Source organism: Mesorhizobium sp. WSM4820 (assembly GCF_055811075.1).
On sequence record NZ_JBVVQN010000008.1, the window covers coordinates 54383 to 280797 of the forward strand.

Annotated in this window: 223 protein-coding genes and 2 tRNA genes (2 of these 225 running past the window's edge); 115 read left to right on the forward strand and 110 right to left on the reverse strand. The window is 63.1% G+C overall.

Annotated features, from left to right (window positions below):
- The 7 genes from AC0L2R_RS14715 to AC0L2R_RS14745 all read right to left on the reverse strand — a co-directional run.
- On the reverse strand, window positions 1-496 hold the 5' portion of the coding sequence (locus AC0L2R_RS14715) for an ABC transporter permease (RefSeq protein WP_473509824.1). It extends 428 nt beyond the left edge of the window; only the first 496 of its 924 coding nucleotides appear in the window; its start codon is at window positions 494-496; its stop codon lies beyond the left edge, outside the window.
- Window positions 497-499: 3 nt separating this feature from the next.
- Window positions 500-1414, reverse strand: a complete 915-nt coding sequence (locus AC0L2R_RS14720) for an ABC transporter permease (protein WP_473509825.1) — start codon at window positions 1412-1414, stop codon at window positions 500-502.
- Window positions 1415-1495: 81 nt separating this feature from the next.
- Complete coding sequence (locus AC0L2R_RS14725) at window positions 1496-3004, reverse strand: ABC transporter substrate-binding protein (protein WP_473509827.1); 1509 nt, start codon at window positions 3002-3004, stop codon at window positions 1496-1498.
- 104 nt (window positions 3005-3108) lie between these two features.
- Entirely contained in the window at window positions 3109-4014 is a 906-nt protein-coding gene (gene kdgD / locus AC0L2R_RS14730; protein ID WP_473509828.1) for a 5-dehydro-4-deoxyglucarate dehydratase, read from the reverse strand.
- Between the two features lie 63 nt (window positions 4015-4077).
- Window positions 4078-4830: a FadR/GntR family transcriptional regulator gene (locus tag AC0L2R_RS14735; protein ID WP_473509830.1), complete on the reverse strand. Its 753-nt coding sequence runs from the start codon at window positions 4828-4830 to the stop codon at window positions 4078-4080.
- A gap of 196 nt (window positions 4831-5026) precedes the next feature.
- On the reverse strand, window positions 5027-5473 hold the full coding sequence (gene trxC / locus AC0L2R_RS14740) for a thioredoxin TrxC (RefSeq protein ID WP_473509832.1): 447 nt from the start codon (window positions 5471-5473) through the stop codon (window positions 5027-5029).
- Between the two features lie 38 nt (window positions 5474-5511).
- Window positions 5512-7074, reverse strand: coding sequence for a bifunctional aminoglycoside phosphotransferase/ATP-binding protein (locus AC0L2R_RS14745; protein ID WP_473509834.1), 1563 nt, complete (start codon window positions 7072-7074; stop codon window positions 5512-5514).
- 326 nt (window positions 7075-7400) lie between these two features.
- Here AC0L2R_RS14745 and AC0L2R_RS14750 point away from each other — a divergent pair, with 326 nt between their 5' ends.
- Together AC0L2R_RS14750 and AC0L2R_RS14755 are read left to right on the forward strand one after the other, a co-directional pair.
- Window positions 7401-8237: a universal stress protein gene (locus tag AC0L2R_RS14750; RefSeq protein ID WP_473509835.1), complete on the forward strand. Its 837-nt coding sequence runs from the start codon at window positions 7401-7403 to the stop codon at window positions 8235-8237.
- A 134-nt stretch (window positions 8238-8371) separates the two neighbouring features.
- A complete protein-coding gene (locus AC0L2R_RS14755; protein ID WP_023801385.1) occupies window positions 8372-8605 on the forward strand; it encodes a hypothetical protein in 234 nt (77 codons plus the stop codon).
- Window positions 8606-8769: 164 nt separating this feature from the next.
- On the opposite strand, the gene AC0L2R_RS14760 is transcribed toward AC0L2R_RS14755, so the two are convergent.
- Window positions 8770-9906 carry an aminopeptidase gene (locus AC0L2R_RS14760; RefSeq protein WP_473509837.1) on the reverse strand — a complete coding sequence of 379 codons (1137 nt, stop codon included), beginning with the start codon at window positions 9904-9906 and terminating at the stop codon, window positions 8770-8772.
- Window positions 9907-10843: 937 nt separating this feature from the next.
- Here AC0L2R_RS14760 and AC0L2R_RS14765 point away from each other — a divergent pair.
- From AC0L2R_RS14765 to AC0L2R_RS14775, 3 genes are all read left to right on the forward strand, one after another.
- Window positions 10844-11290 (forward strand): SRPBCC family protein, encoded by a 447-nt coding sequence (locus tag AC0L2R_RS14765; RefSeq protein WP_287325734.1) that lies wholly within the window; start codon window positions 10844-10846, stop codon window positions 11288-11290.
- A 268-nt stretch (window positions 11291-11558) separates the two neighbouring features.
- Window positions 11559-12617 (forward strand): adenylate/guanylate cyclase domain-containing protein, encoded by a 1059-nt coding sequence (locus AC0L2R_RS14770; RefSeq protein WP_473509839.1) that lies wholly within the window; start codon window positions 11559-11561, stop codon window positions 12615-12617.
- Window positions 12618-13136: 519 nt separating this feature from the next.
- Window positions 13137-14225 carry a hypothetical protein gene (locus AC0L2R_RS14775; protein ID WP_473509840.1) on the forward strand — a complete coding sequence of 363 codons (1089 nt, stop codon included), beginning with the start codon at window positions 13137-13139 and terminating at the stop codon, window positions 14223-14225.
- 447 nt (window positions 14226-14672) lie between these two features.
- On the opposite strand, the gene AC0L2R_RS14780 is transcribed toward AC0L2R_RS14775, so the two are convergent.
- Window positions 14673-14749 (reverse strand) — tRNA-Pro (locus tag AC0L2R_RS14780).
- 203 nt (window positions 14750-14952) lie between these two features.
- On the opposite strand from AC0L2R_RS14780, the gene AC0L2R_RS14785 reads away from it, so the two are divergent.
- The gene (locus AC0L2R_RS14785) at window positions 14953-16473 is read left to right on the forward strand and encodes a phosphomannomutase/phosphoglucomutase (RefSeq protein ID WP_473509842.1); all 1521 of its coding nucleotides are present in this window, start codon (window positions 14953-14955) and stop codon (window positions 16471-16473) included.
- A 41-nt stretch (window positions 16474-16514) separates the two neighbouring features.
- Here AC0L2R_RS14785 and betB read toward each other — a convergent pair whose 3' ends face one another.
- The 4 genes from betB to betI all read right to left on the reverse strand — a co-directional run bounded on the left by betB (window position 16515) and on the right by betI (window position 21918).
- Window positions 16515-17978: a betaine-aldehyde dehydrogenase gene (gene betB / locus AC0L2R_RS14790; protein WP_473509846.1), complete on the reverse strand. Its 1464-nt coding sequence runs from the start codon at window positions 17976-17978 to the stop codon at window positions 16515-16517.
- A 162-nt stretch (window positions 17979-18140) separates the two neighbouring features.
- The gene (betA, locus tag AC0L2R_RS14795) at window positions 18141-19802 is read right to left on the reverse strand and encodes a choline dehydrogenase (RefSeq protein ID WP_473509848.1); all 1662 of its coding nucleotides are present in this window, start codon (window positions 19800-19802) and stop codon (window positions 18141-18143) included.
- Window positions 19802-21331, reverse strand: a complete 1530-nt coding sequence (betC, locus tag AC0L2R_RS14800; protein ID WP_473509850.1) for a choline-sulfatase — start codon at window positions 21329-21331, stop codon at window positions 19802-19804. The genes betA and betC overlap by 1 nt, the downstream gene beginning before the upstream one ends.
- On the reverse strand, window positions 21328-21918 hold the full coding sequence (betI, locus tag AC0L2R_RS14805; RefSeq protein WP_091590338.1) for a choline-binding transcriptional repressor BetI: 591 nt from the start codon (window positions 21916-21918) through the stop codon (window positions 21328-21330). The genes betC and betI overlap by 4 nt, the downstream gene beginning before the upstream one ends.
- A gap of 225 nt (window positions 21919-22143) precedes the next feature.
- On the opposite strand from betI, the gene AC0L2R_RS14810 reads away from it, so the two are divergent.
- The 3 genes from AC0L2R_RS14810 (at window position 22144) to AC0L2R_RS14820 (ending at window position 25086) form a co-directional block, all read left to right on the forward strand.
- On the forward strand, window positions 22144-23310 hold the full coding sequence (locus AC0L2R_RS14810) for an acetyl-CoA acetyltransferase (RefSeq protein WP_473509852.1): 1167 nt from the start codon (window positions 22144-22146) through the stop codon (window positions 23308-23310).
- 129 nt (window positions 23311-23439) lie between these two features.
- Window positions 23440-24444: an asparaginase gene (locus tag AC0L2R_RS14815; RefSeq protein ID WP_473509854.1), complete on the forward strand. Its 1005-nt coding sequence runs from the start codon at window positions 23440-23442 to the stop codon at window positions 24442-24444.
- A 168-nt stretch (window positions 24445-24612) separates the two neighbouring features.
- Entirely contained in the window at window positions 24613-25086 is a 474-nt protein-coding gene (locus tag AC0L2R_RS14820) for a GreA/GreB family elongation factor (protein WP_473509856.1), read from the forward strand.
- A 122-nt stretch (window positions 25087-25208) separates the two neighbouring features.
- Here the strand turns inward: AC0L2R_RS14820 and AC0L2R_RS14825 are convergent, their stop codons facing one another.
- From AC0L2R_RS14825 to AC0L2R_RS14840, 4 genes are all read right to left on the reverse strand, one after another.
- Window positions 25209-25598 carry a type II toxin-antitoxin system death-on-curing family toxin gene (locus tag AC0L2R_RS14825; protein WP_473509858.1) on the reverse strand — a complete coding sequence of 130 codons (390 nt, stop codon included), beginning with the start codon at window positions 25596-25598 and terminating at the stop codon, window positions 25209-25211.
- The gene (locus AC0L2R_RS14830) at window positions 25595-25816 is read right to left on the reverse strand and encodes an AbrB/MazE/SpoVT family DNA-binding domain-containing protein (protein WP_023800850.1); all 222 of its coding nucleotides are present in this window, start codon (window positions 25814-25816) and stop codon (window positions 25595-25597) included. Before AC0L2R_RS14830 ends, AC0L2R_RS14825 begins: the two co-directional genes overlap by 4 nt.
- Before the next feature lie 71 nt (window positions 25817-25887).
- Complete coding sequence (gene scpA, locus AC0L2R_RS14835) at window positions 25888-28011, reverse strand: methylmalonyl-CoA mutase (RefSeq protein WP_473509860.1); 2124 nt, start codon at window positions 28009-28011, stop codon at window positions 25888-25890.
- Complete coding sequence (locus tag AC0L2R_RS14840; RefSeq protein WP_473509862.1) at window positions 28008-29447, reverse strand: methylmalonyl-CoA mutase subunit beta; 1440 nt, start codon at window positions 29445-29447, stop codon at window positions 28008-28010. Before AC0L2R_RS14840 ends, scpA begins: the two co-directional genes overlap by 4 nt.
- A 257-nt stretch (window positions 29448-29704) precedes the next feature.
- On the opposite strand from AC0L2R_RS14840, the gene AC0L2R_RS14845 reads away from it, so the two are divergent.
- Window positions 29705-31252 (forward strand): helicase HerA-like C-terminal domain-containing protein, encoded by a 1548-nt coding sequence (locus tag AC0L2R_RS14845; protein WP_473509864.1) that lies wholly within the window; start codon window positions 29705-29707, stop codon window positions 31250-31252.
- A 119-nt stretch (window positions 31253-31371) separates the two neighbouring features.
- Here AC0L2R_RS14845 and AC0L2R_RS14850 read toward each other — a convergent pair whose 3' ends face one another.
- Together AC0L2R_RS14850 and AC0L2R_RS14855 are read right to left on the reverse strand one after the other, a co-directional pair.
- Window positions 31372-32196 carry a L,D-transpeptidase gene (locus tag AC0L2R_RS14850; protein WP_473509866.1) on the reverse strand — a complete coding sequence of 275 codons (825 nt, stop codon included), beginning with the start codon at window positions 32194-32196 and terminating at the stop codon, window positions 31372-31374.
- Between the two features lie 263 nt (window positions 32197-32459).
- Entirely contained in the window at window positions 32460-33122 is a 663-nt protein-coding gene (locus AC0L2R_RS14855; protein ID WP_023800845.1) for a haloacid dehalogenase type II, read from the reverse strand.
- Window positions 33123-33279: 157 nt separating this feature from the next.
- Here AC0L2R_RS14855 and AC0L2R_RS14860 point away from each other — a divergent pair, with 157 nt between their 5' ends.
- From AC0L2R_RS14860 to AC0L2R_RS14875, 4 genes are all read left to right on the forward strand, one after another.
- A complete protein-coding gene (locus AC0L2R_RS14860) occupies window positions 33280-34158 on the forward strand; it encodes a branched-chain amino acid aminotransferase (RefSeq protein WP_473509868.1) in 879 nt (292 codons plus the stop codon).
- Between the two features lie 107 nt (window positions 34159-34265).
- Window positions 34266-34862, forward strand: coding sequence for a superoxide dismutase (locus AC0L2R_RS14865; RefSeq protein WP_292545469.1), 597 nt, complete (start codon window positions 34266-34268; stop codon window positions 34860-34862).
- A 198-nt stretch (window positions 34863-35060) separates the two neighbouring features.
- A complete protein-coding gene (locus tag AC0L2R_RS14870; RefSeq protein ID WP_091590353.1) occupies window positions 35061-35504 on the forward strand; it encodes a c-type cytochrome in 444 nt (147 codons plus the stop codon).
- A gap of 9 nt (window positions 35505-35513) precedes the next feature.
- A complete protein-coding gene (locus AC0L2R_RS14875; RefSeq protein ID WP_473509870.1) occupies window positions 35514-36461 on the forward strand; it encodes a cytochrome c in 948 nt (315 codons plus the stop codon).
- 10 nt (window positions 36462-36471) lie between these two features.
- Here the strand turns inward: AC0L2R_RS14875 and AC0L2R_RS14880 are convergent, their stop codons facing one another.
- The 3 genes from AC0L2R_RS14880 to AC0L2R_RS14890 all read right to left on the reverse strand — a co-directional run bounded on the left by AC0L2R_RS14880 (window position 36472) and on the right by AC0L2R_RS14890 (window position 40201).
- Window positions 36472-37320 carry an LON peptidase substrate-binding domain-containing protein gene (locus AC0L2R_RS14880; protein WP_473509871.1) on the reverse strand — a complete coding sequence of 283 codons (849 nt, stop codon included), beginning with the start codon at window positions 37318-37320 and terminating at the stop codon, window positions 36472-36474.
- A 204-nt stretch (window positions 37321-37524) separates the two neighbouring features.
- On the reverse strand, window positions 37525-37914 hold the full coding sequence (locus AC0L2R_RS14885) for an SET domain-containing protein (RefSeq protein WP_091590843.1): 390 nt from the start codon (window positions 37912-37914) through the stop codon (window positions 37525-37527).
- A 136-nt stretch (window positions 37915-38050) separates the two neighbouring features.
- Window positions 38051-40201 (reverse strand): S9 family peptidase, encoded by a 2151-nt coding sequence (locus AC0L2R_RS14890; protein WP_473509874.1) that lies wholly within the window; start codon window positions 40199-40201, stop codon window positions 38051-38053.
- Between the two features lie 217 nt (window positions 40202-40418).
- Here AC0L2R_RS14890 and AC0L2R_RS14895 point away from each other — a divergent pair, with 217 nt between their 5' ends.
- On the forward strand, window positions 40419-40688 hold the full coding sequence (locus AC0L2R_RS14895; RefSeq protein ID WP_473509876.1) for an SH3 domain-containing protein: 270 nt from the start codon (window positions 40419-40421) through the stop codon (window positions 40686-40688).
- 425 nt (window positions 40689-41113) lie between these two features.
- A complete protein-coding gene (locus tag AC0L2R_RS14900) occupies window positions 41114-41539 on the forward strand; it encodes a Ros/MucR family transcriptional regulator (protein WP_023800837.1) in 426 nt (141 codons plus the stop codon).
- Between the two features lie 144 nt (window positions 41540-41683).
- Here the strand turns inward: AC0L2R_RS14900 and AC0L2R_RS14905 are convergent, their stop codons facing one another.
- Complete coding sequence (locus AC0L2R_RS14905) at window positions 41684-42112, reverse strand: SufE family protein (RefSeq protein WP_473509878.1); 429 nt, start codon at window positions 42110-42112, stop codon at window positions 41684-41686.
- A 99-nt stretch (window positions 42113-42211) separates the two neighbouring features.
- A complete protein-coding gene (locus AC0L2R_RS14910; protein WP_473509879.1) occupies window positions 42212-42562 on the reverse strand; it encodes a DUF5330 domain-containing protein in 351 nt (116 codons plus the stop codon).
- Between the two features lie 532 nt (window positions 42563-43094).
- Here AC0L2R_RS14910 and AC0L2R_RS14915 point away from each other — a divergent pair.
- From AC0L2R_RS14915 to AC0L2R_RS14925, 3 genes are all read left to right on the forward strand, one after another.
- On the forward strand, window positions 43095-44834 hold the full coding sequence (locus AC0L2R_RS14915) for a PAS domain-containing sensor histidine kinase (RefSeq protein ID WP_473509880.1): 1740 nt from the start codon (window positions 43095-43097) through the stop codon (window positions 44832-44834).
- On the forward strand, window positions 44809-45573 hold the full coding sequence (locus tag AC0L2R_RS14920; protein WP_473509882.1) for a peptidoglycan-binding domain-containing protein: 765 nt from the start codon (window positions 44809-44811) through the stop codon (window positions 45571-45573). The genes AC0L2R_RS14915 and AC0L2R_RS14920 overlap by 26 nt, the downstream gene beginning before the upstream one ends.
- A 79-nt stretch (window positions 45574-45652) precedes the next feature.
- On the forward strand, window positions 45653-46000 hold the full coding sequence (locus tag AC0L2R_RS14925) for a DUF1491 family protein (RefSeq protein ID WP_473509884.1): 348 nt from the start codon (window positions 45653-45655) through the stop codon (window positions 45998-46000).
- 60 nt (window positions 46001-46060) lie between these two features.
- On the opposite strand, the gene AC0L2R_RS14930 is transcribed toward AC0L2R_RS14925, so the two are convergent.
- The 5 genes from AC0L2R_RS14930 to AC0L2R_RS14950 all read right to left on the reverse strand — a co-directional run bounded on the left by AC0L2R_RS14930 (window position 46061) and on the right by AC0L2R_RS14950 (window position 51819).
- On the reverse strand, window positions 46061-47068 hold the full coding sequence (locus tag AC0L2R_RS14930; protein WP_473509885.1) for a hypothetical protein: 1008 nt from the start codon (window positions 47066-47068) through the stop codon (window positions 46061-46063).
- A 554-nt stretch (window positions 47069-47622) separates the two neighbouring features.
- Window positions 47623-48171 carry a DUF1254 domain-containing protein gene (locus tag AC0L2R_RS14935; RefSeq protein WP_473509886.1) on the reverse strand — a complete coding sequence of 183 codons (549 nt, stop codon included), beginning with the start codon at window positions 48169-48171 and terminating at the stop codon, window positions 47623-47625.
- Window positions 48164-48748, reverse strand: a complete 585-nt coding sequence (locus AC0L2R_RS14940; RefSeq protein ID WP_473509888.1) for a DUF1214 domain-containing protein — start codon at window positions 48746-48748, stop codon at window positions 48164-48166. Before AC0L2R_RS14940 ends, AC0L2R_RS14935 begins: the two co-directional genes overlap by 8 nt.
- A gap of 115 nt (window positions 48749-48863) precedes the next feature.
- Complete coding sequence (locus tag AC0L2R_RS14945) at window positions 48864-51023, reverse strand: transglycosylase domain-containing protein (RefSeq protein ID WP_027152779.1); 2160 nt, start codon at window positions 51021-51023, stop codon at window positions 48864-48866.
- 157 nt (window positions 51024-51180) lie between these two features.
- Window positions 51181-51819: a TetR/AcrR family transcriptional regulator gene (locus AC0L2R_RS14950; RefSeq protein ID WP_473509890.1), complete on the reverse strand. Its 639-nt coding sequence runs from the start codon at window positions 51817-51819 to the stop codon at window positions 51181-51183.
- Between the two features lie 172 nt (window positions 51820-51991).
- Between AC0L2R_RS14950 and AC0L2R_RS14955 the strand changes: the two genes are divergently transcribed.
- Window positions 51992-53545, forward strand: coding sequence for a trimethylamine methyltransferase family protein (locus AC0L2R_RS14955; RefSeq protein ID WP_473509891.1), 1554 nt, complete (start codon window positions 51992-51994; stop codon window positions 53543-53545).
- Window positions 53546-53675: 130 nt separating this feature from the next.
- Here AC0L2R_RS14955 and AC0L2R_RS14960 read toward each other — a convergent pair whose 3' ends face one another.
- A complete protein-coding gene (locus AC0L2R_RS14960; protein ID WP_473509892.1) occupies window positions 53676-54254 on the reverse strand; it encodes a cupin domain-containing protein in 579 nt (192 codons plus the stop codon).
- A 19-nt stretch (window positions 54255-54273) separates the two neighbouring features.
- Between AC0L2R_RS14960 and AC0L2R_RS14965 the strand changes: the two genes are divergently transcribed.
- From AC0L2R_RS14965 to AC0L2R_RS15020, 12 genes are all read left to right on the forward strand, one after another.
- A complete protein-coding gene (locus AC0L2R_RS14965; RefSeq protein WP_473509894.1) occupies window positions 54274-54984 on the forward strand; it encodes a TetR/AcrR family transcriptional regulator in 711 nt (236 codons plus the stop codon).
- 233 nt (window positions 54985-55217) lie between these two features.
- Entirely contained in the window at window positions 55218-55466 is a 249-nt protein-coding gene (locus AC0L2R_RS14970; RefSeq protein WP_023800824.1) for a hypothetical protein, read from the forward strand.
- Window positions 55467-55478: 12 nt separating this feature from the next.
- Window positions 55479-55745, forward strand: a complete 267-nt coding sequence (locus tag AC0L2R_RS14975; protein WP_023800823.1) for a DUF1488 family protein — start codon at window positions 55479-55481, stop codon at window positions 55743-55745.
- A 126-nt stretch (window positions 55746-55871) separates the two neighbouring features.
- Window positions 55872-56282, forward strand: coding sequence for a DUF3168 domain-containing protein (locus AC0L2R_RS14980; protein WP_473509895.1), 411 nt, complete (start codon window positions 55872-55874; stop codon window positions 56280-56282).
- A gap of 168 nt (window positions 56283-56450) precedes the next feature.
- The gene (locus AC0L2R_RS14985) at window positions 56451-56750 is read left to right on the forward strand and encodes a hypothetical protein (RefSeq protein ID WP_023800821.1); all 300 of its coding nucleotides are present in this window, start codon (window positions 56451-56453) and stop codon (window positions 56748-56750) included.
- 87 nt (window positions 56751-56837) lie between these two features.
- On the forward strand, window positions 56838-57503 hold the full coding sequence (locus tag AC0L2R_RS14990; protein ID WP_023800820.1) for a response regulator transcription factor: 666 nt from the start codon (window positions 56838-56840) through the stop codon (window positions 57501-57503).
- Complete coding sequence (locus AC0L2R_RS14995) at window positions 57487-58938, forward strand: ATP-binding protein (protein WP_473509896.1); 1452 nt, start codon at window positions 57487-57489, stop codon at window positions 58936-58938. Before AC0L2R_RS14990 ends, AC0L2R_RS14995 begins: the two co-directional genes overlap by 17 nt.
- A 280-nt stretch (window positions 58939-59218) precedes the next feature.
- A complete protein-coding gene (locus AC0L2R_RS15000; RefSeq protein ID WP_473509898.1) occupies window positions 59219-59659 on the forward strand; it encodes a hypothetical protein in 441 nt (146 codons plus the stop codon).
- Between the two features lie 298 nt (window positions 59660-59957).
- Entirely contained in the window at window positions 59958-61091 is a 1134-nt protein-coding gene (gene ccmI, locus AC0L2R_RS15005) for a c-type cytochrome biogenesis protein CcmI (RefSeq protein ID WP_473509900.1), read from the forward strand.
- Between the two features lie 3 nt (window positions 61092-61094).
- Window positions 61095-61535, forward strand: a complete 441-nt coding sequence (ccmE, locus tag AC0L2R_RS15010; protein WP_473509901.1) for a cytochrome c maturation protein CcmE — start codon at window positions 61095-61097, stop codon at window positions 61533-61535.
- A 105-nt stretch (window positions 61536-61640) separates the two neighbouring features.
- Window positions 61641-63632, forward strand: a complete 1992-nt coding sequence (locus tag AC0L2R_RS15015; protein ID WP_473509903.1) for a heme lyase CcmF/NrfE family subunit — start codon at window positions 61641-61643, stop codon at window positions 63630-63632.
- Window positions 63629-64093: a cytochrome c-type biogenesis protein gene (locus AC0L2R_RS15020; RefSeq protein WP_473509905.1), complete on the forward strand. Its 465-nt coding sequence runs from the start codon at window positions 63629-63631 to the stop codon at window positions 64091-64093. The genes AC0L2R_RS15015 and AC0L2R_RS15020 overlap by 4 nt, the downstream gene beginning before the upstream one ends.
- 71 nt (window positions 64094-64164) lie before the next feature.
- On the opposite strand, the gene AC0L2R_RS15025 is transcribed toward AC0L2R_RS15020, so the two are convergent.
- A complete protein-coding gene (locus AC0L2R_RS15025; protein WP_473509907.1) occupies window positions 64165-64434 on the reverse strand; it encodes a CopG family ribbon-helix-helix protein in 270 nt (89 codons plus the stop codon).
- A gap of 185 nt (window positions 64435-64619) precedes the next feature.
- Here AC0L2R_RS15025 and AC0L2R_RS15030 point away from each other — a divergent pair, with 185 nt between their 5' ends.
- The 4 genes from AC0L2R_RS15030 to AC0L2R_RS15045 all read left to right on the forward strand — a co-directional run bounded on the left by AC0L2R_RS15030 (window position 64620) and on the right by AC0L2R_RS15045 (window position 71613).
- The gene (locus AC0L2R_RS15030) at window positions 64620-66149 is read left to right on the forward strand and encodes a Do family serine endopeptidase (protein ID WP_473509909.1); all 1530 of its coding nucleotides are present in this window, start codon (window positions 64620-64622) and stop codon (window positions 66147-66149) included.
- A 361-nt stretch (window positions 66150-66510) separates the two neighbouring features.
- Window positions 66511-67185: a response regulator transcription factor gene (locus AC0L2R_RS15035; protein ID WP_023800810.1), complete on the forward strand. Its 675-nt coding sequence runs from the start codon at window positions 66511-66513 to the stop codon at window positions 67183-67185.
- 1 nt (window position 67186) lies between these two features.
- The gene (locus AC0L2R_RS15040) at window positions 67187-68656 is read left to right on the forward strand and encodes a sensor histidine kinase (RefSeq protein ID WP_473509911.1); all 1470 of its coding nucleotides are present in this window, start codon (window positions 67187-67189) and stop codon (window positions 68654-68656) included.
- The gene (locus tag AC0L2R_RS15045) at window positions 68656-71613 is read left to right on the forward strand and encodes a bifunctional [glutamine synthetase] adenylyltransferase/[glutamine synthetase]-adenylyl-L-tyrosine phosphorylase (protein WP_473509913.1); all 2958 of its coding nucleotides are present in this window, start codon (window positions 68656-68658) and stop codon (window positions 71611-71613) included. Before AC0L2R_RS15040 ends, AC0L2R_RS15045 begins: the two co-directional genes overlap by 1 nt.
- An 80-nt stretch (window positions 71614-71693) precedes the next feature.
- Here the strand turns inward: AC0L2R_RS15045 and AC0L2R_RS15050 are convergent, their stop codons facing one another.
- On the reverse strand, window positions 71694-74021 hold the full coding sequence (locus tag AC0L2R_RS15050; RefSeq protein WP_287064262.1) for a PAS domain-containing sensor histidine kinase: 2328 nt from the start codon (window positions 74019-74021) through the stop codon (window positions 71694-71696).
- Between the two features lie 333 nt (window positions 74022-74354).
- Entirely contained in the window at window positions 74355-77000 is a 2646-nt protein-coding gene (gene pepN / locus AC0L2R_RS15055) for an aminopeptidase N (protein ID WP_473509915.1), read from the reverse strand.
- A gap of 156 nt (window positions 77001-77156) precedes the next feature.
- Here pepN and AC0L2R_RS15060 point away from each other — a divergent pair, with 156 nt between their 5' ends.
- The gene (locus tag AC0L2R_RS15060; protein WP_473509916.1) at window positions 77157-79463 is read left to right on the forward strand and encodes a xanthine dehydrogenase family protein molybdopterin-binding subunit; all 2307 of its coding nucleotides are present in this window, start codon (window positions 77157-77159) and stop codon (window positions 79461-79463) included.
- Window positions 79464-79507: 44 nt separating this feature from the next.
- Entirely contained in the window at window positions 79508-80410 is a 903-nt protein-coding gene (locus AC0L2R_RS15065; RefSeq protein WP_091590849.1) for a DMT family transporter, read from the forward strand.
- On the opposite strand, the gene AC0L2R_RS15070 is transcribed toward AC0L2R_RS15065, so the two are convergent.
- The 3 genes from AC0L2R_RS15070 to AC0L2R_RS15080 all read right to left on the reverse strand — a co-directional run bounded on the left by AC0L2R_RS15070 (window position 80411) and on the right by AC0L2R_RS15080 (window position 82956).
- A complete protein-coding gene (locus AC0L2R_RS15070) occupies window positions 80411-81223 on the reverse strand; it encodes a helix-turn-helix domain-containing protein (protein ID WP_091590402.1) in 813 nt (270 codons plus the stop codon).
- Between the two features lie 74 nt (window positions 81224-81297).
- Entirely contained in the window at window positions 81298-82185 is an 888-nt protein-coding gene (locus AC0L2R_RS15075) for a uracil-DNA glycosylase (RefSeq protein ID WP_287228825.1), read from the reverse strand.
- 126 nt (window positions 82186-82311) lie between these two features.
- Window positions 82312-82956, reverse strand: coding sequence for a hypothetical protein (locus AC0L2R_RS15080; protein ID WP_128168068.1), 645 nt, complete (start codon window positions 82954-82956; stop codon window positions 82312-82314).
- A gap of 343 nt (window positions 82957-83299) precedes the next feature.
- Between AC0L2R_RS15080 and AC0L2R_RS15085 the strand changes: the two genes are divergently transcribed.
- Together AC0L2R_RS15085 and AC0L2R_RS15090 are read left to right on the forward strand one after the other, a co-directional pair.
- Window positions 83300-84979, forward strand: coding sequence for an electron transfer flavoprotein-ubiquinone oxidoreductase (locus AC0L2R_RS15085; RefSeq protein WP_473509918.1), 1680 nt, complete (start codon window positions 83300-83302; stop codon window positions 84977-84979).
- Window positions 84980-85123: 144 nt separating this feature from the next.
- Window positions 85124-85729, forward strand: a complete 606-nt coding sequence (locus AC0L2R_RS15090; RefSeq protein ID WP_023800798.1) for a DUF922 domain-containing protein — start codon at window positions 85124-85126, stop codon at window positions 85727-85729.
- Between the two features lies 1 nt (window position 85730).
- Here the strand turns inward: AC0L2R_RS15090 and AC0L2R_RS15095 are convergent, their stop codons facing one another.
- The 5 genes from AC0L2R_RS15095 to AC0L2R_RS15115 form a co-directional block, all read right to left on the reverse strand.
- Window positions 85731-86759: an endonuclease/exonuclease/phosphatase family protein gene (locus AC0L2R_RS15095; protein ID WP_473509920.1), complete on the reverse strand. Its 1029-nt coding sequence runs from the start codon at window positions 86757-86759 to the stop codon at window positions 85731-85733.
- Between the two features lie 122 nt (window positions 86760-86881).
- Entirely contained in the window at window positions 86882-88342 is a 1461-nt protein-coding gene (locus AC0L2R_RS15100) for an AMP nucleosidase (protein ID WP_236371758.1), read from the reverse strand.
- A gap of 128 nt (window positions 88343-88470) precedes the next feature.
- A complete protein-coding gene (locus tag AC0L2R_RS15105; RefSeq protein WP_128168071.1) occupies window positions 88471-88665 on the reverse strand; it encodes a hypothetical protein in 195 nt (64 codons plus the stop codon).
- 35 nt (window positions 88666-88700) lie between these two features.
- Window positions 88701-88850, reverse strand: coding sequence for a hypothetical protein (locus AC0L2R_RS15110; protein WP_287258542.1), 150 nt, complete (start codon window positions 88848-88850; stop codon window positions 88701-88703).
- Between the two features lie 206 nt (window positions 88851-89056).
- Window positions 89057-89401 carry a DUF2147 domain-containing protein gene (locus AC0L2R_RS15115; RefSeq protein WP_287228840.1) on the reverse strand — a complete coding sequence of 115 codons (345 nt, stop codon included), beginning with the start codon at window positions 89399-89401 and terminating at the stop codon, window positions 89057-89059.
- 463 nt (window positions 89402-89864) lie between these two features.
- On the opposite strand from AC0L2R_RS15115, the gene AC0L2R_RS15120 reads away from it, so the two are divergent.
- Both AC0L2R_RS15120 and AC0L2R_RS15125 read left to right on the forward strand, forming a co-directional pair.
- Window positions 89865-90131 carry an SEL1-like repeat protein gene (locus AC0L2R_RS15120; protein ID WP_027152750.1) on the forward strand — a complete coding sequence of 89 codons (267 nt, stop codon included), beginning with the start codon at window positions 89865-89867 and terminating at the stop codon, window positions 90129-90131.
- A gap of 524 nt (window positions 90132-90655) precedes the next feature.
- A complete protein-coding gene (locus tag AC0L2R_RS15125; protein WP_128172686.1) occupies window positions 90656-91774 on the forward strand; it encodes an ABC transporter substrate-binding protein in 1119 nt (372 codons plus the stop codon).
- A 202-nt stretch (window positions 91775-91976) separates the two neighbouring features.
- Here the strand turns inward: AC0L2R_RS15125 and AC0L2R_RS15130 are convergent, their stop codons facing one another.
- The 10 genes from AC0L2R_RS15130 to AC0L2R_RS15175 form a co-directional block, all read right to left on the reverse strand.
- A complete protein-coding gene (locus AC0L2R_RS15130; RefSeq protein ID WP_473509922.1) occupies window positions 91977-93935 on the reverse strand; it encodes an acetyl/propionyl/methylcrotonyl-CoA carboxylase subunit alpha in 1959 nt (652 codons plus the stop codon).
- A gap of 187 nt (window positions 93936-94122) precedes the next feature.
- Window positions 94123-94428, reverse strand: a complete 306-nt coding sequence (locus tag AC0L2R_RS15135; protein WP_473509924.1) for a hypothetical protein — start codon at window positions 94426-94428, stop codon at window positions 94123-94125.
- 189 nt (window positions 94429-94617) lie between these two features.
- Window positions 94618-95145, reverse strand: a complete 528-nt coding sequence (locus AC0L2R_RS15140; RefSeq protein WP_473509926.1) for an O-acetyl-ADP-ribose deacetylase — start codon at window positions 95143-95145, stop codon at window positions 94618-94620.
- A 3-nt stretch (window positions 95146-95148) separates the two neighbouring features.
- A complete protein-coding gene (locus AC0L2R_RS15145; RefSeq protein ID WP_473509927.1) occupies window positions 95149-96756 on the reverse strand; it encodes a carboxyl transferase domain-containing protein in 1608 nt (535 codons plus the stop codon).
- A 5-nt stretch (window positions 96757-96761) separates the two neighbouring features.
- Window positions 96762-97145, reverse strand: a complete 384-nt coding sequence (locus AC0L2R_RS15150; protein ID WP_023800786.1) for a type II toxin-antitoxin system VapC family toxin — start codon at window positions 97143-97145, stop codon at window positions 96762-96764.
- On the reverse strand, window positions 97142-97450 hold the full coding sequence (locus AC0L2R_RS15155; protein WP_473509929.1) for an AbrB/MazE/SpoVT family DNA-binding domain-containing protein: 309 nt from the start codon (window positions 97448-97450) through the stop codon (window positions 97142-97144). Before AC0L2R_RS15155 ends, AC0L2R_RS15150 begins: the two co-directional genes overlap by 4 nt.
- 168 nt (window positions 97451-97618) lie before the next feature.
- Window positions 97619-98782: an isovaleryl-CoA dehydrogenase gene (locus AC0L2R_RS15160; protein WP_473509930.1), complete on the reverse strand. Its 1164-nt coding sequence runs from the start codon at window positions 98780-98782 to the stop codon at window positions 97619-97621.
- A 57-nt stretch (window positions 98783-98839) separates the two neighbouring features.
- Complete coding sequence (locus tag AC0L2R_RS15165) at window positions 98840-99496, reverse strand: TetR/AcrR family transcriptional regulator (protein WP_473509932.1); 657 nt, start codon at window positions 99494-99496, stop codon at window positions 98840-98842.
- Between the two features lie 226 nt (window positions 99497-99722).
- Complete coding sequence (locus tag AC0L2R_RS15170; RefSeq protein WP_473510084.1) at window positions 99723-100103, reverse strand: endonuclease domain-containing protein; 381 nt, start codon at window positions 100101-100103, stop codon at window positions 99723-99725.
- 224 nt (window positions 100104-100327) lie between these two features.
- Window positions 100328-101440, reverse strand: coding sequence for a pyridoxal phosphate-dependent aminotransferase (locus AC0L2R_RS15175; RefSeq protein WP_473509933.1), 1113 nt, complete (start codon window positions 101438-101440; stop codon window positions 100328-100330).
- 155 nt (window positions 101441-101595) lie between these two features.
- Here AC0L2R_RS15175 and AC0L2R_RS15180 point away from each other — a divergent pair, with 155 nt between their 5' ends.
- Window positions 101596-103275 (forward strand): tetratricopeptide repeat-containing sulfotransferase family protein, encoded by a 1680-nt coding sequence (locus AC0L2R_RS15180; RefSeq protein WP_473509934.1) that lies wholly within the window; start codon window positions 101596-101598, stop codon window positions 103273-103275.
- 343 nt (window positions 103276-103618) lie between these two features.
- Here the strand turns inward: AC0L2R_RS15180 and AC0L2R_RS15185 are convergent, their stop codons facing one another.
- The 4 genes from AC0L2R_RS15185 to AC0L2R_RS15200 all read right to left on the reverse strand — a co-directional run bounded on the left by AC0L2R_RS15185 (window position 103619) and on the right by AC0L2R_RS15200 (window position 108583).
- On the reverse strand, window positions 103619-104836 hold the full coding sequence (locus tag AC0L2R_RS15185; RefSeq protein ID WP_473509935.1) for a porin: 1218 nt from the start codon (window positions 104834-104836) through the stop codon (window positions 103619-103621).
- Between the two features lie 408 nt (window positions 104837-105244).
- Window positions 105245-105335, reverse strand: a tRNA-Ser gene (locus tag AC0L2R_RS15190).
- A 52-nt stretch (window positions 105336-105387) separates the two neighbouring features.
- Entirely contained in the window at window positions 105388-106296 is a 909-nt protein-coding gene (locus AC0L2R_RS15195) for an alpha/beta fold hydrolase (protein ID WP_473509936.1), read from the reverse strand.
- A gap of 232 nt (window positions 106297-106528) precedes the next feature.
- Window positions 106529-108583: a lytic transglycosylase domain-containing protein gene (locus AC0L2R_RS15200; protein ID WP_473510086.1), complete on the reverse strand. Its 2055-nt coding sequence runs from the start codon at window positions 108581-108583 to the stop codon at window positions 106529-106531.
- A gap of 334 nt (window positions 108584-108917) precedes the next feature.
- Between AC0L2R_RS15200 and dapA the strand changes: the two genes are divergently transcribed.
- From dapA to AC0L2R_RS15215, 3 genes are all read left to right on the forward strand, one after another.
- The gene (dapA, locus tag AC0L2R_RS15205) at window positions 108918-109799 is read left to right on the forward strand and encodes a 4-hydroxy-tetrahydrodipicolinate synthase (RefSeq protein WP_473509938.1); all 882 of its coding nucleotides are present in this window, start codon (window positions 108918-108920) and stop codon (window positions 109797-109799) included.
- A gap of 246 nt (window positions 109800-110045) precedes the next feature.
- Entirely contained in the window at window positions 110046-110525 is a 480-nt protein-coding gene (gene smpB, locus AC0L2R_RS15210) for an SsrA-binding protein SmpB (protein WP_128172698.1), read from the forward strand.
- Between the two features lie 118 nt (window positions 110526-110643).
- Window positions 110644-111387, forward strand: coding sequence for a glycoside hydrolase family 25 protein (locus tag AC0L2R_RS15215; protein WP_473509939.1), 744 nt, complete (start codon window positions 110644-110646; stop codon window positions 111385-111387).
- On the opposite strand, the gene AC0L2R_RS15220 is transcribed toward AC0L2R_RS15215, so the two are convergent.
- Together AC0L2R_RS15220 and AC0L2R_RS15225 are read right to left on the reverse strand one after the other, a co-directional pair.
- Window positions 111356-112033: a uracil-DNA glycosylase gene (locus AC0L2R_RS15220; RefSeq protein ID WP_373420431.1), complete on the reverse strand. Its 678-nt coding sequence runs from the start codon at window positions 112031-112033 to the stop codon at window positions 111356-111358. The genes AC0L2R_RS15215 and AC0L2R_RS15220 overlap by 32 nt on opposite strands.
- Window positions 112030-112611 (reverse strand): LabA-like NYN domain-containing protein, encoded by a 582-nt coding sequence (locus AC0L2R_RS15225; RefSeq protein WP_023800773.1) that lies wholly within the window; start codon window positions 112609-112611, stop codon window positions 112030-112032. Before AC0L2R_RS15225 ends, AC0L2R_RS15220 begins: the two co-directional genes overlap by 4 nt.
- 320 nt (window positions 112612-112931) lie before the next feature.
- On the opposite strand from AC0L2R_RS15225, the gene rpoZ reads away from it, so the two are divergent.
- The 4 genes from rpoZ to AC0L2R_RS15245 all read left to right on the forward strand — a co-directional run bounded on the left by rpoZ (window position 112932) and on the right by AC0L2R_RS15245 (window position 116882).
- Entirely contained in the window at window positions 112932-113333 is a 402-nt protein-coding gene (rpoZ, locus tag AC0L2R_RS15230; protein ID WP_023800772.1) for a DNA-directed RNA polymerase subunit omega, read from the forward strand.
- Window positions 113334-113444: 111 nt separating this feature from the next.
- The gene (locus AC0L2R_RS15235) at window positions 113445-115673 is read left to right on the forward strand and encodes a RelA/SpoT family protein (protein ID WP_023800771.1); all 2229 of its coding nucleotides are present in this window, start codon (window positions 113445-113447) and stop codon (window positions 115671-115673) included.
- A 137-nt stretch (window positions 115674-115810) separates the two neighbouring features.
- On the forward strand, window positions 115811-116389 hold the full coding sequence (pyrE, locus tag AC0L2R_RS15240) for an orotate phosphoribosyltransferase (RefSeq protein WP_473509941.1): 579 nt from the start codon (window positions 115811-115813) through the stop codon (window positions 116387-116389).
- A gap of 112 nt (window positions 116390-116501) precedes the next feature.
- Window positions 116502-116882, forward strand: coding sequence for a VOC family protein (locus AC0L2R_RS15245; protein WP_473509943.1), 381 nt, complete (start codon window positions 116502-116504; stop codon window positions 116880-116882).
- 116 nt (window positions 116883-116998) lie between these two features.
- Here the strand turns inward: AC0L2R_RS15245 and AC0L2R_RS15250 are convergent, their stop codons facing one another.
- Complete coding sequence (locus AC0L2R_RS15250; RefSeq protein WP_473510087.1) at window positions 116999-117502, reverse strand: MarR family winged helix-turn-helix transcriptional regulator; 504 nt, start codon at window positions 117500-117502, stop codon at window positions 116999-117001.
- Between the two features lie 83 nt (window positions 117503-117585).
- On the opposite strand from AC0L2R_RS15250, the gene AC0L2R_RS15255 reads away from it, so the two are divergent.
- From AC0L2R_RS15255 to AC0L2R_RS15325, 15 genes are all read left to right on the forward strand, one after another.
- A complete protein-coding gene (locus AC0L2R_RS15255) occupies window positions 117586-118131 on the forward strand; it encodes a DUF417 family protein (RefSeq protein WP_473509945.1) in 546 nt (181 codons plus the stop codon).
- On the forward strand, window positions 118109-118705 hold the full coding sequence (locus AC0L2R_RS15260) for a putative glycolipid-binding domain-containing protein (protein ID WP_473509947.1): 597 nt from the start codon (window positions 118109-118111) through the stop codon (window positions 118703-118705). Before AC0L2R_RS15255 ends, AC0L2R_RS15260 begins: the two co-directional genes overlap by 23 nt.
- A 347-nt stretch (window positions 118706-119052) precedes the next feature.
- Window positions 119053-119454, forward strand: a complete 402-nt coding sequence (gene acpS, locus AC0L2R_RS15265) for a holo-ACP synthase (protein WP_023800765.1) — start codon at window positions 119053-119055, stop codon at window positions 119452-119454.
- Window positions 119455-119543: 89 nt separating this feature from the next.
- Window positions 119544-120293 (forward strand): signal peptidase I, encoded by a 750-nt coding sequence (gene lepB, locus AC0L2R_RS15270; protein ID WP_473509948.1) that lies wholly within the window; start codon window positions 119544-119546, stop codon window positions 120291-120293.
- Between the two features lie 3 nt (window positions 120294-120296).
- A complete protein-coding gene (gene rnc / locus AC0L2R_RS15275; RefSeq protein ID WP_473509950.1) occupies window positions 120297-121022 on the forward strand; it encodes a ribonuclease III in 726 nt (241 codons plus the stop codon).
- On the forward strand, window positions 121019-121954 hold the full coding sequence (era, locus tag AC0L2R_RS15280; protein ID WP_473509952.1) for a GTPase Era: 936 nt from the start codon (window positions 121019-121021) through the stop codon (window positions 121952-121954). Before rnc ends, era begins: the two co-directional genes overlap by 4 nt.
- Window positions 121955-121996: 42 nt before the next feature.
- On the forward strand, window positions 121997-122920 hold the full coding sequence (locus tag AC0L2R_RS15285; protein ID WP_473509953.1) for an aminoglycoside phosphotransferase family protein: 924 nt from the start codon (window positions 121997-121999) through the stop codon (window positions 122918-122920).
- 41 nt (window positions 122921-122961) lie between these two features.
- Window positions 122962-123723, forward strand: coding sequence for a DNA repair protein RecO (recO, locus tag AC0L2R_RS15290; RefSeq protein ID WP_473509955.1), 762 nt, complete (start codon window positions 122962-122964; stop codon window positions 123721-123723).
- Window positions 123720-123896, forward strand: a complete 177-nt coding sequence (locus AC0L2R_RS15295) for a hypothetical protein (protein ID WP_473509957.1) — start codon at window positions 123720-123722, stop codon at window positions 123894-123896. Before recO ends, AC0L2R_RS15295 begins: the two co-directional genes overlap by 4 nt.
- 63 nt (window positions 123897-123959) lie before the next feature.
- Window positions 123960-126701 (forward strand): DUF2339 domain-containing protein, encoded by a 2742-nt coding sequence (locus tag AC0L2R_RS15300; RefSeq protein ID WP_473509958.1) that lies wholly within the window; start codon window positions 123960-123962, stop codon window positions 126699-126701.
- Between the two features lie 65 nt (window positions 126702-126766).
- Window positions 126767-127009, forward strand: a complete 243-nt coding sequence (locus AC0L2R_RS15305; protein WP_473509959.1) for a type II toxin-antitoxin system VapB family antitoxin — start codon at window positions 126767-126769, stop codon at window positions 127007-127009.
- 497 nt (window positions 127010-127506) lie between these two features.
- Complete coding sequence (locus tag AC0L2R_RS15310; RefSeq protein WP_128172707.1) at window positions 127507-128025, forward strand: sigma-70 family RNA polymerase sigma factor; 519 nt, start codon at window positions 127507-127509, stop codon at window positions 128023-128025.
- Window positions 128022-128813 (forward strand): anti-sigma factor family protein, encoded by a 792-nt coding sequence (locus AC0L2R_RS15315; RefSeq protein ID WP_473509961.1) that lies wholly within the window; start codon window positions 128022-128024, stop codon window positions 128811-128813. The genes AC0L2R_RS15310 and AC0L2R_RS15315 overlap by 4 nt, the downstream gene beginning before the upstream one ends.
- A gap of 259 nt (window positions 128814-129072) precedes the next feature.
- Entirely contained in the window at window positions 129073-130170 is a 1098-nt protein-coding gene (locus AC0L2R_RS15320; RefSeq protein WP_473509962.1) for a peptidase C39 family protein, read from the forward strand.
- A gap of 5 nt (window positions 130171-130175) precedes the next feature.
- On the forward strand, window positions 130176-131639 hold the full coding sequence (locus tag AC0L2R_RS15325) for a RimK family protein (RefSeq protein WP_091590488.1): 1464 nt from the start codon (window positions 130176-130178) through the stop codon (window positions 131637-131639).
- A 102-nt stretch (window positions 131640-131741) separates the two neighbouring features.
- Here the strand turns inward: AC0L2R_RS15325 and AC0L2R_RS15330 are convergent, their stop codons facing one another.
- Together AC0L2R_RS15330 and ygfZ are read right to left on the reverse strand one after the other, a co-directional pair.
- Window positions 131742-132374 (reverse strand): HD domain-containing protein, encoded by a 633-nt coding sequence (locus AC0L2R_RS15330; protein WP_473509964.1) that lies wholly within the window; start codon window positions 132372-132374, stop codon window positions 131742-131744.
- Complete coding sequence (gene ygfZ / locus AC0L2R_RS15335; RefSeq protein ID WP_473509965.1) at window positions 132374-133234, reverse strand: CAF17-like 4Fe-4S cluster assembly/insertion protein YgfZ; 861 nt, start codon at window positions 133232-133234, stop codon at window positions 132374-132376. The genes AC0L2R_RS15330 and ygfZ overlap by 1 nt, the downstream gene beginning before the upstream one ends.
- 82 nt (window positions 133235-133316) lie before the next feature.
- Here ygfZ and AC0L2R_RS15340 point away from each other — a divergent pair, with 82 nt between their 5' ends.
- On the forward strand, window positions 133317-134648 hold the full coding sequence (locus AC0L2R_RS15340) for a dihydroorotase (protein WP_473509967.1): 1332 nt from the start codon (window positions 133317-133319) through the stop codon (window positions 134646-134648).
- Between the two features lie 123 nt (window positions 134649-134771).
- Here the strand turns inward: AC0L2R_RS15340 and AC0L2R_RS15345 are convergent, their stop codons facing one another.
- The 4 genes from AC0L2R_RS15345 to AC0L2R_RS15360 all read right to left on the reverse strand — a co-directional run bounded on the left by AC0L2R_RS15345 (window position 134772) and on the right by AC0L2R_RS15360 (window position 137124).
- The gene (locus AC0L2R_RS15345; RefSeq protein ID WP_473509968.1) at window positions 134772-135575 is read right to left on the reverse strand and encodes a hypothetical protein; all 804 of its coding nucleotides are present in this window, start codon (window positions 135573-135575) and stop codon (window positions 134772-134774) included.
- A gap of 100 nt (window positions 135576-135675) precedes the next feature.
- Complete coding sequence (locus AC0L2R_RS15350; RefSeq protein WP_023800747.1) at window positions 135676-135933, reverse strand: hypothetical protein; 258 nt, start codon at window positions 135931-135933, stop codon at window positions 135676-135678.
- Window positions 135934-136278: 345 nt separating this feature from the next.
- Entirely contained in the window at window positions 136279-136656 is a 378-nt protein-coding gene (locus AC0L2R_RS15355; RefSeq protein WP_473509970.1) for a TIGR02301 family protein, read from the reverse strand.
- 48 nt (window positions 136657-136704) lie between these two features.
- Window positions 136705-137124 (reverse strand): NUDIX hydrolase, encoded by a 420-nt coding sequence (locus AC0L2R_RS15360; protein ID WP_473509971.1) that lies wholly within the window; start codon window positions 137122-137124, stop codon window positions 136705-136707.
- 126 nt (window positions 137125-137250) lie between these two features.
- On the opposite strand from AC0L2R_RS15360, the gene AC0L2R_RS15365 reads away from it, so the two are divergent.
- Window positions 137251-138009, forward strand: a complete 759-nt coding sequence (locus AC0L2R_RS15365) for an SOS response-associated peptidase (RefSeq protein ID WP_473509973.1) — start codon at window positions 137251-137253, stop codon at window positions 138007-138009.
- Window positions 138010-138088: 79 nt separating this feature from the next.
- Here AC0L2R_RS15365 and AC0L2R_RS15370 read toward each other — a convergent pair whose 3' ends face one another.
- The gene (locus AC0L2R_RS15370; RefSeq protein WP_023800743.1) at window positions 138089-138244 is read right to left on the reverse strand and encodes a hypothetical protein; all 156 of its coding nucleotides are present in this window, start codon (window positions 138242-138244) and stop codon (window positions 138089-138091) included.
- 389 nt (window positions 138245-138633) lie between these two features.
- Between AC0L2R_RS15370 and cysS the strand changes: the two genes are divergently transcribed.
- From cysS to AC0L2R_RS15410, 8 genes are all read left to right on the forward strand, one after another.
- Entirely contained in the window at window positions 138634-140106 is a 1473-nt protein-coding gene (cysS, locus tag AC0L2R_RS15375; RefSeq protein ID WP_473509975.1) for a cysteine--tRNA ligase, read from the forward strand.
- A 34-nt stretch (window positions 140107-140140) separates the two neighbouring features.
- Entirely contained in the window at window positions 140141-140527 is a 387-nt protein-coding gene (locus tag AC0L2R_RS15380) for a VOC family protein (RefSeq protein ID WP_236386570.1), read from the forward strand.
- Between the two features lie 4 nt (window positions 140528-140531).
- Window positions 140532-141023 carry a GFA family protein gene (locus tag AC0L2R_RS15385; protein ID WP_023800739.1) on the forward strand — a complete coding sequence of 164 codons (492 nt, stop codon included), beginning with the start codon at window positions 140532-140534 and terminating at the stop codon, window positions 141021-141023.
- Window positions 141020-141496: a GFA family protein gene (locus tag AC0L2R_RS15390; protein WP_473509977.1), complete on the forward strand. Its 477-nt coding sequence runs from the start codon at window positions 141020-141022 to the stop codon at window positions 141494-141496. Before AC0L2R_RS15385 ends, AC0L2R_RS15390 begins: the two co-directional genes overlap by 4 nt.
- Window positions 141493-142449 carry a prolyl aminopeptidase gene (pip, locus tag AC0L2R_RS15395; protein ID WP_091590505.1) on the forward strand — a complete coding sequence of 319 codons (957 nt, stop codon included), beginning with the start codon at window positions 141493-141495 and terminating at the stop codon, window positions 142447-142449. Before AC0L2R_RS15390 ends, pip begins: the two co-directional genes overlap by 4 nt.
- On the forward strand, window positions 142446-144068 hold the full coding sequence (gene cimA, locus AC0L2R_RS15400) for a citramalate synthase (RefSeq protein WP_473509979.1): 1623 nt from the start codon (window positions 142446-142448) through the stop codon (window positions 144066-144068). The genes pip and cimA overlap by 4 nt, the downstream gene beginning before the upstream one ends.
- 83 nt (window positions 144069-144151) lie before the next feature.
- Complete coding sequence (gene rarD, locus AC0L2R_RS15405; RefSeq protein ID WP_473509980.1) at window positions 144152-145072, forward strand: EamA family transporter RarD; 921 nt, start codon at window positions 144152-144154, stop codon at window positions 145070-145072.
- A 14-nt stretch (window positions 145073-145086) separates the two neighbouring features.
- A complete protein-coding gene (locus tag AC0L2R_RS15410; RefSeq protein ID WP_473509981.1) occupies window positions 145087-145773 on the forward strand; it encodes a glutathione S-transferase family protein in 687 nt (228 codons plus the stop codon).
- Window positions 145774-145782: 9 nt separating this feature from the next.
- Here the strand turns inward: AC0L2R_RS15410 and AC0L2R_RS15415 are convergent, their stop codons facing one another.
- Complete coding sequence (locus tag AC0L2R_RS15415) at window positions 145783-146784, reverse strand: transporter (RefSeq protein WP_473509983.1); 1002 nt, start codon at window positions 146782-146784, stop codon at window positions 145783-145785.
- Window positions 146785-146989: 205 nt separating this feature from the next.
- Between AC0L2R_RS15415 and AC0L2R_RS15420 the strand changes: the two genes are divergently transcribed.
- Entirely contained in the window at window positions 146990-148321 is a 1332-nt protein-coding gene (locus AC0L2R_RS15420) for a PQQ-dependent sugar dehydrogenase (protein ID WP_287316982.1), read from the forward strand.
- A 94-nt stretch (window positions 148322-148415) separates the two neighbouring features.
- On the opposite strand, the gene AC0L2R_RS15425 is transcribed toward AC0L2R_RS15420, so the two are convergent.
- The gene (locus AC0L2R_RS15425) at window positions 148416-149027 is read right to left on the reverse strand and encodes an LOG family protein (RefSeq protein WP_027152697.1); all 612 of its coding nucleotides are present in this window, start codon (window positions 149025-149027) and stop codon (window positions 148416-148418) included.
- A gap of 164 nt (window positions 149028-149191) precedes the next feature.
- On the opposite strand from AC0L2R_RS15425, the gene AC0L2R_RS15430 reads away from it, so the two are divergent.
- From AC0L2R_RS15430 to AC0L2R_RS15440, 3 genes are all read left to right on the forward strand, one after another.
- Window positions 149192-150604: an Ig-like domain-containing protein gene (locus AC0L2R_RS15430; RefSeq protein WP_473509984.1), complete on the forward strand. Its 1413-nt coding sequence runs from the start codon at window positions 149192-149194 to the stop codon at window positions 150602-150604.
- A 64-nt stretch (window positions 150605-150668) separates the two neighbouring features.
- On the forward strand, window positions 150669-150995 hold the full coding sequence (locus AC0L2R_RS15435) for an ArsR/SmtB family transcription factor (protein ID WP_473509986.1): 327 nt from the start codon (window positions 150669-150671) through the stop codon (window positions 150993-150995).
- A gap of 97 nt (window positions 150996-151092) precedes the next feature.
- Complete coding sequence (locus AC0L2R_RS15440) at window positions 151093-152979, forward strand: ABCB family ABC transporter ATP-binding protein/permease (RefSeq protein ID WP_473509988.1); 1887 nt, start codon at window positions 151093-151095, stop codon at window positions 152977-152979.
- A gap of 3 nt (window positions 152980-152982) precedes the next feature.
- Here AC0L2R_RS15440 and AC0L2R_RS15445 read toward each other — a convergent pair whose 3' ends face one another.
- Window positions 152983-153855 (reverse strand): SMP-30/gluconolactonase/LRE family protein, encoded by an 873-nt coding sequence (locus AC0L2R_RS15445; RefSeq protein WP_473509990.1) that lies wholly within the window; start codon window positions 153853-153855, stop codon window positions 152983-152985.
- 244 nt (window positions 153856-154099) lie between these two features.
- Between AC0L2R_RS15445 and AC0L2R_RS15450 the strand changes: the two genes are divergently transcribed.
- The 3 genes from AC0L2R_RS15450 to AC0L2R_RS15460 all read left to right on the forward strand — a co-directional run bounded on the left by AC0L2R_RS15450 (window position 154100) and on the right by AC0L2R_RS15460 (window position 156073).
- Complete coding sequence (locus AC0L2R_RS15450; RefSeq protein WP_236371635.1) at window positions 154100-154798, forward strand: phosphatidylserine decarboxylase; 699 nt, start codon at window positions 154100-154102, stop codon at window positions 154796-154798.
- Between the two features lie 3 nt (window positions 154799-154801).
- Window positions 154802-155617: a CDP-alcohol phosphatidyltransferase family protein gene (locus AC0L2R_RS15455; protein ID WP_023800727.1), complete on the forward strand. Its 816-nt coding sequence runs from the start codon at window positions 154802-154804 to the stop codon at window positions 155615-155617.
- Window positions 155618-155809: 192 nt separating this feature from the next.
- Window positions 155810-156073 (forward strand): hypothetical protein, encoded by a 264-nt coding sequence (locus AC0L2R_RS15460; protein ID WP_023800726.1) that lies wholly within the window; start codon window positions 155810-155812, stop codon window positions 156071-156073.
- A gap of 137 nt (window positions 156074-156210) precedes the next feature.
- On the opposite strand, the gene AC0L2R_RS15465 is transcribed toward AC0L2R_RS15460, so the two are convergent.
- Window positions 156211-158433, reverse strand: coding sequence for an AMP-binding protein (locus tag AC0L2R_RS15465; RefSeq protein ID WP_473509992.1), 2223 nt, complete (start codon window positions 158431-158433; stop codon window positions 156211-156213).
- A gap of 201 nt (window positions 158434-158634) precedes the next feature.
- Window positions 158635-159042 (reverse strand): tautomerase family protein, encoded by a 408-nt coding sequence (locus tag AC0L2R_RS15470; RefSeq protein ID WP_473509994.1) that lies wholly within the window; start codon window positions 159040-159042, stop codon window positions 158635-158637.
- A 112-nt stretch (window positions 159043-159154) separates the two neighbouring features.
- Between AC0L2R_RS15470 and AC0L2R_RS15475 the strand changes: the two genes are divergently transcribed.
- Window positions 159155-160012, forward strand: coding sequence for a LysR substrate-binding domain-containing protein (locus AC0L2R_RS15475; protein WP_473509996.1), 858 nt, complete (start codon window positions 159155-159157; stop codon window positions 160010-160012).
- 172 nt (window positions 160013-160184) lie between these two features.
- On the opposite strand, the gene AC0L2R_RS15480 is transcribed toward AC0L2R_RS15475, so the two are convergent.
- Entirely contained in the window at window positions 160185-161060 is an 876-nt protein-coding gene (locus tag AC0L2R_RS15480) for a DMT family transporter (protein WP_473509998.1), read from the reverse strand.
- A gap of 255 nt (window positions 161061-161315) precedes the next feature.
- Here AC0L2R_RS15480 and AC0L2R_RS15485 point away from each other — a divergent pair, with 255 nt between their 5' ends.
- Both AC0L2R_RS15485 and AC0L2R_RS15490 read left to right on the forward strand, forming a co-directional pair.
- Window positions 161316-162350, forward strand: coding sequence for a MerR family transcriptional regulator (locus tag AC0L2R_RS15485; RefSeq protein ID WP_473509999.1), 1035 nt, complete (start codon window positions 161316-161318; stop codon window positions 162348-162350).
- A gap of 142 nt (window positions 162351-162492) precedes the next feature.
- Window positions 162493-162999, forward strand: a complete 507-nt coding sequence (locus AC0L2R_RS15490) for an OsmC family protein (protein ID WP_473492311.1) — start codon at window positions 162493-162495, stop codon at window positions 162997-162999.
- A gap of 14 nt (window positions 163000-163013) precedes the next feature.
- Here AC0L2R_RS15490 and AC0L2R_RS15495 read toward each other — a convergent pair whose 3' ends face one another.
- From AC0L2R_RS15495 to AC0L2R_RS15565, 15 genes are all read right to left on the reverse strand, one after another.
- Window positions 163014-163217, reverse strand: coding sequence for a hypothetical protein (locus AC0L2R_RS15495; protein WP_027152685.1), 204 nt, complete (start codon window positions 163215-163217; stop codon window positions 163014-163016).
- Window positions 163218-163339: 122 nt separating this feature from the next.
- A complete protein-coding gene (locus AC0L2R_RS15500; protein ID WP_473492313.1) occupies window positions 163340-163969 on the reverse strand; it encodes a hypothetical protein in 630 nt (209 codons plus the stop codon).
- 81 nt (window positions 163970-164050) lie between these two features.
- Window positions 164051-164803: an SDR family NAD(P)-dependent oxidoreductase gene (locus AC0L2R_RS15505; RefSeq protein ID WP_473510001.1), complete on the reverse strand. Its 753-nt coding sequence runs from the start codon at window positions 164801-164803 to the stop codon at window positions 164051-164053.
- A 58-nt stretch (window positions 164804-164861) separates the two neighbouring features.
- Window positions 164862-166331: an amidophosphoribosyltransferase gene (gene purF, locus AC0L2R_RS15510; protein WP_023800717.1), complete on the reverse strand. Its 1470-nt coding sequence runs from the start codon at window positions 166329-166331 to the stop codon at window positions 164862-164864.
- Window positions 166332-166409: 78 nt separating this feature from the next.
- Complete coding sequence (locus AC0L2R_RS15515; RefSeq protein ID WP_027152682.1) at window positions 166410-167078, reverse strand: CvpA family protein; 669 nt, start codon at window positions 167076-167078, stop codon at window positions 166410-166412.
- Between the two features lie 27 nt (window positions 167079-167105).
- A complete protein-coding gene (radA, locus tag AC0L2R_RS15520) occupies window positions 167106-168509 on the reverse strand; it encodes a DNA repair protein RadA (protein ID WP_023800715.1) in 1404 nt (467 codons plus the stop codon).
- Window positions 168510-168589: 80 nt separating this feature from the next.
- On the reverse strand, window positions 168590-169102 hold the full coding sequence (locus AC0L2R_RS15525; RefSeq protein WP_128247650.1) for a hypothetical protein: 513 nt from the start codon (window positions 169100-169102) through the stop codon (window positions 168590-168592).
- A 2-nt stretch (window positions 169103-169104) separates the two neighbouring features.
- Window positions 169105-170595, reverse strand: a complete 1491-nt coding sequence (locus tag AC0L2R_RS15530) for a replicative DNA helicase (protein WP_023800713.1) — start codon at window positions 170593-170595, stop codon at window positions 169105-169107.
- A gap of 207 nt (window positions 170596-170802) precedes the next feature.
- A complete protein-coding gene (locus AC0L2R_RS15535) occupies window positions 170803-171771 on the reverse strand; it encodes a small ribosomal subunit Rsm22 family protein (RefSeq protein ID WP_473510003.1) in 969 nt (322 codons plus the stop codon).
- Window positions 171772-171774: 3 nt separating this feature from the next.
- On the reverse strand, window positions 171775-172098 hold the full coding sequence (locus tag AC0L2R_RS15540; protein WP_091590534.1) for a YnfA family protein: 324 nt from the start codon (window positions 172096-172098) through the stop codon (window positions 171775-171777).
- 83 nt (window positions 172099-172181) lie between these two features.
- The gene (locus AC0L2R_RS15545) at window positions 172182-173471 is read right to left on the reverse strand and encodes an SAM-dependent methyltransferase (protein WP_128247648.1); all 1290 of its coding nucleotides are present in this window, start codon (window positions 173469-173471) and stop codon (window positions 172182-172184) included.
- 277 nt (window positions 173472-173748) lie between these two features.
- The gene (gene rplI / locus AC0L2R_RS15550) at window positions 173749-174333 is read right to left on the reverse strand and encodes a 50S ribosomal protein L9 (RefSeq protein ID WP_091590536.1); all 585 of its coding nucleotides are present in this window, start codon (window positions 174331-174333) and stop codon (window positions 173749-173751) included.
- Window positions 174334-174665: 332 nt separating this feature from the next.
- Complete coding sequence (gene rpsR, locus AC0L2R_RS15555; RefSeq protein ID WP_006203718.1) at window positions 174666-174914, reverse strand: 30S ribosomal protein S18; 249 nt, start codon at window positions 174912-174914, stop codon at window positions 174666-174668.
- On the reverse strand, window positions 174914-175405 hold the full coding sequence (rpsF, locus tag AC0L2R_RS15560) for a 30S ribosomal protein S6 (protein ID WP_236371601.1): 492 nt from the start codon (window positions 175403-175405) through the stop codon (window positions 174914-174916). The genes rpsR and rpsF overlap by 1 nt, the downstream gene beginning before the upstream one ends.
- A gap of 300 nt (window positions 175406-175705) precedes the next feature.
- Window positions 175706-177631: an LTA synthase family protein gene (locus tag AC0L2R_RS15565; RefSeq protein ID WP_473510004.1), complete on the reverse strand. Its 1926-nt coding sequence runs from the start codon at window positions 177629-177631 to the stop codon at window positions 175706-175708.
- Between the two features lie 267 nt (window positions 177632-177898).
- On the opposite strand from AC0L2R_RS15565, the gene fabD reads away from it, so the two are divergent.
- The 9 genes from fabD to gmk all read left to right on the forward strand — a co-directional run bounded on the left by fabD (window position 177899) and on the right by gmk (window position 184990).
- A complete protein-coding gene (gene fabD / locus AC0L2R_RS15570; protein WP_091590540.1) occupies window positions 177899-178840 on the forward strand; it encodes an ACP S-malonyltransferase in 942 nt (313 codons plus the stop codon).
- Between the two features lie 83 nt (window positions 178841-178923).
- The gene (gene relB / locus AC0L2R_RS15575; protein WP_091590868.1) at window positions 178924-179145 is read left to right on the forward strand and encodes a type II toxin-antitoxin system RelB family antitoxin; all 222 of its coding nucleotides are present in this window, start codon (window positions 178924-178926) and stop codon (window positions 179143-179145) included.
- Entirely contained in the window at window positions 179129-179383 is a 255-nt protein-coding gene (locus AC0L2R_RS15580) for a type II toxin-antitoxin system RelE family toxin (protein WP_473510007.1), read from the forward strand. Before relB ends, AC0L2R_RS15580 begins: the two co-directional genes overlap by 17 nt.
- A gap of 55 nt (window positions 179384-179438) precedes the next feature.
- A complete protein-coding gene (gene fabG / locus AC0L2R_RS15585) occupies window positions 179439-180176 on the forward strand; it encodes a 3-oxoacyl-[acyl-carrier-protein] reductase (protein WP_473510008.1) in 738 nt (245 codons plus the stop codon).
- Between the two features lie 189 nt (window positions 180177-180365).
- Complete coding sequence (locus tag AC0L2R_RS15590; protein ID WP_006203723.1) at window positions 180366-180602, forward strand: acyl carrier protein; 237 nt, start codon at window positions 180366-180368, stop codon at window positions 180600-180602.
- Window positions 180603-180636: 34 nt separating this feature from the next.
- Window positions 180637-181899: a beta-ketoacyl-ACP synthase II gene (gene fabF, locus AC0L2R_RS15595; RefSeq protein WP_473510009.1), complete on the forward strand. Its 1263-nt coding sequence runs from the start codon at window positions 180637-180639 to the stop codon at window positions 181897-181899.
- 102 nt (window positions 181900-182001) lie between these two features.
- A complete protein-coding gene (gene mltG / locus AC0L2R_RS15600) occupies window positions 182002-183240 on the forward strand; it encodes an endolytic transglycosylase MltG (RefSeq protein WP_473510010.1) in 1239 nt (412 codons plus the stop codon).
- Window positions 183241-183419: 179 nt separating this feature from the next.
- On the forward strand, window positions 183420-184310 hold the full coding sequence (locus tag AC0L2R_RS15605; protein ID WP_128185605.1) for a YicC/YloC family endoribonuclease: 891 nt from the start codon (window positions 183420-183422) through the stop codon (window positions 184308-184310).
- A gap of 5 nt (window positions 184311-184315) precedes the next feature.
- Entirely contained in the window at window positions 184316-184990 is a 675-nt protein-coding gene (gmk, locus tag AC0L2R_RS15610) for a guanylate kinase (protein WP_027152668.1), read from the forward strand.
- A 12-nt stretch (window positions 184991-185002) separates the two neighbouring features.
- Here gmk and rsmA read toward each other — a convergent pair whose 3' ends face one another.
- The 7 genes from rsmA to AC0L2R_RS15645 all read right to left on the reverse strand — a co-directional run bounded on the left by rsmA (window position 185003) and on the right by AC0L2R_RS15645 (window position 193051).
- Window positions 185003-185842: a 16S rRNA (adenine(1518)-N(6)/adenine(1519)-N(6))-dimethyltransferase RsmA gene (gene rsmA / locus AC0L2R_RS15615; protein ID WP_473510012.1), complete on the reverse strand. Its 840-nt coding sequence runs from the start codon at window positions 185840-185842 to the stop codon at window positions 185003-185005.
- Window positions 185843-185864: 22 nt separating this feature from the next.
- Window positions 185865-186872, reverse strand: a complete 1008-nt coding sequence (gene pdxA, locus AC0L2R_RS15620) for a 4-hydroxythreonine-4-phosphate dehydrogenase PdxA (protein ID WP_473510014.1) — start codon at window positions 186870-186872, stop codon at window positions 185865-185867.
- Between the two features lie 17 nt (window positions 186873-186889).
- Window positions 186890-187822, reverse strand: coding sequence for a peptidylprolyl isomerase (locus tag AC0L2R_RS15625; protein WP_023800699.1), 933 nt, complete (start codon window positions 187820-187822; stop codon window positions 186890-186892).
- Window positions 187823-188027: 205 nt separating this feature from the next.
- On the reverse strand, window positions 188028-190316 hold the full coding sequence (locus AC0L2R_RS15630) for an LPS-assembly protein LptD (protein ID WP_473510016.1): 2289 nt from the start codon (window positions 190314-190316) through the stop codon (window positions 188028-188030).
- A gap of 128 nt (window positions 190317-190444) precedes the next feature.
- A complete protein-coding gene (gene lptG / locus AC0L2R_RS15635; RefSeq protein WP_473510017.1) occupies window positions 190445-191527 on the reverse strand; it encodes an LPS export ABC transporter permease LptG in 1083 nt (360 codons plus the stop codon).
- A gap of 16 nt (window positions 191528-191543) precedes the next feature.
- A complete protein-coding gene (gene lptF / locus AC0L2R_RS15640; RefSeq protein WP_473510019.1) occupies window positions 191544-192746 on the reverse strand; it encodes an LPS export ABC transporter permease LptF in 1203 nt (400 codons plus the stop codon).
- Complete coding sequence (locus tag AC0L2R_RS15645) at window positions 192743-193051, reverse strand: hypothetical protein (RefSeq protein ID WP_128169248.1); 309 nt, start codon at window positions 193049-193051, stop codon at window positions 192743-192745. The genes lptF and AC0L2R_RS15645 overlap by 4 nt, the downstream gene beginning before the upstream one ends.
- Window positions 193052-193301: 250 nt before the next feature.
- On the opposite strand from AC0L2R_RS15645, the gene AC0L2R_RS15650 reads away from it, so the two are divergent.
- Both AC0L2R_RS15650 and AC0L2R_RS15655 read left to right on the forward strand, forming a co-directional pair.
- Complete coding sequence (locus tag AC0L2R_RS15650; protein ID WP_027152660.1) at window positions 193302-194813, forward strand: leucyl aminopeptidase; 1512 nt, start codon at window positions 193302-193304, stop codon at window positions 194811-194813.
- Between the two features lie 19 nt (window positions 194814-194832).
- Window positions 194833-195282 (forward strand): DNA polymerase III subunit chi, encoded by a 450-nt coding sequence (locus tag AC0L2R_RS15655; RefSeq protein ID WP_473510020.1) that lies wholly within the window; start codon window positions 194833-194835, stop codon window positions 195280-195282.
- 38 nt (window positions 195283-195320) lie between these two features.
- On the opposite strand, the gene AC0L2R_RS15660 is transcribed toward AC0L2R_RS15655, so the two are convergent.
- Both AC0L2R_RS15660 and AC0L2R_RS15665 read right to left on the reverse strand, forming a co-directional pair.
- On the reverse strand, window positions 195321-196043 hold the full coding sequence (locus AC0L2R_RS15660; RefSeq protein WP_473510021.1) for a haloacid dehalogenase type II: 723 nt from the start codon (window positions 196041-196043) through the stop codon (window positions 195321-195323).
- Window positions 196044-196176: 133 nt separating this feature from the next.
- A complete protein-coding gene (locus AC0L2R_RS15665) occupies window positions 196177-196665 on the reverse strand; it encodes a RidA family protein (protein WP_473510023.1) in 489 nt (162 codons plus the stop codon).
- 189 nt (window positions 196666-196854) lie between these two features.
- On the opposite strand from AC0L2R_RS15665, the gene AC0L2R_RS15670 reads away from it, so the two are divergent.
- The 10 genes from AC0L2R_RS15670 (at window position 196855) to AC0L2R_RS15715 (ending at window position 206310) form a co-directional block, all read left to right on the forward strand.
- Complete coding sequence (locus tag AC0L2R_RS15670; RefSeq protein ID WP_473510024.1) at window positions 196855-197535, forward strand: TetR/AcrR family transcriptional regulator; 681 nt, start codon at window positions 196855-196857, stop codon at window positions 197533-197535.
- Window positions 197536-197766: 231 nt separating this feature from the next.
- Window positions 197767-198501, forward strand: coding sequence for a FadR/GntR family transcriptional regulator (locus AC0L2R_RS15675; protein WP_091590567.1), 735 nt, complete (start codon window positions 197767-197769; stop codon window positions 198499-198501).
- The gene (locus tag AC0L2R_RS15680; protein ID WP_473510026.1) at window positions 198498-199673 is read left to right on the forward strand and encodes a PLP-dependent transferase; all 1176 of its coding nucleotides are present in this window, start codon (window positions 198498-198500) and stop codon (window positions 199671-199673) included. Before AC0L2R_RS15675 ends, AC0L2R_RS15680 begins: the two co-directional genes overlap by 4 nt.
- A 27-nt stretch (window positions 199674-199700) precedes the next feature.
- Window positions 199701-200960, forward strand: coding sequence for an ABC transporter substrate-binding protein (locus AC0L2R_RS15685; protein WP_473510027.1), 1260 nt, complete (start codon window positions 199701-199703; stop codon window positions 200958-200960).
- A 151-nt stretch (window positions 200961-201111) separates the two neighbouring features.
- The gene (locus AC0L2R_RS15690; protein ID WP_027152651.1) at window positions 201112-202047 is read left to right on the forward strand and encodes a carbohydrate ABC transporter permease; all 936 of its coding nucleotides are present in this window, start codon (window positions 201112-201114) and stop codon (window positions 202045-202047) included.
- 13 nt (window positions 202048-202060) lie between these two features.
- A complete protein-coding gene (locus tag AC0L2R_RS15695; RefSeq protein WP_473510029.1) occupies window positions 202061-202894 on the forward strand; it encodes a carbohydrate ABC transporter permease in 834 nt (277 codons plus the stop codon).
- A gap of 10 nt (window positions 202895-202904) precedes the next feature.
- A complete protein-coding gene (locus AC0L2R_RS15700; protein WP_473510031.1) occupies window positions 202905-204005 on the forward strand; it encodes an ABC transporter ATP-binding protein in 1101 nt (366 codons plus the stop codon).
- 257 nt (window positions 204006-204262) lie between these two features.
- Complete coding sequence (locus AC0L2R_RS15705; protein WP_473510033.1) at window positions 204263-204877, forward strand: hypothetical protein; 615 nt, start codon at window positions 204263-204265, stop codon at window positions 204875-204877.
- Window positions 204878-204880: 3 nt separating this feature from the next.
- Entirely contained in the window at window positions 204881-205726 is an 846-nt protein-coding gene (locus AC0L2R_RS15710) for a 23S rRNA (adenine(2030)-N(6))-methyltransferase RlmJ (protein ID WP_473510035.1), read from the forward strand.
- Window positions 205727-205857: 131 nt separating this feature from the next.
- Window positions 205858-206310, forward strand: a complete 453-nt coding sequence (locus AC0L2R_RS15715; protein WP_473510036.1) for a hypothetical protein — start codon at window positions 205858-205860, stop codon at window positions 206308-206310.
- Here the strand turns inward: AC0L2R_RS15715 and AC0L2R_RS15720 are convergent.
- Complete coding sequence (locus AC0L2R_RS15720) at window positions 206280-206618, reverse strand: transcriptional regulator (RefSeq protein WP_473510038.1); 339 nt, start codon at window positions 206616-206618, stop codon at window positions 206280-206282. The genes AC0L2R_RS15715 and AC0L2R_RS15720 overlap by 31 nt on opposite strands.
- Before the next feature lie 141 nt (window positions 206619-206759).
- On the opposite strand from AC0L2R_RS15720, the gene AC0L2R_RS15725 reads away from it, so the two are divergent.
- On the forward strand, window positions 206760-206891 hold the full coding sequence (locus AC0L2R_RS15725) for a hypothetical protein (RefSeq protein WP_268931698.1): 132 nt from the start codon (window positions 206760-206762) through the stop codon (window positions 206889-206891).
- A 148-nt stretch (window positions 206892-207039) separates the two neighbouring features.
- Here the strand turns inward: AC0L2R_RS15725 and AC0L2R_RS15730 are convergent, their stop codons facing one another.
- A complete protein-coding gene (locus AC0L2R_RS15730) occupies window positions 207040-207579 on the reverse strand; it encodes a hypothetical protein (RefSeq protein ID WP_236473184.1) in 540 nt (179 codons plus the stop codon).
- 460 nt (window positions 207580-208039) lie between these two features.
- Here AC0L2R_RS15730 and AC0L2R_RS15735 point away from each other — a divergent pair, with 460 nt between their 5' ends.
- Entirely contained in the window at window positions 208040-208636 is a 597-nt protein-coding gene (locus AC0L2R_RS15735) for a glutathione S-transferase family protein (protein WP_473510040.1), read from the forward strand.
- Between the two features lie 179 nt (window positions 208637-208815).
- A complete protein-coding gene (locus AC0L2R_RS15740) occupies window positions 208816-210087 on the forward strand; it encodes an ROK family protein (protein ID WP_473510089.1) in 1272 nt (423 codons plus the stop codon).
- Window positions 210088-210142: 55 nt separating this feature from the next.
- Here the strand turns inward: AC0L2R_RS15740 and AC0L2R_RS15745 are convergent, their stop codons facing one another.
- From AC0L2R_RS15745 to AC0L2R_RS15770, 6 genes are all read right to left on the reverse strand, one after another.
- Entirely contained in the window at window positions 210143-211624 is a 1482-nt protein-coding gene (locus AC0L2R_RS15745; RefSeq protein WP_473510042.1) for an amidase, read from the reverse strand.
- Window positions 211625-211649: 25 nt separating this feature from the next.
- Complete coding sequence (locus AC0L2R_RS15750) at window positions 211650-212609, reverse strand: cyclase family protein (protein ID WP_473510043.1); 960 nt, start codon at window positions 212607-212609, stop codon at window positions 211650-211652.
- On the reverse strand, window positions 212606-213400 hold the full coding sequence (locus AC0L2R_RS15755; RefSeq protein WP_473510045.1) for an ATP-binding cassette domain-containing protein: 795 nt from the start codon (window positions 213398-213400) through the stop codon (window positions 212606-212608). Before AC0L2R_RS15755 ends, AC0L2R_RS15750 begins: the two co-directional genes overlap by 4 nt.
- A 1-nt stretch (window position 213401) precedes the next feature.
- Window positions 213402-214340, reverse strand: a complete 939-nt coding sequence (locus AC0L2R_RS15760; RefSeq protein WP_473510047.1) for an ABC transporter permease — start codon at window positions 214338-214340, stop codon at window positions 213402-213404.
- Window positions 214341-214524: 184 nt separating this feature from the next.
- Complete coding sequence (locus AC0L2R_RS15765; RefSeq protein ID WP_473510049.1) at window positions 214525-215457, reverse strand: sugar ABC transporter substrate-binding protein; 933 nt, start codon at window positions 215455-215457, stop codon at window positions 214525-214527.
- Window positions 215458-215743: 286 nt separating this feature from the next.
- A complete protein-coding gene (locus AC0L2R_RS15770) occupies window positions 215744-216394 on the reverse strand; it encodes an outer membrane protein (protein WP_091590581.1) in 651 nt (216 codons plus the stop codon).
- 408 nt (window positions 216395-216802) lie between these two features.
- Here AC0L2R_RS15770 and AC0L2R_RS15775 point away from each other — a divergent pair, with 408 nt between their 5' ends.
- From AC0L2R_RS15775 to AC0L2R_RS15795, 5 genes are all read left to right on the forward strand, one after another.
- Window positions 216803-217582: an SDR family oxidoreductase gene (locus tag AC0L2R_RS15775; protein ID WP_473510050.1), complete on the forward strand. Its 780-nt coding sequence runs from the start codon at window positions 216803-216805 to the stop codon at window positions 217580-217582.
- Window positions 217579-219666, forward strand: a complete 2088-nt coding sequence (gene uvrC, locus AC0L2R_RS15780; protein ID WP_473492366.1) for an excinuclease ABC subunit UvrC — start codon at window positions 217579-217581, stop codon at window positions 219664-219666. Before AC0L2R_RS15775 ends, uvrC begins: the two co-directional genes overlap by 4 nt.
- 97 nt (window positions 219667-219763) lie before the next feature.
- Entirely contained in the window at window positions 219764-220360 is a 597-nt protein-coding gene (gene pgsA / locus AC0L2R_RS15785; RefSeq protein ID WP_027152639.1) for a CDP-diacylglycerol--glycerol-3-phosphate 3-phosphatidyltransferase, read from the forward strand.
- A gap of 1 nt (window position 220361) precedes the next feature.
- The gene (gene moaD, locus AC0L2R_RS15790; protein ID WP_023800670.1) at window positions 220362-220619 is read left to right on the forward strand and encodes a molybdopterin converting factor subunit 1; all 258 of its coding nucleotides are present in this window, start codon (window positions 220362-220364) and stop codon (window positions 220617-220619) included.
- Window position 220620: 1 nt separating this feature from the next.
- On the forward strand, window positions 220621-221109 hold the full coding sequence (locus AC0L2R_RS15795) for a molybdenum cofactor biosynthesis protein MoaE (RefSeq protein WP_473510091.1): 489 nt from the start codon (window positions 220621-220623) through the stop codon (window positions 221107-221109).
- 34 nt (window positions 221110-221143) lie between these two features.
- On the opposite strand, the gene AC0L2R_RS15800 is transcribed toward AC0L2R_RS15795, so the two are convergent.
- From AC0L2R_RS15800 to AC0L2R_RS15815, 4 genes are read right to left on the reverse strand one after another with little or no spacing between them, the layout of a single operon-like run.
- Window positions 221144-221668, reverse strand: a complete 525-nt coding sequence (locus AC0L2R_RS15800) for a DoxX family protein (protein ID WP_473510052.1) — start codon at window positions 221666-221668, stop codon at window positions 221144-221146.
- Window positions 221669-221670: 2 nt separating this feature from the next.
- On the reverse strand, window positions 221671-222471 hold the full coding sequence (locus tag AC0L2R_RS15805) for an HvfC/BufC N-terminal domain-containing protein (protein WP_473510054.1): 801 nt from the start codon (window positions 222469-222471) through the stop codon (window positions 221671-221673).
- Entirely contained in the window at window positions 222458-223387 is a 930-nt protein-coding gene (gene bufB / locus AC0L2R_RS15810; protein WP_473510055.1) for an MNIO family bufferin maturase, read from the reverse strand. The genes AC0L2R_RS15805 and bufB overlap by 14 nt, the downstream gene beginning before the upstream one ends.
- A 27-nt stretch (window positions 223388-223414) precedes the next feature.
- Window positions 223415-223738 (reverse strand): BufA1 family periplasmic bufferin-type metallophore, encoded by a 324-nt coding sequence (locus tag AC0L2R_RS15815; protein WP_473510057.1) that lies wholly within the window; start codon window positions 223736-223738, stop codon window positions 223415-223417.
- A 283-nt stretch (window positions 223739-224021) separates the two neighbouring features.
- Between AC0L2R_RS15815 and AC0L2R_RS15820 the strand changes: the two genes are divergently transcribed.
- Window positions 224022-224789, forward strand: a complete 768-nt coding sequence (locus AC0L2R_RS15820; RefSeq protein WP_473510059.1) for a YbaY family lipoprotein — start codon at window positions 224022-224024, stop codon at window positions 224787-224789.
- Between the two features lie 132 nt (window positions 224790-224921).
- Here AC0L2R_RS15820 and ndk read toward each other — a convergent pair whose 3' ends face one another.
- From ndk to bluB, 3 genes are all read right to left on the reverse strand, one after another.
- On the reverse strand, window positions 224922-225344 hold the full coding sequence (ndk, locus tag AC0L2R_RS15825) for a nucleoside-diphosphate kinase (RefSeq protein ID WP_473510061.1): 423 nt from the start codon (window positions 225342-225344) through the stop codon (window positions 224922-224924).
- Window positions 225345-225555: 211 nt separating this feature from the next.
- A complete protein-coding gene (locus AC0L2R_RS15830) occupies window positions 225556-225852 on the reverse strand; it encodes a DUF1905 domain-containing protein (protein WP_192362266.1) in 297 nt (98 codons plus the stop codon).
- A 133-nt stretch (window positions 225853-225985) separates the two neighbouring features.
- On the reverse strand, window positions 225986-226415 hold the 3' portion of the coding sequence (gene bluB, locus AC0L2R_RS15835) for a 5,6-dimethylbenzimidazole synthase (RefSeq protein ID WP_287174510.1). Its footprint extends 206 nt past the window's final position; 430 of the gene's 636 nt are visible here — the last part of the coding sequence; the start codon falls outside the window, past its right edge; the stop codon is at window positions 225986-225988.

Here is a 226415-nt window from a genome sequence, read left to right on the forward strand (position 1 = left end):
CGAGAACGATCACCAGGTTGGTGATGCTCGGACCCAGCGTGTAGAGCACGATGAGCGCCAGCAGCAGCGAGGGAAAGCTCATGACGACATCGGCCAGGCGCAGGATGAGATGGCTGTACCAGCGCTCCGAATAGCCCGCTAACAGGCCCAGTGTTCCACCGACCAGCATCGACGCGAACACCGCCGCCGCGGCAATGCCGAACGTGTTCTGCGCGCCGACAATCAGCCTGGCCAGGATCGGCCGGCCGAGGGTGTCGGCGCCCAGGACGTAGATCCAACCGCTGGCCAGCGAGAACGGGGCGAGGTTGCGCTGGCGCAGCCCCAGCCGCGAAGCGGCGTCGCCCACCAGCCACGGGCCAAGGACCGCTGCGATGACGACGATCGCCAGGAAAATAGCAGCGGCGAGCGCAAGCCTGTCGCGCTTCAAATAGGCAAAAATCACGCGACCGCTGCCTGGAACGGCCGCCGGCTTGATGTCGGGGGTGATGATCGTCATGGCTCAGTACCGGATGCGCGGATCGAGAACCGCGTAGAGCAGGTCGATCGCGATGTTGAGGATGAAGATGGCGGTTGCCGTCACCAGAATGGTCGACTGGACGACGGCAAAATCGCGCTGGATGATCGAATCGATCATCAGCTTGCCGATGCCGGGCCAGCCGAATATCGACTCCACGACGACGGCGCCGTTGACAAGGCTGGTCGCCAGGTCGCCGGCGACCGTGACGACGGGCAGCAGCGAGTTGCGAAGCGCATGGCCGAAGATGATCTTCTGCCGCGGCAGGCCCTTGGCCCTTGCGGTCTTGATGTATGGAGTGGCAAGCGCCGACAGCATGGTTCCGCGCACGACCTGCACCAGGAGACCGAAAGGGCGAAGCATCAGCACGAAGGTCGGCATGATCCAGTGGACCCAGGTGCCGGTGCCCGATGTCGGCAAAAGCCCGAGCCCCACGGCGAAGACAAGGATGCCGACGATGGCCACCCAGAAATCCGGCGCGCTTGCGCCGGCCAGCGAGACGAGGCTGGCGATACGGTCGAAGATGCTGCCCGGCCGCGCGGCCGCCAGCGAGCCGACAAGGATTGCCAAGGCGGTCGACAGCGTGATCGCGACGACGGCCAGCTTCAGTGTTTCCGGGAACGCCTCAAGCGCGACCTGCATCGCCGAGCGGTTCTGGCGCAGCGATTCACCGAAATCCAGCTGCAGCAGATCGCGCAGATATCCCAGAAACTGCCAATGGATCGGCTGATCGAGGCCGTTCAACCGCGCGAACGCGGCCCGAGCTTCCGCAGTCGAGTCCAGAGGCAGGTACAAGGCGGAAGGATCGCCGGTGAGCCGTGTCAGGAAAAAAACCAAGGTCAAAAGACCGATGACCGACAGGATGCTGTGCGACGCCCGGCGTCCAAGATAGCTTATCATTTCGGATGCCCTTCGGCGGATATCGACGGAGGCAACGGGTCGGGGGCGCAGGGCGACGACCGCCTGGCGCCCCCGTATCGCTCAGTCTTTGATGGCGATATTGGCCAGCGGTATTTCGCTGTTGGTGGTGATATCGGGCTTCCATTCCAGCCTGGTGCCAACCCGGGTGTAGCCGATCATGTGGAACATCGGGATGTCCGCCACCACTTCGTTGCGGGCCTTGCCGAAAATCGCCTTGAAGCTGTTGGTGCGGGCTTCGCCGGTCGCCGCCAGTGCCTCGTCTATCTGCTTGTCGAATGCCGGATCGGCCAAGGTCGAGTAGCTGCCACTCGATCGATAGAAGATCGGCACCGTGAAGGCCGCATCGCCCTTGTTGTTGTCATGCATCATCTGCAGGAGATTGGGGCCGCGCTCCGCCGGGAACGGCTTTTGCAGATAGCGCAGCCAGTCGGCGACATCGAGCATGGTAAGCTTGACGTTGAGGCCGGCGTCCTGCCACATCGTCATCATCGCCTCCATCGCTTCGGCGCCGTTCGGATAGATGCCGTTTCGCCCGATGAGCTTGATCTCGGTGTCGACCGCGACACCCGCCGCGCGCGCCTCTTCGATGAGCTTTTTCGCCTCTTCCGGATCATACGACCAAGGCTCGAGCGCATCGTCATGGCCGTTGATCCCGGAGACGACCATCTGCGACGCACGCTTGACGTCGTCGCCGAACAGCTGCGCAAGGCCTTCCCAGTCGATCGCCAGGTTGAGCGCCTTGCGCACGCGCAGGTCGTCGAGCGGCGGCTCGGCGGCATCGATGCGGATGGCGGTGGTTTCGGAGTTCAGGTAGGCGAAATCCGTCTCCGGATTGCTGGCGTCCTGGATGGCAATCGACGGTGTCAGGTCGGCTTCGCCGGTCTCCACCATGGCGGCTCGAATCGAGGATTCGGGTCGCCAGACATAGGTTGCCTTGGTGATCTGCGGTTTGTTGCCCCAATAGCCGTCGAACGCGTCCAGCACCACGGTCTGCGGGGAAAAGGTCGACAGCGTGAACGGGCCGGTGCCGACCGGATCGTTCACCGCCTGGTCGACCGGCGTCTTCGGCGAGACGATCATGACCACGCTCAACAGCGTCGGCATGATGGGCTCGGGCCTGTCCGACTTTATTTCGACGGTCAGCTTGTCGACCGGCGTCAGCGTCAGTTTGGCATCGCCGAATTTCGCAATGTTGCTGCAGGTAAGCTTGCCGCTGATCATCCTGTTGATGGAGAAGACGACCGCATCCGCATTGAGTTCGGTTCCGTCCTGGAATTTGACGCCCTCGCGCAGCTTGATCCGCCAGGTGGTCGGGTCCACGCTGGTCCACTCCGTCGCCAGTTTCGGCTGGGGCTGTCCGCTGACCGGATCGATGACGGTCAACGATTCAACCACGTTTTGGCTGAGTATCTGGCCGACATTGGTGATGATGGTGCCGCAGGGCTCCAGATTGGCCGGCTGCTCCGGCAGGACGATACGGATCTCCTGCGCCGCTTCCTGTGCGACGGCCGATGGCGCGGCAGCGGTCATCAAAACGATAGCTGCAATCGCATGAATGCTTCTGTTCATGTCACTCCTCCCTTGATCTTCCATTTGGGATCTTCCGTTTTGGCTGGCGCACGAGACGATCCTCCTCATCCCGTGCGGCCGACAATTTGCCGATCTCGCGGCAGCTAGGCGGCGATCTTCTCGATCAGTCCGCGCAGCACGTCTTTCTCCTGCGGCTTCAGATCCGTCAGCGGCGGCCGAAGCGGGCCGGGTGTCCGTCCGATGAGCTCGACGCCGGCCTTGATGATCGACACCGGATAACCTTGCTCGCGATCGCGCAAAGCCGCGAAGGGGAAGAAGAAGCTGTGCAGGATTTCTTCCATCACAGCGCGATCACCTGTCCGCATCGCCCTGTAGAAGCGCTGGGCCAATTCCGGCACGAAGTTGAAGACCGCGGAGGAATAAGTCGTCACGCCGGCGCCGTTGAAGCCCTCGGCGAACAGCTCATGCGTGGGCATGCCACCGATGTAGCAGAGCCGATCGCCGAGCTTTGCGGTGACGTGGCGGACAAGATCGACCTTGCCTGTGCCGTCCTTGAACCCGATGAGGTTTGGGCACGCGTCAGCAAGGCGGGCGACGGTGTCGGCATTGGCGACCGAGTTCGCACGGTTGTAGATGATGACGCCGAGGCCGGTGGACTGGCACACGGCTTTGACATGCCGAAAAATCCCTTCTTGCGAGGCCTCCATCAGATAGTGGGGCAGAAGCAGGAGACCGTCGGCTCCCGCAGCCTCGGCGCGGCGGGCGATTTCCGTGGCGAGCGCCGTGCCGTAACCGCAGCCGGCGATGATCGGCACGTCTCCCGAGGCATCCTTGGCCGCGCGGGTAACGTCGGCGACCTCTTCCGGCGACAGCGAGAAGAATTCACCGGTGCCGCCGGCCGCGAACAGGGCAGCGGCACCGAACCCCGACAGCCATTCGACATGCGCGCGATAGCTTTCGAGATTGAGGCTGAAATCCTCGTTGAAATGCGTGACCGGAAACGACAGCAGCCCTGAAGCGACCCGCGACTTGATTTCATCTGGCGACAAAGGAATTCATCCCACAAATTAATATGATGTCATCTAGATTCATATGATGAGTGTCCTGACGAGTCAACCGCCGGCGTTGTGCTGATTTGTCGGGCGCCGGACGGTCAGGGCGCGATAGCGCTTTATCCCGGTCACCAAATGGCGGCGCATCGCCTCACGCGCCTTTTCCGGATCGCGGGCGAGGATCGCATCGGCGATTTCCCTGTGCTCCTGCAGAATCGGATGGTCGCGATTGGGCAAGGGGTCGACGCCGCCCATCATCGTCTTGAACTTCACCCGCGGGATCATCCGCCGGCCGACATGTTCGAGGAAGGCCTTGAATCTGGCGTTGTTGGTTGCGGCGGCAATCGCCATGTGGAACTGGAAGTCGGCATCGTCCGTGGGTTGCCCTTGCGCCATGAGGTCGGCGAACCTTTCGACCTGGGCCTCGATTTCGGCCTCTTGCGCCGGCGAACTGCGGGCGGCGGCAAGGCCGGCTGCCTCGACTTCGATGCCGATGCGCAGCTCGAGCTCTTCGATGATGTCCGAGATCTTGTTCGTTTCGTCAGTGAACAGCTTCAATCCCTCGTCGACGGGTTTCGGGCCGAGAACGAAGACGCCGGCGCCTTGCCGCGATTCCACCAGCCCATCGGCACGAAGCGCGGCGATGGCCTCCCGGACCACGGTGCGGCTGAACCCGAACCGGTCGATCAGCGCGGGTTCTGTCGGCAATTTATCGCCAGGCGCATAAAAGCCGGCTTCGATCTGGCCGCGCAGGGCGTCGGCAACCTGAGAGACGAACGACCGCCGGGACGTTCGATGTTCGGCCTGCTGCATGGGTCCTCCCAACTTTGCCGGATCTGAGGATCCATACTCCCAGTGCGGGCCAAAAGCGAGGTCATCATATGAAAATTCGCCGTTCGATGTCTCGAACTTCTTAATGTCATCATATGGCTTCTGTGCTCAGTGTCGGCCATCAGTTCGCCCGTCGTGCTGGGCACGGCGATCAGCGAAATCCACGCAGTAGCAGCTTTCAGGCTGCGGCCGGCAGGTGATCGCGGACCCACCTGACGATCTGTCCCGCCGTCATTGCGCCGGATGCGCGCGCAACCTCCCGTCCGCCGTGGAAGATGATCATGGTCGGGATGCCGCGGATGCCGAGCCTGGCTGCAACGGCCTGCTCATTGTCGGAATTGAGCTTGATCAGTCGAACATGCGGCTCCAGTTCGTTGGCTGCCGCTTCATAGGCCGGCGCCATCATCTTGCACGGACCGCACCATGGTGCCCAGATGTCGACGACGACGGGGAGGCTGCTTCGCGTGACCTGGCGATCGAAACTCTGTGCATCGACGTCTGCCGGGTGACCCGAGAACAGCCTGGAGCCGCACTTTCCGCATTTCGCGTCCCCGGCATCGCGTGCCGGCGGCAGGCGATTGACCCCGCCGCATTTGCCGCAAACCACCAGTTTCTCCTGCGTCATTCCCATTTACTCGTCTTTATGCGCGCCGCTCGTCGCCGTCACGATGCGGTCTTGAGTGGAGGATTCTGCGCAAAAGCGACTGCGTCCGAAACCTTGGCCAATTCTGCGGCGATATCGGCGAGCTTTCGATCGGCGTCGACCTTGCGCCAGTTGGACGGGGTAGCCTTTCGCTGCAATTGCCGCGACAAGATATCGACTGTGGCGTCAGAAGGACCGCCACTGCGCTCGCTCACCCGCTGCCAAAGAACGAGCGGATCCGCCTCCAGCCAAAATCCGGCGAAAGCAATGTCTCTGCCGTTTGCAGCTTTCTCGATGCGGTCGCGATCGGCCGGCCGGTCAAAGACGGCATCGGCGACCACCGAACCGCCTTCGGCAAGGATCAAGTCGGCGCGCCATGCCATTTCGCGGTAGACGCGGTCCGACACATCAGGTCGATAAGCCCTGTCCGGCAGCTTCGTCTCGGCTGGCACCCCATGCAGGGCTTTGCGGATGCGGTCGCTTTCGACAATGCGTGCGCCGGGCGGCGCGCCAACATGTGCGGCGAGTGCCTCGGCAACGGCCGTCTTGCCGGAACCGCTCAAGCCGCCGATGGCGATCAGCCGAGGCGGCTTTTCCTCGAGAAGTGTTCGGGCAAGCTCGAAATAGGATCTGGCCTCGGCAAGCAGCCCGCTGGAATCGTCACCGCTTTCCTCGATCTGGGTTGCGGTGACATGCGCGCGCACCGCGGCCCGCACTGCCATGAAAAACGGCAGGAGGATGAAGCCGTCCTCGTCGTCTGCTTCGTCGAGATAGCGGTTCGTCACCAGGTTGGCGAGTTCCGGAAAGCCGCGATGCCAGAGGTCCATCAGCAGGAAAGCCAGGTCGTAAAGCACATCGATGCTGGCGATCTGGTCGTTGAATTCGATGCAATCGAAGAGGCGGGGCTCGCCGTCGAAGAGACAGATGTTGCGCAGATGCAGGTCGCCGTGGCATCGTTGGATCTTGCCTGCCGTCTCCCGCCGGTCGAGCAACTCGCAATGACGGGCGAGGGCGGTGCGAAAAATCCCGGTGAATGCCTTTATCTCGGCTTGCTCGAAAACATGGCTGGTGGCAAAGGCGGCTTCGTTGATGGCGAGCACGCCTGCCAGGTTCGAGGATCCGCTGCCCTTGTGGACCTCCGGCGCGCCACGATGATAGCGCACGATCACGCGCGCGACATCCGTCATCAGCGCAGGCGTCAGTTCGCCACCGACTGCCATTCGGTCGAGCAGCTTCGACTGGTCGAAGCGGACCATCTCGATCGCCGCATCGACCAGTTTGCCGCTTCCGTCGAAGGCCAGCTCGCCGCCGGCCTCGCGGGTGACGCGCCGCACCCCCAGATAGAGGCCGGGGGCAGTCCTGGAGTTGAGATCGACCTCCTTCTCGCAGGCGGCGAGCCGCAGCGCCGGGGTCGAGAAGTCGACATAGGGCAGCTTGACCGCTCGCTTGATCTTGTAGGCGCGCTGGCCAACCAGGAAGATACGCGAGATATGGGTCTCGATCGTCTCGACCGGTCCGCTCTCGCCATATGCGGCAGGGTCCGTCAACATCGCGGCCACGGATTGCTGATCCTCGACGATCATCGGATGCCTCTTTGTTTTGTATCCAACCTGTGGAAGCACGAGCGTGGTCGCTGAAATTCCGCGCCATCGGGCCCTTGCTGCCACAGCGCCTGGATATAACCAGCCAGGTCACGAATGCGTTCCGTGATGCTGCTGCTCCGGTGTTCGGCGCGTATTCTTGGCGTCCTCCAGCGGCCTGAAACCTATTGGCGTCGGCACGTGGGCATGTTGATACGGATCAAATGATGACCGGCGGCGTTCTTGACTCAGCGCTAGCAGCGCGCCGAGCCGTCTCGCTGTTGTTGCAACGACGATTGGGCTTTGGGGCAAAATCGGGAGCAGCCGCCATGGCTTTCAGGACGATACTTGCCGTTACGGGACCGCACGAGGGAGACGGTGATCTCAAGCCTGCCGCCGACCTGTGCAACGAGATCGGCGCCCATCTTGCTGTTCTGGTCGTTGCCGTAGCTGCGCCGCCACCAGTCGGGGAGTATGCCGCGGTCGTTTCAGAAGCCTGGCTCGACGAGCGTCGGGCCGTCGAGGATCTGTTGAAGAAGCGGACTGCTGACCTGTCGGCTTTTCTCGCCGGCAGCGTGCTTTCGGCCGATGTCTCCAGCGAATATCCGGAAGCCGGCTGGGCCGACGACACCATCGGCCGCCGTGCCCGCTATGCCGACATTACGGTCATTGGACCGGAGCTGCTCGCCAACAAAACGCTGAAAAGCAAAGCGATCGAAGGCGCATTGTTTTCTTCGGGAAAGCCCTTGCTGCTCATCCCCGCGGGGGCGCAGTCGACCCTGAAGCCGAAACGCGTGCTGATTGCATGGGACGCCCGTCTGGAGGCATCGCGTGCCGTCCGCGAATCCCTCGGCCTGCTGCCAGGCGCCGATGAGGTGCACCTCGTCATGGTCGATCCGGTGGAGGACGAGTACCGCCACGGGGCCGAACCCGGAGCCGACGCCGCCGCCTATCTCGCGCGGCATGGCGTGAATGTCACGGTCGACCGGCTGCCCAGCCTGGACCATTCAGTCGTCGACGTGCTTCGCCGGCACGCGCTCGACATCGCCGCCGACCTGATGGTGATGGGCGCTTACGGTCATTCCCGGCTGCGCGAGCGCATCTTCGGTGGCGTCACCGTCTCGATGCTTGAAGACCCGTCGATGCCGATCCTTATGGCGCGTTAGCCGCCGGCGCCCGTCATTGGCATCCCTTTTAAGTCCCAAGGGACACTGTTGCCGCCCATCTAGCGTCTCATCGGTATCGGCGGAGCCGCGAATCTGTGGTAAGTCGCCGCTCAACCAACCAAAGGACGACACCTGTGAGCGAACCGACCGTGGCCGAGGCGACCGAAAGTATCTATGCATCGCTGCGGGCGGACAATGCCGACATCGACGCGCATATCGCGACGCTTAAGGCGGCGATGACACGAGAAGGGATAAAACAGGCGGTGTTCGATCCGACCAGGCTGGCGCAGAACAACCGTTCGGGCCGCAAGCTGATGCAGGCTTATTTTCGGCAGCGCGGCGTGAGCGTGAGGTTTTCGGCCTCGTAGGGCGCACGCTGAGGCGCCACGGCCCGCCGGCAACCATTGTGGTCCAGGATCCGCCGGGGGGCTCAGGCAAGTCCGCTTTTGGCTTCTGTAGGCCGCGACATGCGGCTTCCGGCCCCGCCGACGTGAAAGTTCCTAGGAAATCGGCCGACAAATGGTCAATTCAATCACCTGCGCCGGCTGCCGAGCACATCGGCGACCGACTCGCCGCTTCTGGCCTTCGGATTTGACCGGCTATCGCATGAATCTGCTGCTTTGAGCGCTTCGGCGCGGTAAGCCTTGTCTAACGCTCCGATCCGTCGAACCGACGCGAAGAACCGTGGATAGTCGCCCGAACACAAATCGAACAAGCGGAGAAACGTCGCCACCTGATCGCCGTAGACGGAAGTCGCGGCGAGCTTCGCGTTGTTAATCGGAGAATCGAACCAGACATCGTATCCCTGGTATCCACGCCAGCGACTGTCGCGCATCTCTCGGTAGCGCATCCGCAGCCGTTCGATCGCGGCCATCTTCGCGGCCCGCTTCTGCTCAGAGGTAGCGCTGCCGTCATAGACATGGCTTAGCTCGTCCCGGGTCTGCGACACCAGCGCAAGAAATTGAGCTCTGCGCCTCCGGTCGGCGTTGTAACGGCGCAACTCGCCGGTATCACCAGCCGCGCGCAGCCATTTTCTCACGCCGGTTGTTTCGACGGCGACAGCGAATGCCTCGTTGAATGCGGAATCGTCCTTCACATAGACGCGTTGGTGGGCCAGCTCATGGAAAACCAGCCCCGCAAGATACGTTTCATCTTGGCTGAGCATCGTGCTTAGCAGCGGGTCACTTGACCAGCCAAGCGTGGAATATGCAGTGATGCCCGTCACATAGACGTCCAGGCCCTGTCTCTGAAGTTCGACAGCGGTTTCAATCGCAGACCTTTTGGAGAAGTATCCTCGGTACGGAACGCATCCGAACACCGGAAAGCACCATGTTCGTGGCGTCAGCGAGAATTCCGGCGCGGCGAAGACGGCCCATGTCACCGCGTCCCGACCAACGTTAACATAGCTGCGGTAGCTATTGTTGTCCGGCAGCGCTAGTTCATCTATCGCAAACTGTCGGATGGCGCTCGCCGATTCCATTCGAGCGCGTAGTGTCCCAGGGATCGAAGGATCGTCGATCAGCTCTTCGACATCCTGGCGCGCCGCCATGATCTCCACGTGACCCTTCAAGGATTGTGCGTAGTAAGAAATGCTGGTGCAACCGGCCACGCCGGACATCACGATCGTCGCAGCAACCGAACGAAAAAATGCACGCATCACGTTGCCCACGGCATTTGCTCACACGTCCGGATAGGGCAAACGTCGCAACTACGCCCGGTCCCAAACAGTGGCTCCAATTCGGTTGACATCCTGGGATGAGGGTTTAGGTTAGACGTTCGTCTTCGGCAAGATTGTCACAATGTGATCATTCGCTGCCAAATTGCCGAACGTCCGCTATAAGCCGGACACGGCGGCATGCGAACTATCCGCCTAGCAGGTCTTTTTCTCCCGGAGCTTCCGGTCGCATCCGGCCCACCGCTGTTGGTCCGCAATGCGCCGATGTCAGCCGTAGAGATGAACTTGTCTCTGCCTGGAAGCAGACATCGCCGGCGACGGCACCGGAGGTCACGGTTGAGCCAGCAGCGGACATATGCTCTGGACGCAGCGAAAGTCGCAATCCGGACCCCTTGCGGACCTACGGGAAGCTGCTCCGAGAGCGAGGCGTCCCAGACCATAAACAAGGCTTTCGGACCGCCTCGAGCGCTTCTGAAGCCAGCAGATCCGCTACCGCCGAATGTATGGGCGCGGGAAGATCGACCTGCTTCAGGCCCGACTGATAGGTGCCTTCTGATGGCAAACTGCACCACAATTGCGTCAGATCCAACATTGCAGGCGATCTCACACCTCCAGATGCGCCTGCCCGAAGGGACCTCGTGGCGCAGGAGGCCAGCGTCAAACCCACAATGCCGATTGAAGCGCTTAAACGTGGGAGATGCGTCGGAGTGATCTCCAATGCGACTGACTTAGGCGACAATCAGGTCGTGTCGATCAGGAATCGCTCAAGCCGGGTGCGGATTTCTTCTCGCCAAGCTGCTTGGGCGGTACCTTGTTGAGGGCGATCTTCCGCCTACATGCTGTCAGAAAAGACCTCCCACACTAGGACAGAAGGCGCCCGTCCATCCTCCGCCTCAGGCGGAGCAGGTCATCGCAACCGTAGGAGAGACCGATGCAAGAGTCCCTCGTCGTCCGCCGCGAGACGCACATCCCGGCGCCGCCCGCCGCGGTGTTCGCCCTCCTGACCGATCCGGAGAAGATCCTGCGCTGGATGGGAACGGAGGCTGAGGTCGAGCCGCAGCCTGGCGGGCTCTATCTCGTCAATGTCACTGGGGCTCGCTGCGCTCGCGGCTCCTTCCGCGAGGTGGTGCCGGTGCACCGCCTGGCCTACAGCTTTGGCTGGGAAGGCAGCGAGGTGGTGCCGCCGGGGTCGAGCCTGATCGAGGTCGACCTGATCGAGCAGCCGGACGGAACGCTGCTGCGCCTGACCCACACCGGCCTGCCTAACGCCGAGCAATGCGCCGGCCATGCGGAAGGCTGGGCCCATTACCTCGGCCGGCTGGCCGAGGTTGCGGCCGGGCGTGAACCGGGGCCGGACCCCTGGCATGGCAGGGACTGACTCTTTCCGCTCGTCGCTCGCAGGGGTGTCGAAGGCTGCCTCATCGAGGATTGGACCGTGAGTCTGGAGGATGGCGTCTATGTAAAGGAGTAGTTGTGCCGGCGGCAGCCCATGGCCTCGCCCTGAATGTCACCTCTCCCTTAAGTACGCCCTTAACGACGTCCCGTCCGGTCCCGTTGAGGGCGTCCTCACGTGACAACATGACAGGCAGAAGCGTCATCCCGCGGCGCGGATGACAGGCTAGTGGCCGCGGTGCCATAATCGCGGCATGGATCTGCCCGCGCCCCTCGCCTGGTTGTTGGACGAGGCCGGCTCTTCGCCCGGCTCTGACTGGTTCCTGGCCGAGCTCGGCGGCCGGCTGCTGGCCGACGGCCTGCCGTTGGCCGGGGGCGCTCTGACGGTCGCGGTGCCGCATCCGATCATCGCCCGCCGCACCTGGCTGTGGCAGGCGGAGACCGGGGCGGTGATCGAGGCGCTGGGCTTCGCCGGCGGCCCGCTCAACCAAGCCGGGCGCGACTGGCTGGCCGAGCTTGGCCCTGTGCAGGAGGACACGATCGGCCCGGAGCCGGACAGTCCGGTGCTGGGCTGGGCAGGGACCCGGCCATTCGGCCCCGCCGAGGCCGGCCGGCTGCGCCAGGCCGCGCGCTTCGCCGCAGCGCCCTTAGCCGCCCTGACCGCGCGGGCGGCGCTGGCAGCGCTGCTCGAGGCCTATCTTGGCAGGCGCAGTGCCGCCCGGGTGCAGGCCGGCGCGCTGCGCCGCGGCACCGGGGAGACCATCCGCGCCGCGCTGCTCTGTGCCGATCTGCGTGACTTCACCGCCCTGTCCGAGGCGACGGAGCCCGCAGCGATGATCACCGCCCTCGACGCTTGGTTCGACCGCGTCGCCGGGGCGGTGCATGCTTTCGGGGGCGAGGTGCTGAAGTTCATCGGCGACGGTGTGCTGGCGATTTTCCCGGTCACGGGCGCCCCGGCCGAGGCCTGCGAGGCGGCGCTGCGGGCTGTTGTCGCCGCCCGCGCCGGCATGGCCCATCTCGATGCGGTGCGGCAGACGGAGGGGCTGTCGCCGCTGCCCTTCGGCGCGGCACTGCATCTCGGTGAGATGCTGTGGGGCAATATCGGCGCGGCCGACCGGCTGGACTTCACTGCCATCGGCCCTGCGGTCAACCTGGTCAGCCGGCTCGAAGGGCTATGCAGGCCCCTTGGTCGCAGCGTGCTCATCTCGGGCGCGGTCGCGGCGGAGACGACAACGGCTTTGATCCCTTTGGGCGAGCACTTATTGCGCGGTATCGCTGATCCCTGCGCGGTCTTCACCCTGCCGGAGGATTGAGCCCCGCGGGCCGGGGTCCGGGCAAGGGTACCAGATGCGTGACTATTACAAGCGGGAGCCGGTACGTCTGTGCAGGCAATCGGCTTTGCAGCCACGAGCGGCGACGGACTGAGCTGATCATGTCGCCTCATGTGCTCCGGCCAATAGCAGCACGTAGGTTGCCTTTTCAAGCTTCCTTACCGCTCGCTCAGAGTTGTCTATCTGACAACAAACGTCAGCTGTCATACATTCCGGACGTTCGCTGCGATGCCACGAACGTCCGCAGGGGTCACGTCACGGCGTTACTCGCACCGACGTGAAGGTAGCTATTGAAGATCCGAGGGCCAAAGCTGCCAGTCCGCTTGCGGCCCCAAAATGACCATGAACGCCGAAGTTTGGTGGAAAACGGAACGTCCGCTGTCGGCCACCCTTCAGCAAATTTCCACCACATCCCAGAACTAACGATCGCTTCATCGGGATTGGCTGATAGCTTCGGCACGTCTTGGCATGACATGACTGCGGGAGGATGCCCCCTTGAGAATGAGATATCTGCTAGCAGCCTCACTCGTTGTGGCGATCGTCCTGACGCTCAGATGGGAATGGCTGGAGCCCCATCACTTCGAAGATGAGGTCATGCGAGCCGCGCTGGCGGAGGAAGTTCGCCGGGACGACACCCGCTGCCCGCTCAGCAGTAAAGCTGTGGAGCAGGCTCGGCCATGGGTTCTTGCAGCCTGCGCGGCAGGCGGGCTCGGCTGGCATGAGGCAGCGGCGAAATATGGCGACGATGCAGCCAGAGTGTTCCTCGTCTATGGCGAGGATGCGGATTTCGTGGAGGTTTTCGACCGTCTCGGCCATCCGGTCGTGCCGGTGATTGCTTACTTCGTGAAGAATGGATCGTCGCAGTACTTGTTGCAGGAAACCATCGGTCAGGGCCTCTCGAGCCTGTGGGACGACCGGCAGGTGGGATTCGGCCTCGCCGAGATTTCGCCGGAGCAGTATGGGCTTATTGCCATTCGCGAGCTCAAGGATCGCGGGCATGAGATGCTGTCGGAGTTCGAGATCGTTGACGGAACAGCAGTCCGCAGACAGTTCACCCGCACGCTGCTTGGTGCGAAGAACATAGTCCTGGGCGGCGTTTCCGACCTGGAAGGGGTGATCACCCGCGGCGAGCGGCTTCCGACCTGGGACGAGATGGGTTGGGCGGCCTTCGATGCGGCAATAGTCGTCGGGGGCATGGGCGCCGCAGCCAAGGCATTGCAGGTTGCGAGGGCACCGGTGGCCGCAGCTGGTCGCGGAACTGTGCGGATAGTACATCTGAGGGCTGCAGGCAAAGGTGCGTTCCAATCGCTTTCCGCCGTCGGTACCGCAGCCGGTGTCGCCGCCGTCGTCGCACTTCCTTATGTGGCGATCACGCGACCTCACCTTCTGACAAACGCAGCCGGTTGGATAGCCGAACAAGCAGGTCTCCCGGCTTGGCTCGGCGCCTTTGCAGCCTACTTCATACTCTGTCTTGTCCTGGCTTCTCTGCTGAGGATGGTTCTGGCGCCGCTGGCCTGGACGCTGCGAACGCTGAGCAAGATCGTTGGACGACTCGCCGGTGCCGGCGGTGTCCGATCCGCGGCAGCCTAAATCCCGCGCACAGCGCCAATGGCAGGTTACAAATGGTGGAATGTTAACGCTTCAGTCATTGAAGTCGCGATGTTGAATGCCTTCAGGTTTTAGGGGAGATTAAGCCGATGATAAAAGCGGATACTCCGTTCGCCCTTATGCTGGAGATGCACGCCGTGGTCTTAGGCGTTCCAGGGCTTATTCTGCTGGCATCAGCCGCAATCGTTGCATTGATACGCCCTTGGCGCTTTCGCCCCGAGTGAAGTCATTCGACAACTATCGCCGATTGAACACGTTTGGCGCGAAGCAGACATAGTTTAGATGGCGCGGCCTCAGATTCTGCAAAATCGCGAGTGGTTTGGTATGCGTCTGCCAGTTCCATCGAGCGGCCTAGAAGCTTTTCCATCTTTTCAGTGGGGATATCTGTGGGGCAGGCAGAATTCGGGATGCCTAACCCATTGTTTTTTCTGGTCGGAGTGGCAGGATTTGAACCTGCGACCCCATCGTCCCGAACGATGTGCGCTACCAGGCTGCGCTACACTCCGTGACCAGACCGCGGGCTTATAGCCGCCGTACTTCGTTCCTGCAAGCACCAATGGCAGCGCTTCTGTCGCATTTCTTGCCGTTTCGCTCTAACGTCATACAGGTTTCAGTTCCCTGCGGGATAAACACCGCTTAACGGCTCGTGTTATAGGCATGGCCACCTGCGTTGAAACCACTCTGAATCCAGCCGCTTGGAGTTGCTGTCTTGTCCCTGAAGATCGTTAGTGAAGCCCTTCCCAACACCTTCGAGTTTGAAACCTCGGCGCTGATCAAGGCGTCCGGCTTTCGTGAGTATGATGCGCGCTGGTGGTTCGGCCATCCGGGCTCTGCCGAGCCGCCGGAGCTCAACCTGATCGGTGTCCAGGCGCTTGGCATGGGGCTCGGCACGCTGATCCGGCGCCTGGGCGCCGGACCGGATATCGTGACTGGGCATGATTTCCGTTCCTATTCGCTGGCGATCAAGCTGGCGCTGGTTTCCGGGCTGATGGCCGTCGGCGCGCGGGTTAGGGATATCGGGTTGGCGCTATCGCCGATGGCTTATTTCGCCCAGTTCGCGCTCGACACGCCGTCTGTCGCCATGGTCACCGCCTCGCATAACGAGAATGGCTGGAGCGGCGTCAAGATGGGGGCGGCGCGGCCCTTGACCTTCGGTCCGGAGGAAATGAGCGCATTGAAGACGATCGTGCTTGCCGGCGACTTCGACCTGGTCGGCGGCGGCGCCTATGACTTCGTTGCGGATTTCCGCAAGATCTATCTCGACGACCTGACCCGCGACAAGCGCATAGCGAGAAAGCTCAAGGTGGTCGCCGCCTGCGGCAACGGCACTGCCGGCGCTTTTGCACCTGAAGCGCTGGAACGGATCGGCTGCGAGGTGATCCCGCTCGATGTCGAGCTCGATCATAGGTTTCCGAATTACAACCCCAATCCCGAAGACATGAAGATGCTGCACGCTATCCGCGACAAGGTGCTGGAGACAGGAGCAGATGTCGGGCTTGGCTTCGACGGCGATGGCGACCGCTGCGGCGTGGTCGACAATGAAGGCAACGAGATCTTCGCCGACAAGGTCGGCGTCATGCTCGCGCGCGACATTGCGCGCCTGCATCCAGGCTCGACCTTCGTCGTCGACGTCAAGTCGACCGGATTGTTCAATACCGACGCCGCGCTGCGCGCCGATGGCGCCGTCACCGATTATTGGAAGACCGGCCACTCCTACATAAAGCGGCGCGTCGCCGAGCTTGGCGCTATCGCCGGTTTCGAGAAATCCGGTCATTTCTTCTTCAACCCGCCGATCGGGCGCGGCTATGACGATGGTCTGATCACAGCCATCGCCATCTGCGAGATGCTGGATCGCAGCCCGACAAGCAGCATGGCCGATCTCTATCGCGACATGCCGCTGACCTTCGGCACGCCGACCATGTCGCCGCACTGCGCCGACGAGCTTAAATATGGCGTGGTCGAGCGGGTCGTTTCCGACTTTCAGGCCATGAAGCACGACGGCGCCATCTTCGCTGGCCAGAAGATCGCCGAGCTGATCACCGTCAATGGCGTTCGCGTCGTTGCCGAGGATGGCACCTGGGGCCTGGTGCGGGCGTCGTCGAACAAGCCGGAGCTTGTCGTCGTGGTGGAGAGCCCGGTGTCGTCGGAGCGGCGCCGGCAGATGTTCGAAGCCGTCGATGCGGTGCTGCGCCGCAGCCCCGAAGTCGGCGCCTACAACCAGACGTTCTAAGTTCTCTGGCTAAGGTCTCTGGTCGGCGGCGCCGGTGAGCCTCAATAGGGGCTCGCGACGTCGCCGGTCTCGACATAGACCGACTTCAACTGCGAATAGAGTGCCAACGCGGCAAGTGAGTTTTCTCGCCCGATTCCCGACTGCTTGAAGCCGCCGAAGGGAATTTCGACGGGCGTCAGGTTGTAGGCGTTGATCCAGCAGGTGCCGGCCTGCAGCTCGGCGATGACGCGGTGGGCGCGCGGCAGGTCGCGCGTGAACACGCCGGCGGCAAGGCCAAATTCGGTATCATTGGCGCGGTCGATCACCTCGTCCTCACCGTCGAATTTCAGCACGCTCATGACAGGCCCGAAAATCTCCTCGCGCGCGATGCGCATGGTGTCGGTGACGCCGGTGAAGACCGTCGGCTCGACGAAGAAGCCACCCTGGAAACCTTGCAGCGAAGGTACATTGCCGCCGCAGGCGAGCACAGCGCCATCCTGCTTGCCGGCCTCGATATAGCCGATGACCTTTTCATGCTGCGCCTTGGAGACCAGCGGTCCCATCTGCGTTTCCTGGTCGAGCGGATCGCCGATACGGATTTTCTTGGTCCGTTCGACCAGTCGTTCGACGAAACGGTCGTGGATGCCCTTCTGCACGAAGACCCGCGTGCCGTTGGAGCAGATCTGGCCGGTCGAATAGAAATTGCCGAGCATGGCGCCGCCGATGGCATTTTCGAGATCGGCATCGTCGAAGATGATCAGCGGCGACTTGCCGCCAAGCTCCATGGTGGCATGCTTCATCTTCGAGCCGGCGAGCGACAGCACCTTGCGACCGGTCGGCACCGAGCCGGTCACCGAGACCTTGGCGACGACATCGTGCCCGACGAGGCCGGCGCCGACATCGCCATAGCCCTGCACGACGTTGAACAGCCCGTCGGGCAGGCCGGCCTCGGTGTAGATTTCGGCGAGCGCCAGCGCCGACAGCGGCGTGTTCTCCGACGGCTTGAACACCATGGCGTTGCCCATGGCGAGTGCCGGCGCCGATTTCCAGCCGGCGATCTGGATCGGGTAGTTCCAGGCGCCGATGCCGACGCAGACGCCCAGCGCCTCGCGCCTTGTGTAGGCAAAGGCGCCGCCGAGATCGACGGACTCGCCATTATAGGCAGCGACCGCGCCGCCGAAATATTCGAGGCAGTCGGCTGCCGATGGCGCGTCCGCCACCAGCGTCTCCTGGATCGCCTTGCCGGTATCCAGCGTCTCGATGCGTGCCAGGTCGGCGTTGCGCACGCGCAATATGTCGGCGGCGCGGCGCAGGATGCGCCCGCGCTCGACCGGCTTCAGCCGCGCCCAGGCCGGTTGTGCTGCACGCGCTGCTTCGATCGCCAGTTCAAGCACGTTCGGCGTCGCCGAACGCAGCATCGCGATGGTCTCGCCGGTTGCTGGATAGATGACCGGCAGCGGCGCACCTTGCTCATCGTCGATGTAGCGTCCGTTGACATAGTGCGATGCCTTTGGCTGGGCGCGCATGGGACCTTCTCCAAACTGTCTTTCGATGGGACCGGCGGGCGGGCACCGCCGGATCATGGCTTATCGCATCGGCTCGAAAATCGGAATCGATTTTCGGAAAGCACGATGCGAGGACTAAAAAAGCGATAGAGTGCTTGTGCGTCCGAATGGACGCACGTCGCTCTATCGATCCGACACCTGCCAGCGCGGATTGATCCATGGTTCCTGGTTGGACGGCGCCAGCGGCGTGCGGCCGAGAATGTGGTCGGCGGCCTTTTCGCCGGTCATGATCGACGGCGCGTTCAGATTGCCGTTGGTGACGCGCGGGAAGATCGAAGAATCGGCGATCCGCAGCCCTTCGACGCCGATGACATGGCATTCCGGATCGACGACGCTCATCCGATCATCCTTGCGGCCCATCTTGCAAGTGCCGCAGGGGTGGTAGGCGCTTTCGGCGTGATCGCGGATGAAGGCATCGAGATCGTCGTCCGACTGCACGTGCGAGCCCGGCGAGATCTCCTTGCCGCGATAGGGGTCGAAGGCCGACTGGCCGAAGATCTCGCGCGTCAGCCGGATGCAATGGCGGAACTCGATCCAGTCGTCCGGATGCGACATGTAGTTGAAGCGGATCACCGGCTTCGATCCGGGATCGGGCGAGCGCAGCGTGACCGAACCGCGCGACTTCGATCGCATCGGCCCGACATGCGCCTGGAAACCGTGCGCTTTCGCGGCCGCCTTGCCGTCATAGCGGACCGCCGCCGGGATGAAATGATACTGGATGTCGGGATAGTCGACGCCGGCGCGCGAGCGCACGAAGGCGGCCGCCTCGAAATGGTTGGTTGCGCCGAGGCCCGATTTGAAGAACAGCCATTGCGCGCCGATCAGCGCCTTGGAGAACGGGTTCAGCACCGAATTCAGCGTGATCGGCTGCGTCGATTCCTGCTGGATGTAGAGTTCCATATGGTCCTGCAGGTTGCGGCCGACGCCGGGCCGGTCGGCGATCACCGGAATGCCGTATTCCCTCAGATGTTGGGCCGGGCCGATGCCGGACAGCATCAGGATCTTGGGCGAATTGATCGAGGAGGCGGCAACGATCACTTCTCGTCGCGCCTTGATCACCTGAATCCGTCTGCGCACTTCGATCTCAACACCGGTGGCGCGTTGATTCTCGATGATCACCCGTCGGGCGAAGCCCTTGACCAGGCTTACATTTTTCCGCCTCAGCGCCGGCCTGAGATAGGCACTCGCCGCCGACCAGCGGCGGCCGCCGCGAATGGTCTGCTCCATCGGACCAAAGCCTTCCTGCTTCGCGCCGTTGTAGTCGTCGGTCAGCTCGAAGCCGGCCTGACGGCCTGCCTCGACGAAGGCGCCGTAGAGTGGATTCGTCCTTGAGCCGCGCTGCACGGTCAGCGGGCCGCCGTGGCCGCGCCAGCCATTCTCGCCGCCGTTTGCGTCCTCCATGCGCTTGAAGTAGGGGAGCACGTCGGCAAACCCCCAGCCAGCCGCGCCCTGTTCTGCCCAATGGTCGAAATCGCGGGCGTGACCGCGTACATAGACCATGCCGTTGATCGAGGACGAGCCGCCGATGACCTTGCCGCGCGGCGTCGCCAGCACACGGCCGCCGAGATGCGGCTCCGGCTCGCTGGCAAAACCCCAGTCGTAGAGGCTCATATTGAGCGGGATCGACAGCGCCGACGGCATCTGGATCAGCGGCCCGATGTCGCTGCCGCCAAATTCGATGACGATCACCGAATATTTGCCATCCTCCGACAGCCGGTAGGCCATGGCCGAGCCGGCCGAGCCGGCGCCGATGATGACGAAATCCGCCTCAAGACCGTCTGTCATCATTCGCCTCGTGGAAAGCGCTTCTGCTCTTCGAGCAGGTCGAGGTTCATGTGGTTGCGCATGTAACGTTCCGAGGCCTTCTGCAGCGGCTGGAATTCCCAGGGGTAATGTGTGCCGTTGCGCAGCGCCGGATAGACCACCCAGCGGCGCGCCTGGCTGGCGCGCACGGCGGCATCGAAGGCAGCCATGTCCCAGCGCGCCTGGACCTTGCCGGTGAAAGAAGCCACCAAAGCCGCGTGCGCCGGGTCAGCGGCGAGGTTGGTAAATTCCCGCGGATCCGATTCAAGATCAAACAGTTGCGGCGGATCGATCTCGCAATGGATGAATTTGTAGCGGCCCTCGCGGATCGCCACCATCGGCGCGTTGGAGCCTTCGGCCGCATATTCCATCAGCACAGGTTCAGCGCGCGTCTTGCCGTCGAGCAGCGGCAGCAGCGACTGGCCGTCGGTCCATGGCGCAATCGCGCTCATGTCGATGCCGGCGAGGTCGCAAAGCGTCGGCACGACGTCGAGATTGGAAACCGGCGCGTCGATCAGGATGGCCGAAATATCTTTTCCGGCGATCATCAGCGGCACCCGCGCCGAGCCCTCGAAGAAGCACATCTTGAACCACAGGCCGCGCTCGCCGAGCATGTCGCCGTGATCGGAGCAGAACAGGATGATCGTGTCGTCGAGCATTCGCGTGCGCTCGAGCACCGACAGCAGTTCGCCGACCTTGTCGTCGAGATAGGAGATGCTGGCGAAATAGCCGCGCCGCGCGCGGCGGATCTGCTCGCCGGTGATGTCGAAACTGTCATAGTCGCTGGCGCGGTAAAGCCGCTGCGAATGCGGATCCTGTTCGTCATAGGGGATGAAGCCGACTTCCGGCTCGAGCGCCGGGCAATCCTCGTAGAGATCCCAGTAGCGCCGGCGCGCGACATAGGGGTCGTGCGGATGGGTGAAGGAGACGGTCAGGCACCACGGCCGGCGCGCGGCATCGTCCGAGACGCGGGCGAAATCATAAAGCTTCTGCACCGCGTGAAAAGCGACTTCGTCGTCATATTCCATCTGGTTGGTGATCTCGGCGACACCGGCGCCGGCCACCGAACCGAGATTGTGATACCACCAGTCGATCCGCTCGCCGGGCTTGCGATAATCCGGCGTCCAACCGAAATCGGCCGGATAAATGTCAGTGGTCAGCCGCTCCTCGAAGCCATGCAACTGATCCGGCCCGACGAAATGCATCTTCCCGGACAGGCAGGTGTGGTAGCCGGCGGTACGCAGATGATGCGCATAGGTCGGGATCGACGAGGCGAATTCGGCGGCATTGTCATAGACCTCGGTGCGCGACGGCAACTGGCCGCTCATGAACGCCGCACGGCCCGGCGCGCAGAGCGGCGAGGCGGTGTAATTGTTCTTGAAGCGCGCCGAACGAGCCGCCAGCGCCTTCAGATGCGGCGCATGCAGGAAGTCCGCCGGCCCATCCGGGAACAATGTGCCGTTGAGTTGATCGACCATGACGATCAGAAAATTGGGTCGCTTCGACGTCACTGCGCGCTCCGCTGGCCGAGTTTCGTTTCGAGATAGTCCTCGATCAGCGCGATCGCGGTCGCGGCATTGGGCACGCCGTCCTTCAGCGCGCGCCTGATGTAGAGCCCGTCGATCAGCGCCGCTGTCGCCTCGGCGACACGGTCGGCTTCGCTTCTCGGCAGGATGCCAGTCAGCCCGCTCAACAGATTGGAATGCAGGCGTCGCGCATAGACCTTGAGCAGCCGGCGCAGCGCTGGCGATTTCTGCGCCTCGACATAGAAGGCGAGCCAGGCGGCTATCGTTTCCGGCTGGAACTGGGCGTCGGAGAAATTGACCGCGACCACCGCCGAAACGCGCTGGCGTGGCGTGCTGGCCGATCGAAGCGCGCGCCGCATGTCGGCGGTCAACTCGGCCAGGATGTGCCGCATCGTCGCCAGCAAAAGTTCGTCCTTGGCGCCGAAATAGTGATGGGCGAGCGCCGAGGACACCCCGGCGCGCCCGGCGATTTCCGACATCGTCACATCAAGCGAACCGCGCTCGCCGATCGCCGAGATCGTCGCGTCGATCAGCGCCCTGCGGCGCAGCGGCTCCATTCCGATTTTCGGCATCTTTGCTCCGGTCCGTTGCGGCAAGATTATTTTTTATTGACGGATCAATCAACAAAAATCCGACGCGATTGTGTGGCAAATGTCAGCTGCCGTGACCAGATATCAAGATCAAGTCGTTGTGTGGTTCTGGCCCCTTTACGAAGTCGCTGGGACGGTTCATTCTTGAACAATGTTGATAGCGCGCCGCGACATCGCGTAGCCCGGCCCGCAGGGATGGAGATAACCATGACAGCATGCATCGTCGGCTGGGCGCATTCGCGCTTCGGCAAGCTCGAAGGCGAGACGATGGAGGGCCTGATCACCAAGGTGGCTAGCGGGGCGCTCGATCATGCCGGCATCGGTCCGGACGAGGTCGACGAGATCGTGCTCGGCCACTTCAATGCCGGCTTTTCCGCACAGGATTTCACCGCAAGCCTGGTCCTGCAGGCCGACGACCGGCTGCGCTTCAAGCCGGCGACGCGCGTCGAGAACGCCTGCGCCACCGGCTCGGCGGCGGTCAGGCAAGGCATCCGCGCCATCGACGCCAATGCGGCGCGTATCGTGCTGGTGGTCGGCGCCGAGCAGATGACGACGACATCAGGTCCAGAAATCGGCAAGAATCTTCTCAAGGCCTCGTATCTGCCCGAGGAGGGCGACACGCCGGCAGGCTTCGCCGGCGTTTTCGGCCAGATCGCGCAAGCCTATTTCCAACGCTATGGCGACCAGTCGGACGCGCTGGCGATGATTGCCGCCAAGAACCACAGGAACGGCGTCGACAATCCCTACGCGCAGATGCGCAAGGATTTCGGCTATGAGTTCTGCCGGCACGAGAGCGAGAAGAACCCCTTCGTCGCCGGTCCCCTGAAGCGTACCGACTGCTCGCTGGTGTCGGACGGCGCCGCCGCGCTGGTGCTTGCCGACACGGCGACGGCATTGAAGATGCGCCGCGCCGTCGCTTTCCGCGCCAATGAGCACGTGCAGGATTTTCTGCCGATGTCGAAGCGTGACATCCTGGCATTCGAGGGTTGCGAGCAGGCCTGGAATCAGGCGCTGAACAAGGCTGGCGTGACGCTCGACGACCTGTCCTTCGTCGAGACGCATGACTGCTTCACCATCGCCGAGCTGATCGAATATGAGGCGATGGGCCTGGCCAAACCGGGCGAGGGCGCAAAACTGGCGCTGGACGGCGAGACGGCGAAGGACGGCCGGCTGCCGGTCAATCCGTCAGGCGGGCTGAAGGCCAAGGGCCATCCGATCGGCGCCACCGGCGTGTCGATGCATGTGCTGAGCGCCATGCAGCTCGTCGGCGAGGCCGGCGGCATCCAGGTGCCGGGAGCAAAGCTCGGCGGCATCTTCAATATGGGCGGTGCCGCGGTCGCCAACTATGTTTCCATTCTCGATCGGATCAGATAAAAACCGCTCGCATTACAGCGCCGCGCGCCCTTCCGGGCGCGCAAAGGACGCTGTAACACTTTGATTTTACGCAGGATCCTTTTCGAAAATCGAATCCGATTTTCGAGGTCGTGCGTTAGCGGGGAATTCATGACAAATCCGGTTCTGGTCGAAGTTTTGCGCGGCACCGTGGTCGAGAGCGCGCATCGTGGCGCCATTGCGGTCTTCGATGCCGATGGCAAGCCGGTCTGGGAAATCGGCGATACGGCTCGCCCGGTGTTCCCGCGCTCGGCGGTCAAGGCGATCCAGGCGCTGCCGCTGGTCGAAAGCGGCGCCGCCGATGCGTACGGTTTCGGCGACCGCGAACTGGCGCTGGCCTGCGCTTCGCATTCCGGCGAGCCGGCGCATGTCGAACTGGCGCGGGCGATGCTGACCAAGGCCGGGCTGGACGTGGCGGCACTGGAATGCGGCGCGCATTGGCCGTCCAGCCATCACGCGACCGTTGCGCTGGCCAGCAACGGCAATTTGCCAAACGCGCTGCACAACAATTGTTCCGGCAAGCATGCGGGCTTCCTCTGCACCTGCGTCCACGCCGGCGTCGCCCATCGCGGCTACGTCAAATCCGGCCATGCCTCGCAGGAGATGGTGCGCGATGCGATGCAAGCGGTGACCGGTGCCGCCCATGATGTCGATCATTGCGGCACCGACGGCTGCTCGATCCCGACCTATGCCGTGCCGCTGCGCAGCTTCGCCCTCGGCTTTGCCCGCATGGCGACCGGTGCCGGCTTTGAACCCGTGCGCGCCAAGGCCGCAAAGCGGCTGCTTTCCGCCTGCATGGCCGAGCCATTTCTGGTCGCCGGCACGGGCAGGGCTGATGTTGCGCTGATGCAGGCCGCGTCAGGCCGGATTTTTGTGAAGGGAGGGGCCGAAGGCGTCTATTGCGCGGCACTTCCCGAGCTTGGCCTTGGCATTGCGCTGAAATGCGACGATGGCGCCGGCCGCGCCGCTGAAGTCGCGGTCGCGGCCGTGCTGGCCAGGTTTTTGCACGCCGACAAGGCGCTGGCGGCGATACTGACCGAAGAGGCACATCCGCCCATAGAAAGCCGGATCGGCGCCAAGGTCGGCTCACTCCGCCCTACTGCTGCGCTGGACTGAGAACGGGCATTCAGCTCGCATGATTGCGTCCGACGGTCAGTTGCGCAAAGCCACACAAATTCCCAGCGTCCTGCCGTCGCGCCGCAGGAATCGTGTCACGCCGGATCGGCAGATCCGGTTTTCCGGCAATAGCTTGTGGAGTCGCCACGCGAGGCATAAGCTCGACTGATGAGCAGAGCCTTCACGCGCGAAGAAGATAGCGAAAATGCCATCGCTGGCATCGGCGAGCGGCCGATCAGCCACCTTCGCAATCTGGTGACGCAACGCGGCCTGGCGCTGATCGACGCCGAACTGGCTGCCCTGCGCGACGATCTGGGCAGAGCGGAAAAGAGGGCCGACCGCGAGCGCATCGCGCTCATCTCGCGCGACCTGCGCTACTGGACCGCGCGGCGTGAAAGCGCCGAGCTTTCCGTGCCGGAACCGGGCAGCGACCTGGTTCGCTTCGGCATGGGCGTCACGCTGGAAGGCGATGACGGCAGGAAGGTGCACTGGAGGATTGTCGGCGAGGATGAGGCCGATCCGGCCAAGGGGACGATTTCCCATGTTTCACCGATGGCCTTGGCCTTGTTCGGCAAGAAGGTCGGCGAAATTGCCGTGGTGAACGGCAGGGAGTGGGAGATTGTGAAGCTCTCCGACAGCTAATGCATGTCGCCCCAAAAGCATGCGGGCCTGACCCTAGGGTGCGCAGCGGTTTTGCGATAGCGACTGCATAAAAACGAGAACTTAAAGCGCGTCGCGGGAATCCATCCCGAACGCGACGCACATTAGCCCTCGACCTTGACGACATGGTCGCGGAAGAACGCCGCAGCACCCGCCTCGTCGATTTCGCCGGCGGCAACGCCCATGACTAACTCATAGATCGTGCCGTTGTCGGCCATCAGCACATAGCCGTTGACAATCAGGAACGCGCCGGCGGCGACGATGGCCGTGCGCTTGTTGCCGTCGACAAAGGCGTGATTTCTGGCGATGCCGAAGATATAGGCCGCGGCCAGATCCTCGATCGATGGATCACCATAGTTGGCCTTGTTCTCGGCTCGGGCGAGCGCCGGTTCGAGGGCATTCTCATCTCTCAAACCGTGCGCGCCGCCGTGCCGACGCAACTGCTCGGCGTGCATGGCTTCGACCGCACGCCGGCTCAGGAACTCCCAGCTCATTCGGCGAGCTTCTGAAGCGCGACTTTGTATTTGTCCATGACTTGGCGAGCGGCTTCCATCTGCCGCTCGAAGCTGTCGTCCACTGGCCGAAGGGCGATGCCCTTGCTCGTTTCGACGATCTCAAGCTGATCGCCGGCCTTCAGATTCAGGTGATCGAGAATTTCCTTGGGCAGGATCACGCCTTCGGAATTGCCGATTTTGCGAATGGTCGTGTTCATGGATTCAACCCTTGTTGCAACGCCAATTATAACTCAAATTGTCGGTCGTTGCAACATGGATTATAACAAGTTCAGCCGGCCTGCAGCAGCCTATCCATCAGCCGCTCCGCCGCTTCCGGGATGACGGTGCCTGGCGGGAAGATTTCCACAGCACCCGCCTGCCGTACCGCCTCATGATCTTGCGGCGGGATGACGCCGCCGGCGACGATCAGCATATCGTCGCGGCCAAGCTTCTTCAGCGCGTCCCTGAGTTCGGGAATGAGCGTCAAATGACCCGCGGCCAGCGACGAGGCGCCAATGATATGCACGTCGTGCTCGACGCCAAGCCTGGCGATCTCGTCCGGCGTCTGGAACATCGGCCCGACGGTGACGTCGAAGCCTAGGTCGGCAAAGGCGGTGGCGATCACTTTCTGGCCGCGATCGTGGCCATCCTGTCCCATCTTGGCGACGAGAATGCGTGGCTTGCCGCCGGACTTCTCCTCGAACGCGACGATCTTATCCTGCAGCCGATCGACCGCCGGATTGTCGCCGAGCGCCTTGCGATAGACGCCGGAGATCGTCTGGACGGAGGCGACATGGCGGCCAAAAACCTTTTCCAGCGCCAGTGAAATCTCGCCGACCGTGGCGTTGGCGCGTGCGGCGCGAATGGCGAACTCCAGCAGATTTTCGCCGCTCTCCGCAGCCCGGCTCAGCGCACTCAGTGCGCTCTCGACGGCGCCGACGTCGCGCGTGCCTTTCAGCCGCTGCAGTTTCGACAATTGCCGGGCCCTGACTTCGGCGTTGTCGATCTTCAGCACGTCGACTTTGATATCCGTCTCGGGACGATGGGCGTTGACGCCGACCAGGATCTGCTCGCCGGAATCGATCCGCGCCTGCGTGCGCGCGGCGGCCTCTTCGATGCGCAGCTTCGGTATGTTTTTTTCGGTTGCGGCGGCCATGCCGCCCAGGCTCTCGACCTCTTCGATATGGGCAAGCGCGCGCGCCGCCAGGTCATGCGTCAGCCGTTCGAGATAGGCAGAGCCGCCCCACGGGTCGATGATGCGGGTGGAGCCGGATTCCTTTTGCAGGATGAGCTGCGTGTTGCGGGCGATGCGGGCCGAATGGTCGGTCGGCAGCGCCATCGCCTCGTCGAAGGCGTTGGTGTGCAGCGATTGTGTATGACCCTGCGTCGCCGCCATCGCCTCGATCATGGTGCGAATGATGTTGTTGTAAGAGTCCTGCGCCGTTAGCGACCAGCCCGAAGTCTGGCAATGGGTGCGCAGCGACAGCGAGCGCTCGTCCTTCGGCGAGAAGTTCTTCAGCATCAGGGTCGACCACAAAAGGCGGGCTGCCCTCAGCTTGGCGACCTCCATGAAGAAGTTCATGCCGATCGCCCAGAAGAAGGACAGGCGCGGCGCAAAACGGTCGATATCGAGACCCGCCGCGACACCGGCGCGGGCATATTCGATTCCATCGGCGATGGTGTAGGCGAGCTCGAGGTCGGCGGTCGCCCCTGCCTCCTGCATGTGATAGCCGGAGATCGAAATCGAATTGAACTTCGGCATGTGCTGCGACGTATAGGAGAAGATGTCCGACACGATCCGCATCGAAGGTTTTGGCGGATAGATGTAGGTGTTGCGCACCATGAACTCTTTCAGAATGTCGTTCTGAATGGTCCCGGCGAGGTCCTTTTGCGCAACGCCCTGTTCTTCCGCGGCGACGATGTAGAGCGCCATGATCGGCAGCACCGCGCCGTTCATGGTCATCGACACCGTCATCTCGTCAAGCGGGATGCCGTCGAAGAGCTGGCGCATGTCGAGGATGGAATCGATGGCGACGCCTGCCATGCCGACATCACCGGCAACGCGCGGATGATCGCTGTCGTAGCCGCGATGCGTGGCAAGGTCGAAAGCGACCGACAGTCCCTTTTGGCCGGCCGCGAGGTTGCGCCGGTAAAAGGCGTTCGACTCTTCCGCCGTCGAGAAGCCGGCATATTGCCTGATCGTCCACGGCTGCTGGACATACATGGTCGGGTAGGGGCCGCGCACGAATGGCGGCAGGCCCGGATAGGTGTCGAGATGCGGCAACCCCTTGAGGTCGCCCTGGTTGTATAGATGCTTGATGGCCAGTCCTTCCGGGGTCATCCGCTGGCCCTTGACCTCGATCGGCGCCCGGCGCGGCGCCGACCAGCCGATCTGGCTGAAATCGGGGATCATGATGCTGCTCCGATCGATTGATCGATACGGATCGGAAACAGCGGCTCGCACACCGCGACGCCCTCGGTGACCGCGGGCCGCCGCTCCGCCGCCAGGGTTTCGACCGGACGTTCGGTCTTCGACGGGTGAAGCGTCGTGCCGATGATGGCCCGCTCGCCCGCCTGATAGGCAGCTTTGCGGCGGGCGGCGGCCGCCAGAACCCGTTTCTGGATGTGTCCTTGCTGCAGGCTGGACAGCACGCCGCCTTCCGCCTCGATCCGCTGGAATTCTTCCCACGCAGCTTCACCGAGTTCGCCAGTCAGCGCTTCAACGGCGCCCGAACCGCAAGCAGGGTCGGCGACATGATCGATATGGCTTTCGTTGGCCATGATCAGTTGCGTATTGCGGGCAACACGGCGGGCAAAGCCCGCCGGCAGGCCATGCGCGATCGTATGAGGCAGGATGGAGACCGAGTCCGCCCCGCCGGCTGCCGCGGCAAAAGCGGCGATCGTGGTGCGCAGGATGTTCGTCTCCGGGTCCGCCGAAGTCATCATGCGGAACGATGTCTCGGCATGGATGTTGGCGGTGGCGGCGGAGATCGAGCATGCCTCCTGGACCCGCGCCCACAGCCTGCGCAGGGCCCTGACCTTGGCCATCGATACGAACTGGTCCTGGTCGACGCTCAGCGCAAAGCCGATATGGGGCGCCGCATAGACAAGCGGCTGGCGCGCCTCCTCGAACATCCGGAGATAGGAGACCGCCGAAGCCATCATGGTGCCCAGCTCCTGCGCTTCGGTGGCACCGGCATTGTGGAAGACGCGTCCGTCTGCCTCCAGCAGGACCCCGGGCACGCCCATCGAGAAAAAGTGCGCCAGGGACTGCGGCATCGACGCCTGCAAGGCCTCGATCGACGTCCGCAACCGGCCGGTTCCGGCAAAGATCGCCGCCGGGTCGATGCCGAAGGACAGGTTGAGCTTTGCCGGGTCTGACCGGCGCTTGCTCAAGAACGCAACCAGCCAGTCGGCCACGGCGCGGCTCCAGGGATGCGCGTCGATGCGGACCTGGATGCGGTTGAGCGGCACGCCGTCCAGCACGGTCTCCAGCGCGTCGGCAGTCCTCGGCAGGCCGTAGCCGAACGCATTCGGCGCGCCTTCGAAGACAAGCGACAATCCGGTGGCGCCCTGTGCGACGTCCTCCAGGGCCTGGGCTTTGGCGCGGCCGACATCCGGATCGTCGATACGCTGGCTGACGATCCACGGCGATCCGGGGTTTGCCCGTGGGAGAGGCTCTGCGGTGACCGAACGATCATAAAGCGGTTCGATGCGGATGCCATCGTCCGTATGGGATACGAGTTTTTCCTCGAAGGATCCGCCGGCCAGGGCTTTTTCCGCAAGGGCCAGCCACCGCTGCCGGTCAGGGTTCGGAAGTTCGGCATCGTGGTTCAAGGCACCGGCCATCCGCTCTCCTCGTCTTCTCGGCCGATAGGCCTGGAACGTCAGTCTACGGTTCCCCGTCGCATATCACAATGCAACACGCGCCCTGCGAGGGTGAACCGTCAACCGATTGCCAAACATGCGCAAAATCCGCAAGCTCCAAAACCCATTTTCGACCATGGCCATTGTCGCTGCGCAATGGCGTCATTATACCTGCGGCGAGCCCCGCTACTTTCAATAGATCAGGGCATTCAACACTTCAGGTTGCGGAGACCCGACACATGGCTGACGACACCAGTATTTTCATCGGAGCCAGCCGAAAGCCTGATGACAGCTACCAGCGCGCCGAAAACCTGCTGCTTCAGTATGGCAATCGTCATGGCCTGGTCACCGGCGCGACCGGCACCGGCAAGACCGTGAGCTTGCAGATTTTGGCGGAAGGTTTCTCCAATGCCGGCGTGCCGGTCTTCTGCGCCGACATCAAGGGCGACCTGTCCGGTATCGCCATGATGGGCGCGGCACAGGATTTTCTGGTCAAGCGCGCCGAGCAGGTCAAGCTCGATCCCTATGATTTCCAGGAATTTCCGGTCATATTCTGGGATCTTTTCGGCGAGCAGGGCCATCCGATCCGCGCCACCGTCTCTGAAATGGGGCCGCTGCTGCTGTCGCGGCTTATGAACCTGTCCGAGGCGCAGGAAGGCATCATGAACATCGCCTTCCGCATCGCCGACGAGGAAGGCTTGTTGCTGCTGGACCTGAAGGACCTGCAAGCGCTTCTTGCCAACATCGCCGAACGCGCCGAAGAAATCGGCGCTCGCTACGGCAATGTGACGAAACCTTCGGTTGGCGCAATCCAGCGCACGCTGCTGGTTCTGGAGCAGCAGGGCGCGACGAATTTCTTCGGCGAGCCGGCATTGCGGATCGCCGACATCATGCGCACCACCCGCGACGGGCGCGGCGCGATCAGCGTGCTGGCCGCCGACAAGCTGATGATGAATCCCCGGCTCTATGCGACATTCCTGTTGTGGCTGATGTCGGAACTGTTCGAGGAGCTGCCCGAAGTCGGCGATCCCGACAAGCCAAAGCTGGTCTTTTTCTTCGACGAGGCGCACCTTCTGTTCGACGACGCGCCGAAAGTGCTGATCGACCGCGTCGAACAGGTGGTCCGCCTGATCCGTTCGAAGGGCGTCGGCGTCTACTTCGTCACCCAGAATCCGCTGGATATCCCCGAGACCGTTCTGGCCCAGCTCGGCAACCGGGTGCAGCACGCCCTGCGCGCCTACACGCCAAGGGAGCAGAAGGCCGTGAGGACCGCCGCCGAGACGTTCAGGCCCAATCCCGACTTCGACTGTGCTACCGTGATCACGCAGCTCGGCACCGGCGAGGCGCTGATCTCGACGCTGGAAGCCAAAGGTGTTCCGTCCATGGTCCAGCGGACGCTGGTTCGCCCGCCGTCGTCGCGACTTGGCCCGATCACGCCTGACGAGCGCCGCACGCTGATCACCGAGAGCCCGGTTGCGGGGCAGTACGATCAGACCGTCGATCGCGAATCGGCTTTCGAGATGCTGCAGAAAAAAGCCAAGGATGCGTTGGACGCGGAGGCACAGCAGCAGGAGAGCGGCGGCTCGCGCTGGACCATTCCAGGCTTCGGCAATGATGATCCCGCCCCCCAGCCCACCGGCGGCAGGCGAGCACCGGCGCCGCGAGCGTCCAATCGCCAGACGGTGGCGGAGGCGGCGATCAAATCGGTGGTTCGCTCGGTCGGCACGTCGGTTGGACGGGCGATCGTGCGCGGCATCCTCGGCAGCCTGGCCAGGGGGCGGCGCTGAAAGCACCGCATCGGACCCAAAACGGGCACCGGTTTTGCGAGAATCCGATGCTCGTCGAAAAGCATCGGACCGGAAATTCGCGGCGCCGAAAGTCCGCCGCTCCAGCGCCTTCGACCAGCTCAGAAGATCGGTTCCGAGATCGCCCTTGCCGGGCCGAGCAGGATCGATCCTTCCGGGACGCCCGCATCGATTGGAATGGCTTTGCGGTCTGCCGTGGCAACCAGTTCCTGACCGACACCGGAGGTAACGATCACCGGCGTCTTGTTGGGCACACGGTCATAAAGATCGATAATGTCCTGATTTATCAAGCGAACGCAGCCAGATGACACTGATTTGCCTATGGAAAACCACTCCGGCGAGCCGTGCAGGCGGTACAGCGTGTCCTCGTTGCCCTCGAAAAGATACAGCGCCCGCGCTCCGAGCGGATTGGTGAGCCCGCCGGGCATGCCGCCATTCTCGGCGCTGTATTTTGCGTACTCGGGCTGGCGGGCGATCATTTCGGCCGGCGGCGTCCATTTCGGCCACTTCTGCTTCCACTGGACGACGGCATCGCCAGACCATTCGAAACCTGCGCGACCCAGCCCGACCCCATAACGAATGGCTTGTCCGCCCGGACGCACGAGATAGAGGTGGTGGCCGGCCGTATCGACGACGATGGTGCCGGGCGCTTGGCCGGTCGGATCGGGAACGATTTGACGCAGAAATTGCTCGTCGATTTTCTCGTAGGGTATGCCCGGCAGCTCGAACCCATTGTCGCTGACCGGACCGTACATTGTTGCATAGTCCATGAGCGGCGGCTCGACATTGGCTGGCGGCGGCGGCTCGACAGGCCGGCCTGCCGTCGTGGTGCAGGCGGAAACCGCAATCGAGGCGGCGCCGAGCGCAGCGGCGTTGAGAAAGCCGCGACGGCTCAGGCGATAGGAGTCGATTTCGGTTGTGAACATCGTTGCCTTTTTTTAAGTCTCATATCGAAACAGAACATGAATACGCCAATCAGTACGGCGCGCCAGCCCTACCAATGCCTGGCGCGATAGGCGGTTCCGATTCTGGCCTGAGGGTGAACAAACAAAGGCAAAGCTGTGACGGTTCAGCCCCTGTTGCGCCGAGGCAACAGGCCCGCAGCGCCGCGCGTCAGCAAAGAACGCTGTCGCAGTTTTATTTTGCCTATGATCCTTTCCAAAAATCGATTCCGATTTGGGCTCATGTGTCATCCTGCGGCGAGCAGGCCTTCGAGCGAGGGCAGGATCAAGGCCGGCGGAAAGTCCCGGTATTCCTCGGGCTGGTCGGAGCGGTTGATCCAGACTGTCCGGAACCCGAATTTGGTGGCGCCGGCGACGTCCCAGCGGTTGGATGACTGAAACGACACCGCACCCGGATAGAGACGCCAGCCTGTCGTGACCATGTCGTAGACCGACGGATCGGCCTTGAAGCGCTTGACGGCCTCGACGGAATAGATGTCGTCCAGAACCTGGTCGAGCGCGGCCGATTTGACCGCCGCTTCCAGCATTTCAGGCGAGCCGTTGGATAGGATCGCCAGCTTGGCGCCAGATGCTTTGAGCGCCTTGAGCACGGCCGGCACCTCCGGATAGCAGTCCAGCCGCCAATAGGCGTCGAGCAGCTTGGCCCTCAGTCCCTTGTCCGCGGAGGGAACCTTTCGCAAGGCGAAATCCAGCGCCTGTTCGGTGAGTTGCCAGAAATCGGCGTAGGCGCCCATCAGCGTCCTCACCCAGGAATATTCCAGTTGTTTGGCGCGCCAGATCTCCGACAGGAGCTGGCCGTCCGGTCCGATCTGGTCGGCATGACGGCGGACGGCTGCGTGCACGTCGAACAGCGTTCCGTAAGCGTCGAAAACGTAAGCCGCATGTTGCATGGTAACAGTTTTGCGGCGAGGCAAGGCCGGGCGCAAGCACGGATTGCAATTTCGCATGCCGCTGGCCTTAACAAATCTCAGCCAAATCAGTTGACGGCAGACGCCAAAGCATCTTCCAATGGCGAGACAGGACAGCTCTGAAACGCGGAATCAAGCGATGACACTGGCGGCTGCGGCGCAATCCGCGACATGGACCTTCGTGGATGGCGACTGGTATGAAGGCAACGTCGCCATTCTGGGGCCGCGCAGCCATGCCATGTGGCTCGGCACCAGCGTGTTCGATGGCGCCCGCTGGTTCGAGGGCGTCGCCCCCGACCTCGACCGCCACGCCGCGAGGGTGAACGCCTCGGCGATCGCGCTTGGTCTCAAACCATCCATGAGCGCCGAAAAGATCGTCGGGCTGACCTGGGACGGGCTGAAGAAGTTCGACGGCAAGACGGCGGTCTACATAAGGCCGATGTACTGGGCCGAGCATGGTGGCTATATGGGCGTGCCGGCCGATCCGGCCTCGACCCGGTTCTGCCTTTGCCTCTACGAATCGCCGATGATCCCGCCGTCGGGCTTTTCGGTCACCGTCTCGCCGTTCCGGCGCCCGACCATCGAGACCATGCCGACCAACGCCAAGGCCGGCTGCCTTTATCCCAACAACGGTCGTGCCATCCTCGAAGCCAAGATGCGCGGCTTCGACAACGCGCTGGTGCTCGACATGCTGGGCAATGTCGCCGAGACCGGAACCTCGAACATTTTCCTGGTCAAGGATGGCCATGTCCTGACGCCGGCGCCGAATGGCACGTTCCTGTTCGGCATCACCCGCTCGCGGACGATGACGCTGCTTGACGAGTATGGCTTCAAGACCATCGAAAAGGCGCTGTCGGTGCGCGAATTCCTCGAAGCCGACGAGATATTCTCGACCGGAAACCACTCGAAAGTCGTGCCGGTCACCCGCATCGAGGATCGCAGTCTCCAGCCCGGGCCCGTAGCGAAAAAGGCGCGCGAACTCTATTGGGAGTGGGCGCATTCGACTTCGGCCGGCTGACTGGCTAAAAAGCGAACCGGCGCTTCGTTCCGGAGTTGCTCCACACCAATCCAGACCTATGTTAGTCCGGTATCGACACCGGATTTTTTCCACGAGGAGTACGACCGATGGCTTTTGAATTGCCCGCCTTGCCCTATGACTACGAGGCATTGCAGCCTTACATGTCGAAGGAGACGCTGGAGTATCACCACGACAAGCACCACAAGGCTTATGTCGACAACGGCAACAAGCTGGCTGCCGAAGCCGGGCTCGGCGATTTGTCGGTCGAAGAGGTTGTGAAACAATCCTTCGGCAAGAACCCCGGGCTCTTCAACAATGCCGGCCAGCACTACAATCACATCCACTTCTGGCAGTGGATGAAGAAGGGCGGCGGCGGCAACAAATTGCCGGGCGCGCTGCAAAAGGCGTTTGACAGCGATCTTGGCGGTTACGACAAGTTCAAGGCCGATTTCATAGCCGCCGGCACCACCCAGTTCGGTTCGGGCTGGGCCTGGGTTTCGGTCAAGGACGGCAAGCTGGCGATCTCGAAGACCCCGAACGGCGAGAACCCGCTGGTCCATGGCGCGACCCCGATCCTGGGTGTCGATGTCTGGGAGCACTCCTATTACATCGACTATCGCAACGCCCGGCCGAAATATCTCGAAGCCTTCGTCGACAATCTCATCAACTGGGACCATGTCCTCGAGCTCTACGAAAAGGCGTAGGCCTGACTGAGTTGCAGAAGAGCCCCGGCAAAACCGGGGCTTTTCTCTATGTGCCAAATGATCGGCCGCCCTTTTCCAACGACCGTCGCGAAAAATTTACACAAGCGTGAGGCGAATTTCCGGAATTTTCAAGCCAGTTTTGCCGTTATGGATCAGTCGGACCTTCACCCGAAACATCTTCACCATGGAGCCAGTTGAATGAGAAAGCTTATCCTCGCCATCTCGATGCTCGCCTTCGCCGGTTCGGCGGCGTTTGCCGATCCGATCCAGGAGCGGCAGGCCATTATGAAGGAACGTGGAAAGATCGCCGGCCAATTGTCGAAAGTCGTCAAGGGCGAGACCCCTTATGACGCAGCGGCCGTGCTGGCGGCGTTGAAGGCGCTGGAGGCAAACGCCGAGAAGTTCCATGCAAACGTCGACACTCTTTTCCCGGCTGGCAGCGACACCGGCGACACCACAGCTGCCCCAAAAATCTGGGACGATATGGCCGGCTTCAAGGCGGTGGAAGAAAAATATCTCGCCGACGTCAAGGCTGCGGCGGCCGCCGCTCCTGCCGACGTCGATGCCTTCAAGGCGGGGTTCAACACCATAGGCGGCGATTGCGGCACCTGCCACAAGACATACAGGATTAAGAAGGGCTGATAGCGGGCGATGCGCCTGCTGAAAAAACTCGTCGGCGCCGCCCTCGTTCTGGGCGTCGCCGGCGCGGTTGCCGGCTGGTTCCTGTCGGCGCCGGTCAGGCTCGACAGCGAGGCCCTGGCGCAGCTCGGCCCCGGCGATGCCGCCAGGGGCAAGCGCATTTTTTATGCCGGCGGCTGCACGTCCTGTCATGCGAAGCCAGGCTCGCAAGGCGACGCCCGCCTTCAACTGGCCGGCGGTCTCGAACTCAAGACGCCGTTCGGCATCTTCGTGCCACCGAACATCTCGCAGGATACCTCGGACGGTATCGGCGGCTGGTCGGTCGAAGACCTCGCCAACGCCATGCTGAAGGGCGTGTCGCCGAGCGGCGAGCACTTCTATCCGGCGTTTCCCTATGCATCCTACGCACGCATGAAGCCGGCCGACATAGCCGATCTCCATGCCTTCCTGAAAACGCTTCCGGCGGTGGCGGGCAAGGCGCCGCCCAATTCACTGGGGTTCCCGTTCAACATCCGTCGCGGCATCGGGCTGTGGAAACGTCTCTATTTGAGAGACCAGCCGGTGGTCTCCTTCCCCGATGGCACGCCGGATCCGGTGATGGCCGGCCGTTACCTGGTCGAAGGGCCCGGCCATTGCGGCGAATGCCACACGCCGCGCGATTTTGCTGGCGGCACCAGGAAGAGCGAGTGGCTGGCGGGGGCCGCGGCTGCCGAAGGCAGCGGCATCGTGCCGAACATCACTTCGGGCGAAGGCGGGCTCGGTGACTGGTCGGAGGCCGACATAGCCTACTTTCTGGAAACCGGCTTCACCCCGGATTTCGATTCCGTCAGTGGCGCCATGGTCGACGTGCAGAGAAACATGGCCGAGCTGACGCCCGAGGACCGGGCGGCGATCGCGGCCTATCTGAAGGCCGTCCCGCCGCACCCCAACGGCTATCCCCCACGCAAGCCGGCGAATTAGTTAGCATCCGTCAGCCGGCTGGTTCTGGCCCATTCTCAGGCCGGCCAGCCTTCATCAGGTCGAGGATCTTTTCAAGCCGGGCGACGACATCGCTGGTTTCCAGAAGCTGCTGCTTCTGTTCGATACTGATCGACAGCAGCGGCGCGAGCGTATCGGCTAGGACACCGGGATCGCCGATGGAGGGCAGGCCGAGTCGCGCCTTGGGCCTTCGTGGAAGCGAGGAAAAATCGATGTTGGCATAGCTCTGATATGTATCGAGAACCGCGCTCGAACGTGCTACCGCCTCCGCCGATTGGCGACGCTGCTCTTCGACCGGCGCGACCTCCGCCGCCAGAAAGTCGGCGTTGACCAGGTGAAGGATCGCGGCTCGCTGGAGGCCGGAGACCGAGACCTTAAGTACCCCATCCACCTGCGTCTGGCAGTTTATCACGCTAGCCGTGACACCCACCGGATAGAGAGAAGCAAGGTTGCCGGGATCCTCGTCGGTCGCGTGCCTCTGTGCGACCACAAGAACGCGGCGGTCGCCTGCCATCGCGTGCTCCACAGCGCGCCGCGTTTTGTCGCGGCCCACGAAGACCGGAACAGTCATTTGCGGAAAGAGCACGAAATCCCGCATTGGAAAAATCGGCAGATCCGCGCCGGAGGACGGGGGCGGGCTGGCCTCGGGCGCCAGGTTTCTGGGCCCAGCTCCGACTGGTTGGCTCGCCTGAATCCTTGCAGCCAATACGTTCCAGTCGCGCAAGCCGAGGACCCTAGCAATGAGCTCGAGGCTTTCGCTGTGGGACAGCGAAACGGATTTGGCGCTCAGCGCTTCGGACAGCGTTTGCGCCATGGCTTTTGCATCGCGGAAATCGCGCATGGAATCATTCTTTGCTTCGAAGAACGGAAGACGTCAGAGCTTGCGTTACTGACCCGTTCGTTCGGGCAAAGGGAGCCTGAAGTGGCTCGATACATTCACCTTACCCGGGAGGGCGCAAGCAGCAGGTTGTATCCACCTGTTTGGAAGGTGCGCTGAAGGTCCGTTGTTGTCAATCCTGCCCGCGCTGCATTCCACGCTCCCGATTTACAGGTGGCGGTCGCCGAGGAAATCGAAGCCGGTTTCAAAGAAATGATTGTAGTTGCAGGTCATTTCCTCGCCGGGCGCGATGTCGCGCAGTGCATAAGTCTCGTCGGGCGAGGCGACGTCGCAATTCGGGTCATCGGCATGGTTCATGAAGCGGGCGTCGTCGGCTTCGAAGACGACGAAGTTCGGGTCGCGCCGATCGGGATAGGAATAGCGATCGAGATAGGCTCTGACCGGCCCGGTTTCGCGCTCATAGACCTCGACAGGGATGCGCCGGTCGTAATTGGGATGGAGCTTCCAGACCAGTGTGCCGCGGGGAATGTGGTTCTTGGCAAAGACACCGATGCCCTGGATGGGCGATTTGTCGAGATAGACGTCGACGAGCAACATTGCGGACCCTTGCCGTGACTGAATGATTTTTGGGTGGCGCGGCTGCGAGAAGCCGCGCATTTGGCTAGCGCGCAGCTATGGCAATTGCGAGCGGAAAATCGACATGGCCTGACCCGTGGTGCGCAAGATCAAGCTCCTACAGCGCCGTCTGTGCGTCCAACAGAGTCGGCGGCGCTGTGGTGGCAAGGTCGGCCTTGCCCGCCACCTTCAGCGCAAACGCATAGGTGAAGGCGATTTCCTCGAGCCTGGAAAACCGGCCGGATGCGCCGGCATGACCGGAGTCCATATTGATCTTGAACAGCACCGGATTGTCGCCGGTCTTGCGGTCGCGCAGCCGCGCCACCCACTTGGCCGGCTCCCAATAGGTGACACGCGGGTCGGTGAGGCCGGCAAGCGCCAGGATCGGCGGATAGTCGAGCGCGGCGACATTGTCATAGGGCGAGTAGGCGGCAATCGTTCGGTAGTCCTCCTCCGAGGCGATCGGGTTGCCCCATTCGGGCCATTCCGGCGGCGTCAGCGGCAAGGTCGCGTCGAGCATGGTGGTGAGCACGTCGACGAACGGAACCTCGGCGACAATACCGCCGAAGCATTCCGGCGCCATATTCGCGACGGCGCCCATCAGCAGGCCGCCGGCCGAGCCACCCTGTGCGACAATGCGATCATGGGCGGTGTAGCGCTCTGCGACGAGGTGGTGGGCGACCGCGATGAAATCGGTGAACGTGTTCATCTTGTGCGCCCGCTTGCCGTCGTCGTACCAGCCATAGCCCTTGTCCTTGCCGCCGCGGACATGGGCAATCGCGTAGACGAAGCCGCGGTCGACCAGCGATAACAAATTGGTGTTAAAGGCGGCCGGGACCGTGATGCCGTAGGAGCCGTAGCCGTAAAGCAGGCAAGGCGCTGATCCGTCGAGCGGCGTGTCGCGATGGTGGATGAGCGAGACCGGCACCAGTTCGCCGTCGGCTGCGGGCGCCATCAGCCGCCGCGTCACGTAGTCGTCCGGGTCGTGGCCGGACGGAACTTCCTGGGTCTTCAGCAGCACGCGCTCGCGGGTCCGCATGTTGTAGTCGAAGACCTGCGCCGGCGTTGTCATGGACGAGTAGGAAAAGCGCATGATCTCGGTATCGTATTCATAGGATCCCGACAGGCCGAGCGAGAAGGCTTCCTCGTCGAAGGAGATGAGGTGTTCCTCGCCGCTGTTGCGGTCATGCACGACGATGCGCGGCAGGCCTTCCTTGCGTTCAAGCCTGACCATGTGGTCCTTGAAACCGATTACCGAAAGGATCAGCCGGCCCGCTTCGTGCGGCACCAGCTCCTGCCAGTTGGCGCGCACCGGGTCGCTTGCCGGCGCAGTCATGATCTTGAAATCCTTGGCGCCGTCGGCATTGGTGAGAATGAAGAAGACATCGCCGCCTTCTTCGAGGTCGTATTGCAGGCCGGTTTCGCGCGGCGCAACCAGCTTCGGTTCGGCGAACGGCTCGCTGGCGCTCATGATGCGATATTCCGAGGTCTCGTGGTCGTTGATGCCAACCATGATCCATTCGTTGGAGCGTGTGCCGCCGACATTCATGAAGAAGCCCGGATCGGTTTCTTCGTAGATCAGCCGGTCGTTCTCAGGACTGTCGCCAAGGGCATGGAACAGCACCTTGGAAGGACGGTGGTTGGCATCGAGGCGGGTGTAGAAAAATCCATCATTTCCCGCATCCCACACGCCGCCGCCACCGGTATCTGGAATCCTGTCGGCCAGATCGTTGCCGTCGGCGAGATCGCGGACGCGAAGCGTGTAGAATTCGGAACCCTTGTCGTCGAAGGCCCACAGAAGCTTGGCGTGATCGGTCGAATGGTCGACGCCGCCGAGGCGGAAATAGGCCTTGCCTTCGGCCTCGAGATCGCCGTCGAGCAGGATCTCTTGGTCGCCGCCCTCGCGCGGCGTGCGGAAATAACGCGGCTGCTCGCCGCCAAGCTTGAAAGATGACCCATAGGCGTACGGCCCATCCTTCATCGGCACGGACGAATCGTCCTCCTTGATGCGGCCCTTCATCTCCTTGAAAAGCTGCTTCCGCACCTGGGCGGTCTCGGCCATGAGCGCTGCCTGATAGGCGTTCTCGGCTTTGAGATGGGCGCGGATCTGCGCGTCGAGCAGCGACGGATCCCTGAACATCTCTTGCCAGTTGTCGGCTCTCAGCCAGGCATAGTCGTCCGTCCGCGTCACTCCATGGTGCACATCGAAGACCGGCCGCTTCTCTGGTTGCGGCGGGCTGGCAGTTGGAAATGCTGGGGTTCGGGTCATTGCGTCTCGCTGTGGAAGTTACTTGTATGGAGAATGAACACGCCGATCAGCGCAGGTTCAAGAGCCGGAGTATATGTTTGCGCCGGGCTCCAGAAGATGAGCCGGAGGAGAGGGAAAAATGAAGTTCCGTTTTCACGCTGCTGCGACTTTCGCCGTCGCTTCGACAGTCTTGGCCTTTATCGGCCAATCTCATGCAACCGTGTTCGCAGCTTGGCAAGTGACCAACCTTCCGTTTGGCGACACGCTCAACGTGCGCAAGTATCCGGCGGGATCGTCCCAGAAGCAGGCGGCCTATCCCAACGGCGCCGTTTTGCAGATGACCGGGAGATGCACCGGCGGCATAAACCTGCTCGACATCGCCAAGCAGCCGGTTTGGAAGCAGGAACAGAAGATCCGCTATCGCTGGTGCGAAGTCTGGCACGATCCGGCACACAACGGCAATTTCGTCACCGGCTGGGTCTACGGAAAATACATAACCCCACATTGATGGACGGTGCCGGTCCGCAGGCTGATTTCTCGCTTGCTTGCAACAGCAAATCGCAACCTATGGTTTTGCGGACTCTAAAAACAACCAGATAGCCTGCACCACAACCAAGCATAGCCAAGCATTGAGATTTTTTTACTGGCTCTCATGGATGTAACGGCAGCTTGACTGGGCATCCGCCGCTGCTGGTCTGCCCAGAAAATATCGCAAAGTTACAGAGTGCACGAAAGGTTGAAGCTGATCGTCGAATATTTTATTGCCATCGATGAATACAGCGCAAGAAGCGAATTGACTTACTTGGTTTAGTGGCTCATTAGGATGCTGCGACGCGAATCGCAGAGGCTCTTTCCTGCAAAAATTTCGCGCGATGCCCGACCTATCAAAAATAGGGCGCAGGTAGAAACAACTCACGTTGGGGCCAGGAAGCCATGGATATTATCGAAACACCTTCCAGAAATAGTGATGCGCTGATCGAATTGACGGCCGACGTCGTGGCCGCCTATGTCAGCAACAATCCGGTGCCGGTCGGCGAGCTGCCTAGCCTCATCGCCGATGTCCATGCCGCCCTCGGGCGCGTGGGCGGGGCCAGTGAACAGCCTCCTGCCGACAAGCAGAAGCCGGCAGTAAACCCGAAACGCTCCGTCCATGACGACTACATCGTCTGTCTTGAAGACGGCAAGAAGTTCAAGTCGCTGAAGCGTCACTTGATGACCCACTACGGTCTGACGCCCGACGAGTATCGTGAAAAATGGGGCCTGGACGCCAGCTACCCGATGGTTGCTCCCAACTATGCTGCCGCCCGCTCACAGCTCGCCAAGAAGATGGGTCTCGGCCGCAAGCGCAAGGGGCGCTGATACGGCTCCCTTCCCAACCTGGGTTAGATGATCAACGGCGCCTCCGGGCGCCGTTTTGATCTTGGGGCGATGCTCGAGCAATCGATATGCGTCGCGACATGTGCGGCTCCGATCATGTCGGGCCATCGCGCGCTGTTCGTCTGATCAGGCGGTCTGCTTCAAGGCCGCCTCAGCGTCGCGCTTGATGCGCTTGACCATTGAACGAAGACCATTGGCGCGTTGCGGCGACAGGTGCTCGTCGAGGCCAAGTGCCTTCAGCGTGGCTTCCGCGTCGGTTTTCTGGATCTCGCTGGCGGGTCGTCTGGAAAACAGCGCCAGCATGATAGCGACGAGGCCGCGCACGATATGGGCGTCCGAATCACCGGTGAAGGTGACGACTGGGTCGGGCCCCGGACCATACTCGGTGGTCAGCCAGACCTGGCTGACGCAGCCGGGCACCTTGTTGGCAGGGTTGCGTTCCTCGTCGGGAAACGGCGGCAGGGCCTCGCCCAGTTCGATCACATAGCGATAGCGGTCTTCCCACTCGTCAAGCAGGGAGAAGTCGTCGCGGATCGTCTGGATCGTCGTAGTCATAGGCCGGATATAATCATCCGGCGACGCCGCGTCACGGAAAAAGAGGAAAACACCATAGGCGTCAGAGCGCGGACGGTGACAGATGCGCTGAAAAATATCTCAGTTTTTCGCCGGCAAATCGACTTTCGCCGGCAAGACGATGTCTTCGGGCACGCTGCCGGTCGTTGTCGCCGTGTCGGGTTCGGCGGCCTTGTCGTCCAACATGGCGGCCGCGATCTTGGCTGTCTCCCTGGCTCGGGCGGTGATCGTGTGCATTGCGGACTTGCCGGTCTCGCAGACGTCAGGCTTGCGCTCGCATATGCCGGCAATGTCGCCGACGGCTTCGCGTGCCGCAAACAACGCCTGGATCGGCCCGACGCTTTGGTGGCCGGTCTCGTCGGAGCCGACATTCAGCGGCAGCGCCAGAAGCACCAGCGAAAACCAGAAAGCCGTTCTGATCAGAAAGCCCATCTGTATGCCCTCATTCGTGACCGGATCATGCGTTCAAGCGGCATGACCTCTTTATGGATACGATAGTGGCATGGACGCGCAAAGGACGGCTTGCCCGGTCAGCGAAAATTTTCCTCAAATTTTAGGCAAATTCGAAACGAAGCATTTTGCAATGGATTTGTCTCAAATTCAGCCGATTTTTTCACTTAAGGTTAACCATCTATCCAGCTGTTTTCCTTATGTATTTCCCAGAAGTTCGGCTTACTGTGGGCGACTGTCAAAGGCGGGAGAGCGGTTCGCCCGGATAACTCTCCATTTACTATGGCCGCAATTGCCAAGGCTTGCCCCGTGCCGGCCTCCCAATATCTGCCTCGGACCGGGCATTGATCGGTCCTGCCTTATCCTTTCCTTAAACGCTGGATGCGAGTTTCAGATCGACAAAAGCATCTGCGAAGCAGGGCTGTTCACGACCAGGTGCGAGTGCGTTGAGTTGAGTTCGATAAGGGCCAGATACGTTGAGTTGCCCGGCGCGATGGCAGCCGGTTGCGAACGTATGGTTCATCCGTCGATCCTCGGACAGAACGACCGCCGGTGCCAGAGGCGGTTTATCGGTGTCATGCTGACCGCTCCGTTCTTTGCCGCAGGCGCAGCAGTCACGCTGGTCACCTCGGGCATGGGCGTGGCCGTGACCATGGCTGCGATCTTTGCGACGTTCGGCCTCTGCTGGTTTGCTGCCTTGCTGGTGGCAGCATCGGGCAAGATGGCGTTCGCCGGCCAGGTCGCCCTGGTGATGGGCAGTCTTGCACTTGCCGGTATCATTGCCGCGGCGGGCGGGATGGCCTCGCCGGTCGCCATGCTTGTCGTGGCGCTGCCGTTCGAAGCCTGGTGGATCGGCGCGTCTCGTCGCGCTGCATTCTGGGGTGCCGTATCCGCATGTGTCGCTGTCCTGCTGCAGGCTTTTGCCGGTTCTGTCTTTCCGTTCGGCCCGACCGAAATCGCCGCCTGGCATTGGCTGCTGCCGCTGGCCTGGGCGCTCACCCTCTTTCCCCGCGTCGCAGCGCTTGGCAGCCCGGCCGGCGCGCAGCTTGATCCGGCGACCGACGACCGGCTCGAGAACATCATCGACGCCGTTGTCCTGCGGGCCGGCAGGCATGGCGAGGTTCTGGATGCGTCGGCAAAGGCGCGCACGATCCTGAAGCTGCAGCCGGAGCTGCTGTTCGGTACCGGCCTGTTCGACCGCATCCATCTTTCCGATCGCGTCGCATACCTCAGCGCGCTGGCCGACATGCGCGATGGCGCGCCGGCGCGCCGGCTGGATCTTCGCGTCCGGCTGCCGCAAAACGGCAATGGCCCGACGGCGGACAATTACCGGCCGTTTTCGCTTGAATTGGCGCGCGGGGAAGAGCAGCAGGACGTCCTCACGTTCGTCCTGCGCGAAAACGACGAACTCGCCGGCTTGCGCGAAGAGCTAGCCGCTGCGAAGGAGGCGGCCGCGTCTGCCGAAGTGGCAAAGGGACGGTTTCTGGCGGTCGTCAGCCACGAGCTGCGCACGCCGTTGAACGCCATCATCGGTTTTTCCGACATGCTGCTGCATGAGATGTTCGGCACCTTCAAGGATCCGCGCCAGAAGGAATATGTCGGCCTGGTCAAGGAGTCCGGCCAGCATCTGCTTGCCGTCGTCACCTCGATACTCGACGTATCGAGGATCGAAGCCGGCGCCTACGCAACCGAGCCGGAACCATTCCGTTTCGTGGAAGCGGTCGAAATGTGTCAGTCGATGATGCGCTTGCAGGCCGAGGCAAAGAACATCGATCTACAGACCCAGATCGCACCGGATGCAGGCGAGATAAACGCCGACCGTCGTGCCGTGCAGCAGATACTCATCAACCTCGTCTCCAACGCCATCAAGTTCACGCCCGATGGCGGCGATGTCGTCGTCGGCGCGAAGCGGATCGGCTCGCGACTGCATTTCTGGGTCAGGGACACCGGCATCGGCATCGCCGAGGAAGACTTTGCCAATCTCGGCAAGCCGTTCATGCAGATCCAGAACGACTATACGCGCCGCTTCGAGGGCACCGGGCTCGGCCTGTCGCTGGTGAAGGGTCTGGTGGCGCTGCACGAGGGCACGATGTCGATCGAAAGCATGCCGGGGGAGGGCACCACGGTCACGATCAGCTTGCCGGTGAACGGACCGAAAGGACGTTCGAACGACAAGCCCGGCGTACTGCCGATGCCTGCAGCCAAGGCGGAGACGAAAGGGGACAGGCATGGCTCGCTCCGCAAAACAGCCTAGGGCGGTCAAGCGCCGCGGCAATGCCTTCCAACGCAGCGCGGTCGCCCTCGGCAGCCAGATTTCACGCAATCCCGTTCTGGTTGGCGGTTCGACCGCCTTCCTGGTGACGCTGTTCTACGTCTCGGCGAACGCTTTGTGGTATCAGCCTTTTCCTCATGCCGGCGCGTTTTTTGCGACCAGGAGCATGGAGGGCTTTCCTCGAGCCGGCGCCGACGAGCCTGAAACCACCATCAACATCGTGCGGCCGGAGCCGGCCCCGATCAAGAGCGATCCGATCGTCGAGCAGGTCCAGGGCATATTGAAGGATCTCGATTTCTATTCCGGCACCGTCGACGGTATTTCCGGCCCCAACACGCGTAAGGCCATCCAAGCCTATCAGCAGAAGGTCGGGCTCAACGCTTCCGGCGAGATCGACAGCATTCTGCTCGATCAACTGGGCGCCATGCCAACCGCCTCGACGGTCGTGCCGCATCCGGCACCGCGTCCGGACGACATGGCCGCGATTCCCGTCTCGGCTTCGCCGGCAGATGCGCCGGCGCAGGCACCCGACGCCCGCATTATCAAGATCCAGGCCGGGTTGAAGGCATTCGGCAATGACGACATGAAGCTCGATGGCGTGGTCGGGGCCCGCACCAAGGCAGCGATCAGGGAGTTCCAGTCGCTGTTCGGGCTGCCCGAGACCGGCGAGCCCGACGAGGTCGTCTACGTCAAAATGCGCGAGATCGGCCTGACCAACTGATGGGCGCAGGCGCGCGGTTTTGGTTTCACCCAAACGCAAAGCGCTCTAAGTACCGTCCGATGTCGTCCGGAATCCTGCCATGCGCGTAACCACCGATCTGTGGGTGTCGGCCCTGCTGCGCCGGGTTTTCGGCGCCGGCGGCTTTGCCGCCGTGGTCAAGCGCGGCGCAACCGAGGCCGGCGCCGTCTTCGTGCTGGCGCGTGGCCGCATGGGCGAGATTGCCTTGTTTGGCCCGGCGCCGCAGACGAGCTACGATTCAGCCAAACCCGACGACCGTTACTTCAGTCTGCTCGGCGCCGGCGACGATGCCGCCGTCTTTGACGGGCGACTGGAAAGGGAGAAGAAATTCGATCCCGACATCTGGGTGGTCGAGATCGAGGTCGGCTCTGTTCCCGTCGAGGAGCTTATTTCCGTCAAGTCGCAATAGCGATATGCAGACAAAGGCTTAGTGCGTTCGCTTGAATCTCTTTTCAGGCGCGACGGCGGGTCAAACGCGACGCGCTTTAGGGCTGGCGGCAGCATTGTCGCTGTCCGCTTTGCGGACGTCGGCGTTTGCCGCGATCGGTCCGGCATTGCGAATGGCCTTCGACAGTGTCTCGGCTTTCCAGCCGCGTAGCCTGTCCAGCGCTGCGTCGCGATGCAGCAGCCGATAGCGGTCGAGGAAGATGCGGATGGCCTGCGGATGCGAGAACTCTGTGGGATAGACGGCGGCGGTGATCAGGAACGCCCTCTCTTCGCCGAGATCGAGCGCGCGCAGGGCGGCCAGCAGCGACGTGTAGCTCCGGTGCGCGGTGAGCGACCGTGCCGTTGAAAAATCGATCTCGAGCGCGTCGGCCAGTGCTGTCTGGAAGAATGCGGCATTGCCGGTCAGCGCCGTCTCGCGCAGTTTGACATAGGTGTTAGTGCCGGCGAACGGATTGATCGTCGCGCCGCCGCTTTCGGCATCACGCATCATCGACCGCAGCCGGCGCCGTGCAGCCTCGGCGGCGGTGCCGGGCACCTGCTGGCTGTCGGCGACGACTTCGGCGCTTTCGGGCACCGCCTTGGCGTTCGCCTCAGGCTGCCGCACGCTTACCAGCGTCGGCTTTTCAAGCGCCCTGATCAGGTGGGCGATGGTCGGGTTCAGATCCTTGCGGCGCGCAATGGCGCGCGCATGCGGCAGGCCATGGCGGCCGATCAGCGCGATGAGGTCGATATCGCTGAGCGCGCGCGAGCGGATGAGCAGCGGCGCGGCAACGTCGACCGGCTCCTCGCAAAGCCGCCGGACCAGCGCAGCGGGCGCATATTCGCATTCGGAAAGGGCGGCGGCGACGTAGCGGCGCGATTCGACCGACACATCGGCGAAAAGCGGCAGCGTCAGATCCTCAAGTTGCGCGATCTCCCGGCGCGAAGGGCGGGTCAGCGAACAGAACGCCGACACCGTGGCGCGGAACAGCCTTTCGGCCTTTCCCGATTCAGCCCGTATAGCGATTTGCCTGAAATCCGCAGATGACACGAAGGATACGCCTGACACTCGACACAATCTTGACCATGCTCGACCGGGACTGTGTCGGTTTCGCATTTGCCACGGGTCAGGACTTCCTGACCTCAGAACAAAGATCAAATTAGCGGCGATCCGTTAGCGTTCCGTTAACCTACTGGCTCCTTAATCAGATTGGAGGCGTTGCGTTGTGCTCCGGGGCAACCGAGAGGAATGCACGAACCATGGGCATGGTACTGTCTTTCGTGCCGCGACCGGCGGCAACCAATCGAGCAGACCGAAACACCGGAGCGCCGGCGGCGGTGATCATTTTCCCCGGCGTCCGCTACGAGCAACCGCCACTGACGGGCGAGACGAGGCCAGGCGCCGGTCCGGACAAGCCCGGCTCGTCAAAGACGATGCCGGGTTCGTCAAGGACGATGCCGGGGACGTCGGGGACGTTGCCTGTTCCGCATCACTAAAGCGCGTCGCGGCTGGCTGGGCGCGCAAAGGATGCTCTATCCCCCTGAACGAGCGCCGCGGCGGCACGCAAGGCACGGGCCGCAACCGGCGGCATGTTTCGGTTGACGTCAGTAGTCCTGCAGCTCGCAGGAACTCTGCTCGAGAAACCGCGACACGGTCGGCTTCCAGCTGTCGTCGGGCACGAAGGAGCGGATGACGAACATGCCTTCGTCGATCGGCGCTTCGACGAAGATTGTCCCTTGCAATTCCTCCGGGAGATCCTTGCGGATCTCGATCATCTGCGCCGGCGTCAGTACGATACTGTCCAGCACCCTTCCGGTCGCGCTGTGGTCGTTGAAGGAGTAGATGTTATGGCCGCTGCGGTCATAGACCGATACGGACCAGAACGGGACGTTTCCCGGTGCCTTCACCCGAACCATCCCATCGGACAGATCGAAGCGGCAAGCCGCAGCATAAAACAGCGGATCGACCGATTTCACCACAGGCGTACCGCCGGCCTCAGCGTCCAGCCTGGTCATCCGATAAAGGTTGGAGGCCATCGCCAGCCGCGACCAGGCATTGCGTTCGGAAAATTCCGGGGCGAGCAGCAGCACGATGATGTGTACGATGCCGGCGCCAAGCAGGCCGAGCAGGATCGCGTGCAGCAGCCTACGCATTGCAGCCGACCTTCACGATCTGCGGCAGCGTGACATCCGAAAGGCCCGTGCTGCTGGCGATCGGCGTGTCGTAGAATGTCAGCACGAGATACATCCGGCCGAAGCCGTCGGAAAGCAGCCAGTTGCCGGGCGCGGGGCGGTTGCTGACGGAAATAAGCACGGAATTGTCGGGCTGGCGCAGCACCTGGTAGGACTGAAGTGCCGCAACCCTTGGCTTGCCGGTCTCGACCACGCCGAGCGACCGATCGGCGGCATAGAGGGTCCAGAACCGGGCTGTGGGAAACCCGCCTTCGATTTCATAGGCGCATTGGCGTTTCAATAGTTCGCCATCGGAATCGCGTTCGGCGATAAACGACAGGCCTTCTGCCTGCCCGAGTGCAAGGACACCCTCGCGCGCCACGCGGGCTTTCGAATAAGGATCCGCCGTCTGCGTGCCGATATCGGGAAACGCCGTCCATTGGCCGATCCTGATCGCGCCAATGCCATCCTGCGTCTTGAGAGCGTACCAGACGCTGCCGCCGCCGCCGCCGATGGCTATGGCAAGCGCGAGGAGCGTCAGGAATGCGTTCTTGAGCATGAAGAGCCGCGGGCAAGAGGAGTGCCGCTCGGGGATATCGCGGGGCAGGGGGCCATGGCAAGCGGACCTCTGTGGAATTGCGGCGCGAGGGATGGCCTGGCCCGTCGTGCCGGCATCAAAGCGCCGACAGGGTCTCCGGTGTCGCAGGCGCCTGGAGGACGGGCGCCGACTGGAACAGCCTGGTGATGTCCCTGAGCGCCCGCGTCGTCTGGCTGGACAGCACCGGCGGCCGCTCGGCGGCGGTGTCGGCCGCTGCCTGCTCGGCATTCTTCTTTTCCGCTTCCTCGGCCTTGGCGGCGATCTCTTCGTCGACGAAGGGATGATCGAGGCCGGGGATCGGCTTGAGGTCGATATTCTGGTGCGCATAGACCATCAGCCGCTGCCAAACCATCGCCGGCAGCGAGCCGCCGGTCATGTTGTTGGTCGGGGTGAAGTCGTCATTGCCGAGCCACACGGCAGCCGTGTAGTTGCCGGTAAAGCCGACATACCAGGCGTCGCGGTAAGACTGCGTTGTGCCGGTTTTGCCGGCCGAAACGATATTGGGAAGCGCCGCGCGCCGCGCCGTGCCCATCACCGGCACCGCCGCCAGCATGGTGTTCATGGATTTCAGCGCCTGCTCCGAGAGCACACGGCGCGGCGGCGGCGCATCCTTGGCGAAATCGTAAACCACCTCGCCGGTACGGGTGACGAGCTGGGTGACGCCATGCCGGGAGCCGACAAAGCCGTTCTGGGCGAACACGCTAAAGCCTGTCGCCTGGTCCATCACGGTCATGCCCGATGTGCCGAGCACCATCGTCTTGTGCGATTCGAGCGGCGATTCGACGCCCATGGCTTCCGCCATCGCCTTGATCGGCTTGATGCCGAGATGATTCTTGGCCAGCCGCACCGGCACGGTGTTGACCGATTTTGCCATCGCCGTGATCAGCGTGACCTTGCCGGCCCGTCCGTCATTGTAATTGTGCGGCGACCAGGCACCCCAGGAGATCGGCGCGCCGGAAACGACGGAGTCCGGCGTGAAGCCGTGCTCCATCGCTGTTGCGTATACGTAGGGCTTAAACGACGAGCCGCTCTGGCGCAGCGCCTTGGTGGCGCGGTTGAACTGGCTGGCACCGTAGTCGCGGCCGCCGACGATCGCCCTGACTGCGCCATTGGTTTCGATGACGACCATGGCGCCTTCGGTGACGTTGTATTCCTTGCCGAACTGGCGGAGATGGAACTCCATCGATTCTTCCGCCGCCTTCTGGATGTTGGCGTCGAAAGTGGTGTGGGCGACCAGCGAATGCTGGCCGGACTTCGCGGCGATCTTCTTGACCTCTTCGAATGCCCAGTCGAGGTAGTAATCCGGGCTCTTCTGCTCGCCGCGGTCGACGATTTCAGCCGGATGCAGCCGCGCCTGCAGCACCTGACCCTCGCTCATGAAGCCGCCTTCGACGAGATTCGACAGCACCACATTGGCCCGCGCCCTGGCAGCAGGCAGGTTGATATGCGGCGCGTATTTGGTCGGTGCCTTGAACAGGCCGGCCAGCATCGCCGCTTCGGCGAGGTTCACATCCTTGACGCTTTTGCCGAAATAGAAATCAGCGGCCGCTTCGATGCCGAACGTGCCGCCGCCCATATAGACGCGGTCGAGATAGAGTTGCAGGATCTCCTTCTTCGACAGATTGGCCTCGAGCCATAGCGCCAGGAAGGCTTCCTTGACCTTCCGCTCCAACGTCCGTTCATTGGTCAGGAACAGGTTCTTGGCCAGCTGCTGGGTGATGCTCGAGCCGCCCTGCACCACGGAATTCGCCCGCACATTCGCGAAGATCGCGCGCGAAAGGCCGAGCGCGTCGATGCCGTAGTGATCGAAGAAACGCCGATCCTCGGTGGCCAGCACCGCCTTGATGACCTGATCGGGCATCTCGTCGACCGGCACCGAATCGCGCTGGATGATGCCGCGCTGGCCGATCTCATTGCCGTAGCGGTCGAGGAAGGTGATGGCGAAATCGCCCTGGGCACGCCAGTCGCCGGCGGTTTCCTGGAAGGCCGGCAAGGCGAGCGCCAGCATGACGACGATGCCGCCGGCGCCGAGCGTGAAGCCCTCACTCAACAGTTCGATGATGCCGCGGCGCCAGCCGGAGACGCGGAAGCGCCGGAAAAAAATGGTGGCCGCTTCCCAGAACCGGCGCGCCTTGAAGCCGGTCTCGTAGAGCGAGGAATCGAACCACGCATCCGCCGCCAGCAGTCTTGCGGCAATCGGACCCCTTCTCCTGCGTGTTTTCAAAGGACTGGCCATTCCAAGATCCGGCTGCGGCTACGCCTCCCACTGAGAAGCGGCACTCATACCAGACTATTTGTCCATTTTGGCCTCGCTCACAAGGGTGAGGGGGCTTTCGCGGTACAGTTTGTTGATACCAGGGTCGGGCCTGCCACCTCTGCCACCTCGCACTCACTTAACGCGCCGCGATAAAGCGCATGAAATGCGCCACGTCGGCATCGCTTGGCTCTTGGCCGGTGAAACTGCGCAGATAGGCGGCGAGATGACTGACCCTCGCCTCGACCGGTTCCTTGAGGTCGAGCACATAATAGCCGATCTGCATGTAGTAGAGCACACGGGCGCGGATGAAGGCATCCTCTTCGCCGTAGCCATGCCGGCGATACATGTCGCGGATCGCACCCAGTCGGTCATTGTCGGCCTGGTCGATGGCCCGGCGCACGTCCTCGGAGCGACGCGCCCATTCCCGGATGGCGAAGTCGAGCCTGGGATCGAACAGGCGCTCGTCCGCCCAGCATTCGAACACGTTCATGACCCCCATGATGATGCTTTCGGCCGGCCGCTGCGCGCGTTCGATGATCGACTTGGTGTTGGTGTCCCGCCAATGCGCAAGCAACTGGTCGAGCAGGTCCTGACGGCTCTCGAAATACCAGTAGAAGCTTGAGCGCGATACGCCGAGTTTCTGGCCAAGCGGCAGCACGCGCACGCTTGCGATGCCGTCTGAAATCAGTGTCTGGAGCGCAAGATTGATCCAGTCCAGGCGCGTCACCTTGGTGTTGCCGGACGCCGGCTCGTCCTGCGGAGAAATGATGATCATGGCCGCACAATAGGCATGAGGGCGAACTGCATACAACCGTACTAGACACATATGTACAGTACAAGTATCCTGTCTGCCTCAACGAACTGGGCCGAGCGGCCCGACGCGCGTCATCGCGGCTCCTGCCTACGATCCGCAACGCAGGGCAATACGGCAACGAGGAGTATCCGCCATGGTCGATGACGCCGCACGCAACCTCAGGCGCGAACGCAGGCGCGGACGAACCGGCGAGGCCGGCAGCGAGAGCAGCCGCCGGCCGGACTATCGTTCGCTGAAGAACCCGTTCCTGCCGCAGCCGATCTTTTCGGCCGACCAGGTCGCCGCGATCCACGACACGGCGCTGCGCGTGCTCGAGCAACTCGGCGCCAAGGTGCTGCTGCCGGAGGCGCGCGCTATTCTTGCCCGTGCCGGCGCGCTGGTCGACGAGGACAGCCAGATGGTGCGCATCGGCCGCGACATCGTCTCGGCGGCGCTGGGCTCGGCGCCGAAATCGATCCGCGTCCATGCCGGCGACCGTGCCCGCGACCTGACGCTCGAACTCGGCTCGATGACGTTCCTGGCAGGATCCGGGGCGCCGAACGTCACCGATCTGGAGCACGGCCGGCGGCCGGGAACGCTTGCCGCTTTCGAGGATCTCATCCGGCTGGTGCAGCATTTCGACGTGCTGCACATGCTGGGACCTTGCATCGAGCCGCAGGACATCGACAACCGCTTCCGCCATTATGCCGTCAACCGCGCGCAGTTGACGCTGTCGGACAAACTGCCGTTCGTCTTCGCGCGCGGCACGCCGCAGGTCGAGGACGGCTTCGAGATGCTGCGGCTGGCGCGCGGCCTGTCCGAGGACGAATTCCGTTCGGGCGCTCATTGCTACACCGTCATCAACACCAACTCGCCGCGTCAACTCGATGTTCCGATGGCGCAAGGCATCATCGACTTTGCCAAGGCGGGGCAGGTGCTGATCATCACGCCCTTCTGCCTGGCCGGCGCCATGGCGCCGATCACCGTGGCCGGCGCGCTGACGCTGCAGCACGCCGAAGCGCTTGCCGGGCTGACGCTGGCCCAGATCGTGCGGCCGGGCGCGCCGGTCGTCTATGGCTCCTTCTCCTCCAATGTCGACATGAAGTCCGGGGCGCCGGCCTTCGGCACGCCGGAGCACGTCAAGGCGACGCTCGGCGCCGGTCAGCTTGCACGCTTCACCGGCCTTCCCTGGCGGTCCGGCGGCGGCAGTGCCGCCAACATTTCGGACGCGCAGGCAGCCCACGAAACGCAGTTCGCGCTGTGGGGTTCGGTGCTCGCCGGCGCGACGGTCTGCATCCATGCTGCCGGCTGGCTCGAAGGCGGGTTGAGCGTCTCGTTCGAGAAGCTGATCACCGATATCGAGGCGCTGCAGATCATCGCGGAACTCTGCGCGGCGACGCCTGGCGACGAGGCCGCGATCGGCTTCGAGGCCATCGCCGAAGTGCAGCCGGGCGGGCATTTCTTCTCGGCCGGGCACACAATGGCGCGCTACCGCACCGCATTCTACGAACCGCTGGTCGCCGACTGGTCGAATTTCGGCAACTGGACGCAGGCCGGGTCAAGAACCGCCACGGAGCGCGCCACCGGCATCTGGAAACGGCTGCTGGCCGATTTTCGGCCGCCGGCTTGCGCCGCTGCCACATCAGGTGTTCTCGACGAATTCATTGCGCGGCGCACGGAAGAGGGTGGCGCAGCACCGGTCTCGTGAGATCAGTGCAGTCCCTGCACGAACAGGTGGCGGCCGTGAGCCCTAACCGTGCATGCCTGCGCCTTGCCCTTTCGGCGGTCGCCCGATTCGTTCGTCTATCGCTGCGAAATCGGGCGGGGGCGCTGCGCCGTCATCCGCTATCCTCGGCGCGGATCGTTGCGGCGGGGCGGGCGGACGTCAGTCCAAAACGGGCGCAGAGGTCTGGAACACTCTCGAAGTCCATATCCAGTTGGTACTTTCGTAATAGTTCTCCCGACTTTGTCCTGTCTGGCCAGATCGCTGCCAACTCGCGGAAATAGTTCTCAAATCCCGCCGGCGAAATTACTTCGATAATTTCGCACGGTGTGTCGCCAGCATTCCAGAACGTATGCCACTGGCCCCGCGGCTTGAACACCCATGTGCCCGGCTCGGCAGTAATGACGTCGTCGCCAAGCAACGCGCCCAGATTGCCGCTCACCACATACGAATATTCGTCTTCGCGGTGATGCCTGTGCAACGGCGCCGCCAGTGCACGGGGCGCCAGCGGATGGTGCACGATGGAGAAGCGCTCGCCGGTGTGGAACCCGTCGATCTTCCAGCGGATGCCGAAACCGCCCAGATCGAAGCGGTCGCCGGCCCCGGGCTGAATCGTGATGGGCCCCGATGCCTGGTTGACAGTCGGATGAGCTGTCGTGTGTTGGAGGGGTGAGTCAGGCAATGCGCGTTCCATATCATCCTCCTGAAAATGGGTGTACGCTGCCGATCACTCATTTCTAGGCGTCATTCAAACCCATGTCAATATCGGTGACCACGTGAGTTCACTGAAAGAAGGCCAGCGGCGCTCATATCGATTGCAGCGGCGCGCGGTCAAACAGGCCGAGACCCATCTTGCGCTCGCTCGCGCGGCATTCGAGCTGCACAGCTCGGTGGGTCCGTCGCGAACAACCGTGAGCGCCATCGCCGAGAAAGCGGGGGTGCAGCGGCTGACCGTCTACCGCCATTTTCCCGATGAGGAAGCGGTCTTCAATGCCTGCTCGGCATATTCCTTCGGCCAGGACCCTCCTCCAAGTCCCGAGGCCTGGCGATCGATCGTCGAACCGGAAGCCCGGCTCCGGACGGCGCTCCTTCAAACCTACAGCTATTACAGGCGAAAGCGGCAACTCCTCGCAAATCTGTATCGCGATGCCGAAATGCCGGTTGTTGCCGCGGCATTGGCCCGCCGGCAACAGGTTCTCGCAAACGGCGTCGCGATCCTTGAAGAAGGCTGGCTCGACCTGGATAGCGGAACTGCAAGGTTGCTCGTTGCCGCGATAGGGCATGCGCTCGACTTCACGACGTGGAGATCGCTTGTTGAGAACCAGGGCCTGTCGGACGAGGAGGCGGTGGAGGCCATGCTCGTCCTCGTCCGCAGCGTGAGCTCGAGTTTGCCGGACTGCCGAGGCAAAAAACCGTCAGCCTGAAGCCAGCAGGGCCGGCGAGGGCGGTTCCCGATCCAGCGCTGATCGGAGCGGGGTATATGAGCAGTCGGTACGGCATTTGGGGTCGATGCGAATGCAATTTCTAGTATTATTTCATGATGTCTTTCAGGCATTTGATCATTCAAAAACATTCTGAAAATTGGTTTTTCCGTTCCGAGTTCCTATTTTAGGAGAGAAACAAATTTTCATCACCTCAGCGAAAGGAGATTTTATCGATGGCGGAACCCAATCAGAATATCATGGAAAAAGCTGAAGCGCGCTTCATGGAGAAGCAGAAGAAAACCGCCGAGCGAAACCAGGCTACGGCCGAATATATTTCCGAGGCCAAGGCCAGGACCATCAAGACCGAAAAGTTGCGGGCGCTGCGGCTGGCCAAGGAAGAGGCCGACCGTGCGGCGGAAGCCCTCAATCCCGTCGCTCCCAAGAAAAAGCGGGCGGCAGGCAAGAAAGCGGGGGCCGCTTGACGGCATCAAGTCATGAGCCTGACATTTCCAAACCTAAGCCGAAGCTACGACGAGGCGAGCCGGCGGATCCGCTTCGTCGGCTATGATGGCATGTGCCAGATCTCTTTCTTTGTCCATGCAGACGCCATCTCGACGGCGCCGCCGGGGACGGCGACAGCTGAAGCCACATATCTCGCCGCCTTCGATTCGGCCGTCGGTCCCATACATGACGTCGCAAGGAACGCTTATACCCGTACCGGCAAGAGCATGTATGTGCTGACCGCAGCCGATTTTCGATAAATCCCGACTGTCCGCGCGATCGCGGCCTTGGAAATCCCGGGATCTGGCGGCAGAATTTCAACGCGGCTACGCTGCAGGCGGAATCTGTGAAGGCCTGTTCAGCCGCGACGGGCGAGGGAGAATAAAATGACCGCGCCGGCTGCCGCGTTGCAGAAGGCCTTGTTCCAGGCGCTGGACGCTGACGGTTCCCTGTCAGCGGCATTGGGCGGCGCAAAACTATTCGACCATGTCCCGGAAAATATCCCGTTTCCCTATGTGACGTTCGGCCGGACCAGCGTCTATGACTGCGTAACAGGCAGGGAGAATGATGCCGAGCAGCTCTTCACTCTGCATTTCTGGTCGAAATCCGAGGCCAGGAAAGAAATGCGCGACGTGATGGACATGGTCAGCGCCCGCCTCCAGCATGCGGCGCTGGCGCTCGACGAGCATCACCGTGTCAATCTCAGGCTCGAATTCACCGAGGTCCGTTACGACGAGGATCTTTCAGCCTGTCACGGGCTGCTGCGCTTTCGTGCCGTGACGGAAGAAAACGCCTGACGCGCTTTCAATGAGGCTGCAACACAGTCTAGACTGGCGCTTGGATTTGCCGGGTTGGGGCGGCCAAATCACCGGGGTTGGTTGTGTCGCATTTCAGGGGGTGAGACAGGCATGTGTTGCAGGCAATGTTCATATCACGTTCAGCACCGATGCGTTAGGACGCTGATCATGAAAACGCTTCGCTCCCACTTCCCAACCGCGACACTTGCTCTCTGCGCTGCCGGTCTGTTTGCTTCGCAGGCGACGGCGCTGCCGGTCGTCGTGCCCGAGCAGAACCGGCCGATCGTCCTGGCCGCCTCCGACTGCTACGCGATCGGTCAGCAGGTCGCCGAGCAGAATGGCGGCACGCTGGCCAAGGCGTCGCAGTCGACGCGCGGTGGCCAGCCGGTCTGCGTCATCGTCGTGCTGGTTCCGGGCAAGGATGGGCAGCGTCCGCGCCGCACGGAGATCGTCGTTCCGCTGAACTGATGCCTGCCGTATCCCAGGCGCTGGAATCGGCCTATATCTGACTTCCAGCTCCTCAACAGGCCGATTCCTCAACTGGTATGATCCCATATGCGTGTACTCGTTGTCGAAGATGACAAGGACCTGAACCGGCAGATATCCGACGCGCTGGTCGATGCCGGCTATGTTGTCGACCGGGCTTTCGACGGTGAGGAAGGGCATTTCCTCGGCGACACCGAGCCCTATGACGCTGTGGTGCTCGACATCGGCTTGCCGCAGATGGACGGCATCAGCGTGGTCGAACGCTGGCGGCGCGGCGGCCGCAAGATGCCTGTCCTGATTTTGACGGCGCGCGATCGCTGGAGCGACAAGGTCTCCGGCATCGACGCCGGCGCCGACGATTATGTCACCAAGCCGTTCCACATCGAAGAGGTGCTGGCCAGGGTCCGAGCGCTCATCCGGCGCGCGGCCGGCCATGCGTCGTCCGAACTGACCTGCGGACCGCTGCGGCTCGACACCAAAGCCTCCAAGGCCGATGTCGACGGCGTGCCGTTGAAGCTGACGTCGCACGAATTTCGCCTGCTTGCCTATCTGATGCACCATATGGGCGAGGTCGTGTCCCGAACCGAGTTGGTCGAGCACCTTTACGATCAGGATTTCGACCGCGATTCCAATACAATCGAGGTCTTTGTCGGGCGGCTTCGCAAGAAGATGGGCATCGACATGATAGAAACCGTTCGCGGCATGGGCTATCGGATGCGTGAGCCGGAGGCGTAAGGCGGAACCGCTCAGACAGACTGCAAGGACGCCGCTTTCACTGCGGTTCGGGCCGCGTTCGCTGGCGTTCCGGGTGATCGCCTTTTCCACGGTCTGGGCGATACTCACCCTGGTTGTCATCTTCACGCTGATCACCACCCTTTATCGCCAGGCGAGCGAGCGCGGTTTCGACAGCCTGCTGTCGGCGCATCTGTTCAATCTGATCGGCTCGGTCGGCGTGTCCGAAGGCGGTTCGCTGACCGGCGCTCCCGACCTGGGCGACCTTCGGTTCTCGGAGCCGAATTCCGGCTGGTACTGGTCGGTGGAGCCTGCGTCGGAAGGCGTGAGTGGTGAGTTGCACTCCTCCTCGATGACCAAAGCGATCCTGTCGCCAAGCGTCGCCGAGGTTCCTTTCAATGCCAGCTTCCAGCGCAGCTATACGACAGAAGGCATCGATGGCGAGGAACTGGAAGTGTTCGAGAGCGAGTTCGTTCTCGACGCGAAAAATCGCGCAGCGCGCTTCCGCGTCATGGGCAACCGGACCGAGCTCGAGCAGGAGATAAGCGCCTTTCAGCGTCGCCTGCTGACCTATCTTTCGCTGTTCGGCGTCGGCATGATCGCCATCAACGCCATCGCCATCCTGCTGGGCCTGCAGCCATTGCGCCGGGTCAGGGACGCTCTCGCCATGGTGCGCGAAGGAACCGCGCAAAAGCTCGACGGTCGCTTCCCTGCCGAGATCGAGCCGCTCGCCAACGAGACCAACGCGTTGATCGAAAACAACAAGCGTATCGTCGAGCGCTCGCGGACGCAGGTCGGCAACCTCGCCCATTCGCTGAAGACGCCGCTGGCGGTGCTGATCAACGAGGGACGGGCGCTCGGCGGCGCCAAGGGCCAGCTCATAGCCGAACAGGCCGCCTCGATGCAGAAGCAGATCGACCATTATCTGCAGCGCGCCCGCGTTGCGGCGCAACGTGACAGCGTCGTCTACCGTACGCCGGTGGCGCCGCTGGTCCAGCGCATGGTGCGCGTCCTGCAAAAACTCAATCCGCAGACCGCTCTCTCGCTTTCGCTGCCGGCAGTCGATATCGTCTTTGCCGGCGAACGCGAGGATCTGGAAGAATTGCTTGGCAATTTGCTCGACAACGCCATGAAATGGGCAAAGAGCGCGGTCGCGGTATCGGTGGCGCCAATCCCCGGCAAGAAGACTGGCTCCGGCAAGGAGGGTGCTGTCATCCTGTTCGAGATCAGCATCGAGGATGACGGCCCGGGCATTCCAGAAGACAAGGCGCGCGAGGCGCTGAAGCGCGGACGGCGTCTCGACGAGACAAGGCCGGGCACCGGGCTTGGACTTGCCATTGTCGCCGACCTCGTCAACGAATACGGAGGCGTTCTGGCTCTGGAGCGGTCCAGCATGGGCGGGTTGAAGGCGGTGGTTCGATTGCGGAGCCTTCACTAATGCATGTCGCGCAAAAGTGTGCGGCGGTTTTGCGATAACGACATGCGTAATAACAACAACCTGAAGCGCGTCGCATGAGGCCGGCAAACGCGACGCGCTTTAGGCCTATGCTTTTGCTGGGCCAGTCGACATTGATCGACGGTGCGTGATATGGCGGCATGTCGACTGGTCCCGGAGCCGTCGGCCGCGGCCAAATTTCCGACAAACATCGACACTATGGCCACGCCGACTTCCCCGATGGCGCGGCCCCCAGCTTTAACTCAAGAGACCGGTTTTTGGCATGAAGATTCGCGTCGCGCTCGTCTCCGCACTGCTGGCCGTTTCCGGCTGCACGACGCTGGGCAGCAACCCTGGCCCCACGGTGGCGCCGCAGCCGGCCGCAACGCCGCCAGGTGAAGGCAAGATCGCGACGACGGTCATTTCCGCCATGGGCGGCGGCCTCGTCAGCGGATCGATCGGTACCGGCTTGAGCGGCCCCGAAAAGCGCAAGGCGCTGGAGGCGGAATACAGGGCGCTCGAGTACACGGCGAGCAGCCAGAAGGTGACGTGGAAGAGCGATCGGTCGGCGCATTACGGTGAAGTCGTGCCCGCCCAGCCCTATCGTGTCGGGTCGCAGGACTGCCGACAATACACCCATACGGTGTTTACCGGCGCCGCCGGCGCCACCGCGCGCGGAACCGCTTGCCGCAACGCCGATGGCAGCTGGACGCCGCTGACGTAACGACCGGCCGGATAATGCATGTCGCGCAAAAGTGTGCAGCGGTTTTGCGATAACGACATGCATAAAAACAAGAATCGCGCAAAAGCATGCCCTCGGGCCTGACTCGAGGGTGTGCGGCGGTTTTGCGATGACGACATGCATGAAAACAACTACCTAAGGCGCGTCGCATTACGTCGGTCGATCGCGACGCGCTTAAGGTCCGGTTGACATCAATCAAGGACATGCGACGCATCTGCCGTCAAAGCGTCGCAGGACGCCTGTGTTGGCAGGGCAGGGCTCTGCCGTTATTGGAAGAAACATGCTGTTCTGGGTCATAGCCGCCATTCTCACGCTGGGTGCAAGCCTGGCGGTGCTGCTGCCGCTGGCCGGCGGCCCGAAGGATGGTTCGGCGAGCAGCGATCATGACCTTGAAGTCTATCGCGACCAGTTGTCCGAGCTTGACCGCGACGTGGCGCGTGGCCTGATCCAGCCGGCGGAGGCCGAAGAGGCGCGTGCGGAGATCGCCCGTCGCATCCTTCGCCTGGACAATGCCGCCGACAAGGCAGCGGCGCGGCAACCGTCGATGGCGACCAGGCTGGTTGCGACGGCTGCGGTCCTGGCGGTCCCGCTGGTCAGCTGGGGCTTGTACAGCCAACTCGGCTCGCCCGATCTGCCGTCGCAGCCGCTCAGCGAGCGACTGGCCAAGAATCCCGCCGACAGTTCGGTCGACGAACTGGTGGCACGCGCCGAGGCCCACCTTGCCGCCAACCCGTCCGATGGCAGGGGTTGGGACGTGCTGGCGCCAATCTATCTGCGCATGCAGCGATTCTCCGACGCGGTGACGGCGTACCGCAACGCCATTCGCCTCGACGGCGACAGCGCAGCCCGCCAGGCCGGCCTCGGCGAGGCGATCGCCAGCGAAGCGGGCGGCATTGTCTCGGCCGATGCTCAGGCCGCCTTCGAGGCGGCGCTGAAGCTCGATCCGGCGAATCCGAAGGCCAGCTTTTATCTGGCGATGGGTATGGCGCAGGAAGGCCGCATCGAGGAGGCGACTGCCGGCTGGCAGAAAATGCTCGCGGCCTTGCCACAGGACTCGCCCTGGCGCGGCGCCGTCGAGCAGGCACTGGCCGAATCCGCCAGGCGCGGCGTCGCTTCGGGAGTGCCTGCAAAAGGCCCGAACGCCGGGGATGTCGATGCCGCCGCGTCGATGTCGCCGCAGGATAGGGAAGCGATGATCAACACCATGGTTGCGGGGCTTGACGAAAAACTGCGGCAAAACCCGCGCGATGCGGAAGGATGGATGCAGCTTATTCGTTCCTATGTCGTGCTGGGCAAGGCCGATCAGGCGCGCGACGCGCTCAATCGTGGTATCGCCGTTTTTGGCCCCGATAGTGACGAAGCGAAGAAATTCATCGCCTTTGCCGTCTCGCTTGGCCTGACGGCGACGGAGTAAAAAATGACGCGCAAGCAGAAACGACTGTCGGTGATCGCCGGAGGGTTGGCCTTCCTCGGTGCCGCCACCGGCCTGACCTTCTACGCGCTCGGCCAGAAGGCCTCCTACTTCTACATGCCCGCCGATCTGACCGCCGCCAGCCTGCAGCCCGGGCAGCGTATCAGGCTCGGCGGCCTCGTCGAAAAAGGCACGATCGAGCGCGGTCAGGGGACCACCGTCGCCTTTTCGGTGACCGACAACCAGAAGCAGGTCAAGGTTACCTACACCGGCATTCTTCCCGACCTTTTCCGCGAGGACCAGGGCGTCATCACTGAAGGCATTTTTCGCCCGGACGGCGTCTTCGTCGCCGACAGCGTGCTGGCCAAGCACGACGAGAACTATATGCCCAAGGAGGTGGCCGACGGCCTCAAATCCAGGGGCGTGTGGCAGGAGAGCAAAAAGTGACTAAGCAGGTTCCGCAAAAGCCTGCCCTCGGGCTTGACCCGAGGGTTCCCACGATTTTGCGGCAAGACCCTGCGGCAAAGCAAAAACCTGGCGGGCTTGGCCACAATGGTTGAAACCGGACATTTCGCGCTGGTCCTGGCGTTCGCGCTGTCTTTGGTGCAGGCGCTGGTGCCGCTGTTCGGCGCGCGTATCAACAGCCAGAAGATGATGGCCGTCGGCGGTCCGGTCGCGGTGACCGGCTTCGCCTTGACCGCTCTGTCCTTCGCGGCGCTGGCGACGGCCTATGCGACGTCCGACTTTTCGGTGGCCAACGTCTGGGACAACTCGCATTCGCTGCAGCCGCTGATCTACAAGATCACCGGCACATGGGGCAATCACGAGGGCTCGATGCTGCTCTGGGTGCTGATCCTGAGCTTCTTCGGGGCGCTCGTCGCTGCTTTCGGCAGCAATCTTCCAGCGACCCTTCGAGCCAACGTGCTGGCCGTGCAAGGCGCGATCGGCGCCACCTTCTTGCTGTTCATCCTGGCGACGTCCAACCCGTTCGCCAGGCTCAATCCGGCGCCGATCGAGGGCCGCGATCTCAACCCGATCCTGCAGGATCTCGGCCTCGCCATCCATCCGCCGCTGCTCTATCTCGGCTATGTCGGCTTCTCGATCTGCTTTTCCTTCTCGGTCGCCGCCCTCATCGAAGGCCGCATCGACGCGTCCTGGGCGCGCTGGGTGCGGCCATGGACGCTGGTCGCGTGGATGTTCCTGACCGGCGGCATCGCCATGGGTTCCTACTGGGCCTATTACGAACTTGGCTGGGGCGGTTTCTGGTTCTGGGATCCGGTCGAGAACGCCTCGTTCATGCCTTGGCTGGCCGGCACCGCGCTGCTCCATTCGGCGATCGTCATGGAAAAGCGCTCGGCCCTGAAGATCTGGACGCTGTTGCTGGCGATCCTGACCTTCTCGCTGTCGCTGCTCGGCACCTTCCTGGTGCGCTCCGGCGTGCTCACCTCCGTCCACACCTTCGCCACCGATCCGACGCGCGGCGTGTTCATTCTCTGCATCCTGACACTGTTCATCGGCGGCTCACTGGCGTTGTTCGCCTTTCGCGCCTCGAGGTTGACGGCCGGCGGCCTGTTTCATCCGATCTCGCGCGAAGGGGCGCTGGTCCTCAACAATCTGTTCCTGACCACGGCCACCGCCACCGTGCTGATCGGCACGCTCTATCCGCTGGTCGTCGAGGCCGTTTCGGCCGACAAGATTTCGGTCGGCGCGCCGTTCTTCAACCTGACGTTCGGCCCGCTGATGGTGCCGCTCCTGGTCGCGGTTCCGTTCGGGCCGCTTCTGGCCTGGAAGCGCGGCGACATTTTCGCCGTCGCCCAGCGGCTGATGGCGGCCTTCGCCGCCGCGCTTCTGGCCGTGCTGGTGACGGCCTTGTTCATCGACGGCGCGTCGGTGTTCGCAGCACTTGGCGTCGGCCTGGCTTTCTGGCTGATCTGCGGCGCGCTCACCGATATTGCCGTCAAGTCCGGCCTTGGCAGTGTCGCGCCCGGCGTCATGCTCAGGCGCTTCGCCGGCCTGCCGCGTTCGGTCTTCGGCACCGCGCTCGCCCATCTCGGTCTTGGGCTGACGACGCTGGGCATCGTCGGCACACTTTGCTTCGGCACCGAGAAGATACTGTCGATGCGTGCCGGCGAGACCGTGCAACTGTCCGGCCACACACTGCGCTTCGAAGGGCTCTATCCGGCCCAGGGGCCCAACTACAGCGAGGATCGCGGCCGCTTCGCCCTGCTCGGCGCTGATGGAACCACCACCGCCGTGATCACCTCGTCCAAGCGCTCCTACCCGGTCCGGCAGATGACGACGACCGAGTCGGGTATCAAGACGATCGGTTTCAGCCAGCTCTACCTCTCGCTTGGCGACGAGGCGACCGACGGCTCCGTCGTGGTGCGGCTGTGGTGGAAGCCGCTGGTGACGCTGATCTGGGGCGGCGGTCTTGTCATGATGGCAGGTGCTGCGATGTCGCTGATGGACCGGCGGCTGCGCGTCGGCGCACCGTCGCGCCGCCGCAGATCGGCGGGCGCCATGCCTTCGGCGAGCCCGCCATGATCGCAAGAATTTCGCTGGCCTCCCTGATCCTGCTGCTAACGCTGTTGTTTGCCGGCGCCGCACTTGCGGTGAAGCCGGACGAGGTTTTGGCCGACCCGGCGCTCGAGGCGCGGGCGCGGACGCTTTCGGAAGAGCTGCGCTGCATGGTTTGCCAGAACCAGTCGATCGACGAATCCGACGCCGACCTTGCCCGCGACCTGCGCGTGCTGGTGCGCCAGCGCCTGGTCGCCGGCGATACCGACCGGCAGGTGATCGACTACATCGTTTCCCGCTACGGCGAGTTCGTGCTGTTGAAGCCGCGCTTCAGCCTGCGCAATGCGCTGTTGTGGGGCACGCCGGTCCTTCTGCTGCTTGCCGGCGGGATTTTCATCGTGCTGACCGCCCGGTCGCGCCGATCGGCGCCTGCGGCCATGCTCACAGCCGAGGAGAAGGCAACGTTGGACAAGATGCTGGGTAACTAATTCGGCCCGGCCGCCCCGCCGCCAAGACCGCGGCCGTGTCACGATGTCTCGCGACCAGGTGACGAACCGCTTCAAGCCTTGTCTGCGCGCCTGGCTTCCGACGCTTCGATGATGGCGTCGATTTCCGCCATGGCTTCGTCGTGCGGCACGACACGGCCAGCTGCCGCATCGGCCATGCCGCGTTTGATGCCTTCGATGATCTCAAGCTCGCGATCGACATAGGCCGATATCGCCTCGGCCGCGAGGAAGGATTTGCTGCGCCGCGTGTCGGCGGCGATCCGCTCCAGCTTCAGCTTGGTTTCGGACGAAACCCGAATCGTCATGATGGCGCTTGCGGTCATGGTGAAAGCCTTGTGCTGAACTGTGTACAACATAGGGCAACGGGCGGGCGCAACCAAAGGGTTGGTGCCTGCAAACATTACCAAAGTTTCATGCACTGGAAATGGCGCCGTAATGTGCGCGCCTCTATTTCTCTTGGCCGAGGATGCCGACCGAAGCGCATCCCTTGAAAGAGGATACGAGACCCATGAATATTGCCCCCAATTCACATTCCCGCACCCGCAAACGCCTGATGGCTGCCGCCGCATCAGTGGCCATTGCCGGCGCGATCGGCTTCGGCGCGGTTGCCACCGGGACAGCCCCCGTCCTGGCCGAGGCCGTGCGTGTCGAGGCGCCTCAGGTCCCGAGCTTCGCCGACGTGGTCGAGCGCGTTTCGCCGGCGGTCGTCAGTGTCCGCGTCAAAGCCAAGATAGAATCGACCGCCGACGATGGTTCCGACCTGCCCGACGCCTTCGGCAATCTCCCCGACGATCCGCAATTGCGCCGCTTCTTCAGGGAGTTCCGTGGCTTTGGCGATCAGGATGGCCGGGATGGAATGCGACGTTTCGGACGCGGTGACCGCCAGCCGCGGCCGGTCGCTCAAGGGTCCGGCTTCTTCATCTCCGAGGATGGCTACCTCGTCACCAACAACCATGTCGTCGGAGAGGGCTCGTCCTTCACGGTCGTGATGCATGACGGCAAGGAGCTCGACGCCAAGTTGGTCGGCACAGATCCGCGCACCGATCTCGCAGTGCTCAAGGTCGAAGGCGACGGCAAGTTCACCTATGTCGACTTCGCCGACGATGCAAAGGTTCGCGTCGGCGACTGGGTGGTGGCCGTCGGCAATCCGTTCGGCCTCGGCGGCACGGTCACTGCCGGCATTGTCTCGGCCCGTGGTCGCGACATCGGCGCCGGTCCTTATGATGATTTCATCCAGATCGATGCCTCGGTGAACCGTGGCAATTCGGGTGGCCCGACCTTCAACCTCAACGGCCAGGTCGTCGGCATCAACACCGCGATCTTCTCGCCGTCCGGCGGCAGCGTCGGCATTGCCTTCGACATTCCCGCCTCGACCGCCAAACAGGTCGTTCAGGATCTGATGAAGGACGGCACCGTCCAGCGCGGCTGGCTTGGCGTCGAGATCCAGCCGGTCACCTCCGAAATCGCCGAATCGCTCGGGCTGAAGTCCGATAAGGGCGCTCTCGTTTCCAGCGCCCAGGACGATGGTCCCGGCAAGGACGCCGGCATATCGGCTGGTGACGTCATCACTCAGGTGGACGGCAAGGACGTCGCTTCGCCGAAGGAACTCGCCCGCCTGATCGGCGCCTACCCGCCCGGCAAGCCGGTCGACGTCACGCTGTGGCGTGACGGCAAGAGTGAAACGGTCAAGGTCGACCTCGGCACGCTGCCTTCGAGTGACAAGCAGGCTTCGGCCGACCAGCAGCCTTCGGCTCCGCCAAAGGCCGATACACTGGCCGACCTCGGTCTCACCGTCACCAGGTCCGACGATGGCAAAGGGCTTGTGGTGACCGATGTCGATCCCGACAGCGATGCCGCCGATCGCGGCATCCAGCCCGGCGATGTCATCACCTCGGTCAATTCGACGGAGGTCAATGGCACCGAGGACGTCGCCAAGGCCATGGCCGACGCGGTGAAGTCGGGCCGCAAGGCGGTGCTGATGCAGATCACCCGCGACGACAGCAACCGCTTCGTCGCGTTGCCTGTCGCCAAGGGCTGACGTTCCAGACTTTTCCGATGCGGCGGTTTCAAACACCCCGAACCGTCGCATGGGAAAGCACGGGGCTTGAATACGTTAGTCAGTCATCGTGTTCCGCCCCAGCGGCAGCGGGCGCCCATCGCCCGCTGCCGCTCGAACAACAGAGCAGTCGCCCAAAGTGTGAAGCGGTTTTGGGATGACGACATGCTCAAACAACAAAGCATGTCGCCCCAATCCGAGGATGCGGCGGCTCGACGCCAATAACATTATAAAACAAAGACTTACTGCTCGTTCTTGAATCATTTTGTTGGCGATACACCTTGAGGCCATGATGCCTGTGCCGGCCACTCAATCTTCCAGCGAAATCGCGTATAACGGTCCCATGAAGATTCTCGTCATAGAAGACGATCGCGAAGCAGCCGATTACCTCCAGAAAGCCTTTACCGAGGCCGGACATACCGCCCATGTCGCCGGCGACGGCGAAACCGGCTTCGCGCTCGCTGACTCCGGCGACTATGACGTGATGGTGGTCGACCGCATGCTGCCGCGCCGCGACGGCCTGTCGGTCATCGCCGGTCTTAGATCCCGAGGCAAGACTACGCCGGTGCTGATCCTGTCGGCGCTCGGCGAAGTCGACGACCGGGTCACCGGCTTGCGCGCCGGCGGCGACGACTATCTGACCAAGCCGTATGCCTTTTCCGAGCTTCTGGCCCGAGTCGAGGTGCTGAACCGCCGCGCCAGCGCCAGGGAGGCCGAAACCGTCTACCGGGTCGGCGACCTCGAACTCGACAGGCTGTCGCATTCGGTGCGGCGCGCGGCCCGCGAGATTACGCTGCAGCCGCGCGAATTCCGCCTGCTCGAATATCTGATGCGCCATGCCGGCCAGGTGGTGACGCGCACCATGCTGCTGGAAAATGTCTGGGACTATCATTTCGATCCGCAGACCAACGTCATCGACGTTCACGTCTCGCGGCTGCGCGGCAAGATCGAGAAGGGCTTCGACAAGCCGATCCTGCACACGGTTCGTGGCGCCGGCTATATGCTCAAGAGCGGCTAGCATGGCCCTTTCCATGCCGGCCATCATGAAGACGACGGCAGCGCGGCTTTCGGCGCTCTATCTCCTGCTGTTCGCCATCTGTGCGGTGCTGCTCGTCTTCTACATGACCTCGCTGTCGGCGCGCATGCTGACCGGCCAGACGCAGGAGACCATCAACGACGAGGTGCTCGGCCTCGCCCGGGTCTACCAGCGCGGCGGCTTGCCGCTGCTGGTCCGGGTGGTCGAGCAGCGCTCCCGCCAGCCCGGCGCCAATCTCTATTTGATCGCCGATGCCAACGGCCAGATCCTGACCGGCAACGTGCAGAGCCTGGAACCCGGCGTTCTCGTGGCCGAGGGCTGGACGACGGAGCCGTTTTCCTACCGGCGCTTTGGCGAGGGCGAGCTCGAGCGGCAACGCAACCCGATCGCCGACCCGAACGAACCCAGCCAGAGTGAAGTCCAGGTCGAAGGCGAGAAGGGCCACAACGCCATTGCCTTGGTGCTGCGCCTGCCGAACCAGATGATCATGCTGGTCGGCCGCGATCTCGGCGAGCCTGAGCGGTTCCGCGCCGTCATCCGCCGCGCCTTGACGTTGGCGCTCGGCATGATGGCGCTTGGCGGAATTTTGATCTGGTTCTTCGTCGGCCGTGCGGCGCTGAAGCGCATCGACTCGGTGTCGCAGGCCAGTCGCCGCATCTTGGGCGGCGACCTTTCCGGCCGGCTGCCGGTCACCGGGGCCGGCGACGAGTTCGATCGGCTCTCCGAAAATCTCAATTCCATGCTGGCCAGGATCGCCACGCTGAATGAAGGGCTGAAGCAGGTCTCCGACAACATCGCCCACGATCTGAAGACACCGCTGACCAGGCTGCGCAACCGCGCCGAGGCGACGCTCTCCGGCAAGCACAACTCCGCCGCCTACCGGCAGGCGCTGGAAGCGACCATCGCCGAGTCCGACCATCTGATAAAGACCTTCAACGCCATCCTGATGATCTCAAGGCTGGAGGCGGGCTATTCCTCAGAAATCACCAGCCGGGTCGATCTGGCTGCTTCCGCGCGCGATGTCGTCGAGCTCTACGAGCCGGTGGCGGAGGAGGCGGGAGTGACACTCGAGACCTCTGTGCAGGACGGCTTCGCCGTTGAAGGCAATCGCGAGCTGATCGGCCAGGCGCTATCGAACATCGTCGACAACGCGATCAAATATTCGACCGACTCGACAGCCAAGCCGACCGTTCGCGTGGCGCTCGATCGCGTCGGCAGCGAAATCAGGCTTTCCGTCACCGACAACGGCCAGGGCATTCCCGACGATGCCGATCGCGCCAGGGCGACCGAGCGTTTCGTGCGGCTGGAGAAGAGCCGCTCGCAGCCGGGTTCCGGTCTCGGCCTCAGCCTCGCCAAGGCGATCATGACATTCCACAAAGGGCGGCTTGATCTCCTGCCCGCCAATCCTGGATTATCCGTCGTCATGAGTTTTCCCGAACGGGAGGATCGCTGATGGCGGTGAAGGCGGCTGCGGAACACACCAACTGGCTTCTGAAGCCGGCGGCAAGGCTCGTGCCTCTGGATCAGAACCGAGCCCGGCGGGAATTGTCGGAGATCGCTTCCGCAGCGCAGGAAGAGGGGCTTGCCGTGCTGGCGAAATTCCTGGCCGGCGAGGGCGCCGTCCAGGAGTTTCTCGCGGCAGTCTTCGACCTGTCGCCGTTCCTGCGCGACACGGTGCGCCGCCGCCCGCAGATCCTGGATGCGCTTTTCGATGAGACCGTCGAGGCCCGGCTGGTGTCGATCGGCGCCGCCATCGACAAGGCCGCGCGGGCGGAAGCCATCTCTGAGAACGGCCTGATGATGGAGCTGCGGCAATGGAAAGCGGAAGCGCATGTTCTGATCGCGCTGGCCGATCTTGCAGGCGAGGCCGAAACTGCAATCACAGTACGGCGGCTGAGCGATCTTGCCGACGCCTGCACCCGCGCTGCCGTCGACTTCCTGCTTCGCGACGCGCACCGACAAGGCAAGCTCAAACTGCCGGATCTCGAGGATCCGGCGCGTCGGTCGGGCTGGATACTGCTCGGCATGGGCAAGCTTGGCGCGCATGAGCTGAACTTCTCCTCCGACATCGACCTCGTCGTTTTCTTCGACCCGCAAGCGCCAGCAGTCGTCGATCCGCTCGATGCGACGGAGCTGTTTTCGCGCCTGACCCGCCGGCTGGTCCGCATGCTCCAGGACCGCACCGAACACGGCTATGTTTTCCGCACCGACCTCAGGCTTCGTCCCGACCCCGGTTCGACGCCGCTGGCGATCCCGGTCGAGGCGGCGCTGCGCTACTACGAGGCGCGCGGCCAGAACTGGGAGAGGGCCGCAATGATCAAGGCGCGTCCGGTGGCCGGCGATGTCGCCGCCGGCACTGCGTTCCTGAAGGAGCTCCAGCCCTACATCTGGCGCAAATACATGGACTATGCGGCGATCGCCGACGTCCATTCGATCAAGCGCCAGATCCACGCCCACAAGGGTCTTGGCGAGATCGCGGTGAAGGGCCACAACGTCAAGCTCGGCCGCGGCGGCATCCGCGAGATCGAGTTCTTCGTCCAGACCCAGCAGCTCATCGCCGGCGGCCGCTTCCCCGAACTGCGCGGCCGCGAGACGGTGCCGATGCTTGGCCAGCTTGCGGCACGCGGCTGGATCACTGCCGATGCGCGCGATACGCTCACAAGGCAGTACTGGCTCCTGCGCCGCGTCGAGCACGCCGTTCAGATGGTCGCCGACGAGCAGATCCACATACTGCCGGACGATGACGAAGGGCTCGAACGCATTGCCCGCCTGCTCGGTTTTGCCGATGCGGCGGCCTTTGCCGAGGCGTTCCGCGCCGCACTCCATCAGGTCGAACGCCACTACGCAGCGCTTTTCGAGACCGCGCCCGAGCTTTCGGCTGGCATCGGCAATCTGGTCTTTACCGGCGATGTCGACGACCCCGATACGTTGCAGACCCTGCAGAGATTGGGATTCCAGCGGGCGAGCGACATCTGCCGCGTCATCCGCGGCTGGCATTTCGGCCGCTATCGCGTCACCCAGTCAGCCGAGGCGCGCGAGCGGTTGACCGAACTGACGCCGGCGCTGCTGCAATCCTTCGGCCAGACGCGCCGCGCGGACGAGGCGTTGATACGCTTTGACGAATTCCTTGCCGGTCTGCCCGCCGGCATTCAGCTGTTCTCGCTGCTCCACTCCAATCCGGCTCTGCTGAAGCTGCTGGCGACCATCATGGGCGCGGCGCCCCGGCTGGCCGCCATCATCACACGCCGGCCGCACGTGTTTGACGGCCTGCTTGATCCGGCCCTTTTGACCGAACTGCCGGACCGCGCCTATCTGTCCGGCCGTCTCGCCGCGTTCCTCGAAGGCGACAGGGCCTATGAGGACGTGCTCGACCGCTTGCGCATCTTTGCGTCCGAGCAAAAATTCCTGATCGGCGTCAGGCTGCTTGCCGGCTCGATTGATCCGGCGCGCGCCGGCCGTGCCTTTTCCGATCTGGCCGATCTCACCATCGACGCGGCGCTGCGGGCGGTCATCGCCGAGTTCGCGCTACGCCACGGTCGCATCGCCGGCGGCACGGTTGCGCTGCTCGGCATGGGCAAGCTCGGCAGCCGCGAATTGACGGCCGGGTCAGACGTCGACCTCATCCTGCTCTATGATCACGACGCCGATGCCGAAGAATCCGATGGCGACAAGCCGCTCGCCCCGTCGCACTATTACGCCAGGATGACGCAGCGGCTGATCGCTGCGGTGTCCGCGCCGACCGCCGAGGGCGTTCTCTACGAACTCGACCTTCGCTTGCGGCCGTCCGGCAACAAGGGGCCGGTGGCGACCCATGTCGATGCCTTCAAGAAGTACCAGCGCAAGGACGCCTGGACCTGGGAGCATATGGCGCTGTCAAGGGCCCGCGCGATCGGCGGCGATCAAGCGCTATGCGCCGAGGTCGAGGCCGAAGTGGCGCAGGTGCTTGCCCTGCCGCGCGACAGCGCCAAGGTGATGGCCGAGGCGGCCGAGATGCGCGCGATGATCGAGAAGGAAAAACCGCCGCGCGATCTCTGGGACATCAAGCTGATCCCGGGTGGTCTCATCGATCTCGAATTCATCGCGCAGGTGGCGGTGATCACGGGAAAGGTCGAAGCCGACCGCCGGGCCACCGCGACGGCGGACGTGCTGTCGAGGCTGGCGCCGGATTTCGCCGAGGCCCAGGTCAGGCAGGAGCTTTGCGATGCCTATGCGCTCTATCTGGCGCTGACCCAGATGACGCGGCTCTGCCTCACCGGCGTATTCGAACGCGACGACGTTCCGCCGGGGCTTTCGGATCTGCTACTGGCGGTCACCGACCTGCCGGATTTCGGCGTGCTGGAAGCGCACCTCAAGGAGACGTCGCAAAATGTCAGGAAGGATTTTGGCTTTTTGCTTCGTGTGAATGAGTAGTGAGTAGTGAATGGTGAATGGTGAATGGTGAATGGTGAATGGAATTAGATATTCACTACTGACTATTCACTATTCACTATTCAGGCGGCGGCCCTGACTGGCTGCGTCGGCTTCCTGGTCGGAATGCGCACCGACACGATCGTGCCGGTGCCTTCGGTGGAGCGGATTTTCAAGGCGCCGCCCTGAAGCTCGGCCAACGAGCGTGAGATGGCAAGGCCAAGGCCGGAACCGGCATGGCTCTTGGAAAACTGGTTCTGCACCTGCTCGAACGGCCGCCCGAGCTTGCTCAGCGCCTCCTTCGGGATGCCGCAGCCATTGTCTTCGATCGTCAGCACCAGAGCGCTGGAGGTGTTGCGGGCCCTTACCGCAATGCGGCCGCCCTGGCCGGTGAACTTCACCGCATTCGACAGCAGGTTGATGATGATCTGCTTGATCGCCCGGCGGTCGGCGAACAGCGTCAGCGAATCGGGGATGCGTGTTTCGACGGTGATCGACTTTTCCGCCGCCTGCAGCGAGATGACGCGCACCGTTTCCCGCATCAGTGGGCAGAGGTCGATTTCCTCCTGATCCATCGAGAACTGGCCGGCCTCGATCTTCGACATGTCGAGGATGTCGTTGATGACGCCCAGAAGATATTTGCCGCTGCCGTTGATGTCGGTGGCGTATTCCTCGTAGCGCGGCGAACCCAGGGGCCCGAACAGCGCCTGTTCCATCAGTTCGGAGAAGCCGATGATCGCGTTGAGCGGCGTGCGCAATTCATGCGACATGTTGGCCAGGAACTCGGATTTGGCCCGGTTCGCGGCCTCGGCGCGCTCGGTTTCCTTCATGTATTTGTGATTGAGCTCGACCAGCTCGCGCGACCGCTCTTCCTCTGCCCGGCGGGCAAGGCTGAGGTCATGGATCGTCGCCATCAGCCGGCGCTCACTGTCGACCAGCTTCTCCTGGTGCAGCTTGATCTGGGTGATGTCGGAGCCGACCGAGACGGTGCCGCCGTCCCTGGTCCGCAACTCGTTCACCTGCAGCCAGCGGCCATCGGCAAGCTGCCGCTCGAAGGTCACGCCGCCTTGCTGCCCGTTGGTGTTGGCAAGCCGGCGCTCCGAAGCGAAGGCAAGCATGCGATCTTCGAGAACGGCGCGCGAGGCGCCCGGCATCACGTCGCGATCCGACAGGCCGTTGTCCTGCTGGTACTTGGAATTGCACATGATCAGACGCTGGGCCGAATCCCAGAGCACGAAGGATTCGTTGATGTTTTCGATGGCCGTTCGCAGGCGAAGATCCGCGGCCTCGGAGCGCAGCGCCAAATGCCGCTGCTCGGTGACGTCGACGGCGATGCCGATCAACTGGATCTCCGGCGCTTCCGGGTCGATCACCTGCGCTCTTGCGCGCATCCACACCCATTGTCCGTCGGCGTGGCGCATCCGGAACACTTGGTCGATGTGGTCGATCTCTCGTGCGACGATCCTGTTGGCGAGTTGGAATAGGTCGCCGTCCTCGGGATGGATGATCCCGTCGACCTCGCCGAACGACAGCATCGTGTCGCAGGGCTCATAGCCCAGCATGTCGTACATCGAACGCGACCAGTACATCTTGCCGCGCACCATGTCCCAGTCCCACAGGCCGCAGCGGCCGCGCACCAGCGCCATGTCGATGCGCTGGTGCGCTTCGAGATAGATGCGGTCGGCGGTCTGGGCGCGCGCCGCCTGGCCGAAATAGGCATAGAGGACGATGATCAGCACGCCGGCCGTCAGCACGAACAGCGTGACGTTGAGCGAAACGGTCTTGCGCCACGTGTCGAAGACCGCATCCTGCGGAACGAGCGCTGCGGCAGCACCACTCCTGCCGTTTGCGAGGCTCACCGCGGCATACCAGTCCTGGCCGCCGATGCTGACCTCCATCACCCCGGCGCGGTCGCCGAACATGAACAGCGGTTGACCGCCCTGGGCGATGGCGTCGAGCGACCGCCCCTCCCAGCCCGTCGATTGCGGTGTCACGGCAACGATCTTGAACGCGCTGTCGGTGACCGCAAGCACGTGGCTTCGGCCCATGGCGCCCTGGCGGCTGATTCCCTCCAACAAGTCCTGCGTCGCGCCAGGCGTCGAGGCCATGTTCGCATCGACGCTGATCGAACTGGCCAGTTGGCCCGCCGCGAGCGAGAGGATCGCCTTGGCGTCGCGTTCCACGTCGTCGCGCTCGTGCATCAGCGACAGGAACCGCAGTGCCGCGATGACAATCAGGAAAATGATGATGAGGGCCGGTATCGATCGGCGCAGCAATGGCTCGGCTGCCAGAAGCCGTCGGTAGGCGGGTTCGGCGATCAGCCGCGCATTGCCGGCGAGACCGTCGCTTCCCGCCTCACGCTGCTCAAAACCCGTCCCTCCGGGCGCGCCCCACGCGTCCGCCTTCGCCATAAATGGCTCTCCCCGATCTTAAATCTGCTTGACGATCCGGCGACGCCGCACTTCCGAATCTTCAGCTAAAGAATCAAAGGTGATTCGGCTTGTCCATAGGCGCAGCGAAAAAAGATTAAAAATCGACTAAAATAATGGCTAAAGCCGCCGATATCCCTCCCCTTGAGGGGAGGGTGGCCCGTAGGGCCGGGAGGGGTCCTCGGTGAAGCGCTCCATCTTTGGATCAACGGTCAAGGCAGGTGAGGTCGATCGAGGCCGCGCACTGCCGCAGCGACCCCACCCGTCCATCCGCCTTCGGCGGCTGTCCACCCTCCCCTCGAGGGGGAGGGAACCCTACGCCAGCGTGCGCTCAATGATGTCGCGCAAATCGGCCGACAGGTTCTCGGTATTGGCAATCGAAAGCAGCGCTTCCCTTGCCTTGCCCTGCCGGGCAGGTTCCAGCGAGCGCCATGATCTGAGTGCCGTCGCCAGCCTGGCGGCCAATTGCGGGTTGCGCTTTTCGACCTGCAGCACCGTTTCGACGAAAAACCGGTAGCCTTCGCCGTCGGCGCGATGGAAGCCGGTCTGGTTGGCGCTGGAAAACGTGCCGACGAGCGAGCGCACCCGGTTCGGGTTGGCCATCGAGAAGGCCGGGTGGCCGGTCAGGGCGCGCACTGCATGAATGGTCTGCGGGCCCGGCACGCTGGCCTGGATATGGAACCATTTGTCCATCACCAGCGGATCGGTCGCATATTTCGCTTCGAACTCCGCCAGCGCCTTGACCGTCTCGGGCGAACCGTTATGGCGCAGCGCAAGCACGCTCAATGCGGCGGCCCGGTCGGTCATGTTGGTCGCGGACTGGAAATGCCGGGCCGCAAGCGCCGCACCTCCATGCAGCAGCGAAAGATAGTCGAGCAAGGTGTTGCGCAGCGCCCGGCGACCGGCGCTTGCCGCATCAGGACTGAAAGCGTCCTTGTCGGTCAGTCGATCGTAGAGGTCGGAGAATATCTCGCGATTCGCCTCGGCGATCGCGACCGTCAGCGCCTCGCGGGCCGAGAAAATGGCATCGGGGTCGATGTTCTTGCCGATGTCACGGGCGATATCGGCTTCGCTCGGAAGCGCCAGAGCCAGCGCCCGATAGGCCGGTTCGAGTGTCTCGTCGCCGGCTATTTTGCCGGCAAGCTCGATCAACCGCGATGCGAAACCGGGCTGCTTGCCGTCAAGGACCTGGCGGAAGGTGGATATCAGAGCCTCGGTCAAAAGCGTGTTGAACGCCTGCCAGCGCGAGAAGGTATCGTTGTCATGGCCAGCAAGGAAGAACTGATCGTCGGCCCTCTGCTCGACGGAAAGCGTCACCGGCGCCGAGAAGCCGCGGTTGAGCGACATCGCCGGGCGCTCAGTGACGCCCGAGAAGCGTACCATGTGCCGGCGCTTGCGGATATGGATGACGCCGTCCTCGACGCTGGCGCCCTCGACGCCGCCATATTCTATCGCTTTGCCGTCGGTGCCGACCAGGCTGAAGGCCAGCGGAATATGCATCAGCCGCTTGCGGCTTTCGGACGGCGTTGGCGGCACCGACTGTTCGATCTCGAGCGTGAATTCCTGGGCCGCCGCATTGTGCGTCGAACTGATGGTCAGATTGGGCGTGCCGGCCTGATGGTACCACAGCGAAAATTGCGCGAGGTCGCGCCCGGACACATCCTCGAACACCTTGATGAAGTCCTCGATGGTTGCAGCCTCGCCGTCATGACGCTCGAAATAGAGATCCATGCCGGCCCGGAACGTCTCGGCGCCGACAATGGTACGGATCATGCGCACCACTTCCGAGCCCTTTTCGTAGACTGTCGCCGTGTAGAAATTATTGATCTCGCGGTAGCGGCGCGGTCGCACCGGATGCGCCAGCGGTCCCTGGTCTTCGGGAAACTGATGTGCCTTGAGCGTGCGCACTTCGGCGATGCGTTTCACCGCTCGCGATCGCTGGTCGGCGGAAAATTCGTGATCGCGGAAAACCGTCAGCCCTTCCTTCAGGCAAAGCTGGAACCAGTCGCGGCAAGTGATTCTGTTGCCAGTCCAATTGTGGAAATACTCATGCGCGATGATCGCCTCGATATTGGCGAAATCAGCGTCCGTTGCGGTCTCCTGGTCGGCCAGCACATACTTGTCGTTGAAGATGTTGAGGCCCTTGTTCTCCATCGCGCCCATGTTGAAGTCGGACACGGCGACGATGTTGAAGACGTCGAGGTCGTATTCGCGGCCGAACGCCTCCTCGTCCCATTTCATCGACCGTTTCAGGGCGTCCATGGCGTAGCCGGCGAGCCGCTCCTTGCCCGGCTCGACAAAGATGCCGAGCTCGACCTGGCGGCCGGACAATGTGACGAAGCTGTCCGCGACCTTGCCGAGAGCCCCCGCCACAAGGGCGAACAGATAGGACGGCTTGGGGAAGGGGTCGTGCCAGACTGCATAGTGCCAGCCGTCGGCAAGTTCGCCGCTGCCAGCCGGGTTGCCGTTGGAAAGAAGCAGTGGCGCCTCGTGGTGCGGCGCCTCGATGCGCACCGTATAGACCGACAGGATATCCGGACGATCGAGAAAATAGGTGATGCGCCGAAAGCCCTCGGCCTCGCATTGCGTGCAATAGACGTTGCTCGAGCGATAGAGGCCCATCAGGGCTTCGTTGTGCGCCGGCGCCAGCTCGGTTTCGATCAGCAGTTGGAAGCGGGCTGCTGTAGGCGGCGTGGTGATCGTCAACTGATCGGGCGTGGCGAAAAAATCGGCCGGCGCAAGTGTCTGGCCGTCGATTGCGATGCGGCCGAGCGTCAGGCCATCGCCGTCCAGCACCAGCGGCATTGACGCCGCGACGCCGTCACGGCGCTCGACCGTCAGCACGGCGATGACGCGCGTGGCCTCCGGCGACAGCCGGAAAGTCAGGCCGGTTTCCGGAATGAGATAGTCGGTGGGGCGATAGTCTTCGAGCTTGAAGACCTGGCCGGTGTCCGTGCGCATTTCCGTTGGTTTTCCTGTCGATTCCCGCAGCGGCAGGTGGGTCCGCTGGTCGAAGAAATGTGAAGCACGCGCTCTTTACACGAAACCGTCACTCGACAAAACTGGCGCAGCGCCTATTTCAGGCACTCGTTTTCCAATCATCGTCGCGAGGTATCCATGACCGTCGTCACACCGAAATTCGGCATGGGCGCCTCTGTGCTGCGTCGCGAGGACCAGGCCTTCCTAAAGGGTCTCGGTCGCTATACGGACGACATCCAGCCGGCCGGCCTCCTGCACGGCTATGTTCTGCGCTCGCCGGTGGCCAAGGCAAGCTTCACCCTCGGTTCGACCGAGGCGGCCAAGGCGGCATCTGGCGTCCATCTGGTGCTGACCGGTGCTGATCTTGCTCATCTCGGCAAGCTGAAATCCGGCGTCATGCAGAGGCAGCCGGACGGCACCAAGGCGCCGACCCGCGACATTCCGGTCCTTTGCCGCGACCGGGTCAATTATGTCGGCGACGCCGTCGCCTTCGTCGTCGCAGACAGCCGCGCGCTGGCGCAGGACGCGGCCGAACTGATCGAGGTCGAATACGAGGGCGAGGATGCCGCGTCCGGCACCGCCACGGCGCTTGACGAAGGCACGCCGCTTGTCTGGCCGGAACTCGGCTCCAACCGCGCCTTCAGCTACCACATCGGCGACAAGGCGAAGACCGCGGCGGCATTCGCCAGGGCGGCGCATGTCACCCGCATCGAATTCATCAACAACCGGCTGGTCTGCAATTACATGGAGCCGCGTTCGGCGATCGGCGAATGGAACACGCAGGAGAACCGCTTCGTGCTGACCACAGGCTCGCAGGGCGTGCATTCCATGCAGTACATCCTGGCCGACATATTCAAGATCAAGAAGAACCAGCTGCGCGTCATCACGCCGGATGTCGGCGGCGGCTTCGGGCCGAAAAGCTTCGTCTATCGCGAGCATCCGCTGGTGCTGGAGGCCGCCAGACGCCTTGGCCGCCCGGTGAAATGGGCCGGCGACCGCACCGAGCATTTCCTCACCGATGCGCAAGGCCGCGACAATGTCGTGACCGCCGAGATGGCTATGGACAAGGACGGCCGCTTTCTCGGCATGAAGGTCGATCTGCTCGCCAATATCGGCGCCTATATCTCGCAATACGGCCCGTTCATCCCCTATATCGGCGTCACCATGTCGACCGGCGTCTACGACATCCAGGCGCTCGACGTTTCGGTGACCGGCCTCTACACCAACACTTGCCCGGTCGATGCCTACCGCGGCGCCGGCCGTCCGGAAGCGGCATTTCTGCTGGAAAAGCTCGTCGACGCCTGCGCCCACGATCTGGGCTTGCCAGTCGAAGAGATCCGCCGGCGCAATTTCATCAGGCCCGAGCAGTTCCCATACCGCACGCAGACCGACCGCCTCTATGATACCGGCGAATTCGCAGGCCATATGGACCGCGCCATCGAACAAGCGGAGTGGCAGGCGTTCCCGGAGCGACTGGCGCAGTCGAAGGCGGAAGGCAAAATCCGCGGCATCGGCATGGCGACTTATATCGAGGCCTGTGCTTTTCCCGGCTCCGAACCGGCCTTTGTCGAATTGAACGGCGACGGCACGGTGACGCTGAAGATCGGCACCCAGACCAACGGGCAGGGGCATGCGACCGCCTATGCGCAGTTCCTCTCGGAAAAGCTTCATCTCGACATCGGCAAGATTCATGTCCGCCAGGGCGACACCGACGAGCTGAAGGCCGGCGGTGGCACCGGCGGCTCGCGCTCCATTCCGCTTGGCGGTGTATCTGCTTCTCGCGCCGGCGAGGATCTGGCCATCAAGATCAGGCGCATCGCCGCCGATGAGCTGGAAGCCTCGGCCGACGATATCGAATTGTCCAACGGCGTTGCCCGCATCGTCGGCACCGACCGCACGATCGATTTTTCGAGCATCGCCAAGGCCGCCAAGAACCCGGACGATCTCAAGGGCTTTGGCGAGTTCGTGCAGGACGAATGCACCTATCCGAACGGCACCCACATCTGCGAGGTCGAGATCGATCCCGACACCGGCGTGACGGAAATTGTCCGCTATACGATCGTCGACGATTTCGGCGTCACCGTGAACCCTGTGCTGCTGGCCGGCCAGGTGCATGGCGGCGTCGTCCAGGGCATCGGCCAGGCGCTGACCGAGAACACGGTCTATGACGAGGACGGGCAGCTGTTGACGGCAAGCTTCATGGACTATGCCATGCCGCGCGCCGACGATTTGCCGTTCTTCCATTTCGAGACCCGCAACGTGCCCTCGACCACCAATGCGCTCGGCATCAAGGGGGCAGGCGAGGCGGGCACGATCGGAGCGACGCCGGCCGCGCTCAACGCGGTGACGGATGCGCTCTATCGCGCCTACGGCATCAGGCACATCGACATGCCAGCAACGCCGGCGCGCATCTGGGCGGCGATCCAGGAAGCAGCTGCCAAGTGAACCCGACGGACCATCCCGGCGGGCACAACACGCTGACCGGGATCATGCTCAAGATCGTCTCGGTGGCGGTCTTCGTCGCCATGTCGTCCTGCATCAAGGCGGCGGGCACGGTGCCGGCGGGCCAGATCGTCTTCTTCCGCTCGTTCTTTGCCATCTTTCCGATCGTCGTCTTCCTGGCCTTTCAGGGAAAGCTTGGCACCGCGTTTTCGACCAAGCGCCCGCTCAACCACATTGCGCGTGGCGTTGTCGGCGTCTGCGCCATGGGGCTCGGCTTCTTCGCGCTGATTCGGCTGCCGCTGCCGGAAGCGATCGCGCTGAACTACGCACAGCCGCTGCTGGTGGTGGTGTTCAGTTCGATCTTCCTCGGCGAAGCGATCCGCGTCTATCGCTGGAGCGCGGTTGCGGTCGGACTGGTCGGGGTGCTGGTCATCTCATGGCCGGAACTGACGCTGCTGGGTTCGGGCGCAGCACTCGGCGATCAGGAGGTGCTTGGCGTCATCGCCGCACTGCTCGCGGCAGCGATCTCGGCCGTCGCCATGCTGCTGGTGCGCAACCTCGTCCAGAGCGAGCCGACGGCAACCATCGTGCTGTGGTTTTCGGTGACGGCGAGCCTTCTGGCCTTGCTGTCGCTGCCGTTCGGCTGGCAGGCGCTGACACCGGCGCAGGCGGGCCTGCTCATTGCTGCAGGCTTTTGCGGCGGGCTCGCCCAGATTCTGATGACGGCGGCCTATCGCCATGCCGAGGCCTCGGTCGTGGCGCCTTTCGAATACACGTCGATGCTGCTTGGCATCGTTGTCGGCTATCTCGCCTTCGGCGACGTCCCGACGGTTCATATGCTCATCGGTGGCGTGATCGTCGTTGCCGCCGGCATCTTCATCATCTGGCGCGAGCGCCAGCTTGGCCTCGAACGCGCCCGCACCCGCCAGGCGACCCCACCGCAAGGATGATCAGGACGGCTCGGCCCGCTCGTTCGCCAATCGCACCAGCACGGTCCTTGTCTGCTCATCGGCGGGGAAAAAAGATTCGATCGCCAGTTCCGACAGCGTCACGTCGAGCGGCGTGCCGAACACGGTGATGGTGCTGATGAACGACAGCACGGCATCGCCATGCGCAAGCCGCAGCGGGTGCACGATCGCGTTCGGCTCGACCGGCACCGGCCGTGCGCCGTTCAGGCCGGACGGATAGGTCCGAAGCTCGCGCTCCAGTTCGACCAGAACCGGGTCGCCAGTGGCGTCGTTCTGGTGTTTCAGCCGGTCGAGAAGATGCGCGCGCCATTCGGCCAGGTTGACGATGCGCGGCGCGACGCCACCCGGGTGCAGGCTGAGCCGCAGCACGTTGACCGGCGGCTTCAGCAAGGAAGGCTCGGCGACGTTGGCGAGGAACGGGCCGATGGCGGCGTTTGCCGACACCAGGTTCCAGTGCCGGTCGACAGCCAGCGCCGGGAAGGGTTCGTGACCCTTGAGCACGATCTCGACCGCCGCCATCGCCGGCGCTAGCGAGGCATCGGTGAGCGGACGCTCGCTGAAGCTGGGGGCAAAGCCTGCGGCCAGCAGGAGCTGGTTGCGCTGCCTCAACGGGATCGACAGCTGCTCGGCCAGATGCAGCACCATGTCGCGCGAGGGCGCCGCGCGGCCGCTTTCCACGAAACTCAGATGCCGCTGCGAGATTTCGGCTTCCATGGCGAGATCGAGCTGGCTCATGCGCCGGCGCGTGCGCCATTCGCGAATGAGGCTGCCGGCGGAAGTCTGGGTTGCGGTCATGGGCGCATGACTAGGCCGGCCGCAGATGCATTTCAATTACCGGGGAGGTTATAGCGCCGCTCTTCCCTTCACCCTCAACCCAGCGCCCGAAGCTTCGCCTTCACTTCAAGGAAATCCCGCCACGCCAGCTTCTTGTGCGCGGGGGTTCGCAAGAGATACGCCGGATGAAGCGTTGGCATGGCGGGGATGGCAATGCCGGCGGCGGTCGTGTGGACGCGCCAGTTGCCGCGCAGCCGCAGGATGCCCTCTGTGGTGTTGAGAAGGGTGCTTGCCGAGGGGCCGCCCAAATTGACCAGCACCTTCGGATTGACCAGCTCGATCTGCCGTTCGATGAACGGCCGGCAAATCTCCGTCTCGTGCGGCGTCGGCGTGCGGTTGCCCGGCGGCCGCCAGGGAATCACATTGGCGATGTAGGCCGAGGTCCGGTCGAGGCCGATCGCGGCCAGCATCCGGTCGAGTAGCCGGCCCGAGCGGCCGACGAACGGCAATCCCTCGATGTCCTCGTCGCGCCCGGGTGCCTCGCCGACCAGCATCACCGCGGCATTCGGATTGCCGTCGGCGAACACCAGGTTCTTGGCGGTGAATTTGAGGTTGCAGCCGTCGAATGCCGCCATGTGCTGGCGAAGTTCGTCCAGGGTTGCCGCCGTCGTCGCCAGGTGTCGCGCCAATGCCGCTTGCTGCTCGTCGGGCACTGTCGCCGTACCGGACGGCGCGCGCACCGCCGGCGCCGCAGCTTGCCTTTCGCCCATTCCGGCGCGTGACAGACTTGTCGAGCGTGGCAGCGCTGCGTTTTCACCGGTTGGCGGCGTAACTGTCGCTGGCGCCCGCTCAGGCGGCTTTGACGCAGCCTCGGCAAACCTGTTCAGCGGCTCCTCTTCGAGCGCTTCATCGACGCCGGCGCTGGCGTAGAAGGCCAGCAGGTCGGCAATATCAGATCGGTTGTCTCGGGAAACGGCAGTCATGCTTTCACATTCAGTCGCGCGGCAGGAATTTGCAACATCGTGATTGGCGCGATGCTTCATGATTTCGTCATCCAGGGCCTCAGCGACGTCGCTTCGCTCCTGCTTCGCCCTGGATGACGAAGTGGTTCAGCTCGACGGTATACGCGGATCCTGCACCAGATAGAACGTCCAGCGTGGTGTGTAGTCGGTGATCAGGTAATCGAATTTTGCCGTCTTCAACGGGTCGATCTTGCCGCTCTTGAACAGCAGCCGGTCATAGGGTTCGAAGTCGCGATCGAAATCGGCAAAGCTGCTCGACCAGATGTTGTCAGGCGTTTTGTTACGCTGGTCGAACGACAGGCCGTCGCCGAACACGCTCGGCCGGTGGAGTATCTCCTGGAGCTCGAACTGGAACTCGACCCAGGCCTGGCCGCTGTTGTTGAGCACGTCGATGCGCATATACATGAGGCCGTTGGCAAATTGGCCCGCAGTGCCGAAGGGGTGGATCGGCTTCGTCGTGCGGATCGTCAGTGTCACTGGTGTCGCCGAATTCAACTCTTCGGTGATGACAAGCGGGTCCTCCTTTGTCCCGATACCCGAGGCGCTGGTGATGCGGAAGCCGCCCAGCTCGTCGGAAAAGGAGTAGGCTCCGGCCACCCAGACCCTTTGCGGCTCGGCGTGGGCGCCAACGGACGCCAGCGGCAAAAGGGCCAAAACGAGCGCCCGGCAAACCCGTCCGGGCGGCGAAAAAAAGCGCGTCGATGAAAAGCCGGATGGCCCGTATGTGCGCATGGTGCGAAGTATGGCCGATAAGCAAGCCGTCGAACAATTAAAAAAAATCAGGGCAACGGCTCTCTTTGGACTGGCTTGACCCGGATCGATGTTGGTGGACCCGCAAATCGCGATTTTGTAGTACGATGCGCGGCCTTTTTGACGAAATCGGCATTGTCACGTCAGCGCCGGTTTCGCGTCGCGAATTGATGCGCTATGCAGCGGATAAGCCAGCAAGATGCGCAAATGCGCTCGCATGATCCCAAAAAGTGAAATCACTTTTTGGGATCATGCGAAAATAAAGTTGCCAGAGTGTCCTTTGCGCGTCCAATGGGCGCGCGGCACTCTGGGCAGTGAGGGGTTGATGAGCGAGATCGAACGCGAAAGCATGGAATTCGACGTGGTCATCGTCGGCGCCGGGCCGGCCGGCCTCGCTGCCGCGATCCGTCTCAAGCAGGTCAATCCCGAGCTTTCCGTCGTCGTCCTGGAAAAGGGCGGCGAAGTCGGCGCTCACATCCTGTCCGGCGCCGTCGTCGATCCGATCGGCATCGACCGGCTGCTGCCGGGCTGGCGTGACGAAGAGGGACATCCGTTCAAGACGCCGGTCACCGCAGACCATTTCCTGGTCCTCGGCCCCGCCGGTTCGTTCCGTCTGCCCAATATCCTGATGCCGCCGCTGATGAACAACCACGGCAACTACATCGTTTCGCTCGGCAATGTCTGCCGCTGGTTGGCGACCAAGGCCGAGGCGCTGGGCGTCGAGGTCTATCCGGGCTTTGCCGCCGTGGACCTCATTTACAGTGACGAGGGCGCGGTCACCGGCGTTGTCACCGGCGATATGGGCGTCGAGAAGGATGGCACGCATGGCCCGGGCTTCGCGCCGGGCATGGCGCTGATGGGCAAATATGTGCTGATCGGCGAGGGCGCGCGCGGCTCGCTGGCCAAGCAGTTGATCGCCAAATATCATCTTTCCGACGGCCGCGAGCCCGGCAAATACGGCATCGGTCTCAAGGAGCTCTGGCAGGTCAAGCCGGAGAACCATCGGCCGGGCCTTGTCCAGCACTCCTTCGGCTGGCCGCTCGACATGAAGACCGGCGGCGGCTCCTTCCTCTACCATCTGGAGGACAACCAGGTGGCGGTCGGCTTCGTCGTCCACCTCAACTACAAGAACCCCTACCTGTCGCCGTTCGACGAGTTCCAGCGCTTCAAGACCCACCCGGCGATCAGGGCCACATTCGAGGGCGGCAAGCGGCTCGGCTATGGCGCCCGTGCCATCACCGAGGGCGGCTGGCAGTCGGTGCCGAAACTGTCCTTCCCCGGTGGCGCGCTGATCGGTTGTGCTGCCGGCTTCGTCAACGTGCCGCGCATCAAGGGCTCGCACAATGCCGTGCTCTCCGGAATGCTGGCGGCCGAGCATGTCGCCGAGGCGATCGGCGCCGGCCGCGCCAATGACGAACTGGCTTCTTACGAGGCGGCATGGCGGGCAACCGACATCGGCAAGGATTTGAAGAAGGTGCGCAACGTCAAGCCGTTGTGGTCGCGCTTCGGCACCGTCGTCGGCGTCGGCATCGGCGGTCTCGACATGTGGCTGAATTCGCTGTTCGGGTTCTCGCCCTTTGGCACGCTGAAGCACGGCAAGGCCGATCATGCGACGCTGGAGCCGGCCGCCAGGCATAAGAAGATCGCCTATCCGAAGCCGGATGGCGTGCTCACCTTCGACCGCCTGTCCTCGGTGTTCCTGTCCAATACCAACCACGAGGAAAACGAGCCTGTCCACCTGCTGGTCGCGGATATGGACCTGCAGCAGCGTTCCGAACACGATGTCTATGCCGGGCCCTCGACACGCTACTGCCCGGCCAGTGTCTACGAATGGGTCGACAAGGATGGCAACGCCGCCACCGATCCCGAGGCGAAGGACGTGCGCTTCGTCATCAACGCGCAGAACTGCGTCCACTGCAAGACCTGCGACATCAAGGATCCGAACCGAAACATTACCTGGGTGCCGCCACAAGGTGGAGAGGGACCAGTCTACCAAAACATGTAGCCCAGCAAGCCAGAACGGCCCGGCGGCCGTCTCGCCCGCCGATCAAATGAAGGCGCGTGAAGGCCTATTATATGTGCGGCGTCTAAAAGAAGTTGAAGCGGGGCGGCGCCTGTGGTTCCATTCTTTCTGACCCGGGAGATGACCATGCGCCTGGCGGTTCTGACGTGCCTTGCGGCGATTGGCGGCTTGTGCGGCTTCGCACCGTCGGCATTGGCTGACACGAAGGTGCTGGTCAAGACCCGGACCTACGACATCACTGGAACCACGGGCGCCGCCCTGATCGAGGCCATGGACCGCAACGGTCCGAAGCGGCACGGCTTCATGACGCACGCCATCGCGCTGGCCGCCTATACCGTAGATTGGGACCTCGACGTCACGAGGGAGGGTGGTGTCTGCCGTCTGCGGCAGGCCAATGGCACGCTCGATCTCACCTACACCTTGCCGCGTTTGGCCTCGGCCGCGACGCCGGCATTGCAGAAGCGCTGGAAGCGGTTTTTCGCGGGCGTTCGTGCTCACGAGCATAACCATGGCCGGATCGCCAGGGCGATGATGCGGGCGACCGAAAGATCGATCACTGGACTGGAGTTCGCCGACAACTTGTTTTGCAGCAAGACGCACCGCGAGGCGAGGCGCCGGATCAAGGCCGTCTATGCCGAATACGAGGCGAAACAAAACGCCTTCGACGCGCGCGAGCATCGCGACGGCGGCCATGTCGAGCACCTCATCAGGGCGCTGTTGCGCAAGCAGTAGCTCAGCTTTGGGTCCTGCCGTTCTGTCTCACCGATGCCGTCGCGGTTTCGTGTTCATCGACCGGCTTCTTCTGTTCCGGCCTGAGCGAGAACTCCACCATCAGCGGAAGATGGTCGGAGCCGGCGTTATCCAGCCTCGACACCGAATGGATGAGAACTGCGCCCTTGCTGAAAACAAGGTCGATCGGCAGTCCGGCGAAGCGCAGGAATTCCGGCAGCTTGATAGGGAGCCAGGTCGGCCCCGGCGAAGGCGCCACGGTCAGCTTGCCAAGACCTGCGACGCGCCGGACGGCGGCGCTCCACGGCACTGCATTGCAGTCGCATGCCAAGATCGATGTCTCGCCGAGCGAGGCGAACTCCCCCGACAATCCGCCGATCTGTCGTGACTGGTTGCGCGGCCATGGCCAGGTGAGGTGCATGGCGGCGACGTCGACGTCGGTTCCGCCGAAATCGACCGTCGCGATGGCCATCGCGCCGCGGCCATCGCAGTGCGGTTGCGTGCCGGCGGCAAACGGCCGTCTGGACAGCAGCGCAACGCCGAAAACGCCATTGGGGTAGGGGCAGAGGATCCGGTAAGGGTAGGCGCTGGCAAGATGGCCAAGTTTGGCCTCCCACATGTCGGACACCTCGTCGAGGGTGATCACATCAGGCTGGGTCCGGCCGATCAGCGACAGGACTTTTTCAGGCGTTGAATTGTTGAACCGCAGGTTCATCTGCAGCAGGCGGTAGACCGCCTGATCACCGGGGTAGACCGCCTGATCGCCGGCCTCGACCTCGTAGGCTGCCTGGACCGGCCACAGGCGGGGCACCGACAGGGCGTTCGACGTGGTGGCAAAGGCAGCCACCGCAAAGAGCAGCCCTGTGGCCGCCTGCAGGCGAAACGAGGTCGCCAGCAGCGGCAGCGCGCAAAGCGCCATCAGCACGGCAAAATGAACGCGGAAATGAGCGAAGGAATCGAAGGCCGGATGCAGCGTTCCGAAAAACCCGGCCACCAGCGCGACCGAGAAGACGAGCATTGCGACGAATGCCATCGAAGCCATCATGTCTCGAACGGGTGCCATCTACTTTGCTTATCGGCAGAAATGCAGCCAATCAAGATGGTGAAACGCCCTGCCGCGCTGTACCGTACTCCGATCGATGAAAGCCGCCGTTCCTACTGAAACGCCGTCTCCGAAAAGCTTCTGAGCTTGCGCGAATGCAACCGTTCCATCGGCATCTCGGCCAGCTTTTCCATCGCCCTGATGCCGATGGTCAAATGCTGTGCCACTTGCCGCTTGTAGAACTCGGTCGCCATGCCGGGCAGCTTCAATTCGCCATGCAGCGGTTTGTCGGAGACGCAAAGCAGCGTACCGTAGGGTACGCGGAAGCGGAAGCCATTGGCGGCGATCGTCGCCGACTCCATGTCGAGCGCGATCGCCCGTGACTGCGACAGCCGCTGCACTGGCCCACGCTGGTCGCGCAACTCCCAGTTGCGGTTGTCGATGGTAGCGACTGTGCCGGTGCGCATGATACGCTTGAGGTCATAGCCGGAAAGGCCGGTGACTTCGGCGACCGCCTCCTGCAGCGCCACCTGGATTTCGGCCAGCGGCGGGATCGGCACCCAGACCGGAAGATCGTCGTCCAGAACGTGGTCTTCCCGCACATAGGCGTGCGCCAGCACATAGTCGCCCAGCGCCTGGGTGTTGCGCAGGCCGGCGCAATGGCCGAGCATCACCCAGGCATGCGGCCTGAGCACCGCTATGTGGTCGGTGATCGTCTTGGCGTTGGAGGGGCCGACGCCGATATTGACCATGGTTATGCCGCCATGGTTCGGCTTCTTCAGATGGTAGGCCGGCATCTGCGGCAGGCGCGGCGGCGCCACGCCATGGCTGGGCGCGCTTTGTCCAGCCTTGGTGACGACGTTTCCCGGTTCGACGAATTCGACGTATCCGCCGCCGCCTTTCGCCATCAGATCGTGCGCACGGGCGACGAATTCGTCGATGTAGAACTGGTAATTGGTGAACAGCACGAAATTCTGGAAATGCTGCGGACTGGTCGCCGTGTAGTGCGACATCCGGTGCAGCGAGTAGTCGATGCGTTGCGCCGTGAACGCCGCCAACGGCCTGGCTTCGCCTAACGCCACTTCGAACGTGCCGTTGGCGATCTGGTCGTCGGTGCCGTCGAGATCCGGTACGTCGAACAGGTCACGGATCGGCCGCCTGATGCGCTCGGCTGCCGCGCCGTCGACATGCGAGCCTTCCAGGAACGCGAAATGCAGCGGGATGGGCGTCGTCGATTCCGAGACCGTGACCGGAACGCCGTGATTGCGCATGATCAGGCGAAGCTGTTCGATGAGATAGCGTTCGAAAAGGGCGGGCTGGGTTATGGTGGTCGAGAAATGCCCGGGCGTCGGCATATGGCCGTAAGCCTGCCGCGAGTCGATCTGGGTGAACGAAGTCGTGGTGACACCGACCTCCGGATAAAACGCCCGGTAGCGCTTGTTGTTGTCGCCGCCTGCGGCGAGCGCCGTAAACGAATCGCGCAGGAATTTGGTGTTGCGGTCGTAGAGGGCCTGCAAGGCCGCAACGGCCTTTGCTGCATCATTGAAGATCTGCCGGCCAAACGGCTCCGGCATCACGACTGAGTCTATGGCTTGGGGGTAGATTCGCTTTTCCATGACCCAATATAGAGGCTTGGCCATGCCGTTGGGAGGGGCCGAAGGGTCGTTTTTTATTTTGCATGGTTTCGATGAAGGCCGATTGCCTAGCCGCGCCGCAGGCTGATCAGCAGCACAAAGCCGACGCCGGTCTTCTTCAGCGCCGGCGCTTCGATTGTCGAGCCGGCATCGGCGCGCATCGTCGGCACGGCCAGAACCGGGGCCGCAAGAACCGTCAGGATGAGCGCCGCCCGTGGCAGGACCCGAAGGGTTTTCAGGACGTTGGCGACGATGCGGTTCATGGCTTTGCTTTTCTCCTCTCGAAGTCTTTGTCGGTTCAGGGGCGAAAATGGTTCACGCAACCGAACCGGCAGGAATTGGCCTGGTCCCAGTTGCGGGCCGAGCGCCCCTCGGCAACGAGGATGGCGAACGACATGCCGAACAGGCTCATCAGCAGGCAGACGATGGTGAAGCGGCGGGCGAACATGGCGTGGTGTCTCCTTCGACACGCACGAGAATGCCCTGATGCAACTGAACCGGTTCTGATGCCGGCGTTCATCTGCGGTTCAAATTTGGACTGTTAGGGCGCAGAAGGCGCAGCCTGCGCGATCGATCGGTGTTCCCAAACACAGAGGCGCGAACAAAAACGGGGCCTTTGCGGCCCCGTTTTTCATTGTGCGGCAGTCGAAACGATCAGAGTCTGTGCCAGGTCTGGCTCCTGCAGATCAGCCCGCCGAGCACGCAGCCGCTCATCTTGAGCGAAGCGCCTGAGACCGAGGCCTTGCCCGAATAGGTCTTGTCGGTCTCCGGGTCGGTTATCGTCCCCGTATATTTGTTGGCGCCGGACACCTTGAACGAACCGATGCGCTTGCCGGCAAACTTGCCGGATTTGAGCGTGATGGAAAATGCGTCGCCACCGCCCGTGATGGCGGCGGTCGAACCGGCCTGCGTTTTCCAGTTGCCTTCGATCGGGTCGGCCCAAGCGGTGCCGGCCATGATCAATGTGGCCGCGAGGGCCATGCTGATTTTGCGAAACATGTTTCTCCTCCCTGTGGGCATCCGGACGAACGTTCCGCCCCGCCAGTCTGCCTCTTACGCAAACGTAAGCTAATCCACCTCCCGGCAAAACAAAAGCGGTGCCGCTGCGGAAGACTTCGGGATTTTTCCCGGCCGCCTGAAGCGGTCTGGTCGGCGAGAAATGAAACACCGGGCATGCTGGCTTTGTCTTCCGTGGTTAGCGGAGTCTTGATTTGCGCCTCGCAAATTTTCATCAATTTTAGTCCAAACCGGCGCAATTGCTGGCTTTGCATCGTTAATGAATTTCCGCGTTTACCTCTTGTTTTAGCTTTGTTTTCCTCAAATTAAGCACGCCGTTTAACGACGGATTCAAGCCTTCGGTTCATTCTCGAAAGCATCGAAAGAGCGGCCGCCCCAAGGGTTTCCAAGGGACAGAACGAGGCAGCTCTCGGGAGCCTGACAGGGGCTAGAACAGGGGATTGAAATGGCACGTTTTGAAATGCCTGAAGCCGGCTTCGGCGCCATGGGGGCAACTGCCCAGGCCGACATTCTTTTCGAACTGGGCATGATGTATGCGACCGGCCGCGATTGCGAGACCGATGTCGTCGCCGCCCACAAATGGTTCAACATCGCTGCGATCAAGGGCTCGGTGCGCGCCGCGGAACTGCGCTCGGAATTGTCGGCCGCCATGTCGAAAGTCGAGATCGCCAGGGCGCTGCGCGAAGCCCGCGAATGGATGACGATGCACTAAGTCTCACCTGAGCTCATCAGGTCCGGAGCTCATCAGACACTGAGATCACCGACAGGGACGCTTCAAGGCCGCGCGAAGACGGCCGGACCGGCAAGAACAAGGCCGCGCAAGACGGCCGGACCAACAATGACAAGAACGCCGCAGGCCGGATACAGCCAAGCTGCGCGACGGACAGGGAAGGCGAGCGGTTTCGGGGCGCGCGTGAGAGCGTTCGGGATTGTTCGATCGACAAAAGCCGCGACCGGCCGGAACAAGGCAGGCGCGGCTTTTCGCGTTTTCGGACCATGGTCCCAAAAAGTGGAAACTGGTTTTTGGAAGAGGATCATGGTCAAACAGTCGGACCATGATCCCAAAAACTGGAAACCGGTTTTTGGAAGAAGATCATGGCCAAACAGAAAGGCGGCAGGCCCAATCGAGTGCCGCCGATGCGCCAAGACAGGCTTGGCGAACGGTGAAATTCTCCCACCTAATCTGGAAGAGGCGCGGTCGGAGCGGCCGCGCGCGAGTGGAGGAGTTGTATCGCCATGAAAAAGTTGGGTATTTTGAGCGCGGCCATTGTCGGCCTGGTGATGAGCGCGCCGGCCTTCGCCGAAGACATCACCTTTTCGGTGGTCGGACCGATGACCGGACAGCTTGCCACCATCGGCGACCAGTTCAAGCAGGGCGCGCAAGCCGCCGCCGACGCGATCAACGCCGCCGGCGGCGTCGACGGCCGCCAGATCAAGCTCGACGTCCAGGATGACCAGTGCGATCCGAAGCAGGCGGTTTCGGTCGCAAACCGCATCGTCGCCAACGGCGTCAAGTTCATCGATGGCCATGCCTGCTCGGGCTCGAGCATCCCCGCCTCGGCCGTCTATGCCGAAGCCGGTGCGATGATGATGTCGCCGGCTTCGTCGAACCCGGAGCTGACGGACGCGGCGGCGAAATCCGGCTGGCCGACGATCATGCGCCTTTATACGCGCGATGATGCGCAGGGCGCCTTCATCGGTCCATGGATCGCCAAGAAATACGCCGGCAAGAAGGTCGTCATCATGCATGACAAGAGCGCCTATGGGCAGGGCGTGGCCGATGCCGTCAAGGCGACGATGAACCAGAATGGCCTCAACGAGATCCTCTACGAGGGCATCAACGCCGGCGAAAAGGACTATTCGGCGCTTGTCACCAAGCTCAAGGAACTGAAGGCTGATGTGGTCTATTTCGGCGGCTACCACCCAGAGGCCGGCCTCATCCTGCGCCAGTCGGCGGAACAGGACTTCAAGTTCCAGCTGATCATGCCGGACTCGATTGCCACGCCGGAATTCTGGCAGGTTGCCGGCCCGGCCGGCGAAGGCACCATGTTCGTCTTCCCGTCGGATCCGCAGGCGAAGCCCGAAGCCAAGCAGGCCATCGAAAAGATCAAGGCGGGCGGCTTCGTGCCCGAGGGGTTTACGCTGTTCTCCTATGCCGTGATCCAGGCCTTTGCCGAGGGCATCAAGCGCGCCGGCAGCGACGACCCGGCCAAGGTTGCCGAAGCGCTGAAGAATGGCCAGCCGATCAGCACCGTCGTCGGCCCTGTCACTTTCGATGAAAAGGGCGACCTCAAGAACGTCAGCTACGACATCAACCAGTGGCACGACGGCAAATACGCGCCGATCCAGCCTTGATCGCCATTGCATGTCGCGCAAAAGTGCGCAGCGGTTTTGCGAAAACGACATGCACAAAAACAAGAACTAAAGCGCGTCGCGTGCGACGCGCTTTAGTTCCTGGCGACAATCGGGGATGGCCGGGGCAGATCCGGCCATTTTCATTTGGTCATGCGTTTGCGGCGCGCGTCTTCCGTCGTCGCCTCTCCTTGGATGAACAGCGTCAGCCGTGGGCTTCCTCGGCAAAACGCACCAGCACCGTCCCATCGGTGACCTGTGCGCCCTCTGTTGCGATCTCGGCGATCGTCCCGTCATGCGTGGCGGAAATCGTGTGCTCCATCTTCATCGCTTCGAGGATCAACAGCGGCTGGCCCTTGATGACGGCTTCGCCTTTTGCCGCGCGCACCAGCTTGACCAAGCCCGGCATCGGCGCGCGCAGGCTGTCGGCACCGGCGGCGATTTCGTCGGGTCTTGCCAACGGGTCCGGCACCGCGAAGCTGTAGCCGACAGCACCTGAAAAGACAGTGACATGGCCTGGCCAGCGGGCGAGGCGAGGCGCAGCGCGAAGATCAAGCGCGCTGTCATAAGGTGCGTCCAGTGCCACCTGGAAGCGCCCGTCCGGCCGCATCGATACAAGCGCCAAGATATCGTCCTCGCCGTAGCGAAGCCGCGTGCGCCGCACCATCGCGTGGAAATGCGCATAGCCGGCAAGCGACGACCACGGCTCGCGGGTCGGCGCCTGAGCCCCGGCGCCGGACGCTGCAAGTGCGGCCGCGGCGACGATCTCGCTGCTCGGCGGCGGCACTGCGGTCAGCGCTTGCTGGTGCCTGCCGATCAGCCCGGTGTCGACGTCACCTGCCGAAAAATCCGCGTCAGCGGCGAGAGCCGCGAGAAAGGCGGTGTTGACGGTCGAGCCGGCGATCTCGGTTTGCGAAAGGGAAATGCCCAGTGCTTCGAGCGCCGCCTGCCGGTTCTTGCCATGGACGACGAGCTTGGCGATCATCGGGTCGTAGAACGGCGAGATGGCATCGCCAGTCCGCACGCCGGTCTCGATCCGCATGCTGGCGCCCTCGGGCGCTGTATCCGGAAATTTCAGGTGATGCAGCGTGCCCGTCGCCGGCAAAAAACCCTTTGCCGCGTCTTCGGCATAGATGCGCGCCTCGAAGGCATGTCCGGAGAGCGCAATCTCGCTCTGCGTCTTCGGCAGCTTTTCGCCGGACGCCACCCGCAACTGCCATTCGACCAGATCGGTGCCGGTGACCATTTCGGTGACGGGATGCTCGACCTGCAGGCGAGTGTTCATTTCCATGAACCAGAAGCGGTCGGCCTTCAGCCCTTGCGAGGCGTCGACGATGAACTCGATCGTGCCGGCGCCGGAATAGTCGATCGCCTTGGCGGCCTTCACCGCCGCCTCCGTCATCGCCTTGCGCAATGCCGGCGTCATCCCGGGGGCGGGGGCTTCCTCGATCACCTTCTGATGGCGCCGCTGCGCCGAGCAGTCGCGCTCGTAGAGATGCACGACATTGCCGAAGACATCGCCGAAAACCTGAACCTCGATGTGGCGCGGCTTGTCGACATATTTCTCGACCAGCACGCGGTCGTCGCCGAACGCGGCCTTGGCCTCGCGCCGCGCACCCGACAGCGCCTCGGAAAAGTCGTCGGGATGTTCGACGCGCCGCATGCCCTTGCCGCCGCCGCCGGCGCGCGCCTTGATCAGCACGGGATAGCCGATCTCGCGTGCCTTGGAGGCGAGCAGCACGATCTCCTGCGCCTCGCCGTGATAGCCCGGCACAACCGGCACGCCGGCCTTCTCCATCAGCCGCTTGGCCGCGTCCTTCAGCCCCATGGCGCGGATCGAGGCGGCCGACGGGCCGATGAAGACGAGCCCGGCCGCTGTCACCTGATCGACGAAATCAGGGTTTTCCGACAGAAAACCGTAGCCGGGATGGATGGCTTCGGCGCCGGTGGCCAAAGCCGCCGCGACGATCTTGTCGCCGCGCAGATAACTTTCGCCGACCGGCGAGGGTCCGATATGCACCGCTTCGTCGGCCATCTCGACATGCAAGGCGCCGGCGTCGGCATCGGAATAGACGGCGACCGTGCGCACGCCCATCCTGCGCGCGGTGCGGATCACCCGGCAAGCGATCTCGCCGCGGTTGGCGATCAGGATTTTGGCGAACATGGGACCTCCAAAGCCAGAGCTTGCCGCCAACGGCGCGAATGCTCCTTCACGCGGGCTGTGGCAACACCCTGCTTTGCAGTCCGGCCATTGTCAAAGGATCGGTAAGCCAGGCCCGCTTACGTCTGAAAACGTTGCAGTGTCATCTTCGCCCCATCCCGCTGGTATTTGCGCCCGTTGCTGCAGCAACCTACTTGGAGGCGGCGATGGCGCAGCCGCCTGCCGCCGTCTTGAGTTTCCACCTCGTCAAGCCGGCCTGACAATTGCGCAACGCTCTCTCTTCCGCGGCCTGTTGCGAGGGGGCGTTGAGCGTGGAACCACAGATGATGTAGAGGTCGCTGACGCGCGAATAGAACGTCGTCGCATAGGCCGAATGGCCGCTGGCCGCGACATAGGATTTGTAGGCTTTCGGGCAATCTCCGGTCGAACCTGCCGGAAAATTGACGGCGAAACGACGGTCGCCTTTGTTTCCCGCCAGCGATTCCGCCGCTCCCACGCCAGGGGTCGCTAATATAAGCAACGTCGAAAAGTACTGACATAGTTGTTTTTTGAAAAATCTGCAGTCTCATCTTCGCCCAATCCCCACGGTATTTGCGATAAGCAATAACCGCGATTCTTTCGTCTGACCAGATCGGTGAATGAAAATAAGTCTGAAACTATGAAGGGATTTTCCTACCTGTGCCGGTCACGCTCCGCCAAGCAGCAACGCCTGTTGGTATAGGTCCGCCGTCTGTTGGTCGAAGCAGCAGAAGATGACGGTTTCAGGAACCGCATTGTGGCTGACAAAGGCGCTCACCGTGCCAACGGCGATCTGCGTCGCCTGGTCCTTTGGATACCGGTATACACCGGTCGAGATCGCCGGAAATGCCACCGTCCTGCAATCCTTGCCGGCGGCGAGTTCGAGCGAACGGCGGTAGCAGGAGGCCAACAACTCGGCTTCGCCCTTGCCGCCGCCTTGCCAGACCGGCCCGACCGTGTGGATGACATAGCGTGCCGGCAGCCTGTAGCCCTTGGTGAGTTTTGCGTCGCCCACCTTGCAGCCATTGAGGGATTGGCATTCGGCCAGAAGTTCGGGGCCGGCCGCTCGGTGGATGGCGCCGTCGACGCCCCCGCCACCCAGAAGTGAGGTGTTGGCGGCGTTGACGATGGCGTCGACCGCCAGCCTGGTGATATCGCCGACATGAACGCGAATCCTTGCCTCGATCTCGCTCATCGGTCACATCCTGAACACGCCGAAGCTTGTCTCCTCGATCCCGGCGTTCAGCGTTGCGGACAGGCTGAGCGCCAGCACCTCGCGCGTCTTGGCCGGATCGATGATGCCGTCGTCCCAGAGCCGGGCGGAGGAATACAGCGGGTGGCCTTCATGCTCGTATTTCATCAGGATCGGCTTCTTGAATTTTGCCTCTTCCTCCGCGCTCCATTCCCCGCCCTTGCGTTCGATCCCCTCGCGCTTGACCACGGCCAGCACGGTGGCCGCCTGCTCGCCGCCCATCACCGAAATGCGGGCATTCGGCCACATCCACAGGAAGCGTGGCGAATAGGCGCGTCCGCACATGCCGTAATTGCCAGCGCCGAACGAGCCGCCGATGATCATGGTGACCTTCGGCACGCGGGCCGTGGCGACCGCCATCACCAGCTTGGCGCCGTCCTTGGCGATGCCGCCGGCCTCGTATTTTCGCCCGACCATGAAGCCGGTGATGTTCTGCAGGAAGATCAGCGGAATCTTGCGCTGGCAGCACAACTCGATGAAATGCGCGCCCTTCAGCGCACTTTCGGAAAACAGCACGCCGTTGTTGGCGATGATGCCGACCGGCATGCCGTTGAGATGGGCAAAGCCGGTGACCAGCGTGGTGCCATAGTTCTGCTTGAACTCGTCGAATTCAGAGCCGTCGACGATGCGGGCGATCACTTCACGCACGTCGTAGGGCTGGCGCAGATCGGTCGGCACGATGCCGTAGAGTTCTTCGGCCGCATGAAGCGGCGCAATCGGATCGCGTAGCGCCAGCCCGATCTGCTTCTTTCGATTGAGGTTCTTGACGATGCGGCGCGCGATCGCCAGCGCATGCTCGTCGTCCAGCGCAAAATGATCGGCCACGCCCGAAAGCCGCGTGTGGACCTCGGCGCCGCCCAATTCCTCCGCGCTGACGTCCTCGCCGGTAGCGGCCTTCACCAGCGGCGGACCGCCGAGGAAGATGGTCGCCTGGTTGCGCACCATGATCGTCTCGTCCGACATCGCCGGCACATAGGCGCCGCCCGCCGTGCACGAACCCATGACGCAGGCGATCTGCGGAATGCCAGCAGCCGACATGTTGGCCTGGTTGTAGAAGATGCGGCCGAAATGGTCGCGGTCGGGAAACACCTCGTCCTGGTTGGGCAGGTTGGCGCCGCCGCTGTCGACCAGATAGACGCAAGGCAATCTGTTCTGCAGCGCGATCTCCTGCGCGCGCAGATGCTTCTTCACCGTCATTGGATAATAGGTGCCGCCCTTCACCGTGGCGTCGTTGACGACGACCATCACTTCGGTGCCTTCGACGCGGCCGATGCCGGTAATGATGCCGGCCGATGCGATGTCCTCACCATACATCGACCACGCGGCGAACTGGCCGATCTCGAGGAATGGCGAGCCGGTGTCGAGCAATTGGGCGAGGCGCTCGCGCGGCAAAAGCTTGCCGCGGCTCTGGTGGCGCTCACGCGCTTCCTCTGAGCCGCCACGCTCGACGGTTGCCGCCTTTTGCGCAATGTCGGCGACCAGCGCCCGCATGCGCTCGGCATTGGCGCGGAAGGTGTCGGAGGCTGGCGAGATTTGCGAGGTGAGGGGGGCCATTGGCGTTACCGGATCAGTTCGATCTTGCAGCCGATATCCAGGTCGCCCCAGCCGCGGTCGGCGGTGACGGCTATGGCGTTCTCGCGAATTGCCAGGGCCAGGCAGGCCCGATCGCCCAGCGACAAGCCGCGATGCCGCGTCAACTCGCGAAGCTGACCGGCGGCGATGCCCATCATCTCGTCGAAAGCAGCGACCGGCATGCCGAGACTGGCGAGGTCGTCCGCGGCCTCTTCCATGCTGCGTCCCTTGTCGATCAGCTTGGCGATAATTTCGGCCGCATTGACGGAGCTGAATTGCGCATCCGGCGCGAAACCCAAGGCAACATCGGTGCCTTTCTCGTTAAGCAGGATCGCAAGCGCCGCCGAGCTGTCCATGACGTAAGCTTTCACTTCGCTCCCTTCCTCGCCATTCCCAGGGCATGAAGCCGTTCGAAACGCTTGTCGCTTCGGCGCTGTTCTTCCCGCCGCTCCTTCAGGAATTCGTCGACGACACTTTCGCCGGGCTTTTTCAACGCCGACAATTCGGCCTGGACGCGCCGCAGATTCCGAAGCCACGACCTTACCCGCAACTCGCCGTTCTCGACGTGAAGGATCAAGTCTTCACCAGGCTTCACGCCCATTTCCTCGCGCATCGCAGCCGGGATCACGAAGCGTCCGCCCTCGCCAAGTCTGACGCGCTCGCGTTTCGCTGGCATCCGGAGCGGAGTTTTTTGAGCTCCTGCGTCGAATTGTGTCGGCGGGTTCTCGTCAAACCCAGCCTTTTCGGTTCCGTTCGCCATAGTCTGCCTCGTTCCGAAAATATGACATATCACGAGAAATATGGGGCAAATCGTCCAGCATGGCAAATTCAGGAGATGGCGCCATCAAACTCCTTCCGCCATGATTTCCCGCCCGATCAGCCAGCGGCGGATCTCGCTGGTGCCGGCGCCGATCTCGTAGAGCTTGGCGTCGCGCAAAAGCCGGCCGGTCGGATAGTCGTTGATGTAGCCATTGCCGCCCAGCAGCTGGATGGCGTCGAGCGCCATCTGCGTCGCCTTCTCGGCAGCGAACAGCACGCAAGCGGCGGCGTCCTTGCGGCTCGTCTGGCCGCGGTCGCAGGCAGCGGCGACGGCATAGACATAGGCGCGCGCGGCGTTCATCGTCGTATACATGTCTGCGAGCTTGCCCTGCACCAGCTGGAACTCGCCGATCGGCTGACCGAACTGCTTGCGTTCGTGCACATAGGGGACCGCCACATCGAGGCACGCCGCCATCAGCCCGACCGGGCCGCCGGCGAGCACCGTGCGCTCGTAGTCGAGACCCGACATCAGCACCTCGACGCCGCGCCCTTCTTCATGCAGCACGTTGTCGAACGGCACTTCGACATCCGAAAAAACCAGCTCGCCGGTGTTGGAGCCGCGCATGCCGAGCTTGTCGAGCTTTTGCGCGACGGAAAATCCGGCGAAATCCTTTTCGACGATGAAGGCGGTGATGCCGCGCGACTGGAGTTCTGGATCGGTCTTGGCGTAAACGACCAGCGTCTCGGCATCCGGGCCGTTGGTGATCCACATCTTGGTGCCGTTCAGCACATAGCAATCATTGCGCTTTTCCGCGCGCAGTTTGAGCGACACGACGTCGGAGCCGGCGCCGGATTCCGACATTGCCAGCGCGCCGACCTTTTCGCCGCTGCACAGCGCAGGCAGATATTTTTCCTTCTGCGCCGGTGTCGCCCAGCGATTGATCTGGTTGACGCAGAGGTTGGAATGGGCGCCGTAGGAGAGGCCGACCGAGGCCGAGGCGCGCGAAATCTCCTCCATCGCCACGACATGGGCGAGATAACCCATGCCGGTGCCGCCGAATTCCGGATCGGCGGTGATGCCGAGCAGGCCGAGCCCACCGAGCTCGGCCCACAGATGCGCCGGAAATTCATTCGAGCGGTCGATCTCGGCGGCGATCGGGGCGATCTTGTCCTGGGCGAAGCGCCGCACCAGGTCGCGCAGCGCCTCGATGTCTTCGTCAAGCCCGAAGTTGAGTGTGTGCGTGTACATGCCGTTCCTCCCGGCGCACGGCCCGAAATCGAATTCAATTTCGGGAAGGGCGCAAAATCAAAGTGCTACAGCGTCCTTTGCGCGCCGGCTGTGGCGCTGCTGGCGCGTTGTCGCGCCATGGGCCTTTGCTCCAACCAGGCGCATCGTCATTGAAAGATATGTGGCGGTTACCTCCGAGATCGATAGCCGCTCGCCCGGCCGGAACCAGACGATGACGCCGGTCATCATCTGGATCAGCGCCATGGCTGTCAGCCCTGTGTCTTCGACGCTGAACACGCCGGCTTCCGCGCCGTCGCGCAAAATGACGCGCAGCTCCTTCTCATAGGCGGTGCGCATACGCAGGATCCGCGTCAGGCGGTCATGCGACAGGCTGCGCAATTCCATGTTCGAGACATGGGTGGAATGGCGGCGCTCGACATGGAAGGCGATGTGGTTTTCGACATAGGCGGCGAGCCGGGTCGCCGGATCGGCCGCGGCCGGGCGGGCCGCGTCCCACGCCTCGATCAGCCCTTGCATGTGCTCGCGCATCAGCGTGAACAAGAGGTCTTGCTTGGTCGGAAAATAACGGTAGAGCGCCGCCGCCTGGACGCCGACCTCGGCGGCCAGCTGGCGCATCGACATTGCCTCATAGCCGAGACGCGCGATCAGGCTGACCGCCGCCTTGCGGACCGCTGCTTCGGTCTTTTCGCCGTCGGAACCGGTCGTGCGCGCCATGCAAGCCTCGTTGAGAGGGTAAGAATAAAACGAACGTTCAATTAATTCAAGGGAGCGACGACGCTTATCCTTCTCCCCTTGTGGGAGAAGGTGGATCGGCGCGCAGAGCCGAGACGGTTGAGGGGTGTTGGACGGAGTGCTGTCGGTGCCAAACTGGAACACCCCTCATCCGACCGAGCTTCGCTCGGCCACCTTCTCCCACAAGGGGAGAAGGGAAAGCGCGCTATTACCGCCACGGTTGCAAACTCTGGTCGCCGACATAAGCGATGATGGTGTCGCAGACGGCGTTCAAATCGCGCAGCACGTCGTTGTTCCAAAAGCGCAACACACGAAAGCCGCTCGCCTTCAATTCGGCGTCTCGCTCCCGGTCATAGTTTGAATCCGCATGCTGGCTGCCGTCGATTTCGACGATCAGCCTGGCCTCGGCGCAAACGAAATCGGCAATGAATCTGCCGATAGGAACCTGACGCCGGAATTTGACGCGGTCGAGCCTGCGCCCGCGCAGCTCGTGCCACAGGCGGTCCTCCGCTCTGTTGGCTTGCGCCGCATCGAGCGGGCGAAGCGACGTTTGGTTGGAGCGACGGGCTGATGCGGCATCGGGCGAGATTACCCGGCCTTGGCGCTCCGTCCAGCACCATCGTCACGCAAATCGCCGACCTTCGCGATTGACTCCCCCTTCTCCCCTTGTGGGAGAAGGTGGCCTCGCGAAGCGAGGTCGGATGAGGGGTGTTCCAGCTTGGCACCGCCGGCACTCCGTCCAACACCCCTCATCCGTCTCGGCGCTACGCGCCGATCCACCTTCTCCCACAAGGGGAGAAGGAAGAGCGCCTTTCAGTTCCCCCGTGCTGCCGCCAGTGCACCCGGCAATTCCTCGGCAAAAATGTCGAGCTCGTGGTCGAGGCCGACGCTGACCCTGATACAACGGTCGAGCACCGGCACCATCGGCTTGCGGATGAACACATCGCGCGACAAAAGCGCCTGCAGCACCTTCAGCGCGAAGGCGCCGCCGCCGCCGCAGTCTATGGTGACGAAATTGGTCGCCGAGGGCAGCGGCTTCAGCCCGTTCGCCTCGGCTATTTCAGCGATGCGCCGGCGGCCGGCAGCGACCCGCGCCACCACGCTTTGCAGATAGTCCTGATCGGCCAGCGCCTCGATGCCGGCGATCTGCGCCATGCGGCTGACGCCGTAGTGGTTGCGGATCTTCTCGAAATCGCGGATCACCTGGGCGTCGGCCACCGCATAGCCGCAGCGTATGCCGGCCAGCCCGTAGGCTTTCGAGAAGGTGCGCATGCGGATGACGTTCGGCCGTGACACGTCGATCGGCGGCAGCGCCGAGGCAGGGCCCAATTCGCCATAGGCCTCGTCGAGCACCAGCATGGTGGTCTCCGGCAGGGCTTCGATGAAGCGGATGAGTTCCGCCGCCTCCCAGCAACTGCCCATCGGATTGTCCGGGTTGGACAGGTAGACCAGCGGCGCTTTGTCCCTGGTGACCGCAGCCAACAGGCCGTCCAGGCTTTCCCGGTCGTTCTCGTAGGGGACCGCGACCAGCCGGCCGCCGACGCCGGCAATATGGAAATTGAAGGTCGGATAGGCGCCGAGCGAGGTGACCACCGCGTCGCCCGATGCCACATACATGCGCGCCACCAGGCTGAGCAACCCGTCTATGCCTTCGCCGATCACCACGTTTTCGACGCCAACGCCAAGATGCCCGGCAACAGTCACCTTCAAATCGTGATTGTCTGGATCACAATACATCCACATGTCGCCGGCGATGCCGGCCATGCGGGCTATGACGCGCGGCGAGGGGCCAAAACTGCTCTCATTGGCGCCGATGCGGGCGCGAAACGCGCGGCCGCGATCCCGCTCCTGCGCCTCCGGGCCGACAAACGGCACCGTCGAAGGAAGCACGCTGACGATCGGCGTGAGGGGAGGGCGCTGGCGCATGGCAAGTCTCGCAAAAAAAGGGGCTCGCTCGAAAAGTGCCTTCTTGCTAGCGCGGCACAGTTGGCCGCGCAAGCTCCCGCCTTGGCTGCAGCAGCATGCTGGATTCCCCCCGCACTTTTTGCTAGCGAGATATTTCTTTTTGCTAGCGAGATATCATGAACAATCGACTCCCGCCTGCCTGGTCAAAGCACATCAAGCCCGGACCCGCGCCAAAAGTGAAGGGGCCGATAGTGAAGCCTTTGGTGAGCCCGCAGAAAGCAAGCGCCCAATCGCGTGCGCAGGCCGACGACGCATTGCTGAAACAGGCATATGCCTTTCAGCAGGCGAAGCGGCTCGACGAGGCTCAGGACCTATGCCTTCGGGTTCTGGAGCGCACGCCAAACCATCCGCTCGCCTTATACATCCTGGGGACCATATACCTGGGTTACGACGATGAGCGGGCCTTGCGATATTTCGCACGGGCGGTCGGCGAGGAACCTAAAAACCCCTACTACCATCTCAGCCTGGGCGAGGCCTATGTGAAGGTCAGCGAGTATGCGCCAGCAATCAAGCATATGCAGTATGCCCTGGAACTGAAGCCCGGCCTTATCGAAGCACTTTGTGCATTGGGGCGTACTTACACGGCGTTCGACAAGCCCGACATGGCTTTGCCGCTTTACGAGAAGGCGCTGAAAATCAACCGCGATCATCCCAAGGTGCGAGCCGGGCTGGCCAGCGCGCTCAGCGGCCTGGGGCGTATGGATGAAGCCGCCGCCTATCTGAGAGAAGCAATCGCACGTCGTATTGGCGTGCCTTCTGCCTACAACGACCTTGTACAGACGCGAAACTTCACCGAGGAGCCCGAGGAGCTCCAATCCATCCTTCGTGAGCTCGGCAATCCGAAACTTGGTTCGGAAGGCGCGCAGCAACTCCATCACGCCGCCGGCAAGGTGCTGAACGATCTCAAGCGCTATGACGAGGCATTCGACCATTTCAACCAGGCGAAACAGGCCTCCGGCCAAAGGTTCGATATCGATCTGTATCGTCGGTGGGTCGATTCAATGATTGAAACCGTCACGCCGGACTTTTTGGCTGCCAGGGCCGGCTATGGAAATCCTTCCGACGCGCCTGTGTTCGTAGTTGGCATGCCCCGCTCGGGGACGACGCTCACCGAGCAGATCTGCGCCAGCCATCCCGACGTTCATGGCGCAGGGGAGCTTAGCAAACTGAGTCGGGTTGCTAATGCGATCGGCCTCAAGACATCATCGGCTGGTGATTTGAACCAGCCGATCACCTCGATCACGGAAGACCTGTCCAGAACCTTGGCCGAAGAGCATCTGTCCTATTTGCGGGAGCGGGCGCCTGCCGCACTTCGCGTCGTGGACAAGACGCCGCACAATTTTGAACTGATCGGCCTTATCGGGCTTCTTTTCCCCAACGCGCGCATCATTCATTGCCGACGTGATGCCATCGACAATTGCGTCTCCTGCTTCGTCCTCAACTTCAGCGAGGCACACAGCTACAACACCGACCTGACAACACTAGGCCTGTACTATCGCGAATATGACCGCCTGATGCGGCACTGGAACGAGGTCTTTCCAGGCCTTATCTTCGAAAACCGCTACGAAGCGCTGGTCGACGACCAGGAAGCCCAGTCACGCCGCCTGATAGATTATCTCGGGCTGCCTTGGGATGACGCCTGCCTGCGCTTTTTCGACAGGGATGGTTCGGTCAACACGCCCAGCCGCTGGCAGGTTCGCCAACCGATCTACAAATCGTCGGTCAAGCGCTGGAAGAATTATGAAAACGAAATTCAGCCGCTGATACAGTCGCTGGGCGATCTTGCTGAGATTTGACCGGGGCTCTCTCCTTCTCCCCTTGTGGGAGAAGGTGGCCGAGCGAAAGCTCGGTCGGATGAGGGGTGTTCCAGCTTGGCACCAACCGCACTCCGTCCAACACCCCTCAACCGTCTTGGCGCTGCGCGCCAATCCACCTTCTCCCACAGGGGGAGAAGGAAGAGCCCTGTCCGGCAGGACAGAGGGGGGGCGCGAAGGATCGCCGCTGCTTTCATTCTGTGCATCTGCTTTCATTCTGGGCAGCTGCATTATTCGGCTGAAAACATTCGCCCTTGACAGCCACGCCGACACGAAAAAACCCGGCGGTTGCCCGCCGGGTTCGAGTTCAGTCAAACGCTGCTGATTAGAACGAGCGCTGGAAGCGGAGCATGCCGCCGAGGCTGTCTTCGTCGTCCGCACCGGTCCAGTTGGAGAAGTCGGGCTCGTCGAAATCGCCGGCGTGCAGGTAATCGACTTCGGCCGTGATCGTCAGGCCCGGAACGATGTCATAGGCGATGTTGGCAGCGATGCCGAGGTTTTCGCCTTCGTCATACGAGATCTGGGTGTTGAACGAGGTCTTCTCGTTGATGGTGTAGGTGCCACCGCCCCAGACCGCCCAGTTGCCGCTCCACAGCTTGTACATGCCGCGGCCGCCGGCGACGGGTGTTGCGAAGCCGGGATCCTCGTAGTTGTCGTCAGTGCCGTAGCCGGCCATGATGAACAGCGACAGGTTCTCCATTGGGGTGACGTCGAGGCGAACCTTGCCGGCCACTTCTTCGTAGTTGGCGTCGTAAGCAATGACGCCGGTGATGGCGCCCCAGCCCTGCGTCCACTTCACGCCGCCGACAACATGCGGAACATAGCTGTCGATCGTGAAGTCGCCATAACCTTGTTCGAGCGAGACCACGGCCGAGAAGCCATTGCCGGCGTCGAAGTAGTACTGGACGACGTTGGTGTCGAACCCGCCGTAGGGAACCAGCGTATCCTGGATGACGTTGCCGGCGTAGCCGATGAACGTATCGTAGGCCGATTCGTCTTTACCGACGCGCAGGCCGCCGAGCTGGATCCAGGCGAAGTTCAGCGAAATGCCTTTGTTCTCGGCAGGGTTAGCGACAATGATAGTCTCACCTGGCAGCGGAGGCAGCGGACCGGCGGGGCCGTCCGGATCGGGACCGGGGACGTATGTGCTGCTGACGTGCCGGTTCCGGTTGCCGAAGTTGAAGCGGGTCTCGGTGTAGGTCTTCAAGGTGCCGAGCTCGGTTTCCTGGCCGGTCCAGGTCTTCAGGTTAAAGCGGGCCTGCTTGTAGTACGTGTCCTGGATGTCGCCGTCCTCGACGTCGAAGTTCTCAGCACCGTCGAACGAGCCGACGTCGCCGACGCCGATGTCGTAGCGGACATAGCCGCCGATGCGCAGGCAGGTCTCGGTGCCGGGGATGTAGAAGTAGCCAGCGCCGTAGACGTCGCAGATGCGGACGTATTCAGCGGGTTCCGGCTCGGCGACGACGACGGCGTCGGCGGCGCGCGCACCGGAAACTGCGACCAGAGCCGCAGCGGAGCCAAGAAGAAGGCTCTTGATGTTCATTTTCTGACCTCCAGTCAAAAGTTAAAAAACGGGTCTGGGTATTCTTTGCTGAAGGACAGCGTTCCCTGCCCCATCCCCACTACCGAAAAAGATGCGCACCGCGCCGCTCCTTCGAAACCGACATTACCCATGAGGCGGCGGCGTTCAACAACCATCGCATCGGCGAAAGGTCTGTGCAGGCGCTATCACCCTGCCTTGTTGCACAAATGACACGATTTGGCCTCACTCGGAAAGCTCCCGTTAACCATTGGGCTGCCGGAGACAGGTTGGAGACCCATTGCGCCAGCCCTTGCAATCCGGCCGATTCCGGCAATTGCCTGCCGCAATTGCGGCGATGTCTGTGAGTCGCCGGCCAAGGCATTGCCGCAGAATCGCCGCATGGCGAAAAGCGGCGAGCGCGAAGCGGGATGGCGGAGAGGATGGGATTCGAACCCACGAGAAGCTTTTGACCTCTACTCCCTTAGCAGGGGAGCGCCTTCGACCACTCGGCCACCTCTCCGTTGCGCTGGTGGATAAAGAAAAGCGCCGGCACAATCAACAAGCCTGACCCATTATCGTTGAAAAAACCGGCTCCCGGCGAAACGTTGCTCGGTCCTGTCCAGAAAAGCGGCGATGGCGCCTGGCAGGCCGCCGGTTTCGAGGAAAGGCGCATGGCCCTGGCCCTCGACCGTGATCGTCTCGATGCAAGGGTGACGGTGTCGCATCTGTTCGAAGGTTTCTGCCGACAGCAGCTTCGAATTGGCGCCGCGGATGGCGAGCAAGGGTATTGCCGCCAGTGCCTCGAACTGCGGCCACATGTCTGGCAGCTTCTGGGTCAGGTCGAGTCCCGCCAGCGTGTCGACCAGCTTCGGGTCGAAATCCGGCAACAATCCTCCACCCGTCTCTCGGTAGAGCGCCGCTGCCATCCGCTCCCAATCCGCCTCGGTCAGGCCAGGAAAGTCGCTGCCATGCGCGCCGCGCTGGGCGCCGACGGCCTCGGCGTAGGTTTTCGGCTTCGGCGCGCGCTCGAGATAGGAGCGGATATGGGCGAGACCGCCGGTCTCGAGCACCGGGCCGATATCGTTGAGCACGATAGCCCGCAGCACGGCCGGCCGCATCACGCCGAGCACATGGAGGATCAGCCCGCCACGCGACGTACCGATGAACGCCGCTTCCTCGATGCCCAGCGCCGCCAACCCGGCGAGGATGTCACCGGCTTCGACGCCGATATTGTAGTGGCCGATATCGGGGTCGTAGGCGGATTGCCCGCGCCCGCGATAGTCGAAAGCGACGATTTTTCGCGGCGTTTGCGCCCGCCGCGACAGATGCAGCGCCAGCTCATGAAAATCGCGGCTATTGCGGGTCAGGCCAGGCAGGCAGACGACCGGCCAGTGGCCGGAATTCGCTTCGCCATAGATGCGGGCGTGGAGTTCAAGCCCCTCCGGCGAGGCGTAGAAAAAATCGGAAAAACCGCTCGACATTTTGGGACTCGATTCCTCGCCGTTGTTGGATCGTCTCGACTGCTACAGGCGAGGGCGGGGGTGGTCAAATCGGAAGGCTCCCCCTTCTCCCCTTGTGGGAGAAGGTGGATCGGCGCGAAGCGCCGAGACGGTTGAGGGGTGCTGGACGGAGTGGCGTAGAGCCAAGCTGGAACACCCCTCATCCGACCGAGCTTCGCTCGGCCACCTTCTCCCACAAGGGGAGAAGGAAAGATCAACTCCGCCCGTTCACCAGGTCCCCGACAATGTCGTACTTGCCGGAAATACGCATCTTGTAGACTTCGTAATTCTCCATCACGCGCTGGACGTAACTTCTTGTTTCGGTATAGGGAATCCGCTCGATCCAGTCGATGACGGCGTCGATGTCCTTGCCGCGCGGGTCGCCGTATCTGGCCACCCACTGGGCGGCGCGGCCGGGGCCGGCATTGTAGCCGGCGAAGGTCAGCACATAGGAGCCGTCGAAGCGGCCGAGCTGCTCGCCGAGAAAGGCGGCGCCCAGGGTCGCATTGTAGCCGGCGTCGGTGGTCAGCCGCGCCTGCGAGAAGGTCATTCCGGCCTTGTCAGCCAATTGCCTGGCGGTCGCCGGCATCAGCTGCAGCAGGCCACGTGCGCCGGCGCTGGAGACGGCGCCGATGTTGAACTCGCTTTCCTGGCGGGCGATCGCATAGGCCAGCGCCTTGCCGGAGCCGGAAATGTTGGCGGTCTCGGGAATGGCGCCGAGCGGATGCGAAAGCGCCCCGACATCGATGCCGCGAGCGCCGGCGATCTTGCCGACCTTCAGTGCCAGAAAGTGATTGCCCTGCTTTTCCGCCATCGCGGCCAGCAGCGCCAGCTCTCCGGGACTGCTCAACTGTCCGGCGAGGTCGCGGTAAAGCGTGTCGGCGTAGCGCTGATAGCCCGCCTGCTGCAGTCGCCTGATGGCGCTGACCGCCTCGCGGCTGGAAAAATTCCGGTGATCGCTGGCGCTCGGCTGCGGATGGGCGATGTTGAGGACCTGCCGGCCGACGCGCTCACCGGCGAGCTGGCCGTAGAACGTCGTGCCGTAGGCGGCGGCACGGCTAAAATAAACCCTGGCGCTGCCGGGGCCGCCGGCTTCGGCGGCACGGCCGAGCCAATAGTAGGCGCGCGACAGCGATATCGGCCCCTGGGCGAGACCGGCGATCCGCTCAAAATGCTTGGCAGCGGTGGCAGGATCGTTGAGGCCGCGCAGCGCGTACCAGCCGGCATGAAACTCCGCATCCGCCGCGTTGGCAGCAGTTTCGCCGGCGTGTGCGGCGACTATCCTGTAGGCGGTCTTCATGTCGCCCTGGTCGACCAGTTCGCGCGACAGCACCCGGCGCTCGGCCCACCAGACATCCGGGTCGATCAGAGCGTTGCGGTCGCTCGGCGCCTTCATCACCATTGCGGCGGCGTCGGAAAACTTCTGCTGCTTGCGCAGATATTGGGCTTGGGCGAAGAGATAGCCGGCCGAACGCTGCGCGGCGGGCACCGCCTTCAGCAGCCTGGCCGCGTTCTTGTCGCCCGCATTCTTGTCGCCCTTGTCCGCCGCGGCCCAGGCGTCGGCCAGTTGCCGGGCGCGCGCAAGGCCGGCGACGCGCAGCGCCGAACTGACCCGGTCGGCATAAAACATACGCTCCATGCGGAAACGGTGGTCGGCTGCGGGGATCAGCGTGCCGAATTCCTGGATGATCGCCGCCTCGTCCCTGGCTTGCAGTTTTTCGGTGCGCCAGAAAGGCGACAGCACCGAGCGCGCCGCCTGGACGTTGCCCTGCGAGACATAGGAGCGGGCGAGAATCACCACGCCCTCGGCTGTTTGCGGCTGGCTGCCGCCGAAAGCCTGCACCACGATCTCAGGCGAGGGGTTCTCGCGGTAGAGCGCGCGCTCGCTGTTCTTGCGCAACGCGATCATGCCCGGCCAGTTCGGCAGCATTTTCGCAGCATCGGCGATGTCGCCGCTTGGCACCTTGTCGCCGCCATAGAACGCGATCGCCCAGGCAAGGATGTGCTGGTCGAGCGAATTGACCGGCAGGGCGTCGCGCACCTGGCGCGCACCGGCAATGTCGTTTGCCGCCAGCGCATCGAGGCCGCTCTTCAACCTGGCGACGCTGGCGGGAGGGGATTCCGGACCCTGCAGGCCGGTATCCAGCAGGTTTGGCTTCGGAATGGTCGACGTGACCTGTGCATCGACCTTGCCGGCGGCCACAAGGGTCGGCGTCAACAGGAGAATTGCGCCAAGCAGCGCGAAAAAATGAGGCTGCCGGGTCGGCATCGTCTTCATCATTTCCTGTCTTGCACAATCACCAACAGGCACAGATCAACTGAACCCTAGTTGGCTGTGGTGAAGAGCCTGTAAACGGGGCTATCGAAGTCGTTCAAATTGCGCTTGCTGGCATTCTTGTCATGCTTGCCGCGCAACAATGTCGAGACTATGGTGCGCCGCTTCGCTTTCGGCTAGAAGGCGCGCACGACAAAACACCTGCAGCGCCGCGCGTCGTCTCGGACGCGCAAAGGACGCTGTGGCACTTTATATTTTGGCGCATGATCTTTCCGTGAATCGGCTCCGATTTTCGGGCTCGTGCGCCAGTCCCAAGGAGTTGGACGACATGCTGAGAGGCTCGCTTACCGCGCTCGTGACACCGTTCGAAAAGAGCGGCCGTTTCGACGAGAAAGCGTTTCGCGCCTTCATCGCCTGGCAGATCGCTGAAGGCACGACCGGCGTGGTTCCGGTCGGCACCACCGGCGAGTCGCCGACGCTGTCGCATGACGAGCACCGCCACGTCGTCAAAGTGTGCGTCGAGATGGCAAAGGGCCGCGTTCCGGTCGTCGCCGGCGCCGGCTCCAACAACACCGAGGAGGCGGTTGGCCTGGTGCAATATGCCGAGAAGGCCGGCGCCGACGCGGCACTCGTCGTCACGCCCTACTACAACCGGCCGACGCAGCGCGGCCTCTATGCGCATTTCGCTGCCGTCGCCAAGGCGACCAGCCTGCCGATCATCATCTACAACATTCCGCCGCGCTCGGTGATCGACATGATGCCCGAGACGATGGGCCAGTTGGTACATGACTTCAAGAACATCGTCGGCGTCAAGGACGCCACCGGCAAGGTCGAGCGGGTTTCCGAGCAGCGTGCCACCTGTGGCAAGGATTTCATCCAGCTTTCCGGCGAGGACGCCTCGGCACTCGGTTTCAACGCCCATGGCGGCGTCGGCTGCATCTCGGTGACGGCGAATGTCGCGCCGCGGCTGTGCGCCGAATTCCAGGAGGCGACGCTTTCCGGCGACAGCGCCAAGGCGCTGGACTTGCAGGACCGCCTGCTGCCGCTGCACAAGGCGATTTTCCTGGAACCCGGCGTGTCCGGCGCGAAATATGCGCTGTCGAAGCTCGGCAAGGTCGAGAACGTGCTGCGTTCGCCGCTGGTCACCGTCGAGCAGTCGACCGCCGAGAAGATCGATGCGGCCATGAAGCACGCCGGCTTGATTAACTAGCGAGCCCGTTTGGAAACTCTACTCCTGCGGCCATCTGAAGGCGTCACCTGCGCTTCCGGTGCTCACGTACTATATGTACGCTCCGCTCCGGTTCGCGCATGGCCCCGAAAGCGTTCGCTTTCGGAAAGGACCATGCGCAAGCTCAGGCTTCTAGAGCGTCCTTTGCGCGTTTGAAAAACGCGCGGCGCTCTAGTGCCACCATCATCTGACTCGCAGGAGCGAGTTTCGAAACGGACTCTAGACGTCATGAACCAGGTCAGAAAAGCCGATCCCAACAACAAGACCGTTGCGGAAAACCGCAAGGCGCGGTTTTCCTACGAGGTGCTCGACACGATCGAGGCCGGCCTGGTGCTGACCGGCACCGAGGTGAAGTCGCTGCGCCAGGGCCAGGCCAACATCCAGGACAGCTACGCCTCGGTCGAGGGCGGCGAGATCTGGCTGATCAACTCCTATCTGCCGGAATATCTGCAGGCCAACCGCTTCAACCACGAGCCACGCCGGCGCCGCAAACTCCTGCTCAACAAGCGCGAGATGGCCAAGCTGTCGCAGAGCGTCGATCGCGAAGGCATGACGCTGGTGCCGCTAAAAATCTATTTCAATGAAAAAGGCAGGGCGAAGCTTTTGCTCGCCGTCGGCCGCGGCAAGAAACTGCACGACAAGCGCGAGACCGAAAAGCAGCGCGACTGGTCGCGCGAAAAGGGCCGGCTGCTGAAGGAGCGTGGGTGAGGAGCGGTCCGCGAAGCGGACGAAAAGCCAACGATTTGGCTTTTCGAGCGACGAACGCCCGGAGCCATAGCGGAGGGCAGGGCGGTTCAACAGGGATAGGCCTCTTTTGAAGAACCGGATGAGGAACCGGATTGTCTTTTGGGGTGCAGCCAGCCTGATCCTGGCGTGCCTTGTCACGGCCGCCGGCTATTTTTACTCCCGACCGTTTTCTCCGGACCGCGGCAAATATCCGGTCAGGGGCATCGACGTTTCGCATCACCAGCGACAGATCGACTGGCGGCGTGTTGCCGCCGACGATGTCGCCTTCGCCATCATCAAGGCAACTGAGGGCGGCGACCATGTCGACGATGCCTTCGCCGCCAATCTGCGCGAGGCGCGTGCGGCTGGTCTGGCGGTCGGCGCCTATCATTTCTTCACCTTCTGCAGGCCTGGCGCCGATCAGGCGAAGAATTTCATCTCCGTCGTGCCGCGCGATCAAACGCTGCTGCCCCCGGTGGTTGATATCGAATTCGTCGGCAATTGCCCGCGACGGCCATCGCCCGAAGAATTGAGCGTTGAACTCTCGGCTTTCCTCGGCCCTGTCGAGGCTGCTTTCGGCAAGACGGCGATCCTTTACGTGACCGACGACGCGGCACGGGCCTATACCAGCCAGATCGTCGGCCGCCCGCGCTGGGTTCGTTCGCTGGCGCTGCAGCCAGGTCATGACGACTGGATCTATTGGCAGTACCACGACAGCGGTCGCGTCGACGGCATCACCGGCGATGTCGATCTGAATGTGCTTCAGGGCGGGCCGGAGAAATTGGCCGAGCTGTTTGCGTCACCGCCCGAATCTATCTCTCCAGAAACGCCGCTATCTCCCTGAAGACGTTGACGAACATTGCTTCCGTCAGCACGCCGGTGTTGGTGTTGTAGCGCGAGCAATGATAGCTGGAAAACAGCGTCACGCCATTGGTTTGCTGCTGCCCGCCATGCTTGAACGGATAAGCGGCGACACGCTGGCCGAGCGCCCGCACGGTCGACTGGTGCGCGATCGAGCCCAGCGCCAGCACGGCGCGCAGGTTCTTGAACCGCGCGATCGTCGGCACCAGGAACGTCCGGCAGGTGGCGATCTCGGCGCCGGCCGGCTTGTTGTCCGGCGGCACGCAGCGAACTGCATTGGTGATCGCCGTGCCGACAAGCTCCAGCCCGTCATCGGGCCGCGCCTTGAATTGGCCGCGGGCAAAGCCGTGTGCGATCAGCGTGTTGTAGAGCAGGTCGCCGGCAAAATCGCCGGTGAAGGGGCGTCCGGTGCGGTTTGCGCCGCGCAGGCCCGGCGCCAGTCCGACGATCAGCAGCCGCACCGCATCCTCGCCCTCGGGTGGCAGAAAGGTCGGCACTGGTGCATTGAACCAGGACGGCTCGCGCTGCCGCCATTGCGCGATAAAATCATGCAGCCGCGGGCAGAGCGGGCAATCGCGGTCGGGCTCCGAGGACGCGACCAGGGGAGCGGTCAAGACCGCCGCCGTCAATACTCGTCCTCGTCGACTTCGGCCGGTTCGGGCCGGCGCACCGGCCGCTCGGACGGATCGCGGCCGACATCGCTCTTCAAGGTAATCAGGTCGATGAAATGATCGGCCTGGCGGCGCAGATCGTCGGAAATCATCGGCGGCTGCGAAGCCATGGTCGAGACGATCGAGACCTTGCGCCCGCGCCGCTGCAGCGCCTCGACCAGCGTGCGGAAATCGCCGTCGCCGGAAAAGATGACATAGTGGTCGACGACATCGGCGAGTTCCAGTGCATCGACGGTCAGCTCGATGTCCATATTGCCCTTGATCTTGCGGCGGCCGGTCGAGTCGGTGAACTCCTTGGCCGGCTTGGTCACCACCTTGAAGCCGTTATAGTCGAGCCAATCGATCAGCGGCCGGATCGAGGAATATTCCTGATCCTCGACCAGCGCGGTGTAGTAGTAGGCACGCAGCAGGTAGCCGCGCTTCTGGAAGTTCGACAAAAGCCTGCGGTAGTCGATGTCGAAGCCGAGCGCGCGCGAGGTGGCGTAAAGATTGGCACCGTCGATGAAAAGAGCGATTTTCTCACGAGGGTCGAACATGGAAATATTCCTTTTCGAAAATAAGCGGCCGTCTAAATGCGCGTGACTATCGGTCGGCTTGAAATAACCGGCTGACCTTCGTCATTCGAGATAACGCCGGTTTTACGGCAATCCAAGGGTATGATGCTGCATAGCAAGCAATTGTGATCGGTGCCGCATGTCGCAGGCGGCGCGCGCCCAGACTGGCCTTGGCCAGACCCCGGGACCATGCCCCCAGGCCCGGCATTGTCCGGCACTGCCAAAAAGCTTGTATTTTGGCGGCGTTCGGGTTATGGACCGCGCCTGTTTTCCATCAAATCCAGGCATGAAAGGGGCAGCTCATGGCCCGCGTAACCGTTGAAGATTGCATCGACAAGGTCAACAACCGCTTCGAGCTCGTGCTTCTGGCCGGCCACCGCGCCCGTCAGATCAGCCAGGGCGCGCAGATCACCGTTCCTCGTGACAACGACAAGAATCCGGTCATCGCGCTGCGCGAGATCGCCGAGGAGACATTGTCGCCCGACGACCTCAAGGAAGACCTGATCCACTCGCTGCAGAAGCATGTCGAGGTCGATGAGCCGGAAGCCGACGGCGAGGCGATCGCCGACCAGACCGGCACCGCCGCTGCGGCAACCGACGCCGACGACACCGAGGACAATATCACCTTCGACCGCATGACCGAGGAAGACCTCCTGGCCGGCATCGAAGGTCTGGTGCCGCCGGAAAAAAGCGACGATTATTGATCTTCCCACCGGCCGCCGACACTTTCGCGCCGGCGGTTTCGTGGTTATCTATGACATGCGCCGTACGCCAGTGCGGCGCATGATTCATTTCAGCACTGCGAGATCCCGCCCATGATGCGTCAGTATGAGCTTGTCGAGCGCGTCCAGCGCTACAAGCCTGACGTCAACGAGGCGCTGCTCAACAAGGCCTATGTCTACGCCATGCAGAAGCATGGTCACCAGAAGCGCGCCTCCGGCGATCCCTATTTCTCGCATCCGCTCGAAGTCGCCGCCATCCTCACCGAAATGCACATGGATGAGGCGACCATCGCGGTTGCCTTGCTGCACGACACGATCGAGGACACCACGGCGACCAGGGCCGAGATCGACGAGCTGTTCGGTCCGGAAATGGGCAAGCTGGTCGAAGGCCTGACCAAGCTGAAGAAACTCGACCTCGTCTCCAAGAAGGCCGAGCAGGCGGAAAACCTGCGCAAGCTGTTGCTGGCGATATCGGAAGACGTTCGCGTGCTGCTGGTCAAGCTTGCCGACCGCTTGCACAACATGCGCACCCTCGACCATGTCCCCGAAGCCAAGCGTCTGCGCATCGCCGAGGAAACGATGGATATCTATGCGCCGCTGGCCGGGCGCATGGGCATGCAAGGCATGCGCGAGGAGCTCGAGGAGATCGCCTTTCGCTTCATCAATCCCGAAGCCTACCGCGCCGTCACCGCGCGGCTCGCCGAAATCTTCGAGCGCAACAAGGATGTGCTGTCCGAGATCGAGAAGGCGCTGTCCACGCTGTTCGACAAATATGCGATCAAGGCCGAGGTCAAGAGCCGTCAGAAGAAGCCGTGGTCGGTGTTCCGCAAGATGGAGGCCAAGGCGCTGTCCTTCGAGCAGCTGTCCGACATTTTCGGCTTTCGCGTCGTCGTCGATACCGTCGAGGACTGCTACCGGGCGCTCGGCGCCATCCACACCACGTGGTCGATGGTGCCCGGCCGCTTCAAGGACTACATCTCGACGCCGAAGCAGAACGACTACCGTTCGATCCACACCACCATCGTCGGACCGTCGCGGCAGCGCGTCGAGCTGCAGATCCGCACCTATCAGATGAACAAGATCGCCGAATATGGCGTTGCCGCGCATTCGATCTACAAGGACAGCGGCGGCAAGGTGAACGGCACTGCCCATGCGATCTCGAAGGAGACCAACGCCTATGCCTGGCTGCGACGCACCATCGAGCAGCTTGCCGAAGGCGACAATCCCGAGGACTTCCTCGAAAACACCAAGCTGGAACTGTTCCAGGACCAGGTGTTCTGCTTCACACCCAAGGGAATGCTGATCGCGCTGCCGCGCGGCGCCACGCCGATCGACTTCGCCTATGCGGTGCACACCGATGTCGGTGACACCTGCGTCGGCGCCAAGGTCAACGGCCGCATCATGCCGCTGATGACCGAGCTGAAGAATGGCGACGAGGTCGAGATCATCCGCTCCAAGGCGCAGGTGCCGCCGGCAGCATGGGAATCGGTCGTCGTCACCGGCAAGGCGCGCTCGGCGATCCGCCGCGCCACCAAGAATGCCATCCGCAAGCAGTATTCGGGTCTCGGCATCCGCATACTGGAACGCGCTTTCGAACGGTCAGGCAAGATTTTTACCAAGGAAAGCTTGAAATCGGTGCTGCATCGGCTGGCACGAAAGGACATCGAGGATGTGCTGGCCTCTGTCGGCCGCGGCGAACTTGCCTCCACCGATGTCATCAAGGCGGTGTTTCCCGACTACAAGGACGAGCGCATCACGCTGGCGGCGCCCAAGCAGCGCGAGGAGGGCTGGTCGAAGATCCGCAACGCCGCCGGCATGCTGTTCCAGATTCCGGGCCGCGCCGCACGCAAGGACAAGGACCAGCCAAGGGACGGCGCCGTGCCGATCCGCGGCGTGCGCGGCGACCTGCCGGTGCGCTTCGCGCCGGAAGGTGCTGTGCCCGGCGACCGCATCGTCGGCATCGTGCAGCCGGGGACCGGCATCACCATCTATCCGATCCAGTCGCCGGCGCTGCAGGCCTTCGACGACCAGCCAGAACGCTGGATCGACGTGCGCTGGGACATAGACGAGCGCACCAAGGAGCGGTTTCCGGCGCGCGTCTCGGTCACCGCCATCAACGCGCCGGGCTCACTGGCCGACATTGCGCAGGTCGTTGCATCCAACGATGCCAACATCCATACATTGTCGATGGTGCGCACCGCGCCTGATTTCACCGAAATGCTGATCGATCTCGAAGTCTGGGACCTGAAGCACCTGAACCGGCTGCTGTCGCAGCTCAAGGACAATTCGAGCGTCAGCGATGCACGGCGCGTGAATGGGTGAATAGTGAATAGTGAATAGTGAATAGTGAATAGTGAAAGAAAGGTGCTCTCACTGCCGACCGCCAACTACTGACTACTGACTACTGACCATTCACCATTCACTATTCACCATTCACCACCATCCACACGGAGCGAACAATGAACACCGACGAAGTGCTGGGCGTTTTCCGTGAGGCCGGTGCCGTTCTCGAGGGGCATTTCATCCTGACTTCGGGTTTGCGTAGCCCGGTCTTCCTGCAGAAGGCGCGGGTCTTCATGCATGCCGACAAGACCGAGCGCCTGTGCAAGGCGCTGGCCCAAAAAATCCGCGCTGCTGTGTCCGGCGGGATCGATTACGTCGTCGGCCCGGCGATCGGCGGGCTGATCCCGGCTTACGAGACCTCGCGCCATCTTGGCGCACCGGCGATCTGGGTCGAGCGGGAAGCGGGCGAGTTCAGGCTCCGCCGCTTCGAGATCGCCAGGGGGGCGCGCGTCGTCATCGTCGAGGACATCGTCACCACTGGCCTGTCGATCCGCGAGACCATCGACTGCCTGCGCGCGCTTGGCGCCGAGGTGGTTGCCGCTGCCTGCATCATCGACCGCTCGGCCGGCAAGACCGATGTCGGCGTGCCGCTGATCGCGCTCGCCGAATATGAGGTTCCGGCCTACCCGGCCGACAGGCTGCCGCCCGAGCTTGCCGCCATACCGCCGGTCAAGCCGGGCAGCCGCAACATTTAAGGCATGTCGCCCAAAAGCATGCCCTCCTTGGGCTTGAACCGGGGCTTGAACCGAGGTGCGCAGCGGTTTGGGGACACGACCTGCCAAAACAAACATTAACTGAGGCGCTTCGTTGATTGCCGGTATCGATCATTTCGTGCTGACGGTTAGCTCCGTCGAGGACACCTGCGCCTTCTATCAGCGCGTGCTCGGCTTCAAGCGCCTCGACGAGCCGGACCGGCCGACGGCGCTGCTGTTTGGAACGCAAAAGATCAATGTGCATGAGGCAGGCCACACTTTCGAGCCGAAGGCCAAGGCGCCGACGCCGGGCTCCGCGGATTTTTGCCTGGTCGCCGCGCGCCCGCTCGCAGAGGTATGCGCCAGCCTGGCTGCCAATGGCGTGGCGATAGAAGTCGGGCCGGTCGAGCGGATCGGAGCCCGTGGCCCGATGATGTCGGTCTATTTCCGCGATCCGGACGGCAATCTCGTCGAGATCAGCTGGTACAACAGGTAACCGGAAATTTCGGCGCGAACGAGCGCATCGGCAAGTCGGCTTGCGGGCAACCGTGTTCACGCCCGCCGCAGCCATCATCGAGGTGCGACGCGCTTTAGTTTTGCCAAAGCCACAGCTCAGGCCAGTTCCGCTTCCACAGGGCAGTCAAGGCAAGCGGTATAGTTGCAGAGCCGGCAAATACGGTATGCATGGTCCTCGGTGCTGACGAGCCCACGCAACAGCTTGGCGGCAAGGTTACCGAATTCCTGCAGCTCCTCCTGACTTAGAACAGAGAGCGCTGACGCGAGCCCTTTCTGGCGAGCGGAAAGAATAGCACTGCATGTCGTCTCGCCCAGAGGAGTGAGCCTTAGCGCTACCGCGCGATGGTCGTCAGGCGCCGAGAACCGAGCCGCCAATCCCTCCGCGACCAGTCGATCGACCAGTCTGACGGTGCCCGAATGGGACAGTGACAATGCGCGGCGCAGCCTCTCGATCGACAGGCCCGGTACGTGGCCAATGAGGGTGATCGCGGAAGCCGCTGGGCCGGGCTCCGGTGCTTTGGCCTGAGCGTCCCGCTGCAAAATGTCCGCAAAGGCGAGCGCTAGAGCGCCAATCACATTTTCAATCCTGGAATCGGTCATCGCCAAAAAATATATGCTCGGAGCATATACATCAAGGTCGAATTATTATATGCTTTGAGCATACAAATCGAAAGGAGAAGGCCATGTTTACCTCTGCAACCGCCAACGCTCCGTTCGTGGCGCGCATCAATCAAGCTGGCTACCACCTTGCTGCCGTCGGTCGCGCGGTAACCCTTCTGGGGGTGGTGCTCCCTCTGCTGTTGATCGGCATTTTGAAATTTACTGCAATCGAGATCGAGGCGCTTAGGCCATTCATCGAGAATACGCCTTGGCTGGCATGGCTCTATCCCGCGTTCGGATCTGCGGGAGCCTCCTACTTCCTGGGCGTGGTCGAACTGGTCACAGCGCTTCTGCTGATAGCATCTGTCCGCAGCGTTTGGGCCGGCCTCGCGGGGGGTGCCATCGGCTCAGTCATCTTCGCGCTGACATCCTCGACAATGCTCACCCTGCCGATCTGGGAAACGGGCTCCGGAGGGTTTCCCTTCCTCAACGGGTTAGGTGCCTTTCTGATCAAGGATGTCGCCTTGCTCGGAGTGAGCCTGGTCATATTGGGGAGCAGCCTTCAGCAACTCGTATCCGACCTCGGCCGAAAAATTGATCGTGGTGATGAACAACGCATCGAGAGGTGAGGGCATGTCTCTACTGGCTATCTGGCGCAGGACGGACGAACCAGGGCACGATGTCGTGCAGCTAACCCAGACAGATTTCGGCTGGCTCCTCAATGGAGCCGCTGTATACCTGTCGGACGCGGGCCCGGCACGTTTGGACTACACTGTGCAACTGGCCGACGATTGGACGACCAAATCCGGCAGCGTTCGCGGGTTCATCGGTTCCCTGTCAGTTGATCTCACAATAATCCGCAACGAGACCGGCTGGACTGTCAATGGGCAGCGGCAGCCGGCGGTTCAGTCGATGGTGGACCTGGACTACAGCTTTACGCCGGCGACGAACCTGCAACAAATTCGCAGAATGAACCTGAAGGTCGGCGACAAGGCGGATTTTCCGGTGGCCTGGCTGGTGGCTGGCGTGTCGAGTTTGGTTGTTCTGCCGCAAAGCTACCATCGTGTGAGTGAGACCGAGTACATCTACGAGGCTCCCACAGTGCCATACCGTGCCACGCTGCTCATTCCCGAGGCTGGCTTTGCCGAGGATTACCCCCACGGTTGGGTTTTCGAGACCGGCAACGCCGGCCGTGCACTATAGGAGTGCGGCTGAAGCTTTGCTGCTCGCAAGCTGACGTCCATGCAACTTGCTGCTTCGGGGCAAGGCGAGCCCGTCGCATTACCTCCTGTGGCAGACCATCGCGGCAGCGATTCGTTGTCTTGGGGCTTGGGTGTCGCTATATCGAAGCCTCGATTGCCTTCCGGCGTGCAACCGGGTGGCCGGGCCGGCGTATTGGATCAGGACAGGGACAGAGTGCTTTTTCGACGCCGCAAGTCTGATGGTCTTCCTGAGCGGGTGCGCACCTACGTATGGCCACGCCGCTCTTTCTCGCGCTCCATGCGCCTGACGAACAGAGCTGGAACGGCCGGACGGGAAGTTCCCGCTCAATGATCATTGGCATCGGCAGCGACCTGATCGATATCAGACGCATCGAAAAATCGTTGGAGCGCCATGGCCAGCGCTTCATCCAGCGTATCTACACCGAGGTCGAACAGGCCCGCTCCGAAAACCGCGGCGCCCGCGCCGCCTCTTATGCCAAGCGTTTTGCTGCCAAGGAGGCGTGCGCCAAGGCGCTGGGCACCGGTATGGCGCAAGGGGTGTTCTGGCGCGACATGGGCGTCGTCAATCTGGCCAGCGGCAAGCCGACGATGGCGTTGACCGGCGGGGCGGCGGCGCAGTTGGACAAGATCCTGCCTGAAGGGCACAGGGCGGCGATCCACCTCACCATCACCGATGATTTTCCGCTTGCTCAAGCCTTTGTGATAATCGAGGCGATGCCCGTCGAATAAGCGCCATATTGATCGCATCTGACCACCGGCATGACGTTGCCCAGCGCGCGCCGAGACTCTATACCAACCAACGCATAATCGAGGACGACATGAGCGTGGCTGAAAAATCCCAGAAGAAATCCGGCGGGCTTGGCGAAACCGTCAGCGTCATCGTCCAGGCGCTGTTGCTCGCTCTGGTCATCCGCACGCTTCTTTTCCAGCCATTTTCTATACCGTCCGGGTCGATGCGGCCGACCTTGCTCGAAGGCGACTATCTCTTCGTCACCAAATGGTCCTATGGCTTCTCGCGCTATTCGCTGCCGTTCGGGCCGGACCTGTTTTCGGGCCGCATCTGGGGCGCCGAGCCGAAGCGCGGCGACGTGGCGGTGTTCAAGTTCCCGCCGGATCCCTCCGTCGACTACATCAAGCGCGTCGTCGGCCTGCCGGGCGACAAGATCCAGGTCAAGGATGGCCAGCTCTTCATCAACGGCGTCGGCGTGCAGCGCCAGAAGGTCGGGCAGATCGACAATCGCGACATCACCGAGGAGAGCGGGCCGGTCGACGTCTATCGCGAGACATTGCCGAATGGCGTCAGCTATGACACGCTCGACCTGATACCCAACTCGATCGGTGACAACACCCAGGAGTTCGACGTGCCGCCCGGCCACTATTTCATGATGGGCGACAACAGAGACAATTCCTCGGACAGCCGCTTCACCGTCGGTTTCGTGCCCGACGAGAACCTGGTCGGTCGCGCCAACCTCATCTTCTTCTCGATCGGTGGCAGCGCCAGCCCGCTCGAAATCTGGAAATGGCCGTCGCAGATGCGCGCGTCGCGCCTGCTCCATTTCGTCAGATAGGTCATGGTGGCGACAAAACGGCTGACCGTCGACGCGCTCGCCGAAGCGCTCATGGAGCGCACCGGCCACGCCTTTGCCGACCGACAGCGCTTGCAGCGCGCGCTGACCCATGCCAGCGCCCGCAGCAGCCATGCCGGCATAGACTATGAGCGTTTCGAATTCCTGGGCGACCGCGTCCTCGGCCTGGTCGTCGCCGACATGCTGCTGGCGGCGTATCCTGATGCTGCCGAAGGTGAGCTGTCGCTCCGGCTCAACGCGCTGGTCAATGCCGAGGTGCTGGCGGACATCGCCGAGGAGATCGGCCTGCCGGAGTTGATCCGTGCCGGCTCGGACGTACGCGGCCTGGACGGGCGCAAACGCGTCAATCTGCGGGCTGATGCGCTGGAATCGCTGATCGCCGTGCTCTATCTCGACGGCGGGCTGGAGGCGGCCCGCGCCTTCATCCACAAATACTGGCGGCCGCGCTCGCAGGCCATCGGCGCCGCCCGCCGCGATGCCAAGACCGAGTTGCAGGAATGGGCGCATCAGGCGGCAGGCGCCGTGCCGGTCTACATAATTGACAGCCGCGAGGGACCGGACCACGATCCGCTGTTCACCGTCACCGTCAAGGTCGGCGCCTATCCGCCGGCGACCGGCAGCGGGCGCTCCAAGCGCGAGGCCGAGCAAGCCGCCGCGACTGTGCTGCTGTTGCGCGAAGGCGTCTGGCTGAACAAGGGGAGCGCGGTATGACCGCAACCGAAGACGTCCCGCCGCCGGCAACAGAAGCCGCCACCACGCATTCCGGCTTCGTCGCGTTGATCGGCGCGCCCAATGCGGGGAAATCGACGCTGGTCAACCAACTGGTCGGCGCCAAGGTGTCGATCGTCACCCACAAGGTGCAGACGACGCGCGCCATCGTGCGCGGCATCGCCATCCACAACAACGCACAGATCGTCTTCGTCGACACGCCGGGCATTTTCAGACCGAAGCGGCGGTTGGACACGGCGATGGTGACGACCGCCTGGGGCGGCGCCAAGGACGCCGACATCGTGCTGCTGCTGATCGACGCCGAGCGCGGCATCAGGGGCGACGCCGACGCGATCCTCGAACGGCTGAAGGATGTCCGCCAGCCGATGGTGCTGATCCTCAACAAGGTCGACCGGGTCAAGCCCGAGGCGCTGCTGGCCCTGTCCGCGGCAGCGAATGAAAGAGTGCCGTTCAAGCGCACCTTCATGGTCTCGGCGCTAACCGGGTCGGGCTGCAAGGACGTGCTCGACTATCTCTCGGAAACCCTGCCTGCCGGCCCCTGGTATTACCCGGAAGACCAGATCTCCGACCTGCCGATGCGTCAGCTGGCGGCCGAGATCACCCGCGAAAAGCTCTATCTCAGGCTGCATCAGGAACTGCCCTATTCCTCCCATATCGAGACCGAGAAATGGGAAGAGAAGAAGGACGGCTCGGTGCGCATCGACCAGACCATCTATGTCGAGCGTGACAGCCAGAAGAAGATCGTGCTCGGCCACAAGGGCGAGACGATCCGTGCCATCGGCCAGGCGGCACGCATGGAGATATCCGGTATCCTCGAACAGAAGGTGCATCTTTTCCTGTTCGTCAAGGTGCGCGAGAACTGGGGCGACGACCCCGAGCGCTATCGCGAGATGGGGCTGGAGTTTCCGCATTAGAGCATGGTCCCGAAAAGTGGGAGCCGGTTTTCGGAAAAGATCATGCTTGAACAAGAAGTCACTATCGACACAGCCCTCGTGAGCCGGTTGGTCGCCACGCAATTTCCTCGATGGAAGGATCTTGCTGTCCGGCCGGTTGCATCAGGCGGATGGGACAACAGGACCTTTCATCTCGGAGACCATATGCTGGTGAGGCTGCCGAGTGCGGCCGCCTATGCCTTGCAGGTCGAAAAGGAACATCGCTGGCTGCCAAGGCTTGCGCCTCTGCTGCCGCTGCCTGTCCCTGTCCCGCTGGCGATGGGAGCCCCGGCCGACGACTATCCCTGGCATTGGTCCGTCTACCGCTGGATCGAAGGCGAGACGGCTACGCTGGAGCGTATTGCCAGCCTGCCGCAATTCGCGGCCGGCCTGGCCCAATTGCTGGTCGCCCTGCAACGGGTCGATCCCGCCGGTGGACCGGCGCCAGGGCAGCACAACTTTTTTCGCGGCGGACCACTGAGCGTCTACGACGGTGAGACCCGGCAAGCAATTGCAGCCCTCGACGGCAGGATCGATACGGTCGCCGCGAGTGCGGTGTGGGAAGCAGCGCTTGCCGCGACATGGCACGGTGCGCCCGTCTGGTTCCACGGTGACGTCAGTTGGGGAAACCTGTTGGTCAGGCAAGGTGCTTTGAGCGCCGTGATCGACTTCGGAACTTCAGGCGTGGGCGATCCCTCGTGCGACTTGGCGATTGCGTGGACGCTCTTCGAAGGGAAAAGCCGAGAGGTGTTTCGCGCCGGTCTTCAGGCCGACGAGGCAACCTGGGCGCGAGGCCGTGGCTGGACGCTATGGAAAGCGCTGATTACGGTCGCCGGCCATATAGACATCAATCCAATCGAGGTTGAAAAGTCGCGACGCGTGATCGATGAAGTGCTTGCCGATCACCTCCGCGCGGACCGCCGCGGAGGGCACCGACACAGCGCCTGAAAAACTTGATTTCGCCACCGAAGCGGTGACAAGCTGCGTTCATGGAATGGCGCGACGAGGGAATTATTCTCGGCACCCGCAAGCATGGCGAAACCAGCGCCATTCTTGAGGTCATGACGCGTGCGCACGGCCGCCACCTCGGCCTTGTGCGCGGCGGCCGCTCGCGCAAGCAGCAGCCGGTTCTGCAGCCCGGCAACCGCGTCGACCTGTTGTGGCGGGCGCGACTCGACGAGCATCTGGGCACCTTCCAGGCCGAGGCGATCGAGATGAACGCCGCCCGGCTGATGGACAGCGCCGTCGCCATCTATGGGCTGCAGACCATGGCGGCGCATCTGCGCCTGCTGCCCGAGCGCGACGCGCATGACGGCCTCTACGAGACGCTGGCCGTGATGATCGCCCATCTCGACGATGCGGACGCCGCTGGCGAGCTGGTGGCGCGCTTCGAATTGCTGATTCTCGACGAACTCGGCTTTGGCCTCGATCTCAGCCAGTGTGCCGCGACCGGCGCCAGGCAGGACCTTGCCTATGTCTCACCGAAGTCCGGGCGCGCCGTGTCGCGCCAGGCCGGCGCGCCATGGCGCGACAAGATGCTGGTGCTCCCCGCATTCCTGCAGCGCGGCTCCGGGCTGCGCGCCGATCCGGCGGCGATCGAGGACGCCTTCCGGCTGACCGGCTTCTTTTTTGCCCGCCATGTCTACGAGCCGCGCGGTATCGAGGCGCCCGGCGCCCGCACCGGCTTCCTCGCCGCCCTGCGCAAGCACCATGCGCTGCATAAGGTGATCGGGAGAGAGACCGTTACATGAGCGAAGCGGAACTCTATCCCGGCCGGGTGTCGCCGCTCCGCCTCGGCATCGCTGAATATACCGGCCTGGAATTGCTCCAGCGCATTATCGACAACAAACACAAGGCTCCGCCGCTGGCTTTCGGCACCGAAACGTGCTCGATCTTTCCGGCCGCCAATCTGGCGGCGGGCTGACTCGGCTGGCCGTCTGGCCGCCGTATTTGTCGGTCACTACTGGCTTGGTTTGGGGGAACCGCCATGTTCGAAAGCCTGATCGGCCTGGTCGCGATCATCGCGCTGTTCGTCATTATCTCGCGCCAGCAGAGCCGCATCGGCCTGATCGAGCGCGAACTTGGTGCGCTGCGCAGCCTCGTGCTTTCGGGCGTCCATGTTGGCCCGCCGCAGGCCAAGCCGGTAGAACAGCCCGCAAACGACAGCATGCCAGCAGACGCGGCAGTTGCGGCCGTCACCGACATTGCCCCGCCATCGGCGGGCGAAGCTGCTGCTGAGGAAAAGCCGCCCACGCAGGTTGAAGCCGGGAAGGCTGCATCCGGACCGTGGGCTGCGGGTGAAGCGGCGCCGGCTGGGCCTGCACCTGCGCAACCGGTGGCCGCGACGGCGAAACCGGCCCAAAAACCCGATATTGAAACGGCGCTCGGCACCCGCTGGGCGGTCTGGGTCGGCGGCATCGCGCTGGCGCTGGGCGGGCTGTTTCTGATCCGCTACACCATCGAGGCCGGCATTTTCGGTCCCGGCGTGCGGCTGAGCATGGCAGCAATGCTCGGGCTCGTGCTGGTCGCCGTCGGCGAGTTCATCCGCCGTACCGGCTTCAAGGTGCCGGTGCAGGGAGTCGCCGGCGCCTATATTCCGGCGATCCTGACGGCGGCCGGTGCTTTCATCCTGTTCGGCACGGTTTATGCCGCGCATGGCGTCTACGGCTTCATCGGGCCGGCGCTCGCCTTCACGCTGCTCGGCGCCATCGGTGTGGCGACGATCGCAGCAGCCCTCGTCCATGGCCAGGCGCTGGCCGGTGTCGGCCTGCTCGGCGCGGTGGTGACGCCCATGCTGGTCGCCTCGCAGGCGCCGAATCCTTGGGCGCTGTTCGGCTATTTGGCGATTGTGCTCACCGCTACCGGCGTGATCGCCCGCCTGCGCGACTGGAAATTGCTGATGGCGGCAGCGTTCGTCGGCACCGGCCTCTGGACCATTCTTTACATGACCGATGCGCCGGGCACCAACCTGCCTGTCGTCCTCTTTATCAATGCGGTGACCCTGGCGGTGCTCGCCCTCGTCTGGCTCGGCCGTCGCGGTGGCGAAGCAGGACCCGCCAGGGGCTTCGACTGGCCATCGGTCGCGCCTGGCTTCTTCGTCGGCCTTTCGGCGATGGCGCTGTTCGTCGACCCCGCATACGCTGCCGGCGATGCTCTGCCGGGTGCAGCCCTTATCGCAGCCCTGGTCGCGGTAGCGCTCTACCGGCCGCTGGCGCTGGCGCTTCTGCACGCCGCAGGGCTGGCGACGGTTCTGGTCTATCTCGGCATCATTCCGCCAACCTCTGTCGTTTCAGACTTTTCGGGCGGCGCTCTCGGCGTCGATGGCCTGCCGGCGGCAGTTGCCGATACGCTGATGCTCAGGATCGGCATCGTTCTCGGACTTGTGTTCATCGCAGCCGGCTTCTGGGCAGCGCGCAAATTTGCTGCATCGGCTCACATCCGCGCCGCCTCATGGGCGGCATGGGGCGTTGTCGCACCGCTGGTCATTCTGTTGGCGCTCTGGTTCACCTTCGGCAATCTCGACCGCGATCTTGTCTACGCGGCGGTTGCAGCCATTCTGGTGGGGGTCTTCGCCACCGGCGGCGAGTGGATTGCGCGCGGTGAACAGCCGCCGCTGCAGGGCGGTGCGGCCGTCTCGTTCGCGCTTGGCGGGGCAGCAGTCGCTGCCTTGCTGATGCTCTACATGGCCTTTGGGTCCGGCTGGACGACCATGCTTCTGGGTGCCGCGGCCATCGTGCCGGCGCTGGCCACCCGCTGGCGTGCCTACCCGGTGCTCGGCTGGATTTCGGTCGCTGCGGTCATCGCCGTGCTCGGCCGCATCGCCTTCGATCCGACAATCGTCGGCGCTGAATTCCTGTCGAGGACGCCGGTGTTCAACTGGCTGCTGCCGGGCTACGGCGTGCCGGCGCTTGCCTTCGGCTTCGCCGCCTGGCAACTCGCCCGCACCACAAATGGCCGGCCACGCCTCGCCATGGAAGCGGGCGCAGCACTGTTTGCAGTGCTCACGGTTGCCATATTGGTGCGCCATGCCATGCATGGCGGCGTCATCGACATGGGTGCTGCGACGCTCGCCGAGCAGGCGATCTACACGCTGATCGCCATCGGCGCCGGCGCAATCCTGGTCGCCATCGACATGCGCTCGCCAAGCTTGGTGCTGCGCTATGGTTCGCTTGCCGCGGGCATCGTCTCGGTCGCCTTCATCGTCATCCAGCATTTTGTGGCGCTGAACCCGCTGTTTACCGACGAATCGACTGGCCGGATCCCGGTGTTCAACCTGCTGTTCCTCGCCTATCTCTTGCCGGCCCTCGCTGCCGGGGGGCTCGCGCTTTACGCACGTGACAAGCGGCCGAAATGGTATGCCGCGATGCTGGCGCTGGTGGCGGCGCTGCTCGCCTTCGTCTATGCGACGCTATCGGTGCGGCGGCTGTTCAAGGGCGAGTTCATCGGCCTGTGGAGCGGCCTCGGCCAGCTCGAGACCTACACCTATTCCGCGCTGTGGCTGATCATCGGCGTGGCGCTGCTAACCGCCGGCGTCTGGCTGAAGTCGCAGGTGCTGCGCGTTGCGTCGGCCGCGCTGATCTCGGTCGCTGTCTTGAAGGTGTTTCTCTTCGACATGTCGGAACTGGAAGGCGTGCTGAGGGCGCTGTCCTTCATCGGCCTTGGCGCAGTGCTGATCGGCATCGGCCTGTTCTACCAGCGACTGCTGACAAGAGCGGCGAGAGGAACCTAAGGGATCGTCTGTTTGAATGTCCAATAAAATGGAATAGTTGAAGGTTCAGCAGGAGATATTCAAAAGTGCCTCTTTATATTCGCGACAAAGAAGTGGATGCGCTGGCCGCAAAATTGCAGTGTGAGATCAACGCTGCCAGTAAAACGGAAGCAGTGCGGATTGCACTTTTGCATGAACTTGAGCGTAACCACGCCCGCAAGCCTTGGCGTGACAGGATTGCGGTGTGGCAGGAGAAGTGTGCCGCGTTGGGGCCATCCGACCCCAACTTCGACATGAAGGCATTCACCGACGAGGCATGGGAAGACTGACGTTGGCGAGCCCGATCCGGGCGGTTCAACTGTGAGCCCCAATACGGCGCGGGATGTTCCGCAGCGCTGGAGGGACAGCACCCCCCTCTGCCCTGCCGGGCATCTCCCCCGCAAGGGGGGAGATTACGCGCGCACGGGTGCTTTACTCAAATCTCCACCGTTGCGAATTGCGCGGAGCGCCGAAACTGCCGATCTCCCCTCTTGCGGGGGAGATGGCCGGCAGGCCAGAGGGGGGTGCGAAGGAACTCGACGGCTCTATTCCAGATCGCTGGCCTTCCGGCACATGCCGCGGCGGGTTATCGGGCCTTTGTCGCGTCGCCCGCGATGGGAGGACTCTGCTTCGCCTCTCAATCCCACCCGGGAATAAATCCCCCGCCGCCAGCGTTATCTTGTTGCTTGGGTGGCCGGGCGGCGGACCGCTTCGCGTTGGCCGCTTGCGCCGCGCCGTGAAGGCGCGTTCAATCGGATGAACAAGGGCGACCTCAGAACCAGCGGTCATGGACGACAAGAAGGCAGCAATCCTGGGCGAGATACCACGCCTGCGCCGTTATGCGCGCTCGCTGCTGCGCGATCGCGATTCCGCCGACGATCTCGTCCAGGACTGTCTCGAACGGGCGCTTGTGCGGCTCGACAATTGGCAGACTGGAGAAAGCCCCAGGAGGTGGCTGTTTACGATCATGCATCATTTGTTCATCGACCAGATGCGCAAGGTGAACCGGCGCGGCGAAGCAGCGATCCTGCCGCTGGAAGCGCGCGAGGCGCAGGCAGCGCCCGCTGAGCAGGTGGAGAGCATCGCCTCGCGCGAGATCATCGACGCGTTGCAGGCGATCAGCCCCGATCGGCGCGCAGCACTGGTCATGGTCGCCATCGAAGGCTTTTCCTATGCCGAGGCCGCCAATATCCTCGGCGTCCCGGCCGGCACGCTGATGTCCCGCATCGCGCGCGGGCGTGACGAGTTGCGCGGGTTGCTGGATGATGCCGCGCGTCGCCGGGCGATAAGGATCGTCGAGAAATGACCCGGCGCGACTTTTCCGAACGCGACATCCATATGGCCCTCGATGACGAGCTGCCGGTTGACGAGCGCGTGGCTTATGATGCCTGGCTCGAGGCCAATCCTGAAATGAAGGCGAGGAGCGTCCGCTATGTCGCCGACCGCGCAGCGCTGCGCGCCGCCTTCGCCGGCGTGCTCGACGAGCCAGTGCCGGCGCGGTTGCAAAATATCGTGTTCGGTGAGGCGCCGGTCAAGACCGCGGCATCGAGCTCGCGCTGGTGGCGGGCGGCTGCCGCAGCGGCGATGTTGGCCATCGGCGGTGTCGGCGGTTATGTCGCCGGCATCGACCATCTCGGTGTGGAAGACCCGGCCGAGGACCAACTCGCCGAGCAGGCGATCGCAGCCCATGTCCTCTATGCCGCCGAGCAGCGGCACGCGGTGGAAGTGCCGGCCAGCGACAAGGATCATCTGCAGACCTGGCTGTCCAACAGAGTCGGCCTGAAGCTGGTCGCACCGGATCTGGCGGCGCAAGGATTCCAGCTCGTCGGCGGTCGGTTGCTGCCCGCTGGCGAGAGCAAGGCCGCGATGTTGCTTTATGAGGACGCCAAGGGCGAGCGCATCTCGCTGTTCGTCACAGCGGAATCGGCCGAGAAGACCAAGGGCACTTATGGAGCGGAAGAAGACGGCCCCGAGGCGATCTACTGGTTGGACAAGGGCTATGGCTGCGCCGTCGTCGGCTCGCTGCCGCGCGCGCAGCTGACTGCAGTGGCGAAGAGCGCCTACAGCCAGCTTGTCGCCGGGCTTGCCAGCTGAGCTGCGCTGTTTTTCAAAGCTTGCGTCTACAGCGCCGCGTCTTTGGACACGCAAAGGACGCTGTAGCACTTTAATTTGCGCATCATCCTTTCCGAAAATCGATTTCGATTTTTTTGGGGGTCATGCGCCGCCGAAACTGTAGAAATTTCAGCCCGAACCGAGGTGCGATAGCGCTTGACGGATGCTGGCGCTTCGGCTGTGTTGTCGACACTTCTGACCAGGCCTTTCCAAGAATCCAATCGAGGTTTTCCAAGCCCGCATGCCTGCCGAGATCCGCACGGCCCGCGCGTCCGACGTCGATGACCTCGCGGCGATCGAAAAAGCTGCTTTCTCTGGCGACCGCATTTCCCGCCGTTCCTTTCGTCAGTTGATCGAACGCGAGACCGCCGAGATGCTGGTTGCCGAAAACGACGGCCGCATCGCCGGCTATGCGGTCGTGCTGTTTCGCAAGGGCAGCGGAGTCGCGCGGCTCTATTCCATTGCCACCGGTCCGCTTTTCGGCGGGCTCGGCATTGGCCGCATGCTGTTGAAACGGGCCGAGGAAGCCGCCTTCGAGCACAACCGCATGATGCTGCGTCTCGAGGTGCGCGAGGACAACAGCCGAGCCATCCGCATTTACGAGCAGAGCGGCTACCGCAAGATCGGCCGCGAACCGGGCTATTACGAGGACGGCGCCACGGCGCTGCGCTACGAAAAGACCCTGCGCGGCGACATTCCGGTCGCCACCAGGGTGCCGTTCTACCAGCAGACCTGCGAATTCACCTGCGGCCCGTGCTGCCTGATGATGGCGATGGCCAATTTCGATGCCGGCTTCGTGCCCGACCCGGTGATGGAAATCCGTTTGTGGCGCGAGTCGACCACCGTTTTCATGATGTCGGGGCCGGGCGGCTGCGAGCCGTTCGGCCTCGCCGTTGCCGGCCACGAAAGCGGGCTGTCTGCCGAGATATATGTCTCCTTCCATGGTGCGCTGTTCCTGCAGTCGGTGCGCAGCCAAGACAAGCGCCGCGTGATGGAACTGGCGCAGGTCGACTTTCGCCGGCGCGCGGAACGTTACGGCATCCCGGTGAATTACCGTCCATTCGCCATCGACGATATCCGCACCGCAATCGCAGAAGGAAAACTGGTGTTGGTCCTGATCAGCGGCTTCCTTATGTTCGGCAAGAAGGTTCCGCACTGGGTGCTGGCCATCGGCGACGATGGCGACCATATCCTGATCCACGATCCCTGGGTCGAAGACGAGAGACAGGAGACCATCCTTGATGCCGCCAACATTCCGGTGCCTTACGGCATCTTCATGAACATGGCGCAATTCGGCCGCGATGGATTGCGTGCCGCCATAATCCTCGGAAAGCGCTGAAGACAATGACCTGGGTCATCCTTACCGGCCGGCAGAACGATCTCGATCAGGTGGCGACACCGCACAAGATCATCACCAATCGCGACTATCTTGCGCATCCGGCGCTGTTTCGCGGCCAACGGCCGAAAGTCATCAACCTGTCGAACAATTACGGCTACCAAAGCCGCGGCTACTATGCCTCGCTGCTCGCCGGTTCGCGCGGTCACAAGGTCATTCCGACGGTCGAGACGATGATCGACCTGTCCGAGCGCAAGCTCTACGAGCATGCGCTGCCGGAGCTGGAACTCGCACTCAACAAATGCCGCAAGGATCTGGGCGGAGCCTTTCCGCAAAAAGTCTGCATCTTCTTCGGCATCGGCTCGTCGAAGATATGGGATCGATTCGCCAAGCTTTTGTTCGACTGGTTCCGGGCGCCGGCGTTGGAAGTCCACATCACGGACAGCGCTGAATGGGCCTCGATCCGCAAGATCGGCTTCCATCCGCTGGCCAGGATGACCGAGGAGGAAGAAAAGCGCTTTCTTCAGTGCCTTGAGACCTACACCAGCCGCGAGTGGCGTGACACCAAGGGCCGCACGCCGGCGCGCTACACCTTCGCCACGCTGGTCGATCCGCATGAGGAGTTGCCGCCATCGGAGATCTCGTCGCTGCGCTATTGGGCCAAGATCGCCGAGAAGATGGGCGTCGAAATCGAGCCGATCACCAAAAAGGATCTGGCCAAGCTCGCCAACTACGACGCGCTGTTCATCCGCGAGACGACTTCGATCTCCAATCACACCTACCGCTTCGCGCGCCGCGCCCAGCAGGAAGGCATGCCGGTCATCGACGATCCGCTGTCGATGATCCGCTGCACCAACAAGGTCTATCTCAACGAGCTGATGACCTACAACAAGGTGCCGGTGCCGCCGACGGTGATGATCGCCGGCATCTCGGACCTTGAAGTGGCGGCGCAGACGCTGGGCTTTCCGCTGGTGCTGAAAATCCCGGACTCGTCGTTTTCACGCGGCGTCAAGAAATGCGCCACCTTTGAGGAGCTGAAGACGCTTGCCACCGAATGGCTGGAGGATTCCGATCTCCTGATCGCACAGAAATTCATTCCGACCCAATATGACTGGCGCGTCGGCGTGCTCGGCGGCCAGCCTCTGTTTGCCGTGCACTACCTGATGGCCAAGAAGCACTGGCAGATCGTCAACCACAAGGCCAACGGCAAGCCCGACCAGGGCGGCATCAAGACCTTCACCTTGAAGGAGGCGCCGGCCCATGTCGTCGAGACGGCGGTGAGGGCGGCGCGCTGCATCGGCGATGGCCTCTACGGCGTCGACCTCAAAGAGACCAAGGACGGTGTCTTCGTCATAGAGGTCAACGATAATCCCAACCTCGATCATGGCTGGGAGGACTCTGGCGAAAAAGACGAGGTATGGGTGCGGCTGACGCAGTGGTTCCTGGAGCGGCTCGACCGACAGGGACGGTAGCAGGGATTCTATCCGATCGACGCCCCGGCCTTCAATCCGTCGCGGCAGGCTCACACCTTCGGCTCCCCGCCCGAACACGGCGCTGTATCCCCTCAGCGTTTTTCAGTCGGCCGGCTGCACTGTTTGGCGCCGCGATTTCTCGATTGCCGCATACCGTTTGAGAAACGCGTTTTGCGCCCAGGTCACCGAACGCGGGGTGAAATCGAAGCGGTCGGCATTGAAGCCGCGCGGCCGGCCGAAGAATTCGGTCGCCTCGGCGGTCGAAAAGCCGGCAAGCAGCGTCGCCTCGAAATAGGCGGCGATCTGGTCGGCGCGCTTGATCTCGTTGCGCAGGCCCGCAACAGGTTCGACCGGCAGCGAAAAGCGCAGATGGATGGCACGCTGCAGCCTCAGCTCGCACTCCTTGTAGCTGCCGCCCATCACCGATTTGAACGGTGAGATCATGTCGCCGATGACATATTCCGGCGCGTCGTGCAGCAAAGCCGCCAGCCGCGCATCGGCTGGGGCGTCCGGCACCAGCTCGCCGAAAAGCGCCTCGACCAGCAGCGAATGCTGGGCGACGGAAAAGGCGTGATCGCCGATGGTCTGGCCATTCCAGCGGGCGACGCGGGCAAGCCCATGGGCGATGTCCGAAATCTCGATGTCGAGCGGCGAGGGGTCGAGCAGATCGAGCCGCCGGCCCGACAGCATGCGCTGCCAGGCGCGCGGCGGCGCGCCGGGACGGTCGGCCGCCATCAGGCCTCCTCCGCGCCGACGGGTTCCTGCGGGAAGATGAATTTCGCCCAGGCCGGGATGGTGAGCGACACCGGGACGTCATCCGCCATGATCGGCTGGCCGGCGTCGAGCGCTGCCTTGACGCGGTCGATGCGGGCTATGGCGAGGCCCGCCGTGCCGGCGGCCGTGCCAAGCGTGCCGACCGGTCGCCCTGCAACTGTCAACTCTGTGCCAGGAGCGGGCAGGGGCCGTTCGGCCGAAACGATCAGCACCCGCCGTCTGGCGGTGCCGCGATGCTGCATCCGCGAAACCACCTCCTGGCCGACATAGCAACCCTTCCTGAAGCCGACGCCGCCGATCTCGTCGAGCAGCACATCATGCGGGAAGGCGTCGCCGAGCTGATAGTCGCTGCCACTTTCGGCAATCCCATGGGCGATGCGCAGAGCTTGCCATGCGGCCGGGTCGCCGCCGGCGGCAGCGGCGTCATAAAAGCGATTGACGACTGCGTCGCGGAACCGTGCATCGGCAACCGGCGTTGAATCAAACTGCGAAGCAGTTGAATCATTCCCCCAAACAACAGCGACAAGTCCCTGATCTGCCTTGGCGATCTCGACCTTGGCCCGCAATTTGTAGAGCATCAGCCGGCGCATGAAATCGTCTGATATATCGGATCGGCATTCAAGCCGGAACAAATTCTCGCCAGCGCGGGAGATCAGGAAGTCGAACAGAATCTTGCCTTGCGGCGTCAGCAAAGCGCCCGGCTTTGCCTCGCCGGCAGCCAGCGCGTCGAGGTCGGTGGTCAGAATGTTCTGCAAAAAACTCTCGGCATCCGGGCCTGACACGGAAACGAGCGCGCGGTCTTTCAACTGGGCAAAAGGCATGGGCGGAAAAGAACCTGATCTTGCAAAACGGTCGGCCATTACGTAAGCCGCTGGCACTCCCCCCGCAAGAGACCGGATCAGCATGGCCACGACCTACGACCTCATCCTGACAGGCGGCACGGTGGTCAACCACGACGGCGAAGGCCGGCGCGACATCGGCATCAACGGCGGGCGCATCGCCGCTATCGGCGATCTCGGCCAGGCTTCCGCTGGCGAAACGGTCGACTGTCGCGGCCTGCACATCCTGCCGGGCGTCGTCGACAGCCAGGTGCATTTCCGCGAGCCGGGGCTGGAGCACAAGGAAGATCTGGAGACAGGTTCGCGGGCAGCGGCGCTGGGCGGCGTCACCGCCGTCTTCGAGATGCCCAACACCAACCCGCTGACCACGAGCGAAGCAGCGCTTGCCGACAAGGTTCGGCGTGCCACCGGCCGCATGCATTGCGACTTTGCCTTCTGGGTCGGTGGCACCCGCGAAAACGCAAAGGACGCCGGCGACCTTGAGCGGCTACCCGGTGCTGCCGGCATAAAAGTGTTCATGGGCTCGTCGACCGGTGACCTTTTGGTCGAGGACGATGAAAGCGTCGCCTCGATCCTGAGGAATACGCGCCGCCGTGCGGCCTTCCATTCCGAGGACGAATTCCGGCTGCGCGAGCGGCTCGGCGAACGCATCGAGGGCGACCCGGCCTCGCATCCTGTGTGGCGCGACGAGATCGCCGCCTTACGCTGCACCGAGCGCCTGGTGCGCATTGCGCGCCAGGTTCGCGCCCGCATCCACGTGCTGCACATCTCGACCGCCGAGGAGATTGTTTTCCTCGAACAGCACAAGGACGTCGCGACCTGCGAGGCGACGCCGCATCATCTGACGCTGAGCGCGGACGATTATGCGCAGCTTGGCACGCTGATCCAGATGAACCCGCCGGTGCGCGCATCGCGCCACCGCGACGGCATCTGGCGCGGCATTGCGCAAGGCATTGTCGATGTGCTGGGTTCCGACCACGCCCCGCACACGCTGGCCGAGAAGGCGAAACCCTACCCGGCCTCGCCGTCGGGCATGACCGGCGTGCAGACGCTGGTGCCGATCATGCTCGATCACGTCAATGCCGGCCGGCTGACGTTGCAGCGTTTCGTCGACCTGTCCAGCCACGGCCCGCAGCGTATCTTCGGCATGGCCAGGAAAGGCCGCATCGCCGCCGGCTACGACGCCGATTTCACGATCGTCGATCTGAAGCGCCGCGAGACCATCACCAATGCGCAGGCAGGCTCGAAGGCCGGCTGGACGCCCTACGACGGCCGGCAAGTCACCGGCTGGCCGGTCGGCACGATCGTGCGCGGCCGGCGCGTAATGTGGGAAGGCGAGATCGTCACCCCAGGACAGGGTCGGGCGGTGGAGTTTTCCGAGGCGCTGGCGGTATAGAGCGGCGGACTTTCAAATCGCATCGTCCCGCCGCTTATCTTCTGTTTGAGCATCGGATTTTCCCAAAACCGGTATCCACTCCTATGCTCTGGGCGGGCTTGAGGGTAGGAGAGGCTATGCCGCTCAGTCTCCGGCGACGAAAAACGTCCACTGTCCATCCGGGGTGATGCCGACGCGGTAGAAGATGTAGGCGCCGAACTGCTTCATGCTGTCATAGTCGCCTGCGGTGACGATCTTAAACAGCTCGACCCGCTGCCTGGCGTCGAGCTTGTCCAGCGGCAGTGCGAAGAAATATGGCCAGACATAGAGCTCCTGCGGCGTGCCGACATCGACATGGACATAGCCGGCACTGAGCACCTCTTCCAGGATGGCGAGGATTTCCTGGCCTTCCGCGTCGCCCGAAAGCCCTTTCAGGAAGGTGATCGGATCGCCTTCGATCTCGGCCAGCGACAATTGTGTCATCGCATCGCCCTGGCCGATCAGCGGCCGGAGTTTTTCGATGTCGCCGCTCTTGCAGGCCCCGATAATCAAATCGTGCATGCGCCTGACCGGCTCCGGCAGCTTGCCGAGATCGTAGACGACCTCGGGCAAGGGTTCATCCGGGTCGACTTGCGGATTGGCTATGCCACCATCGTCTGTTGGCCCGCCCGGTTCGACCTGTTCCCGTTCGTCGGGTGGCGTCGGTTGGCTCGCCGCAGGCGGCGTCGCGCCGAGCGGGCCGGGCGTCGGCACCGCGGTTCCGGGCGGCGACATGCCGTCGTCGGCGGGCGGCGTGACTGGCGAGGGCAGGTCCTCGCGCTTGATTTCACTCAAAGCATAGGCGGGGCTGATTGCGAGGCAAAGCGCCAGCGGAAACGCGGCGCAAAAAGCGGCAAGCCGGATGCTGAGGGCCAAGCCACGCGGCTGGCCTGACGTCGAAGAATTCACCGCCTGCCTCTCCATGATTCCGTCCAGCTGCCCAGGCCCGCCCAGGTGCCCGGGGCATGACGCCCAAGCGGCACGCCGTCATCGAAGAGCCTGATGCCAATCAGTGCCTCAGCCGTCCCGGCTCGAAGGCCCCAGCTATCACCTTTTCACGCATGCGGTCGAGCAAGGCAAGGGCTGAGGTCTCGCCATTGGCGCGCAGCATCTCGCCGAACGCGGTTTCGAGGGCCGCCTCGGCAATGATTTCCGTCTCGATTCCGGCCGAAAGCCCTTCCGCCCAGGCCTCGCTGTGGCTTTCCACTGCAGTCAGGCGCTTTTCTTCCCTGACCAGCGCGTCGATGTCGTTGACGCCATGTTCCATTGCGATGTCCACCCTTTTCAAGCGGCGATCCGGCGGATGCGGATCAGGCTTGGGCTGTCCCTTTTACTCGCAGGTTAAGTAAGTACTTGTAAATACGACATTTCTGGGGTCGTTTCGACAAGGGTTCGTCACGTTTTGCAAACCTGCGTTCGATCCGATTCAAAACTTAGCCGATTAGGCCGGCGAGCGGGATTAAAACCTTCAGTTTGAGTTAATTCCACATCCGCGCCGTAACGTTTTGTTAACACCGTTGCAGAAGTGCAACACAACAATTGCACCAAGACGCACCAGACACAAGCGGGCCGGGACACAAGCGGGCCGGGACACAAGCAGGGGGAGCCAGGCTCAGTTGCCGTAGCGCGAGGCGATGTCGCGCGACAGCGTCTCGCCTTCCTTCATGTAGCGGCTGATGGCTTCGGTCGCCGAGGCGGTACACTGTGTATAGGTGCCGCCAAAGGAGCGGTAGCCGCGGTTGAAGCTGGCGATGAAGCTGGCGCGCCGCTCCGGGTTCGGGTTTTCCGAAGCAATCAGCTTCTCCATCTCGACCCGCCATTGGTCGCCCTTCTCGCCGCACAGATTACGCAGGAAATGCAGCGACCCAAGCACCTCGGCCAGCCGCATCAGCCCCGGCTCGAACGGCGACTCGGCGGCCATGGCCGGCCGCGCCCCGATTGCCGTACTGGCGGCGAGGCAAGCTGCAAGGAAAACCGATGTGCGGATCATAAATCTATGTGGCCAAACAATTTGTCGCCTGCAAGGCGATTTTGGAGGTTACGCGCCTGTATTCCTGAGCAATTCGTCGGCAACGGCAAACACTGAAGCGGCAATCGGCAGCGCCGTCATTTCGCTGAGTGTATAGAAGGCGGCGGTCTCGGCGTCGTCGCTGGCCACGGGCTCGCCGCCGGCATAGGTGGCGCCGAATACCGTCAGCAGATAGTCGACCGGGTGCCCGTCGCTGCCGCCGTCGATGTGGATTTCCCGAAGGCGGCGGTAGTTGTGCGCATGCAACCCGGTTTCCTCCAGCAATTCGCGCTGCGCGGCTTGTTCCAGCGTTTCGCCGGCCTCGACCTTGCCGCCTGGAAACGCGTAGAATCCTTGCGAAGGCTGCCGCGCCCGCTTGACCAGCAGCACCGTGTTGCCGCGGACAATGGCGACCGATACAGCTGGGAGTATTTTGCGCATCTCGTCCATGGATCTCCGATCGCCATTTGCCGCAGCCGGTTGTGGACCGGTCGGCGAGAGCAAGCATTAGCGGTTGCGCCGCGCCGGTTCCATCGCCACCTTCACATCCGACCAAATCCAACGAGTTTTTAGCTTATGTGCGGACGCTTCGCCTTGACCGCCACGCCGGACCGGGCCGCCGCTTTTCTCGGTCTGCCAGAACTGGAGGATTTCCCGCCCCGCTACAACATCGCACCGACGCAGCCGGTGCTGATGGCGATTGCAGGCGTGCCGCGGGCGCCAGGCTCGAACCTTCCAGACCGGCAGCCGATGCTGGTGCGCTGGGGGCTGATCCCGGCGTGGGTGAAGGACACGCGTGAGTTTCCTTTGCTGTTCAACGCGCGCTCGGAGGGAGCCGCGCAAAAGGCCTCGTTTCGCGCCGCCATGCGCCATCGCCGCGCTTTGGTGCCGGCTTCCGGCTTCTACGAATGGCGTCAATCAGGCGGCAAGAGGGGACAGCCCTATTGGGTGCGGCCGAAGCATGGCGGGCTTGTCGCCTTCGCCGGACTGATCGAGACCTATGCCGAGCCGGGCGGTTCGGAGATGGACACCGGCGCCATCCTGACCGTCAGCGCCAATGGCGACATTGCCCATATCCACGACCGCATGCCGGTGGTGATAGATCCGCAGGATTTCGCCCGCTGGCTGGATTGCCGCGCGCGCGAGCCGCGCGACGTGGCCGACCTGCTCAGACCGGCACAACTCGATTTCTTCGAGGCCGTCCCGGTTTCCGACCTCGTCAACAAGGTCGCCAACACCGGACCGGAGATTCAGGAAAGGTGGCCGGAATTCAAGAAGGCCAGGCGCCGGAAGCCGGGCGCCGACGACAGTCAGATGAGCTTGTTTCAGCAGTAGCTGCTATTTTCTGGAGCGCTTCAGCGCCTTCATTGCCGGCGCTGCTATTTCCGGGCGAACCCGCCGGCCGCACGTCACATCAGGCAGCGCGCGGCGAGGTGATCTTCTGCACCGGCTTCTTCTTCTTCGCTGTGTGGAGAAGGGCGGCGACGATCGCGGCCGGGCCGATCGCCCGGTATTGGCTGGCGAGCGCCGGTTGCTTGGCGCTGCTGGAGTCCTGCTTGGCTCGAGGCATTTTTCTCTTCCCTGGTAACGTCTTCGTGTCCGCGTTTGCTGGTCGAATCCGACCAAATCGTGACATCTGCTGATCTAGCCGGTGAATGTTTCATGACTGTGCCGAGATGTTTAATAAAATGTTTCACCGCGTCATTACCTGTGATCCAGCGGCTCTTTTGCCGAAAGTTGCGACTTGACGGCAACACTGGCTGAGGCGATAAAGCCGCTCATGAGAACGTCTTTCGCCATTTGTGGCATCTGCATTATTGGCTAGCTTCGCGCTGGTCCGGACGTTTTCGCCTATCTTCGTTCTAGAGTGGACAAACGCCCCGGCCAGCAGGCTGGTGGCTGATTTGCGTCTCGGCGCAAGTGGCCCCAACCAAAAAGTAACGCACCGGGAAGGCACGAATGTCTGACGCATCGAAGGGCCTGCGCCTCTACAACACGCTGACGCGGACCAAGGAGGATTTCTTCCCGATCGATCCGCGCAATGTGCGCATGTATGTCTGCGGCCCGACGGTCTACGACTTTGCCCATATCGGCAACGCGCGGCCGGTGATCGTCTTCGACGTGCTGTTTCGTCTGCTGCGCCATCTCTACGGGCAAGCGCACGTCACCTATGTGCGCAACATCACGGATGTCGACGACAAGATCAACGACCGCGCACTGCGCGATTTCGGCGCCGAGATTGCCTCGGGAAAGCTGTCGCTGAACGAGGCGATCCGGCGGGTCACCGAAAAGACCGCTGACCAGTTCCACAAGGATGTGGCGACGCTCGGCTGCCTGCAACCTACGGTCGAGCCGCGGGCCACTGAATTCGTCGAGCCGCGCGCAGATGGCAAAGTCGACATGATCTCCTTGATTCAACGCTTGATCGAACGCGGCCATGCCTATGTTGCGGCAGGCGAAGTTCTGTTCGACACAGCTTCGATGCCGGACTACGGCCAATTGTCGAAACGCAAACTCGACGAGCAGCAGGCCGGCGCTCGCGTTGCCGTCGATGCGCACAAGAAGAGCCCTGGCGATTTCGTGCTGTGGAAGCTGTCCTCGCCGGAAGAGCCGGGCTGGGACAGCCCGTGGGGCAGGGGCCGGCCGGGCTGGCACATCGAGTGCTCGGCGATGTCGGCCGCCTATCTCGGCGAGGTCTTCGACATTCATGGCGGCGGGCTCGACCTGATCTTCCCGCACCACGAGAATGAAATTGCACAGTCGCGCTGCGCCCACGGCACCGATGTGATGGCAAAAGTGTGGATGCACAACGGCTTCCTGCAGGTCGAGGGGCAGAAGATGTCCAAGAGCCTGGGCAACTTCTACTCGATCAACGAGTTGCTGGAGACGGAGACCTTTGGCGGCCGCAAGTGGCCGGGCGAGGTGCTCAGGCTGGCGATGCTGATGACGCATTATCGCGAGCCGATCGACTTTTCCGTGCGCAAGCTGGAAGAGGCGGAAAATACGCTGCGCAAATGGAAGCGGGCGGCGGACCTGGCACCGGCGGCGGCCAAGCAATTGCCGGTCGAAGTGGTGGAAGCCTTGTCGGACGATCTCGCAACCTATCCTGCGTTCCAGGTGCTGACGCAACTGGCCGGCGAGGCTGTGGATTCCATTGCTGCCTGTGGCGGCAACGCTGCCGCCGCGGGCAACGATGCTGCCGCTTCGCTGAAGGCGGCACTGTCGTTCCTCGGCTTCGACGTTGCGCCGGCCAAGGTTGATGAAGATGCCATCGCCAGGGCCATCGCCAGGCGCCTGGAACTGATCGCCGCCAAGAACTGGGCCCAGGCCGACCGCATTCGCGACGAGCTTCTGGCGCAAGGCGTGCAACTGAAGGACGGCAAGGATCCGGTCACCGGCGAGCGCGTGACGACGTGGGAGGTAAAGCGATGAGGGCGGCCGGCGAACCAGCAAGGGACGTAGTTCCATGATCGACCATCTTGGCATCACCGTTTCCGATTTCGACGTGTCGAAAGCTTTCTACGACAGGGCGATGGCGCCGCTCGGTGCCTCGCTGCTCTACATGGTGCCGCAGGAATACACCGGTGGCGCCAAGGTCGGCGGCTATGGCCGCGACCGGCCGGTCTTCTGGCTGCATCAAGGCAAGGACAAGCCGAAGGACCGCCAGCATGTCGCCTTCACCGCGCGCAGCCGCGCTGAAGTCGATGCCTTCCACGCCGCCGCCATCGCCGCCGGCGGCAAGGATAATGGTGGGCCGGGCCTTCGTCCGCACTATCACGCGAACTACTATGGCGCCTTTGTCTTCGACCCCGACGGCAACAATGTCGAAGCCGTCTGCCATGCCCCGGAGTGAAGTGATGAGCCTGGATAACAGACCGGTCTACACAGGCGGCTGCCAGTGCGGCGCCGTGCGTTTCCGTGTCGAAGGCGCGCTGGGCGACGCCTCCGTCTGTCATTGTCGCATGTGCCAGAAAGCAAGCGGCAATTTCTACCTGCCGCTGGTGTCGGTGCGTGGCGCAAAACTCGACTGGACGCGCGGCGTGCCCAAACGCTTTCGTTCCTCCAACGCCGCCTGGCGCGGTTTTTGCGCCGATTGCGGCACGCCGCTGACTTTCGAGGCGCCCGACGGCATCGCACTCGCCATCGCGGCCTTCGACCATGCGGAGGAGATCGCGCCGACCATCCAGTGGGGCACCGAAGCAAAACTCCCCTATGTCGATCACATCCACGAATTGCCTGGCGAGGAGACGATGGCCGATGTTTCGTCGTCCTCCTATCTCGCCGATCTCGTTTCTTACCAGCACCCCGACCACGACACCGAACAATGGCCGCCGGAGGAAAGATCATGACCGAAACCTTTCGAACCGGCGGCTGCCAGTGCGGCGCCGTGCGTTTCCGCATTCGTGGGGCGCTTGGACGCCCTTCCATCTGCCATTGCCGCATGTGCCAGAAACAGTTCGGTTCCTTCTTCGGCGCGCTGGTGACGGTGCCGAAGGACGGTGTCGAATGGGTGCGCGAGGAGCCGAGCTATTTCCAGTCGTCGGTCAACATCGATCGCGGCTTTTGCAGCCGCTGCGGCACGCCGTTGACCTACAGGCAGCCTGGCGGGCTCGAGATCGCCATCGGCGCATTTGACGATCGCTCCGACCTCTCACCGCAGATCCAGGTCAACTACGCCGCCCGGCTGCCTTGGGTGGAGAAGATCTTCGACGCGCCGGTCCATGACGATCCTGACTACTACACAAGGCAGGAATCGATCATCTCCTTCCAGCATCCGGATCACGAGACGGCCAATTGGCCGCAGCAGGGCCTGAAATTATGAGCAATGACCTGCGCAGCCTCTATCCGGAGATCGAGGCCTTCGACTCAGGCATGCTCGATGTCGGCGATGGCCATCAGGTCTATTGGGAGCGTTCCGGCACCAGGGGCGCCAAGCCGGCCGTGTTCCTGCATGGCGGACCGGGCGGCACCATTTCCCCAAAGCACCGACGGCTGTTCGATCCGAAGCTTTACGATGTCATCCTGTTTGACCAGCGCGGCTGCGGGAAGTCGACGCCCAACGCCTCGCTCGAGGCCAACACCACCTGGCATCTGGTCGCCGACATCGAGCGCCTGCGCGACATGTGCGGCTTCGACAAATGGCTGGTGTTCGGCGGCTCGTGGGGGTCGACGCTGGCGCTGGCCTATGCCGAGACGCATCCCGAGCGGGTCAGCGAACTGGTCGTGCGCGGCATCTACACGCTGACGCGCGCGGAGCTCGAATGGTATTACCAGTTCGGCGTCTCGGAAATGTTCCCCGACAAATGGGAGCGCTTCCTGGCGCCGATCCCCGAGGGCGAGCGCGGCGACATGATGGCCGCCTATCGCAAGCGGCTGGTCGGCAGCGACCGCAAGGCGCAGGTCGAGGCCGCCCGCGCCTGGAGCCTGTGGGAAGGCGAGACGATCACGCTGTTGCCCGATCCGGAAACCAGCAGCCGGTTTGGCGAAGACGATTACGCCGTGGCCTTCGCCCGCATCGAGAACCATTATTTCGTCCATGCTGGCTGGCTTGAGGAAGGGCAACTGCTGCGTGATGCCTTCAAGTTGAAGGACATCCCCGGCACCATCGTCCATGGCCGCTACGACATGCCGTGCCCGGCGCGCTACGCCTGGGCGCTGCACAAGGCGTGGCCGAAGGCGGACTTCCACTTGGTCGAGGGTGCCGGCCATGCCTATTCGGAGCCGGGCATCCTCGACCGGCTGATCCGGGCGACGGACAAGTTTGCGGGGAAATGATCATGGGCCGCGAGCGCCTCCATCTCTTCGACACCACACTGCGCGATGGCCAGCAGACGCCAGGCATCGACTTTTCGGTCGAGGACAAGATCGCCATTGCCGGGCTGCTTGACGCGTTCGGCGTCGACTATATCGAAGGCGGCTATCCCGGTGCCAACCCGACCGACACCGCCTTCTTTGCCAAGCACCGCACGGCAACCGCCAAATTCGTCGCCTTCGGCATGACCAAGCGGGCAGGGGTGTCGACCTCGAACGATCCAGGCCTTGCCGCACTGGTCCAGTCGAAGTCGGACGCCATCTGCTTTGTCGCCAAGAGCTGGGACTACCATGTCCGCGTCGCGCTGGGCTGCACCAACGAAGAAAACCTAGAGGCGATCAAGGCGTCGGTCGAGGCGGCGGTTGCTGCCGGGAAGGAAGCACTGGTCGACTGCGAGCATTTCTTCGACGGCTTCAAGGCCAATCCCGATTATGCGCTGGCTTGCGCCAGGACCGCTTACGACGCCGGCGCGCGCTGGGTGGTGCTGTGCGACACCAATGGCGGCACGCAGCCGTCGGAAGTGCGCGCCATCGTCGAGAAGATCATCGAGGCAGGCATACCGGGGGACCATCTCGGCATCCATGCCCATGACGACACCGGCCAGGCGGTGGCAAATTCGCTGGCCGCCGTTGAGGCCGGCGTGCGCCAGATCCAGGGCACGCTGAACGGCATCGGCGAGCGCTGCGGCAACGCCAATCTGATCTCGATCGTGCCGACGCTGGCGCTGAAGTCGGCCTTTTCCAACCGCTTCGAGACAGGCATCTCGGCCGAAGCATTGGCCGGCATATCGCGCCTGTCCCGCGCCTTCGACGAATTGCTGAACCGCGCGCCGGAAGCGCAGGCGCCCTATGTCGGCGCTTCCGCCTTCGCCACCAAGGCCGGCATCCATGCCTCGGCGCTGGCCAAGGAGCCGGCCACTTACGAGCATGTGCCGCCGGAAGCGGTCGGCAACCGCCGCCGGGTCATGGTCTCGGACCAAGGCGGCAAGGCCAATTTCCTCGCCGAGTTGAAACGGCGCGGCATCGAAATGCCGAAAGACGATCACCGGCTGGACGCGCTGATATCAGTGGTCAAGGAGCGCGAGGCCGAGGGCTATGCCTATGAAGGCGCCGATGCCAGCTTCGAGCTGCTGGCGCGCAAGATGCTGCACGGCCTGCCGGAATTCTTCAGCGTCACCTCGTTCCGCTGCATGGTCGAGCGCCGCTTCGACGCCAATGGCCAGCTGAAGACGGTCTCAGAGGCGATCGTCAAGGTGCTGGTCGATGGCGAGGAGAAGATGTCGGTGGCGGAAGGGCACGGTCCGGTCAACGCACTCGACATCGCGCTGCGCAAGGATCTTGGAAAATTCCAGAACGAGATCGCCGACCTCGAGCTTGCCGACTTCAAGGTGCGTATCCTCAATGGCGGCACCGAGGCGATCACGCGTGTGCTGATCGAATCGCACGATGCAACCGGCGCCCGCTGGTGGACGGTCGGCGTCTCAGAAAACATCATCGACGCTTCATTCCAGGCGCTGATGGATTCGATCGTCTACAAGCTGATGAAGAACCGCGAGATGGCCGGGCTGGTCGCGGCGGAGTAGGATTGAACCATCAGCGAAAGTCCATTGATCCATCAGAACTTTGCGATGGTCTTGGCCCGGCGGCTGGCGCATAGCGTCGGGCCATGGCCATGGATGCGATTCAGCTCGAAGCAGACTCAAGGGCCCGGCGTGGATTCCTGCTGGCGCTGGGCGCCTATCTCCTGTGGGGGTTGCTGCCCTTTTATATGAAGGCGGTCGCACATCTGCCGCTGGCCGAAGTCATCGCGCACCGCATCGTCTGGTCGGTGCCCATCGCGGCGGCCGTTTTGATCTGGGCCGGCCGCACGGCGGATTTCAAAGCGGCGTTGCGTTCGCCGCGCATCATTTCCATGGCGGCGCTGACGGCGGCGCTGATTTCGGTCAACTGGGGCATCTATGTCTGGGCCATCGCGGTCGACCGTACTATCGAGACCGCGCTTGGCTACTACATCAACCCGCTTGTCAGCGTCGTCGTCGGCGCGCTGCTGCTCAGCGAACGGCTCGACCGGCTGCAAATCACGGCGGTGGTGCTGGCGGCCATCGCGGTCGCGGTGCTGACGATCGACGCCGGCAAGCTGCCCTGGGTGTCGCTGGTGCTGGCGTTTTCCTTCGCCGCCTACGCCTTCTTCCGCAAGACGCTGCCGATCGGTCCCAGCCAGGGTTTCTTGCTTGAAGTGCTTTTGCTGTCGGTGCCGGCGCTCGGCTACATCATCTTCCTCATCGTCACCGGGCAGGACCATTTCGTCTCCAGTTCCCTAAACGATACCGCACTGCTGATCGGCTGCGGCCCGGTCACCGCCATACCGCTGCTGCTGTTTGGCTTCGGGGCCAAGCTGCTGCGTCTCTCCACCATCGGCATCATGCAGTATATCGCGCCGACCATTGTGTTCCTGATCGCCGTGCTGATTTTCGGCGAACCCTTCGGCAGCACCCAGGCCATCGCCTTCGGCCTGATCTGGGCGGCGCTGGCGGTCTATTCCTGGTCGATGTTCCGCGGCCGCGAGATCCGGCCGGCAATGCGTTAGAGCGAGGATTTTCGATGTACGTTCTGCACATAGCAAACAAGAACTATTCCTCGTGGTCGCTGCGGCCATGGGTGCTGATGCGGACATTGGACGTCGCCTTCGAGGAGCGGCTGACACCGTTTCCGACCGGATCGAGTTGGAGCCTCTACCGGCCGTTCTCGCCCAGTGGCCTCGTACCGTGCCTGATTGACGACGGCTGGGCAGTCTGGGATTCGCTCGCCATCACCGAATACCTGGCCGAGCGCCACGCTGGCGTCTGGCCTGCCGAGCCGAAGGCGCGAGCCTGGGCGCGGTCGGCAGCGGCCGAAATGCATTCGAGCTTCACCGCCTTGCGCGGCTCCTGTCCGATGAACTGCGGTGTCCGCGTCGCGCCGGTGCCGATGTCGGATGCGCTGAAGCACGACCTCTTTCGCCTCGGCGATCTCTGGGACGACGGGCTTCGCCACTTCGGCGGACCGTTCCTGGCTGGCGATCACTTCACTGCCGTTGACGCCTTCTTTGCCCCGGTGGCGTTTAGGGTTCCGTCCTACGGACTGTCCTTCGAGGGCGCAGCTGCCGCCTATCCGGCGCGATTGCTGGCTCTGCCGGCGATGCGCGAATGGTACACGGCAGCCCTTGCAGAGGAGTGGCGCGAGCCGAACCACGAAGCGGAGGCGCGCGCTGCCGGCACTGTCATCGAGGATTTTCGCGCGACCTTGTAACGGTTGCCGCTACATCCCGCGCCCCAGCCGCCTAACGAACAGATAGACGACCACCGCGACGGCGAGCGATATCGCCGACGCCACCCAAAAGCCCACCGGCGTATCGACCAGCGGCAGCCCGCCGACATTCATGCCGAACAGGCCTGAGATGATCGTCATTGGCAACAGCACCGCGGTCATCACCGACAGCATGTAAAGCAACTGGTTCGACTGCGTCGTCAGCTTGGCCATCAGCTCGTCCTGCAAGAGCCGGGCGCGGGCCTGCAATTGCTCGCCGTCATGATGCAACGTATGGGCGCGGTGCGAAAGCCGTGCCGCCATGTCGTTGATCGCGTCAGGCAGGTCATTGCGATGCGAATGGTCGAGATGGCGGAACAGGCTGGTCAGCGTCGCCATCTGCCGATGGATCACCACCAGTTGCCGGCGCGCATCGACCAGCGCCTGCCGCTCATTGTGCCATGCATCGCAGACGATGCGGTCCTCGATGCCATCGAGCGTGTCGCCAAGGCCAGCGAGTTCCGTCGTCATGCCGTCGAGCGACTGGCCCATGACAGCCTCGATCAGTTCGGCCGGAGAGCGGAACTTTCGCGATCCGTTGTCGATCGCCTTGCGGATCTTGTCGACCGATTGCAGCGGTTGCTTGCGGCCGCCGATCAGCATCGTGTCGTTGAAGGCGAAGCGGAAATGGCCAAGCCCGCGCGCCTCCGCCGAATAGTCGTGGCGCAGGTCCGGCAAATCGCCGTACAGCCAGTCGCCCTCGAGGTCGATATGGCAGCCATGGCCGGCCGACAGGAAGGCATCGCGCACCGGCGGCGGCAAAGCCGGCTCGGTGGCGATCTCGTGGCGGGCGCGCATGTCGGAAACCTGGTAGCTGCGCCATGTCCAGTGTGTGGTGGTCGCGTCTTTGGTTCTCGTGCCTTCGGCGGTGAAGTGATAGACGAAGAACAGCCCGTGCTCGTCCGGCAGGTAAGGCGACAGATCGCTGCCGTCTGGATTGAGAGGGATGTTCATGATCGCGTCGCCAGTCTCTCGAATACGCCGCGTGGTGGCGACCTAGACTGTGATTATTAGCACGGGCGAACCGTTTTCGTGTGACTGTTTTGACGGTCATCCGAGGCGGCGTACCAACGCCGTTGTTTGGAGCCAGTTTGGAATAATACGTCGTTGTCTCGCGTTTGCGTAAAGGGCACGACGCAATCCATGCGGAGGACGTCCGATGCATGCCGGCTTCCCACGAAGCCTACTCATAGCGGTATTGGGAGCCGTCATTGCGGGCTGCGCTGGCTTTTCGGCGCAGAAAACGGGGGCAATAACCGGCTATGGCCCCAACCCAACCTTACCGAAACCAAGACCGACGCTGATCCCGACCGTCAACATCGCCGAGGCGAAAGGCTGGCAGAAAGGTGATATGCCGACCCCGGCGAACGGGCTGACGGTGAACCCCTACGCCACCGGCCTCGACCATCCGCGCTGGCTGCACGTGCTTCCGAACGGGGACGTGCTGGTTGCCGAAACCAATGCCCCTGCCAAGCATGACGAAGGCTTCAGCCTTAGAAAGGTCTTTATGGACCTGGCTATGAAGCGCGCCGGGGCCGCGACCAAAAGCGCCAACCGCATCACGCTCCTGCGCGACACCAATGGCGACGGCATTGCGGATGTGCGCAGGACGTTCGCAGAAGGCCTCAATTCTCCCTTTGGTATGACGCTGTCCAAAGGCATTCTCTATGTAGCGAACACCGACGCGCTTGTCGCTTTCCCCTACTCCAATGGCCAGACCCGAGCCACAACGCCGCCGGAAAAGATCGTCGACTTACCGGCCGGAGATCTCAACCATCATTGGACCAAGGATGTGATCGCAAGTCCGGATGGACGCAAGCTCTATGTCACCGTCGGCTCCAACAGTAACGTTGGAGAAAACGGCATGGCCGCGGAGAAGAACCGCGCCGCCGTCCTTGAAGTGGACCGGTCGACCCGCCGTACCCGGGTCTTCGCGTCAGGGCTGCGCAACCCAAACGGGCTCTCCTGGAACCCTGAAACCGGCAAGCTTTGGGTCGCCGTGAACGAGCGTGACGAGATCGGCGACGATCTTGTGCCGGACTATATGACCTCGGTTCGTGACGGCGCTTTTTACGGCTGGCCCTACAGCTATTTCGGACAGAACGTCGACGAACGCGTCAAGCCGCAGCGCCCCGGTCTCGTGGCTAGGGCGGTCAAGCCCGACTACGCGCTGGGTTCCCATACCGCCTCGCTGGGACTGACCTTCTCCAAAGGGGCGTCGCTCGGCCCAGCCTACGGCAACGGCGCGTTCGTTGGTCAGCACGGCTCGTGGAACAGAAGTGTGCTCAGCGGTTACAAGGTGATCTTCGTGCCGTTCCGCGGTGGTAAACCGAGCGGTCCCCCGAAAGATGTGCTCGCTGGCTTCGTCGGGCGTGACGGCAGGGCGATGGGCCGTCCGGTCGGCGTTGCTATCGATCAGAGCGGCGCACTGCTCGTCGCCGACGATGTCGGCAATGTCATCTGGCGGGTCAGTAGGGCAGTAGGGCAGTAGGGCAGTAGGGCAGTAGGGCAGTAGGGCAGTAGGGCAGTAGGGCAGTAGGGCAGCGCCTCATGAGCGCGGCATGCACTACATACTCCCCTATACCCTAAAGCTTGTCGATCACCGACTGCACGCCTTCGGTTGGTGCGTCGACCGACGATCCCGCGACCATGATGGCAGCGACGATCGCTTCTGGATCGTCGACCACCAGCGGCCTGACTCGCTGCGCGGTGTGGATGAAGCCTTCGGCCATCATATGGTCGAGCAGCGCCAGCATCGGGTCCCAGAATCCTCCAACGTTGCCGAAGACGATCGGCTTGCGATGATGGCCGAGCTGGCCCCAGGTCATGATCTCGATGATTTCCTCGACAGTGCCGATGCCGCCCGGAAGCGCCACAAACGCGTCGGATTTCTCGAACATCGTATGTTTGCGCTCGTGCATGTTTTCGGTGATGACGAGCTCGTCAAGCCGGTCAAGCGCGGTTTCGGTGGCCTCCCTGTTGATCAGGAAGCGCGGAATGATCCCCGTCACCTTGCCGCCGGCGCGCATTGCGCCCTCGGCGACGGCTCCCATGATGCCCCTGGTGCCGCCGCCATAGATCAGACGCAGGCCGGACTTGGCGATCGAACGCCCAAGCAGGTGTCCGGCCTTGGCATAGGTTACATCGCGGCCCGGAGACGAGCCGCAATAGACGCAGATGGATCGAATCGTGTTCATGAGGTGATTGGTGATTGGGTCTTTATTCGCGGTCAAGCCCGGGCGGGTTTTTTCTTGTCGGCCCCGTTTATTCGTGTCGGCCCTTTTTCCTGTCGGTCTCCCTTGTTCTTGTCGCCTTGGGCAAAACAGGCTAGACCGCATTAGGTGGCTAAGGGCAGGGAAATATGGCAATTAATCCTTTGAAGGCGTTTTTGTTCGTCGTCGGCGGCTCCGTCGCCGCGGCGGGAACCGCCTATGTGTCGGGCGCGCTCGATCCGTATCTCACTCGCACGCCGCCGGCGGAAGTGGCATCGCTGACGCCGCCGGTGGAGACGCCGGCCGAACCAGTGACCGATGCACCGCCGCCGCCGGCGCCTGCCGCTGGTGCGATGGCACCGGCAGCGCCGGCCACGGCCGATGCGATTGCGCCGACTTTCGACATCGTTCGGGTCGAGATCAAGGGCTCTATTGTCGTCGCCGGCAAAGCCGCACCCAACGCCAAGGTCGAGATTCTCAACGGTTCGACGGTTCTCGGCTCGACGGTCGCCGGTGCCGATGGCGCTTTTGCCATCGTTCTCGACGATGCGCTGAAACCCGGCGATTACACGATCGCGCTGCGCTCGATGACCGGCAATGTCGTGACCCCCTCGGCGCAGACGGCTATCGTCTCGATTCCCAAGAGTCCTGCTGGCCAGGTGCTGGCGATGATCGAGGAGCCGGGCAAGGCCTCCGAATTGCTCACCGTTCCTACACCCGAGACAAAGCCGGAATCGCCGCCTGCCGGCGACAAGGCGGCCGCCCCGGCTTCCGAGGACTCCGCTGCCGAGGACCCCGCTGCCGCAGCACCAGCCCCAGCCGCACCGGCTGCCACGGCGCCGGCCACCGTCGAAGCCGTCCCCGCGCCCGCTCCGGGCGGGCCGGCCGCACCGGCGACACCAGCTGCAGGGCCAAAGGTCGTCGTCGAAGCGATCGAGATCGACGGCAACAAGATCTTCGTCGCCGGCCTCGCCGACCCCGGCCGCAAGGTGCGCGCCTATGCCAACGATATCTTGCTCGGCGACGCGAAGACTTCGCCCGACGGCCATTTCCTGGTCGAGGCGACGCGCAACATTCCGGTCGGCACCTACACGATCCACGTCGACGCGCTCGATTCCGACGGGGTCAAGGTGGTGGCCCGTGCCGCCGTGCCGTTCGAGCGCGAGCCGGGCGAGTCGATCGCCGCCGTGGCGCCTGCCGAGGCAAAGCCGGCCGCGCCGACAACCACGCCTGCGGCGCCCGCGGCCGAGGCGCCAGCCGATATGGCGGCTGCGACGCCCCCGACCGGAGTGCCCGAGACCGCGGCGCCGAAGCTCGAACACGCCGACAGCGCCGTTATCATCCGCCGGCGCGATACGCTGTGGCGGATTTCGCGGCGCGTCTACGGCCAAGGCGTTCGCTACTCGACCATCTACCTCGCCAATCAGGATCAGATCAGGAATCCCGACCGCATCTGGCCGGGGCAGGTGTTCAAGGTCCCCGGAAAATCGCAGGAAGGCGAAGCCGCCAACCTCAAGGCGATGGGCGACCAGATGACGACGGCGCCGACAAAGGCCAACTAGAAATCCTTTTCTTCTCTAGCGGGCTCTTGCGGAAAGTTCATTCATCGTCTATCGCCGATAGACGATGAACGCTCCCTTGACCGAGAAGACCTGCGGCTTCGCCGACAGCCAGATCGTCGCCGCGAAGCTCGCCGCGCTTTCGCATCCGACCCGGATCGAAATTCTCCGGCACCTTTCGGCCAGCCGCTCCTGCTGCTGCCGCGAGGTCGTCGACCATCTCGACCTGGCGCAGTCCACCGTTTCGCAGCACCTGAAGATACTGGTCGATGCCGGGCTCGTCCGCTACCAGCCGGATCGGCAACGCTCGCGCTATGAAGTCGACAGCGATGCGCTCGAAGATGTTTCTGCATCGCTGGCCGCGCTGGTCAATTCGTGCTGCTCCCGCCGCTAGGCCATCATCCCGAACGAAGGCCGCGTCAGCGAAAAGTGGAAGCCGGTTTTCGGTAAAGATCATGGTCAAGCAATAAGAAATACGAAAAGGCGATAAAATGGCCGAAAAAACCGTCTCCGCCGATTCTGGCTCGACCTTCAAGACATTGCGCAATCTTTGGCCCTATATGTGGCCGGCCGACCGTGCCGACCTGCGGGCGCGGGTGGCGTGGGCGACCGTGCTTCTGGTCGTCGCCAAGCTGACGCTGGTTGCGGGTCCCTACTTCTTCAAATGGGCGACCGATGCGCTGGCTGGTGACGCCAAGTCGGCGCCGCCGCTGCCGGCCTTCATGCTGGCGCCAGTCATGCTGGTCATCGCCTACAATGTCGTGCGGCTGGTGCAGCTCGGTTTCAACCAGCTGCGCGACGCGCTGTTTGCCCGCGTCGGCCAATATGCGGTGCGCCAGCTCGCCTTCCGCACGTTCGTCCACATGCATCAATTGTCGCTGCGCTTCCATCTCGAGCGCCGCACCGGCGGCCTGTCGCGCATCATCGAGCGCGGCACCAAGGGCATCGAGACGATCGTCCGCTTCACCGTGCTCAACACATTGCCGACCATCCTCGAATTCGCGCTGACAGCCGGCATATTCGCGGTCACCTATGGCTGGAAGTACGTGGCTGTGGTGGCGGTGACGGTCTGCCTCTATATCTGGTTCACCATCAGGGCGAGCGACTGGCGCATCGTCATTCGCCGCGACATGAACGACAGCGACACCGATGCCAGCACCAAGGCGATCGACTCGCTGCTCAATTTCGAAACGGTCAAGTATTTCAACAACGAGGGCATGGAAGCCGAGCGCTTCGACCGTTCGATGGCGCGCTACGAGACCGCCGCCACCCGGATATGGACCTCGCTCGGCTGGCTGAACTTCGGCCAGGGCGTCATCTTCGGTCTCGGCACGGTTATCGTCATGTGCCTTTCGGCGCTGGAGGTGCAGGCCGGCACGCAGACGGTTGGCGACTTCGTCTTCATCAACGCCATGCTGATCCAGCTTTCGGTGCCACTCAACTTCATCGGCTTCATCTATCGCGAAATCCGCCAGGGCCTGACCGACATCGAGCAGATGTTCGATCTGCTCGATGTGCCGCAGGAGATCGTCGACAAGCCGGGGGCCAAGCCGCTGGTCGTCGGCTCCGGCAAGGTCGAGTTCCGCGACGTGCAGTTTTCCTACGATCCCAACCGCAAGATCCTGAAAGGCGTCAGCTTCGAAGTGCCGGCCGGCAAGACGGTTGCCATTGTCGGGCCATCGGGCGCCGGCAAGTCGACCATTTCGCGGCTGCTGTTCCGTTTTTACGACATCCAGGGCGGCAAGATTCTGATCGACGGCCAGGACATTCGCGACGTGACTCAGGAGAGCTTGCGCGCGGCGATCGGCATGGTGCCGCAGGACACCGTGCTGTTCAACGACACCATCGCCTACAACATCCGCTACGGCCGCGTCGATGCCAGCGAGGAGGATGTGCGCAAGGCGGCAGAACTCGCCCAGATCGGGCCGTTCATCGAGCGGCTGCCCGACGGCTACCGTTCGATGGTCGGGGAGCGCGGACTGAAACTGTCCGGCGGTGAGAAGCAGCGCGTGGCAATCGCCCGCACCATTTTGAAGGCGCCGCCGATCCTGATGCTCGACGAGGCGACCTCGGCTCTCGACAGCCATACCGAACAGGAGATCCAGGCGGCACTCGACCTCGTCAGCAAGGGTCGCACCACCATCGTCATCGCCCACCGGCTGTCGACGGTGATTTCGGCCGACGAGATCATCGTGCTGCAGGACGGCCAGATTGCCGAGCGCGGCACGCATGCCGCCTTGATGCGCAAGGCCGGCCTGTACGCGTCGATGTGGGACCGCCAGCGTGAGGCAACCGAGGCCGAGGAGCGGTTGCGCATTGCTCGCGAGCGCGACGAGTTCGGCGTTGTCGTCCGCCGCCGCCCCTCCGAGGTGTCGTAGCCCTTACGGCCAGCCAGCGCCCGGCGCGGAAGCCTCGATGCTGAGCACCTGGCCTGTGCGCGCATCGCTGATCATGTGCTCGAAGCCGCGCCATTCGGCGGCGACGATGAACAGCGTCTTGCCGTCGGCGCCGCCGAGCATGCAGGCAAAGCAGCCGCGATCGGCATCGACGCTGTCGAGCATCGCCCCGCCCTCGCGCACCCGCACGCAGTGCCGGTTGGGGACGTCGGCATACCAGATGGCGCCTTCGGCATCGAGGCAGATGCCGTCGGGAAAGCCGTTGCCGAGGTCGGCCCATCGCCGCCGGTTGGCAAGGCCGCCATCGGCGGCGATGTCGAAGGCGGTCAGCCTGTTGGCGTGGGACTCGGCGACGATCAACGTCTTGTTGTCAGGCGACACCGCCATCCCATTGGCGAAGGCGATCTTGTCCGCCACCTGCCGCACGGACCCGTCCGGTGCAATCAGCACGATGGTGCCGGGGCCGAAATGCTTGCCGGGAACCGGCGCTGGCCCACCGCCATTGACGTAGATGTTGCCGCGCCCGTCGACGACGATCTCGTTCCAGGGGTTCCCTGAGAGGTGTCGCAGATCGGCGTGGGTGACCAGCGTCCCGTCTGCTTCCTGCCGCAGCACCAACCCCTCACGCCCGCAGACGACGACCAGGCGACCGTCCGGCAGCCAGTCGACCGAATAGGGCAGGGTGGCCGGCACGGTGAGCATGATCTCACTGTTGCCGTCGGCATCGACGGCGATGATCTGGCCGGTTCCCCAGTTGCAGAACCAAAGCCTGCCATCATGCCAGCGCGGCGATTCGCCGAACGCCAGACCGTTCATCACGACCCGCGCTTCCTTTGCTGCTGATTTCCGTGACAGCATTTTGTTGCCTCCAGCTTTCGTTCGGCGGGCGCTTTGACAAGGCCCGTATCTCCAAGGACGCGTGAGGCCGGTTCGCCCCGACACCAGTCATGCTTTTTTGGACAGGCGCATTGGAACCCTTCCACGCCCGCGATCGGCTAATGCGGACGAGAACGCTGGATCCGGCGTTCCCTCATTGTCGCGTTGCGGCCACAGGGTGTTTCCGCTATTGAGGCCGGACCTGAAACTAGGCTGTTTCCATTCCATGGACCTCGTCGACACGATCAAGAAAACGTTGGTTCCGATCCATCGCGAAGGCTATCCGTTTATCGCCGCCTTCGCAGCGGTGACGCTTTTCCTCGGCTATTTCTCTTCGATCCTGTTCTGGGTCTGCCTCATCGCGACGGCCTGGTGCGTCTATTTCTTCCGCGATCCCGAGCGCGTCACGCCGGTCGACGACCGGCTGGTGGTGAGCCCGGCCGACGGCATCATCACGGCGGTCGGTCCGGCAGTGCCACCGCGCGAACTTGGCCTCGGGGGCGGCGAGATGACCCGCATCTCGGTGTTCATGGACGTCTTCTCCTGCCACGTGAACCGGGCTCCGGTGCGCGGCCGCATCACAAGGATAGAGCATCGGCCCGGCCAGTTCCTCAACGCCGCACTTGACAAGGCGAGTGCCGACAACGAGCGCAATGGCCTGGTCATCGACAGCCCGAACGGCACGGTGGCCGCGGTGCAGATCGCCGGCCTGGTGGCGCGGCGCATCGTCTGCTGGGCCGAGACCGGCGGCACGATCGGCATCGGCGAGCGCTTCGGGCTGATCCGCTTCGGCTCGCGCGTCGATGTGTTCCTGCCGTCGACCGCAACGCCGCGTGTCGCCGTCGGCCAGACTGCGGTCGGCGGTGAAACCATACTGGCCGAATTCGGCGGCGTTGCCGCAACGCCGCTCGTGCGGGTGTCCTGAGCCGTGGGCGCGCCGTTCAAAAAATTCGAGGCGCATGGCAGCGGCGGCCCGCGCATCCGTGAAATTCCGATGCGCATGGTGCTGCCCAATCTTGTCACAGTGCTCGCCATCTGCGCCGGCCTCTCGGGCATCCGCTTCGGCTTCGAAGGCCGTTTCGAGCCGGCAGTGGTGATGGTGCTGCTGGCCGCCTTCCTCGACGGCATCGACGGCCGTCTGGCACGCATGCTGAAGGCGACGTCCAAATTCGGCGCGCAGATGGATTCGCTGGCCGACATCGTCAATTTCGGCGTAGCACCCGCGCTGGTGCTCTATGCCTTCCTGCTCGACCAGGCCGGCTCGCCGGGCTGGATTGCCGCGCTGCTGTTCACCATCGCCTGCGGGCTGAGACTCGCTCGCTACAACGTGCTCGACGAAGAAACTGATCGCCCGCAGTGGCAGACCGAGTATTTCGTCGGCGTGCCGGCGCCGGCGGGCGCCGTGCTGGTGATGCTGCCGCTTTACCTGTACTTCCTGCGGCTTGGTGTGGAGCCGTCCCGCCCAGCCGCATTCATCGCCGCCGGTTTCACCGTTCTGATAGCCTTCCTGCTGGTCAGCCGGCTGCCGGTCTATTCCGGAAAAAGCCTGAAAGTCCCGGGCGACAAGGTGCTGCCGATCATCCTCGGTGTCGTCCTCTACATCCTGCTGTTGATGACCTATCCCTGGTACACGCTGACGGCGTCGGTTGCCGGCTATCTGCTCTTCCTGCCGCTCAGCATCCGCGCCTATTCCAGGCGCGCCAAGCGCGAAGGCGAGAAGGTGCCGCCTTCGGACTTCGGCTGACAGATCTGTCGCCAATTCGCTGATAGTTCAATTAGTTTAGTTCAAGTCGGACGCATCCCGCTCTAGCGGGAACCTGCCGGCGTCTTGACCGTTCTGTCTCAGCGGGCGAGGCGAGCGACGTCGCGAACGCCTCGCTATCAGCCCTTGAAGCTGCTGTCCCAGGCGCAGGAGCTTAAAGAAGAGTGAGGAGAAATGGCTGTCGTCCTCATTGGCGCGTTGCTCATTGTCGCTGGCGTTGTGTATATGGCCGGCGCAGCCCTTTGGCGTGGGCGGCTCAGCGATCCGGCGCCTGCTCGCGCGGCGCCGGACCGCTCGACGCCAAATCTTGCAACGCCAGGCCCGACACTTGAGCCGCGGCGGCGCGGCCTCGGTTTCCTCGGCCTGTCGCAGAACTGGCCGGGCCTGCTGATGATGGCGGTCGGGTTCATCCTGCTGTTGTCGGTGGTGGTCCTCTAATGTAATGCATGTCGCCCAAAAGCATGCCCTCGGGCCTGACCCGAACCTGCGCAGCGATTTTGGGACAACGAGATGCATTCAAGCAAGAACTTAAAGCGCGTCGCATAAATCCCTCCAGACGCGACGCGCTTTAGGCGCTAGGCCGCCGCGCTGAGTCCCAGTCGGTCAATCGCCAGTTTGCGGGTCGAGACGTAGTCGGTCTTGCCAGAGCCCAGCACCGGGATTTCCTCGACCTTGATGATGTCGTTCGGCACCATCAGATCGGCGGCGCCGGCTTGTCTGCCGAATTTGCGCAATTCATCGGGGTCGGCGTCATCGGCGGTGGTGACCAGCACGATACGCTCGCCGCGGCGCTTGTCCGGCACCGCCACCACAGCGTGGTGCTCTTCCGGCCACAGCGACTGCACCAGCATCTCGACCGCGCCCAGCGACACCATCTCGCCGGCGATCTTGGCGAAGCGCTTGGCCCGACCGCGAATGGTAATGAAGCCCTCGCGGTCAACAGAAACGATGTCGCCGGTATCGTGCCAGCCGTCGAGCGGCTGCAATTCCCCGGGCCGATCTGAGGTCATGTAGCCCATCATCAAATTCGGCCCCTTGAGCAATAACCGTCCGGCGCCGCTGATGCCCTCGACCGGCTCGAGCTTCATGCGCATGGCCGGCAACAGTCGCCCGACCGTGCCGTCGCGGCCGTGGATGGCGGTGTTGACGGCAACGACGGGCGCTGCCTCGGTCAGCCCGAAACCTTCGATGATCTCGGCCTGGAAGCGCTCCCGGTAGACGCGGCGCGTCTCCGGTTTCACCGCTTCGGCGCCGGCGACGATGAAGCGCAGGCTGGAGAAATCGCCGTCCTTGGCGGTGCGCGCATAGTTGGCGAGGAACGTGTCGGTGCCGAACATGACCGTCGGCCTTGCCTTGCGTGCGACCTCGGGGATCAGCTTGTAGTGCAGCGGCGAGGGATAGAGGAACAGTTTCACGCCGGTGACCAGCGGCAGGATGGTGCCGCCGGTGAGCCCGAACGAGTGGAACACCGGCAGCACGTTGAGCAGGATGTCGGCCGGCGAGATGGTGATGCGGGCCTCAGCCTGCATGGCGTTGGCGAGAAGATTTCTGTGCGACAGGACCACCGCCTTCGGCGTGCCTTCCGAGCCTGAGGTGAACAGGATCACCGCTGGTTTGGCCGCATTCTGCGGCTGCAGCGGCCAGCGCCACAGCAAGGCGGCGGCGAGCTTGTCCAGCACGGTTACGCTGGCCCGCACATCCTCCAGCCACAACAGCCTGGCGCCGCCTTCTTCTACCGCCGCGACGATGTCAGCGAGGCTGGCCTTGTCGACAAAGGCGCGCGACGAGACCACGGTGCGGATCTCCGCCGTGCGCACGGCGGCGGTGACGCTGGCCGGGCCTGCGGTGTAGTTGATCATCGCCGCCACCCGGCTCGCTGACAACAGGCCAACGAGCGACAGCACGACACCGTTGGCGTTGGGCAGCAGCACTCCAACCGCTTCATTCGGCGCCGTCACCGCCTCGAAGCGGCGGCCCAGCACCCGCGCGCCGATGAACAGCTTTCTGTAATTCAGCGTGCCGCTGATCACGTCTTCGACGATAGGATGCGAGGCGCCGACTCGGTCGGCGGCGTCGCGTATGGCGAGGAACAGGCCGCGGTCAAGATCGCTGCCGAAAAGCCGGGCTTCGGCGAAACGGTCGAACAGCGCATTGGTGTTCGAGGATTGATCAGGGTTTCGCGCTACCAGCTCGGCGATGGTCATCGGCTCCAGCACGTTGATCGACAGGAGCGGAAACCAGCGCCGGGGCGCCTTGTCCGCCGCAGTCAGCGATACCGGCAGAGTGCGCGCGCCGGCGACGAAGATCGGCACGATGCGGGCGTCGGCCTGCATGGCGATGCGGGTGACGGCGCGAAACAGGCGAAATGTCTTGATGTCAGGCTCGACCGCATCCGGCAGATAGACGGCAAGGCGGCCCTTGCCCTTCAGCACCCGCACCAGCCGGCGGCTGACGAAGACATGCTCGGCGTTGAAAGCGATAGTGCGGCCAAGCTCGCGCCATGGTTCGAGCCAGGGCGATCGCGCCGAGACCTCGTCGAGGATGTGCAGCGTGTCTTCCGGCAGCAGTGACAGCATCAGCGCCGGTTCGAGGCGCGACTGGTGCGAAATGACGTAAATGACCGGGGCGGCTGTTCTGCGGGCGATCTTGATATGATCATCGGCAATCCGGTAGGCGAGCTTGAACGGCACATAGAGCAGCGCCTGCGTGAAGCGCAGGCCGAGGCGGAATTTTTCCACCACGCCGATCAGCAGCCAGGCCGCGACGAGACCCGCAAGCAGCGCCAGTGTCAGGATCATGCCGCGTCTCTCCCAACAGATTTTGACCTCGCGGCTCTTCGCGACCGCTTCGATGAGAACCTAGACGAAGTGGGCCCAACGTCAATGCGGAGGTGCGGTACCTTCGCATTACTGGCCTGGCCGGCCATGAAAAGTGCGTGTCTATGTTTCCTTGCGGCAGAGAAAGCGCCTGCGGCATGAGCCTGGATTGATGGGGGCGGCTCACGCCGCCTTCAGCCTCCCGCTGATGAAGCGGAATTCCTGTGTCTTGCCACCATAGCCATAGGCGGCGGCCGGGACTTCATGCACGAAGGCATAGCTCTCCTCATGCAGCTTGCCCAGCAGGCTGCCAAAGCCAAGGAAGAGCGCCTTGAGATAGGCCTCCAGCTCGAGCTTGGTGTTGGTGCCGTCGACCACCTTGATGTCGAGCCAGAAACTGTTGGCGTCATGCTCGGCCAACGACTTGCCGCCGGCGAACCAGTGCTCGGGGTCATGGTAGGAAATGGCCACCGCTGTGATCGTCGCATCCTTGCGCAAATGCGTGGCGGTCAGTTCGGTCACCTGCCTGGCGATAGCGGCGGACAAAGCGGCATCGGGCTTGCCTGTGACGCTGACATTGATGATCGGCATAATTTCTCTCCTTGGGTTACGCGGCGTCTCTTCGCCGTCAGAAATCTTTGCCATCGCTCTTGCGTTATGAAAATCGAATTGTTTTCAGGAAAAACTTTGATATTATCGAATTATGCTCGATCCCGACCTCCTCAAAACCTTTCTCGCCTTCGTCGACCGCGGCTCGCTGGCGCAGGCGGCGTCATTTGTCGGGCGCTCGGCGTCGGCGGTGACCACGCAGATGCAGCGGCTTGAGGATATTGTCGGCGAACCACTTCTGCTGCCACAGGGAAGAGGGCGCGTCCTGACGCCGGCGGGCGAAGATCTGGCCGGTCATGCGCGGCGCATCCTTGCTGTGCATCGCGAAGCGTGGCTGGCCCTCAAGGGCGTGCGAGCCGATGGGCGCGTGGCCATCGGCACGACACAAGATTTCGCCGACAGCGGCCTCCCGGATTTGCTCAGGGCCTTTGCCGCGAGCTATCCGCGCGTCAGGATCGAACTTCGCGTCGGCCGCTCCGCCGAATTGGCCGAGGCGCTGCAAACCGGCATCCTCGATCTGATGATCGCCATGCGACAGGCTCCGGCGCCGGACGAGATCGGCGTGCTCCGCGAGCCGATGATGTGGCTCTGTTCGCAAAGAGGCTTGGCCACACACCAGGACGAACTGCCGCTGGCGCTGCTCGATCCGCATTGCGGCTTTCGCGAAGCGGCGATCGCGGCACTCGACAGGGAAGGCCGTCGCTACCGCATCGCCGCCGGCAGTGCCAGCCTGGCCGGGCTGCGCACGGCGGTGCATGCCGGCATTGCTCTGACGCTGCGGACGGCGCGGTTTGCCCATTCCGGCATCGTCGAGGCACCGCGCGAGTTTGGCCTGCCGCAGGTTCCCATCGCCGAGTTCGCCATCCGGCTGCGCCAGGATGCCGAGCCCCCGGCCCAGGATCTGGCTGCGCTGTTCAGCGGCAACCTTGCCTTGCCAGGCGCACCGAGCTGATTTCGCAAAAGAAAAAGCCGACCTTGCGATCGGCTATAGTTTAGACGGGCCGAGGGGTTTGGGGGGACTTGGATGACCCGTCAAAGCCAACAATGCCTGAACCTGTTGATGGTTCCATGACCTTGCTAATTTATTTGCACCCGCAATTTTATTTTCGGGGGCAGATTTTTTCTCAGGCAGAGCGCTGCCTGGCCGCTTGCCAGTCGCGCCCGCCATGGGCGAACACCGCGCAGAGCACGATGGCGCCGCCGATCATGCTGGCGGCTGGCGGGACCTCGGCCAGGAACAGGAAGGCGAACAGGATCGCGAACGGTACTTCAGCCGAGCCCAGCAGGCCGGATTCGGCAGCCGGAATGAGCCGCACGCCCTCCGTCCACAGAATAGAGGCCAGCGCGAACGACGTGCCGAAGGCGACGAGCAACACTGCGTCCCTGGCCGAGACGGCCAATGGATCGGTGACGAACCAACCGAGCACGAACAAAAGGAATGCCGACACCGCCCCGGCCCACACTACCGGCGTGTCGCGGAAAGCGCGCACCATGATCATGTAGAGCGCGCTGCCGATTGTCATAAGCAGCGCCAGCCCGTCGCCGAACAGATGGCCGGTGCCGAAGCCGGACCAGACCATGATCGCCACGCCGCTGAGCGACACGGCGGCGGCGGCAAGCGTCTGCAGCCGAAAGCGCTCACGAACCAGAATGAAGGCAAGCAGCGCGGTGACGAAGGGCGCAGTGGCGTAGATGATCGCAACATTGGCGACGAAGGTGAACTTGAACGCCGAGATGAAGGCGATGCTGGCTAGCGCGCCCTCGCTCGCCAACAGCCAGCCGCGCCAGCCGAGGCGCAGGCTTTCACGCCCACCGGATTGACGGCGCCGCCAAAGCACATAGAGGGTGATCAGGATCGACCCAACGAAGCCCCGCCAGCAGGTGATGGTCAGCGAATCGGCATGGATCGACTTGGTTAGCACGCCGGTGAGGCCGAAGACGGCTGCCGACGCCGAAACCAGGATGATGCCAAGGGTGCGCTCGGCGGCGGTGTCAGGCATGGTTGGGAATCCGGTCATGTCACCAGACTATGCTGCCCTGTCCTGACATCGTACTGTCAGCAGGGGTTGCCGTATCCTGCAGCCGCTGCGGAAATGCCCTTTTGCAAGTCGATTCATCTCATCAAAGCCGATGTGTCAGTTCGACACGAAGTGATCTTGTCTCTCCCACGGCTCCTGCGGACCGCGAACATCCCTGTTGACTCGGCCCCAGGGTCAGCCCCGATAGAAAGGCGGTCAACAGCAACAAGGTGATTCATGAACTCTTCCGCCCAGTTCCTGAACGCTTCCGAAGCCGCCGGCCGGCTCGGGGTGTCGGCCAAGGCCCTGCGGCTTTATGAGCAGCGCGGCCTGATCGCTCCGATCCGCACTGCGGCCGGATGGCGCGCCTACGGTCCTGTCGAAATGAGCCGCGCCGCCGAGATCGCGGCCCTGCGCGCGCTTGGCTTCAGCCTAGCCCAGGTGGCGCGGGTGATGGAGCGTGACTCCCGGGGCATGGAGCCGGCCTTGGCCGCACACCAGGCAGTACTCGAGAGCCGGCTGCGCCAGCTTGTCGGCGTAATAGAGAAGATCGGTAGCCTGCGGGACGACCTCGCTCGAGGCGAAGCGCCAAGCGCCGGGGAACTGGCGCGCCTGCTGGCGCCAGAGGCTACGCTCAGCGTCGCTTTCGACCTTCCCTGGCCTTGGGGAGGCGAGCGGTTCGAACTGGGACAGATCCGACCGCTGAACTACATCATCGGCCCGCTGGGCAGTGGCAAGACCCGGCTGGCTCAGCGCCTGGCCGAGACATTGCCTGACGCCGCCTTCCTTGGCCTGGATCGACTGGCGAATGGCTGTGCGGCGGCTCTGGCTCGTGTGGACGCCGACCCAGCTCTCAGGTCGCGGGTCGATCAGACGCTGGCCTGGCTCGTCGAGGACGGTGCCGCGCTGTCCGACGCAATGATCGCTCTACTCGTCGGATTGGAAGCCGAAGGTCCGGCCATCCTGGTCGTCGACATGATCGAACAGGGGCTGGATCAAGCCTCGCAAGAAGCTCTGATTGCCCATTTGCGTCGCCGCGGCCCCGGCGGTCGACCGCTTTTTCTGCTCACGCGCTCCTGCGCGATACTCGACCTGGCGGCTGTCGGCACCGACGAAGCGATCATCCTCTGCCCCGCCAATCACAGCCCGCCAACGTACGTCGCCCGGTACCCCGGCACTCCCGGCTACGAGGCCGTCGCCACCTGCCTGGCCTCACCCGAGGTGCGGGCGCGGACGGACGGCGTCATCGCGTGGCGGCCCCAGGCCGCATGAAAGGCATCAAGTCTAACGACGCAGCAATGTCTGGACAGCTTGTCACTCCGATCCAAATGTCGTGAAATCAAGGTTTAGGCCGTACCGGTTCTATTCGAGTATCGTGACGAGCGATGAAAATGACTGCCGAAAAGGGTTGGACATGGACACCACCGGACTGAAGGCCATGCAGGCGCCGCTCAAGGAGGCGTATCGCGACGACGCATCGCGCGCGCTGATCACGCTTCGGGCCAAGGGCTCGGTCGACGACCAGTCGATCGCCTGCAAGGTCGAGACCGGCAGGGCGCTCGCCGTTGCCGGTCTGCATCCGGCTACCGGCGGTTCCGGGCTCGAACTGTGCTCGGGCGACATGCTGCTGGAGGCGCTGGTCGCTTGCGCTGGCGTAACGCTGAAGGCAGTGGCGACGGCGCTGGAGTTCAAACTCGGCGCCGCCACCGTGGAGGCCGAAGGCGATCTCGATTTTCGCGGCACCTTAGGCGTGGCAAAAGATGCGCCGGTCGGCTTCCGCGCCATCCGGCTGAATTTCAACCTCGACAGCGAAGAGCCACAAGAGCGCGTCGACACACTGCTCAAGCTGACCGAACGCTATTGCGTGGTGTTTCAAACCATCAATACGAGGCCGGAACTGACGGTCAGCGCTCAGCGCTGAACGCGCGCCGCCGGCTACTCGCTTTCGCCCTCGTCGGCGAACGGCGAGGCGCTCGGCACGCACTGCACCGACCAGCCGGCCGGCGTTGGCTGCTTCTGATATTCGGTGACGGCGAAGGCGCACTGTTCGCGAGTGTCGAACGTGCTGGGCAGCACCACCATGCCGCCTTGCGGGCCGGCAATCACCAGATACCAGACCAGCGCTACGCTCGAAGCCATGGAAATTTCCTCGCTTGTTGTGGGAGTCGGGCGATCCTATCAACTCCGGGCAACCGACGAAAGCTCGGCCGGGCGCGGTGGGTCGCCACAGCCGCGTGATGTCCTGCATTTGTTGGGCCGGCTCAGTTTGCGGCAAAGCAGTAGAACAGGCCGTCGCCGCCGGTGCTCCTCAGTGCCTCCTGACTGCAGCCGCCGCGTGAAGCGTGCGAGGAATTCCACGATTTGGCGGCGGCCGAATCGTCGAGACCGGTGCGGTCGTGATGGCCCGTCATTGCCGCGCCTTCCGCTCCGCTGAGCGTCCAGTCGCCGCAGGTCTGGTCGGCAATTTTCGTGCCGTCGGGCTTGGAGCCGGTCAGCACGTCGTGGCGGTTGGGCTTGTCGCCGCGGCCGTTGACCACTTCGCCCTTTTCGTCGAGCGCCGTCTGCTTGGTGATGGCGTTGGCATCGCTATGCAGCGAAGCGACATCGTCGGCGATCTTGACGCCCTTGGCGTTGAACCACGGTCCCGTGCCAATGCGATCGCGCGCATCGGTGTCGCTGGTCGAGAGATAGGCGCGCCATGTCTTGCCCGCAACTCCCGCGGCTTCAGCCAGCGAGGCGCAATGCGCATCGGCGCCCGCGAGGCCGCCGAGATCGGCGCCCTTGCCCGAGCCGACGCTGGTGACGAAGAAGCTCATCGTCGCATCCTGCGAGGATGCGACGCCGATGGCTGCCAGCGATGCAGCGGCGGTGACGAGAAGCAGTTTGCGCATAGTGGTCCTCCGTTTCGGAAAATCTGGCATTCCAATAACGTCGGCGGCGGCGCAATTCTTCCGTCGAAATGCGCGATGCGTCTACTCCGGCTGCCGGTAGGCAATAAAGCGGTTGTGCTTGGCCTGGAAGATCAGCCCGGTCTCCGTAAGCGCGGGGCTGGCCAGCGGCACGATGCGTTTGGCGATCTCCTGGGGATGCGGCAGCGTCTCCGGATCCTCGCCGGGCACCGCCTGCGCCCGCATGGCGGTGCGGGTGGCGCCGGGATCGGCGGCATTGACCCTGAGGGCCAGGTTTTCCGTCTCATGCGCCCAGGAACGCATCATCGTCTCGACGGCCGCCTTCGACGCCGCATAGGGCGCCCAGAAGGCCCGCGCCGAATGGGCGGCATTGGAGGAAAGCACGATGGCACGGCCGGCGTCCGAGAGCCTGAGCAACGGGTCGACCGAGCGGATCAGCCGCCATGTCGAGGTAACGTTGATGGTCATAACTTTCTCGAAAGTCTTGGCCTCGACATGGCCGATCGGGGAGATGACGCCGAGCACCGCCGCATTGGCGACCAGGATGTCGAGCTTGCCCCATCGCTCATGGATGGCGCCGCCCAGCCGGTCGATGCCGGCCATGTCGGCGAGGTCGAGCGGCACCAGCGTCGCCTGTCCGCCCGTTGCCTTGATCTGGTCGTCGAGTTCCTCCAGTCCGCCGACGGTGCGGGCAACCGCGATGACGTGGGCTCCAGCGGCGGCAAGTTCCAGGGCGATGAAGTAGCCGATGCCGCGCGAGGCGCCGGTGACGACTGCGACGCGGCCGGAAAGGTCGAGGCCAGGGGTGGGGATCATGCGAGGGCCTCCGTGAGTAGGCGTGAAACTCGGGAAGGCAATTGGTGTTCCGGCAATCCTACGCCCCGCCCGCCGCCAGCAGCGACAGCGTGCGCACATTGTCCGAACCTTCGAAATCGGCAAGCCGGGTCGGATATTGCCCGGTGAAGCAGGCGTCGCAGAATTGCGGCTGCTCATTGTCGCGGCCGGCCTCGCCGACGGCGCGGTAGAGCCCGTCGATCGACAGGAAGCCGAGCGAATCGACGCGGATGAACTCGGCCATCTCTTCCACCGACATGCGCGACGCCAGCAGCTTCGACTTCTCCGGCGTATCGACGCCGTAGAAACAGGAAGCGCGCGTCGGCGGCGAGGCGATGCGCATGTGCACTTCCTTGGCGCCGGCATCGCGCACCATCTGCACGATCTTCTGGCTGGTGGTGCCGCGCACGATCGAATCGTCGACCAGCACCACGCGCTTGCCTTCGATCATGCGGCGGTTGGCGTTATGCTTGAGCTTGACGCCCATGTGGCGGATCGAATCGCCGGGCTGGATGAAGGTGCGGCCGACATAGTGATTGCGGATAATGCCGAGCTCGAACGGGATGCCCGCGGCTTGCGAAAAGCCGATCGCCGCCGGAGTGCCGCTGTCCGGCACCGGCACGACGATGTCGGCCTCGACCGGGCTTTCGAGCGCCAGCTCGGCGCCGATGCGCTTGCGCACCTCGTAGACGTTGCGGCCCTCGACCGACGAATCCGGACGCGCGAAATAAACATATTCGAAGATGCAGAAGCGGGTTTTCTGCGGCTCGAACGGAAACAGACTCTCTATGCCCTTGGCGGTGACGACGACCATCTCGCCGGGCTTCAGGTCGCGCACGAAACGCGCGCCGATGATGTCGAGCGCGCAGGTTTCGGAAGCCAGGATCCAGGCGCCGTCGAGATCGCCGAGCACCAGCGGCCGGATGCCGAGCGGATCGCGGCAGCCGATCATCTTCTTTGAAGTCATCGCCACCAGCGAGAAGGCACCTTCGACCTGGCGCACCGCATCGATGAAGCGCGAGTTGAGATCGCGTTCCCTGCTGGTGGCGACCAGATGCAGCAGTGTCTCGGTGTCGGAGGTCGACGAGAAGATCGCGCCCTGTTTCTGAAGCGCGCGCTGCACCGTCATGGCGTTGGTGAGGTTGCCGTTGTGGGCGACGGCGAAGCCGCCATCGGCGAGCTCGGCGAAAAACGGCTGGATGTTGCGCTGGCCGGCGCCGCCGGTGGTGGCGTAGCGCGTGTGGCCGATGGCGCGGTTGCCTTGCAGGCTGTCGATGACGCGCTGTTTGGTGAACGTATCGCCGATCAGGCCGACATGATGTTCGACATGGAACTGGGTGCCGTCATAGGAAACGATACCGGCCGCTTCCTGGCCGCGGTGCTGCAACGCATGCAGGCCGAGCGTGACGATAGCCGCAGCGTCCTGCCGGCCAAAAATACCGAACACGCCGCATTCGTCATGGAAATGATCGTCAGCCTCGGCGGAAAGCACGTCGTCTGCGTCTGCCATCTTCAGCTCCGCTAAAGTCGCTATATAGTGTGATGACGGCTCGAGAGCAACGTAGAGTTTGCGGCCTTCACATGATCGTCAGTTTGCCGGCGCCGGATTGGCCGGTGCATTGTCGGCCGGTGGCGCGTCGGTCTCGCTGCCGTCGGGCGCCGGAGCATCGTCGCCGGTCGCCGGTGCGTCCGCCGCGGGTGCATCCGCTGCCGGAGGTGTCTCGGTGCCGGTCTCGGGTGCCGGCTGATTCGGATTGAGCCTGTTGAGGATCGCGTTTTCCGGATCCTCGGGCAGCAGGCTTTCGAGCTTGGCGCCGATCGATTCGAGCAGCGGCCGCGACTTGGCATCGGCGACCCAGCCCGGAGCCTTGGGGCCGGCCAGCCAGTTGAAGAACAGCAGGGCCACCGCGACGACCAGGATGCCGCGCGCCGCGCCATAGAGGAAACCAAGCGTGCGGTCGAGCGCGCCGACCCTGGAATCGATGATCCAGTCGGCGAGCTTCATGGTGATAATGGAGACGACGATCAGTGCGACGATGAAGACGATGCCGGCGGCCACCACCATGGCAATCTTCTCATTGTCGACATAGGGCTGAACGTAAGGCAGGACCGGTTGATAGAAAAAGAACGCTGCCGCGGCCGCCGCTATCCAGGAGATGACGGATAGGACCTCGCGCGAAAAGCCGCGAACCATGGCGAGCATCGCCGAGACCAAGGTGAAGCCGACGAGAATTCCGTCAAGCAGCGTAATCGGCATGTCTTTTGCCCCACTTCATGAGCCGCGTCATTCTTGCTCGTCGGCGCGGCTGCGCCGTGAGCCGGCTATGCGCGCCACGAGATCGGCAAGCTCGGTGGGCTGGAAAGCGCCGGCCCCTATCCCCCCGGCAAGTTCCTCGCTGCCCAAGGGCAGAACCGCGCTTCCAAAACCCAGCTTTTCGGCTTCCTTCAGGCGCTGCTGCGCGTGCGCAACCGGCCTCACGGCGCCCGAAAGGCTGATTTCGCCGAAATAGACGCAATCGGCGGGAAGGGCAAGACCGGTGAGCGAGGAAACCAGTGCGGCCGCCACCGCCAGATCGGCGGCAGGCTCCGAGATACGGTAGCCGCCGGCGACGTTGAGATAGACGTCATGCGTGCCAAAGCGGACTCCGCAATGGGCTTCGAGAACGGCGAGGATCATCGACAGCCGGGCACCGTCCCAGCCGACGACGGCTCGACGCGGCGTGCCCAGCGACGACGGCGCCACCAGCGCCTGGATCTCGACCAGCACCGGCCTGGTACCTTCCATGCCGGCGAAAACCGCGGCGCCCGGCGCTTTCGCATGGCGTTCGCCGAGAAAAAGCTCGGATGGATTGGCGACCTCGCGCAGGCCCATGTCAGACATTTCGAACACGCCGATCTCGTCGGTCGGTCCGAAGCGGTTCTTGACCGTGCGCAGGATGCGGTAGTGGTGGCCGCCTTCGCCCTCGAAATAAAGCACCGCGTCGACCATATGCTCGACGACGCGCGGCCCGGCGATCTGGCCTTCCTTGGTGACGTGGCCGACGAGCACGATCGCCGCGCCTGTGGATTTGGCATAGCGGATCATCGCCTGGGCGGCGGCACGCACCTGGGTGACGGTGCCGGGCGCCGAATCGGCCATGTCGGTCCACAAGGTCTGGATCGAATCGAGGATCACCAGGTCCGGCCGCTTGCCGTCGGCGATGGTGGCGAGGATGTCCTCGACATTGGTTTCGGCGGCAAGCTCCACCGGAGTATCGGCGACGCCAAGCCGCTGCGCGCGCAGCCTGATCTGGGCAACCGCCTCTTCGCCCGAGACATAGACGATGCGGTGGCCCTTAGACGCCAGTGCTGCGGCAGCCTGGGTCAACAGCGTCGACTTGCCGATGCCGGGATCGCCGCCGACCAGAAGGGCCGAGCCGCGCACGAAACCGCCGCCGGTGGCGCGGTCGAGCTCGCCGATGCCGGAAACGATGCGCGGCGCGTCCTCGATGTCGCCGGACAAGGTCGTGAGCACCACGGCGCGGCCCTTGCGCGCATTGCGGGTATTGGCCGGGCCCGAGCCGATGCCGCCGGACGTGCCCTCCTCGACCAGCGTGTTCCACTCGCCGCAGGCATCACATTTGCCAGCCCAGCGCTGATGCACCGAACCGCAATTCTGGCAGATGAACTGGACGCGCGATTTAGCCATGAAATCTCGCATACCTTGGAAAGGAGGCGGATCGAGAACGTCCGCATTTTCGGCCGGGATTTGGCGAGCGCGGATACAATTCAGTGTTTCTTGGCGAGAGCGCGTACTTCGGCAAGCGACTCATCGAGCAACTGCGGATTGGGCGACAGCATCTGGGTGTCGTAAATGGAGATCATGCCTTGAGTTTGGCCTGCAAACTCAGGCTGCGTTTTTCGCGCCTCCTCATCAATCGCGTCGACGTAAAACAAGAAATTTTGCCCAGCCAGAACAGGCACGCCGCATCCTCCCATGATCAGAGTGGTCGTGGAGATCACACCATTCGGTTCCGGGTTACCCTTGAACACCTCCATTGTCTCGTAGCGAACGTTAACCAGTATCCGACCATCACCCTCATCGGCTGCGACAATTCCAAGCTTTGTCGGACTAAGCTCTGTGGCTGTCACCAAGCCTCGGAACACCAGGGCCGCCTCAGCAAATGCTCGTTGTGGCGTCCAATTTGCAGGCATTGAACAAGCTGAAGCGACGTCAGGCAGGACAGCCGCGCTGACGAGCACGAGAGTCAGGCGGACAGAAAACCTGAAACGCTTACCCATGCCTACTCAAACCTCTCCGCAATATGATGCTCCTCGGCGAGGTCGGAGAAGCGGGTGAACTCGCCCTGGAAGGCGAGGCTGACCGAGCCGGTCGGTCCATGGCGCTGCTTGGCGACGATGACCTCGGCCTTGCCGCGCATCTCGTTCATCTCGTGTTCCCATTTGATGTATTCGTCGGTGCCCGGCTTCGGCTCGCGGTTCTTCAGATAATATTCCTCGCGATAGACGAACATCACCACGTCGGCGTCCTGCTCGATCGAACCCGATTCACGCAGATCCGACAGCTGCGGGCGCTTGTCGTCGCGGCTTTCCACCTGACGCGACAGCTGCGACAGCGCGATGATCGGCACAGCAAGCTCCTTGGCCAGCGCCTTCAGGCCGGTGGTGATCTCGGTGATCTCCTGCACGCGGTTCTGCGAGGATTTGGCGCTCGACCCTTGCATCAGCTGGATATAGTCGATGACGATGACGTCGAGGCCGCGCTGGCGCTTCAGCCGCCGCGCCCGCGCCGACAGCTGGGCGATCGAGATGCCGCCGGTCTGGTCGATGAACAGCGGGATCTTCTGCATGGTCTGCGAACAGGCGACCAGCTTTTCGAAATCCATCTCGCTGATCTCGCCGCGGCGGATTTTCGAAGACGGGATTTCGGTCTGTTCGGAAATGATGCGGGTGGCGAGCTGTTCCGACGACATTTCGAGCGAGAAGAAGCCGACGACGCCGCCATTTGCCGCCTTGAACGAACCGTCGGCCTGTTGTGCCGGCACATAGGCTTCGGCGATGTTGAAGGCCATGTTGGTGGCAAGCGAGGTCTTGCCCATGCCCGGGCGGCCGGCGATGATGATCAGATCGGACGGCTGCAGGCCGCCCATGCGGCGGTCGAGATCCCGCAGGCCCGTGGCGACGCCCGACAGGTGCCCGTCGCGCATATAGGCGGCGTTGGCCATGTCGACGGCGGTCTTGACCGCGTCGGTGAAGCTCTCGAAGCCGCCATCGTAGCGGCCGGTCTCGGCCAGTTCGAACAGGCGCCGCTCGGCATCCTCGATCTGCTCGGATGGCGACATGTCGACCGGCGCGTCGTAGGCGATGTTGACCATGTCTTCGCCGACGGTGATCAGGGCGCGTCGCGTGGCGAGATCATAGATGGCGCGGCCGTAGTCGGCGGCATTGACGACGGTGACCGCCTCGACGGCCAGCCGTACCACATATTGCGCAACCGTCATGTCGCCGACCCTCTCGTCGGCCGGCAGAAAGGTCTTCAGCGTGATCGGCGTCGCTATCTTGCCCATACGAATGAGCTCGGCGGCGACCTCAAAGATCTTTCTGTGCAGCGGCTCGTAAAAATGGCCGGATTTCAGGAAATCCGAGACGCGGTAGAAGGCGTCGTTGTTGACGAGGATGGCGCCGAGCAGCGCCTGCTCGGCCTCGATGTTGTTCGGTGCCTCGCGATAGAGCGGTGTTTCCGCCACGCCGAATTTTCGTGCTGCCTCTGCCATTACGTCCCCGATTTCGATGCCGGTCTCTCGATATCAGTAACGGGATAGGTCGGTGATGACTTATCTGCATCAGTCTTCATTCAATCAGCTTCGGTGCCCGCGATTCACAGCCAAGATTTTTCGGTGGAAAGAATCTCGATTGACTCGAATCAAGACGGCGAGCCTAGCCGTTCTCGGGCGAGAACAAAACAGGAAAATAGCTGCCAATCACTCAGGCAGTGCGTCGCCCCAGTCGAGTCGCCGCGCGGCCTTGAACACATCGCCGTCGCGTTTGGTGAACAGTCTCTCGTCGGCGCTGCCGTCCTTCTCGCAAAGTTTCAGCAGGACCTTGCCCGAGCCTGATTTCGGCGGTGCGATCACACGCGCCTGCGGTGGGGCAGCAGCGTGGCGGGAGGCAGCGACATAGATGAATTTCTCGTCCTCCCATGGCACGTCGGCGTCCTTGGCCAGCCGGTGCAGGCGCGAACGCGCGACACGGCGCGAAAAATGGCACCAGTCGGGCGGCGCGACCGGGCAGGGTGACTTATGCGGGCAAGGCGCAAGCACGTGCGCACCCGCCTCGATCAGCTGCCGGCGCACGGCAAGGATGCGCTGCCATCCGGCCGGCGTGCCCGGCTCGACGACCAGCAGCGTGTCGTCGGTCAGGTGCCAGAGCCGGTCGATCAGTTTTGGCAGCGACACCGGTCCGATCTCGTCCAGCACATAGGCGCAGGTGACCAGCTCGGCCGGCTTGAGATCGGCGAGATCGAGGCTGACATCGCCGGCCAGCCAGGCGACCCTGGCCGTCATCGCCTCAGCGGCAAGCGCCGCGCCGACCCGGCGCACCGCGGCGCTCGCCTCGATCAGCACCGCCTGCTCGAGGTCGGGCCAGAGATCGAGCGCAGCCCAAAGCACGGTGCCGGGGCCGGCGCCGACGTCGAGCAGGGTTTTGGGTGCATGATCGGGCCTTGCCTCGCTGAGCGCATCGAGACTGGCACGGACAGCGGCATAGGTCGCCGGCAGCCGCGTCGCCAGATAGGCTTTGACCGCGATCTCCTCGGCCATATGCAGGCGGCCGTCGCGCAGTTCGGCGCGATAGCGGTCCGACAGCGTTTTTGCCGCTTGTTTCAGCGTCGGCAGCGGCACTTTTTCGAGGAGGCGCTCGACGCCCTGTCGAAGCGGGACAGGCAGTTCCATAGCTCAGGCACCCCGAGGTGCGAGCAGGATCACCGAGGCGCCAACGATGCAGAGCGCGGAACCGGCAAGGTCCCAGCGGTCGGGGCGCACGCCTTCCACCAGCCACAGCCATCCGAGCGAGGCGGCGATGTAGATGCCGCCATAGGCGGCATAGGCGCGGCCCGCAGCACTGATGTCTACCAGCGCCAGCAGGAAGCCGAACAAAGCAAGCGAGACCAGGCCTGGCGCCAGCCACAGCGGCGACTTTTCCAGCCGCCACCACGCCCAGATCGAAAAGCAGCCGGCGATCTCGGCAAGGGCAGCAACGATGTAGATGAGATAGGTCATGAAAAAAGTCTCGCGGCGACGGCGAGACCTTTTCAGCGTGTGGGCCGCCAATGGCAAGCGGCAATGGCGTGATCGCCGGCGGTCTATTCCATATCCGCCACCTTGCGGCGCCGGGCGGGCTTGGCGGCAGGGGCTTTTGGACGATGCCCCATGTCGCGCAGCTGCAACGCCTTCTCGCATTTGGCCATATAGTCACGAGACATCGGCAGCGTGTCGTTCTTCTTGGCGATCTGGATTTGGAAGACCACCAGATCCTGCCAGCGGAAAGCGGCTTCCGAGGCTGCCAGATAGAACTCCCACATGCGGCAAAACCGTTCGTCATAGATCGCCTTGGCCTTGTCGCGGTTGGCGGCAAAGCGCTGGCTCCAATGTCTCAGCGTCTCGGCATAATGTAGCCGCAGGACTTCGATGTCGGTGACGATGAGGCCCGACTTTTCGATCGCCGGCATCACTTCCGAGAGCGAGGGGACGTAGCCGCCCGGGAAAATGTATTTGCGGATGAAGGCGCTGGTTGCCCACGGCGCGCCGGAGCGGCCGATCGTGTGCAGCAGCATGACGCCGTCCGGCTTCAAGAGCGTCGCCGATTTGTCGAAGAAGGTGCGGTAGTGGTTGACGCCGACATGCTCGAACATGCCGACCGAGACGACGCGGTCGAAGCGCTCGTTGAGCTCGCGGTAATCCCTCACTTCGAAATGCACGCGGTTCTCCAGGCCTTGCGCATGGGCGCGGTCGGTGGCGACGCCATGCTGCTCGGTCGACAACGTCACGCCTTGCACGTCGACGTCGAAGGACTTGGCGAGATAGAGACCGAGCCCACCCCAGCCGGAGCCGATGTCGAGCACCGTCTGGCCGGCCTTCAGCCTGAGCTTGGCGGCAATGTGGCGCTTCTTGGCTGCCTGCGCCTCGTCGAGCGTCATGTCCGGCTGCTCGAAATAGGCGCAGGAATACTGCATGTCGTCGTCGAGGAAGAGCCTGTAGAGGTCGCCTGACAGATCATAGTGGCGCTGCACGTTGCGGCGCGCGCGCGCCGCCGTGTTGATCTGCTGCAGGCGGCGGAAGGCGTGACGCAGGCCTTCAATCGCCTTCGACCAGGTGGCATCGATGCCGCCGCTGTCCATGTTCTGGAAGGCGATGCGCATCACCCCCAGCACGCCGCCCTCGAGTATGTCGAGCTCACCGTCCATATAGGCTTCCGGCACCGCCAGCATCGGATCGAAGCTGATGGCGCGCTCGGCATGCGTGGTCTTGATGTGCATGTGCACCAGATCGCCGCTGCCGTCACCGAAAGTCACCGAGAGGCCTTTCGGTCCGGTGACCTTGAGATTGCCGGTGCGCACCAGGCGGTCGAGAATGCGTTTCAGCAGAATATTCATGAACAAATGTCCCCTCTCGGTCAGACACGCTGTCTCGGCGCATGACCCGACAATCGAAATCGATTTCGGAAAGGATCATGCGCCGAACCAAAGTCCTGCAGCGTCCTTTGCGCGTCCAAACGACGCGCGGCGCTATAGTCTGCATCAAGATATAGGGGGTCGAAAAGTTCCGTTTGGCACAAAAAAGCCCGGGCGAGGCGCCCGGGCGTTGGTCCAGAAATGACTGGAAGCCGACGAAACGTTTTAAAGCGCCGCTCTGACGCCTTGTGACGTGCAATCAGCCGTTGTCTTCGCCGCCTTCGAACTCGGCATTGGGATCGAAGAAGTTGTCCGGGCGCGCATTGTCGTTGATGTCGTCGCCATAGATGGCTTCGGCTGTGGTCAGCATCTCGCCCTTGGCCTGGCGCTCGGCTTCGTCGGCCGTGCGGGCGATGTTGAGCGTGATGGTGACCTCGACTTCCGGATGCAGCGCGATCGCCACATTGGTCAGGCCGATGGTCTTGATCGGCTGGTTGAGCAGGATCTGGTTGCGGTTGACCGAGAAACCTTCCGCCGTCAGCAACTCGGCGATGTCGCGGGTCGACACCGAGCCGTAGAGCTGGCCGGTTTCGCCGGCCGAACGCACGGCGATGAAGCTCTTGCCGTCCAGCTTCTCCGAAATCTGCATGGCCTCGGACTTGCGCTCGAGGTTGCGGGCTTCGAGCTGGGCGCGCTGGCCTTCGAATTTCTTCTTGTTGGCTTCGTTGGCGCGCAGCGCCTTGCCCTGCGGCAGCAGGAAGTTGCGGGCGAATCCATCCTTGACCTTGACGGTATCGCCCATCTGGCCGAGGCGGGAAACGCGTTCGAGAAGAATGACTTCCATGGTTTTGTTCCTTCGTTTGGGGCGCCAAATCACTGGCATCGACGCCGAATTGTCTGGAACAGGTCAGGAAGCTGAGGGCGTCGCCGCCGATGTCGCTGTCCTGCCTGTCGCGGCAGTTAGAGGTCTTCACCTCAACCCGGGATTTGATGGCAACCCTGCGGCGCCCGTCGCCGTAGGAAAAGCGGGCGGCGAACCGCCCGCTGGCTAGACCATGATCCCGAAAAGTGGAAACCGGTTTTCGGAAAAGATCATGGTCTACTAGTCAGTGTTGTCCATGATCCCGAAAAAATGGAAACCGGTTTTCGGATAAGATCATGGTCACCTAATCAGTGTTAGCGAACCACGTAGGGCAGCAGGCCGAGGAAGCGGGCGCGCTTGATCGCCTTGGCGAGTTCGCGCTGCTTCTTCTGGCTGACGGCGGTGATGCGCGACGGCACGATCTTGCCGCGCTCGGAAATATAGCGCTGCAGAAGACGCACGTCCTTGTAGTCGATCTTGGGCGCGTTGGCGCCGGAGAACGGGCAAGTCTTGCGGCGGCGGTGAAACGGGCGCCGGGTCGGGATCTGGTTGATGTCGACCATTATTCTGCACCCCCTTCAACAGCTTCGCGCGGACGGCGCGGGCCACGGTCTGCACCATCGCCACCGAAGCTGCGTGGCGGGCGATCGCCACGGTCGCCGCGATCGCGGTCGCCGAACGAGCGCGGGCCACGGTCACGGTCGCCGAAGCCGCCGCGTTCCGAGCGCTCTTCGCGCTTCTGCATCATTGCCGACGGGCCTTCCTCATGCGCATCGACCTTGATGGTGAGGAAACGCAGCACATCCTCGGACAGGCCCATCTGGCGCTCCATCTCGTTGAGCGCGGCCGGCGGGCAGGTGATGTCCATCAGCGTATAGTATGCCTTCCGGTTCTTGTTGACCCGGTAGGTGAGGGATTTCAGTCCCCAGTTCTCGACCCGGCCGACGGACCCGCCATTCGCTGAGATGACGCCCTTGTACTGTTCGACAAGCGCATCGACCTGCTGCTGCGAGAGGTCCTGCCGGGCAAGAAACACATGTTCATAAAGAGCCATATTGTTCTTTGCCTTTCTTCGTTTCTCTCCCGGTCCCGGCGGCAAAAGCCTCTGCAACTTCTCTGACCCGGCGATCCCTGGCGGGGCGGGGAAGAAAGGAGCATGACGAGACGGTCGAGAGCGGAGACACGGGAGGCGGAAGCGCTTCTGGCTCCACACGAAGGTTTTCGAAAAACCTCCGGCCCTCCGTTCAGCCCCCAGCAAGGACCGGCAGATTGCGGGCGTCTATACAGGAATTTGGCCGCAAGACAAGGGCGAGCCGAAAAACCGCCGCGCTCAGGACGACATGTCGCGGCATCTTCAGCTTGTATGCGGGATCCGCTTGTTCACCGTCTCAGGGAAGAAATCGGGCGCTGCACGGCGCTTGCCGAACATCATGTCGTATTGCAGCAGACGGAAATCGCGAATCGCCGGGTCGATTTGCTTCTTGCGCCCCCAGTCGGGCGTGTCCTCGCCCGTCGGCGTCAATAGTAGATTGCGGTCGACGACGCTGTAGCGCTCGCGCATCTGGCCGAGGAAGCCGGTGTAATACGGGTGGCTGATCCCGGCCGTGGTCAGGACATGGTAGGGCAGAAAGGCTGGACTGACAGTGCCCATGTCCGCGACCGGACCGGTGCGGTTGGACCATACGATCAGCGGCGTTCGGTGATGCAGCAGCATCTGGTCGGGCGGCTCCTTGCGTGGCGCGACGTTATCCCTGAGGAAGCCGGTCTCGACATAGACCGGACCGAGCGGCGGCAGATGGTCGCCGAAGAAGGCGATGACCGTCGGTCGCCGCCGGTTCTTCGCCCATTCGATGAGGCGCTCGAGGCTCTTGTCGGCGTCGGATGCGCCTTCCGTGAAGCTCAGCAGCGAATCCTTTGCCCACTGGCTGGTCGGAGCCTGCACCTTGTGGGTCGGATTGTAATAGCGATTCGGTTCGTAGGGCCCGTGGTTTTGCAGGCTGACCGCGAAGTAGAAGAACGGATCGTCCGTGGCGTCGGCTTCGCGGATGATCTCGTCGGTCATCGCCGCGTCCGACGTCAGCGGCCCGCGCTTTTCGAGATATGGCATGTTTTCTTCGGACTTGAAGTCATCGAAGCCGAAATCCGCATAGACCGGCGTTCGGTTCCAGAACCAGCTTGTGCCCGGATGGATGGCGCGCGTCTCATAGCCCTGGCTCTTCAGGAACGTCGCCATCGACGGCACCGGCGCGCGGACATATTGCTGGTAGGGGATGCTGCCGGCCGGCAGGAAGGCGTTGGAAAAGCCGGTCAGCGCCTCGAACTCGACATTGGCGGTCATGCCGCCGAATTCGGGCGAGAACACGTGGCCGGAGCGCAACGCCCGCACATTGGGAATCGGATCGGGCGTGATGGTGACGCCGGGCAGTTCGGTCGGATCCCAGAAGGATTCGCTCATGACGATGATGATGTCTGGCTTCTCGGCCGGCACCGATGCCTTCACGCCAGATCTTTCGATCGCCGCGATCGCCTTGTCGGAGTAGCCGGCAGGCGCGGGGACATGGGCCATTGGCACGTTGAGGGCGAAGGCCAGTGCGAAGCCGTTGGAGGCGTAATTTTCCTTCTGGTCCCACATGATCGGGATGATTTGCAGCCGGTCGCGGGTCCACGAGAACGTCGCGTAATCCATGATCGACACGAAGAAGGCGAGCAGCGGCACGGTCAGCGTCAGCCGGGCCAGGCGCCCCTTGCGACCGAGCGCCGGTACGCGGCGGCGCCACAGCCGCCAGCCATAAACGAGCAGCGAGAGGCTGCCGACGATGCCGACCGCCAGAGCGATGGCGGTTCCCGGACGTTCGCGCACCAGCAGCGGCATCAGCGCCACGATCTGACGTGAATAGAGGAAATCGGTCGGATAGAGCGGATCGCCGAGATAGAGCGATTTCTGGTGGCCGACAAAGGCCAGCGCCAGCGTCAGCGGCGCGACGATCATCAGGCTCTGGTGGCTGCGGCCGAGCACGGCATCGAGGCCGATCAGGATCAGCGCGAAGATGATGATGGTGGTCCAGCCCGGCTTGAAGGGCTGCAGGAAGAAGCCGACGGTGCCGGCAAAGTCGCCGCGCACGATCAGTTCGATGGCAAAAACCAGGATGGTGGCGACGAGAAGACTGACGAGGCCATAGCGGATAACAGGCCATTTCCGGCCTGGCAGATAGCCGGTGGCCGGATCGCCTTCCAGAAACTGCGGCGCGGATTTGCCAACGCCTTTCTTGATCCTTGCCAACTTACAATTCCCCCGACCATACACAAACGTGTCATTCAGCTGTCATCGATATGTCACGAAAAGCTAGCGTCTGTGGCTGAAATAAGAAGAGCCAGCAAACGAATCGTGAGCGATTTTCATCATGAGTGATCGAAAAAAAGCCTTTTGGAACAGGTACTCGGCCAGCGATACCGAGCCGGAGCGGCCCGGGTCGGGGTGCTAGCGGACTTGACTTGCCCGCCCGCCTTGCGTCACAGGCAGGAAAAATCAGCCGCTTGGGAGGCACGCATGGCCGTCGCATTCACCTTTCCGGGACAGGGCAGCCAGGCTGTCGGCATGGGCAAGGACCTCGCCGACGCCTTTCCGGAATCGCGGAAGATCTTCGAAGAGGTCGACGACGCGCTCGGCGAAAACCTGTCGAAGCTGATCTGGGAAGGGCCGGAAGAGAGGCTGACGCTGACCGCCAATGCCCAGCCGGCGCTGATGGCTGTGTCGCTCGCCGCCATCCGGGCGCTGGAATCGCGCGGCCTCTCGCTGAAGCACAAGGTCGCCTATGTCGCCGGCCATTCGCTCGGCGAATATTCGGCACTTGCCGCCGCCGGTTTCGTTTCGGTCGCCGATGCCGCCCGGCTCTTGCGTATCCGCGGCAATGCCATGCAGGCGGCTGTGCCGGCCGGCGAGGGCGCCATGGCGGCGATCATCGGGCTGGAACAGGCCGATGTCGAAGCCGCCTGCGCTGAAGCGGCCAAAGAGTCGATTTGCCAGATCGCGAACGACAATGGCGGTGGCCAGCTGGTGATCTCCGGCGCCAGGGCGGCCGTCGAGCAGGCGGCGAAGCTGTGCACGGAAAAGGGCGCCAAGCGGGTGCTGATGCTGCAGGTCTCGGCGCCCTTCCATTCGGCGCTGATGGCACCGGCGGCCGAGGTCATGCGCGAGGCGCTGGCCGGCGTGACGAAGAACGCGCCGTTCGTACCCGTGGTTTCCAACGTGTCGGTCACGCCGTCCAGCGATCCGGATGCAATCGCCCACCGCCTGGTCGAACAGGTGACGGGGCGCGTGCGCTGGCGCGAAACGGTGGAATGGTTTGGCGCCAACGGCATTGCGACGCTGTACGAGGTGGGTGCCGGCAAGGTGCTGTCGGGACTGGCGCGGCGCATCAACCGCGACATCGCCACCGGCGCGGTCGGCACGCCGGCCGATGTCGAGGCGGCGCTGGCGGCGCTCGATTGAACCATGCGCGTCCGGCTGATGCGGGCGCTTGAATTCTTAGCCTCGTCGGGATATGTGAATACATGTATTCACAGGAGATCGGAATGCCGACATCAATCCGACTTGCCCCCGAAATCGAAGAGCGTCTGGATTTTCTCGCGGCCAGGACTGGCCGCAGTAAAGCTTATTATCTGCGCGAACTCATCGAGCGCGGTCTTGAGGACGTGGAAGACTATTACCTCGCGGCCGAAGTGCTGGAGCGGATCAGAAGTGGCGAGGAGGACGTCATGACAGCCGAGGACTTCTGGCGTGGCCTGGACGCTTGAATATGCCCGCTCGGCGCGCAAATTTATTGAAAAACTGGATCCGCAGACACGTCACCGGCTCCGCGACTTCATCGAGAACCGTATTGCCGCCCTCGACAATCCGCGTGAAGCCGGCAAGCCGCTGAAGGGACCGTTAGCGACTTTTTGGAGGTACCGGGTTGGGGATTATCGAATTATCTGCGATGTGCAGGACAAGCGGCTCGTCATTCTGGTGGTTACAATAGGGCCACCGCAGTGATGTCTACAGGTAGCCACATTCGCCGGCCTGTCCGATTTGGAAGAGGATCAAAGACATGTTCGAATTGACCGGCCGCAAGGCGCTCGTCACAGGCGCATCGGGAGGCATCGGCGAGGCGATCGCCAGGGTGCTGCACGCGCAGGGCGTTGTCGTCGGCCTGCACGGCACCCGCGTCGAGAAGCTGGAAACGCTGGCGGCCGAGCTCGGCGACCGGGTCAAGCTGTTCCCGGCGAACCTTTCCAATCGCGACGAGGTCAAGGCGCTCGGCCAGAAGGCCGAGGCCGATCTCGAAGGCGTCGACATTCTCGTCAACAATGCCGGCATCACCAAGGACGGGCTGTTCGTGCGCATGGCGGACGCCGACTGGGATTCGGTGATCGAGGTCAACCTGACCGCCGTGTTCCGGCTGACCCGCGAACTCACCCATCCGATGATGCGGCGCCGGCATGGCCGCATCATCAACATCACCTCTGTGGTTGGCGTCACCGGCAATCCCGGCCAAACCAACTACTGCGCCTCCAAGGCCGGCATGATCGGCTTTTCCAAGTCGCTGGCGCAGGAGATCGCCACGCGCAACATCACCGTCAACTGCGTCGCCCCGGGCTTCATCGAATCGGCGATGACCGACAAGCTCAACGACAAGCAGAAAGAGGCGATCATGGCGGCGATTCCGACACGGCGCATGGGCACCAGCGCCGAAGTCGCCTCCGCCGTCGCCTACCTGGCTTCCAACGAAGCCGCCTATGTCACCGGTCAGACCATTCACGTCAATGGCGGCATGGCGATGATTTGACAGTTGCGGGAAAACACCCCTTTTCGCCTTGGAGCCCGGCCGATTTTCGTGTAATGCGGCCCGCAACCCGGCGGTTCGGGCAAAAACCGGTCCGGTGCCGTTGCGTTTCCGACAGGACCATCTTTCAGCTTGATTAGCGGCATTCTGCCCGCTAACGAAGACAGACAAACAAAAGACGAGGATGCCCAAATGAGTGACACCGCAGAGCGCGTCAAGAAGATCGTTATCGAGCACCTTGGCGTCGATGCCGACAAGGTGACGGAGCAGGCGAGCTTCATCGATGATCTGGGCGCGGACAGTCTCGACACGGTCGAACTCGTCATGGCGTTCGAAGAAGAATTCGGCGTAGAGATCCCGGACGATGCGGCCGAAACCATCCTGACTGTCGGCGATGCGGTGAAGTACATCGACAAGGCTTCGGCCTGACGCTATTTGCAGTCATCACCGAGGAGGACCTGCGATGAGGCGTGTCGTCGTCACGGGCCTTGGGCTGCTTTCGCCGTTCGGCGTAGGCTTTGAGCATGGCTGGAAGGAACTTCTGACCGGCCGCAGCGCAGCCAAGCGCATCACCGAGTTCGAGGTGGAGGATCTTGCCTGCAAGGTCGCCCACGTCATCCCGCGCGGCAATGGTGAGAATGCCACCTTCAATCCCGAGACCGTTCTCGAGCCGAAGGAACTGCGCAAGATCGGCGACTTCATCCTCTACGGGATCGCGGCCGCCGACGAGGCGCTGAAGGATTCGGGGTGGGCGCCGAAGACGCATGAAGAGCAGTGCGCCACCGGCGTGCTGATCGGCTCCGGCATCGGCGGCATCGAAGGCATCGCCGAGAATGCGATGATCCTGAAGGAGCGCGGTCCGCGCCGCATCAGCCCGTTCTTCATCCCCGGCCAGATCATCAATCTTGTATCCGGCCAGGTTTCGATCCGGCATGGGCTGAAAGGCCCCAACCACGCCGTCGTCACCGCTTGCTCCACCGGTGCGCACGCCATCGGCGATGCCGCCCGGCTGATCATGTGGGGCGATGCCGACGTGATGGTCGCAGGCGGCACGGAAGCGCCGGTGACGCGGCTGTCGATCGCCGGCTTCGCCGCTTGCCGGGCGCTGTCGACCGACCGCAACGACGCTCCGGAAACGGCCTCGCGTCCCTATGACCGCGACCGCGACGGCTTCGTCATGGGCGAGGGCGCCGGCGTCGTCATTCTGGAGGAACTGGAACACGCCAGGGCGCGTGGCGCCAAGATCTATGCCGAGGTCACCGGTTACGGCTTGACCGGCGATGCCTATCACATCACCGCGCCGGCCGAAGATGGTGACGGCGCCTTTCGTTGCATGGTGGCGGCACTGAACCGGGCCAAGCTGACGCCCGCAGACGTCGACTACATCAATGCGCACGGCACCTCGACCATGGCTGACACGATCGAACTGGGCGCCGTCGAGCGGCTGGTCGGCAACGCCGCGTCGAAAATATCGATGTCGTCGACCAAGTCGTCGATAGGCCACCTTCTGGGTGCGGCGGGCGCCGCCGAGGCGATTTATTCGATTCTCGCCATTCGCGACAACATCGCGCCGGCCACCATCAATCTCGACAACCCGGAGCGCGAAACGGCGATCGACCTGGTGCCGCACACGCCGCGCGCCCGCCAAATCGATGTGGCGCTGTCCAATTCCTTCGGCTTCGGCGGCACCAACGCCTCGCTGGTCTTCCAGCGCTACAATGGCTGACCGGTCCGCCGACCGGCACGGTCTATGCGTGTCGTCAATTTTGCCATATTCGCCCCTACTGTGCCCAAGGGGATTCGTTGCAAGGTCAAACGGTAGGGCGCCATGAGCACAAATTCGGCGGACAACGGGCAATTCGGGCAACGGTCCGCACCGTCGGGCCCGATCGTGCCGAAAACGGCCAGCGAGGCATTGCGGCCTGAAGCCGGCACGCCGCCGCCCAAGCGCTCGCGCGCCTCGCGCAGCCAGTTCGTCGTGTTCATGAACTTCGTCATCTCCCTGGTGATGCTGATGGTTCTGGCGGCTGGCTTTGCATTGTATTTCGGCAAGCAGGAATTCAACGAGCCCGGCCCTTCGGCCAATGCCGACACCTTCCTGGTCAAGCCGAACACCGGCGTCCAGGAGATTGCAGAGCAGCTCGAGCGGCGCGGACTGATCAGCGATGCGCGCATCTTCCGCCTTGGCGTGCGCGCTTTTGGCAATGATTCCGCCCTGAAGGCCGGCGAATACGAGATCAAGCCGCAGGCCTCGATGCGCGACATCATGGAGTTGCTGAAGAGCGGCAAGTCGGTGATGTATTCGCTGACCGTGCCCGAGGGGCTGACGGTCGAGCAGGCGCTGCAGCGCATCGCCGATCAGGCAGCGCTCGATGGCGATATGCCGGGGACCATTCCACCCGAGGGCAGCCTTGCTACCGACACGCTGCGTTTCACCCGTGGCGCGACACGCCAGCAGATGGTCGAAAAGCTTTTGGCGGACCAGAAGAAGCTTGTCGAGGAAGTCTGGCAGCGGCGCGCCCCCGATCTGCCTCTGGCCAGTGTCGAAGACTTCGTCACCCTGGCTTCGATCGTCGAGAAAGAGACGGGCAAGGGCGACGAACGCTCGCGGGTCGCGGCCGTCTTCCTCAACCGGTTGGCCAAGGGCATGCGGCTGCAGTCCGATCCGACCATTATCTACGGCCTGTTCGGCGGCAAGGGCAAACCCACCGACCGCCCGATTTTTCAGTCTGACATCAAGAAGCCGACGCCCTACAACACTTATCTGATCAACGGCTTGCCGCCGACGCCGATCGCCAATCCTGGCCGTGCGGCACTGGAAGCCGTCGCCAATCCGTCGAAGACCGACGACCTGTATTTCGTTGCCGACGGCACCGGCGGTCACGTCTTTGCCGCGACGCTCGCCGAGCACAACGAGAACGTCGCCCGCTACCGGGCGCTGCAGAAGGATCTGGCCGATGAAGCCGCCAAGGCCGGTGCTGCCAAGGCCGACGCCGCCAAGGTGGAAGGTCAGACCGACGCGCCGGTTGACGGCGGCGATGGCGACGCCGGAGCGGCGGCGCAGTAGCGCCGGACGGTTGTGAAGTCGTCCCTCCGATTCGTCTGACGGCCGGGACGTGCTGATTTTGTCATCAGGAGCGCCCTGCGTCCGATTCGACGCGAACAGGCGCTCCGGATTTTGAAGCCGCGCACGATCTGGCCCGGAACCGCTTCCGGGATCATGCGCCAGGGGGAAGCAAGGGCATCATGAATTTGCAGAGCATGACCGGTTTTGCACGGGCCGTCGCCGAACATGACGGCACGTCGATCGCCTGGGAGGTGAAGTCGGTCAACGGCAAGAGCGTCGAGGTCAGGCTGCGGCTGCCGCAAGGCCTCGAGCGGCTTGAGCCGGCCGTCAGGCAGACGGTGCAGAAGCGCTTTGCGCGCGGCAATTTCCAGGCAACGCTGACCGTCGGCCGCGCAGCCGGCCAGCAGGCGCAGCCAGTGGTCAACGAGGCCTTCCTGAGAGATCTGGCGGGGCTGGCCAAGCGGCTGCAGGAGATGTTCGGCGCAGCGCCTGCGACAGCCGACGGGCTGCTTTCGCTGCGCGGCGTGCTCGACATCCCCGAAACCGTCGAAACCGAAGAGGCGCGGGCGGCGCTCGACAGCGCGATACTCTCGGCGCTCGAAGTGGCGCTGGGCGGGCTGGAGCAGGCACGCCAGGGCGAGGGCACCGCCCTGCGCTCGCTGCTGTCCGGTCATATCGACGCTATCGAAGCGCTGACACTGCGCGCCGAGGCCGATCCGTCGCGCGAGCCGGCGGTGATCCGCGAACGGATTACCGAGCAGGTGCGGCTGCTGATGGATGCCTCCGCCAATCTCGACGCCAGCCGGTTGCATATGGAAGCGGCGTTCCTGGCCACCAAGGCCGACATCCGCGAGGAGATCGACCGGCTGAAGACACATGTGGCATCCGGCCGGGTGCTGCTGGCAGGCGGCGGCGCCATCGGCCGCAAGCTCGATTTTCTGGCGCAGGAATTCAACCGCGAATCGAATACGCTGTGTTCGAAGTCGAACGCCGCTGCGATCACCGCCATAGGGCTGGAGCTGAAGGCGGTCGTCGACCAGTTTCGCGAACAGGTCCAGAATCTGGAGTAACCCTGATGGTCGCCAAGGAGCCTATGGTTGCCAGGGATTTGGGTTCCCGCATTCGCCGGCGGGGTTTGATGCTTGTGCTGTCGTCGCCGTCCGGCGCCGGCAAGTCGACGATCGCGCGCAATCTTCTGGAGAGCGATTCCAGTCTCGAACTGTCGGTCTCCGTCACCACGCGGCCGCGCCGCGGCAGCGAGATCGAAGGCGTCCACTATCATTTCCGCACCATGCGTGAGTTCGAGCGGCTGCGCGATTCGGACGAACTGCTTGAATGGGCCGAAGTGCATGGCAATTGCTATGCCACGCCGCGTGAGCCGGCCGAACTGGCGCTGGCACAGGGCCGCGACATGTTGTTCGACATCGACTGGCAGGGCGCCCAGCAGCTCAAGGAGAAGATGCGCGCCGACATCGTCTCGATCTTCATCCTGCCGCCCTCGATGAAAGAGTTGAAGGCGCGGCTGAAGCGCCGCGCCGAGGACCAGGAATCGGTGATCGAGACGCGTCTGAAGAACGCTCGCAACGAGATCGAGCACTGGAAAGAATATGATTTCGTCATCATCAACGACGATCTCGACCGTGCCTTCGCCGAGGTACGCGGCATAGTCATCGCCGAGCGGCTCAGACGCGACCGCCGGCCCGGCCTGTTCGATTTCGTCTCGGGGTTGCTCGACGAGAAGACGGACTAGGGGCCGGCGCAATCACACCGCGTTGGTCAGTCGCACGAATTCCTCGACGCTCAAGGTTTCCGCCCGCCGCGTCGGATCGATGCCGGCGCGGGTGAGCAGGGCTTCGCCGCCGAGGCTCTTGACGCTCTGCCGCAGCATTTTGCGGCGCTGGCCGAAGGCCGCTTCGGTAACGCGGCCGAGCTTCTTGACTTCGGCGGGCAGCGGATTTGCCCGCGGCACCAGATGCACCACCGACGACACCACCTTGGGCGGCGGCGTGAAGGCTTGCGGCGGCACGTCGAAAGCGATTTTTGCCTCCGTCCGCCAGCCTGCCAGCACGCCCAGCCGGCCATAGGCATCGCTGCCGGGGCGGGCGACGATGCGCTCGGCCACCTCGCGCTGGAACATAAGCGTCATCGATGCGTAAAAGGGCGGCCACTCGGCGACGGTCAGCCAGCGTATCAAAAGTTCGGTGCCGATATTGTAGGGCAGGTTGGCGACGATCCTCACAGGTCCATTGCCTCCATGTGCGCCTTCGGCAAGCGCTGCAAAATCCGTCTTCAACGCGTCGCCGGCAATGATTTCCAAACGGCCCGGATAGTGATCTGACACCTCCGCGAGCGCTGCCAGGCAGCGCTCGTCGCGCTCGATGGCGATGACCCGGGCCGCGCCGTGGGACAGCAGCGCCCGGGTCAGGCCACCTGGACCCGGACCGACCTCGATTACCGTGGCGTCGGTCAGGTCGCCGGCGGCACGCGCGACCTTGCCGGTAAGGTTGAGGTCGAGCAGGAAATTCTGGCCGAGCGCCTTTTTTGCCTGCAACCCATGGCGTTCGATCACCGCGCGTAACGGCGGCAGCCCGTCGATGCTCATGCGACCGCTCTCATGCAAAGCCTCATGCGGCGGCAGCCTTCGCACCGATGTCGGCAAGCCTGCGGGCGAGCCTGAGCGCCGCGATCAGGCTGTCGGTCCGGGCTATGCCCTTGCCGGCGATATCGAAAGCGGTGCCGTGATCCGGTGAAGTGCGGATGAAGGGTAGGCCGAGCGTAACGTTGACCGCCTCGTCGAACGCCAGTGCCTTGGCCGGGATCAGCGCCTGATCGTGATACATGCACAGCGCCACATCGTAGCCGGCTCGGGCGCGGGCGTGGAACAGCGTATCGGCCGGCAGCGGCCCGAAAGCGTCGATGCCCTCCGCCCTCAGCCTTTCGATCGCCGGGCGGATGATGCGCTCGTCCTCGGCGCCCATCGCGCCGCCTTCACCGGCATGCGGATTGAGGCCGGCAACGGCAAGCCGCGGCTTGGCAATGCCGAAGCGATATTCGAGGTCGGCGGCGGTGATGCGGGCGGTCGCGACGATCAATTCCGTCGTCAGCGCTTCCGGCACCTCGCGCAGCGCAATGTGAATGGTGACCGGAACCGTGCGCAACTCGGGACCGGCAAGCATCATCACCGGCATTGCTTGTGCGCCGGTGTGGAGCGTCGCCAGATGCGCCAGATACTCGGTGTGACCGGGAAAACGGAAGCCGGCATCGTAGAGCGGCTTCTTGGCGATCGGGCACGTAACGACCGCCGCCGCGCGACCGCCAAGGCAGTCGTCAACAGCGCGGTCGATGGCCTCGATGATGCCGGCGGCGTTGGCCGGGTCCGGCCGGCCGGGGTCGTCGACGAAGCGGGCGGCAAGCGGCAGGACGGGCAGGGCGCGCCCAAAGACGCGCTCCGCTTCGGCTGGCACTGTCTCCGTGATTGGCACATCGGCGCCGAGCAGGCGCGCCCGTGCGGCAATCAGCGCCGGATCGGCTATAAGGTAGAAGGGCGGCACACCTGCGCTGTTGCGCGCCTGCCAGGCGGCAATGGCGATTTCCGGCCCAACGCCGGATGGATCACCGGCGCTCAGCGCCATCGCTGCCTCTGGCGACTTCAGCGCTCGACGATGCGGGCTTTCTTCCGCAACTCCTCGACATATTTCGTGGAGAGCTCGTCGGCGTCCTTGCCACTCGAGCCTTCGCTCTGGAACACCATCTGGGCGGCCTTGTCGTCGGACACTTCGCGCGACGAGCAGATGCCGATGAACTCGACGCCGCGGTCTGTTTCGCGCGTGGGGGTGGCGCCGCCGACCTTGGTGGCCTTGATCTGGTCGGCCCAGTCCGGCGGCAATTGCGGCGCCAGTATCCGGCCGAGATCGCGAACAGTGACGTCGATCAGGCCCTTGGCGAATTCGCGCGAGGTGTTGCAGCCGTTGAAGCGGGCGCGCATGGCGTCGGCCTCGCGCTTGCGCTTGGACAGCGTCGCGCTGCGCTCGGCCGCCGGTACGACGAAAATGACCTGCTGCAGCATGTACTCCATAGCGGTCGGCTTGTTGCCGCCCTTGTCGAGCATGCGCCTGACTGCGTCCTGCTCACTCACGGAGCCGCCGCTCTCTGAGCGATGGCGCGCGGTCAGCGCCTGGTTCCAGGCCATCTGGGAGCGGATGAACTCCTTGAAATGCTCCTTGCCGACGCCGGATTGCGCCATGACGCCATCGAGTTGCTTGAGCTGCATCTTGTTGGTCGTGGCAAAACGCTGATAGGCAGCCTCGACCTGGGCGTCGCTGATGCGGATGCCGAGACGCTTGGCTTCGGCGACGCGCAGCGTCTGCTCGATCATTTCCTCGGCGGCATTGCCCTTCTTGCGCTGCAGGCGCAGGAAGGCAGCCCGATGCTGGATGTCGCCAGTGGTGATCGGTACGTTGTTGACGACGTATTTGATCTGGCTGGCGAAAGCCGGCGGCGTCATCATGGTGATCGAGGCTGAGGTCGCCGCCACCAGCAGCGCGAACCCTGCCGAAAAGAGGTATTTCCTCATCGAAAGCATCCCAATCCTATCTCGGTTGCGGCCCAATTTTATCGCATTTTGAGGGAACTGGAACCCGTGCCTGCCCTATGCGGCGAAACGATGTCGTTAGCTGCGATGTGCGTCCACTTTGACGCACGACGTATGCTCAAGACACTTTGAATTTTTCGGGCTGGTGCGTTGGCCGGCCGCCCGTTCCGCCCGTCCGTTATTGGCCAGTGGTCTGCTACTGGACAGTGTTGAAGGAGCTTTGCGTCGAGCCGAAATCGCCGAGCGTGCGAAACGACAGGTTGAAACCGATATTCTGCGACACTTCCTTGCTGCTCAGGTCGCGGGATTCCGAGAATGTCATCAAGTAGGTGAAGCAATCATCACTATAGGCAAAGCCGACCCCGTCCTTGACCAGGACGCTTTGCTCGAGATCGTAGGTGCCGGTACCGAAGACACGCCAGTTCTCGGCAAGTTGCGCCGAGGCGCCGAGCGTGACCTCGTGACGATCGGTCGTAAAACCATAGAGGGGCTGAGCCTGGATGAAGGCGTATTTGGCGCTGAACGAAATCGGCAAGCCGGAATAGGCTGCCTTCACCTCGGCGCGGCGAATCTCGAAGCTCTGCTCGTCGAAGCGGCCGCTGACCGAGCCGGAAAGCCCGCCGGGGCTGTTGAAGCCGACAAGGCCGACATAATCGGAGCTCGCGGTCTCCAGGCCCGAATCTTCGCCGACGTTGACCAGGTCCGGCGCGTCGAAGGAGTTCTGGCCGTCAAGCTGGTAGGATTGGCCGAATAGCGCGTTGGTGCTCCAGCCATTGTCATAGGCGCCGGAATAGCGCAGCCCGACATTGGCGCGCGTGCCGCCTTCCAAGCGGTCGTAACCGGAGAACTTGTCGCGCTCGAACAATGTCGTGGCATCAAAGACGAAGCTCTGCGCGTCCTCGTTGGGAACAGCGAGGCCGCCGACATATTGCTCGTTCGGACGCACGAACACCTGCGCCATCGGCTCGAAGATGTGACTGGAACTGGTCGACGAGAACAGCACCGGCCAGCGCATTTCCAGCCCGGCGGTTGCCATGAACCGGGCGAGCGACGATCGCGTATCGTCGTCGACGCCTAGGTTAGACGCCATCTGATTGATGGCATTGAGCGATCCCGAAGAGGCGTTGACATAGCCGGCATCGCCGCGCAGCGCCAAAAGGGGCGTCAGCAGCAGCCCGCCATCGGTGGTGAAGGTGCGCTTCCATTCCGCTTCGGCCGTGAGACGGCCCGATTGGCCCTCGATGCCGCGTACACTGGTGACGGACGCAGCGTTGTTCGGATCGGCAAGGGCCCTATCCAGCCTGTCGCGGCTGATAGCCTGCGCGTTGACATTGAGCGACAGCTGCCCGCCGCCCACCGCCATGTCGGGGATGTAGGCGTAGTCGAGCGAGGGCAGCACCCAGGGCTGTTTGCCGGCGCGCGCGGTCGGATCGTCAGGGAGTGCCTCTTCCTGGACCACAAAGCGCATGGCGCGCACGTCGAAATAGTTGCGGCCGTTGAGGCCGGTCAGGTAGATCGAGGAGCGATGCACGCTGTCGCCGAAGTCTTCGATGGCGTAGGTGCGTGAGAAGTTCTTGTCGGTCTGCAGCAGGACATCCCAGCCGAAGTCCCAGCGCGGATTGATAGCGAACTGGCCCTTGGTGCCCATCATGCCGCGGAACTCGTTCGGGTCGCCGGCCGCACCCGAATCGACATTGCGCCCGTCGTCGTCGATAAACTCGTCGGGATCCTCTTGCCGGATGCCGGCGATCTTCAGACTGTACTGGCCGTTGTTGAAGCGCTGGCGCCACTCGGCTTCGCCGAGAAAGCCCTGCTTGGTATAGCCGCTGCCGGTGACGGTGAGGTCGTAGGTTGGTGAGAGCGCGAAATAATAGGGGACTTTGACGCCGAGGCCGAGGTCGCTCTTGTAAGCGATGCTGGGGATCAGGAAGCCGCTCTTGCGCTTGACGGTCGGGTCGGCAATCTCGAAGGCCGGCAGATAGGCGAGCGGAAAGCCGAAGAACTCGAAATTCGAATTCTCGAAGCGAACCGTCTTCTTTTCGCCGTTCCAGATGATCTTTCTGGCCTTGATGCGCCAGGTCGGCGCTTTGTCCGGCTTGTCCTCGCACGGCTCGCAGGCCGTGTAGACGCCGTTGTGGAACGTCGTCAGCACGCCGCCCATGCGTTCCGCGCTTTCGGCAGCGAAATAGGTCTTGTCGACGGTTTCGACACGCAGCGCGTTGACGAAGCCGTCGGCGAAATCGTCGGTGATGTCGACATGCTGCGAATAGATCTTGGTGCCGTCGCTGTTGATGACCTCGACATTGCCGCTGGCGACGAGCCGCTTGGTGTTGCGATTGTATTCCACCCGCTGGGCGACGAGGCGGTTGCCGCCATAATCGATCTGCACGCCGCCGACGGCCGTTACGGTCTGGTTGTCATTGTCATAGACCAGCGTATCTGCCGCCAGCAGCATTTGCGAACCGGTGGGAACGTCGGCTGCCATGCCGCTGATATCCTGGGCAAAAGCCGGGATACTCGGAACGACGCAAGCGAGCAGGCACGCCAAGGCGCTCGCCCCATAGAGGCGCGCCGAATCGGCCTGCCTATGGATGCGCAAAACCGCCCCCCTCACTAGCCGTCTTCCTTGTACAGCAAGAAAGTCACCCCGAAGAACATAGCCACGACAACCGGAACCCATGCAGCGACGACTGTGGGTACGAATCCCGCCACGCCGAATGCCTTGACCAGCACTGTCACGACATAAAGCAGAAACCCGGCCAGGACGCCACCCAGAATCATCGTCGCGGATTGTCCCATCCTCGCAAATCGCATCGACACCGTTGCGGCGATCAAAGTCATGGCGACGAGAAGGAACGGCAGCGCTACCAGTGAATCAAATTGCATGGCAAAGGCATTTGCCTTGAGGCCGAAGGAGCGGGCAACCTCGATCTTCCCGGGCAGATCGTAGAAGGGGATGGTTTCCGGGCGCGCCAGCCGCTCTTGCACGAACTCGGGCTTGAGATCGGTCGGTATGCGGTCGGTTGCCACCGCTTGGATGTTGCCGTCCCGGAACACCTTGACGTCCTGCAGTTCCCAGTAACCATCCCGCAAATAGGCGTGCGCCGCGTCCTTGCGTTCGACGATGTCGCCTTGCGGGTTGAGGACGAAGAAGGCGGCGTCGGCCATCTCCAGGCCCTGATTGAGGATGCCGCGCGCGCCGATGATGGTATCGCCGGAACTGGTTTTCTGCCGGATCCAGGGCTCGGCGTCAGCCGAGACGGTGTTCGACTTGCCAGAGCGGAGCTGGGTTTCGATTTTTTCGGACCAGGAAAACGCATACGCGGCGATCGGATTGATGACGCCGACCGACAACACCCCGAACAGCAGCGCCCCGATGCAGCACGGCAGCAGAAATTGCCATGCGGATACGCCGGCGGAACGCGCGATGACCAGTTCATACCTGCGATTAAGCGAGACCAGCGTCGCCATCGCCGAGAACAGGCCGACGAACGGCACCGTCTGCAGCATGATCATCGGCATTCGCAACCCTGAGATGGCAAACGCCGTGCCGTAGGTAAAACCCGGCAAGCCGGTCGTGCGGCCGGAAAGCTCGGTGAAGTCGATCAGGAACACAAGCGCCAGGAGGCCGATGAAGAACCAGATGGTGATCGTCACGTAGCGGAAGAAGAAGTATCTGCCCAGAGTCCAGCCCATTAGCGTGTCCAGCCCATCAGCCGGCCTCTTGGCCAGAAGCGCCGCGCCTGGCGAAGCGGAGCTTCAGGGCGCTCCAGCCGTCACCGAAGCGGCCGGCGAAATTCGTCATCCAGTCGGCCCAGGCGACCGGCAGCTCCATGGTCCGGTTGGAGACGATGAACCATGTCGCGACTGCGGACGCCACAATAGGAACGCCGTAGACCATATAGGCGTATTGCGGAATGTTGTCGGCCTTCCCAGCGGCAAAGAAACCGAGCCAGCGCACGAAAAGGGCAATTGCGATAGACGTGATCAGCGGATGAATGCGCGCCTCGCGATGGGAACGCGCGTCTCCCGCGACCGCAAGCGCGATCAGCGCGAAAACGAGTGAATAGGACCATTCGGAGAAACGCTGGTGGACCTCGGCCAGGTACTTGTTCGGCCTTTTCTGGAACATCTTGTCGTTCGGACTGGGATTGAGCAGGTACTGTGTCGTCCGGTCCTTCGGCAACAGCAATACCTCCGATGAGGCCGACATGAAGGCCGACAGGTCGAAGGCATAGGAGGTGAACCGGATGACCGAAAGATCGCCGGCCAGCGTTTTGCGATGGATGACGCCGTCGTTCATCATCAGCACCCTCTCGTCGCCGCTTTCGATGATGGCGCCGCTCTTGGCGTAGTAGACGAGGTTGACGCCTTCTTCGCGTGAATCGGCGACAAAAATGCCGCCAAGGCGGTTGTCCGGAAGCCGCTGGCCGATCTGCAGGAACAGGCCGTCGTCGATCTTGTGGAAGGTGCCTTCCTGGATGATGAGCGACAGAAGATCGGCGCGCGACGACGCCACCAGCTCGCGGTTTTTCTGTCGTGCATAGGGGTCGACGCCGTTGTCGACGGCGAACGAAAAAACACTGGCCGCCAGCGCCAGGAGCATGATCGGCCTGACGATGGTCCAGCGCGAAGCGCCGGCGGCGTTCAAGACGGCAAGCTCAGAATCGGAATTCATCGCGCTCAGTGTTTGCGCGACCGCGACCACCAGGGCGAAGGGCACGACGATCGGGACGATCGACGGAATGATCAGCGCAGCGACCTCGAAGAAGGTCAGCGCCGACTGCCCGCTGTCGGTCACGAGATCGATGCGGGCGAGCACCTGCGTCGTCCACACGATCGCCAGCGTCCAGATGAGCGCTGCGAGGAAGACCGCCAACGCACGACGCATGATGTAGCGTTCAACGACCTTCATGAAGGCTTTTCTCGATTTTGCCGAACGGCATCATGCCTCCAGACAAGGTAGTCGCCCGGCGACGCCTGCACAACCGGTCCGTTGGCGGTTCGATCTGGTTCCCGTCCCACATCGTTGTTTCCGGTGGCCGGAGTGTCGGCGGCATTGGATAAGAAAGGGCGAACATCAATGGTTAACAACAGGTTGCGGCAGTAAAGCGGGGCCGTGCCGCGACGAATCGCCATCGATTCCATCTGCCATATGGGATCGGATTCCGGCAAAGTCTTGCCAAATGCCGGAAAACGACCAAATGTCGCGCCGGTCACTGACATGGCCGCCGCGGCTGCGACAGGTACAGGCATGAAAGCAGAAGTAACAGAATTGCGCAGTAAAGCCGGCCAGGAATCGATTTTTCACGGTGCGGTCGTGATCGGCGCCAACACAATACGCAGCAGATCGCCAGGCAGGGGCGATGATTGAAAATGGGGGTGGTGCTTCCGGTCGGAAACAGCCAAATATCTGGTTCGTCAAGGCACTCCCCCGAAAACCCAACGCCTTTCCCGAAAGCAGGACATGATGACTTCGAGACCTTCGATCGCCTTTGCCAGGTTCGCAGTGCCCAAAAAAGGCAGCGTCTTCATGCTGGCGGCCAACGATGGCGGTCTCGGCGACGCGGCAAAGGCTTGCGATCCGGCAAAGACCCTGGAGCGGGCGTTTCCGGTGGCCGACTTTTCCGGCAAGTTCGCCGGTCTGGTCGAAGTGCTGGCGCCGGAGGGCACATCGCTCGACCGGCTGGTGGCGGTCGGCGCCGGAAAGGTCTCGGCGCTCGACGACTATGCCTGGCTCAAGCTTGGCGGCACCATCGCTGCATCCTTGCGCAAGGCGACGGAGGTGGCGGTCATGCTCGATCTGCCGGGTGCTGACGTCGGCGGCAGGCAAGCGGCACAGCTTGCCGCGGGCATTCTTCTGCGCAGCTATGCTTTCGACAAGTACAAGACGAAAAAGGACAATGGCGACGGCCAGCGCGACGGCAACAAGGCCGAGCCCAAAAAGCCGGTTAAGGTGACCATCCACACCGCCGATCCGGCGGCGGCGAAAAAGGCCTTCGCCGACGAGGTTGCGGTGATCGACGGGGTGCTCCTGGCGCGCGATCTGGTCAACGAACCGGCCAATATACTGGGGCCGGTGGAATTCGCCGCCCGCGTCAACGAACTGGAGGCGCTCGGCGTCGCGGTCGAGATCCTGGTCGAGAAGGAGATGAAGAAGCTCGGCATGGGCGCGCTGCTCGGCGTCGCACAAGGCTCGCCGCGTGGCGCGCGCCTGGCCGTCATGCGATGGAACGGCGGCAAGGCCAAGGACAGCCCGATTGCTTTCGTCGGTAAAGGCGTCACTTTCGACACCGGCGGCAATTCGATAAAGACGGCCTCCGGCATGGAGGACATGAAGGGCGACATGGGCGGCGCGGCCGCGGTGACCGGGCTGATGCACGCGCTGGCCGCGCGCAAGGCCAAGGCCAATGTCGTCGGCATCATCGGGCTGGTGGAAAATGCCGTCGACGGCCATGCGCAGCGCCCCGGCGACATCGTCACTTCGATGTCGGGCCAGACCATCGAGGTGCTCAACACCGACGCCGAAGGCCGCCTCGTTCTGGCCGATGCGCTGTGGTACTGCAGCGATCGCTTCCAGCCGAAATTCATGGTCAATCTGGCGACGCTGACCGGCGCCACCATGGTCGCGCTCGGCCAGCACTATGCCGGGCTGTTCTCCAACAATGACGAATTGGCGAACAGGCTGACGAGCGCCGGGCAGGCGACGCAGGAACGCGTGTGGCGGATGCCGCTCGGCACCGAATACGACAAGCTGATCGATTCGAAAAATGCCGACATGAAGAACATCGGCGGCCGCTATGGCGGTGCCATCATCGCGGCGCAGTTCCTGCAGCGCTTCGTCAGGGATACACCCTGGGCGCATCTCGACATCGCCGGCACCGCGATGGGTGCGCCGTCCAGCGAGATCAACCAGTCATGGGCCTCCGGCTTCGGCGTCAGGCTGCTCGACCGGCTGGTTCGCGACAACTACGAGGAGTGAGGCGCTTCAAGGCGCGATCATGGCCGACGTCCTGTTCTACCACCTGACCGAATCGACTCTGGAGGATGCGTTGCCCGGCCTGCTTGAGCGCAGTGTCGATCGCGGTTGGCGCGCCGTGGTACAGACCGGCTCCGAAGAACGGCGCGACGCGCTGGACCAGCATCTTTGGACCTTCAGGGACGATTCCTTCCTGGCGCATGCGACGGACCGCGAATCCTATCCGGCCGAGCAGCCGATCCTTTTGACAACCAGCCATGACAATCCGAACGAGGCGCAGATACGCTTCCTGGTTGACGGCGCGGTGCCGCCGAAGCTTGCCGGTTACGAGCGCGCCGTGTTCCTGTTCGACGGCCACGATGCGGCCCAGCTCGAGGCGGCGCGCACGCACTGGAAGACGATGAAGGAAGCCGGCCACGCAGTCACCTACTGGCAGCAGACCTCAGACCGGCGCTGGGAACGCAAGGCGTAGCAAATCCTGCCGCCTGGGCGATCAGCAACCTGGGGTTGCTACAACTGAAGTCGTTCAGCCAAGTCAATGAAGTCGCTGGCCACCAGGTCCCAGGCTTGATCAGGGTGCAGATCCGTGGTCTGCGCCACCCCGTGCTCGGTCGGACGCGGGACAAAGGCTGTTCGCAATCCGCATGCCCGAGCCGCTGCAAGGTCGTCATTGTGGGCGGCCACAAGACAAATCTCATCCGGCTTCATTGACAGGACGTCAGCGGTGCGAAGATAGGCTTCCGGCGCAGGCTTGTAGGCTCGCACGACTTCGGCGCCGAGGATTGCATCCCAGGGGATGCGACTCCGCTTCGCCATGTTGAGCATGAGGGCGATGTTGCCGTTCGAGAGCGGCGCGATGATATAGCGGGCCCTGAGCCGTGTAAGGCCGGCCACCACGTCCGGCCATGGCTCCAATCGGTGCCATGCCAGGTTCAGTTCGTCCAACTCGGACGCTGGCACCGAAGCCGGGTCGATCCCGAATTCTGGCAATATGGCTTCCAGATTCTCCCGATGCAGCACGTCGAGCCGTGTAAAGGGCCGCCGGCCGCTGCGCACCTCCTCCATCGCTGGAGAGTAACGGCGACGCCACGCATCCGCGAAAGCGGTAGGGATAGCGGATCCTGCTCCATGCCGCTTCAGGAACGGCTCAGCATCGCGCGCCACGCCGCTGCGCCAATCGACGACAGTGCCGAACACGTCGAATACCAACGCACGTACGCCATCCAATGCCATCACATTCGGCTCCTCGATCCCCACTATTTTTCCTTCGTCGCCTGCCTCGTTTTCCCTGCTGAGCGTCCCTACCGCGATCCTTAATTCGTAATTCCGCGAAGCTCTGGACAACTGCGAAAGGCGACCGGCACCACTATTCCAGAATGACGACGGCCTCCACCTCGAAGAGCATGGGGTCAATTGCAAGCTTGGGGACGGGAATCAGGGTCTGCGCCGGCAGCGCTTCACCGAACATTTTTTTGACGGTCTTGGTCAACACCTCGAGCTTGGACATATCGTGATCGACCACGAAGACGGTGAGCTTGGCGACCTGATCCGGCCTCGCACCGAGCGCATCGAGGGCGGTGCGCAAATTTGTGTAGGCCTGCTCAACCTGGACAGCGAAGTCGGGCGACAAGGCTCCCGTGCTGTCTTGGCCGCCCTGTCCGGACATGTAGGCCACCCGGGCTCCGCGCGGCGTGATCACCGCCGTGCTGTAGCCATTTGGCGACGGGTCGTAGAGGTTTTGTGGATTGACGATGGTCAGCTTGAGATCCTTCTCATTGGCTGTCGTGGCAGTGGGAACTCCCATGGTCATGATGATTAGCCCTTCGATAAGCAGATGCTTGATTGCGCGTGACATGATTTTCTCTTGGCTATGCGAGCAACGTACCCTCGCGGCCGGCATTATTGAACTTTAACCGTATCGCCCATACGATGACTCGTGCGACGTACGAGTCATCGTATGGTACGCCGTACGAGTCAATCGTTCAGATCGACATTCGTTCGCGTTGCCGGTCAAAATCGACGTTCTGAACAGCGAGGAAGACGGATGGCGGCCAAACGCAGCGGCCGGAGCAAACGAGGGATAAATGAGCGGCTCCAGCCCTTGCAGGAGCCGCGTAGTGAACCGCCGCTCTCTCGGGAACGTATCGTGGCGACCGCGGTGGAACTGCTTGACGCTCAAGGAGTCGACGGATTGACGATGCGTCGGCTGGCCGATCGCCTCGGCTCGGGCGTGATGAGCCTATATTGGCACGTCGACAACAAAGAGGATGTCTTTGATCTGGCGCTCGATTCGGTGCTTGAATATCGCGGACCGCCGCAAATAGCTCAAGACTGGCGCGGAGAAGTCGTTCATGTGCTCGAAGACTGGCGCGCCAGCATGCTACGCCACCCTTGGTCGGCAACGCTGTTGCCGCGCCGGGCGCTCGGCCCGAACATCCTCGGTCGCTTGGAACTGCTGAGCAAGACGTTGTCCAGAGCCGGCGTTGCGGACGCAGATGTGAACGTTGCGATATGGTCGCTCTGGAACTATGTGATGGGCGCCACCATTACCCGGGCGAGCTTCGACCTCTCGGACGACGACAGGGCCGCTGCGCAGCAGCGCCTTACACGTCTCAGCGAACGTTATCCGACAATCGAACGCTCTCGTCTGCTGTTGGACAATGATTGGGACGGCGCTTTCAGGAATGGCCTCGGCTTCCTGCTCGATGGCCTCTCTCCAAAATGAGGCTGAACGGTAGCTTTGGCTGAAAGCGACTGGCGCAAAATCGCCGATTAAAATCACAGTTTTGCAGCTGATTTTTGCAAGGTCGCAGAAGACGCGGCAACGTCCAAGGTTCGGCAATGGGTGTGAGCCGAAAATGCAACCTCTGCACTGCCGAGGCCACTTGACGAAAGGCCGGCGGCGCGCAAAACTGCTAAGATGTCAGACCAATTTTGGGCGTAGGTACCCATGCGTATGCGCGGCGAACTGCCCGGGGCACCTGCCACGCGTGTGGCAATCGCCACGCTCCCGCCGTTGGACCGCGGCAAACAAGTCATGGAAGCGCTGGCAGACTATGTCGAGCGCGCTGCGCTGAAGAGCGGTGACCGGCTTCCGACCGAACGCGAACTGATGGCCGCGCTTTCCGTGGGGCGTTCGACGATTCGCGAGGCGATGGGGCGTTTCGAAGCGCTCGGCGTCACCGAGACCCGCAAAGGCAGCGGCACCTATCTGCTCAAGCCGATATCCGCCGGCACGATCCATCTGCCGCTGTCGCTCAATACGGCTGAGCTGCGCGACGGTCTCTTGCATACCCTTGAGGTGCGCCGCGGCATCGAGGCCGAGGCAAGCATGGTTGCGGCGCGGCGGCGGACAGTCGACGATCTGCGGACGATCGAGGAAAAACTCATCGAGATGGAGCGCGTCCATCTCGCCACCGGCACGTCGGGGCCGGAAGACCTGGCCTTTCACCTAGCGGTCTACGATGCCACGCACAACCCGCTTTTCCGGCAGCTCCTGGGGCAGATGCGCGAAGCGTTCGAGCGCTTCTGGGACCATCCTTTCGACCGGCAGGATTTCGCGCGGCGATCGTTCCCGTATCACCGTGAGCTGTTCGATGCCATCGTCGCCGGGGACGCGGAGCTGGCGCGCGGAAAAACGCTGAAGATCCTCGAGATCGTGGAAGAGGATATCGAGGAAATGTCGAAATGAATGGCCCGGATTTTTTCGACCAGGCCTCGCTGATCGCCGCCCATGACGAGGGCAACGCCTTCGATGCCGTCGTCCCGCCGATCGTGCAGACCTCGCTCTTCACCTTCTCGAATTATGACGAGATGCTCGAAACATACCGCGGCGAAAAAGTGCGGCCGACCTACACGCGCGGGCTGAACCCGACTGTGCGCATGTTCGAGGAAATGCTGGCGAAGCTGGAGGGCGCCGAGGACGCGATCGGTTTTGCAAGCGGCATGTCCGCCATCTCATCGGCAGTGCTGAGCTTCATCGAACCGGGCGACCGCATTGTCGCGGTCAGGCATATCTACCCGGACGCGTTCAGACTGTTCGGGACGTTGCTCGCGCGCATGCGCATCGAGGTGACCTATGTCGACGGGCGCGACGAGGCGGCTGTCGCGAGCGCCCTGCCTGGCGCCAGGCTGTTCTATATGGAAAGCCCGACCAGCTGGGTCATGGAAACGCATGACATCGGCGCGCTCGCTGCGCTGGCAAAGTCCCGCGGCATCCCGACCATCATCGATAACAGCTGGGCCAGCCCGGTCTTTCAGCGGCCACTGTCGCTCGGCGTCGACGTTGTGGTCCACTCCGCATCCAAGTACCTGGGCGGCCACAGCGACGTGGTGGCCGGCGTGGTCGCGGGCTCGAAGGAATTGATCGGCCGCATCCGCGGCGAAGCCTATCCATATCTCGGCGGCAAGCTGTCGCCATTCGATGCCTGGCTCTTGATTCGCGGCTTGCGCACACTGCCGATTCGGATGCGCGCTCATCAGGCCTCCGGCCTCGAAATCGCACGGCGCCTGCGGGATCACCCAATCGTTGAGAGGGTCTGCCATCCAGGGTTGGCCAACCTGCTTCCCGCGGGGCTCACCGGCACGTCGGGCCTGTTCTCATTTGTCTTCCGCGACGGCATCGACATCCGCACCTTTGCCGACCGCCTCAAGCTGTTCAAGCTGGGCGTGTCGTGGGGCGGCCACGAAAGCCTCATTGTGCCCGGCGAGGTCGTGCTGCAGCAGAAGGCCCAACCCAATTCCGCGATGGCGTTCGGCGTCCATCCGCGGTCCGTGCGTCTCCATGTCGGCCTCGAGGGAACCGAGGCGCTGTGGAGTGACCTGGAAACGGCGATCGACGCCGCTTCCGAAGAAAAGACCTGAAGCAACCAGACAAGAAGGGAACGGAAAATGAAGAAGCTTCTTATCGCCGCATTCGCCACCGTACTGATGTCGGGTGCTGCACTCGCCGACACGACGCTGAAGCTCGTGGAGGTGATCACCAGCCCCGAGCGTACCGAAACCCTGAAGTCGATCGTCGCCAAATTCGAGGCGGCCAACCCGGGCACCAAGGTCGAGGTGATCTCGCTGCCCTGGGGCGAGGCGTTCCAGAAATTCGCGACCATGGTGTCTGCCGGCGAAATCCCCGACGTCATGGAGATGCCGGACACCTGGCTGTCGCTCTATGCCAACAACGGCCTTCTCGAAAGCCTCGAACCCTATCTTGCCAAATGGGAGCACACCTCGGGCCTCACCGATCGCGCGCTCGAACTCGGCCGCGACGTGAACAACACCGCCTATATGCTGCCCTACGGCTTCTATCTGCGGGCGATGTTCTACAACAAGAAGCTGTTCAAGGAGGCTGGTGTCACCGAGCCGCCCAAGACAATGGACGAGTTCGTGGCGGCATCGGAGAAAGTATCCAAGCTTCCAGGCAAATATGGCTACTGCCTGCGCGGCGGGCCGGGTGGCCTCAACGGCTGGATCATGTTCGGCGCAACCATGGCCGGCTCCAACGAGTTCTTCAATGAGGACGGCACCTCGACCATGAACAGCGAGGGCTGGGTCAGGGGACTGACCTGGGTCGTCGATCTGTACAAGAAGGGATTGGCGCCGAAGGACAGCGTCAACTGGGGTTTTAACGAAATCGTCGCCGGATTCTACACCGGCACCTGCGCAATGCTTGATCAGGATCCAGACGCGCTGATCGCGATAGCCGAGCGGATGAAGCCGGAAGACTACGGCGTCACGACCATGCCGAAGGGGCCGAGCGGCAAGACGTTCCCGACCATCGGCTATGCCGGTTGGTCGATGATGGCGGCCAGCCAGTACAAGGACCTCTCCTGGAAGCTGATCGAAACGCTCGAAGGGCCCGAGGGCAATGTCGAATGGAACAAGCGCACCGGAGCGCTGCCGGTCCACAAGTCGGCCGAAAAGGATCCCTTCTACGCAAGCGAGCAGTTCAAGGGCTGGTTCGCTGAACTCGAGGACAAGGATGCGGTGCCAACGGTTATGCCGACCTATCTCGAGGAGTTCGCGTTCTTCAAGGACTCGATGGTCATCAAGACCAGTCAACAGGCACTCCTTGGCGATATCACGCCAGAGGAAATGGCCAACCAGTGGGCCGACTATCTGACCAAGGCGCAGCAGAAATACCTGGCCAAGAAATAAACGGCGGACGCCAGGCATCGGAGCCGCCCATCGCGGGTGGCTCCGATACGTCTCGTCCATGGTCAATTGGAAGGAGGGTCGATTGGAAGGATGGTCGATTGGACGGATGGTCGATTGGACGGATGGCCAATGGGAGCGAAAGCGTTAGCTGATGGTTTTTGACGCCACCGCCGGGTTCCCCGAATCGCGCCGCCGGTCGCTGGTCGACCGGATCACGCGCCACGCCGAGCCATATCTTTACACCGCCCCGGCGCTGATTCTGATCGTCACCATCATGCTGGCGCCGCTAGTGCTAGGCCTGTCCTACGCCTTCCGCGACGTGCACTTGCTCAATCCCTTCTCCGGCGGGTATGTCGGGCTCGATCATTTTCGCACCCTTTATGACGACGACAATTTCTATCGGGCGCTGCGCAACACGCTGTGGTGGACCGGCGCGTCCGTCTTGCTGCAATTCGTGTTCGGCCTGATCCTGGCGCTGTTGCTCGACCGGCCGTTCGCCGGCCGCGCCATAGCGCAGGCGCTGGTGTTCCTGCCCTGGGCGGTACCGACTTTCCTCACCGGGCTCAACTGGGCGTGGCTGTTCAACCCCGTCATCGGACCGCTGCCGCACTGGCTTTATGCGCTCGGCCTCATGAATGAACCGGCCAACATCCTTTCCAATCCGCAGCTTGCCATGTGGGGACCGATCATCGCCAACGTCTGGTGGGGCATTCCCTTCTTCGCCATCACGCTGCTGGCCGCGCTCCAGGCCATCCCGCGCGACCTCTACGAGGCGGCGGCGATCGACGGCGCCGGGGCATTCAGGCGGTTCACGTCGATCACCTTGCCGTTCCTTGCGCCGACCATTGCGATCACCGTGCTGTTGCGCACCGTCTGGATCTCGAACTTCGCCGACCTGATCATCGTCATGACCAGCGGCGGGCCTGCCGACCGCACCCAGATCGTCGCGAGCTACATCTTCACGCAAGCCTTCAGGGCCCTGGATTTCGGCTATGCCTCGGCCATTGCGCTGGTGCTGCTCGTCCTGTTGCTCGCCTATTCGATGCTGATCGTCATGCTGCGGCAAGTCCTGATGGATCGGGCCTGATCGGGATGACCAGATGAACAGCTATTCGACCTTCGGCACAGCGCTGCACCGCCTGGCGATCCTCTTCTACGTCCTCTTTGCACTGTTCCCGCTGTTCTGGCTGTTGAAAGTATCGGTCACGCCGAACGACCTGCTCTATTCCGAGGGCGTGCGCATGTGGCCGTCACGGATGAGCTTTGAACATTTCCGCTTCGTGCTGGCCCATAGCGCATTCCCGGTCTTCTTCAGGAACAGCATGATCGTTGCCGGCGCGACGGCCGTGATCGTGACGCTGCTTGCGTCTCTCTCCGGCTATGCGCTGTCGCGCTTCACCTTCCGCGGCAAATACTGGCTGGTCGCGCTGATGCTGCTCACCCAGATGTTTCCATTGGTGATGCTGGTCGCGCCGATCTTCAAGATGCTCTCGCCACTCGGGCTGACCAACAGCCTGACCGGGCTGGTCGTCGTCTACACCGCCTTCAACATCCCCTTCGCGACGTTCCTGATGCAGTCGTTTTTCGACGGCATTCCCAAGGAGTTGGAGGAGGCGGCCAAGATCGATGGCGCCACGCAGTTCATGGCGTTTCGCCAGATCGTCCTGCCGCTGACGCTGCCCGGCATCGCGGCGACGCTGGGTTTTGTATTCACCGCCGCATGGAGCGAACTGCTGTTCGCGCTGATGCTGATTTCGGGCAACAGCGCCGCCACGTTTCCGGTCGGTCTGCTCACCTTCGTGTCGAAGTTTTCGGTCGATTTCGGGCAGATGATGGCGGCCGGCGTGCTGGCGCTGATCCCGGCCTGCCTCTTCTTCCTGTTCATCCAGCGCTATCTGGTCCAGGGCCTGACGGCCGGCGCGGTCAAGGGCTGAGTGAGGTTCCATGGCATCGATCGACATCCGCAACGTCCGCAAGAATTTCGGCGTCGTCTCCGTGCTGCATGGCGTCGACCTGTCGATAGAGAACGGCGAGTTCGTGGTGCTGGTGGGGCCGTCGGGCTGCGGCAAGAGCACGCTGCTGCGCATGATCGCCGGGCTCGAGGAGGTGACCGAAGGTGAGATCCGGATCGACGGCATGCGCGTCAATGAGCGGGCGCCCAAGGACCGCGACATCGCCATGGTGTTCCAGTCCTACGCGCTCTATCCGCACATGAATGTTGCCGAGAACATGAGCTACGGCCTGCGCATCCGCAAGGCTGCCCGCGAGAAGATCACGGCCGCCGTCAGCAATGCAGCCAGGAAGCTTGAGCTGCAGCCGCTGCTTGCGCGGCGGCCGAAGGCACTGTCGGGCGGTCAGCGTCAGCGCGTGGCGATGGGCCGCGCGATCGTGCGACAGCCCAAGGCATTCCTGTTCGACGAGCCGCTGTCCAATCTCGATGCGCGCTTGCGTGAGCAGATGCGGGCAGAGATCAAGAAGCTGCACCGCGATCTCGGCGCGACCTCGATCTATGTCACTCACGACCAGATCGAGGCGATGACACTGGCCGACCGGATCGTCGCCATGCATGAGGGCGTGGTGCAGCAGGTCGGTAGCCCGCTGGAGCTTTACGACCGCCCTGCCAACCTGTTCGTCGCCGGCTTCATCGGATCGCCGGCGATGAATTTTCTGTCGGCGCGCTATGAGGTCGGCGCAGGCACGGCCGGCGCACGATTGCCTGACGGAACGCTGATTGGGCTTTCGTCAGCCTATCAACTCGAGGAGGGCGCGGCGGTGACGCTCGGCATCCGGCCGGAGCATGTCGAGATGTCGCCGGCATCGGAGAGCAGCCTGAGGGCGACGGTCGACCTGATCGAGCCGACCGGCTTCGGCATCATCCTGCATCTCGGCCTGCATGGCCTGCCATTCAACGTCTTCACGCTGGACAGGGCGGCGCTGACGGCTGGCCCGACGGTGACGGTGGCTTTCCCGCCGCAACATCTGCATTTGTTCGACGAGACTGGAATGCGCGCATTGGAAACGAGCCTCCAGCAGGGGAAGGGCTGATCGTCCTTATCGGGCGCTCAGATCATTCGGATTCTCCCACCGGTTCCCACCTTTGGGTCCGATGCTATTGTCTATCTTGGCACCGCCGAATTCGATACGACATTTGATCTCGGCCTCGACATGGCTTTGGGACGGGATGGAACGCGCCACGGCGGCGCTAGACCATGACTCCGAACCGAATGTCAGCGAAACAAAAGTGGGAACCGATTTTCGGACGAGATCATGGTCAAACAAAAGCAGGCAAGGTAGTCGAGCGCATGCGCTTTCTGTTTCTTCTGATCCTGCTCGCCGGCATCGGCATCGGCGTCGTCTATCCCTGGGCGATGACCAATTTCTCCGGCCGTGAGATCGGCACCTGGCGGGTTTACGAACAGGGCCGGTTCAAGCCGGCGACGGTGCCTCTGGCCGCTCGCGACGCGCCGGTGCGGGTGCTGGTCGACCTCACCGCGAGAACCGAACGCGTCGTCGTCTCGCAACACCGCACCGTGCTGACGCTGACCGCCGCCACCGGCGGCAGGACCGTGCTCGCCTCGACGCTGCAATTCAACCATTCGGAAAATCCGCGCCAGGTCAGCCCGCAACTGCCGGACAAGATCTTTCGCGACGAAGCCGGCCTGATCGCGAAGGTCATCCCCGGCCCGTACCTCTTCACCATCGGCCCGGGCGACGTCGAAGGCATCGAGATGCGGGCGGTGGACCTCGTGCTGCGTTCCGGGGTCGGCGAGATCGATCGCCGGGCGCGGCCGGTCGGCTTCTCGCTGATAGCGGCCGGCCTGATCGGGCTGCTGTTGGCGTTGCGTTTCGGCGGCCGCCGGCCGCAAAATCCGAACTCGCAGCCGCCACCGCCACGCTGGGGCAGGGGCTCGAACTAGATCGTGAATTACCGCCACGCCTATCACGCCGGAAACTTCGCCGATGTCATCAAGCATGTCGTGCTGAGCCGGCTCGTCGAATATCTGAAGCAGAAGGACAAGGCCTTTCGCGTCATCGACACCCATGCCGGCATCGGCCGCTACGACCTATCGTCGACTGAAGCGCAAAAGACCGGCGAATGGCAAGGCGGTATCGGCCGACTGGTCGATGCCGCGCTTGACGCACCGGCGGCGGCGCTACTGGCGCCTTATCTGGAAGCCGTCCGTTCGCTCAATCCTGAAGGCGGCGTGAAAAAATATCCGGGCTCACCGCTGATCGCGCGTCATCTCATGCGCAAGCAGGACCGGCTGTCGGCGATCGAGTTGCATCGCCAGGACGCCGCGAAGCTGAGGGCGCTGTTCCAAGGCGATTTCCAGACCCGGGTGATCGAGCTCGACGGCTGGCTGGCCCTCGGCGCGCATCTGCCGCCGAAGGAAAAGCGCGGCCTCGTGCTGGTCGATCCGCCCTTCGAGGAGGAGGGCGAATTCGACCGCCTCGTCGATGGGCTGTGCAAAGCCCACAAGCGCTGGCCCGGCGGCGTCTATGCGTTATGGTATCCGGTCAAGGACCGCAAGGCGGTCGCCGCATTCCGCAAGGCACTGGCGCAGTCAGGTGTCCCGAAGCTGCTCGACATCGGCTTCGAGATCAGGCCGCCGTCGGCCGAGCCCAGCCTTGACGGCAGCGGCATGGTGGTGGTCAACCCGCCGTTCACGCTGGAAGGCGAATTGCGCACGCTGCTGCCGGCTTTGCACAATTTGCTTGTCATTGAAAAACCGGCGCATTGGACGCTGGAATGGCTGGCGGCGTAGGGCGGCAGAGCTATCCGCGCGCCTGTCCTGGTTGAAGGCGATTTCAAACTAGGAAACCATTGTCGCTACAACCGCTTGACCGCGCGCAAGCGAATCCGCACAGTGCGCGCAGTCGACCATAAGAGGCTGCCATGACTCGCTTCGCCCAATCCGCCCTTGCCGCACTGATAGCGCTTTGCACGCCGCTCGGCACGCCCCTCTCTGTCACCCAGCCAGCAAAGGCGGCCGACCTTGCCGTCTATACCGAAGAAGACAGCGGCGTTTGCGGTGAGGCCTGGGTGCTGAACAAGATCACCAGCCGCTTCTCCTACCAGGTGCACCACGTGCCGAATCTGCCCGACGTCGCGATTGTCGATTTCCAGGGCATCCACCAGAATCGCTATCTGCCAGCCAACGAAACCTGGCCGATCGGCCGCCGCTATTGCGGCGCCACCGTCAGCCTGTCCGACGGCCACGCCCGCACCATCTGGTATCTGATCGAGGAAGGGCAGGGCTTTGCCTCGATCGGCGATAATGTCGAATTCTGCGTCGCGGGCTTCGACCGCTGGATGGTCTACAACGGCCGCTGCCGCGTCCTGCGTTGAACGCGTTTGCCGGGCTGCTCCGCCTCATCGATGATGGCGCGAAGGAAGGCGGCGTGACCGCGAAAGGCGCGCCGTCCGACTGACGTCGCCTTGACCCGCGTCTGCGGTCGACGTCCGACAAACAGCTTTTCGACATCGACATAGCCCGCCGTGGCAAGCGTATCGATATGCGCGCCGAGATTGCCGTCGGTCGCATTGACGATGAGTTTCAATCGGGTGAATTCCAGCGCTTCGCGCCGTCCCAGAGAATTCAGCGCCGCCATGATCCTGAGCCGCACGCTCTGGTGGATGATTTCGTCGGCAGCCATTATCGGGCCTGCTGTGGTGTCCGGCGTTCAGTCTCACTGATCTGGGACAGCGCCGCCCGATATTGCGCGAATGACATGCGCTCTTCCAGATGATTCAGAATACTCTGCCAAATAGAGTAATCTGTCAACTGCGGACAAATCATGGCAGCGGAATTGCCGCGCTTTGCTTTTGCAGCTTGTGTAGATCGCCTGCTAGAACAAGAAGATGAGATCGATGAAGCAGCCGTCATGGTGGTGTCGGTCGACGATCAACGAACAAAAAAGGCTTGCTAAGCTTCAGCGCTTTGTAGTGGGATTGGTTCCGGCAAAGCGCGCAGAATGTCTGTCGCAAACCGTCCGCAAAGATCGAAGAGCAGCAACGGCATTTTGCGAAATCAGCACGAGCGTGTGTCGCCTGTAACCAAAACTTAAACTGAAAAAATCATGATGATGCTTCGCTGGCTAGACAAGCGCGAGTCAGATATGCATTACGCGCCGGGTCATTAACGGCCGTCGGCACAACTAAGGGGCATGATATGGCTAAACAGTCATCCAAAGCGCCGGCATCCAAGTCACCGGCAAAGCAGGCACCGGCAAAGAAAGCACCAGTAAAGGCAGTGGCGGCAAAGGCCGCAGCCGCTGTGAAGAAAGCAGCACCTGCTGCCAAGCCGAAGGCCGCCGCGGCCAAGGCAAAAGCAGCGCCCGCCAAGAAGCCGGCTGCGAAGGCTGCGGCAAAACCGGCAGTGAAGAAAGCAGCACCGGCCAAGGCCGCGCCCGCCAAGGCAAAAGCAGCGCCGGCCAAGAAGCCGGCTGCAAAGGCCGCGGCCAAGCCCGCAGCGAAGAAAGCTGCGCCTGCCAAGACTGCACCCGCAAAGAAGGCTGCGCCGGCAAAGAAAGCGGCGGCAGCGAAGTCTTCGGTAGCGGTGAAGAAAGCAGCGCCTGCGGCCAAACCAAAGGCGAAGGCCGCGACCGCGAAGGCCAAGAAGTAATCGCGCTTCTTCGCTCGCGGAGGACAGTGCTGAGGACGGTTGAGGGCGGGTGCCGGATAGGCGCCTCGCTCGCAGGGTCAGTGCTCGGGCAGCAACAGAGGCGGAGGGAAGACAGCTTTTCGCAGCTCCCAGGACTTCGCCTTATGGCGAAGTCCGGTGGGGCATTTCTCTGTGCCCGGAGAGAAATTCTTGGTGCAAGACCAAGTTGGCTCGGTTTCGAACCCGTCTGACCTGTTCAGATGCTCTCAGGCTGGCACTGTACCGCTCATCTGCCTGCGGATCGTGGAAGAGGACGGTCGTTCGCTGTGGCGCCCGGTTTTTCCGCCTGTGGGCTGTTGATCATGTCGGGATGTCCGGCCAACAGTGTCGCGGAAATGGATCATACGCAAATTCAAAGTGCTACAGCGGCCTTTGCGCGTCCATGCTCTGTACTCGGCAAACAGGAACCCGATCATGCCCAGACTGCTCTACGCGTCCACGTCACCCTATAGTTCGAAAGTGCGCATGGCCGCGCTTTATGCCGGCATCGCCGTCGAGCTCGTGCCGATAAAAACCGAAGACAAACCGGCTGATCTGATCGACGCCAATCCACTCGGCAAGATCCCGGTGCTGGTGCTCGACGACGGCCGCTCGATCCACGATAGCCGCGCCATTACCCAGCATCTCAACCGCATGTCGAAGAACGCGCTGTTTCCGCGCAATCCCGACAAGCGCCTCGAGGCGGAAGTGCTTGAAGCGCTGGCCGACGGCATCTGCGACTGCGCGCTGTCGATGGTCTATGAGCGGCGCACGCGCCCCGAAGACATGGTCTACCAACCGTGGCTCGACCGCCAGTGGGCCAAGATCACCAACGCGCTCGATCTGCTCAACGCCAATCCGCCAAAGCTGCCAAAGAAGATCACCGCCGGCCAGCTGGCGCTGCGCGCCTGCCTTGGCTATCTCTCACTGCGCTTTGCCGGAAAATGGGAAAAGGGCCGCAGCAGGCTGGTCCGCTGGGCAACGCGATTCGACGAGAAGTTTCCCGAGCTGAAGCCAGCGGTTCCGGCTTGAGGGCAGGGTTTTTTCGGCATTAGAGCTTGGCGACGGCCAATCTCCCTACAAGGGGGGATCGGCGGTTCCTCTACCACACTCCTTACAATGAGTTTGTTGCCTTCCCGTACAAAGTTCTCGAAACTCGCGAGATCCTGGGCTAGAGAGGGCTGCCAGGAGCCCGTGTGAAAAACCCTGAGATGGATAACACCGACGATATCGGTCCGAATGGCGGGCGCAGTGCCCTGTTCACGCGGCCCGGCGATAGCTCGGTGGCGGCTCGGCCTCTGCGCCAGCGCAAGGCGCTGCTGTCCTCCTCGATGGTCGGCTCGACGAATCGCGGCCGCGTGCTGCAGGCTCTGTTCGATCTCGGGCCTACCAGCCGTGCCGAGCTGGCGCGGCTTGCCGGCGTCAACCGCACCACCATTTCCGGCATCGTGCAGCCGCTGATCGACGACCAGGTGCTGGTGGAGAGCGACCCTATCCCGGCCAATCCCGGCGGCGGCAAGCCGGCGCGGCCGCTGTGGTTCTCGCCCAATGCCCGTCCGATCTGCGGCGTGCTGCTGATGCCTGACGCCGTCCATGCCTGCGTAGCGACGCTCGACGGCAATATCGAATCGGAACGCAAGATGGCGCTGCCGGACGGCAAGGGGCCGATCGGGCCGATCATCGAGACGATCGCCGAATGCGTCGGCGACACGCTGGCCAAGGCACGACGCACGCCCTTCGGCATCGGTGTTGCCGTCGGCGGCATGGTCGATACGGATCGCGGATCGATCGTCACTATCAATCTCGCGCCGGCGCTCGACCGCTATCCGCTCGCCGACGAGCTTGGTCGGCGTTTCGGCCTGCCTGTCAAGCTCGACCACCATCCGCGCGCCTTGCTGGTCGGCGACCGCTGGTTCGGCGCCGGGCGCGGCGTCAGGCAGTTTGCGGTCGTTTACACCGGCGAGGTTCTGGGCGGCGCGCTCTATTTCGACGGCCACCTCTACCGCGGCACGGCAGGCGCTGGGGGCGAACTCGGCCACACCTTTGTACAGCTCGACGGCGAGCTCTGCCGCTGTGGCAGGCGCGGCTGCTGGGACACCATCGCCACGTTGAGCTGGCTCAGGCGCGAGGCCGCCGGCGCGGCCCTGCCGGAGCCCGAACTGATCGATTCGACACGTCTCGTCGACATGGCGGCGCGCCGATTGCCGGGGGCGGCCGAGCTGCTCGATCGCTATGCACGCAACGTCGCCGTCGGCATCGCCAATCTGCAGCAGACGGTGGCGCCCAACATCTTCATCCTGCATGGCGATGTCGTGCTCGGCGGCGACCGTCTGCTGGGCGCGATAGCGGATCATGTCCGTGCCATGGTTCCCGCGCGCCCGGGTGGCGCGATCGAGCTCATCGCTGGCGATGCAGGCGATGGGGCCGCGCTTTTGGGCGCCGCCGGACTGGTGATCTCCGAACTGCTGCAGCTTCCGATCTAGGCCCACCTTCTCCCACAAGAAGCACAAGGAGAAGGGGAAGCCAATGCCACGTCTACTACCCTGCTAGCCCTGGATAGCTTTGGAACCAGGGCTGCATGCGTTCGAATCGCGCTGCCATGGCCAGCACGCTCTCGTCGGCGTGCCGCTGCCCGATGATCTGCAGGCCGACCGGCAGGCCCTGTGCTGTCAGGCCGGCTGGAACCGAGATCGCGGGATGGCCGGTGTAGTTGATCGGGTAGGTCATGCACCAGCCGATCAACGGATCGACCGCTTCGCCACCGATCGATGTCGGCCCGATCGTGTTGCCGTCGGTGGCGTTCCTGACCGGCGGAATGGCCAGCGTTGGCGAGACGATCAGGTCATGGGTCTCGAACACATCCTCGAGGCCGTCATGGACGCCGGTGCGCAAACGATCGTCGAGCGCATGGTCGACGGCGGACACCTTGTAGGCGCCTTCCAGCATGGCGCGGAATTGCGGGGTCAGCACCGCGGCGTGCTCGCCCATCAGGTCGATACCTTCCTGTTTCCAGTACACGGCGATTGCCGCATAGTGGATCGAGATTGTGCGCACCCAGAGCGCCGCCAGTTCCTCGTGGTCGGCTTTGAAATCGAGCTCGACCTCATCGACGTCGACGCCGTGCTGCCGCATGACCTCGACCGCGCTGGCAATGACAGCGGCGACCTCAGCGTCGACCGGAAAGTTGCCGAGGCGCGGGCTGTAGGCGACGCGCAGCTTCCGTGCCGGGGCTTGCACGGAGCCGACATAGTCCACGCCATCATTGGGCAGGCTGAACGGGTCGCGGCTGTGCGGCCCGGCCATGATCTTGGTCATCAGCGCGGCGTCCGCCACGGTGCGGGCAAGCGGTCCAATATGGACAAGCGGATGCCCCCACAGGAACCCGTCGGGGCGCGTCACCGAAGGGATGCGACCGAAGGAGGGCTTGAAGCCGACGGTGCCGCTGAACGAGGCCGGGATGCGCACCGAGCCGCCGCCATCCGTGCCTTGCGCCAGCGCCGCCATGCCGTCGGCCACTGCTGCCGCGCTGCCGCCCGACGAGCCGCCGGAATTATAGCCGGTCGCCCATGGCGTGCTGGTCGGCCCGAAGCGCAAATTGTCGGTGATGCCCTTGTGGCCGAACTCCGGCGTGTTGGTCTTGCCGAGCACGATGGCGCCGGCATTGAGCAGGCGCTCGACCGCTGCCGCGCTGTTTTTCGGGACCCGGTCCTGCACCGCCAGCGACGCCATTGAGGTCGGCACCCCGGCGACGTCGTCGAGATCCTTGATGCCGACCGGCACGCCATGCAGCGGGCCGAGAGGGCCGCCGGTCATCACCGCCTTCTCGGCGCCACGCGCGGCGTCCATCGCCTGGTCGCCGAGAACTAGCGTGTAGGCGTTGACGACCGGGTTGCGCGCTTCTATGCGGCGCAGATAGGCCTCGGTCACCTCGACCGGCGACACGTCGCGGCGCCGGATGCGTGCGGCCAGTTCCGTGGCCGGCAGGAAACAGAGCTGCGTCAGGTCGTCGGCAGAAGTCATGAAAGCCATTCCGTCTTGTTGGGTTCTATTTGATGAACACTGGATTTGCGGAGCCGCCCGTTCCCTTGCTCACTTTCGCCGGGCTGGCGCAGTAGAAGCCTTCGTAACGGCGGTCTAAGGCGCAGTCGGTGGCCAGCGCGTCGAGCGACGCCATTTCGGTGAACACGACGCCCAGATTGCGCATCAGCGCCGCGTGCAGCACCAGCATCAGCCCGGTCTCGGGCTCGTAGGTTGTCTCATTGGCCAGCGTGTCGGTGACCAGGCAAGGGATCTGCATCTCATCGAACCAGCGCACGAGGTCGAGGCTGAAGGTCAGGCCGGGCTCCCAATATCCTTCACCGATCGCCTGGTGTCCCGCGGCCAGCGCGCCGACCCAGCCGGTGCGGACGAGAAGAATGCTGCGCGGCAGGATGTCGACGCCTTGCGCCTGCGCGCATTCCATCAGGTCGCAATGGGTGAACGTCTCGGCACGATCCAGCGTCGGTTTGCCGCGGAAGCGGGCCATGTCTAGCAGCACGCCGCGGCCGACGATGCCGCGCTCGGCGATCGGCATGATGCCGGCCTTGGTCATACCGCCGTTGGTGCTGCTTGCGGCAAAGCCGTTCCACAGCGTGTCGTCGAACCACATGTGGCCGAGCGCGTCGCAATGCGTGCCGGCCTGTGCGAAACCGGTGATATAGTCGTCGGCGAATTCGAGCCCGCCGGCGAGCGGCTGCCAATGGCCGTTCTCGAAACCGGCCTTGTCGGCGACCATGAAATGCTTCGCCGGCCAGCGGCCGGGAAACACGGCGTCGCCTTCCTGGGTCGCGACCGGCACGCCGAGCGTGAAGGTGCGGCCGTGCCGCACCGTGGCCAGGCCGCGCTTGACCTCGTCTGATGTCAGATAGTTGAGCGCACCGATCTCGTCGTCGGCGCCCCAATGGCCCCAGCGATTGGGCGCATCGGCCAGCAGCCGTCGCAGCGTTATCGTGTCGGGCCCGCTCATGCTCCCGATTCCGTGGTCGCTGGACGGGGTGTCATCGGCTCCTTGGCGCCGGTGATGTAGGCGACGACGTCTTCCATACTGGTGGCGGAACTCGCGAGGTCGGCGGCTTTGCGGCCCCTGCGCATCACCACCACGCGGTTGCACACCTGCCAGAGGTGATCGAGATTGTGCGTGACCATGACGATCGTCAGCCCTTGGGCACCGAGCCGCTTGATGAGATCGAGCACCTCGCGGGATTCGCGCACGCCTAGCGCCGCCGTCGGTTCGTCCAGCAGCAGCAACTTATGGCCCCAGAAGGCGCCGCGCGCGATCGCCACCAATTGGCGCTGGCCGCCAGACATGCGGTCGACCGGCTTGCTGCGTATGCCGGGGATGTCGATGTTGAGTTCCTCGAGGCCCCGCATCGCGGTATCGCCCATCGATTTGCGGCGGATCCAGCGCAATAGCGCCGGACCGCGGCCAAACGCGATCTCGCGGCCGAGGAAAAAGTTCTCGGCCGCGGTGAAGGTGCCGATCAGCGACAGGTCCTGATAGACCGTCTCGATGCCGAGGCGTTGCGCCTCGGCCGGTGGCGACAATTTTTGCGGCCGGCCTTCGAGGATGACATCGCCGGAAGTCGGATCGTGGGCGCCGGCCAGGACCTTGATCAGCGTCGACTTGCCGGCACCATTGTCGCCGACGAGGCCGATGACGTCGCCTTTGGCGATGTCCAGCGAAACATTGTCGAGCGCCTGTATACCGCCGAAGCTGCGGCTAATCCGGCGCAGGCCGAGCAGCATAGCCTGGGCCATCCTAACCCCTCCCGTAGCGGCGGCCGATGCCGCCGAGCGCCACGGCGACAACGAGCAGGCAGCCGGTGAACAGGAACTGGGTGAAGATCGGCGCGCCGATCATGGCCAGACCATTGTTGCCGACGGCGACCGTCAGCACGCCGATCAAGGTGCCGAGGATGTGGAACTGACCCTCCCTGAGCGCCGCCGAACCGAGGAAGGCGGCCGAGAACGAAGTCAGCATGAAGCCGTCACCGGCCGTCACCTGTCCGGACCCTAGATTGGAAGCCATCAGCACGCCGCCTATTGCTGCGCACGTGCTGGCGATGGCGAAGGCGACGATGCGGCTGCGGTCGACGGCGACGCCGGCGCGGCGCGCCGATTCCGGGCTGACGCCGATCGCCTTGATATGCTGGCCCTGCACCGTGCGGTTGAGGATCATCCACAGCAGCACCAATACGAAGGCCATGATGATGACCAGATGCGGCACCCCGGCGATCCGGCCGATGGCGATGTTGGTGAATTCGCGCGACTGGGTGAGCTGCAGCGGAATCCCGCCCGAATAGGCGTAGTTCAGTCCGACGACGATCGTGCCGGTGCCAAGCGTGGCGATGAAGGCGTTCACGCCGATCTTGGAAACGACGATACCGTTGACAATACCGATGATGGTGCCGAGGCCGACGACGAGGACGATGGCGAGCGGGATCGGCAGCCCGCTGCTGCTCAATAGGCCGACCACGAGCAGCCCGGAGAAACTCGCGACATAGCCGATGCTGAGATCGAAATCGCCGGCCACGAGCGGCACGGTGAGGCCGGCCGCGACGATGGTGCCGATCGCCATGTCATTGATGATGTTGCGGAAATTTCCGATTGTTGCGAAGGTCGCCGGCTGCAGCACCGAGAAGATCAGCAGCATCGATGCCAGCACGATGATGGTGCCGTAGGTCCCGAGAAGGCGCATCAGCAGCGCGCGCCGATCGCGGGCGCTGGGCGATGGATACAAGGCATGCGTTGTCGATGAAACACGAGGCGTGTCTGCCGGAACGGGAGTTTCGGGCAGGGAATGGTCAGCGGACATCGCGGCTCTCATGATGGGGCTCCGATCCGGCCGGGCAAGCCTGGCCGGATCGTCAATCTACAGAAGCTCACTGCGGATTGTTCTTCATGAACTGGTCGACATTGTCCTTGGTGACGAGCGTGTAGCCCGGCACGAAGGATTTAGGCTGCCACTGGTCGCCGGCCGACAAGATGTCGGGGATCTGGTCGATCAGCATCTTGCCGGCCGAAGTCAGGTCGACGCCGAGCGTGGCGGTCATCGTCCCGTCCTTGACCGCCTGGACGGCGGGCGCCGTGGCGTTGAACGAATAGACCTTCACGTCGCTGCGGCCATTCTGCTTCAGCGCCGCGATCGCCCCCATGGCGTTGTCGTCATAGCAGTTGAAGATGGCGAACGGCCCTTTGGCGTTGGCATTGGCGGCGAGCCAGGCGCTGGTCGCGGCCTGCGAGGATTCGGCGGCGCCTGGGATGCTGATCTCGTGCGAGGTCGCCTTGAGCCCCGGATTCGCCTTGACCGCCGCATCGAAGGCGTCGGCGCGCTCCCGGCACGGAATGCCGGGGTGATAGGTGAGGTTGAGCAGGGTCCCCGTGTTGCCGATGTCCTTCAGCATCAAGTCGAGCAGCGGCGGCGCGGCACCGGTGCTTGCCGACAGCGCGATACCGTCGGCCATGCCGCCGCCGGCCGAAAGCACCGGAATCTTTGCGTCCGCTGCGGCCTGGAGCCCGGCAGCGAGGCCAGTCGAATCGAATACGGTGACAATGATGGCGTTCACCTTCTTGGTCGCCAGCTGCTTGATGCTGGTGATCGCCTGCGAAGGATCGCCATTGGCATTGAGCGTTTCCACCGTCCAGCCTTTGGACCGGGCTTCCTTGGTCATGGTGTCGACCATCTGGTTGGTGTCGACATCGGAGGTCGAGAAGGTGACGATGCCGATCGTCAGCTTGTCATCAGCGGCAAGCGCCGCCGGTACGAAGGATGCCGCGACGAGCCCCGCGGCGGAGAATTTCTGAAAGCGGTTCACATGCATTCCCCTTTTGACCGAGTGTTCCTGTCCACAGCTGACCTTCTCAGCCTCGGCTGAACGGGTCGTCACAGATCGAAATGTTTGTTCGTGCGAGCCACGTACTAACTATAATCATAAGCCTTGATAGGGAGCAACGGCTAATTTGGTTGGGGTTAGGAAGGAAGACGGAGCGCGGCGAGTTGTCGCGGAAAGAGGGTGGACGTCAAAAAGGGCAGACGTCGCCCAAAGGCAAAAAAAAGCCGGGCACGAGGCCCGGCTTTTTCGTGTCGTGGCTTGGACGATTTTAGAACTTCATACCGACGCCGAAGGTGACGCGGTTGTCGGTCGACTTGACCTTGCCGATACCGTCAAAGTCCTTGTCGCCGAAGTCGGTGTAGCGATACTCGACACGGCCGAACACATTGTCGGTGATCTTGATGTCGGTACCGACGCCGGCCGTCCAGCCGAGCATGGTGTTTTCGTCGCTGGCGCCGAGCGCTTCGATCTCCTGGTTCTTGAGCGCGCCACCGGCGGTGCCGTAGAGCAGGATTTCCGGGGTGACGGCGTAGCCGAGGCGGGCACGCAGCGAGCCTTCGAAGCCGCCCTTGGCCTCGACGCCGCCATCGTCGCCCTCGATGCCGCTATAGCCGATATCGGCTTCAGCACCGTAGACGAAGTTCTCCGCCTGCCACTGATAGCCGCCGAAGACGCCGCCGACAAAACCATCGGTGTCGACGTCAGTGCCGATATCCTCGGCATCGGCGTGACCGCTGAAGCCGTAGCCGACGCTCACACCGGCATAGGGACCGGCCCAGGAAGCGACCGGAAGTTCGGCGATCGGGGCGGGGGCCGGCGGCTCTTCCGCGATGACGTCAGCAGCATAGGCGGTTCCGCCGAGGGCGAAGAGCCCGAACGCCACCGCCAGCGGTCGCGCAAATTTAAGATTGGCTTGCATTGTTCTTTACTCCTTAAGCCACAGGCACAGGCTTGCTTTTCACAAGCGCCCTCAACCCGCCGGGGGGAAAAACGGGTCTGGCGCTCAACGGTTCCGAATGTCGTGTCAAAATACGGCTGAAGCGAACCTGAACTTGGGTCATTACCTGGCACGAATAAGGCTGAACTTTGACGTTGCATCTGCGCAACAGATGGTGTCAGGAGGCTTAGCCGTGCCGCGCTGAACGACGCTTGGAGCAAGGGGTCCGTAGCCCTATATTGCGGCTGGCAGGCCGAGTCCCGGCCACAGTCGAAAGACCGATCCGGCCGCTTTGCCACAATGCTGCCCAAGGTCCGAACGGCATTTAACGCTTCGCCGGCCATATTTTATCGGCTGGCTCAAAATCGAGCCCCATTGAGGATTGACAGGATGAGCAATGCCGCTGGAACGGCGCTGGTGACGGGCGGGGGCCAGCGGATCGGCAAGGCGATCGTCGAGGATCTCGCCGCGAACGGTTTTGCCGTCGCCATCCATTGCAACCGCTCACGGGCCGAGGCGGAAGCATTGGCCGCGCGGATCAACAGCGGTCACTTTGGCCAGGGGGGTGGCCGCGCTGCTGTGGTCGCCGCCGACCTGACCGACATGGCCGCGGTCGAGGACCTCGTTGGCCGCGCCGAAGCCGCGCTCGGGCCTGTTACACTGCTGGTCAACAATGCGTCGCTGTTCGTGGATGATACGGTTCAGGACGTCGATTGGCTTGCCTGGGACCGTCACTTCGCCATCCACGTGAAGGCGCCGGCATTTTTGGCGCAACAATTCGCCCGCGCGCTGCCGGAAGGCGAGGAAGGGCTGATCGTCAATATGATCGACCAGCGCGTCTGGCGCCCGAGGCCCCGCTATTTCTCATACGCGCTGTCGAAATCGACATTGTGGACGCAGACGCAGATGATGGCGCAGGCGCTGGCACCCCGCATTCGCGTCAATGCCATCGGTCCCGGCCCGACGCTGAAGAGCGCGCGTCAGCAAGACAGCGACTTTGCCGCACAGGTCGACGGCCTGATCCTGAAGCGCGGCCCGGAATTGCCTGAATTCGGCGCCACCATCCGCTATCTCTGGGGCGCAAGCTCGGTCACCGGCCAGATGATCGCGCTCGACGGCGGCCAGCACCTTGCATGGCAGACGCCGGATGTGACAGGCATTGTCGAATGAGTCCCATGGACCAGAAACACAAACGCGTCGGCGCCGCCGACGACCTGCCGCCCGATGTCGACCTCGAGGACGAGGTGGCGGAGGAGATCGTCGAACCGTCAACGCCCGGCCCCGGTGGCCCTGACGTCGCCTTCACCGCCATCGATTGGACGCCGCATGCCGGCGATGCCGACGGCATGGTCGGCGCCGAAGTCATCCAGACGCTGGTCAAACGGCTGCCCAACGCGCCCGGCGTCTACCGCATGATGGATGCCGCAGGCGACGTGCTCTATGTCGGCAAGGCGCGCAGCCTGAAGAAGCGGGTGACCAATTACGCACAAGGCCGCTTCCACACCAGCCGCATCGGCCGCATGGTGCGCGAGACGGCGACGATGGAGTTCGTCGTCACCCGCACCGAGATCGAAGCGCTGCTGCTGGAAGCCAACCTTATCAAGCGGTTGCGGCCGCGTTTCAATGTGCTGATGCGGGACGACAAGTCGTTTCCCTACATCCTTTTGACCGGCGATCATGTCTCGCCCGGCATCTACAAGCATCGCGGCGCGCGCTCGCGCAAGGGCGACTATTTCGGCCCCTTCGCCTCGGCCGGCGCCGTCGGCCGCACCATCAACTCGCTGCAGCGCGCCTTCCTGCTCAGGAGTTGCACCAACTCCTTCTACGAGAACCGCACCCGGCCGTGCCTGCTGTTCCAGATCAAGCGATGCGCCGGCCCGTGCACCGGCGAAATCTCGCATAGTGACTATGCCAGGCTGGTCGCCGAGGCGAAGGACTTCCTGTCCGGCCGCAGCCAGAAGGTGAAGACCGACATCTCCGCCGCCATGCAGCAGGCCGCGGAGAATCTCGATTTCGAGCGCGCCGCAATCTATCGCGACCGGCTGGCGGCGTTGTCGCATGTGCAGAGCCATCAGGGCATCAACCCGCAGACCGTCGACGAGGCCGATGTCTTCGCCATCCATCAGGAAGGCGGCCAGGTCTGCATCCAGGTCTTCTTCTTCCGCACCGGCCAGAACTGGGGCAACCGCGCCTATTTCCCCAAGGCCGATCCGGCGATGGAGGCGGCCGAGGTGCTGGGCTCGTTCCTGGCGCAATTCTATGACGACAAGCCGACGCCGCGCGCCATCCTGTTGTCGCATGGCGTCGAGGACCAGGAATTGCTGGCTGAGGCGCTCTCCACCCGCGCGGGTCGCAAGGTGGCGATCTCGGTGCCGCAGCGCGGCGAGAAGAAGGATTTGACCGACAACGCCCTGCAGAATGCCCGTGAGGCGCTCGGCCGCCGGCTGGCCGAGACCTCGACGCAAGGGCGGTTGCTCACCGGTTTCGCCGAGACTTTCGGCCTGAAGAAACCGCCGGTGCGCATCGAGGTCTACGACAACTCCCACATCATGGGCACCAACGCCGTCGGCGCCATGGTGGTCGCCGGGCCGGAAGGCTTCGTGAAGAACCAGTACCGGAAATTCAACATCCGCTCGACCGAGATCACGCCGGGAGACGATTTCGGCATGATGCGCGAGGTGATGGAGCGGCGTTTCTCCCGCCTCCTGAAGGAACATGGCGATGTGCCGCGGAGCGAACAGGCGGCGGACGACATCCTGGCCGAACAGGGCGACGATATCGAGGATGCAGGCGGCTTCCCGGCCTGGCCAGACGTCATCCTCATCGATGGCGGCCAGGGCCAGATGACGGCGGTACGACAAATCCTCGCCGACCTCGGCATCGAGGACCGCGTCCAGGCCATCGGCATCGCCAAGGGCCAAGACCGTGACGCCGGCCGCGAACGCTTCTTCGTCAGGGGCAAGCCACCGTTTTCGCTCCCCGTACGCGACCCCGTGCTCTATTTCGTTCAGCGGCTGCGCGACGAGGTCCACCGTTTCGCCATCGGCTCCCACCGCGCCCGCCGCAAGAAGGAGATGGTCAAGAGCCCGCTTGACGAGATCAGCGGCATCGGTCCCGGTCGCAAGCGCGCGCTGCTCATGCATTTCGGCACCGCCAAGGCGGTCAGCCGCGCCGCGATCGAGGATCTGGTCAAGGTCGATGGCATTTCCGAGCAGGTCGCCAAGCTGGTCTACAACCATTTTCACGAGAGCTGATGATTCGGCTATTTTCGGCTGGTCCATCGACTATCATCTGTTGACCCCCCACATTCGCTTCTGATTTGAGTAGGCAGGTAGAAAGAGTTCCAAAGAAATGGCCCAGCGCGCATTCAACCTGCCCAACATGCTCACTTACGTCCGCATCCTAGCGGTGCCGCTGGTTGTGCTGTGTTTTTTTCTCGAAGGCCATCTGAAGTCGAGCGACTTCGCCCGCTGGTCGGCGTTGGTCATTTTCCTGCTCGCCTCGATCACCGATTATTTCGACGGCTATCTGGCGCGCGCCTGGCAGCAGACCTCGAATATCGGCAAGATGCTCGATCCGATCGCCGACAAGTTGCTGGTCGCCACATGCCTGCTGCTGCTGGCGGCCGATACCGATAGGCATGCCGGCATCGCCGGCTGGTCGCTGTGGGCGGCAATCATCATCCTGTGCCGCGAGATCCTGGTCTCGGGCCTGCGCGAATATCTGGCGGCGCTGAAGGTCTCGGTACCGGTGACGCAGCTGGCGAAGTGGAAGACCACCATCCAGATGATCGCCATCGCCTTCCTGCTCGCCGGACCTGCCGGCGACAAGATCTTCCCGCTGACCACGCAGGTCGGGCTGGTGCTGTTGTGGATCGCCGCGCTGGTGACGCTTTACACCGGCTACGACTATTTCCGCGCCGGCCTCAAGCACATCATGGATGAGTAGCATGTCGACGAGGCTCATCTATTTCGCCTGGGTGCGCGAGCGGATCGGCAAGCCGCAAGAGGACGTCGAATTGCCCGCCGGCATCGAGACGGTGGCCGACCTGCTGCGCTGGCTGAAATCGCGCGGCGAGGAGTACGAGCACGCGCTGCAATATCCTGACGTGATCCGCGTCGCCATCAACCAGGAACATGTCGAGCACCGCGAGAAGATATCAGGCGCGCGCGAGATCGCGCTGTTCCCGCCGATGACGGGTGGCTGAAATGCCCGGCGCGGTGGTGCCGACGGTGCGCATCCAGGCGGAGGATTTCGATGTCGCCGCCGAGATCGCCAAGATGACGCAAGGCCGCGCCGACATCGGCGCCGTGGTTACTTTCTCGGGTCTCTGCCGCGACGAGGCAGGCAGGCTCGCGGCACTCGAGCTCGAACATTATCCCGGCATGGCCGAGGCCGAGATCGGCCGCATCGCCACCGAGGCGGTTCACCGCTGGCCGCTGCAGGGGCTCACCGCCATCCATCGCCACGGCAGGATCGCGCCCCGTGAGAACATCGTGCTGGTGGTCGCTGCCTCCGCGCATCGGCAGGCGGCGTTCGAGGCGGCGAACTTCCTGATGGATTATCTCAAATCGCGCGCGCCGTTCTGGAAGAAGGAACATCACACCGACGGCTCGGCAGGCGGCTGGGTCGATGCCAAGGAGGCCGACGACGAGGCCGCCAGCCGCTGGAAGCAGGCCGTGCCGAAACGAAATTGATGCTTCGCGTCACCGCTGGAGGGCGAGGTTCACATCAACCCCGATCACCCCTCGGCCTCCCATCAGCCTTGTCAGTGCCGATCCAGTGATCGAGCGCAACCCGGCCGGGTCCCCACGCCATGATGCCGAGCGCCATCGCCGCCCAGGTGATGTGCAGCGGCCAGCCGTCCGGCACGGTGAGTTGTATGACCAGCGTCATCACGAGCAGGCCGAATGCCGCCAGTCGTGTCGCTAGGCCGAGAACGAGAAGAATTGGCAGCAGGATTTCCGCCGATCCTGAGGCGAACGCCACCAGCCCAGGCGCAGGAAAATCGTAGGGGCCGCCGGGCAGATGCAGCTTGAGCTCCGAGCTGAAAAGCAGCACGGCGACCTCGTTCAACTGCAAAAACCCGTCCCATTTGTTGACACCGGACCGCCAGAACGGGACAGCGAGGGCGCAGCGCAGGACGAGTTGCGTCAGCGAAGGTGTGGCACTCGTGCGCAGCGCGGCATTCACCCTCTCGACGAGGGTGGCAGTCCCTCGCGGCTCGGTGCTGGCGTTCCATCCATGGTTCGTCATGCTCACCCTCCCTGGTCTGCCGCTGTGAAGGCGCCTGCTTGCAGCAGGCCGGCAATGTTGGCGGCAAGGTCGAATTCGGGAGTTTCCGCAAATGCTGCCGCGGCCGCCGCGCCGAGCGGCTCGCCCGCCATCAGACGATCCAGAAAAGCTGCGCCGCCGGGCGGCAGATGGCGAACAAAGACTTCGAGCCCAGGCCGCGTGACCAGCGCATCTTCAGGGCCGTCCGCCTCGATCCGCCCGACTGGGCGGTCGCGCCGGTTCGCCGCAAAGATCGTCACGACCGGATAGCGCGAGCGCATCGCACGCGTTGCCGGGTGTGGCACGAACACGGTATCGGCCAGCCGTTCAGGCGGGATCGAGCCCAGTGCTACGCAAGCCAGCGGTTCCGCGTCGGCGGCATGATAGGCGTCGAGCCAGGCCCGCTCCAGGCGCGCCACGTCAGCCAGCCATGGCATCGGCCGCGCATAGTCGTAGCGCTCGATGAAGTCGGGAAAGTCGTGGCCGTATTCGAACAGAAGCGGCGAAGTGGGTGGCGTTTCGCGGATATGGAAGCGCGCCATCGCCCGAAAGAAGTCCGGGCCGGTGATGCGCAGCGTCGCTGGAAAGCTGGCGGCCAGCGCATCGATCAGGCTGACCGTGACGTTGTTGCGGTAGACGGCGTATCGTTTGACCGCTGCCTTGCCGTTCGGCCCGGAGACAGCGTCAGGCGGGACACGGTCAGGATCGAGCAAACCGGCGGTGAATGCCGCGGCATAGTCGAACCGGTGGCCAAGATCGCCCGACTGGAGTTCATCCTGCGGCATGGGCTTTTCCGAACACTTGGTGGCTGTCGGCGTGATGGTCGAGAATCGCTTGGGCGGCGGCGGCCTCCGCCTTGAGCACCGGCCAGTCGGGAATGGCGCTGTCCCACTCGATCAGCGTCGGCAGCGGTCCGCATCGGCCGATGACGATATCGAAGAGCTTCCAGACCGCGTCGGCGACCGGACCGTCATGGCTGTCGATGAGCAGCAGGTCGCCCTCGTCATCCTCCTGCTCGGCGTGCCCGGCCAGATGGATTTCGCCGACATGCGCGAGCGGGAAATCCGCGAGGTAGGAAAGTGCTGAATAGCCGTGATTGGTGGCCGAAACGAAGACATTGTTGACGTCGAGCAGCAGGCCGCAACCGGTGCGCTGCACCAGCGCGCCGATGAAATCCGTCTCGCTCATCGTCGATTCCGCGAAAAGGACGTAGGTCGAGGGGTTTTCGAGCAGGATCGGGCGGCCGATCGTCTCTTGCATTTCATCGATGTGATCCGCCACGCGCGAAACCGTTGCCGGCGTATAGGGCAGGGGAAGCAGGTCGTTGTAATAGGTGGTGTCGTGGGTCGACCAGGCGAGATGCTCGGAAACGAGCGCCGGCTCATAGCGGTCGACGAGCGCCTTGAAACGTCCGAGATGCACTTTGTCGAGCGGCCGCGGTCCGCCGATCGACATGCACACCCCGTGCAGCGAAACGGGATAGTCGCGGCGAATCCTGGCCAGCGCATCGTGCGGCGGACCGCCGGCCCCCATGTAGTTTTCGGCGTGGACCTCGAAGAAGCAGTCCTTTGGGCCGTCGCCAAGGATCGCGTGCAGATGCTCGTGCTTGAAACTGGTGCCGGCAAGGCCGGCGATCGGGTGCGCCGGAAAGCGCGAGGTTTTCGATATGCGGGATGCCGGGGCCAGTCCGTTCATCTTCATCTCCGCTTTCCGGGCAGCTTGCATTGCTTAGGAAGGGATGTCGCGGGTCAGCGCCGTTGGCGAGCCCTTGCGGTCGCCGGGCAGGTCCATCGTCGTACAGGTGCCGCCGTCGACGAACTTCCAGGCGTTGCCCTGGTAATCGACAGTCGAGGTGCCTTGGCAGGTGGTGCCAGGTCCTGCCGCGCAGTCGTTCTGCCCCTTGAGGGCGACGCCAAAGCACTTCTCCTTGCCGGCATCCATCGCCGCCTTGGCCTCTGCCTCGGACAGCGGCGCGGCCGCCGCAAAAGAAGCAAGAGCCGTGGCAACGGCGCCGGCCAGGAAGGCCGCGCTCACGGTTGATCTTGTTGACATGATTTCACCTCCGATTGGGTTGTTGCGCGCGCCATTCCTCAAGCGCGCATTGGCCAGTTCGGTCCGGAGGTTCCCTGCGTTACACCTTTTTGGGACACGACTTCGTGATCGCCAGGGGACTTGGCGTGAGCAATATTTCGCCTGTCACGCCAAGGAGGCCGACCACAGGGCAACGAGCCGCCGGAAGGCACCGCCCTGTGAACAGCCAGTGTGGGGCGCCACGGAACCACCGCAATCCTGCGAGACCTTCCGACCAGTTTGGCGCATTATGGGGAGCAGGATCATGCTGGGCAGGATCGCCGAGTTCTTCATCTTCGGTGTCGTGCCGCTGGTCCTTGGTATACTGGTGGTGCCTGAGTTGTCCGTCGCCGCCGAGAAGACCCTGAAGGGCGAGGTGATGTATCGCGAGCGCATCGCTCTGCCGCCCAACGCCGTGCTTTCCGTGCAGCTTGCCGATGTCTCGCTGGCCGACGCGACGGCCGCTGTCATCGGCGAGCGCAAGGTGGCGCCGGCCGGCCAGGTGCCGATCAAGTTCGAGATCAGCTTTGATCCCCAGGTGATCCGGCCCCATATGACCTATGCGCTGCAGGCGCGCATCACCGTCGACGACAGGCTGTTGTTCATCTCCGATATGCGCCACCAGGTCGATCCACTGAGCGACGCGCCGCAGACCATCATGCTGAAGATGGTGACGTCGAGCGAGCAGCCGGCGTCGGCCCCGGTGGTCGGGCAGATCTGGCTGATTGAGTATATCGACGGCATCGGTGTGATCGCCGAACCGCAGGCGACGTTCAGGATCGACGAGGCCGGCAAGGCCGGCGGCAACGGGCCTTGCAACGTCTACTTCGCCACCGCCAAAGTCGATGGTTCGACGATTGCCATCAGTGACATCGGTTCGACCTTCAAGGCCTGCGCGCCCGAGACTATGGCCGAGGAAAAGGCGCTGTTCGACGCGCTGGCCAAGGCGGCATCGTATCACGTCGACGCCGGCAAGCTCATCATCGTCGACAAAGACGACCGCGTCATCCTGCGCTTCAACGCCGCGAGCTGATAACCAGTTTCGGTTTTTGAGCATCATGCGCAGTTGGCGGGTGTCGGCGCCCGGCGTCCGGTGCCGGATCGCCGCAACGAAAAAGGCCGGCATTGCGCCGGCCTTTTGCATATGACGTGGTGACTTATCGGCTCAGCCGACGATCTCGGTGTCCGAGAACCAGTATTTGATCTCCTGCGCGGCGGTCTCGGGCGCGTCGGAGCCGTGCACCGAATTCTCGCCGATCGACAGCGCGTGTATTTTGCGGATGGTGCCTTCGGCGGCGCTGGCCGGATTGGTGGCGCCCATCACGTCGCGGTTTTTGGCAATGGCGTTCTCACCTTCCAGCACCTGCACGACCGTTGGGCCCGACGACATCGACTCGACCAGTTCGCCGAAGAACGGACGATCCTTGTGCACGGCATAAAAACCTTCCGCCTCGCGACGGCTCATCCACACCCGGCGCGAGGCGACGACGCGCAGGCCGGCTTCTTCGAGCATCTGGGTAATGGCGCCGGTGAGATTGCGCCGGGTTGCGTCCGGCTTGATCATGGAAAAGGTGCGTTCGAGCGCCATGGGGTCGTCCTTGTGGTGGAGGGTGGAATTCAGGGGTGGCGGGCTCTATACAAGCCGCCCGCCGGCTTGCCAAGGGGCTGGCGCTAATGCATCTCGCGCCAAGTGCGCAGCGGTTTTGCGATAACGACATGCATAAAAACAAGAACTTAAGCGCGTCGCCGACGCGCTTTAACCGCCGCAAGCGTGTCGCCGTCAGCCAAAACCAATGTTGTCATAACTGCATCTCGATCGTCAGCTTGGCCGTGTCGCCAGCCCGAAGGCCCTCGCGGACCCGCACCGCCGTCTTGATCGGCAACAGCAGGCTGCCGGATTTCTTGTCGGGAAACAGCGATGTTCGCCATCTCGTCTGGCCGATGACGGCTTCCACGCCAAGCGAGCCCCAGGGCCGTGCCATCCCCGCCATTGCCGTCTTGATCCGTGCCCCAAGCTCCGGCGGCAGCGTCACGAAATGCCAGCCGCCCTTGCCTGGATAGACCCAGATCTCGGCCTGCACGTCGTAGCGAAACATTTTTGCCCTTCCTCAGATCAAGGCCGTCACGGCTGGCTTTGCCATGGTGCCTTGTTGGCAACGCCGGCGATCGGCGAAATCATCCTAGTATCCATTCTTCCCTGCAAATCAGGATGGCAGGGTTGCCGTTGCACTACCGCCTTATCACCATCGAAGCGCGCCGGACTTCCCAGCCTTCTCGCTCCAGTTCCGGCACGCTGTGGTTCTCGCAGGGGTAGCCGACGCAGAAGTAGCCGATCAGCGTCCACTCCGGCGGCGCGTCCAGGATCGTCGCCATTTCGGCCGGGTCGAGGATCGAGACCCAGCCCATGCCTATTCCTTCGGCGCGCGCCGCCAGCCAAAAAGTATGGATCGCCATCACCGCCGAATATTCGATGGTGGCGGGCATGGTCAGGCGGCCGAGCCCATGTCCCTGCTGCGTCCCGCGGTCGGCAAAGACCGCGAATTGACAAGGCGCCTCGTTCAGGCCGGCAAGCTTCAGGCGCGCATAGAGCGCGGCGCGTTCGCCGCCGAACGATGCGAGCGCCTCCGCATTGCAGCGCTCGAAGCATGCCCTGACGGCG

Coding starts and splice junctions, on each gene's coding strand:
- AC0L2R_RS15795 (WP_473510091.1), top strand. CDS start 220,621: ATGCCCGGCGCGGTGGTGCCGACGGTGCGCATCCAGGCGGAGGATTTC.
- AC0L2R_RS15180 (WP_473509934.1), top strand. CDS start 101,596: ATGAACAATCGACTCCCGCCTGCCTGGTCAAAGCACATCAAGCCCGGA.
- AC0L2R_RS14980 (WP_473509895.1), top strand. CDS start 55,872: ATGACCGCGCCGGCTGCCGCGTTGCAGAAGGCCTTGTTCCAGGCGCTG.
- AC0L2R_RS15805 (WP_473510054.1), bottom strand. CDS start 222,471: ATGCCGCAGGATGAACTCCAGTCGGGCGATCTTGGCCACCGGTTCGAC.
- AC0L2R_RS15325 (WP_091590488.1), top strand. CDS start 130,176: ATGACCTGGGTCATCCTTACCGGCCGGCAGAACGATCTCGATCAGGTG.
- AC0L2R_RS15690 (WP_027152651.1), top strand. CDS start 201,112: ATGGTTTTTGACGCCACCGCCGGGTTCCCCGAATCGCGCCGCCGGTCG.
- fabD (WP_091590540.1), top strand. CDS start 177,899: ATGGCCGTCGCATTCACCTTTCCGGGACAGGGCAGCCAGGCTGTCGGC.
- AC0L2R_RS14955 (WP_473509891.1), top strand. CDS start 51,992: ATGGTCGATGACGCCGCACGCAACCTCAGGCGCGAACGCAGGCGCGGA.
- radA (WP_023800715.1), bottom strand. CDS start 168,509: ATGGCTAAATCGCGCGTCCAGTTCATCTGCCAGAATTGCGGTTCGGTG.
- AC0L2R_RS15340 (WP_473509967.1), top strand. CDS start 133,317: ATGGCCACGACCTACGACCTCATCCTGACAGGCGGCACGGTGGTCAAC.
- AC0L2R_RS14765 (WP_287325734.1), top strand. CDS start 10,844: ATGCAAGAGTCCCTCGTCGTCCGCCGCGAGACGCACATCCCGGCGCCG.
- acpS (WP_023800765.1), top strand. CDS start 119,053: ATGATCATTGGCATCGGCAGCGACCTGATCGATATCAGACGCATCGAA.
- AC0L2R_RS14975 (WP_023800823.1), top strand. CDS start 55,479: ATGAGCCTGACATTTCCAAACCTAAGCCGAAGCTACGACGAGGCGAGC.
- AC0L2R_RS15545 (WP_128247648.1), bottom strand. CDS start 173,471: ATGAATATTCTGCTGAAACGCATTCTCGACCGCCTGGTGCGCACCGGC.
- AC0L2R_RS15025 (WP_473509907.1), bottom strand. CDS start 64,434: ATGACCGCAAGCGCCATCATGACGATTCGGGTTTCGTCCGAAACCAAG.
- AC0L2R_RS15755 (WP_473510045.1), bottom strand. CDS start 213,400: ATGGCCCAGGCTATGCTGCTCGGCCTGCGCCGGATTAGCCGCAGCTTC.
- AC0L2R_RS15080 (WP_128168068.1), bottom strand. CDS start 82,956: ATGCGCACATACGGGCCATCCGGCTTTTCATCGACGCGCTTTTTTTCG.
- AC0L2R_RS15815 (WP_473510057.1), bottom strand. CDS start 223,738: ATGTCAACAAGATCAACCGTGAGCGCGGCCTTCCTGGCCGGCGCCGTT.
- AC0L2R_RS15490 (WP_473492311.1), top strand. CDS start 162,493: ATGGACACCACCGGACTGAAGGCCATGCAGGCGCCGCTCAAGGAGGCG.
- mltG (WP_473510010.1), top strand. CDS start 182,002: ATGAGCACAAATTCGGCGGACAACGGGCAATTCGGGCAACGGTCCGCA.
- AC0L2R_RS14830 (WP_023800850.1), bottom strand. CDS start 25,816: ATGAACACGACCATTCGCAAAATCGGCAATTCCGAAGGCGTGATCCTG.
- rpoZ (WP_023800772.1), top strand. CDS start 112,932: ATGGCCCGCGTAACCGTTGAAGATTGCATCGACAAGGTCAACAACCGC.
- AC0L2R_RS15630 (WP_473510016.1), bottom strand. CDS start 190,316: ATGGCAGCCGACGTTCCCACCGGTTCGCAAATGCTGCTGGCGGCAGAT.
- AC0L2R_RS15500 (WP_473492313.1), bottom strand. CDS start 163,969: ATGCGCAAACTGCTTCTCGTCACCGCCGCTGCATCGCTGGCAGCCATC.
- AC0L2R_RS14725 (WP_473509827.1), bottom strand. CDS start 3,004: ATGAACAGAAGCATTCATGCGATTGCAGCTATCGTTTTGATGACCGCT.
- AC0L2R_RS15285 (WP_473509953.1), top strand. CDS start 121,997: ATGCTTGAACAAGAAGTCACTATCGACACAGCCCTCGTGAGCCGGTTG.
- AC0L2R_RS15540 (WP_091590534.1), bottom strand. CDS start 172,098: ATGACCTATCTCATCTACATCGTTGCTGCCCTTGCCGAGATCGCCGGC.
- AC0L2R_RS15385 (WP_023800739.1), top strand. CDS start 140,532: ATGAGCCTGGATAACAGACCGGTCTACACAGGCGGCTGCCAGTGCGGC.
- pyrE (WP_473509941.1), top strand. CDS start 115,811: ATGAACACCGACGAAGTGCTGGGCGTTTTCCGTGAGGCCGGTGCCGTT.
- rsmA (WP_473510012.1), bottom strand. CDS start 185,842: ATGAGCATCGACGGGCTGCCGCCGTTACGCGCGGTGATCGAACGCCAT.
- AC0L2R_RS15495 (WP_027152685.1), bottom strand. CDS start 163,217: ATGGCTTCGAGCGTAGCGCTGGTCTGGTATCTGGTGATTGCCGGCCCG.
- AC0L2R_RS15695 (WP_473510029.1), top strand. CDS start 202,061: ATGAACAGCTATTCGACCTTCGGCACAGCGCTGCACCGCCTGGCGATC.
- AC0L2R_RS14850 (WP_473509866.1), bottom strand. CDS start 32,196: ATGTTCACAACCGAAATCGACTCCTATCGCCTGAGCCGTCGCGGCTTT.
- AC0L2R_RS15675 (WP_091590567.1), top strand. CDS start 197,767: ATGCGCGGCGAACTGCCCGGGGCACCTGCCACGCGTGTGGCAATCGCC.
- AC0L2R_RS15235 (WP_023800771.1), top strand. CDS start 113,445: ATGATGCGTCAGTATGAGCTTGTCGAGCGCGTCCAGCGCTACAAGCCT.
- AC0L2R_RS15440 (WP_473509988.1), top strand. CDS start 151,093: ATGGCCGAAAAAACCGTCTCCGCCGATTCTGGCTCGACCTTCAAGACA.
- lepB (WP_473509948.1), top strand. CDS start 119,544: ATGAGCGTGGCTGAAAAATCCCAGAAGAAATCCGGCGGGCTTGGCGAA.
- AC0L2R_RS14885 (WP_091590843.1), bottom strand. CDS start 37,914: ATGTTGCTCGTCGACGTCTATCTCGACAAATCGCCCATCCAGGGCATC.
- purF (WP_023800717.1), bottom strand. CDS start 166,331: ATGGCAGACGCAGACGACGTGCTTTCCGCCGAGGCTGACGATCATTTC.
- AC0L2R_RS14815 (WP_473509854.1), top strand. CDS start 23,440: ATGACAAATCCGGTTCTGGTCGAAGTTTTGCGCGGCACCGTGGTCGAG.
- ygfZ (WP_473509965.1), bottom strand. CDS start 133,234: ATGCCTTTTGCCCAGTTGAAAGACCGCGCGCTCGTTTCCGTGTCAGGC.
- betI (WP_091590338.1), bottom strand. CDS start 21,918: ATGCCGAAAATCGGAATGGAGCCGCTGCGCCGCAGGGCGCTGATCGAC.
- AC0L2R_RS15030 (WP_473509909.1), top strand. CDS start 64,620: ATGAATATTGCCCCCAATTCACATTCCCGCACCCGCAAACGCCTGATG.
- AC0L2R_RS14915 (WP_473509880.1), top strand. CDS start 43,095: ATGGTTCATCCGTCGATCCTCGGACAGAACGACCGCCGGTGCCAGAGG.
- AC0L2R_RS15215 (WP_473509939.1), top strand. CDS start 110,644: ATGAGGAACCGGATTGTCTTTTGGGGTGCAGCCAGCCTGATCCTGGCG.
- AC0L2R_RS15310 (WP_128172707.1), top strand. CDS start 127,507: ATGGACGACAAGAAGGCAGCAATCCTGGGCGAGATACCACGCCTGCGC.
- AC0L2R_RS15105 (WP_128168071.1), bottom strand. CDS start 88,665: ATGAACCGCATCGTCGCCAACGTCCTGAAAACCCTTCGGGTCCTGCCA.
- rplI (WP_091590536.1), bottom strand. CDS start 174,333: ATGGAAGTCATTCTTCTCGAACGCGTTTCCCGCCTCGGCCAGATGGGC.
- AC0L2R_RS15735 (WP_473510040.1), top strand. CDS start 208,040: ATGCCCAGACTGCTCTACGCGTCCACGTCACCCTATAGTTCGAAAGTG.
- AC0L2R_RS15250 (WP_473510087.1), bottom strand. CDS start 117,502: ATGACCGATTCCAGGATTGAAAATGTGATTGGCGCTCTAGCGCTCGCC.
- era (WP_473509952.1), top strand. CDS start 121,019: ATGACCGCAACCGAAGACGTCCCGCCGCCGGCAACAGAAGCCGCCACC.
- AC0L2R_RS15525 (WP_128247650.1), bottom strand. CDS start 169,102: ATGGGTAAGCGTTTCAGGTTTTCTGTCCGCCTGACTCTCGTGCTCGTC.
- lptF (WP_473510019.1), bottom strand. CDS start 192,746: ATGAAGGTCGTTGAACGCTACATCATGCGTCGTGCGTTGGCGGTCTTC.
- AC0L2R_RS15155 (WP_473509929.1), bottom strand. CDS start 97,450: ATGCCAGCGAAACGCGAGCGCGTCAGACTTGGCGAGGGCGGACGCTTC.
- AC0L2R_RS15505 (WP_473510001.1), bottom strand. CDS start 164,803: ATGATCCCCACCCCTGGCCTCGACCTTTCCGGCCGCGTCGCAGTCGTC.
- AC0L2R_RS15625 (WP_023800699.1), bottom strand. CDS start 187,822: ATGCTTTCGATGAGGAAATACCTCTTTTCGGCAGGGTTCGCGCTGCTG.
- AC0L2R_RS15475 (WP_473509996.1), top strand. CDS start 159,155: ATGCTCGATCCCGACCTCCTCAAAACCTTTCTCGCCTTCGTCGACCGC.
- AC0L2R_RS14900 (WP_023800837.1), top strand. CDS start 41,114: ATGGATATTATCGAAACACCTTCCAGAAATAGTGATGCGCTGATCGAA.
- AC0L2R_RS14945 (WP_027152779.1), bottom strand. CDS start 51,023: ATGGCCAGTCCTTTGAAAACACGCAGGAGAAGGGGTCCGATTGCCGCA.
- AC0L2R_RS15225 (WP_023800773.1), bottom strand. CDS start 112,611: ATGTTCGACCCTCGTGAGAAAATCGCTCTTTTCATCGACGGTGCCAAT.
- rarD (WP_473509980.1), top strand. CDS start 144,152: ATGGCCATGGATGCGATTCAGCTCGAAGCAGACTCAAGGGCCCGGCGT.
- AC0L2R_RS15015 (WP_473509903.1), top strand. CDS start 61,641: ATGGTTGAAACCGGACATTTCGCGCTGGTCCTGGCGTTCGCGCTGTCT.
- betA (WP_473509848.1), bottom strand. CDS start 19,802: ATGACAGACGGTCTTGAGGCGGATTTCGTCATCATCGGCGCCGGCTCG.
- AC0L2R_RS15045 (WP_473509913.1), top strand. CDS start 68,656: ATGGCGGTGAAGGCGGCTGCGGAACACACCAACTGGCTTCTGAAGCCG.
- AC0L2R_RS15050 (WP_287064262.1), bottom strand. CDS start 74,021: ATGGCGAAGGCGGACGCGTGGGGCGCGCCCGGAGGGACGGGTTTTGAG.
- AC0L2R_RS15605 (WP_128185605.1), top strand. CDS start 183,420: ATGAATTTGCAGAGCATGACCGGTTTTGCACGGGCCGTCGCCGAACAT.
- AC0L2R_RS15770 (WP_091590581.1), bottom strand. CDS start 216,394: ATGCAAGCCAATCTTAAATTTGCGCGACCGCTGGCGGTGGCGTTCGGG.
- AC0L2R_RS15060 (WP_473509916.1), top strand. CDS start 77,157: ATGACCGTCGTCACACCGAAATTCGGCATGGGCGCCTCTGTGCTGCGT.
- AC0L2R_RS14845 (WP_473509864.1), top strand. CDS start 29,705: ATGGCTGACGACACCAGTATTTTCATCGGAGCCAGCCGAAAGCCTGAT.
- rpsF (WP_236371601.1), bottom strand. CDS start 175,405: ATGGCTCTTTATGAACATGTGTTTCTTGCCCGGCAGGACCTCTCGCAG.
- AC0L2R_RS14860 (WP_473509868.1), top strand. CDS start 33,280: ATGACACTGGCGGCTGCGGCGCAATCCGCGACATGGACCTTCGTGGAT.
- AC0L2R_RS14960 (WP_473509892.1), bottom strand. CDS start 54,254: ATGGAACGCGCATTGCCTGACTCACCCCTCCAACACACGACAGCTCAT.
- AC0L2R_RS14820 (WP_473509856.1), top strand. CDS start 24,613: ATGAGCAGAGCCTTCACGCGCGAAGAAGATAGCGAAAATGCCATCGCT.
- scpA (WP_473509860.1), bottom strand. CDS start 28,011: ATGATCCCCGATTTCAGCCAGATCGGCTGGTCGGCGCCGCGCCGGGCG.
- AC0L2R_RS15800 (WP_473510052.1), bottom strand. CDS start 221,668: ATGACGAACCATGGATGGAACGCCAGCACCGAGCCGCGAGGGACTGCC.
- rpsR (WP_006203718.1), bottom strand. CDS start 174,914: ATGGTCGACATCAACCAGATCCCGACCCGGCGCCCGTTTCACCGCCGC.
- cimA (WP_473509979.1), top strand. CDS start 142,446: ATGATCATGGGCCGCGAGCGCCTCCATCTCTTCGACACCACACTGCGC.
- AC0L2R_RS15115 (WP_287228840.1), bottom strand. CDS start 89,401: ATGTTTCGCAAAATCAGCATGGCCCTCGCGGCCACATTGATCATGGCC.
- AC0L2R_RS14855 (WP_023800845.1), bottom strand. CDS start 33,122: ATGCAACATGCGGCTTACGTTTTCGACGCTTACGGAACGCTGTTCGAC.
- AC0L2R_RS15670 (WP_473510024.1), top strand. CDS start 196,855: ATGGCGGCCAAACGCAGCGGCCGGAGCAAACGAGGGATAAATGAGCGG.
- AC0L2R_RS14880 (WP_473509871.1), bottom strand. CDS start 37,320: ATGCGCGATTTCCGCGATGCAAAAGCCATGGCGCAAACGCTGTCCGAA.
- AC0L2R_RS15145 (WP_473509927.1), bottom strand. CDS start 96,756: ATGGCCCCCCTCACCTCGCAAATCTCGCCAGCCTCCGACACCTTCCGC.
- trxC (WP_473509832.1), bottom strand. CDS start 5,473: ATGACGCAGGAGAAACTGGTGGTTTGCGGCAAATGCGGCGGGGTCAAT.
- AC0L2R_RS15360 (WP_473509971.1), bottom strand. CDS start 137,124: ATGGACGAGATGCGCAAAATACTCCCAGCTGTATCGGTCGCCATTGTC.
- AC0L2R_RS15175 (WP_473509933.1), bottom strand. CDS start 101,440: ATGCGCCAGCGCCCTCCCCTCACGCCGATCGTCAGCGTGCTTCCTTCG.
- AC0L2R_RS15195 (WP_473509936.1), bottom strand. CDS start 106,296: ATGTCGAGCGGTTTTTCCGATTTTTTCTACGCCTCGCCGGAGGGGCTT.
- AC0L2R_RS15435 (WP_473509986.1), top strand. CDS start 150,669: ATGAACGCTCCCTTGACCGAGAAGACCTGCGGCTTCGCCGACAGCCAG.
- AC0L2R_RS14750 (WP_473509835.1), top strand. CDS start 7,401: ATGGCTTTCAGGACGATACTTGCCGTTACGGGACCGCACGAGGGAGAC.
- AC0L2R_RS15350 (WP_023800747.1), bottom strand. CDS start 135,933: ATGGAACATGGCGTCAACGACATCGACGCGCTGGTCAGGGAAGAAAAG.
- AC0L2R_RS15040 (WP_473509911.1), top strand. CDS start 67,187: ATGGCCCTTTCCATGCCGGCCATCATGAAGACGACGGCAGCGCGGCTT.
- AC0L2R_RS15300 (WP_473509958.1), top strand. CDS start 123,960: ATGTTCGAAAGCCTGATCGGCCTGGTCGCGATCATCGCGCTGTTCGTC.
- AC0L2R_RS15420 (WP_287316982.1), top strand. CDS start 146,990: ATGCATGCCGGCTTCCCACGAAGCCTACTCATAGCGGTATTGGGAGCC.
- AC0L2R_RS14925 (WP_473509884.1), top strand. CDS start 45,653: ATGCGCGTAACCACCGATCTGTGGGTGTCGGCCCTGCTGCGCCGGGTT.
- AC0L2R_RS15070 (WP_091590402.1), bottom strand. CDS start 81,223: ATGACCGCAACCCAGACTTCCGCCGGCAGCCTCATTCGCGAATGGCGC.
- AC0L2R_RS15530 (WP_023800713.1), bottom strand. CDS start 170,595: ATGGCAGAGGCAGCACGAAAATTCGGCGTGGCGGAAACACCGCTCTAT.
- relB (WP_091590868.1), top strand. CDS start 178,924: ATGCCGACATCAATCCGACTTGCCCCCGAAATCGAAGAGCGTCTGGAT.
- ccmI (WP_473509900.1), top strand. CDS start 59,958: ATGCTGTTCTGGGTCATAGCCGCCATTCTCACGCTGGGTGCAAGCCTG.
- AC0L2R_RS15750 (WP_473510043.1), bottom strand. CDS start 212,609: ATGAGCGGGCCCGACACGATAACGCTGCGACGGCTGCTGGCCGATGCG.
- AC0L2R_RS15460 (WP_023800726.1), top strand. CDS start 155,810: ATGGCTGTCGTCCTCATTGGCGCGTTGCTCATTGTCGCTGGCGTTGTG.
- AC0L2R_RS14770 (WP_473509839.1), top strand. CDS start 11,559: ATGGATCTGCCCGCGCCCCTCGCCTGGTTGTTGGACGAGGCCGGCTCT.
- AC0L2R_RS15445 (WP_473509990.1), bottom strand. CDS start 153,855: ATGCTGTCACGGAAATCAGCAGCAAAGGAAGCGCGGGTCGTGATGAAC.
- AC0L2R_RS15655 (WP_473510020.1), top strand. CDS start 194,833: ATGGCCGACGTCCTGTTCTACCACCTGACCGAATCGACTCTGGAGGAT.
- AC0L2R_RS14875 (WP_473509870.1), top strand. CDS start 35,514: ATGCGCCTGCTGAAAAAACTCGTCGGCGCCGCCCTCGTTCTGGGCGTC.
- AC0L2R_RS15370 (WP_023800743.1), bottom strand. CDS start 138,244: ATGCCTCGAGCCAAGCAGGACTCCAGCAGCGCCAAGCAACCGGCGCTC.
- AC0L2R_RS15410 (WP_473509981.1), top strand. CDS start 145,087: ATGTACGTTCTGCACATAGCAAACAAGAACTATTCCTCGTGGTCGCTG.
- AC0L2R_RS15725 (WP_268931698.1), top strand. CDS start 206,760: ATGGCAGCGGAATTGCCGCGCTTTGCTTTTGCAGCTTGTGTAGATCGC.
- AC0L2R_RS15120 (WP_027152750.1), top strand. CDS start 89,865: ATGGCACGTTTTGAAATGCCTGAAGCCGGCTTCGGCGCCATGGGGGCA.
- AC0L2R_RS14935 (WP_473509886.1), bottom strand. CDS start 48,171: ATGCGTAGGCTGCTGCACGCGATCCTGCTCGGCCTGCTTGGCGCCGGC.
- AC0L2R_RS14810 (WP_473509852.1), top strand. CDS start 22,144: ATGACAGCATGCATCGTCGGCTGGGCGCATTCGCGCTTCGGCAAGCTC.
- AC0L2R_RS15415 (WP_473509983.1), bottom strand. CDS start 146,784: ATGAACATCCCTCTCAATCCAGACGGCAGCGATCTGTCGCCTTACCTG.
- AC0L2R_RS15680 (WP_473510026.1), top strand. CDS start 198,498: ATGAATGGCCCGGATTTTTTCGACCAGGCCTCGCTGATCGCCGCCCAT.
- AC0L2R_RS15660 (WP_473510021.1), bottom strand. CDS start 196,043: ATGGCATTGGATGGCGTACGTGCGTTGGTATTCGACGTGTTCGGCACT.
- AC0L2R_RS15450 (WP_236371635.1), top strand. CDS start 154,100: ATGGACCTCGTCGACACGATCAAGAAAACGTTGGTTCCGATCCATCGC.
- lptG (WP_473510017.1), bottom strand. CDS start 191,527: ATGGGCTGGACTCTGGGCAGATACTTCTTCTTCCGCTACGTGACGATC.
- AC0L2R_RS15110 (WP_287258542.1), bottom strand. CDS start 88,850: ATGTTCGCCCGCCGCTTCACCATCGTCTGCCTGCTGATGAGCCTGTTC.
- AC0L2R_RS15035 (WP_023800810.1), top strand. CDS start 66,511: ATGAAGATTCTCGTCATAGAAGACGATCGCGAAGCAGCCGATTACCTC.
- AC0L2R_RS15515 (WP_027152682.1), bottom strand. CDS start 167,078: ATGCCGATTACGCTGCTTGACGGAATTCTCGTCGGCTTCACCTTGGTC.
- AC0L2R_RS15065 (WP_091590849.1), top strand. CDS start 79,508: ATGCTCAAGATCGTCTCGGTGGCGGTCTTCGTCGCCATGTCGTCCTGC.
- AC0L2R_RS15095 (WP_473509920.1), bottom strand. CDS start 86,759: ATGGCATTCGTCGCAATGCTCGTCTTCTCGGTCGCGCTGGTGGCCGGG.
- AC0L2R_RS15355 (WP_473509970.1), bottom strand. CDS start 136,656: ATGATCCGCACATCGGTTTTCCTTGCAGCTTGCCTCGCCGCCAGTACG.
- AC0L2R_RS15090 (WP_023800798.1), top strand. CDS start 85,124: ATGCGCCTGGCGGTTCTGACGTGCCTTGCGGCGATTGGCGGCTTGTGC.
- AC0L2R_RS15465 (WP_473509992.1), bottom strand. CDS start 158,433: ATGATCCTGACACTGGCGCTGCTTGCGGGTCTCGTCGCGGCCTGGCTG.
- AC0L2R_RS15320 (WP_473509962.1), top strand. CDS start 129,073: ATGCCTGCCGAGATCCGCACGGCCCGCGCGTCCGACGTCGATGACCTC.
- AC0L2R_RS15480 (WP_473509998.1), bottom strand. CDS start 161,060: ATGCCTGACACCGCCGCCGAGCGCACCCTTGGCATCATCCTGGTTTCG.
- AC0L2R_RS15380 (WP_236386570.1), top strand. CDS start 140,141: ATGATCGACCATCTTGGCATCACCGTTTCCGATTTCGACGTGTCGAAA.
- AC0L2R_RS14990 (WP_023800820.1), top strand. CDS start 56,838: ATGCGTGTACTCGTTGTCGAAGATGACAAGGACCTGAACCGGCAGATA.
- AC0L2R_RS15315 (WP_473509961.1), top strand. CDS start 128,022: ATGACCCGGCGCGACTTTTCCGAACGCGACATCCATATGGCCCTCGAT.
- AC0L2R_RS14890 (WP_473509874.1), bottom strand. CDS start 40,201: ATGACCCGAACCCCAGCATTTCCAACTGCCAGCCCGCCGCAACCAGAG.
- AC0L2R_RS15715 (WP_473510036.1), top strand. CDS start 205,858: ATGACTCGCTTCGCCCAATCCGCCCTTGCCGCACTGATAGCGCTTTGC.
- AC0L2R_RS15745 (WP_473510042.1), bottom strand. CDS start 211,624: ATGACTTCTGCCGACGACCTGACGCAGCTCTGTTTCCTGCCGGCCACG.
- AC0L2R_RS15590 (WP_006203723.1), top strand. CDS start 180,366: ATGAGTGACACCGCAGAGCGCGTCAAGAAGATCGTTATCGAGCACCTT.
- AC0L2R_RS15020 (WP_473509905.1), top strand. CDS start 63,629: ATGATCGCAAGAATTTCGCTGGCCTCCCTGATCCTGCTGCTAACGCTG.
- gmk (WP_027152668.1), top strand. CDS start 184,316: ATGGTCGCCAAGGAGCCTATGGTTGCCAGGGATTTGGGTTCCCGCATT.
- pip (WP_091590505.1), top strand. CDS start 141,493: ATGAGCAATGACCTGCGCAGCCTCTATCCGGAGATCGAGGCCTTCGAC.
- ccmE (WP_473509901.1), top strand. CDS start 61,095: ATGACGCGCAAGCAGAAACGACTGTCGGTGATCGCCGGAGGGTTGGCC.
- AC0L2R_RS15160 (WP_473509930.1), bottom strand. CDS start 98,782: ATGTACACGCACACACTCAACTTCGGGCTTGACGAAGACATCGAGGCG.
- fabG (WP_473510008.1), top strand. CDS start 179,439: ATGTTCGAATTGACCGGCCGCAAGGCGCTCGTCACAGGCGCATCGGGA.
- pgsA (WP_027152639.1), top strand. CDS start 219,764: ATGGCCCAGCGCGCATTCAACCTGCCCAACATGCTCACTTACGTCCGC.
- bufB (WP_473510055.1), bottom strand. CDS start 223,387: ATGAAGATGAACGGACTGGCCCCGGCATCCCGCATATCGAAAACCTCG.
- AC0L2R_RS15430 (WP_473509984.1), top strand. CDS start 149,192: ATGGCAATTAATCCTTTGAAGGCGTTTTTGTTCGTCGTCGGCGGCTCC.
- uvrC (WP_473492366.1), top strand. CDS start 217,579: ATGAGTCCCATGGACCAGAAACACAAACGCGTCGGCGCCGCCGACGAC.
- AC0L2R_RS14720 (WP_473509825.1), bottom strand. CDS start 1,414: ATGATAAGCTATCTTGGACGCCGGGCGTCGCACAGCATCCTGTCGGTC.
- AC0L2R_RS15000 (WP_473509898.1), top strand. CDS start 59,219: ATGAAGATTCGCGTCGCGCTCGTCTCCGCACTGCTGGCCGTTTCCGGC.
- AC0L2R_RS15100 (WP_236371758.1), bottom strand. CDS start 88,342: ATGCCGGAGCCGTTTGGCCGGCAGATCTTCAATGATGCAGCAAAGGCC.
- AC0L2R_RS15425 (WP_027152697.1), bottom strand. CDS start 149,027: ATGAACACGATTCGATCCATCTGCGTCTATTGCGGCTCGTCTCCGGGC.
- AC0L2R_RS15760 (WP_473510047.1), bottom strand. CDS start 214,340: ATGCGCCTTCTCGGGACCTACGGCACCATCATCGTGCTGGCATCGATG.
- AC0L2R_RS14985 (WP_023800821.1), top strand. CDS start 56,451: ATGAAAACGCTTCGCTCCCACTTCCCAACCGCGACACTTGCTCTCTGC.
- AC0L2R_RS14865 (WP_292545469.1), top strand. CDS start 34,266: ATGGCTTTTGAATTGCCCGCCTTGCCCTATGACTACGAGGCATTGCAG.
- AC0L2R_RS14840 (WP_473509862.1), bottom strand. CDS start 29,447: ATGGCCGGTGCCTTGAACCACGATGCCGAACTTCCGAACCCTGACCGG.
- AC0L2R_RS14870 (WP_091590353.1), top strand. CDS start 35,061: ATGAGAAAGCTTATCCTCGCCATCTCGATGCTCGCCTTCGCCGGTTCG.
- AC0L2R_RS15165 (WP_473509932.1), bottom strand. CDS start 99,496: ATGGCGCGCACGACCGGTTCCGACGGCGAAAAGACCGAAGCAGCGGTC.
- AC0L2R_RS15470 (WP_473509994.1), bottom strand. CDS start 159,042: ATGCCGATCATCAATGTCAGCGTCACAGGCAAGCCCGATGCCGCTTTG.
- AC0L2R_RS15365 (WP_473509973.1), top strand. CDS start 137,251: ATGTGCGGACGCTTCGCCTTGACCGCCACGCCGGACCGGGCCGCCGCT.
- AC0L2R_RS14745 (WP_473509834.1), bottom strand. CDS start 7,074: ATGATCGTCGAGGATCAGCAATCCGTGGCCGCGATGTTGACGGACCCT.
- AC0L2R_RS15705 (WP_473510033.1), top strand. CDS start 204,263: ATGCGCTTTCTGTTTCTTCTGATCCTGCTCGCCGGCATCGGCATCGGC.
- AC0L2R_RS14920 (WP_473509882.1), top strand. CDS start 44,809: ATGGCTCGCTCCGCAAAACAGCCTAGGGCGGTCAAGCGCCGCGGCAAT.
- AC0L2R_RS14910 (WP_473509879.1), bottom strand. CDS start 42,562: ATGGGCTTTCTGATCAGAACGGCTTTCTGGTTTTCGCTGGTGCTTCTG.
- AC0L2R_RS15200 (WP_473510086.1), bottom strand. CDS start 108,583: ATGCCGACCCGGCAGCCTCATTTTTTCGCGCTGCTTGGCGCAATTCTC.
- betB (WP_473509846.1), bottom strand. CDS start 17,978: ATGCGCGCCCAGCCAAAGGCATCGCACTATGTCAACGGACGCTACATC.
- AC0L2R_RS15390 (WP_473509977.1), top strand. CDS start 141,020: ATGACCGAAACCTTTCGAACCGGCGGCTGCCAGTGCGGCGCCGTGCGT.
- AC0L2R_RS15075 (WP_287228825.1), bottom strand. CDS start 82,185: ATGACTGCCGTTTCCCGAGACAACCGATCTGATATTGCCGACCTGCTG.
- AC0L2R_RS15330 (WP_473509964.1), bottom strand. CDS start 132,374: ATGGCGGCCGACCGTCCCGGCGCGCCGCCGCGCGCCTGGCAGCGCATG.
- AC0L2R_RS14905 (WP_473509878.1), bottom strand. CDS start 42,112: ATGACTACGACGATCCAGACGATCCGCGACGACTTCTCCCTGCTTGAC.
- AC0L2R_RS15820 (WP_473510059.1), top strand. CDS start 224,022: ATGCTGGGCAGGATCGCCGAGTTCTTCATCTTCGGTGTCGTGCCGCTG.
- pdxA (WP_473510014.1), bottom strand. CDS start 186,872: ATGGCGCTGAGCGCCGGTGATCCATCCGGCGTTGGGCCGGAAATCGCC.
- fabF (WP_473510009.1), top strand. CDS start 180,637: ATGAGGCGTGTCGTCGTCACGGGCCTTGGGCTGCTTTCGCCGTTCGGC.
- AC0L2R_RS15740 (WP_473510089.1), top strand. CDS start 208,816: ATGGATAACACCGACGATATCGGTCCGAATGGCGGGCGCAGTGCCCTG.
- dapA (WP_473509938.1), top strand. CDS start 108,918: ATGCTGAGAGGCTCGCTTACCGCGCTCGTGACACCGTTCGAAAAGAGC.
- smpB (WP_128172698.1), top strand. CDS start 110,046: ATGAACCAGGTCAGAAAAGCCGATCCCAACAACAAGACCGTTGCGGAA.
- recO (WP_473509955.1), top strand. CDS start 122,962: ATGGAATGGCGCGACGAGGGAATTATTCTCGGCACCCGCAAGCATGGC.
- ndk (WP_473510061.1), bottom strand. CDS start 225,344: ATGGCGCTCGAACGCACCTTTTCCATGATCAAGCCGGACGCAACCCGG.
- AC0L2R_RS15185 (WP_473509935.1), bottom strand. CDS start 104,836: ATGAACATCAAGAGCCTTCTTCTTGGCTCCGCTGCGGCTCTGGTCGCA.
- cysS (WP_473509975.1), top strand. CDS start 138,634: ATGTCTGACGCATCGAAGGGCCTGCGCCTCTACAACACGCTGACGCGG.
- moaD (WP_023800670.1), top strand. CDS start 220,362: ATGTCGACGAGGCTCATCTATTTCGCCTGGGTGCGCGAGCGGATCGGC.
- AC0L2R_RS14970 (WP_023800824.1), top strand. CDS start 55,218: ATGGCGGAACCCAATCAGAATATCATGGAAAAAGCTGAAGCGCGCTTC.
- AC0L2R_RS15650 (WP_027152660.1), top strand. CDS start 193,302: ATGACTTCGAGACCTTCGATCGCCTTTGCCAGGTTCGCAGTGCCCAAA.
- AC0L2R_RS15535 (WP_473510003.1), bottom strand. CDS start 171,771: ATGGAACTGCCTGTCCCGCTTCGACAGGGCGTCGAGCGCCTCCTCGAA.
- pepN (WP_473509915.1), bottom strand. CDS start 77,000: ATGCGCACGGACACCGGCCAGGTCTTCAAGCTCGAAGACTATCGCCCC.
- AC0L2R_RS15665 (WP_473510023.1), bottom strand. CDS start 196,665: ATGTCACGCGCAATCAAGCATCTGCTTATCGAAGGGCTAATCATCATG.
- AC0L2R_RS15125 (WP_128172686.1), top strand. CDS start 90,656: ATGAAAAAGTTGGGTATTTTGAGCGCGGCCATTGTCGGCCTGGTGATG.
- AC0L2R_RS14950 (WP_473509890.1), bottom strand. CDS start 51,819: ATGATCATCATTTCTCCGCAGGACGAGCCGGCGTCCGGCAACACCAAG.
- AC0L2R_RS14735 (WP_473509830.1), bottom strand. CDS start 4,830: ATGCAGCAGGCCGAACATCGAACGTCCCGGCGGTCGTTCGTCTCTCAG.
- AC0L2R_RS15130 (WP_473509922.1), bottom strand. CDS start 93,935: ATGTTCGCCAAAATCCTGATCGCCAACCGCGGCGAGATCGCTTGCCGG.
- AC0L2R_RS15685 (WP_473510027.1), top strand. CDS start 199,701: ATGAAGAAGCTTCTTATCGCCGCATTCGCCACCGTACTGATGTCGGGT.
- AC0L2R_RS14825 (WP_473509858.1), bottom strand. CDS start 25,598: ATGAGCTGGGAGTTCCTGAGCCGGCGTGCGGTCGAAGCCATGCACGCC.
- rnc (WP_473509950.1), top strand. CDS start 120,297: ATGGTGGCGACAAAACGGCTGACCGTCGACGCGCTCGCCGAAGCGCTC.
- AC0L2R_RS15775 (WP_473510050.1), top strand. CDS start 216,803: ATGAGCAATGCCGCTGGAACGGCGCTGGTGACGGGCGGGGGCCAGCGG.
- AC0L2R_RS15140 (WP_473509926.1), bottom strand. CDS start 95,145: ATGAGCGAGATCGAGGCAAGGATTCGCGTTCATGTCGGCGATATCACC.
- AC0L2R_RS15295 (WP_473509957.1), top strand. CDS start 123,720: ATGAGCGAAGCGGAACTCTATCCCGGCCGGGTGTCGCCGCTCCGCCTC.
- AC0L2R_RS15830 (WP_192362266.1), bottom strand. CDS start 225,852: ATGTTTCGCTACGACGTGCAGGCCGAGATCTGGGTCTATCCAGGCAAG.
- AC0L2R_RS15485 (WP_473509999.1), top strand. CDS start 161,316: ATGAACTCTTCCGCCCAGTTCCTGAACGCTTCCGAAGCCGCCGGCCGG.
- AC0L2R_RS15085 (WP_473509918.1), top strand. CDS start 83,300: ATGAGCGAGATCGAACGCGAAAGCATGGAATTCGACGTGGTCATCGTC.
- AC0L2R_RS15720 (WP_473510038.1), bottom strand. CDS start 206,618: ATGGCTGCCGACGAAATCATCCACCAGAGCGTGCGGCTCAGGATCATG.
- AC0L2R_RS15260 (WP_473509947.1), top strand. CDS start 118,109: ATGAACAACGCATCGAGAGGTGAGGGCATGTCTCTACTGGCTATCTGG.
- AC0L2R_RS15700 (WP_473510031.1), top strand. CDS start 202,905: ATGGCATCGATCGACATCCGCAACGTCCGCAAGAATTTCGGCGTCGTC.
- AC0L2R_RS15255 (WP_473509945.1), top strand. CDS start 117,586: ATGTTTACCTCTGCAACCGCCAACGCTCCGTTCGTGGCGCGCATCAAT.
- AC0L2R_RS14940 (WP_473509888.1), bottom strand. CDS start 48,748: ATGCTCAAGAACGCATTCCTGACGCTCCTCGCGCTTGCCATAGCCATC.
- AC0L2R_RS14775 (WP_473509840.1), top strand. CDS start 13,137: ATGAGATATCTGCTAGCAGCCTCACTCGTTGTGGCGATCGTCCTGACG.